The organism is Nonomuraea jabiensis (assembly GCF_014204795.1).
Classification (GTDB): Bacteria; Actinomycetota; Actinomycetes; order Streptosporangiales; family Streptosporangiaceae; genus Nonomuraea; species Nonomuraea jabiensis.
Window position 1 is genome coordinate 11,033,629 of the sequence record NZ_JACHMB010000001.1, and the last position, 228,131, is coordinate 11,261,759.

Genomic DNA, 228,131 nt, shown 5'->3' on the forward strand with positions numbered 1-228,131 from the left:
ATGATGCGGGTGCCCGGTGGGGCGGGCTCGTTCCTGGACGCCAAGGCGGCGGGTGCCGACATCCGGATGGTGTACTCGCCGCTGGACGCGCTCAAGATCGCGCGGGCCAACCCGGACCGCAGGGTCGTCTTCATGGCCATCGGCTTCGAGACCACGGCTCCGTCCACGGCCATGACCGTGCTGCGCGCGGAGGCCGAGGGGCTGGACAACTTCTCCGTCTTCTGCAACCACGTCATGATCATTCCGGCGATCAAGGCCATCCTCGACTCGCCGGACCTGCGGCTCGACGGGTTCATCGGGCCGGGCCACGTCTCGGCGGTGATCGGTTGCCAGCCGTACGAGTTCATCGCCCGCGACTACGGCAAGCCGCTGGTGGTCGCCGGGTTCGAGCCGCTGGACATCCTCGACGCGGTGCACCGCCTGCTCACGCAGCTCGCCGAGGGCCGCTGCGAGGTGGAGAACCAGTACGCCCGCGTCGTGCCGTGGCAGGGCAACCGCATCGCGCTGTCGGCCATGGGCCGGGTGATGCGGCTGCGGCCGCACTTCGAGTGGCGCGGGCTGGGGTTCATCGCGCACTCCGCCCTGGCCATCTCGGACGAGTACGCCCGCTTCGACGCCGAACGCGTCTTCGACCTGCCCGGGGTCCGCGTCGCCGACCCGCGCTCGTGCCAGTGCGGCGAGGTGCTCAAGGGCGTGCTCAAGCCGTGGGAGTGCAAGGTGTTCGGCACCGCGTGCACCCCGGAGACGCCGATCGGCACCTGCATGGTCTCCTCCGAGGGCGCGTGTGCCGCGTACTACAACTTCGGGCGCTTCAGCCGGGAGGAGATGCGCACGACCGCCGCTCCCGGGCCGCTGACGGAGGAGGCGAGCCGGGCATGAACCGCGAACAGCAGGTGCTCGCCCGCATCGAGCGGATCCGGCGGCGCAAGCCCGTCGTCAGGGAGGAGCGCATCACGCTCGCCCACGGCGCCGGGGGCAAGGCCACCCACACCCTGATCGAGGCCGTCTTCCTGGAGGCGTTCCGCAACCCGCTGCTCGCGCCGCTGGACGACGGCGCGCTCCTGCGGGTGGGCGGCGAGCGCCTGGCCTTCACCACCGACTCCTTCGTGGTCTCGCCGCTGTTCTTCCCCGGCGGGGACATCGGCGACCTGGCCGTCAACGGCACCGTGAACGACCTGGCCATGTGCGGGGCCCGGCCGGCCCATCTGTCGGCCGGGTTCGTCCTGGAGGAGGGTTTCCCCGTCGCCGACCTGCGGCGCATCACCGACTCGATGGCCGCCGCCGCGGCGGCGGCCGACGTCACGATCGTGACCGGCGACACCAAGGTCGTCCAGCGCGGCAAGGCCGACGGCTGCTTCATCACCACCGCCGGGGTCGGGCTCGTCGAGCAGCCGGTCACGCTGTCGGCCTCGCACGCGCGGCCGGGGGACGCGGTCATCGTCTCGGGCCCGATCGGGGAGCACGGCGCCGCCATCATGCTGGCCAGGGACGACTTCGGCATCGAGGCGCCGATCGCCTCCGACACGGCGCCGCTGCACGCCGTCGTCGCCGAGCTGCTGGCCGTGATGCCGCAGCACGTCCGCACGCTGAGGGACGCCACCCGGGGAGGGGTGGCCACCGTCGTCAACGAGGTGGCCAACGCGTCGGAGGTGGCCGTCGTCCTGCGAGAGGACGACATCCCGGTGCGGCCGGAGGTCACCGGCGTGTGCGAGCTGCTCGGCCTCGACCCTCTCTACGTCGCCTGCGAGGGCCGGTTCGTCACGGTGGTCGACGGCGAGCAAGCCGGGCGCGCCCTCGAGGTGCTGCGCTCCCACCCGCTGGGGGCCGAGGCCGCGATCATCGGGACCGTCGCCGCGGCACCTGCCGGGCTGGTCCTGCTCCGCACCTCCTTCGGCGGCACGCGGGTGGTCGACGTCCTGGTGGGCGACCCGCTGCCGCGCATCTGCTGATCCGGGGTGCGGGGGCGGCCCGCTACCCGGCGGCGGCCGACACCAGCTCGGCCAGCACGTGGTAGAGGGTCGCCTGTGCCTCCTGGATGCGGTGCACCGACGACGACGGCACCACGAACAGGTGCTCGGCCAGCCGCTCCTCCGCCATGCGGCCGCCTCCTGAACCGGCGAACCCGACGGTCACCATCCGCAGGCCCGCGGCCCGCTGCAGGCCGCGCAGCACGTTGGCCGAGCCGCCGCTGGTGGACAGGGCGCAGGCGATGTCGCCCGCGCCGCCGAGCGCGGCGAGCTGGCGGGCGAACACCACCTCGAAGCCGACGTCGTTGCCGAGCGCCGTCACGAGCGCCGTGTCGGCCGCCAGCGACACCGCCGGCAGGCCGCGCCCGGTGAACAGGTCCGCCACCGACTGCGCGTCGGTGCTGCTGCCGCCGTTGCCGAACGTGAACAGCCGCCCGCCGCCGCGGAAGGCGGCGGCCAGCGCCGCCGCGCACGCCGCCAGCCGGCCCTCCATCTCGTGGAGCACCCGCCGCCGCAGCTCCAGGCTCTCGCGGGCCTTCCCGGCGGTGGACGCCATCGCGTCGAGCGGGTCGCGCCGCAGGAACGGGTAGAGCGTCCCGGTCATCGGTCGTCCCTTCCGAGTACGGCGATCGCCTCGCCCGCGTGCACCAGCACGGTGTCCCCGACCCTGGCCGTCACCAGCGCCACGCTGATCTCCTCGGTGCCCGCGCCGGTGTCGGCACGCGCCAGCCCGTCGGGCAGCAGCCCCACGACCCGGACGGCCACCGCCACGTCGCCACAGGTCACGCAGGAGTCGCAGACCTCCTCGTCCGCCGGCTCGCCGCTCACGCGGGGCACTCCTGGAACATGTGGACCAGCTCCCACAGCAGGTGGTACATCGTGATGTGGATCTCCCTCGCGACCAGCGGGTCCGCGCTCCGCGCGGTCAGCACGTGCTCGGCCTGCGCGCAGCCCTCGTCCGCCGTCAGGGCGACGGTCAGCATGCCGAGCCCGCGGGCGGCGGCCAGGTCTCCGTCGAGCGGCCGGATCCCCACGGCGATGTCCTCGGGGCGTCCCAGCACCGGCAGCGAGGAGGGCTCGGTGCCCAGGCTGAGCGCCGGAAGGGCGCGCTTGCCCACGATCACCGGGTGGGTGAACTCCACGGCCACGTGCGCCGCGTCCGAGGCGGCCTCGCCCCGGCCGAAGGCCAGCAGCCTGCCTCCGCGCCGGAACCGCCCGGACATGGCGGCCGCCGCCGCCACGACCGCGCCGACGTCTTCCACCAGCGCCGCTCCGGCGGCCTCACGGACCCGATCGAGCACTTCGGCATCCCGTCTTCCTACGCTGCACGACATCGCCCATTCCACCGTGACCCGCCACGAACGGCGCGGCTTTCCCCGCCACCGATTCGGCAAGGTCCCGGCAAGATTCACCCGCCCGAGGGGGCGTGCCCGGCCTTAGACTCGGCGCTTGTGACTCAACTGGACGAACAGGGCCGCCCCGAGCCCCCTCTCGCGGCCGACGAGACCGAGACCCTCCTGGGCTTCCTCGACTATCAGCGCGCGACCCTGGCGTGGAAGTGCTCGGACCTGGACGCGGCCGGGCTGAAGGCGACCGTCGGCGTGTCGTCGATGACGCTGGGCGGGATGCTCAAGCACCTGGCCTACGTCGAGAGCCACTGGTTCATCCGGTCGCTGCACGGCGCGGAGTGGCCGCCTCCGTGGGACACGGTGGACTGGAAGGCCGACCGCGACTGGGACTGGAGCTCGGCCGCCGACGACTCCCCCGAGCAGCTCTTCGCGCTCTGGCAGGAGGCGGTGTCCCGCTCGCGGTCAGCGGTGGCGGAGGCGCTGGCCGACGGCGGCCTCGGCCGGCCGGCCAAGCGCGGCTGGCCCGACGGCCAGACGCCCAGCCTGCGGTGGATCCTGTGCCACATGATCGAGGAGTACGCCCGGCACAACGGCCACGCCGACCTCATCCGGGAGTCGGTGGACGGCCTGACCGGCGAATAGGGGTCCTGGGGCGATCGAGGAGGTTCAGCGCGCCCGGCGGGGCGGGGGGTCGGCGGGCAGCGGGACGTGGCGGAAGAACCGCCACAGGGCGAGGTCGTAGCCGATCTTCGCGACCCCGGCGAAAAGGAACGGCGCGGCCAGACTGACCGACTGCAGCACGCCTGCCAGCGCCGGTCCCAGGGGCCTGGTGAGGTAGCGGGCGGTGTTGGTGATCGCGGCGGCGGCCGTGCGTTCCTCGGGCGGGACCATCGCCATCACGTACGCCTGCCGGGCGGGCACGTCCATCGACGACAGGCAGGCACGCCCGAGCAGGAGGGCGATCGCCAGGGCGAGGGAGGGGGCGAACGGCACCGCGGCCAGCATGACGTTGGCGGGCAGGTGGGTGAAGACCATCGTGGGCAGCAGCCCGAACCGGTTGGCCACCCGCGGCGCGGCCAGCAGCGAGGCGGTCTGGAGGATCCCGGCCACGGCGAAGGTGATCCCGATCGTGTGCGTGGTGGCCCCGAAGCGGACCGTGAGCCAGTAGCCGATGTAGGCCTGGATGACGAACCCGCCGGCGAGGCTGTCGGTGGCGAACAGGCTCGCCAGGCGGGCCACCGGGCCGCGGGAGCGGGCCAGCACGCGCGACTGCGGCAGGCCCGGTGCCGGAGCTTCGACGGTGGCGGGTAGCCGGAGGGTGAGGAGCAGCCCGGCGACGGCCGTGCCGGCCAGCATGCCGCCGAGCAGTGCCCGGTCGGCGGGCAGGCTCCCCAGGAGCGCGCCGAGCGTCCCGGCGACGGCGGCGATCGCGTTGTAGAGGCCGAATCCCCGCACGACCTGCTTCCGGGGGCGGCCGGTGCCGGCCAGCATGACCTGTTCCAGCGTGGTGAACGGCCCGGACTCGATGACCTCGACCGACATCGCCCCGCTGAGGGCGGCCACGGCCAGCAGCCACCAGGGCAGGCCGGTGGCGATGACCAGGCCGCACAGGAGCAGGGCGGCGTACAGGCCCGCGTAGGCACGGCGGCGGCCGAGACGGTCGCCCCACCGGGCCAGGACCAGACTGGTCAGGAAGCTGCCGACCAGAATCGCCGCCAGCACCAGACCGACCTCGGTGGCCGACAGCCCGTCGCCGCCCATGAGCGCGCCGAGCTGGACGGCGGCCACGCCGTACCCGAGACCGCGGAACGCCTGCGACGTCAGCAGCACGCCCACCGTGGGGTCGTGGGCGGCGCTCATGCCGGTGCGCTAGCCGGCACGCCGGCCGCCGAGAGGATGTACGGGAAGGCCCATGATCCCGATCATGTACCGAAACCCCTCTCTGTGACGACTGGTTTGTGGCAGGAGCTTTCTGTCGGTGACCTGCTCTAACCTCGGGACGATGGACATCATCCTGATTCCCGGGCTCTGGCTCGACGGCTCGTCGTGGGACGAGGTCGTCCCCGCGCTGGAGCAGGCCGGGCACCGCCCGCACGCGCTCACGCTGCCCGGCATGGAGTCGAAAGACGCCGACCGCTCCGAGATCACCCTGCGCGACCACGTCGACGCGGTCGTCAAGGTGATCGACTCCTTCGACCCCGCCGGCGGCAAGGTGGTGCTGGTCGGCCACTCCGGCGGGGGCGCGATCGCGCACGTCGCCGCCGACGCGCGTCCCGACCGGGTGGCGCGGGTCGTCTACGTCGACAGCGTGCCGCCGGGCGAGGGCGGCCTGATCAACGACGAGCTCCCGGTCGACAACGGCGAGATCCCGCTGCCCGACTGGGGGCTCTTCGAGGCGGAGGACCTCATCGACCTCGACGACGAGCTGCGCGCGGCGTTCCGTGCCCGGGCGATCCCCTCGCCGGCGCGGGTCGCGAGCGACCGGGTGCGGCTGTCCGACGAGCGCCGCTACGACGTGCCCGCCACCGTCATCGCCTGCGAGTTCTCGACCGCGACGCTCCGGAAGTGGATGGAGCAGTCGCTCGCGTTCACCCAGGAGCTCGCCAAGATCCGCCACGTCGATTACGTCGACCTGCCCACGGGCCACTGGCCGCAGTTCACCCGGCCGGAGGAGCTGGGCCGCGCGATCGCGACCAGCGTCGGCCCCGCCTGACCGCGCTGCCCGATGGGCGAGCTGCCGGCCACGGGAGTGACGGGTCAGCCGGCGGGGGCGCGGCCGGTGGCGGCGTCCGCGGGGCAGGGCGGGTCGTAGGGGACGTCGGGCAGATACTGGTGCCACTCGGCCGGGGTGATCGGCGGGAAGGCCAGCGCGCAGATGCGCCGGGCGGCGGCGCCGGGGTCGACCGGCCACAGGCGGGCGGTCGAGTCGCCGGACACCGTGGCCAGGGTGGTGCCGTCCGGGCTGAAGGCCGCCTTGTTGACCTGCCCGAGGTGGCCGGTCAGCGTGGCCAGCGGCGTCGCTCGGGCCGGGTCGGCGAGGTCCCAGAGCATCGCGGTCCGGTCGTCGCTGGCGGTGGCCAGCGTGCGGCCGTCGCGGCTGAAGGCCACCGACTGCACGCTGTCGGCGTGGCCGCGCAGGACGGCGATCGGCCGGTCGAGGGAGCGCACGTTCCAGAGCCGGGCGGTGCGGTCGCCGCTGCCGCTGGCCAGCAGCGTGCCCGTACGGTCGAAGGCGAGGAAGTAGACCGTGCCGCCGTGGCCGCCGGCGACACCGAGCGGGGCCAGGTCGGCGGTGCGCCAGAGCCGGATGGTCCGGTCGCCGCCGCCGGTGGCCAGCAGCCGGCCGTCGGGGCTGAAGGCCACGGCGTTGACGGCGTCCTCGTGGCCCTTGGCGACGGCCCGGCGTACCGGGTGCCCGGGGTCGGAGATGTCCCAGACGTACACGTCGAACTGCTCGCCCGCCACCACCAGGCTCCTGCCGTCGGGGCTGATGGCCGCGGCGAAGATGTTGCCGATGCCGGCCGCCGTCTCGGACAGGAGCCGGGGGCGGACCGGATCGGTGAGGTCCCACAGGCGTATGGAGCTGTCCAGGTCGGCGCTGGCCAGGAGCGTGCCGCCGCGGGCGAAGGCGACGGCGGTGACGCCGTTGGCGTGCCCGGTCAGCGTGGCCAGCGGGCGGGGATCGCCCGACACGTCCCAGATCTTGATCACCGGATGGCTGCCCGTGGCGAGCAGGCGGCCGTCGGGGCTGTAGGCGAGCGTGTAGACCGTGCCGCGGTGGCCGCCGAGCACGGGCCGGCCCAGGTCCCAGACGCGTACGGTGTCGTCGCGCCCGCCGGAGGCGAGGACGCGGCCACTGGGGCTGTAGCGCACGGTGTAGACGGTGTTCGAGTGCCCGGTCATCACGATCGGGTCGGCGTGCAGGTCGGTCAGGTCCCACAGCCGGATCGTGCGGTCGTAGCTGCCGGTGGCCAGGGAGCGGCCGTCGGGGCTGAAGTCGATGGCGACCACGCCGTTCTCGTGCCCGGAGAACGTGGCCAGGTGTCTGCCGTGCCGGGGATCGCGCAGGTCCCACAGCCGTACGGTGTTGTCGAAGCCGCCCGTGGCCAGGGTGTCGCCGTGGAATGCGGCCGCCAGCACCGCCTTGGTGTGCCCGCGCAGGTCGGGCAGGCGTTCGGGGTGGCGCGAGTCCGCGATGTCCCAGAGCATGACGTCGTTGGAGAAGGCGGTGACGGCGAGCGTCCGGCCGTCCGGGCTGAAGGCGACGTCCGACAGCCCCTTCGGGGCGCCTTTGAGCGTGCTCAGCAGGTACGGTTTGCGGGGATTCGTAACGTTCCATAACAGGGTGGTGGCGTCGTAGGAGGCGGTCGCCAGCATCGTCCCATCGGGGCTGAAGGCCACCCCGATGATCCCCATGCTGTGCCCGCCCATCGTGGCCAGCACCACGGGGTGGCGGGGATCGCGAACGTCCCACAGGTCGGCCGTGTTGTCGTTGCCGGCCGTGGCCACCAGCTCCCCGCGCGGCGCGAAGGCGGCCGCGGCGAGGCCCTTGGCGTCGCCCGCCACCGACGACAGGGCGGCCGGGCGCAGCGGATCGCTCACGTCCCACATCCGCAGCGTGCCGTCGAGCGCCACCGTGGCCAGCCGGCTGCCGTCGGGACTGTAGTTCACCGCGTAGACCGCGCCGGCGTGGGCGTTCAGCACGTTGGCGTACGGGTTGGCCGGCGTGCTGAGCACCGCGCCGCGCGACTCGGTGCTCGGCCGGAGCCGCTGGGCGGCCAGGGCGAGCTGCGCGGCCAGCGCCGGGTTGCCGGCCCGCAGCGCGACCGACTCGTTGGCGACCTTGCCGGACAGCGCCGATAGCGCCGTGTTGCGCTGATCGATGATGGCGCGCTGCCCGCGTACCGCGACCACCACCGCCGCCGTGGTCAGCAGCAGCAGCGCCGCCAGCACGGCCACGAGCCGGCGCAGCCGCCGGGTGCCGCGGCGCTGCGCCGCGGCCTCCGCCTCCTGGCGTTCGACGGACGCCGCCAGGAACTTCCTGGCCTGCGGGCCGGGCGCGGCGTGCGGTCCGGCGCCCTCGGCCCAGAGGCGGGCCACGGCCAGCCGCGAGCCGCGGTAGAGCGCGCCAGGGTCGTGGCCTTCCTGCGCCCACCGCGCCGCGGCCTCGGCCAGGTCGCGGCCGACGACCAGGCCCGCCCGGTCGCTCTCCAGCCAGCCGGCCAGCCGGGGCCAGGCGGTGAGCAGGGCCTCATGGCTGATCTGCACCTTGTCGAGGTCGACGGTGATCAGGCGCTCGGCCACGAAGCGGTCGAGAACGTCCTCCGCCTCGGCCGCCACGGCGGGGTCGTGGTCGGCGAGGACCTCGGCGAGCGTCATGCTCCTGCGCGTGGCTGCGGTGTCGGACGCCACGTGGACGAGGGTCAGGAACAGCCTCCTGGCCAGCTCCTGGCGGTGCTCGCTCAGGCCCAGGTAGACCTTCTCCGCGCTGTCGGCCACGGCCGTGCCGATGCCGCCGACCTTGCGGTAGTCGGCGATGGTCAGCCGCCTGCCCTGGCTCTCGCGCCACATCGCGTACAGGGCGTGGGAGACCAGCGGCAGCGTGCCGGCCTCGTGCGCCTCCCCGTCGGCGCGGGCCGGGGCGACCTCGCGCAGCAGCAGCTCGACCAGGCCGTTCTCGATCTCTATGCCGGCCTTGCGGGCGGGCTCCACGACGGCGGCGCGCAGCTCTTCCTCGCGCATCGGGCCGACCACGAGCTGGCCGGAGCGCATCGCCGCGAGCAGCTCGGGGTGGCGCATCGCCTGGCCGTAGAAGTCGGCGCGCAGGCCGGCCACGACCACCGCCCGCTCGGCCGCCTCGCTCAGCGCCGCGACGAACCTCGTACGCTCGTCCTGGTCCTCGCAGACCGTGAAGACCTCCTCGAACTGGTCCACGATCAGCACCTCGCCCCGCTGCCGCGCCAGCGCGGCCATCGGGTGCGGCCCCGGCGTGAACACGGCGGCGCTCCGGCCCAGCGCGGGGACCACCCCTGCCCGCAGCAGCGAGGACTTGCCCGAGCCCGAGGCGCCCACCACGAGCCGCAGGCCCGGCTCGGTCAGGCCGGCGACGAGCTGCGCGGTCAGCGCCTCCCGGCCGAAGAACCACTCGGCGTGCTCGGTCTCGAAGGCCGCCAGCCCCCGGTACGGCTCCGGCCCCGCCGGGCGCCGGCCGGGCGCGCGGCGTACCCGGTGCCAGGCGTTGAGCCACTGCTCGACGGCCGCGTCGTCGCTCACCCCGCACACCCGCAGGACCTCGACCAGCAGGTCGCGGGAGGAGAGGGAGGGCAGGCCGCGCCCGGCGAACCAGTCGCCCAGCGTGCTGGGGGCGATGTCGGCCCCCACCTTGGCCGCCACCTGGCGCACCGACACCCCCGCCGATTCGCGCAGCCGGGTCAGCGCCTGGCCGAACTCCTCGCGGGTCGTGATGAGTGACTGCTCCTGCACGAGCGCCTCCTCAGGCCCGGCTCGCCGTCATGGTAACCGGCCGCGTACGGAGTTGTACGGATAATCGCCGGCCACTCCCCCGGCGCTGGTCGCAGGCGTTGAATCTGTCCGAGAAGGAGCTGACGTTGATCGACGTATTCGTTTCCTACGCCGGCGAGGACGCCGCCTGGGCGCGGGCTCTGGCCGGGAAATTCATAGCAGGCGGGCTGACGGTCTTCTTCGACGAGTGGGACGTCCTGCCCGGCGACGTGGTGCTGCACCGGCTGGACAAGGCGATCAGGGACTCCATGGCCTGCGTCGCCGTCGTCAGCCCGGCGCTGTTCCGCTCGCCGAGGGCGATGGAGGAGCACGCGGCGCTGATGGAGAGGGGCATCCGGTTCATCCCGGTGCTCATCGGCGACGCGGGGCCGCCCGCGTTCACCAGGGGGCGGGTCTGGCGTGACTTCAGAGGCGTCGAGGGGGACGACTACGACGCCAAAGTGGACGAACTGGTCGACATCCTCGCCCGGCGGGCAACCGGCCGGGAGTACGAGGGCGCCGCCAGGGAGAACCTCGAGGCGGCGCTGCCGTCGCCGCCGCGCCCGCTGATCCCTCCCGAGCAGGACAGCTTCGTGCTGTGCCACGTGGGCGCGGACCACGACTACGCGCTGAGGCTGGTGCTGCAGCTTCGCGGCGCGGGCCTGCCGGTGTGGTGGCTGGGCAGCCTGGAGCCGGGCGACCTGCAGTTCTGGGAGATCAGGCGGCGGCTGCGGCACGCGGTCGGCGTGATCGTGCTGATGTCGCCGCCGTCGCAGGACTCCGACGACATCACCCGGATGATCATCGAGGGCGAGCTGCACGCCCGCCCGTTCATCCCGATCCTCCTGCACGGCCGGCGCAACTACCACCTGGCCCACACCTGGTACATCGACGCCAGGGACGGCCGGCCGCTCGGGGCGGACGAGCTGGCGATCCTGCGGCGCCTGCACCGGGCGCACGCGGCCGGGCAGCCGCTGGAGGCGGGCGGCCTGCTGCCCGCCCCGCTGGCCAGCCCGCCCGTACGCGCGCTGCGGCTGCCGGCCGCCTCCTCGCTGGCCAGGCTGGACGGCCTGCTCAAGGCCGGCGACCACCGGCACGCCGACCTGCTGACGACGTTGATCCTGCTGGAGGCGGCCGACCGGCTGGAGGAGGGCTGGCTGGCCGAGCGCGACGGCGCGGCCCTGCCGTACGAGCTGCTGGGCGGGATCGACGCGCTCTGGGCCGGGCACACCCACGGCAGGCACGGCTTGCGAGCCCAGGCCGAACTGGCCGAGGTGCGCAGGGGGCTGGACGTCGAGTTCATGCGGCAGCAGCTCGCTTACGGCTGGCGCGAATCGGAACGTGCCAAAATGCCGCGCCACTACCGCGACTTCGCCGCCCAGCCCGCCTACACCGGCTTCTTCCCCACCCTCCGCAACCCGCAGAACGAGAAGTTCTTCGACTGGTACGAGCAGTGGGCCACCACTGTCCTCGCCGTCCATCTCAGGTTACGCGCGTGGAAGGAAAACATATGATCACATTCGCCGTCGCCCTCCTGGCGCTGGTGGCAGCCGCCGGATACGTCGGCCTCGCGGGGCGCGTGTCCGTGCCCGAGCACCACGTCGGCGTCGTCACCCGCCGGCTCGGGCGCAAGGACACGGCCTATCCGCGGGTGGCTCCGGGCAACACGAAGGGCGTGCAGGCCAGGACGCTGGCGCCGGGGCGGGTGACGTGGCTGCCGCCGGGCCTGTACTCGGTGGAGTACGTCAAGAGCGTCCACGTGCCCGCGGGCATGATCGGGCTGGTCGAGGCGCACGAGGGACAGCCCAGGCCGCGCGGCAGGAAGCTCGGACGGTACGTGAAGGAGTGCAACAACTTCCAGGACGGCCAGGCGTTCCTGCTGAACGGCGGCGAGCAGGGCCACCAGGTCGCCACGCTCGACGGCGACACCACCTACCTGATCAACACCAGGCTCTTCACGGTCGAGATGGTGCCGCGCACGTACGTGCCGCGCGGCACCGTCGGGCTGGTGCACGCGCTGGCGGGCCGGATCGCGCCGGCCGACCGGCCGTTCGGCTGCCACGTCGAGTGCGACAACTTCCAGGACGGCGCCGCCTTCCTCGACTCGGGCGGGGAGCAGGGCAGGCAGCTCGCGGTGCTGCCCGGCGGCGCCTCGTACGACATCAACCCGAAGCTGTTCAAGGTCATCACCGTCGACAACGTGGACGAGACCGAGGACGGGCTGACCGCCGCGCACCTGAAGGAGGTCACGATCCCGATCGGCCACACGGGCGTGGTCGTCACGCTGGACGGCGCCGAGAGCGCGGGCATGGGCGAGCCCGTCGAGGGGCACAGCAGCTTCCGCCGGCCGTGGGAGTTCCTGGCCCGCGGCGGCACCAGGGGCGTGCAGAAGGAGACCCTCAAGGAGGGCGCCGTCCTCGCCCTGAACCCGTGGTTCGTCCGGGTCGTGCTCATGCCGACGCGGGTGATGATCCTCGAATGGCGCGACAAGGGCGACTCGGAGCGCGGCAACTACGACGCCGAGCTCGACCGCATCGTCCTGAACGTGCAGGGCTACCGGCTGCAGGTGGACATGAACCAGACGCTGCGCATCCCGGAGACGGCCGCGCCCAAGCTGGTCAGCGAGTTCGGCGGCACGGGCAACTCGCCGCTCGGCGGGGTGTACGACGATCCCCGTCCCGTGCAGCGCTTCGTGGAGCGGGTGCTCGGCTCGACCGTGGCGGGATACTTCAGCGGCATGGCCATGGCGGGGACGATCGACGAGTTCCTCAGGCGTTACGCCGAGACCCGCACCGCCTTCGCCGCCAAGGTCCGCAGCGCGCTGGAGGAGTGGGGCGTCGAGGCGCTGCAGACCAACCTCGGCGCGGTCGAGGCCGAGGACCCCAAGCTCAACGCCCTGCTGCAGGAGGCGGCCGACGAGGAGCTGCGCGGCAGGCGGATGCACATCACCCACAGCCTCCTCGCGATCGAGGAGCAGATCGACGAGGCCAGGGCCCGCACGGCGCGGTTGCACGACAACTCGGACAAGAGGGTCGATGTAGAGCTGCTGGGGCCGGACTGGGCCACCCTGCTGCGGCTGGCGGACGCCATCTCCCGCATGGACGGGCCGGAGATCGTGACCGGGGGCGACGGGGACCACCTGCCGCTGATGGTGCTGCGCGACCTGCTCGGGCGGCTGCGCGACATGAAGCCGGACAAGGAGCTGGAGCAGGGCGAGTGATCCCGGAGTGGATCGGGGCGGTCGCCGGGGTCGTCGCGATCGTGCCGTTGCTCGCGGCGGGGCTGGCCAGGCTCCGCCGCAGTCCCCCCGCAGAGCTCCCCGCCGGGCCTGGCGGGGAGCGGTACGACCTGTTTCTCTCCTACGTCGAGGCGGACGCGGCCGCGGCCAGGCGGCTGGCCCGGCGGCTGCTGACCGCGCACGGCCTGAGCGTCTTCTTCGCCGAGTGGTCCGTCGGGCCGGGGATCGTCGAGCTGGTCGCCAAGGGGGAGGCCATCGAAGGGGCGGCGCACGGAGCGCTGCTGTTCAGCCGGAACTCGGTCGGCGACGCCGAGCTGATGGACGCCTACGCGGCGCTGCTGACCAAGGTCTACAACGGGTCGGCGGGCCGCTTCGTCCCGGTGCGGCTGGACGACGCGGAGCTGCCGCCGTTCGCGGAGATCCGGCGGCCGATCGACCTGCGCCGCGGCTACGACGCGGAGGTGGCCAAGCTGGCCGCCGCCGTCGCTCAGAAACGGTAGCCGGTGGGTCCTGGGGGCGCGCCGCCGCCCGGCACGGGGAGCCGTGCCGGGCGGCTGGCGGGCCGCCGTCTCCGGGAGGCTCTCAGAGGCGGTCGAGGATCTCGCGCAGCTGGGCGACCTCGGCCTGCTGGGCGGTCTCGATGGTCTTCGCCAGCTCCTTGGCCTCGGCGTTGGAGCCCTCGGCCTGCTCGGTACGCGCCATCTGGATCGCGCCGTTGTGATGGGCGATCATCAGGTCGGCGAACTGCCGGTCGAACGCGCCGCCCTTGGCCGCTTCCAGCTTCTTCATGTCGTCCTCGGACATCATGCCGGGCATGTCATGGTCCATCCCGTGGTCCATGCCCTCGGACGGCATCGGCTTGCCCCAGGCCGTGAGCCAGCCCTTCATGGTCTGGATCTCCGGGTCCTGAGCGGCCTTGATCTTCGCGGCCAGCTCCTTGACCTCCTTGTCGGCGGCCCGGGTCGCGGCCAGGTCGGCCATCTCGACCGCCTGCTGGTGGTGCGGGATCATCATCTGCGCGAACATCACGTCCGCGTCGTTGAACGCCGCCGCGGGCGAGGTGCTCGCCGTCGTCGCGGCGGGCGCGCTGCTGGACATGCCGGGCATGTCCGACCCCATCGAGCCGCTGCCGGCTCCACCGCACCCGGCGACCAGCGCGAGCACGGCTCCGGCCGCCGCCGTGGCAGCCGGGATCCTCATCTTCGTGAACATGGTGTCTTCCTTCGGTGATGGAGGTACGCAGGCCGTCATCGCGGACCGGCTTGTCAGCCCGTCCGCCGATATTTCGGCCTATATGCGCATCACCGAGAGCACTGCGAGACCCGGTGCCGGGCGGCGCGGCGGCGCCCTGGCCGCCGTACGCGCCGGGGACCCCCAGCCGCCCATCCCCGCACGCCAGCAGAGCATGGCGGCCCAGACGACCGCGATCAGAAGCGCGACGGCCGAGGTGAGCACGGCCAGGCACACGTCGCTCGGATCGAACCCGACCGCGTCCCGCGAACAGATCGCGGGCTCGCTCCGGTCCATCCCGAAAGACTCCACGGAAGCGGCGTGAACGTGCGAGCCTTGAGTGACGGCGCCACCATGGTGAGAGCCGAGATGCCCGAGCGTGTGCATGCCGGCCACGCCGAACGCGATCAGCAGGGGCAGCAGCCAGGGGAGGCCGGGCAGGAGCAACCGCCGTGCCACGCGCTCCCCCCCTCACACCTGCCGACCTTTGGTATTCGCGCCAGGATAGCCACCGACATCACCGCCCAGAACAACTATGAGTCATAGTAATAGATGTCCCCAGCAGAATGGGTCTGCCGTTGAACGCCGGAGGCGCGGTGCGCGTATCTCCCCTTGGACCGGCGTGATCATTGCCCAACACCAGGTAGTACCCGCCGTTCCGGATCTTCGATGCCGCAAACAGGCCAGACAGCCCTTTCACTTCTGTACTATTTCGCCCCAGGTTCTGGAGATTTACGAGGAGGCGTCGTAGTGGCCCTGCCGACAAGGCTTGGACGAACAGCGGCGGCCGCGGCCCTGTCCATGGTCGCACTGGCCGCCACTCCCGGCGCCGCCGTGGCCGAGCCGTCGCCGGCCAAGGCCCGGGCCAAGCTCGTGAAGCTGAACGAGCAGGCCGACCAGGTGGTCGAGCGGTACAACCAGGCCACGGAGGCGTACAAGAAGGCCAAGAAGAAGTACGGCACCCTCAACACCGAGCTCCGCCTGAAGGACGCCCGAGCCGTCGCCCTGCGCGACGACCTCGTCCGGCTGGCCGTCAACGACTACCAGTTCGGCCGGCTCAGGGGGTGGGAGCGGTTCGCCGGCCAGGCCGATCCCCAGGCGATCCTCAACAGCATGGCCTCCTTCCAGGAGATGACCGAGTCCCGGGCGGCCAAGATCCGCGCCTACGAGGCGGCCACCAAGGAACTGCGCGACCGGCGCAACGACGCCAAGACCACCCTGGCCGAGGCCGACGCCGCGCGTGACAAGGTCAGCGACGAAAAGTCCAAGATCGAGAAGCTGATCGCCGAGCAGACCAAGCTGCTGCGCAGGCTGGGCGCCTTCAAGACCGGCGACCCCAACAGCGCCGGCATCAAATACACGGGCCCGGCCTCCGGCAACGCCCGCGTGGCGCTGCAGTTCGCCTTCGCCCAGGTGGGCAAGCCGTACCGGTTCGGCGGCACCGGACCGGGCTCCTACGACTGCTCCGGCCTGACCCAGGCCGCCTGGCGGCAGGCGGGGGTCGAGCTGCCCCGTACGACCTGGACCCAGTGGAGCTGGGGCTCCGCCCGCCGCGTCCCCCTGAACGCGTTGCAGCCCGGGGACCTGCTCTTCAGCAAGGGGCTGGGGCACATGGGCATGTACGCCGGCAACGGCAAGATGGTGCACGCGCCGCAGACCGGGGACGTCATCAAGGTCGTCAATCTGGACGACTACTGGCGCACCCGCCTGCTCGGCGCGGTCCGCCCCTGACCGGGGTGCTCTACGTGGTCCGGTGAGCCCGCCCGAGGAGGTGCGCGAGGGCGGGGACGGGCGGCTGCGGCGCGAAGGCGAACCGCTCGACCTCGTCCACGGCGAAGCCCGCCCGCCGGATCGCGGCGAGCGTGTCGCGGTTGGGGCTGCACCCTCCGGCCATGCGCCGCCACAGCGGGGTGATCGCGTCCTGGAAAAGGCCGAGCGCCGGGTTGGACGATCGTACGTGCTCGTAGAAGCGCAGCTCCCCGCCCGGCCTGAGCACCCGGACGATCTCGGCCAGCGCCGCCGGGGGCGAGGGCACGCTGCACAGCACGAGCGAGACCACGGCGGCGTCGAACCCGTGGTCCTCGCCCGGCAGGGCCTCGGCGTGCCCGGCCACGACCCGCACGGGCACGGGCGCCGAGGCGGCCTCGGCCTCGGCGAAGCGGCGCAGGGTGTCCTCCGGTTCGACCGCGACCACTTCGCTGACCGTCTTGGGATAGTGGGCGAAGTTGCGGCCGTTGCCGGCGCCGATCTCGATCACCCGGCCCTCCAGCCCGTCGAGAAGCCGTTTTCGGTGCTCCCGGCCGCCGCGCTGGTCTGCGGCGGCGGAGGTCTCGACGTACACGCGGGCCAGGCGGGGGTGCTGAAATCCGGACAGGTCAGTCACGACGGTCACCTCTGTTAGCGGGCTGTCGTCTTCCAGACTGGCTCACGACGGACGACAACGGCCGGGCGAGCGGCGCGGTCCGGGGCGTGCCACCGTCACACGGGCCGGGGACGTGCGACCGTCTTACGGCCGGCGAGGCCCTGCGGGCGCGTCCAGACAGGGCGCGGCTGTGCGGGGGCGGCTCGACGTGATCACGCTCGACCGGCACGAGCACCCCGCGACACGGTCGGCACGAGCACCGAGCGGCGCGATCGGGACGGACACCAGGCGGCGCGGTCGGGACGGGCGCCGGGCGGCGCGGTCGGGGTGCGTGCCGCCGGGTGGACGACGGCACGCACGGGGTGTCATTTCTCGCAGCGGATGGGATAGGTGGTCTGCGCCGTCGGCTTGTTGTGGTTCAGGACCTCGATCTTGACCGTGCCGTCGGTCCTGGCCGGCCGGCTCCAGCTGAACGCCTGGATGCCGAGGACCCCACTCTCGGGAATCTTGAGGGTGAAGGTCTGCCCGGCCTGGCCGTCGATGACCCAGCGGTAGCTGACCTCCGTACCGGCCGCAGCCTTGAACTCGCCGAAGGCCGTCAGGTACGGGTCGGCGACGCAGTCCCCGTAGTAACCGACCGACTCGATCTCGGTGATCTGCACCGTGCCCGGCGACGGGTCGGGCTGCGTGCACGTCCAGGTGTAGGGCTCCTGCTTGGCGGGCTTGTTGTGGTTCAGGATCTCCAGGCGGACCACGCCGGAGCCGCTGGACCTCGTGTTGCTGTACCAGAAGTCGCCGATCCTGCTCCGTACGCCGGGCTTGAGCGTGTCGGTCCTGAGCGTGCCCGGCTTGCCGTCGACGACCAGGCGGTACTTGACGTCGGCCTCCCGGTCCGTCACCACCATGGCGTCCGCCCGCAGGCTGAACGAGCCGTCGCACTGGCCGGTGAAGTGGGAGGTCAGCATGTACTCGACGGTCAGCTTGGCGTCACCGCCCTCGTCGACGCAGGTGAAGGCGAACTTGCGCTCGACCGGCTCGGCGGGGCCGCCCTCGGCCGCGAGGCCGAGCGTGTGGGTGCCGTTCCGGCCGGAGTCGAGGCTCCAGGTGGCGGACACGTCACGGGTGCGGGGCTGGTCGCCGGCGGGGAAGTCGACGGTCTGCGGCGCCCACTTGACGCCGTCGAGGATCCACCAGTACGTGACCTTCCGCGCCGGACCGGCGGGGAGCGCGATGCGGCCGGTGGCCTGGTACGAGACGGGCTCCAGGCAGCTGCCCTCGTAGTCGCCGGGGGTGACGTCGATGATCTGCGGCACCGGCTTCTGCGCGGGCGGGGGCGTCGTAGGAGGCGGCGTCGTGGGCGGAGGCGTGGTGGGCGGAGGCGTGGTGGGAGGCGGCGTGGTAGGAGGCGGCGTGGTGGGCGGGGGCGTCGTGGGAGGCGGCGTGGTGGGGGTGCTGGAGCAGGTCACCTGGTAGGTGGCGCGGCCGGAGTCGCGGCCGCCGGCGTTGAGGATGCGGATGGCCTTCCAGCCGCCGGTGGAGCTGCCCACCGACAGCGGCAGCGTCACCTGCCGGGTACGGGGCCCGCCCGCCGCGAAGTACAGCGACTCGGGCCGGCCCTCCCCCGTGCTGCTGTCGATCCACCGGTAGTCGACCTTGGCGGGCGTACGCGACACCTGGACCGTGCCCGTGAACGTCACCGTCGTGGGGCAGGCGCCGCGATAGGTCGCCGGTCCGGCCGTGACGTCGGCCACGGCGACCAGCGGCCTGCCGGGCCCGGCGGGCAGCGGGTGGGCGGAGTCCCACACCACGACGGGACCCGCGCACGCGACGCTGAAGCGGCCCTTGGCCGACAGCCCCTTCCTGCCGAGGATCTCCACGGCCTGCCAGCCGGAGGTGGTCCGGTCGAACGTCTGGCGGTCGGTCACGACCACCTTGCGCGTGCCGTTGACGCGGAAGCTCTTGATGGCGCCCTTGCTGCCGTCACCGCGTACCCAGCGGTAACGCACGGTTCCCCGGCCCTTGGCCGCGACCACGGCGGAGAAGCCGACCGTGGTGGGGCAGGCGCCGGACTGCTTGGCGGGGCTCGCCTTGACCTTGGCCACGGCCGTCCTGACCGCGGGCGTGCCCGTCCTGGCCGCGGGGGCGGCAGCCTTGCCCGCGGGCGCGGCCGTCTTTACCGCGGGGGCGGCGAGCGCCGGAGGGGCGGCCAGCAGGCTGCTGAGCAGCGCCGCACCCAGCAGCAACGCTGTCCTTCTCATCGGGGGTCCCTTTCTTTTCACAGAAGAGGGACCATGCTCTCCGGCCCGCCTTGTGGATCACTTGGACCTCTCTTGTAACTCCGACCACAAGCGGCGCCAAGGAATCGGGGAGAATGTCCCAGCACGGCGGTTCGGTCGGATGAGGGGGCGTGTGGACGAGAGCGTGACGTTGGCCCGGCTTGCCCATCAGCTGGAGGAGGTGGTGGGCGAGCTGCGCGGCATCCCCGTGGACGTCGAGCGGGTGGAGGACAACGAGCTCGTCCGGGACCAGATCGCGCAGGCCGTCCGCACGGCCGGCGAGCTGCGCGCCATGCACCCGGTGGGCTCGACGGAGCGCGGCCGCGAGGAGCAGAAGAGCCGGCTCCACGTGCTCGACACCCTGCGGCGCGGCATGACGATGCGCACGATCGTCCACGCGAGCGTCCTGGACGACCCCCGCAAGGCGGCCCGGATCAGGGAACTGCACGCCGCCGGCGACCTGCACCGGGTCATCGACGAGCCGATCCAGCAACTGCTCGTCTTCGACCGTACGGTGGCGTTCGTCCGGATCACCCCCGTCCCCAACGCGCCGGGGGCTCTGGTGATCAGGCAGCAGAGCCTGATCACGACCCTCATCGACCTGTTCGAGCGGACCTGGGCGAGGGCCAGAGAGATCACCGAGCCTGCGCACCGGCTGACCCAGCGGGAGCGCGAGGTGCTCGCGCTGATCGCCGAAGGGCGTTCCAACAGCGCCGTCGCCCGGGCCCTGTCGATCACCGAGGCGGCCGTCGGCAAGCACGTGGCCAGCGTGTTCACCAAGCTCGAACTGCCCGCGACCGCCGACGACAACCGGCGGGTGCTGGCCGTGCTCGCCTACCTGCGCGGCGCGGCGGGGTAGGGCCAGGACTACCCCGTCCTCGCCCCAGCCCCCCTGCGGACGGGATCCGGCCCCCACTTCAATGAACGTCATGCAACGTATGACCGGATTGCTGGTCGGCGCGGTCTTCGGCGCGGTCTTCGTCGTCGTCAACGCGCAGAGCCCGCTGAACGCCCTGACCGTGAACCTCCTGCGGGTGGCCGCCTGCCTGGCGGCCGCGAGCGTGGTCGCCATGTGGTTCGTCGCGGCCCGAAGACAGCACACCGGCGGCGGGGAACCGCGGCCGAACATGTTCGGCCGCGGTTACCTGATCGTCGTCGCCGCCGAGGCGCTGCTGCTCTTCGGCGGGCTCCGGGTGCTGGCCGCCTGGGGGCTTCCCGCGCAGGCCAACGTGGCCTGGGTCGCGTTCGTGGTCGGCGTGCACTTCATCGCCCTGGCGCCGATCTGGAAGGATCGGGGCATCGCCGTACCCGGTGCGGTCCTCACCCTGCTCGGCGTCGCCGGCCTCCTCCTGGCCTCGACGGGCGCCGTCGCCTGGGTGCCGCTCGTCAGCGGCGTGCTTTCCGGGATGGCGCTCCTGACCGGCGCGGTCGCCTTCGGCTGGCGCAGCGTGACGGCGCGAACGGCAGATCATCAAGCGACTGCCTAGCGTTCATCGGCCGCGCTTCGGGGAAGCAGCAGCCGCATGTTCGAAGGGTTCGTGAGCGAGAACATCGATGTGGGCGACGCGTCGTTGTTCGTCCGCCATTCCGGAGCAGGGTTTCCCGTCCTGTTACTGCACGGGCATCCCCGCACGTCGGCCACGTGGCACGAGGTCGCGCCCCGCCTCGTGCGGCAAGGGTTCACGGTGGTGTGCCCGGACCTGCGCGGCTACGGCAGGTCGCGCGGCCCGGCGCCGAGTCCGGATCACTCCGCCCACTCCAAACGCGCGATGGCGGGCGACATGGTACGTCTCATGCGGGCGCTGGGCCACGACCGGTTCGCCGTGGCGGGGCACGACCGCGGGAGTTACGTGGCCTTGCGGCTCGCGCTCGACCACCCGGCCGCCGTCGTACGCCTTGCCCTGCTCGACTGCATCCCGATCAGTGAGCACCTCAGGCGAGCGAACGCCAAGTTCGCGGCCGGCTGGTGGCATTGGTTCTTCTTCGCTCAGCCGGAGATCCCGGAGCGGGTCATCAACGCCGATCCGGACGGCTGGTATCACGGCGACCCGGCCAGGATGGGGCGGGAGAACTACGACGAGTGGCGCGCGGCCACCCGCCGTCCCGAGGTGGTGCGGGCCATGCTCGAGGACTATCGAGCCGGTCTCACCGTGGACCGGCGCGACGAGGAGGCCGACCGCGCTGCCGGGAGGCGGGTGACGTGTCCCTTGCTGGTCTCGTGGTCGCTCCGGGACGACCTGGAGGAGCTCCACGGCGACCCCCTCGTGATCTGGCGGGAATGGGCGACGGATATGCGGGGACACGGCATCGATTCGGGGCACCACATGGCGGAGGAGGCTCCGGAGGCACTGGCCACGGCGCTCGCGGACTTCTTCTCGCCGGAGAAGCCCCGACGCTGTGACGAGTCTTGAAGGAGCGCCGGCCCGACCAGAGCCTTGGCGAAGGGCCTGACCCGGTCCCTCGGTCGGTGCCCCGCGGCGGGATCGTCAGTATCCCGGGTGGTGACCGCCAGGGGCGCCGGGCCCCGTACCGACGGGTGGCATGCCGGGGCCGCCGAAAGGCATGCCGGCGGTGGCCGCCGAGCGGTGTTCCTCCTGAGCCTCGGTGATCTTGCGGATGACGCCGATCGCCAGCACGGCCGCGATGAGCATCAGCGCGATGCTCACCACGTCGAACCGCGCGGCGGCGGCCAGCGGCTCCAGTTCGTCGGCGTTGAACAGCAGACGGCCGGCCGCGTTGGTCACCCAGGTGCCGATCAGCCAGGCCGCCCACCAGGCGTGGAACAGCCCCCGAGGAGGAGACGGGACGCGGGAGGAGGCGGACCAGATGTCGTCCACGATCTGCTTCGGGCCTGGCCGCGCTGTGGTCCCACGTGTATGAGACCTGGCTCGACCTTCGTGTGCGCGTGGCGTACACGAACGAGCAGAAGCGGTCGCCGCCTGGTCGAAGCGGCGGCTCGGGACGGTGGTGGGGCTTGCGGCGGCACTGCTGGTCGCGGTGGTCGCGCTTCACTGGGCGTTGATGGCGTTCTCCTATTTCCTGTTGGCCGGCTGCGCGGGATGGGAGGAGGGAAGGCTCGCCTGGATGCTGTGGTATCTGCTCCTGATGGCCGGTTTCAGCAGCGCGGTTCTGTTGTTGATCGCCGGAGTCCGGGTGCGGGGAGCGGAGTTCGCAGCCTCTGCGAGGGTCACGCGCCTCGAGAGCCCTTGATCGCCTCGCGCACGGCCGGGACGATCTCCGCGGCCCAGCGGCCGAGGGTGACGAGGTCGGCGGCGCCCTGCTCGGCCGAGAAGAGGATGAAGCCCGACGCGTCGTGCTCCAGCACGGCCCCCGTCAGCTCCTCGATCCACTGGCTGACGGAGCCGCCGATCCAGCGGCCGTCGCCGTCGCGGGTGGCGGGCAGCGGCCGGTCGGTGATGCGGCCCGGGAAGTTGTAGATCGTACGGATCTCGCGCGGGTCCCGGCCCACGGCCGCCGCGGCCTCGTCGATGATCGGCCGCGAGGTACGGTAGCGCTCGCTGAGCCAGTCCGCCGCGTGGCCGGGGAGCCAGCCGTCGGCCACCCGGCCGGTCGCGGCCAGGGATTTCGCGCCGTTCGATCCCGTCCACACCGCCGGCCCGGCCACGGGAGCCGGCTCGATCTGGTGGACCTGGTAGTGGCGGCCCTCGTAGGTGACCGGTGGGCCGCCGCCCGACAGCTTCTTCACCAGGACGATGGCCTCTTCGAACGCGTCCACTGCGGCGCCCGGTGACAGCCGGGGCACGCCCATGTCGGCGATCCGGTCCCACAGCCCGCCCGCGCCCATGCCCAGCACGACACGGCCCTGCGACAGCGCCGACAGCGACGTGACGGTCCTGGCCAGCATGGGAGCGGGGCGGGTCGGCAGGTTGGTGACGTTGACGAGGCCGGCGATGTGCTGCGTGCGTCCCAGGATGAACCCGAGGGCGGCGTACGCGTCCAGGCGCCTGCCGATGTAGGGGTGGTCCGACAGCGACAGGAGGTCGAGACCGTCGCGGTCGGCCTGCTGGGCCATGCGCAGCAGGTCCGGCGCCTCGTCGACGCCGCTGTGCGCGCCGAAGCCGAAGATGACGTCGTGTCCGGACAAGGTTCTGCCTTTCGGTTCGAATTTCATGATCAGGTTTTAGGCGCCGAACTGCTCGGTGAAGCGGCCGGTGAACAGGTCGGCGCCCTTGTACGCCGACACCGTCTCGGCCGGGACGACGGCCGGGCCGTCGGGGCTGGGCAGCTGGCCGACGCCCCCGCGCGGTCCGAGCGGGAGCAGGATCATGGGGTGGGGCAGAGGCTGGTAGGCGGCGGTGGGCCGCTCGCCGCGCAGCTGGGCGAGGATGTTGGCGGCGGCCACCTCGGCGTGCTGCATCGCGTACCCGGCCATCTTGGCCTCGGGCACGTCGGTGAGGTCGCCGATCGCGTAGACGTGGTCGTACCCGCGGACGTTGAGCGTCTCGGTGACCCGCACCTGCCCTTGCGGGGTGCGGGTGGTGAGCCGGCCGTCGGCGAGGTAGTCGCTGTTGACGCGCACGCCGTAGGCGCGGAACCAGATGTCGGCGGTGATCTCCTCCCCGCCGGCGGTGGTGACGGTGAAGGTCCCGGCCTGGCCCGGCTCGGTCGCCGGCGGCGCGGCCAGCCGGGCGCCCAGCCGCAGGTGGACGCCGAGCTCGTCGAGCTGGCGGTGCAGGTCCTGGCGCAGCTCCGGCTCGAACGCGGGCAGCAGCTGCCCGGCCGGGTCGAGAACGGTCACGTGCTTGTGCGCCCAGACCTCCTTGATCTCCCCGGCCAGCTCCAGGCCGACCGGGCCGGCGCCCAGGATCAGCACGCGTTCGGCGCCGGCCAGCTCCTTGTGGGTCACGCGGAGGTCGTCCAGGACCTGCTCGGTGGAGTCGGCCACGGGTTTGGCCGGGTAGGTGTAGCTGGAACCCGTGGCCAGGACCAGGTAGTCGGCCTCGACCCGCTGCCCAGAGGCCAGGGTGACGCCGCCGGGATCCACGGAGACCGCACGGTCGCGGATCACCGTGCCCCGGGTCAGAAATCCGCTGTAGGGGAAGAACATGTTGCTCCCCCACTCCGGCCGGGTCACCGACCGCAGCGACCCGGCCGTGTTGAAGAACGCGTCCCGGGGATCGACGAGGACGACCTCGAGATCGGCCTCGGCGTCCAGCGCCTTGGCGAGCGCCGAACCCCCGTAACCGCCGCCGACGACCACCACTTTACGACTCATGATTGCACGCCCCGATCAACAAAATAGGTTGAGTTCGTGCTACGAACCATATTAGTTCGCTACACGAACTGCAACCCGAGGGCGGCTCTAAGCGTGGGCCCCCTCGCCGGGCTCCAGGAAGACCATGGGGACCTTGTTGTCCTGCACGACCCGGCCGAGCAGGTCGGCGAGCGTGTCACGGTCGGCGCCGGCCAGGCCCGCCGTCAGGCTCTCGATCCGCCTGCAGGTCTCGGTGTAGAACACCGCTGCAAGCTCGGAACCCTTCCTGGTCAGCGTGATCCGCAGCGCGCGCGAGTCGTGCGGGTCCGGGCTGCGCCGGACCAGGCCGTTGCGCTCGGTGCGGTCCACCAGGCCGGTGAGGCTGGACTTGGCCAGCCCCAGCGTCGCGCCCAGCTCGCTCATGCCGTACGGCTGCGCCATCAGCACGCACAACAACTGGCCCTGCTGCGAGGTGAGCCCGTATTCCCTGGCGGACTCGGCGTACACGGCGTTCACCAGGAACGTGGACCGCACCAGCGCGGCGACCACTCCGATCCGGCCCTCATCATCATGCTTCTCCACGCGTTCAGGGTAACATTCAAATGCCTTATAATTCGCAGGGCGAACTACCTTTTCCGGTCAGAGGCGGGTGGTCACGTAGGTCTTGCGCACGGTCTCGTGCACGTGCCACTCCCCCTGCCAGCCCGCGGGCATGACCAGGGTGCTCCCGGGGCCGACCTCCTGGGTCGTGCCGTCCTGGCCGACGATGGTGGCCCGCCCGGACAGGATCTGGCACACCTCGTGGTAGCCGTCGCGTACGGCGGTGAACGTGCCGGGCGTGCACTCCCAGACCCCCGCGGTGGTCCTGCCGTCAGCCGACGTCCACGCCTCCAGTGCCGCCTCCCGCTGCCCGCCGCCGACCGAGGTCGGCTTGGCGGCGAACGGCCCCAGATCGGCGGTGGTCGCGTCCGGTACGACGATGCTGTTCATCTCTGCCCCTAGTCCTCTGAGCTGCGGCGGGCGATCCTATCGGCGTCCCCGGCGGCGGGTGACGTCGCGGTATGCCCTTCGACCAGCTCGGGGACGGCGCCGAGGCGGACCGTGATCGGATCTCCGGCGGGCGGCCGCAGGGTGACCTCGTCCCCGTTCACCCGCACCTCCGGCGCCTCCGGCATCGCCGGCGTCGTCGGCTCCCGCTCGGCCGCCGTGAGCAGGACCAGGCTGACGTACACGGCGGTCCCGCCCGGGTGGGCGTCACGGATCAGGTACGGCGTGGCGGAGTGCGGTCCGAAGGCGTTCACGCCGTGCCCGCTCGCCAGGCCGGCTCCCGTGTAGCCGTGCAGCCCGCGCACCACGCTGGTCAGGCCGTCCGCGCGCCGGGCCAGCGCCCAGGTGTCCCCGGAGCGAGCCTCGGGCGGCCGCCGACCGGCCACCGCGTGGCCGCCGTCGCGTACCTGATGTCCCGCGGGTGCCGTGACCTGGTGGATCCGGATCTCGGCCGCGCCGTCGACCACGGAGGCGGTCACCACGCGGACGGGCCCGTCCTGGTACGCCGAGGCGGCGAAGCGCTCCCCCACGGCGAGGGGTTCGATGCGGCGTCGCCGGGAGGTCTCCCCCTGGGGCGAGACGACGGCGAACTGCCCGTCGACCGCCTGCTCGCCGAGGTCGGGGCCGGTGTGGCTGGTGTAGGCGAGCCTCAGGTAGTGCGGGTCCGGCGGCCCCTCGGGGTCCTGGACCCGGTCGCGGTCGCTGCCGTGGTTGACGAGCCGGACGATGCCGTCCTCGCGGGTGGCGTGCAGCAGCCAGCCCGGCGGGCGCATCGCCACGACCTGGTCGGCGCCGTCGATCGGCGCGGCCGCCTCGGCGTCCGTCCAGGCCGGGTGCCCGGGCGGCAGGAGCAGGCCGAGGAAGGCCTTGCTGGCCCAGTACGGCGAGGCGGGGCCGGAGTAGTCCTGGGTGCCGGGCGGGAAGGCGTCGTACCAGCCGCAGGTGAGCAGCCCGCGCTCGTCGGGCGCGCCGCGCTCGACGAAGTGGCGCAGCACGCCGCTCGCGATCCGCCTGGTCCGCCCGGGAGGCAGGGGCGAGGCGCCGGTCAGCGCGCCCAGCCAGAGCGGCGCGACCGTCGCGAACCGGTAGATCAGGGACCGCCCCTGGTGCACCGGCCCGCCGTCGGCGGCGAACAGGTGCTGGTAGTGCTCCAGGAACCGGCGCAGGCGCTCCGCGTAGAGCCGGCCGCGGACGGCGTCGCCGGCCATCCGCGCCCACAGCGACGGATACAGGTGCATCGCCCAGCCGGAGTAGTAGTCGAAGTTCTTGCCCTTGCCGTCGGAGTACCAGCCGTCGCCGACGTACCACTCCTCGATCCGCTCCAGCCCGCCGGCGATCTCGCCGGGGTCGTGCGGCCCGCCCACCTCGGCGAGGAACTGCTCCACGACGACCTGGAACAGCACCCAGTTGTTGTCCGGCGTGCGCCGCCCGACGAACCCGGCCAGCCAGGCCACCACCCGGTCCCGCTGCGCCGGCGAGAGCCGGTCGAACAGCCAGGGCCGGGTCTCGTGCAGCGCGAGCGCGATGGAGGCGGCCTCCACGAGCGGCTGCGACATGTCCGCCAGGGGCGGCCAGGCGTACGGGTGCGCGGGGTCGGTGCCGGCCACCAGCCCCGCGGCGTAGCGCTCCAGCAGGGCGGGCGGCACGTCGCCGCCCGCGCCGGCGATGCGGAAGGCCGCGAGCAGGAACGTGCGGGCGAACCCTTCCAGCCCGTCGCTGACGGTGCCCGACCTGCTCGGCCGCCCCGGCAGGCGGTATTGGGCGAAGCCGTCCGTGGCGTACGGCACCACGGAGTCGAGCAGGTGGTCCGCCACGCTCTCCCAGTGGGCACGGGTCCAGCCGGTGAAACCGGACAGGCGCGGGTCGGCAGGCGGGAGGCGCAGGGGGGAGGACATGAACCGGATACTACGGCATCCACCTGCGCCGACCCTCGGTGGTTCGGCGAGGTGGGTGTAAACGGTTTAACTCCCGCCTCAGACGGGCGGGAGAGGGCGGACGGAGTCGCGGACGATGATGTGCGTGCCCAGCATCACGTGCCGGCTCGTCCCAGCCGTGTCGCTGTCCAGCGCCAGCCGCACAGCGGTACGGCCGAGCTCCTCGTGCGGCACGTGCACGGTGGTCAGGTCGATGTCGTCGGACGGCGGCAGATCGTCGAAGCCGACCAGCGACACGTCGTCCGGCACCCGCAGGCCGCGCTCCCGCAACGCCGCCCTGGCCCCGGCCGCCATCAGGTCGTTCCCGGCGAACACCGCGGTGAAGTCACGCGGCCCCGCCTCCAACCGCTCCCGCATCATGCGGTAGCCGTCGCGCCGGTCCATCACCACGCTGTCGACCTCCAGCCCGGGGTCATGCGGCACCCGGTGCGCGGCCAGCGCCGCCCGGTAGCCCGCGATCCGGCTCTCCGGCGTCGTGTAACCGGCCCGCCGCCCCAGGAACAGGATCCGCCGGTGACCGGCCGAGAGCAGATGGCTGGTGATCGCATGGGCGCCGCCGGTGTTGTCGTACTCCACCACGATGGCCGGCACCTCCTCGCCCAGCGCCGGGCGCCCGCACAGCACCAGCCGCGACCCCGCCACCGCCAGCGCCCGCGCGTAATCCGCCATCCGCTCCCGGTAGGCGTCGTCGATCGGCATGTTGCCGACCAGGATCACCGCCTCGGCGTGCTCCTCCCGCAGCAGCCGCACCATGGCCAGCTCCCGCTCGGCGTCCCCGCCCGTGGTGCCCACGATGCACAGCCGGCCCTCGCGCGCCGCCTGGTCCTGCACGCCCTGCGCCACGTGCGCGTAATGCGGGGACACCACCGAGTTCACCACGATCGCCACGCTCTTCGGCCGCGCCCCCGCCAGCCCCCGCGCGTGCGCGTTGGCCACGTAGTCGAGCTCCCGGACCGCGCGCATCACCTTGCTGCGCGTGGCGGGAGCGCTCGGGTACGAGCCCGACAGGATCCGCGACACGGTCGCCACCGACACCCCGGCGTGCTTGGCCACGTCCCGGATCGTCGAGGGACGAGGCCGACCATCCTCAGGAGCGGCCCGGCGCGGCATCCATCCCCCTATCCCCGCTGTTAAAGCGGTTTAACGATATCGCATGACTGCGCGGTCAGACGCGCGTGCCGGAAGCCCGAACCGCCGCCGGTCATCCCCGCCTGACCGGCCCGCTGCGCCAGGCGGCGGCTCCCACCGGCGGGCGTTCGGGATGCCGCTCGGCCTCCGCCACGGCGAGCCACACCACCTCGGCGACCTCCTGGGGCGCGGCGGAAGTCCACCCCCACCTCTTCGGCGACCTCGCGGTGCGCTCGCGGTGCGCTCGCGGTGCGCTCGCGGTGCGCTCGCGGTGCGCTCGCGGTGCGCTCGCGGTGCGCTCGCGGTGCGCTCGCGGTGCGCTCGAAGACGTCCGCCTTCCGGCGTCGTCGATCCCGACTTGCCGCCCGACTCCGGCGCGCGTGCCCGGGGGCGTGGGCCCCGTCCTCGCTGCGTCCCGCTCGGCCGCGGAAGCGGGAGCCGCAGAAGCGGAAGTGGCGGAAGCGGGAGAGGAGCGGAGCGGCCGGAGCGGAAGCGGCGGCGGCGGAAGCGGCGGCGGCGGGGGCGGCGGCGGCGGCGGGGGCGATCGCCGTGCCTGCGTCATCTGCGTCCCGTGACCGGCCGCTGGGGACGGCGTCCTCCCTTCGGCCTCGTAGGCTGGCCCGCGTGGAGATCCGCGACAGAACCCCCGACGACCTGGACGCCTGCACGAAGGCCCTCGCCGAGGTCCAGGCCGGCGACCGCTACCCCGTGGACTGGCCACGCGACCCGGCCCGCTGGCTGACGCCGGACGGCCTGATCGGGGCCTGGATAGCCGTCGAAGCGGGAGCGGTGCTCGGCCACGTGGCGCTCACCCGGGACATGGAGGTCACCCGGCTGTTCGTCACCCCCGCCGCCCGCGGGCGCGGCCTGGCCGCCCGGCTCCTCGACACCGTGCGCGCCGCCGCCGAAGCCCCCCTCAAACTGGAGGTCTCCTCCGAGGGCACGGCCGCCATCGCGTTCTACGAACGGTCCGGCTGGCGCCGGGTCGGCAGCAGCCGCGCCCGCTGGCTCAACGCGGCCGGTGAGCCGGCGCTGGTGTACCACTACGTGAGCCCGCCCGCCGGATCCGGCCCGACCTACCACCCGCCACGGTCAGGGAAAGAGGACGTCGGCTAGCTCCGCCTCATCGTCCGACCTCGACGGCGCGCTCTGATACATCACAAAATTAAATAAATTCCTGATATATTTTCCCGTCGATGGCGCCTACGCAGGAGACGACGATGAGCGACGAACCCAGGATCCCGCTGGAGCCGACGCCGATCCACGTGCCCGACGACGTACTGGACGACCTGCGGCGGCGCCTGGAGCTGACCCGCTGGCCGGACGACGTGGGCAACGACGACTGGCGCTACGGCGTCAACCGGGCCTACCTGCGGGAGCTCGTCGACTACTGGCACACCGGCTACGACTGGCGCAAGGCCGAGGCCGCGATCAACGCCTACGAGCACTACCGCGTCGAGGTCGACGGCGTCCCCGTGCACTTCATGCGCAAGCCGGGCGTGGGCCCGAGCCCGACGCCGCTGATCCTCACCCACGGCTGGCCGTGGACGTTCTGGCACTGGTCCAAGGTCATCGACCCGCTGGCCGACCCGGGCGCGCACGGCGGTGACCCGGCCGAGGCCTTCGACGTCATCGTCCCGTCGTTCCCCGGCTTCGGCTTCTCCACGCCGCTGCCGGACCACCCGGACATGAACTTCTGGAAGGTCGCCGACCTCTGGCACACCCTCATGACCCGGGTCCTCGGCCACGAGAGGTACGCCGCGGCGGGCTGCGACGTCGGAGCGCTGGTCACGGGGCAGCTCGGGCACAAGTACGCCGCCGAGCTGCACGGCATCCACATCGGCTCCGGGCAGAAGCTCACGCTGTTCAACGGCGACCGGGCCTGGGACCTGAGCGGCGGGCAGCCCATCCCCGACGGCCTGCCCGCCGACGTCCACGCCCGGATCGTCGAGCTGGACAGGCGCTTCGCCGTCCACCTCGCCGCCCACGTCCTGGCCCCGAGCACGCTCGCGTACGGCCTGACCGACTCGCCCGCCGGAATGCTCGCCTGGATCCTGGAGCGCTGGGTCAGCTGGAGCGACCACGGCGGCGACATCGAGTCGGTCTTCACCAAGGACGACCTGCTCACCCACGCCATGATCTTCTGGGTGACCAACTCGATCGGCACCTCGATCCGTACGTACGCCAACAACAACCGCTACCCCTGGACCCCCTCCCACGACCGGCAGCCGCCCGTCGAGGCCCCCACCGGCATCACCTTCGTCGGCTACGAGAACCCGCCCGGCGTCACCACCGACCAGCGTGTGCGGCACTTCGCCGGCAGCGACCGAGGAGCCTGGTACAACCACGTCAACCTGACCGTCCACGACCGGGGCGGCCACTTCATCCCCTGGGAGATCCCCGGGGAGTGGGTCGACGACCTGCGGCGCACGTTCCGCGGCCGCCGGTAGGTCACCGGCTCTCGCGCAGCCGGAGCTCCACGTGGGCGTGGCGGAACGGGACGGGCATGCCGTACGCCGCCGCCAGCTCGGCGTCCTCGGCGCGGACGAAGTCCAGCACCAGGCTGTCCTTGACGCCGAACACCGCATCCGAGTCGAGGTAAGGGGACTCGGAGACGAAGACATGCGTGGTGAGCGGGGCGTGGCCGTCGGCGCCGGCGATGAAGTGGATGTGCGCGGGCCGGTAGGGGTGGCGGCCCGCCGCCGCCAGCAGCTCCCCGACCGGCCCGTCGTCGGGGATCGGGTACGGGGCCGGAAGGATCGTACGGAACGCGAAACGTCCCTCGTCGTCGCAGGTGAACAGGCCACGCAGGTGCCCGGTGGGGACGTCGTCCCGCTGGACGTCGTACAAGCCCTTCTCGTCGGCCTGCCAGACGTCCACGACCGCGCCGGGGAGGGGGCGGCCGCCGGCCGCGAGCACCTGCCCGGTGACGAGCGTCGGCTCGCCGCCGGGCACCAGGGAGATCGGGTCGCCGAGCCGCCGCGGCGGGGAGTCCACCATGTGGAACGGCCCCAGGACGGTGAAGTCGGTGGCGCCGGCGGGCGCCCGGTTGGCCATGGTGTCGACGAGCATCGACAGGCCCAGCACGTCGGACAGCAGGACGAACTCCTGGCGGGTGTCGTCGCAGGTCTGCCCGGTCCTGGTGAGGAAGCCGACCGCCGCGTCCAGCTCGGCCTGGGTGAGCTCGACGTCCTTGGCGAAGGCGTGCAGGTGGCGGACGAGGCTGGTGAGGACCTGGCGCAGCCGGGCGTCATGGGCGCCGGCGAACGACGCCGCGACGACGTCCTCGGAACGCTCTTCGGAGAACCGAACGGGATTCTGCGACATCGTGATCACGTCCTGGCGGCGTTGGGGCGTTGTCCCCCAGCATGACCATGGCCGGCCGGACGCCGCTACCCGGACGCGGCGGCGCGCAGGTCCGCGGGAGTCCACCCGGCGGTGCCCGCCACGATGCGGACGGCCGCGCGGGCCAGCGGCTCCAGGCCCGCCACGTCGATCTTGTCGATCGTGTCGGCCGAGTCGAACAGGTACATCGGCGCCGACAGGAAGTGCACCAGCGGCACCCCCTCGGGGTGGAAGAACGCGCCGTCCGTCGGCGGCATCGGCGAGAACACGTCCGGGGACAGGACGAACGACCGCCGCAGGTCCTCCGCCTCCAGCGTCGCGGCGACCAGCTTCTCCAGCTGCGGGGCTCGCGTCGTGAACCACCATCTGACCTCGGGCTCGGCGGTCGGCACGAGCGTGCCGTCCACCGCCTCGCAGCGCAGCGCGGCGTGCTCCAGGTGCAGTTCGAGCACCACGCCGGCCAGTTCCGGCCGGTGCCGGTCGATGAAGGCGCGGGTGCCCGCCGCGTGGGCCATGTGCCCGGAGGTGAGCAGGAACGTCAGGTTGTGCGGGCGCTCCTCGATCGGGACGCGGGCCCAGTGGCGGGCGGTGGCCAGGACGAGGGCCAGGCCGGAGGCGTCCTCCACGGCCGAGGCCCACGGGGCGTCGTGGTGCGAGGCGACGATGACCGTGTGGGCCGAGTTCCCCGGTAGGGTGGCGACCACGTTGTGGGTGATCACGGTGTCGGTGGCGGACTCGGCGATCAGCTCTCCCTCGCACGGCAGGCGGGCCAGGAGCCGGCGGGCGTCCGTCCCCGACAGCCACAGCGCGGGGATGGGGCGCTCGACGGCGTCGTACGGCACGTAGTAGTCGCGGGTCTCCCACGGCAGGCCGGTCAGCGCGCCGACGAAGCCCACGGCCCCGGCGGCCAGGGCGGGCTCGACGACCTCCATCATCCGCGGGCCGAACGGGATCGTCTGGACGAGGGTGTCGAAGACGCCCTCGGGGTCGTAGGCCGAGGTGGCGAGCGTCTGGACGTACGACTGCGGCAGCTCGCTGAAGGTCACCTCGTCCACGACGATGTCGCCCGGCCGGGCGTCGGCCAGCCGCGCGATCCGGCCCCGCAGGCCGCCGGTCGGCGCGGTGTGCGGCAGCGGCATGCCGGTCCACGAGGTGCCGTCGTCGAGGCGCAACAGCCCGGCGCCCGGCTGCCAGCGCCGCACCTCGACCGGTTCGAGCGTGACCTCCAGGCCGAACTCCTGCAGGCGCTCGGCCAGCCACCGCTCGGTCCACGCGTCGGCCGGGTAGCCGGGGCGGCGGACGCCCTGGCCGACGACGGTTTCGATCCAGCCCAGCATCTCCGCCGCGGAAGGCACGTGCTCCATGGCCCCGATCCAACCATTGACACGGCCCGGTTGTGAAGCGAGAGTTTCGGTCATCCGTACAAATTGTGGAGGCTGTATGAAGGTCGTCGTGGCCGCCGTCGCGCTCTTACTCGGGCTCCTGTCCAGGCCCGCCCAGGCCGCCGACACCATCGAGGCGCACTACAAGGTCGCGGGCCCGTGGACGGTCGCGACCGCCGACGCGCCCGGCTACAAGCTCTACTACCCGGCCGACCTCGGGGCGGGCGGCTTCAAGCACCCGATCATCACCTGGGGCAACGGGACGAACGCGGTGCCCACGCAGTATCCGGGGCTGCTCAACCAGCTGGCCTCCTGGGGGTTCGCCGTGGTCGCCTCCACCGACACCACGACGGGCACCGGGTCCGAGATGATCGCCGCGGCCCAGTACCTCATCGGCCGGAACACCGACAGCTCCAGCGTCTTCTACGGCAAGCTCGACGTGACCAGGGTCGGCGCGGTCGGCCACTCCCAGGGCGCGGGCGGCTCGGTGAACACCGCCACCAAGTCCGGCGGGCTCATCGACACCGTCGTCCCCATCGCGCTGCCCGCCCCGATCTGGGTGAGCGCGGGTGACGCGTTCCACGTGGACCAGCTGGCCTGCCCCGTGCTGTTCGTCAGCGGGTCCAGCGACACGCTCATCTCCCCCAACTCGGCGCTGCAGGCGTACTACGACCAGGTCCCGGGCGCGGCGGCCAAGGCGCTGCTCAAGGGCGCCGGCCACAACACGATCCAGGGCACGGGCGGCGGCTTCCTCGGATACGTGACGGCGTGGCTGATGTACCAGCTCCAGGGCGACACGTACGCGCGCGGCGCCTTCGCGGGCACCTCGCCCGAGATCAACGCCAACGCCGGCTGGCAGAACCAGGTCGAGAAGAACCTGCCCTGAGGAAAACGGATGGCCGCGCGGCGCGCGGCCGGGCGGGTTTCGCGCTGGTGCGCTCGCCCGATCCGGCCGAGCGCAAGATCGGCTGCGACCTGCTGGGCAAGGTGGCGCAGGCCGAGGAGTCCCTGCGGGAGCCGGTCCTGCTCGCGGTCCTGGAGCCGGCCGCGGCCGAGACCGATCGCGCGGTCCACACCTCGATCGCGCGGGCGCTGGGCTGCACGGACGACGATCGGGCCGTGCCCGAGCTGCTGCGCCTGGCCGGGCACCCCGACGAGGACGTGCGCTTCTACGTGGCGTGGTCGCTGCCGCTGGATCGCGCGGACGACGACGCGGTGATCGAGGCGCTGTGGGCCCGGGTCGGCGATCAGGACGCCGAGGCCCGCGAGGAGGCGATCGCCGGGCTGGCCCGCCGTCGCGATCGCCGCGTCGCCGCCTAACGGCCTGGTCGCAGCGCGAAGGCGGCGCGCGGGCCGGCGGTCAGCGCGGCCGTAGCGCGACGGCGGGAGGCGGATCCGCGATCAACGCGGCCGTAGCGCGAAGGCGGCGCGCGGGTTGGTGATCAGCGCGGCCTTGGCCGTCTCGCCGAGCCCTTCCGCCTCCAGCCGCGGCACGAACCGCTCCAGCAGGTACGTCAGCCCCGGCCCGCCGCCCAGCCCCGGCCAGTACGACCGCCGCGCCAGGTCCATCCCGAACAGCAGCCGATCCCCTAGCCCGCGCCCGGCCAGCTCGGCGACGAGCGCGACGATCTCGCTGTCCGGCCCGTACTTGATCCGCCCGGGCCGGTCGAAGGCCAGGTACGCCCCCCTCTCCGCCAATGACGTGAGATATCCGGCGTCGGGATTGTGGTCGATGTGCCCGAGCACCACCCGATCGGCCTCCACCCCGTGGGAGGACAGCGCGTCCAGCAGCTCGTGCCCCATCGTGCCCTTGTCGCAGTGGGTGACGACCGGCACGCCGGTGCGCAGGGCGGCCGCGGCCACCGCGCCGACCAGCCGCTCCACCCCGCGCCCGAACGCGTGGTACGCGGTCGCGATCTTGATGGCCCCCGCCCGCGCCGGCGACCGCCGCACCAGCGGCCCGACCAGCCCGTACTCGTCCATGCCCAGCTCGATCTCGGCCACCAGCAGCTCGGCGATCTCGTCGGGCGCGTAGTGGTGCAGCCAGTGGGCGTCGCTGTAGTAGGTGCTCTTGTGGAAGCCGGTGACGGCGATCACGTGCAGCCCGGTCCGCTCGGCCAGCGCCGTCATCAGGGACGGGCTGCGGCCGAACCCGAGCGGCGTCATCTCGACCACCGCGGACAGCCCGAACCGCCGGGCCGCCGTCACCTCGGCGACGGCCGCGTCCAGGGAGTCGAGCCGGTAGTCGGGCTCGTTGCGGACGGGCCAGTCACCGGTCATGAAAAAGTGCTCATGCGCATAGGTGACGCCGATCTCCTCGACATCCCCCAGCACCGTACGAACCGTCACAGGAGCGCTCCTTCCTCGCGCAGCCGGGCGCGCAGCAGGTCCACGTCCACCGCCGCGGGCTCCACCCCGGCCTGTACGGCCAGCGCCGCCGCCGTCCCGGCCGCCTGCCCCATCGCCATGCACTGCCCCATCGACCGGGCCGAGGCGTGCGCGTCGTGCGTGGCCGACAGGCACCGCCCCGCGACGATCAGCCCGTCGACCTCGACCGGCAGCAGGCACCGGTACGGGATCCCGTAGGTCCCGTAGTCGTGCACGTACTCCCACCGGGTGGCCGCCCCGGCGGCGTGGTCCTCGATGGGGGCGCCGCACCGGGCGATCGTGTCGGGAAAATCCCTCCCGGCCAACACATCATCAGAAGTCAGGACATATCGCCCGACGAGGCGCCGCGACTCCCGCACCCCGATCCGTACGGACGTGCTCAGCAGCACCGCCGACTCGTACCCGGGCACCTTGGCCCGCAGGAAGCGGACGTACTCCCGCACCTGCGCACGTCCCTCGCGTTCGGCGCGCGACAGCTCGAAGGGGTCGGTCGGGTCGAGCCCGCTCACTCTGGTCAGGTTGGTGTGCACGATCCCGTCGTTGACGGTCCTGTGCACGGAGCCCTCGCGCCTGGGCAGGTCGGCGTCGGCCATCAGCGCGTGCAGCTCGGCCGTGCTGGTGGCCGACAGGTCCACCCCGCCCAGCCGGAACGTGGCCGTCATCGGCTGCGAGCTCATGCTCGGCCGCTCCAGCGCGGCCCCGGCCCGCCAGGCCACCTCGCCGTCGCCCGTCGCGTCCACGACCACCGGGGCCTTGACCAGGAACCGGCCGGCCACGGTCTCCACCTCGACCCCGGTCCCCGGCATGTACGCGCACACCCGCGCGTGCAGCAGCACGCCCGCGCCGGAGGTGAGCTCGTCCCAGACGAGCTTGAGCTCCTCCGGCTCGTACGTGACGCCGGTGCCGGCCCCGTACGTGTTGGGCCGCTCGAAGGCGGCCCCGGCGGAGAAGAGCCGTTCGCACACCTCCCAGCCGATCCCGCCGACGACCCGCCGGGAGACCGGGCCGGGGGCGTAGAAGCCGTAGAAGGTGTCGAGCACGGCGACGCCGGTGCCGCCGAGGAAGCCCGCCGGCTCCACCAGCAGGCACGACGCGCCGGCGCGGGCCGCCGCCACGGCCGCCGCGCACCCGGCGCTGCCGCCACCGGCGACGACCACGTCGCCTTCCCACAGGACGTTCACCGCAGATGCCACCCTCCGTCGACGGGAATGACCGCGCCCGTGGTCCGCCCGGACGAGGGCGAGAGCAGCCACAGCACGGCCTGCGCGACCTCCTCCGGCCGGCAGGGGCTCGCGCCGAGGGGCATCAGCGCGGGCATCCTGGCCTGGACGGCGGCGGACGTGCGAGCGCGGACGCTCATCGGCGTGGCCACCAGGCCGGCCGAGACCAGGTTGACCCGCACCCCGCGCGGCGCGGCCTCGCGGGCGGCGGTCCTGATCAGCGGGATCAGCGCGCCCTTGGCCGAGGCGTAGGCCACGGTGCGGAAGTCGTCGTCGATCGACGTGCCGAGCGCCGAGCCGATCACCACGATCGACCCGCCCTCGGGCAGGGCGGGGATCGCCGCGCGCAGCAGCCGGAACACCGACTCGTGGTTGACCCGGTGCACCTCGTGCCAGGCCTCGTCGGTGCACTCGGCCACGCCGCCGTCGCCGAGCCGGCGGCCGGACATGCCGACCGCGTGCACGACGCCGGCCAGCCGCCCGTGCCGGGCTGTGGCCTGGGCCAGCGCCTTCTCGACCCCGCCCGGCTCGGTGATGTCGATGCCGTCGGCGAGGTCCACGCCGTACGCGCTCGCGCCGGACGCCTCGACCGCCTCCACGCAGGCGCGGCCGATGCCGCCGTCCGAGCCCGCCACCAGGACGGCGCTCATGGCTTCCTGAGCACGGCGGCGGCGCGGCGGGCGTGTTCGAGGTAGGCGGCCTCGAACAGCTCGTCGGACCGGGGGCCGCCGACGAGCTTGGCGCTGGAGATGACCGGCGGCGTCCAGCCGCCCGCGACCAGCAGCTCGGCCGTGCGGACCTTGATCTCGTTGACCACGGAGACGGCCGCCAGCGTGCTGCCGGGGCCGACCGGCTCGGCCAGCCCCTCGACGTGGCACAGGGCGTCGCCGACCGGGGTGCGCAGGTCGATCACCACGTCGGCGTGGTCGGCCAGCCGGGTGCCGCTGGGGTGGCCGGGCTCCACGGCCATGGTCTCGTTCATCGAAGTCACGGCCACGACCGGCAGGCCCGCCTTGCGCAGGCCCATGGCCATCTCGATGGGCACGGCGTTCAGCCCGCTGACGCTGAAGACGATGGCCGCGTCGCTCGGCCGCAGCTCGAAGTTGGCCAGGATGGCCTCGGCCAGCCCTTCGACGCGTTCGATGAACATGGCCTGGCGCATCCCGTTCGAGCCGGCCACCTGGGTGTAGAAGGTCGTGGACAGGTCGACGATGGGGTGGAAGCCGGGGTAGGAGCCGTAGCGGGGGAACATCTCCTCCACGCCCATCCGCGAATGTCCGGTTCCGAACGTGTGCACCACTCCTCCGCCGAGGATCGCCTCAGAGGCGATGCGAGCGGCTTCGGCAAGGGCGTCCTCCTGTGTCCGTTCGATCTCGCCGAGCAGCTCCATGGCGCGGCTTATCCACTTCATCCAGATCTCCTCCCGTAGAGTGCGGCGCCGATGGCCCCCGCCATCGGGCCGAGTACGGCGGGCAGCACCGTGACGTCTCCGATCAGCGGTCGTCTGCGCGCGAGTTCGTTGTTCAGGGTGGATCGCATGAGGTCGAGCGCGCCGGAGACGCCGCCGCCGACGACCACCGAGCCGACGCCGAAGAAGGCGGCCGCGTCGCCCAGCGCCACGCCGAGCGCCCAGCCGGCCTGCTCGAACGCCTGGGCCGCGCGCTCGTCCCCGGCCCTGGCGGCTTCGGCGACCTCCGCCGCGGTGGCCTTCGCCGTCCCCGGGCCGAAGGCCCGCACGATGCCCGGCCCGGCGGCGAACGTCTCCACGCAGCCCCGGTTGCCGCAGCAGCAGACCGGCCCCCACGGGGAGACGGTGACGTGGCCGATCTCGCCGAGGTTGTCGCGCGGCCCGACGAGGACGGCCCCGCGCAGCGCCACGGCCCCGCCCACGCCGGTGCCGAGCACGGCGAACAGCACGTCGGCCAGCCCGCGGGCGGCGCCCAGCGCCAGCTCGGCGCGCGCGAACGCGCGGGCGTCGTTGACGACGGAGACGGGGACGCCGGTGAGCGCGCCCAGCCGCTCCCCCACGGGGTAGCCGTCCCAGTCACCCGGCGGGTTCGGGACGAACAGGGCGGTCCCGGTGTCGCGGTCCACGTGGCCGGGGAGCCCGATCCCGATGGACCCGGCGTGCGCGGCCAGCGAGGCCGCGAGCTCCACCGTCTCGTCGGGGCCGGGCGGCGTGGGGACGGCGCCCGAGCCGGAGACCGCCTCCCCCTCCAGCGTCACCCATTTGGTGTACGTGCCGCCGACGTCGATCCCGAGCGCGGTCACGGCCCGACCTCCAGCGCCCGGGAGGTGAAGCGGGCCCCGCCGCGCGGCCGCCGGAAGGGCTCGACGCCGAGCAGGCGCAGGTAGGCCAGCAGCGGCTGGGAGTGGCTGTGCAGGTTGGCGACCGGGTACGCCTGCATGGCGACGCCGACCTCGGCCAGGTCCCAGGTGCGCCCGGGGCGGCCGGTCTCGGGGGCCAGGTAGGCGTCGGGGCCCGACAGCGTGCCCTCCCAGACGTCCGGGTAGGCGGCCGTGTGCGCGGCCAGCGTCATCCGCCGCCACCAGTCCCAGGCCAGGTCGGGGAGGTGTTCGGCGGCGGCCCAGACGAGCGTCATGTTGATCGCGTACCAGATCGTGCCGACCCCGCCGGGGCCGTACGCGTCGCGGGCGGGCCAGCGCAGCCGGGCGCCCAAAGGGGAATCGGCGGCCGAAGTGCGCTCGATCGTGCGCAGCAGCTCCACGGCCCGCTCAGGCGGGGCGGCGCCGCACAGAACGGCCCAGGGCTGCACCTCCAGCCACAGATCGTCGTCGCCGACGACCGCCCCGGGGCCGTACGCGCGGCGGTACCAGCGCCCGTTCCACTCCCCCGCGACCAGGTCGCGCAGCTCCTCGCCGAGCTTGCGGGCCTCGGCGGCGGTCGCGGAATCGCCGAGCCGCTCGGCCAGCGTCGCGTAGCGCGGCAGGACCCAGGCGGCCATGGCGGAGTTGAGGACGGACTCGCCCCGGTCGATCATCACCTCGCGCGGCACGCCGCTCTCGGTGATGGCCATGTCGTTCCAGTCGGCGTTGAGGATGCGGACGTGCCCGTGCTCGCCCCGCCCGACCACCTCGGCGAAGAACCTGAACTGCCTGCGCAGGTTCTCCAGCAGCGGCACCCCCGGGGCCTCGTGGACCGGGTGGTACGGCACGTCCGCGCGGAAGGCGGCCTCGTCGCCCGTCGCGCTCAGGTATTCGGCGGCCAGCCACAGGGCCCACAGGTTCTGGTCCGACGGGCGGAACAGGTCGGTCCAGGGCCGCTTGTCCGGTCCGAGCGCATACGGCAGGTCTCCGTCGGGCCCGCCCCAGGCGCACGTGTTGCGCAGCACGGACAGGGCCAGGTCGGGCTCGATGTAGACGAGCGGCAGCGCGTGCTGGAGCGGGTCGCGGGCGGCGCCGTTGAAGCCGTGCCGGAAGGAGTAGCAGGATCCCTGGTCGAGGGTGTGGCCGCCGAGCACGCCGTCGGCGCAGGCCGCGCCGGCGAGCAGGGCGGCGTGCCAGGGGATCTCCCGCTCGGCCTCGGGCGCCCGCGCGGCGGACGCGCGTGGCAGCCGGTCGCGCAGGGCCGCCAGGCTCTCCTCGAACGTCGCCGTCCCGGACGGGAGGCCGAGCAGGCCGTAGCGGAGGTCCAGCACCCGTTCCTCGCCCGCCGCCAGCTCCAGCGTGAGCGCGAGCCGCCCGGACCGCGTCCTGGCTCCGCCGATCAGCTCCAGTTCGAGCCCGGGCCCGGGGTCGTCGGCGGCGGCGTCGGCGGCGCCGGTGATGAGCTCCATCCGGGCCGGCCTGGCCGCCCACTCCTCGGTCAGCTCCAGCCGTACCGGCGCGTCGAGCAGGTTGCGCACCCGCAGCCGGACCAGCACCCACGGCTGCTCGCCCTCCGGGCAGAGCACCGTGCGCTCCAGCGCCACCCGCTCGTCGGCCACCCGGACGACGGCGAAGGTCGGCCCGAAGATCCGCTCAGATTCCGAAATATCGGTGGAAAGGTCGCCGAGGTGGGTCACGCCGGTCCCCCGGGTGAGCCAGAGCAGGCCGGTGTGCTCGTCGAACAGGTCGCTCAGCCCGTAGTTGTCCGACACCAGCGTGATCCGCCGGTTGCCCACGTGCGAAAAGTGCCGCCGCGTGGGCGGGTCCAGCACGGGGTCCCACTCGGCGCGCGGGTCCCGCTCCTGGTCCAGCGTGTACGCGAACGCGGGCAGCCCGTACGCCGTCGTCCACTCCCCGTACGAGCTCATTTGCGCACCCCTCCCAGGGTCAGCCCGGCGACGTAGTAGCGCTGCAGCAGGAACATCAGCGCCAGCGGCGGCACCGCCGTGATCAGCGCGGCGGTGCTCACCAGGCCGATGCTGAAGTCGTACTCGGTCTGGAGCTGCGACAGCCCCACCGGCAGCGGCCACAGCCCGGGGTTGTTGGCCACGATGAGCGGCCAGAGCAGGTTGTCCCACTGCGCGAGGAACTGCAGCAGGAAGAGCGTCAGCAGCGCGGGCCGCAGCAGGGGCACGCCGATGCGGGCGAAGATGCGCAGCTCGCCCGCCCCGTCCACCCGGGCGGACAGCAGCAGCTCGCGCGGCAGCGCCAGGGCGAACTGGCGGACCAGGAACACCCCGAAGGCGCTCATCATGAACGGCACGATCATGCCCTGGAAGGTGTCGATCCAGCCCAGCGCCTTGACGATGAGGTACATCGGCACGAGCACCACGATCGGCGACAGCGACAGCGTCCCCACGATCACCGCGAACAGCGCGCGGCTGCCGGGGAAGCAGAGCTGCGCGAGCGCGTACCCGGCGGCGGCGGACAGGATCACCTCGAGCACCGCGATGCCGAGCGCGAGGATCAGGCTGTTGCGCAGGTAGAGCGGGAAGCCGCCCTGGCCGAACAGCTGCGCCACGTGCGCGCCCAGCTGGGAGACGTCGAACGACAGCCCGCCCAGGTCGCTCGCGTCCGAGGCCGACGAGACCGCGAACATCGCGTAGACCGGCAGCAACATCACGACCACGACCAGCGTCAGGACGGTCCCGCGTAAGACCTTCACCCGTCCTCGCCTCCCCGCAGCACGCGGAACTGCGCGACCGACAGCGCCAGCATGGCCACGAGCAGCACCATCGCGATGGCCGACGCGTACCCCATGCGCTCGAACGTGAAGCCGGTCGCCCACATGTAGAGCGGCAGCACCTCGGTCGCGCCCGCCGGGCCGCCCTTGGTCAGCAGGAAAGCCGGCACGAACGACTGCATCGCCCCGACCACCGCGATGACCAGCACGAACAGCAGCGTGCGGCGCAGCAGCGGCAGCGTGATGCGGAAGAAGATCCGCACCGGCCCGGCCCCGTCGAGCCCGGCGGCCTCGAAGACGCTCAGCGGCAGCCCCTGCAGGCCCGCGGTCAGGATGATCACGAACAGGCCCAGGTGCTTCCACGTCGTCATGATCACCAGGGCCCAGAGCGCCAGGCCCTCGTCGGTCAGCCACGGCTTCGGCTCCGCGCCGGCCAGCCCGATCAGCGCGTCGGCCAGGCCGTCCGCGGCGAAGATCACCGACCAGGTCAGCGAGGTGGCCACCAGCGGCATCGCGGCCGGGATCATGACCAGCGCGCGGAGGACGGCGTTGTAGCGGCCCGGCTTGCTCAGCGGCACGGCGATCGCCAGGGCGAGCACGATCGAGGGCACCACGGAGCCGGCGGTGTAGACGGCGGTGACCCTGGCCGAGTTCCAGAAGCCGGGGTCGTCGAGCATCCTGCGGTAGTTGTCCAGGCCCGTCCACTCGGGGGCGCCGGCGAGGTCGTAGCTGGTGAAGCTCAGGTAGACCGCCGAGGCGAACGGCACCACCCAGAAGACCAGGAAGTACAGGGCGGCGGGCAGGGACAGCAGGGCGCCGGTGCGTGCCTCCGCCCAGCGCTGCCCCTGGCCCGAGACCCGCGCGACGCGGGGCGCCAGCCCTGGCGACAACGTCATAGGGCGATCCGCATCGCCTGGTCGAAGTCGGCCGCGGCCTGCTCGGGCGTCTTCTTGCCGAACGCCACCGCGTCACCGGCGTCGGTGAGCGCCTTGGCCATCTCGTTCCAGACGGGCGTCTGCGGCCCGAAGTCGGCGTGCGGGGCGGAGGCGGCCATGATGTCGATGGCCTTCTGGTCGGCCCCGGGCAGCTTCTCCCAGCCCTTGACCGGGGTGAGCAGGCTGGCGTCCTTGAGCTGCCTGGCGGCGACGTCCTCGCGCTGGAGGTAGTCGATGAAGTGCCAGGCGGTGTACTGGAGCTTGGACTTCTGGGCGACCGCCCAGCCCCAGGTGTAGGCGGGGGCGACCGGCTGCCCCGACTCCCAGCGGGGCATCGGCGCGATGTCGAAGCCCTTGCCGAAGGTCAGCTTGGGGTTCAGCGTCGGGAACAGGTCCATCGCGAACAGCCCGGACACCAGCATGGCCGCCTCACCGGTGGCGAACAGCCCGAACCCGGACAGCGGGTTCGACAGCTTGGGGTTGCCCAGGCCGCCGTAGTAGCGCAGGGCCTCGATCCCGGCGTCCGAGGCGAGCGTGGCCTTGGTGGCGTCGGGGCTGAGTATCGTGCCGCCCTTGCCCTTGACCAGGGCGAGCAGCTGCATCAGCGTCCACTGCGGGTTGCCCAGGATCCACTGCAGGCCCACCTTCTTGCCGTCGGCCGAGGTCAGCCGCTTGCTGTACTCGGCGACCTCCTCCCAGGTGGTGGGCGGCTTGTCCGGGTCGAGCCCGGCTTCGGCGAACCTGTCCTTGCGGTAGTAGAGGTAGCAGATCGTGTAGTCGATGGGGACGCCGTACAGCTTGCCCTCGTACGACAGCGAGCCGATCGCGTGCTCGTCGTACGCCTGGACCAGCGCCTTCTCGTCGGCCACGCCCATGGCCTTGGGGATGATCGGGGCCAGGCGGCCCTTGCGCGCGTGGCCCGGGATCGTCCAGCCGCCGATCTTGACCAGGTCGGGCGGGACGTCACCGGCGAACGCGGTCAGCAGCTTGGCGTCGAGCTTGTCGACCGGCACGTACAGGGGGGTGATGTCGACGCCGCCGAACTCCTGCATGTAGCTGCGCAGCAGCGGGTTGAAGACCTTGTCGTACGCCTTGGTCTGGTGCAGCCAGACGGAGAGTTTTCCGCGCGGCACCCCGTCGGCGGGGACCGTGGCGGCCGGTTCGGAGCCGCAGGCGGCGAGCAGGCCGGACGCCGTCGCGAGGGTGGCGGTTCTGAGCAGGGCACGGCGGGTCAACCTGGTCATGCTCGACCTCCCGGTATGGGGGTTTTACTGGCCCATGAGTGCGTTGTTGGGGTCGTTGAGCTCCACGGAGAACACGGTGAGATCGCCGCGGGCGTGGCGGATGGTGTATTCGAGGGCGATCCCGCTCTCGGTGCACGTGCTGCGTGCGGTGGCCAGCAGGGCCGCGGCCATGGGCACGCGCAGCAGCTCGGCGAGCCGGTAGTCGGCGTTGACCGCGCCGATCGTCTCCCGGCCGCCGGCGGGGGTGAGGCCGTACTTGGTGCGCAGCAGGTCGTAGAGGGAGCCGGTGAGGTCCTCGTCGAGGATGCCGGGGACCAGCTCGACGGGCAGGTGGGCGCTCTCCAGCATGCAGGGCACGCCGTCGAGCAGGCGCAGCCGCTCGACGAAGACGATCTCCTGGTCCTCCCGCACGCCGAGCGCGGCGGCGACGTCGGGCCCGGCCTGCTGCAGGTGTGCCTTGAGCAGCCGCGTCGTCGGCTTGCGGCCCAGCCGCGCCATCGTCTCGGTGAACCCGACCGGCCGCGAGCCCAGCTCGGGCGCCACGGCCTGCGGGGCGGTGTAGGTGCCGCTCCCCTGCCTGGCCACCAGCAGCCCCTCCTGCACCAGGTCGCCGATCGCCCGCCGGGCCGTCGCCCTGCTCACGCCCGCGTAGACCATCAGGTCCTTCTCCGCGGGGATCATCGTGTCGGGCTCGCAGTCGCGGATCACCGCCCGCAGGCGCTCGCGCAGCTGGTAGTAGAGCGGCACCGCGGCTGACGGGTCGAGCGCCAGCCTGCGTTCCCAGTCGGTCATGACGTCCCCGCCTCAGTTGTACGGACGACCGTATCTTTTCTGCTCACCGGCCGAGTGTCAACCAGGTGATCCCGCAGGGCGTGGGCGCGCATGAAATGCGCCGGACGCACACCTCGGGGCCACTACGCTCCTTTGGAAGGGCGTTTCGTGGGGGCGGAGGGATGAGTGACGGTCAACGGGGCGGTAAACCATCAGGCGGCCACAGCGGCTGACACGGCGGCGCCCACGGCGGGTGAGGCGGTCGGGCGGGTGCTCGGCACCCAGGCGGCCTCGCCGCTGTCGTTCTGGGTCGGCCTGGAGCCGGGCAAGGTCGTCCAGCTCGACGACGTGGTGGTGACCAGGCGTGAGGTGCCCGGCCACGGTCCCGTGCTCATGGCGGGCGTGGTGACGACCGTGGAGGCCAGGCACGAGGGCGCCGCGTACGACTCCGACGTCTTCCTGATCGCCGACGGCGCGCTGCCGGCCGCCGTGGTCGAGGTGGCGGAGGTGCGGGTGACGCGGGTCGAGCCGGAGGTGTTCGTGCCGCCGCTGCCCGGCTCCAAGGTCTTCCTGGCCGGCTCGGGCGACCGCGACCAGGCCCTCTACTTCGACGTGATGGACCGCCGGATCCCCATGGGCATGGGCCGCGACGGCCAGCCGCTCTACGTCAACTTCGACTTCCTCGATGGCACCCGCGGCGCCCACGTGTCGATCTCCGGCGTCTCCGGCGTGGCCACCAAGACCTCCTTCGCGACCTTCCTGCTCTACTCGATCTTCAACTCGGGCGTGCTGGAGGGGGAGGCCGCCAACACCAAGGCGCTGATCTTCTCCGTCAAGGGCGAGGACCTGCTCTTCCTCGACCACGACAACCTGCGGCTCGACGAGCGCGCCAGAGGCGTCTACGCCCGGCTGGGGCTGCCCGCCAGGGCGTTCGGCAGCGTCCACGTCTTCGCCCCGCCCCGGCCGAACGACCCCAACGGCGTGCCGCACGTCTCCACGCGCACGCAGGGGGTGAGCTCCTTCTACTGGACGCTGGTCGAGTTCTGCCAGGAGGAGCTGCTGCGCTTCGTGTTCGCCGACTCCGACGACGAGCGGGCCGGCTACTCCCTGCTGGTCGGCCAGGTCGCCGCCCGGCTGAAGGCGTGGGCCGAGCCGGTGGGCGACGGCGGCGCGGTCATGGTGCGGGGCACGTCCTGCCGCACGTTCACCGACCTCGTCGAGCTGCTGTCCGACCAGCTCCAGGACGAGGGCTCGCGCGGCGAGTGGACCGGCGCGCAGACGCCGCTCGGCACCGTCAACGCCTTCCTGCGCCGGCTCCGCAGCGCCGTGCGGCCGCTGTCCCCGATCGTCCGGGGCGACCTGCCGTTCTACCGCAACCACTCGGTCCGCACCTCCGACGCCCAGGTGTCGATCGTGGACCTGCACAACCTGCCGGAGCGGGCGCAGCGGTTCGTGGTGGGCGTGGTGCTGCGCGGCGAGTTCCACCGCAAGGAGTCCTCGGGCACGGCCCGGCCGCTGCTGTTCGTGGTGCTGGACGAGCTCAACAAGTACGCCCCGCGCGAGGGCGACTCCCCGATCAAGGAGATCCTGCTGGACGTGGCCGAGCGGGGCCGCTCGCTGGGCGTCATCCTCATCGGCGCCCAGCAGACCGCCTCGGAGGTGGAGCGGCGCATCGTCTCCAACAGCGCCGTACGCGTCGCCGGCCGCCTCGACCCGGCCGAGGCCGCCCGGTCCGAGTACGGCTGGCTGCCCCCGGCCGTCAGGGAGCGCGCCACGATCGCCAAGCCCGGCACCATGTTCGTCGCCCAGCCGGAGATCCCGGTCCCGCTGGCCGTCGCCTTCCCCTTCCCGGCCTGGGCCACCCGGCCGGCGGAGGCGGCGACCCAGCCGGAGAGGGTCTCGGCCGATCCGTTCCAGGGCCTGCCCGGCGTCGAAGAAGACATCCCGCCCTTCTGACCACAGGTGGTTTCGTGAAGATCCTGCACACCGCGGACTGGCACGTGGGCAAGGTGCTCAAGGGCCGCCCCCGCTTCGACGAGCACCGGGAGGTGCTGCGCGAGCTGGTCGCCGCCGCCCGCACCCACGACGTCGACGCCGTCATCGTGGCCGGCGACCTGTTCGACACCTCGGCGCCCACGCCCGAGGCCCAGTCGCTGGTGCTCAACGCGCTCCTGGCGCTGCGCGGCGACGGCAGGGACGTGGTGGTGCTGGCCGGCAACCACGACAACCCGCAGCTGCTGGAGGTCTACCGGCCGGTGCTGGGCAAGCTGGGCCTGCACGTCATCGGCTCGTTCCGGCGCCCGGACGCGGGCGGCACGCTGGCCTTCACGGCGCGTTCGGGCGAGCCGGTGCGGCTGGCGGTGCTGCCGTTCCTGTCGCACCGCTACGTCGTACGCGCCGCCGAGGTCCTCACCGGCACCGCCGCCGACCACAACCGCGACTACGCCGCCCGCATCGGCGAGCTGATCGGCGCGCTCACCGCCGGATTCCACGCCGACACCGTCAACCTGGTCACCACCCACGGCACCCTGCCCGGCGGGGCGTTCGGCGGCGGCGAGCGGGAGGCACAGTCGATCTTCTCCTACTACTTCGAGCCGACCGCGTTCCCGGCCGCCACCCAGTACGCCGCCCTCGGCCACCTGCACCGCCGCCAGCAGATCCCCGGCCCGTGCCCGATCTGGTACAGCGGCTCGCCGCTGGCCGTCGACTTCGGCGAGGAGGGCAACACCCCGGGCGCGCTGCTGGTCGAGGTCACGCCGGGCAAGCCGGCCGTGGTGCGGGAGCTGGCCTTCGCCTCGGCGCGGCGGCTGCGGACCGTGCGCGGCACGCTGGAGCAGCTGGAGGCCATCGAGCCGGGCGACGACTGGCTCAAGGTGATCGTGGAGGAGAAACCCCGGGTGGGCCTGGCCGACGACGTGCGCGGCCTGCTGAACGGCGCCGTGGACGTGGTCCTGGACGAGCGGTTCCGGCCGGTGCCCGCCACGCGCCGCACCGGCTCGGCCGAGCGCAGCCCGCGCGAGCTGTTCCGCGAATACCTGACCGCCACCGGCCGCCACGACGAGCAGGTGGCCACGCTGTTCGACCGGCTCTACGACGAGGTGACCGGCTGATGCGCCCTCTCCTGCTGCACCTCGATCACTTCGGCAGCTTCCGCGAGCCGGTGACCGTCGACTTCTCCGACACCGAGTACTTCGCGCTCGTGGGCCCGACCGGCGCCGGCAAGAGCACGATCATCGACGCGATCTGCTTCGCCCTGTACGGCACGGTGCCGCGCTGGGGCAGGGAGAACTCCATCGCCCACGCCCTGGCCCCGTCCGTCGCGGCCGGCAAGGTGGCGATGGTGTTCGACAGCAACGGGCGGCGCTTCGGCGTGGCCCGGTCGATGGTGCGCGACGCCAAGGGCGCGGTGCGCACCAAGGAGGCCAGGCTCGACGAGCTCGACCCGGCCGCGCCGCTCGAGCAGGCGTTCGACGCGGTGGTCAAGCCGCTCGCCGAGGGCGAGAACGTCACCCCGGAGGCGCAGCGGGTGACCGGGCTGGAGTACCGGTTCTTCACCCAGTGCGTGGTGCTGCCGCAGGGGCGCTTCGCGGAGTTCCTGCACGCGGCGCCGCGCGAGCGGCAGGACCTGCTGGTGCAGCTGCTCGACGCCGACGTCTACGAGCGGATCAGGCAGAGCGCCGCCCGCGAGGAGGAGGCCGCCAAGCAGGCCGCCTCCTTCGCCCGCGACCAGCTCACCAAGCTGTCCGGCGCGACCGCGGAGGCCGAGCGGGAGCTGGCGGAGCGGCTGGAGGCGCTGCGGCGGCTGGCCGAGACCATCGGCGCCGACCTCGACCTGCTGCGGGCCCGCGAGGGCGACATCCGCCGGGCCGAGCAGGAGCTGGCCGCCATGGCCGAGCGCCGGTCGCTGCTGTCGTCGCTGCGCATGCCCGCCGCCGTACCCACGCTGGCCTCGGCCCGCCGGGCCGCCGCCGAGGCGGTCGAGGCGCTGACCGGCGAGGTGGCCACGCTGGAGGCCGACGACCACGAGGCGTACGAGGCGCTGGCCGCGCTGGGCGACCGGGGCGCGCCTCGGGCGGCGCTGGCCGCGCTGGACGCCCGCGAGCGCCTGGCCGCCGACGCCGCCCGCGCCCGCGCCGAGGCCACGACGGCCGCCGCGTCGCTGCGGGACCTGGCCGGCGCGCGGGAGGCGGCCGACGAGGCGATGGCCGCCGCCGAGGCCCAGCGGGAACGGCTGCGCGACGCCCACGCCGCCGCCCACCTGGTCCCGCGGCTGGCCGTGGGCGAGCCGTGCCCGGTCTGCCGGCACCCCGTCTCCGAGCTGCCCCGGCACGAGCCGCCCGCCGACATCCGCGCCGCCGACCGCGTCCTCGCGGGCACCCGCGAGCGGGCCGAGCGCGCCAGGGCCGCCCACGCCCGGGCCGAGACCTCGGCGTCGATGCTCACCGCGCAGGCCGCGCGGGCGGAGGCCGAGCTGGCCGCGCTGCCCGCCCCCGGGGACCGGGCCGAGCTCGAAGGCCGGCTGGCCGCGATCGCCAAGGCCGAGGAGCTGGCCACCCAGGCGCGCAGGGCGCTGCGCGCCGCCCGCGGGAAGCTGGACGAGGCCCGGGCCGGCGCCGAGCGGACCGAGCGGCAGGCCGAGAGCGCCTGGCGGGAGCTGGAGGCGGCCCGCGACCGGCTGCTCGTCTCCGGGCAGCAGGACGACCCGCCGCCGCTCCTCGACCGGCGCGACCTGCACCAGGCGTGGACCGAGCTGCTCGGCTGGCGGGACCGGGCCGCGCAGGCCGCCCGCGCCGAGCTGGCCGCGCGCGAGGAGCAGCTCGCCCAGGCCGGCGCCCGGCTCACCGCCGACCGCCGCCGGCTGACCGAGCGGCTGGCCCAGCACGGCGTGGTCGCCCCTGGCGACGCCTCGCCCGACCAGCTCGGCGCCGCCGTCGCCGGGACCGTCGCCCGCGCCGACAGCGCCCTCGAACGCCTCAAGGAGGAGCGCAAGCGCGCCGCCGACCTCGAGCTCCAGATCTCCGAGAAGGAGCACGAGGCCAAGGTCGCCCACGAGCTCGCGCTGCGCCTGCGCGCCAACGCCTTCGAGCGCTGGCTGTGCGCCGAGGCCCTGGCCGTGCTGGTCGCCTCGGCCTCCGACACGCTGCGCGAGCTGTCCGACGGCCAGTACGAGCTGGCCCTCGGCGACAAGACCGGCGACATCGAGGTCATCGACTACGGCGAGGCCGGCCTGCGGCGCAGCGCCCGCACCCTGTCCGGCGGCGAGACCTTCCAGGCCGCCCTCGCCCTGGCCCTGGCGCTGTCCGGCGCCGTCGCCCGGGGCCTGGACTCGATCTTCCTGGACGAGGGGTTCGGCACGCTCGACCCGGCCACGCTCGACACCGTGGCCACCACCCTCGAACGCCTCGCCGCCGGCCAGGACCGCCTGATCGGCGTCGTCACGCACGTGCCCGCGCTGGCCGAGCGCGTGCCGGTGCGCTTCGAGGTCAGGCGCGACGGCAAGGGCTCGCACGTGCGGAAGGCGGCCATCGCGCCATGACGGGATTCACCGTCGACCCGTGGGACCCCGGCTACGCCGCCGCCCTCGCCGTCGAGAACCTCTCCGAGATGGGCGCCACCAGCGCCGAACTGGTCATCGACATCGAGCGGCCGGCCGCCGACTGGAAGCCCGTCACGCCCGGGCCCGACGTCTCCCCGCCCGCGACGCTGCTGGTGGCCGACGGGGTCCGCAGGATCGACGCCCGCGTGTGGGTCCACGACCCCGACGCGCCCATGCCCGTGCCGGGGATCGCGGCGTCGTACGCGGCCGGCATCGTGCGCTGCGGCACGGACGGCGCCGACCTGGCGGAGATCCAGGTCAACCGGTCGCTGATCTCCGCCTCGCCGCACGCGCCCGAGGTCAAGACCACGCACGCCACGTACCAGCCCAGCAAGGCCGCCGACGCGAGCTTCGAGGAGCTGTCCCTGGCGTTGCAGCGGCTGGTCACCCAGCTGGAGGTGGACCTGGCGGTGCGGCACCGCAGCCGCGGCGACGACCTGCTGCTGGTGGACGGGCCGCTGCGGGGGCGTTCGCACCTGCCGCGCACGATCGGCTACATCAAGACCCACCACACCGCCTACCTGCCGCCGCCGCAGTCCGCGGTGGTCGCCGCGCTCGCGCCCGGCCAGCGTACGCCCGTGTTCCTGATGGGCACGAGCTGGCGGCGGCACGCCTGGTACCTGCGGCTCCCCGTCCAGTCGTCCGCGCCGTGGGCGGGCGTGGCGCGCTGCGAGGCCAGCGCCGACCTGGACCCGGCCCAGGTCGTACGGCTGGCCGACGCGGTCACCGTCGCCCTGCCGCCGCTGGCCGGGGTGGACTACAAGGACCCGCGCGCGCCGCAGAACCTGGTGCCGATCGGCGGCCTGGAGAAGCTCCTGCGCCACCATCTGGGCGACAGCCGCCTGCTCTACCGCGCGCTCCGCACGGCGGCGGCCGGTTAGCCTCCCGCTCTTCCCCGGCCGCCGGGCTCGGGGAACGGGGCCGTCACGAAAGGCTTCGCTAGCCGTCAGGGAGGGAATGTCAGCGGCCCTGACCGGCGGGTTCCTGCCTAGCGTGGGCGCATGGGTGACTGGTGGGCGCGCTTCAGGCGATCGCCGTACTTTCCCGCGTCCGTCCTGGCGCTGATCCTCTCGGCGGGGGCGGGGCTGTTCGCCGGGTCGTACACGTACGCCATGGCCTCGCCGACCCCGCACCACATGCCCGTGGCGGTCGTCGGCGTCAGCGCCCAGACCGTGCGCGGGAGGGCCTTCGTCACCGGCCTGGAGAAGTCGCTGGAGTCCTCGCTCGTCCTGCGCTTCCAGCGGACGTACGCCGACGCGGTGCGGGCCATCGAGGAGCAGCGCGTCTTCGCCATCTTCGTGGTGCGCGGGGACGACGTCGAGATGAACGTCTCGAGCGCCTCGGGCGCGTCGGTGGCGCTGCTGCTCGTCGAGCAGGCTCCGCGCGTCGCCGCCCGGGTGGGGGTGCGCCTGACGATGAGGGACATCAAGCCGCTCCAGCGAGCCGACCCGCGCGGCCTGGCGATCTTCTACGTCACGCTCGCCGCCGTGATCATCGGGTTCACCGGGGCGGCCCAGCTCAGCGCCAACGCCGCCCAGCTCAATCCCGGCGAGCGGATCGCCTTCACCGCCGCCTACGCCGGGCTCGGGGCGTTCGCCATCGTGGCGGCCGTGGACTGGCTGCTGGGCGCGCTGAAGCTGCCGGTCCTGGAGTCATGGTCGATCCTGGCGCTGACCACGTTCACGACGGGGATGGTGTTCACCATGTTCAACACCTTCCTCGGACGCTGGGCGATGCTTCCCACCTGGGGCCTGATGGTGCTGCTGGGCAACCCGTCCTCCGGCGGGGCGGTGTCGTGGCCGCTGCTGCCGTCACCGCTCGGCGCCATCGGCCGCTGGCTGCCGCCGGGGGCGTCGGTCAACGCCCAGCACACCGCCGTCTACTTCCGCGGCCACCAGAGCGTGATGCCGTTCCTGGTGCTGGGGGCGTGGTCGCTGGTGTCCTGCGTCATCTTCCTGATCTGGCGCAGACGCCACCCCGGAGGCCGAACCGACGCCCCCTCATGAGCGGGGGGCGCGGCGGTCGCGGCGGCGTTCGAGCTCTTCCTCGTCGACCAGGGTGAGCATCGGCTCGCCCGGCGCGCACAGCATCACGACGACGAAACGGCTCCACCTGTCGTGGAGGTTGTTGGCCGCCTGGTAGTGGATGACGTCGCCGCCCGGCTCCCAGAAGGCCTCGCCCGCGCGGATGACCCGTTCGGGTTCGCCCTCGAGCTCGAAGATCATTTCTCCTTCGACCATGTAGCCGAAGACCGGGCCGGCGTGGCGGTGCGGCGGGGTGCCCGGGTCCCCCGGCGGCAGCTCGATCAGGGCGGTCATCGAGCAGGCTCCCTCGGGGACCGTGGGGTGCTGTTCCTGAAGGAGCGTCAGGACGGTGTTCGATTGCTGCGGACTCTGCATGCCCAGCACGTTATGGCGCTTTCGGCCCTATGAGATGGGCCATTCACGGGCTGACTGATTGGACCAATCCCGGTTCCTTCCGCGAAGTGTTCATCTTTCCTTTAGCGATCTTTGTCGTTATTTGCCCCATTCTGCGGGGATCATTGCGGTGTCCGTCGCACCCCCCACGAGGAGGCTTCGTGCACACCCCGCAACGCTCCGGACGTTCCTGGCCGGTCAGGCTCACCGTCGTCCTCACCGCCTTCGTGTCCCTCATCGGCCTGGTCGGCATCACCCCCGCCAGCGCCTCGGTCTACAACTCCTGCACCATCTCGCGGTGCTCCGACGCGCGCTCGGCCAGCTCGATCTGGGCCTCCAAGGGCTACCCCACCTCCAGCGGCTGGTACTCCTGGCCGGACGGCTACTTCCTCTAAGCACACTGTTGCGCGGGCTAGCTGTCGTCTATGAGCTGCATTGGAAAAGCTCACGGAATCGGAAATCGAACCGCAGGCATCAGCTGGATCCGCGCAGGCTAGCCGGGCCTACGCCGTCCCCAAGCTCCACTGAGAGGGGTCATAAGATGATCTAACGTTGGCGATACGCAGAAGTTCGTCGGGCCGTAGGACCGTGATCGTGCGGTAACCCGTTTCGACGATCTCACGCCGACGCCAGATGTGTAGGATGCGTTCCACGGTTTCTTTCGAGACCCCGATCCATGACGCCAGCTCCCGCTGTGTCAAGGATAGCTTGATCTTGCGCTTACCCTCATGGAGCGCCATCTCGTAGTCGATCATTGAAGCAAGCGCTTTGGCGAGTCTTCGATCGGCGATCTTCTCCCCGATACGGGTTTCCGCTTCGTCGAGACGACTACGAAGATCAGTGGCCAGGGCAGCCCAGGCTCCTGGATGCATCATCAGAAACATTTCCAAGCCACTTGAGGGAATCGCGAGGCCCAAGGCCCACTCCAACGGCTGCACTGTGACCGTGCGCACGGTGGTCTCGTTACGCCGCACATAGCCATCCGGGTCGCTCTTCCCCGCGCGGAACAGATCGCGACGCAGTGCCTTGTCCTCGCCCAGGATCTGACCCGGGTAGCGAATAACCAGCAGGCTGTCCTCGCCCGCGGGCTTGTCAACTGTGACCTTGACGTGGCCAGCGAGCAGGATCACTGCGTGAGTGTCGGTGTGTCCCTCCTGGTACATCATGTCGTGCTCGCCCGAGTACCAGCGGAGGCTGCCTCGTCCCCCCGCCACATACCCAAGAAGCTTGCGTCGCCCATCGGAGTCCAACTCGGCCCAGAAACTGCCCTGCCGGGCGCCCCAGGCTCCCACCAATGCGTGCTGAAGCGCCTCGGCGTGTCTCTCGGCGAGAGTCATCGTCGCCCCCGAATGGCTCTAATGATGGGGGGAACGCCAGCCAGCAGCGCCGCCAGCCCGGCGAACATCCCGGCGATCACTGAGGGTTCTGCGGTGTCCAGCCGGGTCACGACGTACCCGGCCAGCGCGATGACAGCCAGAGCAATGAGCGCACCTGCCCAGATCATCGGCCAATCGTTTCGTCTCACGTGTAAGGTCGCCTCTCCTCTTCTAGAACCCTCCCAGTGTTTCGTCCCGTGAAGCGGATCTTCTTGGTAAGGGAGGGTCGGATCTCGTGGTGGGCAGAGAAGCTCGCCAATGAGCATGCGTGCGATACCCAGCTACAAAGGTAGTAGCCCATTTGCGAAGTATTTGCGGACAGTCGGCCTGCGGACGGCCTGCTTTGCATTTATGGGGAGGATCGAGAACGACAGAGCCACCGAGCCAACCGCCCAGAGGACTCCTACCTGCGGCGGCAGTTGGGATTTGAGTAAGAGGACCGATCCTGCGACCTGAGCCAATTCCGGCATATTCAGGCTTCCGAGAATTGCCCAACCCGTTCGGCCGCGCCCGTCGCCGGCGGGGCGTTCCTGCCCGGTCTTGTCTGGTGCGACTGGTCTTCCAAGCTCGTGTGCGAACTCAGGCCATAGCCCCCGACGTCGTCTGCCATCGCGCCCCCCGGACAACCACTCCGGGGGGCGCCCGCATGCGCCGAGCAGTGCACGGCAGCCTTGGAATGTCGGCCCTGCTCCAGGACACCTTGCGCGGTTGGGGCGCCAGGACGTCGAGCGACAGGCGGCTGAAACCTCAACACGCAGACTTGACGGAGAAGACCACCACCCACGACGCCGACTCGTCGGCGGCCACCGCCCGCTCGGGCGGGCAGTGCACCTGACATGGCCAACTACAAAGAGTCATCACAGATAAGCGGTGTGACTGCTACCTCGACATAGTCGCCACCGTTGCGTCTACCATGCACCCTCTGAACTGCGAGAACGTAGCATCAATGGGTCGGAAGCGCAGCGCAGGGCACCACGCGCCACACGACATAGAGACAGTCCCCTGTGTTGGCACGCACGGAGAAGGTTCTCGTTGATCCACGAGCAAGCCGCCCGCTTTTGCTTGACAATGGGGCACTATGACACTTTCTCCAAGCGCCGCGACAATCGTTGGTGCCCTCATCGCGCTAGTGAGCGCGGTTCTCGTTACAGGCGCCACCCAGTGGATCCAACACAGACAAAAACGGCAAGAAGCACAGGCGGCACACTCGGAGCGACTGTGGCAGCATCGAGCCGAGGTTTACGAAGACGTACTCGTCATGGTCGCTGACCTCACCAAACGGCGGTCCGCATGGGTGCAAGCAGGCGTAGAAGCCGAGGTGCCATCATTAACGCTAGAGCCCGCAGCCGAACAGCGCCTCTTGGCCAAATTGATTTTGTTCGGATCACCTCAATCTTATAACTTGGCAACAGAGCTCTTGGCAATGAATCGCACCTTCACACACGAGTTCCACAGACTCCAATTGGCCAATAGTGCCGTCGCCAAAGCAACTTCCCAACGACCAAACCTAGTCCAAGCTTCACAATTATTTCAAGATTTCCACACGCTTATTGAAAGCTCCACAAATCTCTTGACCACATATATTAGACAGGAGATCCTCGACCCGAGCGATGACCTCCCCGACCTCGCTAAGCAAGTCAAAGCAGCTACAACAACTCTAGGTGAGGCAGCAGCTCGCCTTACAGCGAACGCGCACGCCGCAGAGCAGGCAGCTTTCAATCCGAGCCACGAGGAATCCGGCCCGAATATTCCGCTGGAGGAGAAGGCGTAATGGAATATATGCAGGTCCTCACCACGGGTAGAAACTCCCGGTGATGGGGAGGCGCTGGCACGAAGCATCATCGCTCCTCTACCGTAGAGGCTGAACTGATCACCGCCTTTCGACTCAAGGGGAACTGGGTTGTGAAGGGTTACATGCAGGTCATGACCACTGTGCCAAGCGCAGAAGAGGGCGCGGCTCTGGCGCGCAGCATCACGTCGCAACGGCTAGCCGCTGGGGTACAGATCATCGGGCCGATCCGGTCTCTGTACTGAGTGCTTTTCATCCGGCTTCGCGCAGCTGTAGCACGAGGATGGCTTTCACAAGTTGACCTGCCAGAAGAGGGCAGCAGCGGAGTTTGCGCAGGATGCGCCAGGTCTTCAGCTGAGCGTGGGCGCGTTCGCCCGGTGCGCGGAGCTTGGCGTGGGCGGCATTGGCGGCCTTTTGAGAGACGGGCTTGTTGCGGCCCTTGTACGGCACGCGCACGTGCTCGCCCGCGCCGACGTAGCCCTTGTCGGCCAGGACAATCAGGTCGCTGGCGTTCAGGCGGCGCAGGATGCCCCAGATCCGGGCGGCTTTGAGGTCGTGTACCGAGCCGGGCAGCGAGCCGGAGGCCCACAGCGGTGTGCCATCAGGAGCAGCCAGGACCTGGATGTTCATGCCGTGTTTCTTGTGCTTGCCCGAGTAGTAGGGGCGGTCGGCTGCCACCCGGTCGATGGGGATGAGCGTGCCGTCCAGCACCAGGTAGGGATAGCCGGCACGGCGGGCCGCGCGTAAGACCGTGTCCAAGCGGGGCGCGCGAGCGGCGAGCAGGGCGATGGCCTCGCGGATGTAGCGCCAGGCGGTGGCCACTCCGACGCCGAAGCCAGCCGCAACTTCGGTGAGCGTTTCGTCCTTGCGCAGGTGCACGAGCACGAGGAGGGCCTGCTGGCCTGCGTTGAGGCGCCGCCATGGCGAGCGGATCTTCTTGCGGTGTCGGCGGATCAGGTCGGACAGATAGGACAGCGTCCGAGATGACAATGACAGCGCAGCACGGTAGAACAGCAACTCGGAGCCTCTGGTGGACAGGTTGATCTTGGTCGACAACCCTTCTACCAGGGGCTTCTTTACTTGTCGATCAACCTGTCGCCTCCAGCAAGTCCCCGACCTGCAGTTTCAGGTTGGAAAACCTTCACTGGCGGCAAGGCGCGTTGCGCGACGAGCAGGAATGGCAACTGGTCATCAAGACCACGCACGCCCTACTCGTCGCGCTTGAGCGCCACATCAAAACCAACCACAGTTACGAGACGCCGGAAATCATCGCAACTGAAATCGCTGCGGGAAGCGCCGATTACCTAGACTGGATTAGCGCGGAGACGCAGAGAATTGACGCTTCGTAACGGCCAACTCTTCTAGGAATGCGCGGACCTGCGGTTGAGTCTGCCAACGCCTGAGCGCTTCTCCGAGAACGATAAACCGTGGCAGCCAGATGCCCGATTCCGTCTCACGAATGACGGCGAGACCTTCCCTGGCCGCTCTGGCTGCTTCCGTTACAGAGCCATGTACGATATGAGCTGTGGCAATGTCTCCGAGGATGATGCCTGCCCGCTTTCTCTCCACTTCCGGCAGACGCGCTATCACGGCATGCGCTACCGCTTCGGCTTCATCCAGGCGACCGATTTGGGCATAGGTAGAGATCTGGAAGGAATCAAAACGATCCTGGTCTAGAAATCTCGTCCATACGCGATCCTCTTCCGGATCAGCGACATTGAAGGCTTCGCGCGCCTCATCCCACGAATGAAGGGCAGCTTCGGTTTCTCCTAGTGCCGCGCTCTCTTCAGCATGTCTCGCAGCCAGCCATGATGTGGTTCCGGGCGATGTGTCCCTAGGCAAGTGTTGTAGCGCGGTCGGCAGCAGGGCGCGCGCCCGTCTATGGTTTCCCTTGCCGCTTGGTATGTAACTTCTATACCCGAACGCGCACGCGATGATGGCTGGATCATTGGCTTCCGTTGAAGCCTTCTCGGCGGTGTCATAGAAGTTTCGCGCGGCGGATATGTTGCCCAGGGCCGTTGCGATCCAACCGGCAAGGACGCTGCTTTCTCCCGCAACCACGATCAGGCGTCTGCGAAGCTCGTCTTTGGGGTCGGTGGCTGTGCCGTTCAGGATGGTTCCGACCTCGTTCAGATGGGCCGCCAGGCCCTTGAAGATCGTATGTGCGGGCAGCATTTCTTCGAGACGATGGAAGCCGGCGACTCTAGCCTCCATCTCTCGCACCACTGCTTCATCAATGGCGCTCGGCTTTGAGAGAGCAAAGGCGACTTTCTCCCATGCCTCACTCTGAGCTAGAGCGGACTGGGCACCAAGTTGGCCAATCATGGCCAGTAGTTCGCGGCGCTTCAACGGCTCGCCCCTTTTCCCGATCGCTTCAGCGAAGAGCTGCAAGTCAAAGGTGTCCGTGGGGATCTGGACACCGTCACTGACGACCTGCGCACCGCCCTTGCCACCGGAGGACGACAAGCCCAAATGGCGACGCAAGTGGCTAGGCATGCCTAAACCGTCAGCAAACTCCTCAAATGTATGCTTAGCAGTCGGGACGCGCTTGCCGCTCTTGTACTCGCTGATCGTCCCTGCGATCTACCGGTGAGGTTCGCGATCTGGCCTTGAGTGACGCCGTACTTGTTGAGGATGCGGATCACTCCGCCGATGTCACGGCGCTTGCACGCATCTTCCATGTCTTGACGTGCGAAAACGGAGTCAAGCACCGATCGTAGGTGCTCTTGATCCATCGTCATGGCGGCGTTCCGTTCCCCTGGTAGCGCAGCCTTGCGGGAGTAGTGGAGCCCTTCTAGTCCATCACACCGTGAGATATCACGGTGAGATTCTTCAGAACCGGTTTGCTTGGAAGCCTCACATCAGTTCGCGGCGCAGGTCAGAGCTGATCTGAGGCCACGCCCGGAACCCTGCGGTGCCGCAAGTGCCGCGCTCGCTGGCGCTGGTGTCGCCGCAAGTCCCGGCACGACGGCATCTAGCCCCGTCCCCAGACCCCCGCGAAACCCCGTGAGAGGAGGTGAATCCTCGTGACTGTCACTGTCCCGCTGGTGCTCGTGGTCGGTGCGCTGGTGTTCATCGCCTGGCGCTACCTGGGCCTGAAGCTCTGGCACGCGATCATCACGCTGCTGTTCGGCTTCCTGCTGGCCGCAACCACGCTCGCCCCCGACATCCGCGCCGTGATCGGTGCCGCCCTGACCTGGATCACTGGCCGCTGAACCGTCCGCCAACCGAAGAAGGTGATGCTTAATGACCCAACGCCACCCCTACCCACACGCTGATCTGCAAGGAGCCGCCACCCGCAACACCACCGCCGCCGAACTGCTGACGGCGTTCGCGAAGTCCGCCCCCGCCCTCGACCACCTGTGGCGCCACATCTTCGACGCCCTGGCCGACGCCCCCGCCCTGATCATCGAAATCGACCGTCTCCGCGCTGAACTGTCCGCCCTCCGCTACCAGCGCGCGAACCTGATCGCCGCCATCCGCGCCACCCTGGCGGCCGACGACGAGGGAGAGCACGACCCCCTCTTCTACGTGCGTGACGAGCTGCACGCCCAGCACCACGCCGACGCCCGACGCGCGTCGGGTGGCGGCCGATGAACCCGCGCCACCGCGCCTCACACGCCCAGATGCGGCGCAACGCCCGCCGCATGCGCCGCTACGGCGTCGAACCCATGGCCCTGATCACCGAGGATCTTGAATTCGCGCCCTTGGTCATCGCCAGCATCGCCCGCGCCGTCTGGCGGTACCGGTCCGAACTCGCCCCGCTCACCATCGCCACGTCCGATCTAGTAGCGGGCGTGATCCTGCGACGCTGGTTCCCCGAATGGTGGCCCACCGTGATCATCGCCACTGTCATCGTGGCCGGCGCGGTGGCCATCTGGGGCCGATGGGTCAACCTGCCACGCCCGGTCGAACGCGGCTACGCCACCGTCACCACGGCGTTCGCCGGAGCGTGGCTCACCCTGGCCGCCTACCTGGGGCCGTTCACAGCGCCCCTGCCCGCCGTGCTCGGCATCGGCACACTCGTGCTGGCCGTGCCCTGGTGGGCGCACCGTCGCAGGCGTGCCCGCGTGCGTGTTGAGCGCACGCTGGCCGCCTGGCCGGACATCGCCCAAGCTGTCGGCCTGGCCGGATCCCGCGTTCAGTCCGCGATCGTGGATCTGTGGGGCTACCGCTTCCGGCTCGGGCTGGGGCTCGGCCAGACCGTCGAAGATGCTCTCAGCGCCGTCCCCCGCCTGGAATCGGCGCTCGGCACCACACGCGGCGGCGTACGTGTCCAGCCGGTGGCCAGCAAAAAGGCCAACCGCGCCGATGTGCGGGTGATCGAAACCGACCCGCACGCCGACGCCATCACCTGGCCAGGCCCGTCCATCACCTCGATCACGCAACCGGCCAAGCTGGGGCTGTTCGAGGACGGCACACCCGTCCGTGTCCCCCTGCTGCGGCGGCATGGGCTGTTCGCGGGCATGTCGGGGGCGGGCAAGTCGGGCGGCGTGAACGTCCTGCTCGGGGACCTGACCGCCTGCGAGGATGTGATCCTGTGGGCGGTCGACCTCAAGCGCGGCATGGAGCTGATGCCCTGGGCATCGTGCATCGACCGGCTGGCCACCACCCCGCAGGAGGCGGAGAGCCTACTCGCCGATGCCGTGGTCATCCTCGACGGACGGGCCGACGACCTCACTAGGCGCGGCGAACGCGTGTGGGAACCATCGCCGGACAGACCGGCGCTGATCATCATCGTCGATGAGTACGCCGAGCTGGCCAGCGAGGCACCACGGGCGATCGACTACGCCGACTCGATCGCCCGACGTGGCCGAGCACCAGCGGTCAACCTGATCGCCGCCACGCAACGCCCCTCCAAGGACGCGATGGGCAAGAGCGCAGTCCGCTCCCAGATGGATGTACGGCTGTGCTTCCGTGTCCGGGAACCCCGCGACGGTGACCTCATCCTGGGACAGGGCATGGTCAAGGCCGGATGGCACCCCCACAAGCTCGACGCCCCCGGCAAGTTCCTGATCAGCTCCCCGGAACACGACATCCCCCGCCGCGCCCGCACCTGCCTTCTCGACGACGAGGGAGTACAGGCCACCGCCGAACGGCACGCCGAACACCGCCCGTCCCTCGACGCGGTGTCTCTGGCCGCTCTGGACGACGCCGCATCGAGGGCTGAGAGGCACGCAGACGCCTCGATAGACGAGGAGCTGACATCGCCACGGCACGCCCGCCAAATCGCGCCCAAACGCGGCGACAGCGTGTTGTGGACCGTCCTGCGCGACGCCCCCGAGAACGGAATAACCGTAGACGAGCTGATAACCGCAACGGGAATGAGCCGTCCGACCATTTACCGGCGGTTGGCTCAACTCGAAAACGACGGGAGAGTGCGTCAGGTCAGCCGGGGACGGTGGCGTGCGCGCCTCGACCCCAACCCCGACCCCGCGTAGTCACCGACTCTCGGTAGTCGTCTCATCGTCTCAATGTCTCAGTCTCCCGCACGTCTGCGCATACATAGGCGGCACACGCGCACTGAGACGAGACGGTGAGACGAACACGGAGCGTAGCCAAGACCGTAAGTAGTGCCGCAACGACACCAGAAGATCGGGAAGCGGTCCGGAACGCTCGACCGGAAGGAGGTGATACCCGACGAGCAGATCAAAAGCAGCGAATCAAGAAAATGGAAAGAAGGTGAGAGTACCCCCGGCCAGTCACTCCGAGACGCCCGCGCGCAATCTATGCGATGGACATCTACTCCCTTGGGTCCACGCGGCGACTGGCGCGGCAGGATGGCAGATCACTAGCCCATCTGGCCGACTGTCCCATGTCGTAGCCACCATTTCCGACGGAATCGCCCACTCCCACGCAAAAGACGAATGGCAGATCTGTATTCCCCAAGCGGCCCTGACAGTCGTGGTCGTGGAGGCGGATACCGAAACGCTCTGGTGCCGTCTCGACACCGAGCATTCCGGTTCGTGTCTCCTCGCCCTGGCATATGCGCCGTGGTCAGTCGCCACCGTACTGAGATGCCCCAGGGCCGCATTACCGAGGAGGGGGCGGCTATCAATGCACGACGTACGGGTGACCACGCGCATGGGGCGCACAGTGCGCTACCTGGTTCCCGTGTTCACCCCCGCCTGACGCCCGTCCTAAGAAAGGAGGGTCCGCCTTCGGCGCATCAGAGAAACATGTGGAGCGCCCGGTGCGTGGAAACACGCACGCCGGGTGCGGCGGGCGGGCCGGAGAAACCTATCGTGGGTAATCACGACAGGGCGCCCCGGTCCGACCCAACACGACAGCCCCCACAGCCGCGTGTCGCGAGTTAACCAGCAGAATCCCTGGCTGACGCAAACCGGCTCAGCTGACGGAGCCCTCTGCATGTCGCGCCAGTTCAGACGCCGGGGTTAGTCCCTCAAAGCCCTGTTTCTCAGCGTAGGCAATGTACTTTAGGACCTTGTCGCGGTGATTATGACGAAAGGTCCCACAGCGATTCTCGTACTGAAGAGCATCGAAGGCGTGGCTAGCGCAACCTCCCATACAAACAGGCAAAGCGACACAGCCTCGACACTCTACATTTCCGAAGGGATCGTATTTTAGCCATTTTGCCAAGCGGGCATTCGTATCGCGCCAATCCTGAATATGACCTATAACCTCATTGCTGTCGCCGACATTGTCCCAACATTTATACAATTCCCCTCGACTGCCGACAACCAATTCATTAGCGCGCACGGCAGTGCAAGGCGCAGCAGTTGGTGTAGGCAGATAGGGGGCAGCAAGACCATAGCGAGTTGCCAACTCCGTGAATCGGAGTTCAGCTACAGAGAACTCCTTCTTGCTGAGACACGGGGGCTTGTACGTCGAAGATGGAGCAAGCGGATTTCCACCTCCAGAGACAATTTGTCCGGGATAGACCGTCAACTTTTCAGACAAACCCTCATTTGCCAAGATTTGAAATAGCTCTTCCGCACTGCTCAAGTTGTCCGCATCTACGTTAACGCGAACGGACACGGGAAAATAGTCCACAGCATGTCGGAGATTTCGGATGATCTTCCAAAATGTGCCGACACCGCCAGCCAATGGCCGCATGCAATTATGGACATCAGGCGGACCATCTAGACCAACTTGAACTGACTCTACGCGCCGATCCTTGAGCGTAGCGCACGTCGCATTGTCCAGAAGGTAGCCATTCGTGATAACGGTAGCCCCATACTGAATACTATGCCGATCACATCGATCGATGAATTCATCAGATAGACTGGTAATTGTATCCATTCCCAGCAGCGGCTCTCCTCCGAACCACGTTACATTGAAACTGCTAATCTTTGTAAGCTGATAATCCAGCACCTTAAGAATGTGGCCTCGAACTTCCTCTGACATCTTTGATGGATGCTTCGCCTCGAAGCAGTAAGGGCAACTAAAATTGCAGCCCAGACTGGTAACCACGGTAAGAGCGAATGACGTAGAATCCCAACGGCTAGCCCGATAACGGGTTTCGAGGATACTGAGTTCGTCGGCGTCGTCCGGAACCAACATGAATCCGCGCATGAGATGTGCGAGCAACCGGGGAGAACAGGAATTCTCAGGATCTCCAGCTAGATACTTGCGAAGAGCAATTTTCTCGCCCTTGGACATGCGTAGTAGCGCACCGCTAACACCGTTATAGACATAAGCTGCGTCTTTTTTGGCGACCCAAATATTGTAGCGAGACTCTTGCATTCTATAAACCTTTATCCATCGGCTTTCGGTCTGGTAACTAGACCAACATGGAACAGGAAGGCACCTGCCCTCGTTCGCCGCAGGTATCGAGCTTCGGACAGTCCCCGCAGTTCTTTCCACATTTCGTAAGTGCCGGACAAGGTTCGCATTTCTTTTCCATTTGTTGCATTTCTTCCATGGCACTTGCCAGCGCCCGAAGAACCGACGGTGATGTTGCTGCGCCGACGAGATGGTCAATGTCGAATGCTTTTACGGGAATTCGAGGAGGCCGAATCCACCCCAATTGACCCTCTGATTCTTCTGCCATGTCTGCTTACTCACATTCAGGTATACTTCAGAGGCATGGTGGCGCCGCGCTCATATTCTTTTATGGCCAATTCAAGTTCAAGCTAACTGCCTCAGCGCGAAAAATTGTCCCCAACTCTTGCCACGTGACTGTGCATCAGCCTCAATCTTTCACGATCTTGAGTGGCGGGTCTGATCCTGTGCTTGATCTTGGGTTTGGGTGGTTGATGCGGGTGCGGGCATCCCTGTAGCCCGGCAGTGCCAGTGTGGCCCTTGGTTTCCCGGCTCTTCGAGCTTGATCGCGGTTTGAGGTGTCGTCGAGCCCAGGAGGCTTGAGAGAGCTCGTGGCTCTCGATGATCCTTCTTGTTGTCGAAGCAAGAAGATCACAGCAGAGAAGTCACGAGCATGGTCAACGATACGACGCCGCTGCTCGGCCTGGACGGCTTGGCCGTCACAAGGGTCGCCGCCGCAGGTGACGGGCCACATGACGGGCCGGTGGCGCATCTCGCCACCACCGATGAACGAGCCAGAGCGTGCCCGCAGTGCGGGGTCAGCGCGGAAGGAGTGGGTGACCACCCGTCCGCGTGACCTGCCGGTGGCGGGACGGCAGTGTGCGTTGCGCTGGCGCAAGCGTCGGTGGTGCTGTGACCAGGCGTCCCGCCCGCGCGGACACCTCAACCCCGCTTAACTTCGAAGAGCCAGGAACGTGAGAAGACGAAACCGCGCGAACCTACTCCACGTAGGTACCGGGCGGTTTCTTTGCGTGTGTGCCACCTTAGCCGGTCAGTTCGATCCCATCCGTGCTGATCTCCATGCCGGTAATCGCTACGCGCGGGTCGTGGCCGGTGGGGTGTAACACCACACGGACCTCAAACTCTGCGAGCATTTCTCGCCGCTTAACGGAATCTCCTGCACCCCACTCCTGTGCGATCGTCCGGCCGGTGGGCACCATTCGCATTCCCGGCTTGCGTTCCGGTAGCGCCTTCAGCGTCGCGATCTCCTCTCCGATACGCCGATATTCGGTACGGAACCATTCCGCTTCCTCCGGATCGTCGTATAGCCCGGCCTGGCGGTCCTCACGCAACCGCGTGCGTGTAGCCGTCAACTCCGCGATCTGCGCAGCGTGGCCACTACCAGGGTCGTACACTTTTCGCATGACCTCTCCGGCGCCGTAGCGAGAGAGGAACCATTCGCTTACGAGGGCATCCAATGCCGTGAGTCCCATGATGGGGGCGGGCTTGCAATGCGCCGACGCGGGTATCCCACGTACCCGCGCGATACATCCGTACCGACCGGTGACGCGGAGGCGCGCCCCACAGTTGCCGCAAAGAGCTATACCCGACAGCAACTGCGTGCTCTTCGGCGCGCGGCTTCCGTTGCGTTTCGGCGCAGTTTTCTTGACGAGGGCGTCATGCGTCGCGCGATCCCACAACGGATCGGCAATGTGGATTGGCCGCCCGCCAGAACCAATCACCGGCCTTCCGTTGTGCATCAGATACCCGAGCGCAGCTTCGCTGCACAAGATGTGCTTGACGGCTTTCGCGGTCCACGGTCCGCCCTTCAGCGGACGGCTATACAGTTGGCGGAGCCGATCGGACGGGCAGGGAACCCCTTCGCGTGTCAGGCGTGCCGCCTCTGTCGCACATGTAATTTTCCCCGTCTCATCCGACAGAATCCGCTGCGCCACTTCCCGGATAACCTGTGCGGCTACTGGATCGATCGCTACGTGATCGATCTTTGCCTTGGGGGCGAGACGGACATACATGTATCCATACGACGGGCGCTGTTTGGGCTCTCCTGCCGCGCGTGCGCGTACCGCCTCGTCGCGGTTGCGTTTCTGGATCGCACGCAGTTCCATTGCGATCCCCACGCCTTTATCAGCCATTCGTTTTCCTGGTTCGGGTCGCTGAAATCCCACACTCCCACGTGATCGGCAGTCACGATGACGCGATCCTGACCGGTCAATAGAGCCTGCGTGTTCAACGTGTCCCGCACGCTGCGCCCGACGCGATCGACGGTGGCCGCCGCGATGCCGTCGTACGGCCCCATCTCTCCCCGCAGCCACGGCCCGAACCCCCGCCGCGTCAGCGGGTCCGTGGCACCGGAGACCTCCCAGTCATCCGCCCATGCCACGATGTGCCCTCCGACGTCCTCTGTGGCCCGTAGGATCTGGTCTGCCTGGCGCTCTGGACTGTTGGTGGTGTCTGTCTTCCTGCTCAGCCGCCGCACCCCCACCAAGCAGCGCCCGCACCCGTCATAGTCGGTCGTGAGCATGTCTTCCATGGTGCCCCGCTTCCTCTGTGTGGATAGCGGAAGCAGCCGGACGGCCGCTACAACTACACCGGCGGGCGCTTCTACAACCGCGAGGGCCAGCTGCCCAGCGGCGCCACCTACTATGAGTACGACGTCTACTCCCGGGCGCGCGGGGCCGCGCGTGACGCGTACCGGATCGTCGTGAACCGCAGCACCGGCGTGGTGTGGTTCTCGCCCAACCACTACACCGACTTCTACCGCCTGTAGGGACGCACGCCCATGACCTCCGCCGAACGTCCGCTGCCGTCCTGGCTCACGGTGTCCACCGGCCCGGCGCCGGCGGTGGTCGACGGGCGGGCCTGCCGGACCCGCGCCGCCTTCTTCGAGGAGGTGGCGCGGGTGCTGCGCCTGCCCGCCTACTTCGGCCGCAACTGGGACGCGCTCACCGACTCGCTACGCGACACCGGGGCCGTCGCCCTGTTCGTGGCGCACGCCGAGGAACTGCTCGGCGACGAGCCTCCCGAGCAGTTCGCCACCCTGCTGGCGGTCCTCTCCGACGCCGCCGAAGCCGGCCTGACCGTCACCCTGACCACCGAACCCGCCCATGAGCCCCTGCTCCGGGAACGCACCGCCGCCGCGCTGAGCTGAGCCAGGGGCGCCCGTACCTATGCGGAGCACAGGTACGGGCGGGAGAGCGTCAGGGCGGTCGCCGTGAGGGCCATCCCGAACAGGACCGGCGCGAGGTGCCAGAGGTCGACGTACCCGATGGCCAGGTGGGTGAGGACGGCGGGCACGAACCCGGCGACGGCCGCGAGCGCCAGCGTCCACCACACCCACGCCTCACCGCGCCGCCATCCCCAGGCGCTCAGCAGGGTGATCGCCGCCGCGGCGGCCAGCAGCGCCCCGCCGAACCCGGCCCTGTCGTGCGCGATGAACGGCAGCAGCCGCGTCCCGGCCGCCCGCAACGTGTCCGGCCCGGTTCCCAGGTACGCCAGGTCGCTCGGGACGAAGACGCCGCCGAGGCCGACGGCCGACACGGCCACGCCGCCGACGAACAGCCCGATCCCGGTGATCACCATGAGGAGCTGGCCGGTGAGCGCCCGTCGGCGTTCGGGTTCGGGTCCGTCCGGGCGGGAGGTCCATCGCGGGCGCTCCCCGGGTCGCCGGGCCGCGGCCAGGAACATGGGGAGGAGCACGACGGCCAGCGCCGTGTGCAGCGGCTCCACGTACCCGTGGGTGAAGAGGTAGGGCACGGCGGCGAACCCGACCGCCCCCGAGACCAGGTACGCCTCGCGCGCCCACGGCCATCCGCGGCGCATGCCCCCGGCGGCGAGTCCGATGTAGAGCACGCCGATCGCCACCATGGTGCCCGCCAGCGTGATCCGGTCGTGGCGCAGGAAGTGGACGAGGTGGTGGTTGATCGCGTGCAACGCCTCCTGGTCCATGTCGAGGAAGGCGCGGTCGTACCAGAGCAGCACCGGCCCGAACGCGACCGCCGCGGCGACGAGCCCGGCGACCGCCATGACCACGCCACTCACCAGCCCCCACCACCAGGCGGGCCACCGGCGGGGGTCACGCCCGGCGGCCCACAGCGAGGGGGCCGGGGCTGTGGGGGTCGCCGCCTCCATCACCCGCCCGAACCACCCGGGGCCCGCCTCGATCAGCAGCGCCGGCGTGGCGAGCACGACCTTGCCGGGATCAGCCAGAACCCGGGCCACCGCTCCCACGGCCGGAACAGCGGGCAACACGACGCCCCCGCAGGCCGCCGACCGCTTCGTGTCGTGCTCGGGGAGGGTCTGCGTCACGTCGGGCTCCGGGCGGTGCTGCGCCACGGCGCACCCTGGAAGGGGCTGCGCCACATCGGGCTCCAAGCGGTGCTGCCCCTCGTCGTCCGTCGGCAGGATGGCGTCCACGTGTGCTGCCAGGGCGGCGGTCACGGCCGGGTCCCCCGTGCGGACCAGCAGCGGCACCTGCCTGCCCGCCGCCGCCTGCCGTACCAGCGGCACGTCCGCGAGCCCGACCGGCTCCACCAGGATGAGCCCAGCCCCGAGCGGCGGCAGGGCGCGTACGGCGTCCCGGGCCACCTCCGGCGGCACCGCCGCGCCCAGTCGCGTGCGCACCGCCACCCCGCCTAAGGTGCCCGACAGGTGCGCGGGCGGGTGCCGGTGCCCGAGCAACCGCGCGATCGCCCGCCCGCCGCCGGGCAGCGACCCCGCCCAGGCCAGCGTCCGCAGTGCCACCCGCCGCGACCGTCGCACGCCCAGCAGCGCCCCCGCGATCCCCCGCAGCGGCTGGTACGTCCAATCAGGCATCGCTCCCCGGCCCTCCGTCCCGCCTTCCGTGCGGCATTCCATTGAGCTCGGGCGCCGGGTCGGCGCCCCGTTCCGCGGGCTCGGGCGGCGTCCAGCCGAGGACGGGGTCCATCGAGCGCAGCAGCAGCCCGGGCGGTACCAGGCGGGCGGCGAGGTTCCGTGACCATGCTCCCGGCTCCCACGACATCAGGGACGCCGCCCCAAGCCGGGCCGACCGGCGCACGATCGCCTGGGTACGGGGCCGCCGCACCCGGTCATAGCGGGCGAGCGCCACGTCCACGTCGCGGTCCGAACGCAGGCAGGCGGCCAGCGTGACCGCGTCCTCCAGCGCCGTGCCCGCCCCCTGCCCCAGCGCCGGGTCCATCGCGTGCGCCGCGTCCCCCAGCAGCGCCACCCTCCCCCGTACGTACGTGGCCAGCGGCGGCATCGCGTACACGTCGTGCCGTAGCACGGCGTCCTCGGGCACGACCGCCAGCATCTCGGGCACCGGATCGGGCCAGCCGCCGAACCTGCGCACGAGCCCCGCGTACGCGTCCTCCTCGCCGCCTTCGGGCACACGGGCCGCCGCGAAGCAGTAGAACCGCCCGCCCGGCAGCGCGGCGAACCCGAAGCGCTCCCCTCGCCCCCAGAACAGCGCCCCTTCGGTGCCTCGCCCGCCCAGCGGCTCGGTCACCGCCCGCCACGCCGTGCACCCGGCATACCGGGGCGCCCGAGCCTCCGGCCACCCCTGCCCCCGCACCTGGCTGCGGATCCCATCAGCCCCCACCACCAGGTCCGCCCGCACCCACCCGTCCCGGTGCTCGACCGCCGCCCCGTCACCGTCCGCCCGCATCCGCCCGGCCCCGTGCTCGGCCAGTGCCCCCTCGCTGTCCTCCCTCGCCCGCGCGTCCCGATACTCGATCACCACCCCGTCACCGTCCGCCCGTACGGCTCGCACCTCGCTGCCGGGCCGCAGCAGGTCCGCCGGCAGTGCCGACACGAGCACCCGCACCAGCTCGGCCCGGTGCACCATGAGCAGCGGCCACCCGTGCCGCCGGGCGACGTCGGCGTTGTCGGTCCTGGACAGCCATCGCCCGGCCAGGTCCCGCACCCCGCCCACGGTCTCCACCCCGGCGATCGCCCGTACCTGCTCGGCCAGGCCCAGCGCGGCGAGGGCACGGGTGGCGTTCGGCCAGAGCGCCAGCCCCGCCCCGATCTCGCCGAACTCGGCGGCCCGTTCCAGCACGGTCACCCGCCACCCGATCCGGTGCAGCGCGATCGCCGCCGCCAGCCCCCCGATCCCCCCACCGACCACGACCGCAGCAGGCACGACCCGCACCCCCGACATCCACTTTTGAGCGACTGCTTAATCAGACCATAGACCGATTTAAGCGATCGCTCAACTGCCCCAGGCAGCGCCCCGACAGCGCGGCGGGGAGCGCGGTCGATGGTGACCGCGCTCCCCGAGAGGTCAGATCCCGTCAGTGGGGCAGCAGGATCTTGTCGACGATGTAGAGCGTGGCGTTCTTCGTCGTCACGCCACCACAGACGATCTTGGCGTCGTTGATGGTGAGGTTGTCACCGGAGCCCTTCACGGTCAGGGACCCGCCCTGCATGGTCTTGAGCGTGGCGCCCTCGACCAGGTCGGACGGCGCCTTCTTGCCCGTCACCACGTGGTAGGACAGCAGCTTGGTCAGCGCTTCCTTGTTGGCCATGAGCTTGTCCTGGGCTTCCTTCGGGATCGCGTCGAACGCCTTGTCGTCCGGCGCGAAGACCGTGATGTCGGTGGCGGAGTCCAGTTTCTCCTCGAGCCCGGCCTTCTTCACGGCCTCCGACAACTTGGACAGCTGGGAGAGCGAGGAGATGGCGGTGCCGACCGGCTGGTCCGCGACCTCGGCCAGGTTGCCCTCGATCGCGGAGCAGCCGGGTCCGGACGGGCTGGCGGCGGCGGTGGCGGTCGGCGAGGGCGACATTTCCGGAGAAGTGGGCGACATCTCTGGCGAAGTCGGTGACATCTCCGGAGAAGTGGGCGACATCTCCGGCGTGGAGGTCGTTTCCTCCGGCGACGGCACCGGCGTACGTGTGTGGACAGCTGCGCCGGCGGTACCAGTGGCACCGGCGGCCAGCGCCAGCGCCGCCGCGAGAAGCACTCGTTTCACTGTGATCCCCCCGAGTTCGGAATGCCGCGGCGGGCGAACCTGCCACGGCTCGAACGCAGCCCCGGGCTCGCACCCCGGCTGCCTCTCCAGTGTGGGCAGCCATCGAGAACACGGGAGTTACATTTCACCCAAAAAGCCACAAAAGCCGTACACCATAACTTTGACCGCCACATCTCGGCGCAGGTTTGGAACGCGCCGGGCCCGGCCCGCCGGGGCCCGGCGACCCGGGAACCCTTTAAGGTGCGTTCAGATCACCGGGCTGTCCAGCCGGAGGTCGTGCGGGCTGAGGGCGCGGTGGCGTTCGGTGGCGTAGAAGGTTCCGGCGAGCCCGATGAGGAGCCATACGACGAGGTGCGCCAGCCCGCCGGCCAGGTCGCCGCCCGCGCCGGTGGCGATGGCGCGCAGGGCGATGATCGCGCCGTGCGTGGGCAGCAGCGGTTCGGCCGCCGCGAGCGGGGCGGGGATCGACGACAGCGCGCCGGTGGCGACGGTCAGCACGAGGACCGCGACGGACAGCAGGCGGCCCGAACGCCGCAGTACGGCGGCCGCGGCCTGGCAGAGCGCGGTGAAGGCGAGCGCGGCCAGCAGGGTCACGGCGAGGAACGCCAGGCGACCGGTCAGGTCGAGCCCGAGGAAGGGGGCCAGTCCGAGGCCGAGGAGCGCGCCGGTGACGACCGCGACGACCGTCCCGGGGATCAGCGCCCGCCCGGCCAGCCGCCAGGTGGGCAGGCGGCTGGTCAGCGCCGACGCCGGGACCGCGCCAATGACGAGGTAGGTCGCCAGCGCACCGGCCCAGAGCGCGAGCACCAGGAAGAACGTGCCCGCGATCGGGCCGAGGTCGCCGGTCGCGGAGGCGGGCGCCAGCACGGGGGTGGCGGCGACCTTGGACAGGTGCTCGCGTTCGGTGCTGGTGTAGGCGGGCACCTCGCCGAGGCCGTCGGTGAGCCCCTTGGCCAGGGTGGTGGCGCCGTCGTCGGCCTTCGCGGCGCCGCCGCTGAGCCGGTCGGCGCCGGAGGCGAGGTCGCCGGCGCCCTTGTGGGCCTGCGCGGTTCCGGCGGCCACCTGCTGGGCGCCGGTGTTCAGGCGGGTGGCGCCGGCGGCCAGCGAGGTGCCGCCCCGGGAGAGCTGCCCGGCTCCGGCGGACAGCTGCCGGGCGCCCTTGTCCGCGGCCTTGATGCCGGTGTCGAGCTGCCGCGCCCCCGTGGCGGCCGAGGCGATGCCACTGGCGAGGGTCTTGGACCGGGTGGCGAGCTGGGCGGTGCCGTCGGCGACCTGCTCGGCGCCCGAGGCGAGGGTGTTCAGCGACTGCTTGATCTCGCCCGCCGCGCTCCTGGCGCGGGACTTCATGCCGTCGATGTCGCCGGCGACGGCGGAGAGCCGGTCGGAGGCCCGGGCCAGGCTCTCGCAGAACTGCTGGTCAGTGCCGCCAGAACCGGCATCGGCGCGGCATCGGGCGGACAGGCGGGCGAGGTCGTTCGTGGCGTCGGTGGCCGAGGGGACGCCGTCGATGGCGGTGACGATCCGGTCGGCGACCGGGGTGACGGTGTCGGCGAGTCGCCGGTTGCCGTCCGCGACCTGGCGGGCGCCGTCGGCGAGGCGGCGGGTGAGGGCGGGGAGCTGCTTGGTGTCGCGGGCGGCCTTGGACAGGCCCCCGGCCAGGCGGTGCGACCCGTCGGCCAGGCGCCCGGTCCCGTCGGCGAGCTTGGTGGCGCCGGTGGCCAGCTGACCGGCGGCCGTGGCCAGCCGGGTCGAGCCCTGGGCGATCGCGCCGGTGCCCTGGGCCACCTGGGTGGCGCCGGAGCGCAGGTCGTTCAGCCCGGCGACGAGCCCGCGGGCGCCGCCGGCGAGGCGGCGGGTGCCCGTCGCCAGGTCGCCGGTGCCGTCGGCGAGCCGGTCCGCGCCGTCGGCGGCCTTGCCCATCTGCTCGTGGAGGGTGGTGAAGCCGACGTACACGTTGTCGAGGTAGGTCTCGACGACCTGGGTGTTGAGGGTGCGTACGGCGGCGTCGGCCACGTCCTGGCTGACGGACGCGTCGGCCAGGGCCGCCTCCGGAGAGGTCTCGACCTCCAGGGTGGCCTGCGTCGCCTCCAGCGGCCGGCCGGTGGCCGAGGACGTGGCCCGCTCCGAGAACGTACGGGGCACGGTGACGGACGCGGCGTACGTGCCGTCCCGCAGTCCCTTGCCGGCGTCCTCGGTGTCGGTCAGCACCCACTCGTACCGTTTGTCCTCGCCGTGGACGAGCTCGGCGGCGAGCTGGCGGCCGAGCGGGACGAGCCGCCCGTCGACGGTCACCGGCTCGTCGAGGTTGACCACCGCGGCCTTGGCCGCGCCGTGGCTGCTCGACGGCGACCAGAACGCCCAGGTCAGCAGGCCCGCGACGAGGGCGGGGACGAGGAGGAGGGCGAGCCAGGTCCACCGCCTGGACGTTCCCGGGAACGCGTCGTCGAGGACGCGGGACAGCGAGGCGAGCATCAGCGAACTCCGGCAGTAGCGCGGTCGAGGGACAGGTCGGTGACGGCGTCCGGGGGCAGCAGGTCGCGTACGAGCGCCGGGTCCTGGCAGGACACCACGGCGGCGGCCGGGCCGGAGTCCGGCAGCCGGGCGAGCAGCCGGGCCAGTTCGGCGCGCTGATCGGTGCGTACGACGGCGTCGAGGTTCTCCAGCACGACCAGGCGCGCGCCGTTCGCGAGGGCGGCACGCGCGTCACCGGCCGGGTCCCTCGCCTCGCGGCAGGGGATGAGGGCCACCGCCCGCCGGGCCGCGCGGGCGTGCTGGGGGAGGATGTGGCCGCACACCTTGAGGTCGCCCTCCAGGGCGGGCACCCGGCCGGCGAGGGCGTGCAGCAGCGCGGACGCGCCGGGGCCGTGGACGCGCAGGACCTGCCCGGGCAGCAGGTGGATCGACACGCCGGAGAAGACGTCGGCGCCGCGCAGGTCGCGTACGCGCAGGCCCTCGGCGCTGACCAGCTCCGGCGAGCCGGGCGCGGGCCAGCCGGCCAGGCGCAGCTCGCGGGCCAGCCCCTCCCCCTCGGCGTCGAAGACCGGCAGCCGGCGATCCAGCCCGCCGGGCAGCCACCACGCGCGGTGGCCGAGCAGCGCGAGCACCGCCGGCACCAGCGTCATGCGGACGATGAAGGCGTCCACGAACACGCCCACGGCCAGGCTGAAGGCGATCGGCTTGATCGTGGCGCTGCCCTCGGGCACGAACGCGGCGAAGACCGCGAACATGATGACCGCCGCGGCCACCACCACCGTCGAGGCCGACACGAAGCCGGACTCGATGGCCCGGTGCGGGTCGCGGTGGTGGACGTACTCCTCCCGCATCCGCGACAGCAGGAACACCTCGTAGTCCATGGCCAGCCCGAACAGCACGCCCATCAGGATGATCGGCAGGAAGCTGATCACGCTGCCGGTGTGCTGCACGCCGAGCGCCTGCGCCAGGTGGCCCTGCTGGAAGACGAACGACGTGGCCCCGAACGCCGCGCCCACCGACAGCAGGTATCCCAGCGCGGCCTTGACCGGCACCGCGATCGAGCGGAACACCATGGCCAGCAGCACCAGCGACAGCCCCACGACGACGGCCCCGAACGGCAGCAGCGCCCCGGCCAGCCGCGCCGAGACGTCGATGCCCACGGCGGTGAACCCGGTGACGGCGGTGGCGACCCCGTAGGTCCGCCGGAAGTGCTCCGCGCGATCGCGCAGGCGCTGGACGAGGGCCTCGGTCTGCGGCGAGTCGCCGGGCGAGTCCGGGACGACCTGGATGATGGCGGTGTCGCCCTTGCGGTTGGGCGTGGCGACCGGGACCGCCGCGACGCCGTCCAGGCGCTCGATCTCCGCGGCGATCTTGTCGGTGACGCCGACGGGGTCCGTGGTGTCCAGGACGTCGACGGAGACGACCAGCGGCGCGTTGTAGCCGGGCCCGAAATGCCGGGCGATGGCGTCGAAGGTGTCGCGGGCGGGCGTGCCGGGCGCCTCGGTACCGCTGTTGGGCAGTGCGAGGCGCAGGTCCGCGGCGGGCAGCGCGCACAGCCCGAGCGCGGCGACGACCACGACGATCGTCACGATCGGCGATCTGGTGGCCAGGCGCACCCAGCGGCGGCTCAGCGGCACCCGTTCCCTGCCGGGGCGGCGGCGCCGGGGCCGGGGGCGCAGGCGTTCGCCCGCGACGGCCAGCAGGGCGGGCGTGGCCGTGACGGCGACGGCCACCGCGACGCACACCGAGAACGCCGCCGCGACCCCCATCGTGGTCAGGAACGGGATGCCGGCCACCGCCAGCCCCAGCAGCGCGATCACCACGGTGATCCCGGCGAAGACGACGGCCGACCCGGCGGTCGCGGTGGCGCGGGCGATCGACTCCTCGACCTCCAGCCCTTCGCCGAGCTGGTCCCGGTGGCGGGAGAGGATGAACAGCGCGTAGTCGATGCCCACCGCCAGCCCGAGCATGACCGCCAGCATGGGCGCGGTCGAGGAGATGGGCGTGACCACCGTGGCCGCGAAGATCAGGGCGACCGCGACGGCGACCCCGAACACCGCGGTCACCATCGGCATCGCGGCCGCGACCAGGGAGCGGAAGACGAGGAAGAGCACGAGGAAGGCGATGACCAGGCCGATGCCCTCGGTGGGGCTGAGCTTCGGCACCGCGTTGGAGAAGGCGTCCCCGCCGACGTGGACGGTCGCGCCCGCGCCGATGCGCCGCTCCAGCCCCGCGCCGATGTCCTGGAGCCGCTGCTTGGTGGCGGGGGTGGTCTCCGCCTGTGGGACGTCGAGAGGGATCGCGATGATGGCGGCCCTGCCGTCGGCGGAGACGGCGTTCTTGACGTTCTCGGCGTACGGGCTGGTCACCAGCGCGACCTGGTCGAGCCGTTCGATGTCCCGTACGGCCGACTCCACCGCGCTCCTGACGGCGGGCACGTCGGTGCGGGCGCCCTGCGGCAGCACGACCACCATCCGCGCCGACGTGCCGCTGACCTCGGGGAAGACGTGGGAGAGATGGTCGAGGGCGTCCTGCGACTGCGAGCCGGGGATCGTGAAGGCGTCGTCGGTTCCCTGCTGCAGCAGGCCCATCAAGCCACCGGCCAGCGCCAGCGCCAGCAGCCAGGCCCCTAGGACGACGATCCGGGCACGTGCGGCACTTCGGCCGAGTCTGTACAGAAAGGACGACACGGGTGGGCACAGTAGTTACTTGCACATCAATGTGCAAGTTTGGTGGTGATGAGAGGCGATAGGGTGCAGCGATGACGCGAGACGCGACGGCACAACCGCGGCGAAGCCACGCCCGCGCCAACCGGGCCCGCATCCTGGCCGTCGCCCGGCAGGAGCTGAGCGCCAACCCCGAGGCCACGATCGAGGAGATCGCGCGGGCCGCCGGGGTCGTCCGTCGCACGCTGTACGCGCACTTCCCCGGCCGTACGGCACTGCTGGAGGCCATCGCGGACGAGGGCGCCGAAGCCCTGCGCGGAGCCCTGGCCGCGGCGGCGGTGCCCGCCGACTCCCCCGAGCAGGCGCTGGCCCGCCACACCCTGGAGCTCTGGCGGGTCGGCGACCGGTACCGGACGCTGCTCGCCCTGGGCCGCCAGTGCTTCGGCGACGCCTGGTTCGCGGACCTGACGGACCCGGCGCGGCGCGACGCCGTCGCGATCGTCCGGCGCGGGCAGGCCGACGGCGTCTTCCACGACCACCTGCCCGCCGAGGTGCTCGCGTCCGCCCTCGGCGCCCTGATGCTGTCGCTGCTGGAGAGCGTCAACGCCGGCCTGTGGGAGGACTCCGGGCCGGGCGCGGCCACCGCGATCCTGATCGGGGCGGGGGTGGCCCCCGAGCGCGCGGCCGGTGTGGCGGCCGGGCTGGCGCGTTGAGAGACGGCCCGGCGCTACCGGGCTCCCGGGGGTCGAACGGGTAGCGTGGACGGATGAGCAAGTCGTTCCTGGAGCCGGCGGAGTGGTACGCGACGCTTCCGGCGTTCTACGCCTCGGCGTGCGTGCTGCTCACGGACACCGAGGACCGGGTCCTCATGGTCAAGCCCAACTACCGGCCGCACTGGTCGATCCCCGGCGGCATCATGGAGGCCGACGAGCTCCCCCACGAGTGCGCCGCCCGCGAGATCGAGGAGGAGCTCGGGCTGCGCGTGGCGGTGGGCGGGCTCCTGGTGGTGGACTGGGTGCTGCCGATGGGCGACCGGCCGCAGAGCATGGTCAACTTCCTGTTCGACGGCGGCACGGTCACGGACCCGGGCCAGATCGTCCTGCAGGTCTCTGAGCTCGACGACTTCGGCTTCTTCTCCTGGGACGAGGCGGCCCGGCTGCTCCCCGCCACCGGCACCGCCCGCCTCCCGGCGGCCCGGCGGGCACGTGCGGACGCCCGCACCGTCTACCTGCCCTTCACCCCTCAGTAGCCCCCTCGGCACGCCCCTGGTTGCGTTCCGCACGCCCGCTTACCTAGGAGTCCTAGGAAATAGGCTAGTATCCCTAGGAGCGATCGAAAGGGGATCATCATGGCCACGCTGGACGTACCAGGCGCCAGGCTCTACTACGAGGTGAGCGGCGATGGACCCGCGCTCCTGCTGCTGCCGGGCGGCGGCGGTGACGCGGCGATCTTCGACGCGCTGGCCGGCCCGCTCGCCGAGCACTTCACGCTCGTCACCCTCGACCCGCGCGGCTACTCGCGCAGCCGCCTCGACGGGCCGGCCGTGGACCAGCGGGTCGAGGTGCAGAGCGAGGACGCCCGCCGGCTGCTCGACGCCGTCACCCCCGACCGCCCCGCCTACGTCTTCGGCGGCAGCAGCGGCGCCATCGTCGGCCTCGACCTGCTCGCCCGGCACCCCGGGCGGGTGCGCCGCCTGGTCGCCCACGAGCCGCCGTGCTTCGCCGTCCTCCCCGACGCCCCCGCGCAGCTGGCCTTCGTCGAGGAGGTGCACCGCCTCTTCCGCGAGCAGGGGCTCGCGGCGGCGTCCGCCCGGTTCATGGAGGGCATCGGCGGCACCCTCCGGCCGCTGCCGGACCCGGCCTCACTGCCGCCCCGGGCCGCCGAGATGATGACCCGGCTGATGAACAACGCTCCGATCATGATGGAGCATGAGTTGCGGCAGTTCACGTCCTACGTCCCCGACCTGGCCGCGCTCGGCCGCGTCGCCGACCGGCTGGTCCTGGCCGCCGGGCGCGAGACCAGGGGGCACCTGCCGTACCGGCCCGCCGCGCTGCTGGCGGAGCGGCTCGGGCTGGGGCTGGTCGAGTTCCCGGGCGGGCACAGCTTCACCGACGCCCCGGAGGAGTTCGCCAAGCAGCTGGTCGAGGCGCTCACCGCCCCCTGACCGGGACTCTCAGGCGCCGGCCGCCTCGCGCATCAGCTCGGCCGAGGCCATGGGGTTGCCGTAGTCGCGCGAGTGCACGATGAGCCCGTCCCGCACCGTCACGATCATGACGTACGTGACGGCGAACGGCCTGCCGGTGGCCGTGACGGACCCGTGCAGGGTGAACTCGGCCACCACCACGTCCGGGTCCGCCGTCTCCAGCAGGTTGACCGCGTCCGCGCGCTCGAACCGCCACAGCCCCTTCACCGCCTCGACCCTGGCACGCAGGAGGTCGCTGCCGACCGAGCGCGTGGGCACGCCCGGCGGGGCGAACGGGATCTCGATGACCACGTCCGGCGCGTACAGAGCCAGCATCGCCTCGTGGTCGCCGGCCGCCGAGACCTCGATCAGCCGCGCGGCGACCTCCTTGGCGCTCCCGGGCCGTACGGGCGCGAGCGCGGCCGCCAGCTCGGGCAGCATGCCGACGGCTTCGGCGGCGCCCACGGCGTTGGGATAGTCGAGGTAGGAGACCACCGCGCCGTCGCGGACGCGGATCACCCCGAGGGAGGAGGCGAACCGGAACGGCGTGCCGCCGGCGCTGCCCTCCGGCTCGAACTCGACGACGGCCACCTCCGGGTCGGTGGTCTCGTAGACGGTGGTGTGGACGTCGTCGAAGCTCAGCAGCCGCGCGATCCCCTCGGAGGCGCCCTGTTTCATGTGCTGGCGGATGGCTTGTACGCCTTCGAACCGGCGCGGCTGCCCGGGCATCCCGAACCGCAGCTCATAGACGGCGTCGCCGGCGAACACGGCGGTGAAGGCGTCGGCGTCCCTGCTCGCCAGGGCCTGGCGCAGGTGCTCGACGACCGCCTGAAGGTTCGTGGACATGGTGAATCCCCTCGGAGAGAACGGAATAGAATCGGAACGCACGCCCCGTTTCAGGACTGGACGATACGGAACGCGCGCCCCGTTTGTCTAGAAGGGAGCCATCGATGCCGCCGGACAAGCCGCTGCGCGCCGACGCCCGCCGCAACCGCGCCCGCGTGCTGCAAGCCGCCGAGGCCGCGTTCTCGGCCGAGGGCATGGCGGTGCCGCTGGACGAGATCGCCCGGCGGGCGGGCGTCGGCGCCGGCACGGTCTACCGGCACTTCCCCTCCAAGGAGGCGCTGTTCGAGGCCGTGATCCACGACCGGATCAGGCAGTTCGCCGACGAGGCCCGCGCGCTCTCGGCGGCGGAGCGGCCCGGCGAGGAGTTCCTGGCGTTCCTGGGCCGGGTGATCGATCAGGCGATGCTCAACAAGGCGCTGTGCGACGCCCTGGAGGCCGCCGGATCGCCGGTCACGCCTGCCGACGGCGTCCAGCGCGACGTGTGGGAGGCCTTCGGCGCCCTGCTGGGCGCCGCCCAGCGCGCCGGCGCCGTCCGCGCCGACGTGGACGTCTCCGACCTGCGGGCCCTGCTGGCGGGGGCGCTCGCCATGGAACGGCACGCCCGCGACAGCGCCCGCCCCGCCGGCCGGCTGACCGCGCTCCTGCTGGACGCCCTGCTCCCCCGCGCCTGACCCCGCGGAAAGATGGACGCGGCGGGGGCGCGCGGGGCATCCTGCCTGCCCACCGGACGGTGCTGGACGGCGGCTGGAACATCGCCGACTGCGTCGCCCGCTCCTACGACGTCAAGGGCATGCACATCGGCACCGTCGCCGCCGGGCTCACCTTCCACGCGGACGCGGCCGCCATGGTCCCGCACTGCGACGTGGTGACCGTCAACCCGCCGCTCCACCCGCAGACCGAGGGGCTGTTCGGCGACGAGCTGATCGGCTCGATGAAGCGGGCCGGGGATCAGGGCTCCAGGCCCTTGCGGAGCAGCAGCCACGCCCTGTCGGCGGTCTCGCGCCGCAGGTCCGCGGGTATCTTGGCGAGCAGTCCCGCGATCATGCCCAGAGCCGTCACGAGATCCTCGGCCGTGACGTGCTCGCGTACGCGGCCGGCCGCCCGCGCCCTCGCCAGGGGCCTCTCCAGCAGCTCCTCCACCTGGTAACGCAGGCGCATGATGCGCGGGTCCGTGGCGCTGACCATCGCGATGAACGCCGTCGAGGCGATGGCCTGCTCGGTGGTCAGCGCCAGCACGTCGTCGAGCGTGGCCTCGGGGTCGGTGGCCAGCGCCTCCAGCGCCTTGATGCCCTCGTCGAACACGGCCAGCGCGAGGCTGACGCGGTCGGGGAAGTGCCGGTACAGGCTGCCCTGGCCGACCCCGGCCGCCCGCGCGATCGAGGTGAGCGGCGCGTCGAAGCCGTCAGTGGCGAACAGCTCACGGGCCGCCGCGATCAGCGCCGCGCGGTTCTCGGCGGCGGCGCTGGGGCCTCTGTTGGGTCGACGCATGTTGGCCATAGGAGTACGGTAGCAACCGGACGATGCAGTCCGGTTGCCGCCGCATGTCACCCCCACGGCCTGGGCCCGCATCGCCAGATCGCGACGTCGCCGTTTCCGTACGCTTTCGAGGAGATACCGCATGACGCAGAGCGAGCAGGTCCTGAGCTATCCGATCCCGAGCGAGGCGGCGCTGGAGCCGCCCGCCGAATGGGCGGAGCTGCGTGGGAAGTGCCCGGTCGCCCGGGTCACGCTGCCCAGCGGCGACGAGGCCACGCTGCTCACCAGGTACGAGGACGTCAAGCAGGTGCTGGCCGACCCGCGCTTCACCCGCCTGCTGAACGCGCCCGACGCGGCCCGGCTGTCGGCCAACGACGACGGCGGGCTGTTCAGCAGCGAGATGGCGGCGGTCATCCCGGACAGCGGGGAGCCGCACCAGCGGTGGCGGCGCCTGGTCGGCAAGTACTTCACCGCCAAGCGCATGGCCGCCCTGCGGCCCGCCATGGCGCAGATGGCCGAGCAGCTCATCGACGACATGGTCGAGCGCGGCGCCCCCGGCGACCTCAAGGCGGCCCTGGGCTTCCCCCTGCCCGTGTACGTGATCTGCGACCTGCTCGGCGTGCCCGCCTCCGACCGGGACCGCTTCGCCCACTGGTCCGACAGCCTGCTCAACCTGTCCAAGTTCACCCAGGAGGAGACCGACGCCTCGCTGGCCGAGTTCATCCAGTACATGTCCGAGCACGTGGCCGCCAAGCGGGCGACGCCGGGCGACGACCTGCTCAGCGAGCTGATCGAGGCGAGCGCCGCCGAGGGCGAGGGCCTGACGGACGTGGAGCTGCTGGCCACCGGGATGGGGCTGCTCGTGGCCGGCCACGAGACCACCGCCAACATGATCGGCAAGATGGTGGGGATGCTGCTGTCCGACCGCACTCGCTGGGAGCGGCTGCTGGCCGACCCCTCGCTGGTGCGTACGGCGGTGGAGGAGGCGCTGCGCTTCGACGCCAACTCCGGCTTCGGCCTGCCCCGCTACCTGAAGGAGGAGACCGAGGTCAGCGGCACGGTGCTGCCCCGCGGCACCACCGTGATCTGCAGCATGGCCGCCGCCAACCGCGACGAGAGCGTCTTCGACGCGGCCGCCGAGATGGACCTGACCCGCAGCCCGAACCCGCACCTGGCCTTCGGCTCCGGCTCCCACTCCTGCCTCGGCCAGTCCCTGGCCCGCACCGAGCTGCAGGTCGTCCTGGAGGTGCTGCTGCGCAAGCTGCCCACCCTGGAGCTGGCCGTGCCGGTGGAGGAGCTGCACCGGGTGGAGGGCCTCGTGGTCGGCGGCCTGCGCCAGGTCCCGGTCCGCTGGTGAGGAGGAGTCGCAGATGAAGATCGTCGTGGACGAGGCCAAGTGCTGCGGCGCGGGCCAGTGCGTGCTGATCGCGCCCGACGTGTTCGACCAGAACGAGGACGACGGCATCGTCATCCTGCTCGAGGCCGAGCCCGCCGCGCACCTGCACGCCGCCGTACGTGAGGCCGCCGCCGTCTGCCCGGCGGCCGCCATCCAGGTGGACGAAGACGCCTGAGCCCGTGACCGCGCCCGCCCGCGCGGGCGGGCGCGGTCACCGGAGCTGCGTCAGTCCATGAGACCGAGCTGCCGGCCGGCCCGCAGGGCCAGCCAGACCTCCGCGAACGCTGCCGTGGACGTCAGGTCGCGGCCCGTCAGCTCGGCGAACCTGCGCAGGCGGTAGGCCAGGGTGTTGGGATGGATGTGCAGCGCGGTCGCGGCGTCCTCGGTGCGCCGGTCGCGCTCCATCCAGGTACGCACGGACGTCAGGAGCTGGGACCCGTGCGCGGAGTCGTAGGCGAGCGCCTTGCCGAGCACGTTCTCCACCAGCGCGGTGAGCGCCCACGGGTCGTCGGGCAGCCACCGGCCGGTGGTGTCGTCGCCGTAGTGGACCAGCGCGCGCCCCGACTCGGACGCCGTGGAGGCCGCCCACACCGCCTCCCGCTTGGGGATCTGCATGGACTCCCCCGGCGGGAACGGCCTGCTCATGCCCGCCGCGACGCCCGGCAGCGCGGCGATCGCCGGGCCGAGGGCGGGCGAGCCGAGCACGTAGCGGTCGTCGCCCCGGCGCAGCATCAGGTGCGGCTCGTCGTCGAGCACCCGGTGGACGGCCTCGTCGGGCACGTTCCTGATCACGAGGAGGGCCAGCTCCGCCTCCACGGGGATGCCCATCCTGACCAGGCGCCGCCGCGCCGCGGCCGGGTCGAGGACGTCCTGGAGCAGCTCGGACAGGGTCTCGGCGCCCTGGCGGCGCAGCGTCTCGCGCTCGTTGCGGGCCATGGCCACCTGCAGGGCGGCCACCGTGGCGATGTGCTGCACCACGGCCAGGCCGGCGGGCCTGGCCCCCTGGCGCTCGAAGGCGACGAGGAAGCCCGCCGGACCACCCGGCGCGGGCACCGGCAGGACGAAACCGCCCGGGATGGTGGGCGGCGCCTCCGGCTCGGACGGCAGCACCGCGACGTCGGGCACCGGCACGCCCGGCAGCAGCGGCCGCCCCTGCGGCGTGCACAGATAGACCTCGTAGCCGGACAGCCGCTCCAGCCGCTTGAACAGCGTCGCGCTGTCGAGATCCTCGGCCGCCAGCCAGCGCAGCGCCCCGAACACCTGCAACTGGGCGCCGAGGCGCTGCCTGGCGTCCTCCTGCACGGCCGCGGCCACCTCCTGGGCGATCGCGATGAACGGCACCGCCAGCGGCACCTCCAGCACGGGCATCCCCCGCTCCTCGGCGGCCCGGATGAACGCGTCGTGCAGGGGCGGCACGTGGAGCTGCGCCGACAGGGCGAGCGCGGACACGCCCGCGTCGTCGAGCCGTTCGAGGTAGGCGCGCTGCTTGGCGGCCTGGCGCGGGATCGCGATCCCCGTCGTCATGATGACCTCCGCGCCGAGCAGCCAGGGCGTGGGGTCGTCGAGCTCGCTGACGTGCGCCCACGACACCGACCGCCCCAGCCCCGCCTCACCGGCCAGGAGCCGTAGCTGGAGGGCGGGAGAGCGCAGCAGGTCCTCCACGGACACCTTTGTGGTCACCCACAAAGGATAGGGCGCGTCTTGAGTGCTGCCCCGATTGAAGGTTGGGGGTGCGGCCTTCACACTCGGTAGTCATTCGCCCCTGTTCGGGAAGGCACGGCACGACATGAGAAGAGCACTTGCCATCACCCTCTTCACCGGATTGTCCCTCACCGGCTGCGCCGCGCCCGAGGAGACCACCACGGCGGCGGCCTCCAGGACCGAGATCGCGGCGGGCGCGAAGGACGAGGCCGTCGCCCGGCTGCTCCCGGCCGACATCCGGCAGGCCGGCAAGGTACGGGTGGCCTCCGGCGTCTCCTTCCCGCCCATGGAGTTCTTCGACACCGACAACAAGACCGTGCTCGGGTTCGACGCCGACCTGGGCAAGGCGCTCGGCGAGGTGCTGGGCGTGGAGTTCGCCTTCGAGAACGTCAGCTTCGACGGCATCATCGGCGGCCTCAACGCGGGCCGCTACGACCTCGGCCTGACCAGTATGCTCGACAAGAAGGAACGCCAGCAGCAGGTGGACTTCGTCGACTACCTCAAGTCGGGGTCGGCGCTCATGGTGGCCAAGGGCAACCCGCAGGGCGTCAAGGAGACCCTCGACATGTGCGGCAGGAAGGTCGCGGTCGAGAAGGCCGCGACCGGCGACCTGCTCGTGGACGACGTCACGAAGAAGTGCGCCGGGGCCGGGAAGCCGGCCGTGGAGAAGGTCCCCTTCCCCGACCAGGCGAGCGCCGTACAGGCCCTGCAGTCCGGGCGGGCCGACATGGTCGCCGCGCTCGACCTGACCCTGGCCTACAGCGTGAAGCAGGCTCCGCAGCAGTTCGAGGTCGCGGTGAGCGCGATCGACCCGCTCCCCGTCGGCATCCCGGTCCCGAAGAACAAGCCGCAGCTGCGTGACGCCGTTCAGGCCGCGCTGAAGAAGCTCATCGCGACCGGGACCTACGACCGGCTCCTGGCCAAGTGGAACCTGCAGGCGCAGGCGTTCAAGGACGCCGCGATCAACGCGGGCGCATGACCAGCGCCCGGGAGCACATGACCGAACTCGTTGAGGTCATCGATAAGCACAGCAGCTTGGTCATGAGACCGACGAAGGAGGGCTCATGACCGAGCCGATCGTGCCGCTGCGGCGGCCCGGCCGGTGGGTGGCCGCCGCGGTGCTCGCGGTGCTGGCCGCGATGGCGGTCAGCTTCGTGGTGACCACCCCGGCGCTCCGGCTCGACCTGGTGGCCGGCTACCTCTTCGAGCGGTCGATCATGCGCGGGCTGCTGCTCACGGTCGAGCTGACGGCGCTGGCCATGCTGGCGGGCGCCGTACTTGGCACCGGTCTGGCGATCATGCGGCTGTCGGACAATCCGCTGCTGCGCTGGGTCGCCGCCGCCTACGTCTGGCTCTTCCGCGGCACGCCCATCCTGGTCCAGCTGCTGTTCTGGTTCTTCCTGGGCGCGGTGATGCCGCGGATCAGCCTGGGCGTCCCCTTCGGCCCCGAGTTCTTCTCCACGCCGGTCAACGTGCTGATCACCCCGTTCACCGCGGCCATCCTCGGCCTCGGGCTGAACGAGGCGGCGTACATGGCCGAGATCGTCAGAGCGGGCATCGGCTCGGTCGACCACGGGCAGCGGGAGGCCGCCGAAGCGCTGGGCATGCGGCCCGCACTGGTCTACCGGCGCGTCATCCTGCCCCAGGCGGCCCGGGTGATCGTGCCGCCGACCGCCAACGAGACGATCTCGATGCTCAAGCTCACCTCCCTGGTGCTGGTCATCGGCCTACCGGACCTGCTCACCAGCGCCCAGCTGATCTACGGGCGCAACTTCCAGCAGATCCCGCTGCTGATCGTCGCCAGCCTCTGGTATCTCGTCCTGACCACGCTGCTGACCGTGGCCCAGTCACGGCTCGAACGACGGTTCGGAGGCCGGTCGTGAACGAACTGCTCGTCGCGAGGGGCGTGCGCAAGAGCTTCGGGAAGGTCGAGGTGCTCAAGGGCATCGACCTGACGGTCCACGCCGGCCAGGTGGTGTGCCTGCTCGGCCCGTCGGGCTCGGGCAAGTCGACCTTCCTGCGCTGCGTGAACCACCTCGAACGGCTCGACGCCGGGGAGATCTGGGTCGACGGCCACCTGGTCGGCTACCGCCGCTCGGGCGGCAGGAAGTACGAGATGCGCCCGCGCGAGGTGGCCGACCAGCGGCGGGACATCGGCATGGTGTTCCAGCGCTTCAACCTCTTCCCGCACCGCACCGCGCTGGAGAACGTCATGGAGGCGCCCACGTACGTGCTGGGCCGGCCCCGCGAGGCCGTCCGGCAGGAGGCGCTCGACCTGCTGCGGCGGGTCGGCCTGGAGGAGCGGGCCGGCCACCGCCCCGGCCAGTTGTCCGGCGGCCAGCAGCAGCGCGTGGCGATCGCGCGGGCCCTGGCCATGAAGCCCAAGCTGATGCTGTTCGACGAGCCGACCAGCGCGCTCGACCCCGAGCTCGTCGGCGAGGTCCTCGACGTGATGAAGGACCTGGCCGCAGCGGGGATGACGATGGTGGTGGTGACGCACGAGATCGGGTTCGCCCGCGAGGTGGCCGACCACGTCGTCTTCATGGACGACGGGCTGGTCGTCGAGGCGGGGCCGGCCGCCGAGCTGATCGCCCGGCCCCGGCACGAGCGGACCAGGGCCTTCCTGGCCAAGGTCCTCTGAACAGACGAAGGGATCCGACCATGTCACGGGGACAAACCGCGCGGACGGGCGGCGACCTGGTCGTCGAGTCGCTGGCCGCGCTCGGCGCGACCACGGTCTTCGGCGAGCCGGGGCAGCACGCGCTCGGCCTGTTCGACGCGCTGCGCCGTTCGGACCTGCGCTACGTGGGGTGCCGTACCGAGCTGAGCGTCGCGTTCGCGGCCGACGGCCACGCCCGCGCGACCGGCTCGGTCACGCCCTTCATCGTCTCCACCGGTCCGGGCGCGCTGGGCACCCTCCCCGCGCTCATGGAGTCCCGCGCGGCCGCCGTCCCCGTGCTGGCCGTCAGCAGCCAGATCCCCGCGGACGGGCTGGGCGGGCGGCGCAGGGGCTACCTGCACGAGCTGCCGGACCAGGCCGCGTCCTTCAGGGACGTCGTGAAGTCGGTCCACGTGGTGCGGACGGCCGGGCAGATCGCGCCGGCGCTGGCCGAGGCGTGGGAGCTCGCGCTGACCGCGCCCGCGGGCCCGGTGCTGGTGGAGATCCCGCAGGACGTGCTGCTCGCCGAGACCGGGATCCCGGCGGTGCGCGAGCTCCGGGTGGCGCCCAGACCGCTCGCCCCGCGGGCCGAGCTCGTCGCCGCGGCGGCCGACCTGCTGGTACGGGCGGGCAATCCGGTGATCCTGGCCGGCGGCGGGGTAGTGCGCGCCGGCGCCCAGGCGGCCCTGCTGGAGCTGGCCCAGGAGCTGGACGCGCCGGTCGCCACCACGTTCGGCGCGAAGGGCGCCTTTCCCTGGGAGCACCCGCTGTCGCTGCAGTCGTGGCTGGAGGACCGGCACCTGACGGCGTTCCTGGAGGAGGCCGACGTGCTGCTGGTCGTCGGCTCGGGGCTGGGGGAACTGTCCAGCAACTACCACACGATGCGGCCGCGGGGCCGCGTCGTGCAGATCGAGGCCGAGCTCGGCAAGCTGGAGTCCAACCATCCGGGGCTGGCCGTCCACGCGGACGCCCGGCTGGCGCTGGAGGAGCTGGCGCGGGCGGTGAAGGGCGCGCGTACCGGCCGGGACATGGCATCGGGCCGGCCGGGGGCCCAACCGGCGGCCCGGTCGGCGGTGCGTGATGTGCTCACGCGGGTCGCCGCGCGGCTGGACGCGCAGGACCTCGCGCTCGAACGGTCGCTGCTCGCGGCCGTCGACCGCGCGCTGCCGGAACGGGCGCCGAGCTTCTGGGACATGACGATCCTGGCGTACTGGGCCTGGTCCGCCTGGCCGCGCCCGATGGAGTCGGCGCAGGGCGCGGGCGGGCTCGGCTACGCGCTACCGGCCGCGCTCGGCGCGGCCGCCGCCACCGGCGGCCCGGTGCTCGCGGTCAGCGGCGACGGAGGGGCGATGTACGGCCTGGCCGAGCTGGCCACGCTCCACCAGCACCGCCTGGACGTGACCTGGCTGATCGTGGACGACGGCGGCTACGGCATCCTGCGCGAGTACATGACGGACGCGTTCGGCACCGCCACGGGGACCGAACTGGCCAGGCCGGACTTCGCCGCCCTCGCGGCGGCCTTCGGCGTGCCGGCCTGGCGCACCACACCGGAGGACCTGGAGAGCGACCTCGCGCGGGCGCTGCGGACCCCGGGGCCGAGCGTCGTCGTGCTGCCCGCGACGCTGCGCATGTTCGCCCCCACCCACCTGGCGGGCTAGCCCTTGCGGAAGGCGTCCGCGTGGTCCCGCGCCCACTGCTCGAACGTGCGCGGCGGCCGTCCGAGCACGTCCGCCACAGTCGGGTGGACGGTCGTCTCGTCGAGCGTGCCGTCCACGAAGAACTGGAAGAACGCGTCGACGTACTCGACCGGCATGCCCGCTTCCATCTCGGCGCGCGCCTGGCTGTTCGTCAGCCCTTCGCACCGCAGGTCCCGGCCCAGCACGCGGCCGAGGACGGCGACCTGGTCGGCGGGCAGCAGCGCGCGGGGGCCGGTCAGCTCGTGGATCCGGCCCTCGTGCTCGCCGCTCAGCAGCGCGCGGGCCGCGACGGCGGCGATGTCGTACGGGTCGACGGCCGCGACCGGCACGTCGGCGAACGGCACCCGCACCACGTCTCCGGCCTCGAGCTGCGGGAGCCAGCGCAGCGCGTTGGACATGAACGACCTGGGCCGCAGGAAGGTCCAGGCCAGGCCCGACTCGCGCACGGCCCGTTCGGAGAGCGTCATGTAGCGGGAGACGGCGTTCCCGAGGTCCTCCAGCGCGGCCGAGCCACCGGACAGGAGCACGACGTGCCGCACGCCCGCGTCGCGGGCCCGGGCCAGCAGCCCGGGCATGTCCGCGTAGCCCGGCATGAGGTACAGCCCCTGCACGCCGTCGAGCGCTTCGGCCAGGCTCTCGGGCTGGTTGAGGTCGCCCGTCACGGGCTCGGCGCCGGCCAGGAGGGCGGCGCGGCGCGGGTCGCGGACGAGCGCCCGGACCGGCCGGCCGGCCGAGGCCAGCGCGGCGACGAGTTCGGAGCCGACGTTGCCGGTGGCGCCGGTCACTAAGATCATGGCGCCAGACTATCGGGAGTCCCATCGCAGCCGAGCCGCTGCTCCGTACGGCGGCTCGTACGGCCCGTCGCGACGGTCGTCGGGCAGCGCCCGCACCCCGACAAGGCGCGCGAACCCGATATTTCGCGAGATCCACTCATTTGTCGGTCAGGGCCGCTAGGTTCGGCGCAACAACAGCGGCAGGGGCACGGAAACCCCTGCTCATTCGTGGTTTCATGCCCGGATTTCGGGTTTCTGGAAGGCGGGGACCGTTGGGTTGGCTGGCAGCGGGCGACGGGTACGAGGTCGCCCTGATAGAGGGCCGGGTGGCGGCGCGAGCCACCTCCGGCCGATCGGCGGGACGGCAGCTGAAATCGCTGCCGAAGGCGTTGCGTGATCACCCCGAGGTGGACCGGCTGCGCCGCTTCGCCGAGTGGCTCGACCGCCACGCCGCCGCGTGCGTGGCGCAGGCGGACCTGTGGATGGTGTCGTCACTGCCCGTGCCGACCGGGCTGCTGGCCCGGGTGTGGCCGGACGAGGCATGGCAGTCGGCGCTGCGCGACCTGGCCGTGGTCGGCGACGACCCCGACGAGGTCGGCTTCCTGCGCGACGCCACCGAGACGGGCGAGCTGCGGGTGGTCAACCTCGACGGCGAGACCGTACGGCTGTCGCCGCGCACGGTGACGCTGCCCCACCCGGTGCTGCTGCCCGACCTCGACGACCTGCGGGAGTTCGCCGCCGAGCTGGGCGTGGTCCAGAAGGTCGAGCAGATCCACCGCGCCACCTGGCGCAAGCCCGCCGACCTGGACGGCAAGGCGACGACCGTGACGGAGTTCTCCGGCGGCACGTACGACTCCCGCTTCGGCCTGGCCGCGCGGGCCACCACGCTCGGCTACCGGGTCACCGGCGGCTACGCCACCTGCCGCGTCCGCGACGCCGGGACCATCACCGAGGCGAGCGTCTGGATCGGCGAGCCGTACTGGGAGGACGAGGTGGGCACGGGCGGCCTGACCTGGCAGGACCTCGACGGCAGGACCCTGCCGCTGCGCGAGGTCGGCCCGGTGGCCTGGTCGGAGGGGATGCGGATGGCCGCGGCGCTGTACGCGGGGCGCAAGGTCGAGGAGGGCAAGGACGCATGAGCGAGCGAAGCGAGCGACCAATCGAACACAGCCGAGGCTCGCTCATGCGACCGACGAAGGAGGACGCATGAGCGAACAGTTGCTGAAGGCCGGTGCGATCCTGCCGCCGGACACCGAGAGCGCCGTCGAGGGCGCCGTGCCCATGACCGCCCGCCGCTACCGTCACCCCGCGCTCGACGACCGCGTGGTCGTGCGCCTGGTCGCGGGCGAGCTGGGCGCGGCCGAGGACCTGGCCGCCGGGTTCCTGGGCCTGGAGCCCGACGGTGAGCCCGCGGTGGTCGGGCTCGGGTCGAGGCGTTCGCTCGGGTTTCCCGAGTGGGTGCTGGTGCACCACCCCGGCGACGGGCAGCACGCGCTCGCCGTCGTCCCGGAGCTGGAGCGGATCGCCCGCCAGGCCAAGTCCAAGCCCAAGAACGCGCTCGACGGCTACCACGAGCTGGCCCGCCGGCTCGGCGCGTCCGTGCCGCACTTCCTGCCCACGTTCTACGAGCAGGCCGGGCGGGTGTTCATCGGCGTGGAGAACGCCACCTACGCCGCCCAGATGTTCTCCAGCGCCCGCAGGGCGGAGGCCGAGCACGGGCTGGAGGTCGACGAGGACCGGCTCGACGCGGTGTTCCTGGAGTTCGCGCTGGCGGGGGCGCTGCCGGTCAAGGTGCTGTCCGGTTACGCCAAGGAGCTGGCCGGCCGGGTGTCCGCCGACGAGGCGCTGCGCCGCTTCTCCCAGCTGTGCGTGCGGCGCACGGCGGGCGGCATGCCTCCCTCCGCCCAGATGGCCGGCGACCTGCGCCGCCTGGCCAGGGCGGCCGGCGTGGACGCCGACGCGACCGAGCAGTCGTACCTGCGCGAGCTGCTCGCCCTGCCCGCCACCCTGCGGGCCGCCACCGGCTGGTGGAAGGCCCACCGCGCGGCGATCGGGGCGCTGGGCGCGCGCGAGCCCGAGGTGCGCGCGACGCTGCTCGCCCTCATGCCGCAGAGCCACGACAACGACATGCCCGGTATGTGGCTGGACGTCCTCGAGGCGGCGGGCGCCCTCGACGAGCTCGTCTCGGGCCAGGCGCCCGAGGACGGCGTGTCCGGATGGCTCCGGCGCTTCCTCACCACCCGCAACGGCACCTGGGGCCTGCCGCCGCGGCTGCCGGTCCTCTACTCGCTGGTCGAGCGGGCCGCCGACCGGCTGCGGGCCGAGCTCGCCGGCACCGCGACCCGGGTGACGGACCCGTACGACGTCGATCTGCTCGACCTGTTCCTCGCGCTCGGCCTGCCCGTGGCCGACCCCGAAGAGGGCGACTACCTGCGGCTGGAGCACTGGGCGAAGGGCGAGGGCCAGCGCGACCTGGTCGCGCTGGCCGCCGACGGCCGGTTCACGCAGGCCTTCCAGCGCGAGGCCGACACGTTCACCGGCGACTCCGACGGGCTGCGCGCCGTCCGCCTGCTGGCCGCCTCCGACGGCGGCCGGCCGATGCTGGCCGAGTGGGTGCGCAAGGTCGCCGCGCGGTCGACATCCGCCGGGCTGCCCGAGCTGCCCGGCGCGCTGCGGCGGCTGTCCTGGCTGCCGGGCGAGGCCCTGGCCCTGGCCGAGGACGAGGTACGCCAGGCCGCCGCGGCCGACGTCTCCCCCGTGCTCGCCCGTACGCTCCGGGCCGGGATCTTCGACGAGCTGGGCTGGCCGGCCTGGGAGGAGGCCGCCGCGACCCTCGTGCCGAGGAAGGACGTCGATGACATCGTGGTCGCCGACGCCTGGCCGTACCTGATCGCGGCGGGCTCCCGGCAGGTCCGCGTGCTGGAGCGGGAGGGCGCCGTGCTCACCCACGACCTGCGCGTCCCGCCCGACGACTCGTGGAACGACATCGGCTACCACTACGTGGACGGCGAGCTGCTCGTCTACTGGCAGTCCCGCACCGCCGGCTACGCCTACCGCGGCTACTGGCACACCTCGGCCGACCGCGTCCACCCCGTCGAGAGCCAGAGCGGCAGCACCCGGGGCACGCGCATGGACTGGTACCGCGGCGACGACCCGGTGACCCTGGCGCTGCCCGGCGGCGGGCGCACCACCGGGCTCGGCGTGCTGCACCCCGGCGACACCACCGTCCCCCTCGAACGGTCCGTGATCACCGACGGCACCTCCTACTGGGTGTGGACCTGGGACGGGTCCGACCGTGACACCCTCGGCTGGCACGAGTACGACCCGGTCAGCGGGCAGCACGGCAGGAAGAGCAGGCCCGCCTTCCTCACCGACATCCCCGCGGGCACGACGTTCGAGAGCGGCTGGCTGCTGCCCGCCCCGTCCGAGGAGGCCACCCCCGGGGGCGTGCCCGTGGGCGGGCTGCTCGGCTGGCGGGTGACCCGGCTGCCCGACGGTTCGCTGCGCGGCGAGGACCTGTCCGGCCGCGCGATCACCCTCCCGCCCGGCGGCGGCAAGCCGGTGCGCATCCTCACCTTCCCCGGCACGGACCGGCCCGTGGCCGTCGTCAAGGGGAGTTACCGGGTCGAACTGGTCGATGCCGACGGCGTGTGCGTCGCCACCGCCAAGACCGACGCCTCCCCCGGGGCGTTCGGCGAGGGCACGATCATCGTGCCGCCCCTGCGCTACTGGCACCACCTGCGGCCGAGGGACCCCGAGGGGTCGGCCGCCCTGCGCGAGCTCGACCCGGAGACCGCCGCGCGGCTGCTGGCCGCGGCCCGCGAGGAGGACCTGCCGGCACGGATCCGGGAGCTGCTGCCCCAGGTCACCCACGACGGGCTGGTGGCGGGCATCGCCGGGATCGTACGGTTCGCCGGCGCCCAGCAGGCCGCCCTGGACGCCGCGGCCGCCAGGCTCACCGAGGCCCTGGCCGGCGGGCACCGCGAGCAGGCCCCCGCGGGCCCCGCGGACCACGAGCTCCAGGAGGCGCTCAGCGGGCTGGGGGTCTCCTCCTCCTACTACTGGCGCCACGAAGCCGACGGGGCCTTCCAGCAGATCCGGCGGATCCAGGCGCTGGCGGACGAGGCTCCAGCCGGGGTGGGCCACATCCACCTCGACCGGCCGGAGCTGCCGTACTCCAGCCTGGACTGGGAGCCGATGCTCGACCACCTGGCCGCGGTGGCCTACCGCGCCGGGTCGGCGACCATCGCCGAGGAGCACCGCGTCACGCAGGAGCGGCTGCTCCAGACCCTGGCCGAGGCCGGGCTGCCCACGGCGGCCGACCCGTCCCGGTGGCGCCGCGCCCGCGTCGAGCTGCCCAACCGGTACCTGAAGAAGCCCGACGGCGAGTGGCGCGAGGGCAACTGGTTCGGCGTCCTGCCGCTGGCGGACGGCGCGTTCCTGGTGCTCTTCGGCCACGACTCGCCCGACGACTCCGTGACCCGGTGGCGGGCGCTGTTCCACGACCCGTCCGGGCGGTTCGGCGTGTCCCAGCCGTACACGCTGAGCTCCTCCGACCCGGTCGGCGTGGACCGGCCGCAGGGGTGGCTGGAGGCGTTCCGCGCCGAGCTGGCCGAACGCGGGCCCGCGCCCTGGCGGCCGGAGGCGGCCGAGGAGTTCTCCCGGCTCACCGGCGTCTCCCTGACGCTGGCCCGGCTGGTCGTGGCGGGCCTGCCGTCCGTCGACTCGCGCGAGCACTCCTTCCTCGCCAAGGAGACCCGCACCACGATCGGCGTGAAGGTGGCCGACGCCGCCATCGCCCGCGACGAGCTCCGCAAGATCGGCGCGGAGATCCGGCGGGCGGTCGTCGCCGCGCTGCTGCCCCGGGAGCCCGCCCGGCTCTGGAGCGACGGCCCCGACGTGGCCGCCGCGGCGGCCGTCTGGAACGACAGGATCGGCCCCCAGGCGGCCGTGCCCGAATGGCTGCTCGGCGAGGCGTCCCGCGCGGTCAGGACCGGCTGGGACACCGGCCGCGCGCTGCGCGCCCTCATCGACCCGGCCGGCGAGCCGGAGCTCGGCCGCGACCTGGCCTGGGCCATCCGGGGCGACCGCGCCCAGCCCGCCGACGACAACGCCACCGGCTTCACGGCCGCCACCCTGTCCACGGTCATCGCCATGTCGCGCTGGCTCGCGCACCGGCTGCCCGCGGGCGACCCGATCAGGGCCGCGCTGCCGGGCGCGCTGACCGCCGTACGCGACCGGCTGGCCGCCCCCGGCCTGCTGCTCGACCTCGGCCGGTACGTCGACCTGCCCGCCTTCCGCAAGGCGGCCGGCACGCCCACCGAGACCGGCGAGGGGTACGAAAGGTACGGCGCCGTCGTCATGGCCACCCACGACGACCGGCCCGCGCCCGCCGTCCGCGTGTCGCTCCTGGACGAGGCCGGCGACGACCCCTACCTGCGGGCCCTCATCGGGTCGGAGGGGCAGTTCCCGGCCATGGAGGCGCTGCGGACCGTCCGCGGCCCGCGCTTCGACGCCCTGCTGGCCGACCCCGGCGACCCGCTCGCCGGGGAACGCGGGGCCGACGGCACGTGGTGGCCGCAGGACCCCAGCCGTTCCGTCCCCCATCTGGTCGTCGAGGTGGCCAAGGAGTACGGGCTGGGCGAGGACGCCGCGACCGCGTACCTCATGCTGCTGGCCATGCCCGACCCGACCGACCGCAACGCGGCCCGGTGGACCGGCTGGAAGCCCGCCCGGCTCAAGTCCGCCCACGCCGAGCTGGCCGACACCGACCTGGTCGTGCGGGCCACCCGCGAGCGGGCGGGGCGGTCGCTGTTCCTGCCCGGCGGGTGGACGGCGCAGAGCGCGCCGCGGCTGCCGCTGGAGCAGTGGAAGCTGGCGCTGTTCGACGTGGCGGAGTCGCCCGGGATGCCGCTCGTGCCCGCCGAGCCCGCCGCCGACCTGTACGCCAGGGCCTGGGGACGGGTGCGGGGCGGGGACGCGCCGCGCTTCGAGGAGCTGAAGGTGAAGCGCGGACGCCGCCGCTGACCCTGCTCGGGGCGCGCCCCTTCGCGGGGGCGCGCCCATCCATCCACCCATGACTCAGAGGACTTCTCTTCTCATGACCTTGACCGAAGATCGCGCCCCCTCGGCCCGGCAGGTGCTGCCCGCCGAGGAGCGCTACGCCGCCGAACTCGCCTTCCTCGCCGCCCACGACTCCGGCCCTCGCCCGCCCGGCTGGGCACTGACCCCGCGCGCGGTCGTCACCTTCATCTGCGGCAGCGGCGACGAGACGCTGGACGGCCGGATGAAGATCGCGCCCAAGTTCGTCGGCGAACGCGCCCTCGTCGAACGCTGCGTCGTCACCCTCGCCGGCGAGCGCGGCCTGCTCCTGGTCGGCGAGCCCGGCACCGCCAAGTCGATGCTGTCGGAGCTACTGGCCGCCGCCGTGTGCGGCACCAGCGCGCTCACCGTCCAGGGCACCGCCGGCACGACCGAGGACGCCTTCCGCTACGGCTGGAACTACGCGCTGCTCCTCGCCCAGGGCCCCAGCCGGACGGCGCTCGTCGACTCCCCCGTGCTGACCGCCATGCGCTCCGGCCGCGTCGCCCGGGTGGAGGAGATCACCCGCTGCCTGCCCGAGGTCCAGGACGCGCTCGTGTCGATCCTGTCCGACCGGCGCGTCAGCGTGCCCGAGCTGGCCGGGACCGAGGACGCGCAGGTCGCGGCGGCGTCCGGGTTCACCGTCATCGCCACGGCCAACCTGCGCGACCGCGGCGTCTCGGAGATGTCGGCGGCCCTCAAGCGGCGCTTCAACTTCGAGACCGTCGGCCCCATCTCCGACGCCGACGCCGAGGTCTCCCTGGTGCGCCGCCAGGCCACGGCCGTCGTCGAGCGCGCGGGCGCGACCTTCGGGGTGGACGACGCCGTGCTCGACGCGCTGGTCACCGTCTTCCGCGACCTGCGCTCCGGCCGCTCCGCCGAGGGCTGGGACGTCGAACGCCCCGGCACCGTCATGTCCACGGCCGAGGCCGTGCAGGTGGCGGCCTCTTTGGGGGTGGCGGCGGCGTACCTGCCCACCGGCGACGTGCTGGACCTGGTGCCCGGTCACCTGCTGGGCGTCGTGCGCAAGGACGACCCCGCCGATCACGGGCGGCTGCTGGGTTACTGGGACGGGCCGGTGCGCAGGCGCGCGGAGGACGGCTCGGCGATGTGGCGCCGCCTGTGGGACCTGCGGGAGAACCTCCGTTGACCGCTCAGAGCCCCAATCCGCCCGCCCCGGACGTGGATCCCCGGGAGGCGGTCGCCGCGCTGGCGGCCTCGTCGCGGCCGTACCTGCTGGGGGTGCGGCACCACAGCCCCGCCCTGGCCGTGGTGCTGCCCGCGCTGCTGGACGCCGCCGATCCCGAGGTGGTCTGCGTCGAGCTGCCGGCGGACTTCCAGCCCTGGCTCGCGCACCTGGCCGACCCGGGGACGCACGCCCCGGTGGCGCTCGCGGGGGCCCGGGTCGACGGCGGGCTCGGGTTCTACCCGTTCGCCGACTTCTCGCCCGAGCTGGTGGCCATCCGGTGGGCCTGGAAGCGCGGGGCGGAGGTGGTCTGCTGCGACCTCCCGCTGTCCGACCGGGGCTGGCAGGCCACCGAGCAGGCTCCCCTCGCGCTCGCCGAGGAGGCGGGCCCGCGTGGTGTCTCCTTCGCCGAAGGGCTGGCCAGGGCCGGCAGCGGCCGCGACGGCGACGACATGTGGGACCGCGCCGTCGAGGTCCTCGCCCCCGGCTGCGAACCCGAGGCCGTCCGCCGCGCCGCCCTCGGCGTCGGCTGGGCCCTGCGCCGCGACGCGGAGGCCGCGGGCGGCGTGCCCGCGATGGACCTGGCCCGCGAGGCCCACATGCGCCGCGTCGTGGCGACCGCGGCGGCCGGTGGCCGTCGGGTCGCGGCGGTGATCGGCGCCTTCCACGCCCCCGCGCTCTGCCTGCCCTCCGATGACCTTGACGAGCCCGCCGCGGGGCCGGCTGACGGGGGCGGGCCGGTGCCCGTGACCTCGCTCGTGCCGTACGCGTTCGACCTGCTCGACTCCCGGTCCGGCTACCCGGCCGGGATCCGGGACCCGCGCTGGCAGCAGGCCGTGTTCGCGGCCGGGGGTGACCCCGGGAAGGTCCGGGACGGCGCCGCGCGCGCCATCACGGACCTGTGCAGGGAGCTGCGCGCCGCCGGGCACACCGCGGGCACCGGCGAGGCCGTCGAGACGCTGCGGCTGGCCTGCGACCTGGCCGGCCTGCGCGGGCTGCCCGCACCCGGGCGCGGCGAGCTGCTGGAGGCGGTGACGACCGTGCTCGGCCAGGGCGAGCCGCTCGGCCGGGGACGGGCCCTGGCGCGGGCGCTGGACACCGTGTTCGTCGGCACCCAGCGGGGCAGGACCGCGCCCGGCACGCCGCGTTCCGGGCTCGGGCCCGCCGTGGAGGCCGATCTCGCCGCCCTGCGCCTGCCGTGTCCCGACAACCCCGAACCCCGGGAGGTACGTCTCGACCCGCTCCGCTCCGACCTCGACGCCCGCCGCGAGGTCGCACTCCAGCGCCTCCTCGTCTGCGGCGTCAACTACGGCGAGCCGATCGAGGTGATGGGCACGGGCGACGGAGCCGCGCTCACCACCAGGTGGCGGCTGGCCTGGACCCCCGCGGTCCCGGCCCTGCTGGACCTGGCGGGCGTACGCGGTGTGACCCTCGCCCAGGCCGCGGCCGGGACGCTGCGGGAGGCGTACCGCCGCCAGTCGGCGGACGGCGGCCCGACCTGCGCCCTCATCCTCGACGGGCTGCGCGCCGCGGCCGGCTGCGACCTGCCCGACCTGGTGGCCGACCGCCTCGCCGACGCCGCCGTCACGCTGCCCGCCACCGCGACCCTCGCCGAGCTGCTCCAGGCCCTCGACCTGCTGGAGGCCCTGCGCCGCCGGCACCTGCCCGGCACCACGCCGGAGGGCCGCGAGCACGCCGCCGAGCTGTCCGGCACCCTCCTGGAGGCGGCGGTACGCGCCCTGCCGGGGCTGGCGGGCAGCGATCAACCGGAGGACGCGGTCGCCCTGGTCGCCCTCGCCTCCCGGGCCGGCGAGGAGCGCCTGGGCCTGCGGATGGACGACGCCCTGGCGGTGCTCGCGCGTACCGCCTCGCCCCTCATGCAGGGCGCGGCGCTGGCCGCCCGCGTGCTGCTGGACCTGGACGGCGCGGCCTCGCTCGGGGACCGGGCGGCCGGCTGGATCGACACCGCCACCGGCCCCGACGGCCGCCTGCGGCTCAGCCGGCTGCTGACCGGCGTGCTCACGGCCGCCGGACCGCTGCTGCAATCGGCCCCCGCGGCGCTCGACCCGCTCATGAACCGGGTGGACGGTCTCACGGACAAGGAGTTCCTGGACCGGCTGCCGGCGTTGCGAGGCGGGTTCGACACGCTCAGCCCGGCCGGGCGCGCCCGGCTGCTGGGGGTCGTGTCCGAACGGCTCGGCGACCGGCTCGACGTGGCCCTGCACGCCCCGCCGGCGCTGCTGGCCCTCTGGACCGCCGCCGACGCGGCCGGCCTGGAGGCCCTGCGCGCGCTCCGGCTCCCCATCCCCATCGAGAGCGGCCCGGCGCCCGCGGATGAACCGCGGGCCGGGGCCTCGGAGGAGCCGGAGGTGGCCACCGTCCCCGTGACCGACCTCCGGCGCAGGCTGCGTCCCGCGGACCGGTGGCGGTTGCTGCTCGGCCGGGAGTCCGAACAGCTGCCCCCGGGCGCCCGCTCGTACGCCCGCGCCCTGGACGAGCTGTACGGGTCGGGCCGCGGCGAAGGCGCCAACGACTTCGGGCCCGCCCCGGGGGACGCGGGCGGCCGGGAGGCGCCGTTCCCCACGGCCCGCGAGTGGTCGGAGGAGCTGGAGGCGCTGTTCGGCACCGAGGTACGCGAGGAGGTCCTGGCCCGCGCCGCCGACGCCGGACGCCACGACGTGCTGACCGAACTCGACCCCGCCTCCGTCCGGCCGTCCGTGGAGCTGCTGACCTCCGTGCTGTCGCTGGCGGGAGGTCTGCCGGAACAGCAGGTGGCCAAGCTGCGCCCGCTCGTACGCCGCCTGGTGGACGAGCTGACCCGCGAGCTGGCCACCCGGCTGCGGCCCGCCATGACCGGGGTCGCCACGCCGCGCCCCACCCGCCGCCCCGGCGGCCGGCTGGACCTGCCGCGCACCCTGCGCGCCAATCTGGCGCACACGCGCCGCCTGGACGACGGCAGGCTCGTGGTGGTGCCGGAGCGGCCGGTGTTCAGCACGCGTTCGCGCCGGGAGGCCGACTGGCGGCTGATCCTGGTGGTGGACGTGTCCGGCTCCATGGAGGCGTCGGTGGTCTGGTCGGCGCTGACGGCCGCCGTGCTGGCGGGGGTGCCGACGCTGTCCACGCACTTCCTGTCGTTCTCCACGCAGGTCATCGACCTGACCGACCGGGTCAGCGACCCGCTGTCCCTCCTGCTGGAGGTACGGGTCGGCGGCGGTACGCACATCGCCGCCGGGCTCGCCCAGGCCCGTACCCTGGTCACGGTCCCGAGCCGCACGCTCGTCGTGGTGGTCAGCGACTTCGAGGAGGGCTACCCGATCGGCGGGCTGCTCGCCGAGGTGCGCGCGCTGGCCGGCTCCGGCGTGCACCTGCTGGGATGCGCCGCCCTGGACGACGCCGGCGTACCCCGCTACTCGATCCCCGTCGCCCAGCAACTCGTCGCGGCCGGGATGCCCGTGGCCGCGCTCAGCCCGCTCACCCTCGCCCGATGGGTGGGCGACCGCCTCCGCGGAGAACACCGGTGAACCGTTCGGAGAATCTCAGTGATCATCGTTCCTGATTCATCGGCGTCTGCCTCGACTGCTCGAGGTCTTACATTGCCTCCACAGGCGTTTACCGTCTCCGGGGAACTGCCCGGCGACGTGAAGCTACGCGGCTTGTCGTTCGAGGTTCATCGCCTCGAGCAGGTTGCGGGCCGCGTTGACGTCTCTGTCGTGGACCAGACCGCACCCGCACGTCCACTCCCGGTCGGCAAGTGTCAACTCTCGGTTGATGGTTCCGCAGCCGCCGCACAGTCTCGAGGACGGGAACCAGCGGTCAGCCGCCCACACGGCCGACCCGTACCACGCGGTTTTGTACTCGAGCTGGCGGAAGAACTCGCCGAAGCCCAGATCGGAGATTGCCCTGGCAAGCCGCCGGTTGGCCACCATCCCGGCGACGTTCAACGTTTCCACGGCGATGGCCCGCTTGGATCTCGCGAGCTCCGTCGTGGTCTTGTGCAGGAAGTCGGCACGCCGGTTGCCCACCTCGAGATGGACCTTGCCCAGGTGGCGGATCGCCTTGACCCGGTTGGACGAACCGGGCTTCTTCCGCGCCACCGCCCTGCCCGCCTTACGGAGCTTTCGCAGCGCGGCCTTGAGCGGCTTGGGTGCGTGGATCTCGGAGACGGTGCCGTCGTCGTCCACGACCGTGGCGAACGTCTTCACCCCGACATCAACACCGCACGCGGGCGCGTCGCTGGAGACGGCGCGGCGGGTGTTGATGTCGGCGCGGTCGATCTCCAGCTGGAACGACGCCCACCAACGCCCCGCCTGCTCGCGGACCGTGGCGCCGATGACGCGGGCGCGGCCGTCCGAGATGCGGTCGGTGAGCCACGTCATGTCCTCGAGGGTGCGTACCTTCCCAACGCCAGGCAGGCGCATCACTCGAGCCGACTCGGGGCGGGCGCGGTCGGCGTCGTAGCGGAACCTCGACCCATGCTTACGTTTGCGCCAGCCGGGGAAGCCGACCTTCCGGCCCTTCCGCTTGCCCGACCTGGAGTCGAAGAAGTTCTTGAAGGCGGCGGCGCGGACCCGGCACGCCTCCTTCGGCACCCTCGAGGACATACCCTCTGCGTCGAACCACGGGAAGCGTTCGCCATGCTCGCGCCGCCACAGCCGCTCGAGCGCCGGAGCCGACCACGGGACAGGAGTCAACTCCTTGTCGAGCACGCCGTAGGTCTTCTCTGCCTCCCGCTGGGCGAGCGCGGCCTTGACCTTCTCGAGGCAGAAGTTCTCCACCACCCGCGACAGTCCGGCGTGCCGGCCGAGCCGGGCACGCTGCTCGAGCGTCGGAGCGAGCTCCACGCGGAAACCCTGGCGGGTGGTCACGCAGCCTCACCAGCCGCGCGCAGCGCGGCCTTGGCCCGCCGTGCAGCTGAGCGGCGGCCGTACAGCCGGGCGCAGAACGAGGTGAGTACCTCGGTCATGTCCCTGACGAGGTCGTCGTCCACCCCCTCTTCGTCGATGATGACGATGCGGCGGCCGGCCGCCTCGAGCGCGGCCGTCAGATGTTCCAGCCCGAACCTGGTCAGCCGGTCGCGGTGCTCGACCACAATCGTCGTCACAGTCGCATCGCGCAGCAGCCGGGCCAGCTTCGGCCGCTTATCGTTCAGGCCCGAACCGACCTCGGTCACCACCTCCGCCACCACCAGGCCCATACCGGTCGCCGCAGTGACTACGCGCCCCGCTTGCCGCTCGAGGTCGTTGCTCTGGTCAGCGGAGGACACCCGGCAGTACGCCACAGCCCGACCCGGCGGTACAGCCTGCTGCTCGAGCACCAAGTACCGGCCGGTGGCGGTCTTGATCACAGGGACCGGCATTTTGCCGTCCCGCGCCCATTGCCAGGCGGTCTGGTAGTGCACGCCGTTCCGCCGCGCCCACTCGGAAAGCTTCACGTATAGATGATCTCAGATGAGAGCTGAGAAACACCGATGATTTCACCAACAGCTGACACCCCCTCCACATCAACCACTCCCGAAGGCGCTCCGGAGACGGTCCCGGCCGGCTCTCCCGGGCTGCCGCCGGTAACCCCCGACGTGGTCGCCGCCGCCGTCGAGAGCCTGACCTCGCGGCTGCGCAAGAAGCTGGACGCGGCGATCGAACAGTACGCCGCCCTGCCCGTCACGGCCGGCGGCGGGGGCGTCCGGATCGCCTGCGGCGAGGACGCGGTCGTCACGCTGTCGCCGGGGCCGTCCGGTGTGATCGCCGACGGTGAGCAGGCGTCGTGCAGTTGCCTGCTGGCGCCGCGCTGCCTGCATCGTGCGGCCGTACTGAGCGCCTGCCCGATCGGGGACGCGGTTCCCGGCGGAGAAGTCGACTCCCGCGACTCCTCCGACGCCGAACCCGCACCCGACGGAGCCCCGGGGCTGAAAAGCAGCGCCACCGGGGCGGCACCGGCACCTGACGATGGGGCTGAGGCGTCCGTCGGAGCTGGGTCGGTCGGGGCTGGGTCGGTCGAGGCTGGGTCGGTCGGGGCTGGGTCGGTCGGGGCTGGGCCGGTCGGAGCGTCCGAGGTGGCGGGGCCCACGGCGGCGCAGGTCGCGGCCGCGGCCGGGCTGTGGGCTGCTGCCGCGGCCGTGCTGTCCGCCGGGGTGCCCGCCGCCGGCGCGGTGCCCCAGGCCGAGTTGCTGAGGGCCGCGCACACCTCCCGCCTCGCGGGGCTGGCGGCAGCGGAGGCCGCCGCGCTGCGGGTGGTGCGGGGGCTGCGCGCCGCCCGCGCCCGCCACGACGGCCACCGCCTCGCCGACCTGGTCTCCGCCCTGCGCGAGCTGCTGCTCATCGCGGGCCGGCTGGCCGGGGCGGACCCCGACCCGGCGCTGGTCGGCACCGTACGGCGCAACTACCAGCCGGGCGGGAGCCTGAAGGTGTACGGGGTGTTCAGGGAGCCGGTGATCAGCGCCACCGGGTACGGCGGCGTGGTGACGCACGTGGTCGCGGAGGACGGCCGCTGGTTTTCGGTGGCCGACGTCAAACCGGGCGGATCGGCCCGTGCCCGTGGGGCCGCCACCGCGCCCGTCGCCATCGGCCCGGCCATGCTGAACCACTCCCAGCTCTCCCGTGCCGGACTGCTGATCGCCGGCGCCACGGTCTCGCCGGACGGGCGCCTCGGGGCGGGCAAGGGCGTACGCGCCACCCCCGTCGCCGGCATGCCGTGGACGGAGGGGCCGATGGCGGCCCTGTTCGCCCGGCCGCTGGCGGAGGCGGCGGGCGCCCGGCTCTCCGGTCACGCCTGGAGCGAGTCGGACACGGCGGAACAGGCCCGCGAACCCGTCGGCTGCGACCTGGTCATCGTCGGCGCGGCAGGTGACCACGTCCTGGCCCGCGCGCTGCTTCCCGGGGAATCTGATTCCGTGGGGGGCTTCGGTCCGTTGATCCGGCTCGTCCCCGCGAGCCACCATCCCGAGCTGGCCCACGTCGACAACCTGCGGCGCCTCGCCTCCCGTCCGGGCCTGCTCGTACGGGTGGTGGGCCGGGTGGAGCCGGACCGGGTGGCGACGCTGCTCCCGCTGGCGGTCGGTCCGGTCCCCGGCACCGAGGCGACGCTGCGCCTGCCCGCCGAATGGCAGGGGCACGCCGACCTCGGGTACGACCGGCTCCAGGGAGTCCACCTCCCGCCCCAGGACGCCTGCCCGCAGCCCCCGGACGGCGACGAGGTGGACCCGGTGGCCGGCGCGCCGCTCTGGCGGGTACGCAGGCTGGTCGAGCTGGCCGTATCCGGCGGAAGGCGGGCGGTGGCCGAGTCGGCCCGCACCGGCGAGTCGTTCGCCCAGCTGCGCGCCGCCGGGTTCCAGGCCGCCGCCGACCTGGTCACGGGCCTGACGGCCGAGGCGGACCGCCGGAGCCGTGACGCGTTCGGGCGGTTGACGGACACGGGGCCGGACCGGTACGCGTGGGCGTGGGTGGCCGCCGCCACCCACCTCGCCGCCACGGAACGGGCCATGATCCACGCCTCCTGGCAGCCCGACGCCCCCTTCTGACCGTGCCGGGGGCGGCCGCCCCGGAGGCGAACGCCGCAGGGCTGCCCCCGGAGGCCGCCCTCGCGGGGAGCGTCGTGGCGGGGCGGGGCGGGGCGGGGCGGCCGTCCCCGGCGCGCCCCGCAGCCCCCTACGACGGCACCACGGGAGGGCTGTCCTCCGAGGGGACCCGGAGGGCGTGGGCGAGCTCGTCCGGGTGGGTCAGCTGGGGATGGTGGCCGGCCCCGGGGACAACCGTCACCGTGGCCCGGGGCAGCGTGTCCAGCAGCATGCGTCCCTCGGCGGTGAGCGGATCGTCGGCTCCCACGATGACGTGCACGCTCCCCGGGTACCGCCGCAGCCCGGCCCGGAGGTCCGCACGCCGGTCCTCCCGCCCGACGTCGGCCAGGAGCCGGGCGACCTCGGCGGCGACGCGCCCACGGCGCAGGTCCGCGACGCTGGACTCCAGCGCCCCCGCGTACGCCACGTCGCCGGTGAGCCGCTCCGCCAGCGACTCAGGGCGTACCCGCCCCAGATACCAGCGGCTGAGCAGGGCCGACCGCGCGGCGAGACGGGCACGCGCCTGGAGGAAGAACGGCGACACGAACGTGAGCCGTTCCACCAGATCGGGCCGGGCGAGCGCGGCCTCCAGGGCGGCCGCCGCCCCCACGGAGTGGCCCACCAGGTGACGGGCGCCGGTCTCGTCCACGAGCGCGGCCAGCCAGCGCGGCCAGTCCCCGCGCCCGCCCGCGCTCAGCCCCAGCCCCGGCAGGTCCACGACGCGGGCGTGGCCCAGCGCCGCGGCGGCCGGGGCCCAGGTGTCGGCGTTCACCGGCAGGCCCGGCAGCACCACGGTGGGCGCGTCCGGTTCGCCGAGCTCGAAGGTGCGGACCCCGCCGACCACGGTGAACCGCCGCCGGCCGGCGGGGAGGGCTCCGAACCGGTGGGCCGCCAGGTGGTCGGCCCAGCGCAGGACGGACGTCACCACGTCCGGCCTGGCCAGGCCGTGCCGGGCGGCGAAGGCGTCCGCCGGACCCGTGGGGTAGCGGTCGTCCGAGAGGAACGTCAGCGTCTCCGGGTCGGCCTTGGTGAGCCATCGCGGCAGGCGTTTCAGGAGCGGCACCGGAATCCGCGTACGCGGCGCCCTGACCTGGTAGTGCTCCGCGACGCGGGCGAGCAGATCGGGCAGCGGGGGCGTGTCGTCGTCGAGCACCCAGTACGCGCTCCGCTCGGCGCCCTCGTCCAGCGGGAGCAGGGTCATGAACCGGGCGAGATGGTCGACCGTGACCACCGGCACGAACGTCGTGGCGCCTCCCGGCAGCGCCGCCATGGTGCCCTGCCAGATCTCCTTCACGCTCGCCGCGAGGCCCAGCTGCTGGTCCGACTCGCCGGTGACGCTGTCACCGATCACGCTGGACGGGTTGACGATCGACCAGGGGACGCCGAGCCGGTCCGCGGTGGCCTGGAGCACGGCGTCCGACTCGACCTTGGACGCCTCGTACGCCCCCAGCGCCTCGTACGTCTCCCGCCGCCGCTCGTCGCTCCAGGGCTCGGGGTCCTGCCCGCCCACCCGGTACCCGGAGACGTGCACGAGGCGCCGCAGCCGGGGCAGCCCCGCCGCGAAGGCGACGATGGCGCGGACGCTGTCGACGTTGGCGCGGCGGGCCTCCTCCGCCGGCATCCCGAACCGGTAGGCGCCGGCGCAGTTGTAGATCTCGGTGACGTCCGCCGCGTCGCCGTGGACCAGCGACGGCGTCTCGAAGTCGACGCGGAGATCGGCCGGAGCCTCGCCGTGCCCGTGCTCCTCCAGCCAGCGGACCAGCCGCCGGTACGACTCGGGGCTCCGGTTGGCCGCGCTCACGCGTACGCCCGCCTGGCCCAGCGCGAGGATCAGGTGGCGTCCGATGAGGCCCGTCGCCCCGAACACCAGAGCGTGCCGGCTCATGCGAGCCTCTCCCCCGTCAGAGGGCGGTCCAGGAGCGCGGCGATGACGTCGGCGGCGCAGCGCAGCGGCTCCGTCGACCGCTGCGCGCGCGACAGGATCATCGCCCCCTCGACCGTGCTGACCACGGCCGTCGCCAGCGTACGGGCGGCGGCGGCCGGATGGCCCTGGGCGGCGAGGTATTCGGCCAAGGGGTCGATCCAGGAGCCGAAGGCATTGGCGCAGGCGTCCCGGAGCCGCTCGCTCTGCGCGCCCATCTCCAGCGTGACCACCGAGACCGGGCATCCCAGCTCGAAGTCGCTGTCGGCGAGCATCCCGTCCAGCACGCCGATCACGCGCCGGACCACGTCGCCCGGGCTCCCCGGCTCCAGCGCCGACTCGACCACGAGGGCGCGGAACCGCTCGGCCGCGAGCTCGACGGCCTTCTCCCCCAGCGCCTCCTTGCCCTCGGGGAAGTGGAAGTACAGCGACCCCTTGGGGGCGCGGGCGTGCTCCACCACGGTGTTGAGGCCCGTGCCGCTGTAGCCGCGGGCCTGGATCAGTTCGAGCATCGACTCGACCAGCCGTGCGCTGGTCTGGGCGCCCTTGGTGCCAATCATGCGGGCCAGAATAGACCGGTCTACCTATTTTTCCAACTATATGGTGATGACGACCTTCCCCCGGGCGTGGCCCTTCTCGAGGTAGCGGACGGCTTCGGGCAGCTCCTTGAGCGGATACGTCCGGTCGATGACCGGCGTGATCTTCCCGGCTTCGGCGAAGTCCCGCAGGAGTTCGAGATCCTCGCTGCTCGTCCGCGCCAGCATGGGCGCCAGCCGCTGGCTCACGACCGCGGAGAGCGCCATCAGCTTGAGCGGACCGGTGAAGGGCCCCAGCCACAGCCCTTTGACCGGCCCTCCGACGGCCACCAGTACCCCCTTCGGGGCCAGCACGCGCCTGATCGCGGACAGCGAGTGGTTTCCGACCATGTCGATCATCGCGTCGTAGCGCCGCCCGGCCCGGGTGACGTCGTCCCGGGTGTAGTCCACGACGTGGTCGGCGCCGATCGAGCGGACCATCTCCACGTTCCCAGTGCCGCATACGCCGGTGACCTCGGCCCCGTACGCCTTGGCGAGCTGGACCGCGAACGTGCCCACGCCTCCCCCGGCGCCGTTGACGAGGACCCGCTGCCCGGCCCGGACGCGCGCCTTGTCCCGCAGCGCCTGCAGGGCGCTGAGCGCGGCCACCGGTATGGCGGCGGCCTCCTCGAAGGTCAGGTTGATCGGCTTCTTCAGGAGCATCGCGTCCTGGTGGAAGCAGGCGTACTCGGCGAACGCCGCGCTGCGCACCTCCGGCATCGCCCGGCCGCCGAACACCTCGTCCCCCGGCCGGAGCCTGGTGACATTCCTGCCCACCGCTTCGACGCGCCCCGCCAGGTCGGCGCCCAGGCCGATGGGCTTGGGCCGTGACAGGCCGCTCATCGAGCGGACCACGTACGGCGTACCCCTCATGAAGTGGAAGTCGAGCGGGTTGACGGCGGCCGCCTTCACGCTGACCAGGACGTCGTCGTCGCCCACGGCGGGTGGGTCGACGTCGCGGAGCTCGAGGACGTCGGGCGAGCCGTAGCGGTCGTAGCGGATTGCCTTCATGGTGCCCCCTTGGACGAGTTGCCGGCAGGACGCGCCGCGCGGCCGCATCGCTGGTCAGCGTAGGCAGCCGCCTCCGAGCGCCGCTATCACGGAAATTCGTGATTGAGGGCCGATCGATCCGCCGCCGGGAGTAGTGTCCAGGGCAACGATGGCCAGACCGCCGCGCCGCTCGGGCAACCTGCCGGCCGAAGCGACCAGCTTCGTCGGCCGCCGCCACGAGCTGGCAGAAGTCAGGAAGAAGCTCACCGAGGCCCGGCTGGTCACCCTCGTCGGGCCAGGCGGCGTGGGCAAGACCCGCCTCGCGGTGCGGATGGCGTCCGACCTCGGACGCGGGTTCCCGGGCGGCGCGTGGCTGGTCGAGCTGGCCGAGGTCCGGGATCCGGCGCGGGTCGGCGACACCGTGCTGGCGACCCTGGACCTGCGGGACCAGGCGGCGGCCGATCCCCTGGCCCGGCTGCCGGCCCACCTGCGCGACAAGCGGCTGCTGATCGTGCTGGACAACTGCGAGCACCTGCTCGAAGCCGCCGCCCGGCTCGTGACCGAGATCATGAAGGCCGCACCTGGCGTACGCGTGCTGGCCACCAGCAGGGAGCCGCTGTCTGCGCCGGGCGAGCACGTGGTCCTCGTACCGCCTCTCCGGCTGCCCGCGGCCGGGCCCCTCGAGCTCGTCCGGCAGAACGAGGCGGTCGCGCTCTTCGCGGAACGGGCCGCGGCCGGTTCGGGCGCCTTCGAGCTGACCGCCGCCAACCAGGCCGCCGTGGCCGAGCTGTGCCGCCGGCTCGACGGCCTGCCGCTGGCGATCGAGCTGGCGGCCGTCAGGACGCGGGTCCTGTCCGCCGAGCAGATCCTCGACCGGCTGTCCGACCGGTTCGGCCTGCTCACCGGCGGGGTACGGGCCGCGCTGCCCCGCCATCAGACCCTGCGCCTCACCATCGACTGGAGCCACGACCTGCTGGCGGCGGGCGAGCAGGCGCTGCTGAGGCGGCTGTCCGTGTTCTCCGGCAGGTTCACCCTCGAGGACGTCGAGTCGGTCTGCGCGTGGGACGACGTGCCGGCGGAGCGGGCGCTGGACCTGCTGTCCTCGCTCGTCGACAAGTCCCTGGTGGCGAAGGAGGACGCCGGCGCCCTGGCCTGCTACCGGCTGCACGAGACGATGCGCGAGTACGCCGGCCTCAAGCTGCGCGCGGCCGGCGAGGAGGAGGCCGTCGAGCGGCGCTGCACCGGCTACTACCGGTCGAGGTGCGGGCGGTCCGCTGCCGAGGCCCGGTTCCGGCTCGTCGAGTGGCTGGCGTGGATGGACCTGGAGATCGACAACATCCGGTCGGTCCTCAGTCGCTGCCCGCCCCGGGAAGGTGTCGCCCTCGTCTACTGCCTCGGCTGGTACTGGATGACGCGGGCCACGAGCGAGGGCGTCCGATGGCTCGACGAGCTGCTCGCGTCCGGCCTCGACGACCCCCGGGTGCGGGCTCAGGGGTACTACATGCGCGGGTTCCTGGCCGTGCTGCAGTCCGATCCGGCCGCCGCCCGCCCTGCGCTCGAACGGGCGGTGACGGCGGCGCGGGAGGCGGACCAGTACAGCCTGCTGTCGCAGTCGCTCTCCCTCGCCGCGATCGCCGCGAACATGGCCGGCGACCACCTGTCCACCAGGCGCCTGTCCGAGGAGGCCCACTCTGTCGCGGCGGCCCTCGACGACCTCCCGGCCACGCTCATGGCGCTGCAGTCGCGAGCGCTGAACGGCCTTGCCGACGGCGACCTCGACGACGTCAGGGCCGCGGCGTCGCAGGGCGTGCGGATCAGCCGGGAGATCGGCGACCTCTACAGCCTCGGCATGATGCTGCTGAACCTGGGCTCGGCCATGCTGATGGCCGGCGCGCTCGACGAGTCGAAGCCGCTGCTCGTGGAGGCGCTGCCGATCGCCTACCGGATCGACGACCGGGTGGCGCAGTACTGCCTGCTCGACGCCCTGGGCTGCCACGCCGCGGCCTCCGGACAGGCGCAGGTCGCGGCGCGGCTGCTCGGAGCGGCGGAGACGGTGCGCACGGGCGCCGGCGCGAGCCTCCAGCCGTACCTGACCCGGCTGGTCGCCCGGGCCGAGGAGTCGGTGACGGCCGTGCTCGGCGAGCCCGGGTTCAAGGCCGAGTACGAGGCCGGCGCACGCCTGAGCCGCGACGCCGCGATCAGGCTGGCGCTCGGCGAGCCGGCTCCCGCCGCCCGGACACCCCCCGCCGCCGACGCGGGGCCGCTCGGGAAGCGGGAGGCGGAGGTCGCCCGGCTGGTCGCCGACGGGCTGAGCAACAAGCGGATCGCGGCCCGCCTGTTCATCTCCGAGCACACCGTCGACAGCCACGTCCGCAACATCCTGAACAAGCTCGGCGTCAACTCGCGGTCGCAGATCGCGGCCTGGACGGTGGCGTCCGGTCAGGCGGACGGGCGCAGCAGCACGGCCAGCGGGTCGGCCGCCTTCGACGAAGGGTCGTCGGACACCGTGTAGACGCGTCCCGCGCCGTTTCCGACGATGATCCGGTAGGTCATCAGGTCGGCGCCCACCTCCCCGGACGCGCCCTCGGCCGTGGCGGCGTCGATGGCCGACAGCGCCTCGTACACCTTGGCGGCCTCCTGCTCGGGGAGGTCGTCGGTGTCGTACTCACCGACGGCCTCCTCGATGCCGGCGAAGCCGCCGCTTCTCTCGATCCTCACGCGCATGTCTGACTCCCCCTGCCGTACCGCACGATACGGCGAGGTGCTCCGGGCTCGTGGTTACTTGAACGCCTTCTTCAGCGCGTTCAGTTCGGAGGCGAGGATGTCGTCGTCGTGCAGCTCGCCCTTGGTCGTCAGCCTGTCGGTGCCGATCACCTGGAACTCCGGCAGCTGCATGGTGCCGCAGCAGCCCGAACGGTCCTGCACGGCGCGCAGGCTGGCCGACGACGCGTCGGCGGGCTTGACGTTGGTGATGTCCTTCGCGGTCTTGCCGTCGCCGGTGTAGTCGGCGTTCCTGAAGTCCATCTCGCCGGAGAGCATCTCGGAGAACGGCGTGGGCGACGTCACCACCTCGCGGAAGGCGAACCGGTTGCGGATGAAGGTGCGGTAGATGTTGGGATCGCCCTGCGCGGCGGAGATCTGCAGCATCTGGTTGACGACGTCCGTGTAGGTGGCCTTGGTCGCGGGCGCCTTCACGATCGCCTTGAACAGCAGCTCGCAAAGCCGGTTCGCGACCTCCATGAGGATCACGGTGGGGCTCTTGAGCGCGCCCTGGCGGGTGCGTTCGAACGCGTAGATGTCGGCGAGCACGTCGTAGATGCCGCCGGTGAACACCTGCGAGATCGCGTGCACCTCGTTGCTGACCTCGCTCAGCTTGAGGTCGTTGTCGGCGTTGCGCAGGCCGAACGGCCGGCCGAGCGCCTGTCCGAACTGCTCGGCCAGGGCCGACAGGAACGACTTGGCGTGCAGGTTGGCCTTGGTGAGCGCGACGAGCGCCTCGGCCTGGTCCGGCTGGGCCAGCGTCAGGAAGACGGCGGTCAGGTCGCCGAACGACTCGTGCAGGCCGCCGGTCTGCGGCGGGTTGTCGGCGGCGAGCCAGCCCGGCTTGAGCCCGTCGAGGACCGCGTGGCCGGTCTCGTGCGCGACGATGTCCAGCGAGCGGCAGGTGAAGACCTGCTGCGTGGTGCCGGTCGGGGTGAAGAAGAGGAACTTCAGCGCCTTGGCCGTCCTGGTGTAGAAGGCGTTGGCCCCGACCGCGGCGTGCGGGAAGACGGTGAGCCGGTCGATGTTGCCGCCGGTGTTCCACGCGAACGGGATGGGCGTGCCGCCGTTGTGGCGCTCGTACATCGTCAGGGTTTCCCGGACGACCGCGTACGTGTGCGAGCAGTCGAACTCCGGCGAGTTGGGGACGAAGATGAAGTCGCCGTTGACGCTGCGCGCGACGGGCGTGGTGCCGGGCAGCTGGGTGATGATCCGGGCGTCGGTGGGCCCGTTGAGGACCGGGGTCGGGATGAAGATCGGCCGGACGCCCAGTTCGGCGACGGTGGGGTCCTGCTTGTAGATGAGGATCCGGGGCCCGACGATCGGCGGGACCGGGATGGGGACCGGGCCGGGGGCCGCGCGCTGGACGGGCGCCGGTTCGATCGTGAACGGCGGCTGCAGCAGCAGCTTCGTCGTGTCGGCCACGGCCGTCCCGGTGACCGCGCGGCTCTCGGGGACGCTCTTCTCCCGCACTTCCTGAATGATCATCTGATCTCCACTCCCACATCTCGGGCGCGGCGACAATTCGGACGCGCCTATCGAGTCGTGCCCGAACTTGGATAATCAGGTGCACATGGGAAATCAAAGGTTCGATCGGACACCCGCCTAGGGCGTCCGCAGCGCGGGTGGCACGATCTTCTCGTACGTGGGGAGGTGCTTGACCAGGCCGGTCGCGCGGTGGAAGGCGATGGCCGTGTCGAAGGAGGCCCGCGTGAAGCCGATGCCCCGCGGGATCTCCGTACGCATGAGACCCGGCAGCTCGGTCAGCGCCTTCGGGTCGATGCCCTTGAGATAGACGGTCAGCAGCCGCGTGATCTCGGCGGGGTCGGCGTCGTGGATGAAGCGCTGGGCGCGTTCGAGCGCGGCCTGGAAGGCGGCCACCTCCTTGGGCTTCTTGTCGATGATCCGCTGGGTGGTGAACACGACGCCGTGCGCGGTCCGTTCCAGGCCGGGCACGTCGCCGGCGGCGGGCGAGATGAAGCGGGTGCCGATGCCGGCGGCGGCCGCCTGCTGGGCGATCGGCTGGAAGAAGGCGAGCGCGTCCACCCGTCCGGCCTTGAGCGCGCCGAGCGCCGAGGCGGCGGTGCTGCCGAGGTTGACCAGCTCGCAGTCGGTGGCGGAGTCCATGCCGACCTTGGCGAACAGGTAGGTGACCAGCGCCTCCGTCCCGCTGCCCGGCCCGGTGATGCCGATCTTCTTGCCGCGCAGGGCGCGGATGCGCCGGTCGAGCGGGTCGCCGGCGGCGGCGCCGGTGAAGGAGGAGCCGACCACCACGTCCACGTAGTAGCGGTCGACCAGGTTGGCCACCAGCGAGCGCGCCGAACGGCTCGTCCATGAGCAGCGTCTCGGGGTCGCCGGCCAGCATCCTGGCCAGGCTGACCCGGCGGCGCATCCCGCCGGACAGCTCGCGCGGGTAGTGCCGCTCGAACCCCTCCAGGCCGACCTTCTTGATGAGCTCGGCCGCGCGTTCCCTGCGCGGCCGCGCGGGCACGCCGCCGATCTCCAGGGGGAGCTCGACGTTGCGGTGGACGTCCCGCCACGGCATGAGCGTGTCGGACTGGGTGAGGTATCCCAGCTGCGTACGGGGGCCGGAGACCGGCTCGCCGCGGTAGGCGACCTCGCCCGCGGTCGGCGCGGTGAGACCGGCCATCAGGTTGAGCAGCGTCGACTTGCCGCAGCCGCTGCGGCCGAGCACCCTGACGAAGCTGCCCTCCGCGATCTCCAGGTCGAAGTCACGCAGCGCCACGATGCCGACCTCGCCCTTGACGAACTGCTTGGCCAGCCCGCTCACCTTGATCACCGGACCGCTCATTCGGCACCCGCCGGCCTGTCCGCTCGTTCCGCGCCCGCCAGCCGGCGGGAGTTGACGACGGCCATGGTGCGGACGTCCTCCTCGGTGAAGCCCTCGGCGAGCAGCCGGTCGGCCAGCAGGGCGAGACCGTCCTCCACGGGCGGGTTGAACGGCTGGCCGAGGTCGCTGGAGAGCACCGAGTGCTCGGGGCCCACGGCGGCGATGTGCTCGAACCACGTCTCCCAGGAGACCTTGCCGGAGTGGGGCGTGGTGAAGCAGCGTTCGAGCAGGGCGCCCTTGGCCGCGAGCGCCCGCTGGCGGTCGATCGCGACCCGCTGGGAGGTGAACTCCGGATGGGTGATCACGATGCGCCGGACGCCCTCCGCCACGGCCGCGTCCACCACGACGTCGATCTCGTCCGCGCTGAGGTGGCCGGTGGCGAGCGTCATGTCGTGCCCGGCGATCAGCCGCAGCACCTGCCGGGTCCGCTCCAGCACGGCGCCGTCGGGCCCCACGACGTCGACCGGATCGGCCGCCATCCCCGCCTCCCGGAGCTCGGCCTGCAGGCGGGCCCACATGGGCGGCGTGGCCCCCTCGGGGTCGGCGGCCGTGCAGGCCCGCTGGTTGGCGCTGTCGACGGTGGGCAGCCACACGACCTGCGCGCCGCCCCGGGCGGCGATCTCGACGGCGACGGGGTTCATGCCGCCCACGGACGCGTTCAGGGTGATCGCGCCGACCGCGCCGAACCCGGGCACCGCCGCCCGCACCACCGCGGCCCGCTCCGTCGTGGGGACGTAGTGCGACTTGAGCACGAACCCGGCCAGCCCCACCTCCGCGAAGCGCCCCGCCAGGGTGAGGTCGTCCGTCCGCCTGCGCATCACATCGGGTGCCACGTGGATGTGGATGTCGTAGGCGCCCGCGACGAGCTCACGGGCTCGGGCGGAGGGCTTGGGATGGTCCGCCATGCGTGGTCCCCCAAATGTCGTTGGTCATCTCGGGAACCAGATTGTTTACAATATCGACGACAACCGTCAAGGGTACGCCCCGGAACGCCTTGATCACGGCGCTCTGCCCAAACACTAGGCCCTATTGTTAACAATTTCGGTGCGATGACACCCACCCACACGTCCCGCTATGACGCGGCCGCCACTTCTTCCCGACCGCGGGTCCGGATCTTGTATCCGCCAGGTAGACGCGCTTCGTGTCGGATCTGTTACAGGCTGTGATCGAGCTGTCCTGGAAGCCCTCCAGGCTGCACCGACACGAGGAGAAACCGTAATGAAGTCGACCACACGCGGCATGCGCATCGCATCGGTCACCGGCAGCGTCGCCCTCGCCATCCTGGCTTGTGCCGCCCCCGCCACGGCGGCAGCCCCACCCGTCTCCGGGTCGGCCCGGGCGGGCGACATCTGCCTGTGGAGCGGGCGGGACTACACCGGCTCGTCGTGGTGCTGGAACCCGGGGAACGGCTACGTGGACGTCCCACCGGCCCTGCACGACAACGTGGGCTCCTTCATGGCGCATGCCGACGGATGTTTCATCAACTGGATCCACGTCCCTGACCGCAAGGAGACCCGCGTCGTGCGGGACGGCGACTACCGCAGGGTCTACAAGAACGACTTCGGCGGCAAGATCGACGCGGTGGCGCCCCGCTGCTGAGCCCCTGAGCCGAGCCGGACACGCGGGCCCCCGGGCGCACGCGGCGCGCGAAGCGAAGGGGCCCGCGATCCGGCACCCTCGGGCACGGCTCGTTGACTGGAGCGCGGAATCCGCTGCTGTCCTCGGACGGCGATTAGGGTTGCCGGTACGCGCGCCGAAAAGGCGTCATGACATCACCGGCTGGAGGATGGGGCGTCAGTGGGAACGAATTCGCGCGTCCTGCTGGCGGGCGCCGTGGAAAGCGTCATCACCGAGCGGGACTATTCGCTCGTCCTGGACCCGGAGATGGCGGAGCACGCCCGCCGCCTGGCCGCCTCCTTACGGGACGATCGGCCGGACGTCGAGTCCCTTTTCACCTTGGCGCAGTTCATGTGGCACCGCTTCCGCGCCCTCGGCCCGAAAGGCCGTGGCGAACGAGATATCGCGTTCCAGTTGTACGCCCGCTGCCTGATCCACGGCGACAAACCATTGCCGCGGGGAATCATGCGCGACATCGTCCCCATATCGATCGACCTGGCCATCGATTTGCTGCGGCAATCCGCCGAGGCTCGCAAACCCCCTCCCGCGGACAAAGTCGTCGACGCGTGGCGGCGCCTCGAGAGCGTCACCTCCCACGAATATCCGGAACGGGCCCTGGTGCTGGCCAATCTGCGTATCGCGCTCCTGCTGCGGTACGGGACGACCCTGGACACGGCGGATCTCGACGAGGCGATCAGCGCCATCCGGCAGGCCGTGGAGGCGGCCGCCGACGACGATCCCGACCGGCCCCGCTATCTCGTCTACCTCGGTGAGACCCTGCTGATGCGGATCAAGCAGAGGGAGGCGCCCCCGGACGTCTCGGAGATCATCGACGTGTGGCGGGAGGCGCTGCGAGTCCTGCCCGAGGATTCTCCCGACCGGTTGACGGTGCTCGGCCGGCTCGGTGTCGCGTTGCTGATGCGGTTCACGGACGACGAAACCGAAACGCTGGCGGACCTCGACGAGGCCATCGCCATCTTCCGGCAAGCGGTGCAGGCCGCTCCGGTCGGCCATCCGGACCGGGACAAGTACATGTCCAATCTCGGCACCGCCTTGGAGATCCGGGCCGAGGTGACCGAGGATCCCGCCGATCGCGAAGAAGCCCGGAAATCTAAATGAGCAGAACGAAACCTTTATGGTCTCCGTACGCGTCTCTCAGATAACCAGCCTCATCGGCTGCACGGAGGGGAGGCCGTAATGGACCTGGTCCTGCTGATTCTCTCGGTGGCCCTGGCGGCGATCGCCGTCACCATCGCCTTCGCGATCAAACGCGAGCACGCCGCCACCCGGGCGGCCGCGGCCGGATCCCACGCTCGCGAGCTCGACCATTACGAGCTCGCCTATCTGGCGGGCGGATCCGAGAAAGTGGTCGACACGGCCATCACGCTCCTGGCCGAAAACGGAGAGCTGCGCGTGTCACGGGGGCCGCGCTTCTACACCGTCTCCAAGCAATCCGCCACGAACGATCCTGTCGAGCGGGAGACTCTGACCGCCGTCGCGGCGAACGACGGCCCGTCAAGGTTCCTGGTGAGCCGGGCCGTGGGCGTCGGCCCGGCCATGAAGGAGCTGGAGCGCCGTGTCGCCGAGCTGGGCCTGATCGTGACCGAGGCCCGTCTCACGCGGCTTACGCGGCTGGCCCGCGGGCTGCGGGTGATCGCCGTCCTGGCGGTCGCGGGAGTCGTCGCAGGGGTGGTCGCACTCGCCACAACCCCGACGCTGTTCCCGCTGCTCACCCTGCTCGTCCTGGCGGCCACCGGGATCAGCGCGGTGGCCGTGCTCGCCGGCGACAGGAGGTTCAGGCGGGGCAGGCTCACGGCCGACGGCGCGGCGGAGCTGGACCGGGTACGCAAGGCGCACCCCGCCGGCTCGGGAAACGGGCCGGTTCACATCGCGCTGTACGGTCACTGGGCACTGCGCGACACGGACCTGAGCAGGGCGCTGGACACCTACGTCCCGCGGACCGCGCCTCGGCGCAGGCCACGGTCGACGTCCGCCAGCAGCAGCAGCGGCACCTCTTACAGTGGCTGCGGCGGATCGGCCAGCAGCGGGTCGGGCTGCGGCAGCGGCTCCTCGGGCTGCGGCGGCGGTTCCGGCTGCGGAGGCGGCGGTTGCGGGGGCGGCGGAAGCTGACCCACCCGAGCCGAACGGCGGGGCCGGGTCCCGAGACCCGGCCCCGCCACGGAATCGATCTCCGGAGCCCGGCCCTCGTTGTGGCTACCGGCCGATCGCTCGTCGGCGCACCAGGGCGGCGCGCGGCGAAGGGGTCAGCTCCAGATCGGGAACACGAACCTGCTGATCGCCACGCTCACCGCTTTCCACACCGCGGTGAGCATGTGCTCGCCGGTCCTCATCGTCACCTGGCCGTTCCACGCCGAACCGCTACGCCCACCGCCCAGTTCGATCACGAGGGTGACCTGCGCAAGGGCCGGCCGTACGCAGCGTGACACCGCCACATTGACAGGCAAGTGACGACTTGCCTATCATCGCCGCATGGGCGACATCTTCAAGGCCCTGGCCGACCCCACCCGGCGCACCATCCTCGACGAGTTAACCGAACACGACGGCCAGACCCTGTTCGAGATCTGTGTCCGCCTGACGGGCCGGCATCAGCTCAGCCTGACCCGGCAGGCCGTGTCCCAGCATCTGGCCGTGCTGGAGGAGGCCGGGTTGATCACCACCCGCAAGCAGGGGCGGTACAAGTTCCACCACCTCGACACCACTCCCCTGGCCGCCATCTTCGAGCGGTGGCCGATCACCAGAAAAGGACAGACCCCGTGAAGATCTACATCACCAGCGTGTTCGTGGACGACCAGGACAAGGCCCTCGCCTTCTACACCGACGTGCTCGGCTTCACCAAGAAGCACGCCATCCCGCTGGGCGAAGCCCAGTGGCTGACGGTCGTCTCGCCGGAGGACCCCGAGGGCACGGAGCTGCTGCTGGAGCCGGACGGGCACCCCGCAGTCGGGCCCTACAAGAAGGCGCTGGTCGCCGATGGCATTCCGGCCGCCTCGTTCCAGGTCCCGGACGTCCAGGCCGAGTACGAGCGGCTGCGCGGGCTGGGAGTGACGTTCACGCAGGAGCCGCTGGCGGCAGGGCCGGTGACCACGGCGGTCTTCGACGACACCTGCGGGAACCTGATCCAGATCGTGACCCCGGCCTAGAGGTGCTCAGTCAGGATCGGGCGAGGTGACAGGCTGCCGGCACGACGGGCAGCGGCCGAGAATGAACGCGGGCAGGGGGCGGGCGCACGAGTGTCGCCGCCGTCCGTATGGCAGCGCTCCAGCCGCGTCGGACATCGATGCCACCTCCGACCTCCGCGAGCGGTGACGGAGGCAGACGCGGATCAGGCGGCCAGGAAGGCGCCGGCGTTACGTGCGCACCAGGCGGCGAAGGTGCGGGGCTTGCGCTGGAGCAGGCGCTCCACGGTGTCGGTACGGAAGCCGGCGGTGTCGGCGCGCATGAGATGGAATCCCTCGATCACAGCCTCGGCCAGCGCCGGCGGTGCCCCGTTCGGGAATCGGAAGGCGACGGCCTCCTCCGCCGTGGTCACCTCGCGGACCGCGATCTCCCGGCCGGCCGCAGCGGCGAGGATCTTGACCTGCTCGCTGACGGTGAACAGCTCCTCGCCGGTGAGGACGTACTCCTGACCTTGGTGGCCGTCACCGGTGAGGGCCAGGGCCGCGACGGCGGCGATGTCGGCGGGGTCGATCGGGGCATATCGTCCGGGACCGGCCGGATCGAGGACGTAGCCCGCCTCGCGGATGGTGGGCAGCCAGTCGAAGGCGTTCGTCATGAAGCCGCCGGGCCGCAGGAAGGTGGCCGGGATGCCGGAGGCGCGGATGGTCTGCTCGCGTTCGTGGTGCCAGCGGCCCATGGCGGGCATGGGGTCGCCGAGCACGTTGAACGAGGACAGGTGCACGATGTGGCGCATCCCGGCGGACCGGGCGGCGGCGACGGCGTGCCGGGTGTGGTCGAGGCCGATGCCGGGGGTGAGCAGGAACAGCCGGTCGGCTCCGGCGAAGGCGGGCGTCAGCGTCGCCGGGTCGTTCAGGTCCCCTACGACCCGTTCGGCGCTCTCGGGCAATGCGGCGGCGCGGGCCGGGTCGCGGACCAGGACGCGGAACGGCACGCCGGCCTCGTCCAGCTCGCGGACGAGCTCGCGGCCGACGTTTCCGGTGGCGCCGGTGACCAGTATCATGAGAACCCCTAAATCGTGTACCGGTTAATGATCGAGGGGAACGTTAACCGGTACACGATCTGCTGTCAATCACCGGAGGTCCTCGAGGTGCCCGAATTCCTGGACGTGCACAGCAAGACGTCGAAGGCGCTGCGGGCGGCGGCAGAGGCGGCCGTGCGGCGCCACGGGCTGCACCTGGGGCAAGATCACCTTCTCGCGGTGCTGTGGCAACAGGACGGCCGCACCCCGGGCGAGGTCGCCGCCGCGCTGAACGTCACCACCCCCAACGTGGTCAAGGCGGCCACCCGGATGGCGGCGGCGGGCCTGCTCACCCGGCGTCGCGACGACCGGGACAACCGTCTGGTCCGGCTGTGGCTCACCGACGCCGGACGCGCCCTGCAGGCGCCCATCGAGAAGGAACGGCGTCTGCTCGAAGAGCAGATCACCGCCGACCTCACCGAGGCGGAACGCGTACATCTCCTCAGCGCGCTCAGGAAGATCCACCGATCGGCGAACGCCCTGCTGCAGGCTCCCGCCGACCACCGCGGCCCGGACACCACCTGACGCCCGGCGCGGTGTGACCGGAGCGGACGGCCAGTGGGCGGCCGCGAGCGTCAACGCGGCGGCGGCGATCCCACCACCAGATCATGGGCCGCCCGGATGCTTCGCCTGGCCGGCGCCGAGCGGCGGCAGCCCGTCCATCGCACCCGCGCCGAAGACGCTCACCGCAGCTCCGCGCCGGCTTCGTCGACGGCCCCGGCGGGCATGCTGGACTTCCCCTGGGGAGCCCTTGCCAACCTCCGTTCAGCCCAGGAGCAGCGGGGCTGAGTTACTTTCGCGATATGCGCTTCGCGATCAAGACTTCGCCACAGAACACCACGTGGCCGGCCATGCTCGCCATGTGGCAGGCCGTCGACGAGATGGACGTCTTCGAGTCGGCCTGGACCTCAGACCACTTCTACCCCGTCCACGGCGCCGGGCCCGCCACGCCCCGCCTCGAAGGCTGGATCACTCTGGCCGCCCTGGCCCAGGCGACGCGGCGCATCCGCCTGGGCACCCTGGTCACCAGCGTCCACTACCGGCATCCGGCCGTGCTGGCCAACATGGCCGCCACCCTCGACATCGTCTCCGGTGGCCGGCTGGAGCTGGCCGTCGGCGCAGGCTGGAGCGAGGAGGAGTCCGCCGCCTACGGCATCGAGCTCGGCACACCCCGGCAGCGCAGCGATCGCCTGGAGGAGGCCTGCCAGGTGCTGATCGGACTGCTGTCGCAGGAGACCACCACACTTCACGGCGAACATTTCCAGCTCACCGCCGCCCGCACCGGAAGCATGCCGGTCCAGCGGCCCCATCCGCCGCTCGGCATCGGCGGCAGCGGCGAAAAGCGGACGCTTCGTACCGCAGCACGCTATGCCCAGCACTGGAACTTCGACATCGGCCCGATCGAGCAGTTCCGCCGCGCACGCGAGGTGCTTCACTCACACTGCGCCGACGTGGGCCGGGACCCGTCCGGCATTCGGATTTCCTGCCAGGTGCGCCATGACGGCGACCCGGCCGCGACGGCCGCTGCCGCGCACGCGTTCGCCGAGGCCGGAGCAGACCTCGCGATCGTCTACCTACGACCGCCCTACCACCCATCAGTGCTGGAACCGCTGGCGGCAGCCCTGCAAACGAGCTGGCCGACGGTCTGAAAGGACGGCGCCGCTCGGCCCGCCCGCTGCTGGAAAGAACGACGACAGAACCGCGACAGGGGCACTGCGACGCGCCACCGCGGACCGGCAACCTGTGCGATGCCGGGTGAACGGATGAGGCGGGCGACTCCCCGCCGCCCGCAGGTCACGGCGGCGTCCTCAGGACGGGTGAGGAGACGTTCCCGACGTCGGACCGCCCCACGAGCCGCGGTGCACGACCTCCTCCAGCGGCCTCCTGCCGCGCTTCAGCGAGGGCGAGCGCTTGTCCTGCGCCCGGTATCCCATGCTGATCACCCCGATCGGCGTGTACGCCTCCGGCACCCCGAACGCCTCCTTGAACGCCTTCGTCCGCTCCCCCGGCGGGATCCCGAAGAAGCAGGCGCCCAGCCCCTCGTCGACGGCGGTCAGCAGCATCAGCAGCGAGGCGAACCCGGTGTCGATGTCCCAGTACGGCACCGGCCAGCGGGCCTCGTCCCTGTCCTCCCAGCCCTTGTCGCGCTCGGCGTACCGGTCGAGGTAGGCCTGCTTGTGCGACAGGGCGACGATCAGCAGCGGCGCCCGCCGCAGCCCCACTCCCCACTCGGAGTCGTCGGTGGACGCCTCCCAGAACCGCTCCCGGTCGGCCGGATCCTCCAGCACCAGGAACGCCCAGCCCTGGCTGAACCCGGCGGAGGGCGCGTGCAGCGCGTTGCCGAGGATCCGGTCGACCACGGCGGCGGGCACCGCACGGTCCGGGTCGTAGTTCCGGACCATGCGGCGCCGCCGTACCACCTCTTGAAACTCCATAAGGGTCAGTATCGCTCGGCGACCCCCGTGTTGATCTCGACGAGGGCCACCATCGCGTCCGTGACGCCGATGAGGTTCGGGTCGGCGAGGGTCCGCTGCGCGTGCTTGGCGGCCTCGCCGACCGTGTGCAGGTGCAGCCGCTCGATCGTGATCGTGCGGACGGCCGTCGCCGCGTTGATCCGCCTGCTGCCCAGGTTGAAGTACGTGGTCAGCAGCTCGGCGCGGAGGTTGCGCGGCGGCAGCAGCGGCAGCGTGAACGCGGCCGCCACCTCGTGCTGGGACAGCTGGCCGTCGGGCGCCGAGCCGTCGATCCCGTCGAAGCGGGTGTCGGTGGCCTGGACCCTGGCCAGCAGTTCCGAGGTCCGCATCGAGGGGAAGGCCAGCCAGATGCCCTGCGGGCGCGGGTCCCGGCTCGGCGCGGTCTCGGTCACGGTGCTGGTGGAGGTCGCCGTGGCCGGGGTGTAGGAGCAGCCCTTGGCGTTGCCGTAGGAGACCTGGGACTGCCCCGTCAGCACGGTCCCGCCCACCACGAGCAGGCTCGAACGGCTGCTGAAGGCCACGGTCGTGGTCGAACCGGCCGCCAGCGTGCCCAGGCTCCAGGTCAGCGTGCCACCGTTGACCGCGCCCGGCTTGGGGCCCGCGCCCTTGTCGAGGGCCGTGCTGTAGTACACCTCGGGCGGCAGCTTGTAGGTGAGTTCGGCTCCGGTGGCGCTCGCGCCTCCGGTGTTCTTCACCGTCAGCGTGGTCGTCACCGCCTCGGCCGCGCCGGCGGTGGGCGTCGCGCTCGCCGCCAGGGTGAGCTTGGGCGCCTTGACCGCGGTCGAGGCCTTGCCGGTGTTGTCGGAAGTGTCGTCCTCCGCGCCGCCTGCCACGTTCTTGCCCTCGACGGTGGCGGAGTTGGTGACCGTGGCGGCGTCGTCGGTCGCGCACGGGATCGCGTAGGTGAAGGTCTCGCTGCGGCTCGCCCCGGCGGCCAGGTCGGGCAGGTCGCGGGTGACGGCGGTGCCGTCGGGCAGCGTGTCGGTGAGCTTGACGGACTTCGCCCCGCCCTTGCCGACGTTGTCCACCTTGACCGTGTAGGTGAGGGTGTCGCCGGGCTCGGCCGACTCCTTGTCGACGGTCTTGGTGGTGGCCAGGTCCGGCGTGTAGAAGTCCTGGAAGCCGGCCTCGATCTTGGCCGCGGTCACGAAGTCGATCTCACGGCCGGACTCCGCGCCCGCGCCGGGCTTGGAGATGTCGAGCTTCAGGTGTCCCCAGTCGTCGTAGTCGGTGAGGATCGGGTCGCGGCCCGTGTCGTCGCTGCCCGCCAGCGGCGTCGACTGGCAGGTGTTGTCGGGCCCCTGGATGATCGCGTCGTTGAACCGGAGGTCGTCGCCCATCCTGGCGGAGTCGACCGTCTTGTTGGCGCCCGCCAGGACGCACACGTCGTCCTCGGAGTTGATGTCGGCCGCGATCGTGGGCGGGTCCTCCGTCCCGTTCACGTTCCAGTCCAGCCAGTCGACGGCCGGGTCGACCGGGCCGTACTGCTCCGGCCGGCTGGGGATCTTCCAGCGGGCGTAGTCGTCGCCGGGGCCGATGGCCTTGCTCTCGTCGAGGTGGTCGCGGTCGAGCCGGGGCATGCCGCCCCGGCTGTAGTCCAGGCGGCGGGGCGCCGGGTCCAGGCCCGTCGGGATGCCGGCCGGCTCGTAGGCGTAGTTCATGATGCTGAGGTAGTTGGGCTTGTAGTTGGTCCGGGTGTCGCCGCCGTGGGCGAGCCCGAGCGCGTGTCCCAGCTCGTGCATCAGCGTGCCGGCCTGGTCGCGGGCCGTACCGGAGAGGACGACGTCCGGACCGCTGCCCACCTTCATCAGCTGGATGTCGTCGGAACCCTTCTTGACCTTGCTGTTGCAGACGTGGTCGGCGCCGACGCCGATCCGGCTGTCCTTGCGGAAGTCGTCTCCCACCACGGCGGAGTCCAGCTTGCCGTCCGGGCCCCCGTCGACGCACCACGTGCGCCACTCGCCGAGCGTGACGATGAAGTCGCGGTTGCCGCGGCTGGGGTCGCAGCACTGGCCGGAGGTCGCGCTGCCGGCGGTGAGGTCGTGGGCGAAGATCGTGTAGTGCGCGTACGGCGCCAGCTCCCTGGGCAGGTCGGCCGCCCTGGCGTTGGCGAAGGCGGTGTCCTTCTCGGTCATCACGGCCTGTTCCGGAATGCCCGTGCCGACGATCGGGATGAAGTCCACCCCGTCGTCCAGCGGGACGCCGTAGGGGCAGGGCTGGGTGGCCCTGACCGGGCCGTCCTCGAAGGCGCGCCTGAGCTCCTGGAGCGCGGCGTCCTTGGGCCGGTGGGTGTGCTGGGCGTCGCCGGTCATCCAGTCGATCCACACGATGACCGTCTTGCGGCAGGGGTTGGCGCCCAGCTGCTTCAGGTCGAATCTCATCGAGTCGTCGGGGTTGCGGATGCCGAAGCGCTCGATGACGTCGGGGATGCCGTCGCCGTCGATGTCGGGCAGCGGGCCGCTGGTCCGCTCGATCTTGAAGCCGATCCCCGCCCGCTTGCCGTCGTGCGCGTTGGGGAAGTTGGGGTCGCCGTCGCCCTCCACGTAGGTCTGGCCCGGCGTGAGCAAGTCGCCGGGGTCGGTCCAGGTGCCGGTGCCGATGTCGTACTGGAGCTCGAGGTCGTCGTCCTGGTTCTGCGGGCTGATGTCCAGCTTGTCGTCGCCGCCGTTGAGGCCGCCGTCCTCGTCCCAGAGGCGGATGAGGATCGGCACCTTGGTGGTGTCGTCCGGGACCTGCACGTCCTGGGTGAAGATCCACGGAGGGTCGAACACGCTGGGATCGAAGTCGTCGTCCTCCACCGCGTCCCTGCGCTGCAGGTCGCCGTTGCCGATGCGGATCTCGGGGAAGTAGTTGCCCGTGCCGTTGTCGGGGCTCTCGATCTGGTGGATCTTGTTGATCGTGAGCCGGAGCGTGACGCCCGTACTGGCCTGGGCGGCGGGCGCGCCGACCACCACCAGGCTGAGCGCGATCAGGGATAACACTGTGAGTAAGCGCATGCTGCCACGATGAAGCGACCTCGCGTGGGCGCACATGAGTAAGGTCTACTCAGAACCAGGAGCGCCTCACGCTCGTCATACCCATCATGATGAAGCTCATGATCGCCGTGGCCGCCACCCTGACGCTCGCCGCCACCCCCGCCCTCGCCCAGACCAAGCCCGTTCTCGGTCCGAACGGTTTCGGCGGGTTGAAGCTCGGCATGTCGCTCAAGCAGGCCAGGGCGACCGGCACGATCACCAAGAAGATCGACGGCGGCGCCGACGGCTGCTCGGGCTGGGACCTGAAGAAGTACCCGACCGGCAAGGACGCCGTCGGCCTGTACATCTCGCCGAAGCTGGGCGTGGCCGCCTTCTTCGCGCCCAAGTCCGCCAAGACCTCCGAAGGGGTGGCGATCGGGACGTCCACGTCGCAGCTGAAGAAGGTCTATCCGCGGCTCAAGCAGGACACGCACGGCTTCTGGGTGACCGCCGTGCCGGGCAACAAGAAGGCCTACTACTCCTTCACCGTCCAGCACGGCAAGGTCAAGGAGTACGGCATGGCCCTGAAGAAGCAGGACTGCTTCAACTGAGCGGCGAGCCCCGGGGTCACCACGCTTCCACCGTGAACGCGCCCTTGCGGACGCTCAGCTCGACCAGGTCCGTCTCCACGGCGGAGAGCGGGTCGTCGAGCGGGATCCGGAACGTGCGGAGCTGGCCCGGCCCGAAGTCCGCCGTGAGCCTGATCCGGGCCGCCGGGATGTCGAGGACCGCCACGGCGGGCCTGCTCGTGGTCTCGACGGCCCTGACGACCAGGTCGCGCGGCGTGTCCTCGTGCAGCTTGACCGCGGTCACCATGACCTGGCCGCCGCCGTCGTCCAGGTAGCCGCGCGCCGCGGGGAGCGGCCCGTCGTGGAAGCTCTCCAGCATCGCGCGCACCGGGGAGCCGAGCAGCGCGGCGCGGCGGGTGAGCCCGGCGGCGCGCCAGTCGCCCGCGTGCGGCACCAGCAGGTACGTGAACCGCTGCACCCCCTGGTCCTGGTACGCGTAGAAGCCGTCCGGGTCGAGCAGCCGCGGGTCGTGCCAGGCGTAGACCGGGCTGCGCACGGCGGTGATGCCGATGCTGTGGCCACGTCCGGGGGCGGGGCCGGGGGAGGGCGGGGAGACGTCGTAGCCGTGCTTGGCGTTGTTCACGACGGCCAGCCCCGCACCGGCTCCGGACAGGTCGACCCACGACTGCGCGGGCTCTTCCGCGCCGTCGATCGGCCTGGTCAGGTGGCCGAAGGGGATCTCGTACGTGGCCACCGGGCTCTCCAGCGCGACCGGGAAGCGCAGCTTCATCAGGTGGGCCTTCTCGCGCCAGTCGAGCGTGACCCGTACCTCCACCGCGTCGTCCCCGACGCCCAGGATGAACTCCTCGGCCATCGTGGAGCGGCCCCACTCGCGCTCGACGCGGATGCGGGCCCGCAGCGGGCCGCTCTCGCGCAGCACCACGCGGGTCGTCCGCATCGCCTCGCCCGGCCAGTCGTAGGACACGACGCGGTGTCCCCACGTGTCGGTCGGGTCCGCGCAGATCTGGGTGTGCTCGCCCTGCGCCCCGGCCACCAGGTCCACGCCGGTGCGCTTGTCGAGCAGCGCGGCCAGCCAGCCGGTCTCCGGGTCGATCTCCAGGCGGAGCACGTCGTTCTCGATGTGGTGCGCGGAGGCGGTCAGGCCGCTCGTGTACGGCGCCTCGCCCTGGCGGAGCCGGTAGAGGCGGTAGCCCAGGGCGGGCAGCTCCGCCTGGAAGACGGTGGCGCCGCGCCCCTTGTCGTCCGTGGTGGCGACCGACTGGGTGCGCTGGCAGGGGACGTCCCGGCCGTCGGCGTCCACGACGCGCACACCGGTGGGCGCGAGGCCGTACTGCATCTCGACCCGGGTGGTGACCGGCCACGGGTGCGGGTTGAAGACGACCACCGGCTGGGTGCCGTCCTCCTGGGGGATGGCGATGTCGCGGGCGATCACGTTGTGCGCCCTGGTGATGATCCGCTTGGAGATCGCGACGGCCTCGCCGAGCTGGTCGCGGGCGTCGTCGTAGGCGGGCTCGATGGCCGAGCCGGGCAGCACGTCGTGGAACTGGTTGAACAGCACCTGCTTCCAGGCCCGCCCGAGCTCCTCGCGGGCGTCGTGGCCCGCCACGGCGGCCCAGCGCTCGGCCGACAGCAGGGCCGCCTGCGCCCGGCGCTGCCACTGCTTGATGCCCGAGTGCGAGGAGTAGCAGCCGGCCGCGTGGTGCTGCAGGTCGTCGCGCCAGACGGGCAGCTCGGCCAGGCCCTGTTCGCCCAGGCGCTTGGCGATCTCGTCGAAGTAGCGGCGCGGCGAGGACATGGTGAGCTCGCCGAACGTGCCCATCGCGTCGTAGCGGTGGATGGAATCGATGTTCGCCTTGGTGGGGCCGCCGCCGTGGTTGCCCACGCCGTAGAAGATCATCAGGTCGCCGAGCGAGCGGTCGAGCTGGCCGAGCGCCTTCTCGGTCTGGCCCGCGACCTCGCCGGGCGGGCTGCAGTACTCGAACGGGATCCGGTACGCCAGCACGCGGCTGCCGTCGCGGCTCTCCCACCAGAACAGCGTGCCGGGCAGCTCGCTCTCGTGCGGTCCCGGGCGCAGGAAACAGTAGGAGTCCATGCCCTGGCCGCGCAGGATCGCGGGCAGCATGGCGTTGTGGCCGAACGGGTCGACGTTCATGCCGACCGTGGCGGTGACCCCGAACTTCTCCTTCAGGTAGCGCTGCCCGTACAGGCCCTGGCGGGCGAACGACTCCCCCGACGGCAGGTTGCAGTCGGGCTCCACCCACCAGCCGCCGACGTTGACCCAACGGCCCTCGGCGACCCTGTCGCGAATGCGGGCGAACAGCTCGGGATCCGACTCCTCCACCCACGACAGCAGGACGACCTGGTCGCAGGTGAAGACGAAGTCGGGGTACTCGTCCATGCGGTGGATCGCCGACCAGAACGTCGCCCGCGCCTCCTGGTAGCCCTCCTGCCACGGCCACAGCCAGACCGGGTCGAGGTGGGCGTTCCCGATCATGTGCAGGGTGCGGTCGGGGGTGGCCGCCGGCCTCGGCGCCCTCGGGAGACCGCGCGACCGGCTGCCGGAGGGGGCGTTCGACATGGGGGCCAGCCGGCTGTTCATGCGGCCGCCCATGCGTCGACCTTCTCGCTGATCATGTGCAGCATCAGTGTGTGGATCTCCTGGATGCGCGGGGTCTCGGAGGAGGGCGACAGTAGAAGGCGGTCGGCGAACTTTGCCGCGGCGCCGCCGTCGCCGCCGCCGAACAGTACCGTGACCGCGCCACTGGTCTGAGCGGCTTCCAGCGCGCTGACCACGTTCGGGGAGTTGCCGCTGGTGGTGAACGCGGCCACGACGTCGCCCGCGTGGACCAGGGCTCTGATCTGCCTGGCGAAGACGTCCTCGTAGGAGTAGTCGTTGGCGATGCAGGTCATGACGGTGGCGTCGGTCGTGAGCGTCACGGCGGGGAGCGGGCGGCGGTCGCGCTTGTAGTGGCCGACCAGCTCGCCGGTGAGGTGCTGCGCGTCGGCCGCGCTGCCGCCGTTGCCGAGGGTGTAGAGGGTGCCGCCCCGGGTGAACGCCTCGATGAGCAGGTCCGCGGCGGCCTCCACGGCCGGCAGCAGCGCCGTCAGGTTCCGGGCGGCGCTGATGTGGGCCTCGACCTGCTCGGCCAGCACGGAGGCCAGCCCCGTGTCCGGGGTGGAGGCGCGCCCGTTCGGGACGGCGTCGCGGAGGGACGGATGCCGGGAGATGGGGATCGCCTCCGATGGGGACGCGGGCAGGTAGATCGGGTCAGGCATGGGACTTCCCTGAGGCGACAAGGTCGTGGGCCACGGCGCCGGCGCCCACGACGCCGACGCCGGCGCCGAGCCGGGACAGCTCGATGCGGGCGGTGCGGGCGGCGGGAGGCATGGCGTCCCGGGCGACGGCCGCGCGGACGGGGTCGAGGAGCCGGGCGCCGGAACGGGTCACGCCCCCGCCGAGGACGACGAGCTCCGGCTCGAACGCGTTCACGAGGTCCGTGATCGCGCTGCCGAGCGCCCATGTGGTCTCGTTCCACACCTCGGTCGCGAGCGCGTCACCCGCCTCGGTGGCGTGGAAGACGTCCTCGGCCGTCGGGAGCTCGATCGCGGAAAGGGACGAGGCCCGGCCGGCGGCGATGGCCTCGCGGGCCCGCTGGGCGATGGCGGTGCCGGACGCGTACGCCTCCAGGCAGCCCAGGCGGCCGCACGAGCACCTGCGCCCGCCCGGCCGGACCATGACGTGTCCCAGCTCGCCGCCGTTGCCGGCGGCGCCCCGGTGCAGGCGGCCGCCGATGACGGACCCGCCACCGACGCCCGTCGAGATCGTGAGGTAGAGCATCGTGGCGGTGCCGCGGCCGGCGCCGTACCGGAACTCGCCGAGGGTGGCGGCCGTGGCATCGTTCTCAAGCGCGCAGGGCAGGCCGAACTCCTGCGCCGCCATCTCGCCCACCGGGACGTCGATCCAGCCCGGCAGGTGCGGCGGGCATTCGAGCACGCCGGTCGTGGTGTCCAGCGGCCCGCCGCAGGAGATGCCGACGGCCGCCACGTGGGGCGGCCCGGCCTCCGCGACGGACTTCCTGCCCAGGTCGAACAGCCTGGCCAGGACCGGCAGCGGCCCCTCCTCCCTGCGGGTGGGGGTGACCTGCCAGCCGTGGATCCGCCCGTCGCCCGTGACCACACCTGCGGCGAGCTTGGTGCCGCCGATGTCCAGTGACAGAACGGGGGGAAGATCGTGCTCCATGGGACCTCCGGAGGGAACGAGCGCCACGCAAGGCTTGTGACATCGTTCCCACACGGGATCCTAGGGCGCGCTTTCCGTACGGGTCAACGCGCCGGATGAGAGAAATGTCAGATCATGGGGGGCGGTGCGGTGGATTCGCGGACGACGAGCCGCACCCCCAGCACGGTGGTGACCGAGTCGGCGTCGGGCAGCTCGATCCGCTCGTCCAGCCTGCGCACGGCGGTCGCGCCCAGGTTGAACGTGTCCTGCGCGACGGCGCTGACCTGGGGCGAGACCATGCTCATCCACGGCGCGTCATCGAAGGCCACGAGGCTGATCTCCTCGGGCGCCCGCAGCCCCAGCTCGCCGATCGCCCGCCAGACGCCCTCGGCGAGCACGTTGTTGGCGGCGAAGACGGCCGTGGGCCGGTCGGGCCCGGACAGCATGTCGAGCGCCCGGCGCCGCGAGTCGGCCACGTCCCAGCCCGACGCGACGACCAGGTCGGGATCGACCTTGACGTCGGCCGCGCCGAGCGCCTCCAGGTAGCCGTGGTAGCGCTCGTAGCCGGTGGTCCAGTCGGTCTCGTCGATGAACAGCGCGATCCTGCGATGGCCCAGCTCGACCAGGTGGTTCGTGGCGGTGCGGGCGCCGACGCGGTTGCCGACCACGACGCCGTCGGTGGAGCCCGCCGCGAACTGCCGGTCCACCTCGACGACCGGGATGCCGTGGGAGCTCAGATAGGTGGACACGGCCGGGGAGTTGGGCGTCACGATCGCCCCGGCCACCCTGAGCGCGACGAGCGCCTCGGCGGCCTCGCTCTCCGTCTCGGCCGACAGGCTCGTGTCCGCCAGCACCATCGTGTAGCCGCGCTCGCGGGCCTCCCTGCTGGCCCCCGCGGCCAGCTCCGCGTAGAAGGAGTTGCGCAGGTCGCTGACCAGGACGCCGACCGACCTGCTCACCTGCTGCTTGAGCGTGCGGGCCATCACGTCGGGCACGTAGCCGAGCTCGGCCGCCGCCCGCAGGACCCGCTCGCGTACGTCGCTGGCGGCGTATCCGCGCCCGGTCAGGGCCCGCGAGACGGTGGAGCGCGAGACTCCGGCGGCCTCCGCCACGTCCTTGATCGTGGGCCGCCTGGAACGGCCGAGGGGGCTGCGCCGCTCTGTGGTCATCGAATCCCTTCCCCGACCACGTCGACCAGCGCCTCCGCGTGCTGCCCGAGGCGCAGATCGCCGATGGTCAAGTCGACTGCGAGGCGAACGCGGCGTCGCGGCACGACGTCCGCGCCAAGACGGAGATGTACCTGCTCCATACCCCCTCCTGGAAGCCTTAGCGTCACAGGTCCCGGTTCGCGGCGCCAGCCCGGCGGGACGACCGGCTCGACGGTGGCCAGGGCCTTGTCCGGCCACGGGTTGCGCACGGTGACCGTCAGCGTGAGCTCGCCGCCCGCCGGGACGCTCGCGTAGTACGGGGTCAGGCGGCACAGGACGCCGTCGGCCCCCAGGTCGAGACGGTCGAGCGGGAGCAGGTCGTGGTGGAGGGCGACCAGCTCCTCGCCGCGCTCGGTCATCATGTGCAGGTAGTCGTCGTCCACCCAGCGGGGCCGCCAGTGGCCGCTGACCATCAGGTCCGGGCGCAGGCGCCGGTAGAGAGCGGCGCTCTTCCGGTAGTCCTCGATCTGGAACCGGTTCTTGTACTGAAAATTCAGGATCTCCTGGCGTTCATCCGGGATGCCCATCCCGTCCTGCTGGTCGCCGGTGACGAGCACCCGGTGCCCGTCCACCTGGAACTCGTACGCCGCCGCGAACAACGTGTGCCCCGGCAGGTCGTGCACGGTGATCTCGTACTCGCGCCAGCGCACCGTCTCCCCCAGGCCGAGCACCCGGTCGGCGGGGATGGGCTCGAACCACTGGCACGGCAGGTCGTGGTGGAGCGGCGTGGCCAGGATGGGGGCGATGTGGGACGGCGCCCAGATCTCGGTGCCCTCGACGTCGCGCAGCAGCGGCATGCCCGCCACGTGGTCGTCGTGGTAGTGGGTGGGCAGGGCGACCTCGACGCTCGTGACGCCGTAGTGCTCGCGCAGCGCGGGCAGGGAGGCCAGCCAGGGGCGGCGGGCCGCGCGGGAGGTGTTGTGCACGAGGCCGGTGGACATGTCGTACCCGAAGTCGAACACCATGGCCGCGCCGGACTCCGACAGCAGCACGTAGCTGTAGGACTGGCTGCTCCGGTTCATGAGCAGGTGGGAGGTCACCTGGATGAAGGGGTTGGCCAGGAGCCCTTTGACGTCCCAGGGGTGGGGGCGGCGGAAGTCGACGTAGCGCTGCATGGCGGTGGAGAGCCGCCCGAGGGCGTCCTGAGGGTCGGTCATCGGCTCGCCGTGCGACGGCAGTAACACCTCGACCTCCTCCCGCCGCAGCAGCTCGGAGCTGAGGATGACCATGGCGGGGCCCTCGTTCTCGGTGTACGACCACTGGGTGGCCGCCAGCGACCACACCTTTCCGGGGGCGTAGATCAGATCGCCGGTGAAGGCGACCTGCCCGACGATGTACGTCACGGACCCGGGGGTGTGCCCTGGGGTGGGCAGCACCCGTACGTCGATCCCGCCGTAGCTCGCCGTCCGGTATTCGGGCACGACGCCGTCGACCGGCACGGGGTCGAGCACCGAGAACCGGTCGTCGCGCAGGTCGTAGTCGTTGCTGAGCTGCCGGCCCGCCCACATCTCGTCGACCCGCTCGAACAGGTCGCGCTCGACGGGCGGCACGTGGACCCGGACGCCCGCCTCGACGGCCCTGTGCAGTCCTTGGGCCTGGTCACGGTGGTGGTGCGTCATCAGGACGTCGGTGAGACGGTCGAGGCCGAGCTCGTCGAGCAGGTCCAGCACGCGGCCCGAACCGAAGTCGACGGCGATCCCCGTGCGTTCGTCTCCTCCGGCGGGAGCCACGATGACGTAGACGTTGCAGGTGTCCGCGATGCGGAACACACCGGGGAGAACTTCGGTCACATGGGGGCTCACAAGGCGCGATTCTATCCGGTATCGTTCCCACAATGGATGCCCTGGACTGGCTCGTTCCCCTGCCCAAAAAGGCCGTCCTCGGCCGCTCGCACGTCGATCTGACCAGGTGCCGGATCCAGGGCGCCCCCGCCGCCGCCACCGCCCTGACCGCCTTGCGCACCGCCCTCACCCCGGCCCCCGCCGGGAGCGTGGTCGTCGAGGTCCGCATCGACGCCGGGGCCGAGCTGCCCCCCGAAGGCTACACGCTGACGGCCGGCGAGACCGGCGTGGTGATCGTCGGGGCGGACCCCGGTGGCTCCCTCCTCGCGGCCGAGGGCACGTCAGCCGCCGTCGAGCAGGCGCTCGCCCGTGCGGAGGCGCACGAGGCGAACGTGCTGCGCGGCGTGATCCCGCCGTTCGTACGGGCCGTGCTGGAGCGCACGGCCTGACACACGTCCCCCTGTATTACGACCGCCACCAGTTCGCCACGAGCCGCAGGTCCTCGCTGGTGATCGGCTCGCCGGAGTTGTCGATGGACTCGACGTAGTACAGGGCGGGCACGCCGAGCGCGGGCTGCGCCTCGGCGTACGCGAGCCAGTCCGCCCTGCTGGGCATCGGCCACTGGTCGGTGTCGATCAGGTGCCCCGGCATGGCGCGGGTGGCCACGGCGTGGCGGAAGCGGAGCTGGTCGACGGCGGGGACGGGGTCGCCGTGGGGGTCGAACTCGAGCACGTCGTTGAGCCGGATCATGTCGCTGACGTCGCCGAACGCCGGGTGGGGGGTGTGCGTGACCATGAGCGCGTCGGGTTTGACGCTCTTGGCGGCCTCGTACATGGTCCTGAGCAGCTCGTGCAGGAGGGAGAGCCCCCAGGTGGTCCCGTACGACTTCAGGTGCGACCCGCTGGGGAACCACTGCGTGAAGTCGATCTTCAATCCGTCGGCCCCGAGGTCGCCGAGCAGCCTCTCCATGATCGTACGGATCCTGCGCCGGTAGGCCGGGTTGGAGGGGTCGGCGGCCACGGGACGGCCGCCCGCGTCCGTCACGCACTCCTCGGCGGGCAGCCCGTCGGGCGCCCACGCCCGCCACCACAGCAGCACGCGCTGCCCGCGCGCGTGCCTGGCGGCGATCCACTCCCCTAATCCCGGCCACTTCGCCGGATCGGGCGCCGGGTCGCCGTACGCGAGCTGCCACCGGTCGTCGATCACGATGGTCCCGGGCACGATGCCGTGCTCTTCCAGCCTGGACAGCCAGCCGTCGTAGAGCTCCTGCCGGGCCAGCTCGGTCGGGGATACGCCGTCGGCCCTGGCGCACTGCGCGCCCCAGCCGCAGAAGATCGGCCTGCTCCACCACTCGTGCCGCGCGCCGGCGGAGGCGGCCAGGCCGTGCGCGAGCAGGTCCTCCCGGTGGTGCGAGATCGCCTCCCACGGCGACGCCGCAGCGCGGAACACGACGGCCGGGGAGCGCCAGGTCCCGTTCACCGAGGTGTGGCACTCGTAGTCGAGGCGCAGCAGCGCCCCGCCGTCCAGCGGCTCGTACGCGAGCTCGGTGAAGGTCAGGTCCGCGATGCCCGCGCGTACCGAGGCGCCCAGCCAGGGACCGCCGGGCACGGCGGTGGCCCCGTCCGGCTCCTCCTTGCAGAAGGCCAGCACGAGCGGCGGCGGCGAGAAGACCGCGTGGAGGCGGCCCGGCGAGGCGTCGCCGATCACGGTGAGCGCGAGCGGCACGGAGACCGGCCGCACCACCTGCACGGGGTGGGTGGGCGTGGGGTTGAAGACGCCGCGCGCGTGCAGTCCCGTGCGGAACGTGCCCGCCGCCCGGGTGTTGAGCACGGCCCGCCCGCCGAGCAGCGTCACGTCGCCGATCAGGCCGCGGCCCTCGACACGCACCTCCACCGCGATCGTCTCGGGAGTGCAGGTCAGCCGGACGGTCTTCGCCTCCCACCCGGTCGAGCGCTGGGGGAAGTCGAAGATCGCCTCGCCTTCGCGCTCGGCGAGCACGGGCGGCAGCGTCTCGTACGTCTCGTCGCGCCCGCCCGCGGTGTCGACCGAGGCGATCAGGCTGAGTGTCATCCAGCCTTCCAGCTCGGCGCTGGGGTCGGTACGCGAGACCGTCAACCGGTACGAGCCGGCGTCCAGGTAATACGCCTGGTCGGTGGTGGTGATCCGCATGGTTCAGCCGGAGTTCCGGTGGAGGTGGCTCATCCCTTGCTCCCTGTGGTCGCGATGCCCCTGATGAAGTGCTTCTGGCCGAGGAAGAACAGGACGATCATGGGGATCGTGGTGATCACGCTGGCGGTCATGACGATCTCCCAGTGCCACTCGCCGCCGAACCCGAACTGGTCGAGCAGCGCCTTCAGCCCGCGCGGGACGGTGAACGTGGTGGAGTCGCGCAGGTAGATCAGTGGCCGCATCAGGTCCGTCCAGGCCGCCTGGAACTCGAAGAGCAGCGTCACCGCGACCGCGGGCCGGCACAGCGGCAGCGCGATCCGGGTGAAGATCTTCCAGTTGTTCGCCCCGTCGATCTTGGCCGCCTCGAACGGCTCTCGCGGCAGCCCCATGAAGAACTGCCGCAGCAGGAAGATGTAGAAGGCGCTGCCGAACAGGTTCTGGGCCCACAGCGGGGTGAGGGTGCCGACCATGCCGAGCGAGTTCCAGATGAGGAACACCGGGACCATGGTGACCGCGCCCGGCAGCATCATCGTGGCCAGGAGGATCCCGAACAGCACTCCCCTGCCGGGGAAGCGGAAGTAGGCGAACCCCCACGCCACCATCGCGCTGGTGATCGTGACCGTCACCGCCGCCAGCACCGTGACCAGCAGCGTGTTGGCCATCCAGAGCGCGAGCGGCGCCTCCTGCCACACCTTGATGTAGTTGTCGAGGATGAACGTCTCGGGGATCAGCCGGTGGTCGAACACCTCGCCGCGCGGCTTGAAGGAGGCGCTGAGCAGCCAGACGAAGGGGTAGATGAAGGCGACGGTGAACCCGCCGAGCGCGGCCCACGTCAGGATCCGCCTGGCCCGCCTCACGGCTTGCCTCCTTCGTAGTGGACGTAGCGCCGGGTCACGAGCATCTGGACGCCGGTGATCGCCATGATCACGATGAACAGCAGCCAGGCGAGGGCCGAGGCGTAGCCCATGTGCAGGAACTCGAACGCCTGCTGGAACAGGTAGATCGCGTAGAACAGGGCCGCGTCGTTGCTGTAGGTGGTGTTGCCCGCGCCGAAGAAGGCGGTGTACGCCTCGGTGAACGACTGCAGGGCGTTGATGCTGTTCACGATGAACAGGAAGAACAGCGTCGGGCTGATCATCGGCACGGTGATGCGCAACGTGCGCCGCCACCAGCCGGCCCCGTCCACGAGCGCGGAGTCGTACAGCTCCTGGGGGACGCCGCGCAGCGCGGCCAGGATGATGACGATCGAGGAGCCGACGGTCCACAGGCTCATCAGCACCAGGCCGGGCTTGATCCAGTCGGGGTCGGTGGTCCAGGCGGGCCCGTCGATGCCGAAGAGGCCGAGGAAGCCGTTGATCAGGCCGTTCTGGCCGTTGAACAGCATCAGCAGCAGGATGCCGATCGCGACCGGCGGCGTCATCTTGGGCAGGAAGAAGGCCGTGCGGAAGAAGCCGGTGGCCTTCGTGGCGCTGTTGAGCAGCAGCGCCAGGGCGAGCGAGACGACGAGGTGGGCCGGGACCGACATCGCGGTGAACACGGCCGTGTTCCACAGCGCGAGCCCGACCTTCGGGTCCTCGAAGAGCTGCTTGTAGTTGTCGAAGCCGACGAACGACGGGTCGTTGATGACGTCGTAGTCGGTCAGCGACAGGTAGGCGCTGTTGATGACGGGCCACGCGGTGAAGATCAGGAACCCGATGATCCAGGGGCTGATGAACAGCAGGGCCGCCCGGGTGTCCTTCCACCGCATGGTGCGCCAGAAGGACACTTTGGTGTGGGAACGGGACATCTCAGTTCGTACGCTTCGTCCAGCCGGCCCAGGCCTTGTCGAGCGCGGCCTGGGCGTCCCGCTGCGCCTTGTCGAGCGCCGGCTGCGCCTTGTCCTGGCCGTTGAGCACCCGGTTCACCGCGTCCTGCCAGGCCGTCTTGAACTCCTTGTCGGCCGGGTTGGCGGGGAGGCTGAAGGTGTGCTTGTTGGCCTCGTAGAACGCCTTCACGCCGGCGTCCCAGACGGGGCCGCCCGAGGTGAGCATCTTCTCGATCTCCGCGTCGGCCTGGACGTTGCCGGTCAGGATGCCGGTGAACGGCTTGCCCTCGGCCTTGCGCTTGTCCACCCGCACCTGGGCCGCGGCCTTCCAGGTGTCGACGAGCGTCATGGTCTTGGCGAACCGGCAGGCGGCCGCGGCGTTCTTCGACCCCTTCGGGATCGCCCACGCCGAGCCCGAGGAGTAGGCCAGCGGCTGGCCCTGCGGGGTGCGGAAGGTGTCGAAGACCAGGGGCGCCTTGGGTGAGACGTCGTTGAGCACGTTGACGTACCACTGCTCCATGGGCATGGCGCCCAGCTCGTCCTTGGCGAACTGGTTGCCCTTGCCGAAGAAGTCGGCGGAGTCGCGCAGGGCCTTGACCTTGGCGAAGCCGCCCTGCGCGTCGTAGATGCCGACCGCGAACTCCAGCGCCTTGACCACCTGCGGGCTGTTGAGCTGCGCCTTCTTGCCGTCGGCCGACAGCAGGTCGGCGCCGTTGGCCTTGGCCCACAGCGGCAGGAACTCCGGCAGTTTGCTGTCGTAGCCGATCACCTGAAGCTTGCCGCCCGGCGCCTTGTACAGCTTCCCGGCCGCGGCGGTGATCTTGTCCCAGCTGGAGCCGTTGACGTCGTCGATCGTCAGCCCGGCCTGCTTGAGCAGGTCGCCGTTGGCCATGGTGATCTGGACCTGGTTGAACTCGGGGATGGCCCAGACCTCCTGGCCGAACGTCACCTGGCCGAGCGCGCCCTTGTCGTACATCGAGGTGTCGATCTGCTCGCCCTTGATGCACGAGGTCAGCGGGATGATGGCGCCCCGGGAGGCGAACGTGCCGATCTGGTCGCGGTTGGCGTAGACGATGTCCGGCGGGTCACCGGCGGCCACCGAGGAGAGGAACTGCTGGATGTCGAGGTCGCCCTCGATCAGCTTGATGTCCGCGCCCCCGAGCGCCTTCTTGGCCAGGTCGACGCGGGTCGACCCGATCTCGTCCGTCGCACCGAAGCCCATGACGGAGATGGTGCCCTGGTACGTGGCGCTGGGGTTGAACTGACCCGCCGACGGGGTCGCGGACGTCCCGCCGCCGGTGCCCTTGGCGCATGAGGTGAGGGCCAGTGCCAGTGACACCGACAGAAGGGACCAGCGGACGAGTGGGGTTCGCATGGGGGGAATCGCCTCCGGCAAGCCTGATGACGGCCACCAATGTGGCAACGTTCACACATCTGAGAACGTACCCATACCGCCGAAACCCCGTCAACCACTCGAATCACAGCGTTTCAGTGTCGTTAATTTCGGTCCGGCGGTGTGAGAACGTGCATCCTTTTCCCAGAATCCCGTCCCATACACGCCGACAGCTCGGTGTGGTCGTCGTGAGGATCCACCCCCGGCGATCAACGCACCGGCAGGCAGCTGTGGCGACCGGTCAGACCGGTCGCCACAGGCCGGCCGGTCATTCTGCCGGGCTGATCCGGTGCCGGGGGCGGGTCACCAGCTGCCGGTGGCGCCGCCTCCGCCGCCGCTGCCGCCGCCGAAACCGCCGAAGCCGCCATCGCTGTCGGCCGCGGCGGGTCCCGCGATCGCGAGCACGGCGCAGGCGGCCAGCGCCACCGCGCCCACGACGATGCGCCGCAGTCCCCGGGTGCCGGTCCTGTCGTTGTCCTTCATCGGTCCTCCTCGGTCGGGTCGGTTCCGGCGCCCATTGTGGGCAGGATCGGCCGCCACGGAAATGGCCGGGGAACCCGTAAATCCGGCGCCTCAGTGGTTTCACGTATCCCGCGGGCAACGGGGGCAGGCGGCTCGCGGCGTTCACCGGATGCCGCGTGCGGCGGGTGCCGTCTCATCCTGCTGACAGCCAACGGCCAGGGGCCCGCCGACGCGCGTGGTCCCCGCGAGCAGCGAGGATGCCACCTTTGTCACACATCGCCGCGACGCCGGCACAACGTACAGACACGGACGCGGAACCGGCACCGTACTGGTGGGCCGGGGCGCTCACGCTCGCCGAGCGGCTGGCGCTCGCCACCCGGCCCGCCCCCCGCGAGGACGGCCTGGCCGAGCGGCGGCTCGCGCGCTGGCGGGCCGCCCACCGCATGGACGAGGAGGGCCGGTTCGAGGCCAGGCTCGCCGACCTCGGCATCGACGCCGACACGCTGCTCGCGCTGCTGGCCGAGCCGCCCGAGGAGCTGGCGGCGCGCGCGTCCCGGCCCGCCTGGGCGGACACCGTCGAGGCCGCGCTCGCGACGGCCTCCCTGGACGGCGGCGCCCAGCCCGCGCCGCAGGAGGTCGGCGAGGCGGCGTTCACGTGGGACGCGGGGTTCGGGCGGATCGTCGCCCCGTTCGTCCGGAACGCCGTCACCCGGATGGCGTCCGGCGCGCTGGACGGGCTCGGGGAGGTGGCGGCTCTGCGGCGCGGGTTCGCGGAGCAGCTCGGCGGGCAGCTCGTCTCGCTCGCCGCGCGCGTCCTCGTCCTGGAGCTGAACGTGGCCCGGGTGCGCGGCCAGCTGCACGGCGACAGCGCCGAGGAGCGTTTCCGGTCCTTCGCGGCGCGGCTGGCCACCCGGGAGGGGCTGGCGGGGCTGCTGTCCGAGTACGTCGTGCTGGCCCGGCTGCTGGCCCAATGCGCCGACCACGCCGTGGAGGCCTACCTGGAGCTGCTGCGGCGGCTGGCCGCCGACCGGTCCGCGATCGTGGCGGAGCTGTTCGGCGGGACCGAGCCCGGCCGGCTGGCCGAGGTGGTCATGGGCGTGGGCGACGGGCACCGGGGCGGGCGGTCGGTCGGGCTGCTGCGGTTCGAGAGCGGGGCGCGCGTGGTGTACAAGCCGCGGTCGCTGGCCGTGCACACGCACTTCAACCGGGCGCTCGGCTGGCTCGGCGACCGGCTGCCCGGCCTCGGCCTGCGCGTGCTGAAGGTGCTGGAACGGCCGGGCCACGGCTGGGTGGAGTACGCCGAGCACGGGCCGTGCGCGGACGAGGCCGGCGTACGTGCCTTCTACCGGCGGCAGGGCGCGCTGCTGGCCCTGCTGTACGCGCTCGACGGCGTGGACTTCCACTTCGAGAACCTCATCGCCGCCGGGGACCAGCCAGTGCTGGTCGACCTGGAGGCGCTGTTCCACCCGGCGATCCACAGGGGCGGCGCCCGCGGGCGGACGGACGACGACCCGGCCGAACGGGCGCTGGACAGCTCGGTCGCCCGGGTGGGGCTGCTGCCGGCCGTCGTGTGGAGCAAGGACGGCGGCGCCCTCGACATGGGGGGCATGGGCGGGGACGCGGGCAGCACGCTGCCGTTCGAGTCGGCGGGCTGGGCCGGCGCGGGCACCGACGAGATGCGGCTGATCCGGGAGAGGGCGGCCTTCCCCGGCAGCAGCAACCGCCCGGGCGTCGGTGACGCCGTCGCCGATCCGGCCGACCACGTCGAGGACTTCCTGGCGGGCTTCACCGGCGCGTACGAGGTCATCGCCGCCCATCGCGACGAGTTGCTCTCCCCCGGCGGCGTCCTGGCGGCCTTCCAGGGGGACGAGATCCGCGTGGTGATGCGGCCCACGAAGCTGTACGGCACGTTGCTGCAGGAGTCGACCCACCCGGATGTCATGCGCGACGCCCTGGACCGCGACCACGTGCTCGACGCCCTGTGGGCCACCTGCGCCGACGACCCGGTCCGCCGCCGGCTGGTCCCCGCCGAGATCGCCGACCTCTGGAACGGCGACATCCCCCTCTTCGCCGGCCGCCCCGGCACCCCCGACCTGTGGACCAGCCGGGACGAGCCGCTGGCCGGCGCACTCGTCGGCGTGCCCTCCTCGGACGCCGCCGCCAAGATCCGGGCCATGGGCCCCCGGGACCTGGCCGAGCAGCAGTGGATCATCCGCGCCTGCCTGGCCAGCCGCCACGACCGCGCCCGCGTCTGGACCTCCACCACCCCCGCGGCTCCCGCCGCCCCCGCCGCGCCGGCGGGCGTGCTCGCGGACCGGCTCGTGGCCATGGCCACGGCGATCGGGGACGAACTCGCCGAACGCGCCCACCGCGACGACTCCGCCGCCGGCTGGCTCGGCATGGAGCTCGTGGGCGAGACCCGCTGGACGGTCGGCACGCTGAAGAGCGACCTGTACGGCGGCATCCCCGGCGTCGCCCTCTTCCTCGGCCAGCTCGCCCGGATCACCGGCGAGCACCGCCACGCCGACCTCGCCATGCGGGCCCTGTCCTGGGTTCCCGGCTTCGTCGACGGCATCGCCGGGAAGGCCGCGGCGTTCCCCTGCGGGCCGTTCAACAGCGCCGTCGGGCTGGCGTACGCGCTGACGCACCTGGCCCGCGACCTCGGCGCGCCCGACCTGCTCGGCCACGTCGAACCGCTGATCACCGCGACGACCGGCGCCGCCGCCGCGGACGAGGAGCTGGACGTCGTGAGCGGCGCGGCCGGATGCCTGGCCGCGATGCTCGCCGTCCACGAGGCGACCGGGCTGCCGGACGCGCTGGACGTGGCCCGTGCCTGCGCCGACCGGCTCGTCCAGACGGCGCGGCCGCAGGACGGCGGGGTGGCGTGGCACGGCCACATCCCCGCGTCGGCACCCTTGACCGGGTTCTCCCATGGGACCGCGGGGATCGGCTGGGCGCTGCTCCGCTTCGCCGCCCTGACCGGCGAGGCACGGTACGCGCGGACCGGGCTGGCCGCCTTCGCCTATGAGCGTTCCCGCTTCGACGCCCGCATCGGCAACTGGCCCGACTTCCGGGACCTGCCCGACGCCCCGGCGAACCCCTCCGGCCTGCCCCCGTCCATGCAGGGGTGGTGCCACGGCGCACCCGGCATCGGCCTGGCCAGGGCCGATCTCCTCCGCCGTCCCGGCCTGAGCACCGAAGCGGCCGGCGACCTCGCCGCCGACCTCGCCGCCGACCTGGACGTGGCGCTGGGCTCGTACCTGAGCAGCCCGCCCGGCATGGTCGGTCACAGCCTGTGCCACGGCGAGGCCGGGAACCTGGAACTCCTCACCCACGCCGTCGCCGCGGGCAGGCACGACCTGACGGACACCCTGCGCCTGCGGACCGGCGTCCTGCTCGCCCAGCTCGCCGACGGCCCGCGCTGCGGCACCCCGGGCGGCGTGACAACGCCGGGTCTGATGTCCGGCCTGGCGGGGATCGGACACGGTCTCCTGCGGCTGGCCGCCCCCGCCGAGGTGCCGTCCGTCCTGCTCCTGGCCCCGCCGGCCGCCTGAAGCGCCACGTACCCGCGAAAGAAAGGGGCTGCCGTGATGCGGCGCCGCGTCCCCATCCGCCTGCAACTGACCACCAGCGAGTGCGGAGCCGCCGTCCTGGCCATGCTGCTGAGCCACCACGGCAGGCACACCTCGGTGGCCGAGTGCCGCGACCTGCTGGGCCCGGGCAGGGACGGCGCGTCCGTCACCCGGCTGGTCGCGGCGGCCCGCGAGCACGGGCTGACGGCCGCGGCGGAACGGGTCGCGGATCCGCTCGCCGAGCCGCCGCGGTCGCCGTACATCGCCTACTTCTCCGCCCACCACTTCGTGGTCGTCGAAGGACTGGGCAGGGGCGGCGTGCGGATCGTCGACCCGGGCAACGGCCGCCGGACCATGCCGCGGGAGGAGTTCGCGCGGCGTTACGGCGGCGTGGTGATCCGGTGCGCGCCAGGCGCCGGGTTCGTCAGGAGGCGCGCGTCGCCGTGGCAGTGGACGCCCGTCCGCTACCTGCGCGACTTCGCGGCGGTGCCGGGCGGCCGGCGCCGCCTGGCCGGGGTGCTGGCGCTGGCGGCGGCCATCCAGTTGCTGGCGCTGGCGCTGCCGCTGGCCACCAAGTCCGTGGTGGACGAGCTGGTCCCGGACGGGCGCGGCGACCTGCTGCCGGTGCTCGGCTGGGCCGTGTTCGGCACGGCGGCGCTGCACGGCTCGCTCACCTTCCTGCGCGCCCGCCTCCTGCTCGCCCTGCGGGCCCGCGCCGACGAGCGGCTGACCGGCCGTTTCGTCGGCCACCTGCTGCGGCTGCCGATCGGGTTCTTCCTCCAGCGCAGCCGGGGCGATCTGCTCCTGCGCGTCGGCAGCATCGCCACCACCAGGGAGGCGGTCACGCAGCAGTCCGTCACGCTCGCGCTCGACGTGCTCCTGCTGTCCGCGTACGGGATCGCGCTCGTCCTCCTCGTCCCCTGGTACGCGCTCATGGTCGGCGTGCTGGCGGCCGGGCAGGCGGGGCTGATGGTGGCCTCCTACCGGCGGCTGCGGACCCTGACCCAGGCCGAGCTGAGTGCCCGCGCGGGCGAGCAGGGGTATCTCGTCGAGACGTTGCAGGCGATGCTGCCGCTCAAGGCCAACGGCGTGGAGCCGCGGGCGCAGGTGCGCTGGCGGGAGCTGTTCGGCACGTACCAGACGGCCATGCTGCGGCGGGGACGCGCCAGCTCCTGGTTCGAGGCGGTGCAGGGAGCGGTGGCCGTGTTCGCGCCGCTGGCGCTGCTGTGGTGCGGCGCGTGGCTGGTGCTCGGCGGGCGCATGTCGCTGGGCACCATGCTGGCGGTGAACGCGCTGGCGATGTCGGTGCTGGCGCCGTTGCAGGCGTTCGTGGGGGCGGTGCAGCTGTTCTCCATGCTGCGCGGCCAGTTCGAGCGCATCTACGACGTGCTCGACGCCGCCCCCGAGCCGAGCGGCGCCCGGCTGCTGCCCGATGGACGGCCGGTCGCGATCCGGGCCGAGGGCGTCGCCTTCCGGTACGCGCCCGACTCGCCGCCCGTGCTGCGGGAGGTGTCGTTCGAGGTGCCCGCGGGGGCGAAGCTCGGCGTCGTCGGGCGTACCGGGTCGGGCAAGAGCACGCTCGCCCTGCTGGTGCTCGGGCTGCTGCGGCCGACGACGGGCGAGATCCGGCACGACGGCGTACCCGTCCAGGAGCTGGACGTGGCGGCGCTGCGGCGCGGGTGCGGCGCGGTGCTGCAGGAGCTGTCGCTGTTCAGCGGCTCGATCCGCGACAACATCACGCTCGGCAGCCCCGACGCCACGGACGACGACGTGGTGACCGCCGCGCTCGTCGCGGGACTGCACCACGACGTCGAACGCCTGCCCATGGGCTACGACACCAACGTCGGCGAGGGCGGCGCCGCGCTGTCGGCCGGGCAGCGGCAGCGGGTCGCGCTCGCCAGGGCCATCGTGCACCGGCCGCGCCTGCTCATCCTCGACGAGGCCACCAGCCACCTCGACCCCGAAACCGAACGCCGGGTCGACGCCGCCCTGTCGGAGCTGCGGGTCACCCGGATCGTCATCTCGCACCGGCTGAGCGCGATCCGCGACGCCCACGAAGTCCTCGTCATCGACCAAGGCCGCATCGTCGGCCGCGGAACCCACGAAAGGCTGGTGAGCAGCCCAGGCCCCTACCGCGACCTGTTCGGCGCTCCGCCGGTGCCCGATGCACTGAGCGCCTGAGATCACCCATCTTCATGGAAGGAGACAGAAATGTCGGCCGACGACCAGATCAGATCCTGGAAAACCCCCGAGCTCCGCGGGCCCGGCGAGGCCCACCCCGCGGGTGAGATCAACCTGGGCGCCCTGAGCGGCGGCGAGAAGGAAATACCCGGCTTCGACGACTACACCAACTTCTTCAGCTGCTGGCAGACCTGCGAACGCTCCATGTGGGTCGGGACCTGCCGCTTCTCCAGCATCGGCTGCTGCTGACCACGAGCAAAGGAGCACACACCATGACGAACGACGACCTGATCCGTTCCTGGAAGGATCCCATCAACCGAGCGGCCTACGGGGCCGGCCTGCCGCACCCCGCCGGCGACCTCGATCTGGAGACGGCGCGGCTGGCGGGCGGCGTGGAGCAGGAGCCGCCGAACGGCACCCAGCACCTGTCCACCATCGGCTGCTGCGGCGGCTACACCTCCGAGGTGCGCTGCGCGATCAGCGCACTGTACCCCATCCCCATGTGCCTGGCTTGGACCCTGCTCTGACAGACCGGTGACCGGCCGCGCGGCACCGGATCCGTGCCTGCGGCCGGTCACTCGGCGAGCCGGTGCCCCAGGGCGGCCCGGGTCTTCACCCCGAGCTTCCTGAACACGCTGGCCAGGTGCGTCTCCACCGTCCTGGGGCTGAGGAACAGGCGCTCGCCGATCTCCCGGTTCGTCATGCCGTACGCGACCAGCTCGGCGATCTCCCGCTCCCGCTCCGACAACGAACTCCCGGCCCCCGGCCGGTGGGCCAGGCCGGCGGCCATCCGGCGCTGCTCGACGCCCACCTGGGCCGCCAGCCACGGCGCGCCGCACGACAGGAACAGCTCCTTGGCCTGCCCGAGCTGCTGCTTGGCGGTCCGCGAGTCGGCGTCGCGCCGCAGCACACCGGCCAGCAGCATCCGGCCGAATGCCTCCCCGATGGGCAGCCCGGCGTCAGCGAACCGGTCCACGGCCTCGCGCGCCGCCTCCTCCGCCTCGTCCCGCCGGCCCTGCGCGAGCGCGAGGACGGCACGGGCCCGCGCCAGGAAACCCGACTGCACGGGCGGGGCGCCGAGCTCCACGACGCGGGCGGCGCGCTCGTACCACTCCGTGCCCGCCGTCAGATCGCCCCGGGTGACCTCCACCTCCGAGCGCAGCGCGTAACTGCCGACCACGCCGGGGCCGAGGCCGGCCGGGTCGGCGGGCACCCGCGCCGCCAGCAGCCGCCCGCACTCCTCCGTCTCGCCGACCGAGAACAGCACCTCCGACACCACCTGGTCCGAGATGGTCCGCCACCAGGCCGAGCGCAGCACCTGCCCCCGCCGCGCCGGCTCGATCAGCGGCATCGCCGCGTCCGGGCCGCTCCGCCACAGCAGCGGGCGCGACTTCGTGACGTGGACGAACGCCAGCATCTCCGCGCTGCCCAGATGCCGGGCGATCTCCTCGGCCTCCTCGGCGTCGCCCAGCGCCCGGTCGACGTCCCCCAGCCGGGCGTGGACGGTGGCGCGGGCGGCGTACAGCAGCGGCACGACGTGGCTGCGCCCGTGGTCGCGGGCCACCCGCAGGCCGCGGGCCAGGTGCCGCAGCGCGTCGGCGTTGCGGTCGGCCAGGAACTCGCCCCACGCCAGCGCGGCCACGAGCCCGAGGTCGTCGCACAGCTCGCGGTCGGTCAGCCCGTTCACCAGCGCGTCCGCCCGGTCGAGATGCCGGTACGCCTCCCCGAAGTCGCACCGGTAGAGCGCCGCGACCGCCAGCAACGTCACGGCCGTGGCCGGCAACCCTCGCCGGGTACGCGGTCCTGCCAGCCCGAACGCGAGCGAGGCGTTCTCCCGGCCCTGGTCCCAGCGCCCGTCCAGCAGATCGTTGGCCGCCAGCTCCACCAGCAGCGCGCACCGCCCGCCGGAGTCGCCGCCCGAGGCGGGGTCCAGGTGGCGCAGCTCGGCGGTCAGGATCGCCCGGGCCTCCTCGAAGCGGCCCAGCGAGCGCTCCATCATGGACATCAGCTCCACGGCCTGGTCGCGGTGGTCGCCGCCCGCCTGGATGACCTCGCGCAGCAGCGTACGGCTCTCCGCCAGCTGCCCGGACACGCCCAGGGCAGCCGCCAGCGACATCAGCAGGCCGGCCCGCCGCCCGCCGGGCGCGTCGTCCGGCAGGGCCCCCAGGGCGGCGCGGAACCAGCGCGCCGCCGTCGCCGGGGCGGTCGCGGCCACCGCGTCCGCCCCTTCGGCCAGCAGTGCGGCCCCGTCCACGTCGCCGATCACGATCGCGTGCTCCATGTGCACCGCGCATCGCACCGCCGGCGCGCCATGCGCGCGCAGGTACTCGGCCGCGCGCCGGTGCGCCGCCATCCGCCACGCGGGCCCCGCCATCCGGTACGCCGCCGCCCGCACCAGCGGATGCCGGAAGCCCAGGGTGCGCGGGCCGGAGGACAGGACGTTCCGGCGTACGAGCTCGTCCAGGGCGGCCACCACCGTGGCCGGCTCCAGCTCCGACACCGCCGCCACCAGCGTCGCGTCCAGCTCGTCGCCCGCCACCGCCGCGGCCCGCGCCACCAGCCCCTGCACCTGGTCCAGGCCCGACAGCTCGGCGGCGATCAGCCGGTCCAGAGCGTTCACCGCGACGGGGCTCGCGGCCTCGGCGGGGTCGTCGCCGTCCGGCAGCGCGGCCAGGATCTCCAGGAACAGCGGATTGCCGCCGCTGCGCTCGTACAGGCGGCGCCGGCGGGGCGCGGACATCTCCTCGCCCAGCAGCGCGTCCGCGTCGCCCGCCGACAGCGGGCCGAGGGGCAGCGCCACCACGGAGGCCGCGGCCAGCGAGCGCGTCAGCCCGGCCGGCAGCCCGCCGGTGCGCGCCGCGAGCAGGACGACCACGCGCCGGTCCGGCGGGTGCCGGATGAAGTAGTCGAGGGCCTCGACGGAGGCGTCGTCGGCCCACTGCATGTCGTCCAGCAGCACGACCAGGCCGTCCCGCTCCGAGATGCGCTCCACGAGGCGGTGCGACTCCCGGAACAACCGGTGCCGGTTCAGCGCCGCCAGCCCGCGGGCCGCTCCCCCGGCGTCCGCGCCGGCCTCGGCGGACAGCAGCGCGCGGATCCGGTCCAGGTCGGCGGCCAGTTGGAGGTGGCGATCGCCGTCGGCCAGGGCGTCGAACAGGATCCCGAACGGCGCGCTGCGCTCGAACTCGGTGGCCCGCCCCGCCATCGCCGGCAGCCCCCGCTCCCGCGCCAGCTCGGCGACCGCCGTCAGCAGCCGGCTCTTGCCGATCCCCGGATCGCCGGTCATCAGCACGAACGTCGTCCCGTGCGGCCTGTCCAGCAGCCGCACCAGGTGATCGAGCTCGGCGGAACGGCCTGTCAACGGGCGCCGGGTCACCAGCACGTCATAACCTCCCCGCCAGGAAGATCGTCGATCTCACCCCCATCTCTATCCCACTGAGCCGTCCCGTCAAGGATTACGTGGTTTCCCGGATGTTTCGGCTTCCGGAACATGACGGATGCCGCGGGCGTCCCCGCGGGCGCATCGTGCTCTCATGTCCGACGACGACCTCACCCGATCCTGGAAAGACCCCTACCACCGCGACGCCGGCGTCCCCCATCCCGCGGGCGAGATCGTGATCCCCGTGCACGGCGGCACCCAGGAGATGCCGACGCTGGGGACCACGTTCATCATCTGCACCCTGCCCGGCTGCAACCCCACCGTCTTCTTCGGCTGCAATTACTGATCGCTATAACGGTCACCACCGGAGGATCAAAGGGGCATTCATCCGCAAGAGTGGCTGACGGTGTAGGTTATAACCGTCAGCCACGAGACAGGACAGCGATGGGCGAATCAGCGGCCGAGCTCTACACGACGAAGGCGGACTACGCCTACCTGCAGGTCAAGGAGCTGATCCTGGCCGGCCGGCTGGCCCCCGGCTCCGTCATCCCCCAGGCCCGGCTGGCCCGCGACATCGGCATCAGCACCACTCCCCTGCGCGAGGCGCTGCGCCGGCTCAAGAGCGAGGGGCTGGTGGAGCTGGACGCCCACCGCGACGCCCGCGTGGCCCCCCTGGCCGCCGAGGAGGCCCGCGACCTGCTGGAGCTGCGCCGCTCCCTCGACCCCCTGGCGGTCGCGCTGGCCGCCGAACGCCGTACCAAGGCCGACATCGCCGCCATGCGCGCCGCCCACGAGGGCCTCGAACCCCTGCCCGGCAACCCCGCCTACGAGCAGCTCGTCGCGCACCGCAGGTTCCACGCCGCCCTCTACTCCGCCTCCCACAACGACCTGCTCATCCAGACCCTCGACAGCCTGTGGGACAAGGCCGACCGCTACCGCCGCCTCGCCCTGGAGGTCGAGCGCGGCCAGGCCGCCCGCGACCGCAAGGCCGCCGAGCACGAGGCCCTGCTGGAGTACGTCATCGCGGGCGACGCGGAGTCGGCCGCGGAGGTGATGCGCGAGCACATCGACACCAGTCTCGGCGCCCAGGCCGCCTGGCGCCTGCGCAAGCACCAGCAGGACGAGGTAGATGCCTGACGCCTGGCATCGGCACGCGGTCCTGCTCGCCCACTCCACCGGCACCCAGGTGATCACCTTCGTGCTGCGGCCCACCATGTCGTACCGCGCGATCGAGCTCGACGTGCCCGCGGCCTGGCTCGGCGTGCTCGGCGCCAGCTTCGCCATCGCGCCGCTGCTGCTGGCCCTGCCCGCCGGCCACGCCGCCGACCGGTACGGCGAGCGCCGCATGGCCGTGGCGGGCGCGCTCCTGCTCACCGCCTCCGCGGTCGCGTTCACCGCGTTCGGCCACACCGTGCCCGGCCTGGTCGCGGCCGGGATCCTGCTCGGCACCGGCCACCTGGGCAGCGTCATCGCCCAGCAGGCCCTGGTCGCCAACACCACCGAGCACGGCCGCCACGACACCGCCTTCGGCCACTACACCTTCGCCGCGTCCCTCGGCCAGGCCGCCGGCCCGCTCATGATCAGCCTGCTCGGCGGCGACGGCTCCATCCCCGACACCGGCCGCATCTTCGCCTGGTCCTGCGGCCTCGGCGTGCTCCTCCTCGGGCTGTCCGCGCTGCTGCCGCGCAGCGGCGCGGCCGCGCGGACCCGGGCCGAGAGCGGGGGCCTGCGCTCGCTGCTGCGCCTGCCCGGCCTCGCGCACGCCCTGGTGACGAGCTGCGTGGTGCTGTCCGCGGTCGACATCACGCTGGCGTACCTGCCCGCGCTCGGCACCGAGCAAGGACTGACCGCGAGCGCCGTGGGCCTGCTGCTGACCGTCCGCGGCGTCGCGTCCATGGCCTCGCGCTTCTTCCTCGGCCACCTCGCCCGCCTGGTCGGCCGGCGCAGGCTGCTGGTCGGCAGCACCCTCGCGGCGGCGGTCGCCATGCTGGTCACGCCCGTGCCCATGCCGCTGTGGGCGCTGGCCGCGTTGCTGCTGGTCGCGGGGTTCGGGCTGGGGGTGGGGCAGCCGCTGACCATGTCGTGGCTGGCCGAGTCCGCCCCCGCCGGGATGCGCGGCCGGGCCATGTCCCTGCGCCTGGTCGGCAACCGTACCGGCCAGCTGGTCATCCCCGGCGCGGCCGGGCTCGTGGCCGCCGGGCTCGGGGCCGGCGGCGTGCTCCTCGTCACCGCGCTCAGCCTCGGCTGGGCCGGCGTGGCCGCCCGGCGGCTTCCCGTCGATCCATAGGAAGGTTCCTCCATGACCGTTGTCACCGCAGACCTGTACGACGAGCGCGGCGACCAGCTCGACTCCTGCGACCTGCAGCTCCGCCAGTACGGCGGCCGGCACGCCTTCAGCGGCCCCGTCGTCACCGTCCGGTGCCACGAGGACAACGTCCTGCTCAAGTCCGTCCTGTCCGAGCCCGGCGAGGGCCGGGTCCTGGTGGTGGACGGCGGCGGCTCCCTGCGCGCCGCCCTCATGGGCGACGTCATCGCCGGCATGGCGGTCGCCAACGGCTGGGCCGGCGTGGTCATCAACGGCGCGGTCCGCGACGTCGCCGCCCTGCGCGGGCTCGACCTGGGCGTCAAGGCCCTCGGCTCCAACCCCCGCAAGAGCGCCAAGGCGGGCGGCGGCGAGCGCGACGTCCCCGTCACCTTCGGCGGCGCCACCTTCCGCCCCGGCGCCGAGCTGTTCAGCGACGACGACGGGATCCTCGTCACGCTCCGCTGACCGACCGGTCAGCACCTCTCGGGCACCTCGGCCACGTCGGCGGCGGACCTCCGGCAGGTGGATCGGCCCGCGGTGCGCTGGTCGTACCAGTGGGAGCGGCGCGGGTGGGGTCAGGGGCCCTCGACGGGCAGCAGGGGGCCGGTGAGGGGCTCGTCGCGGTCGCAGGTCAGCTCGCCGTCCCGCACCCGCAGCCGGGCGGCCTGGACCGACGAGCGGCGGCCACCGCCCGGGTGGGTGAAGTAGAAGATCACCGCCTCCTCCCCCGTCACCACGACGTCCGCGTGGTGGCCGAACCCGTCGTCGTCCGGGCGCGTGCCCGGCTCGTCGAGGATGAGGCCCCGCGGCTCCCAGACGTCGAGGTCGTCAGAGACCAGCACGCGCTGGCCGCGCCACTCGTCGACGATCATCCAGTGCCGGCCCCCGAGCGTGAACACGTTCGGCCCCTCGTGGGCGGAGATCGTCACGGCGGGCCCGCGGACCTGCCAATGGTGCAGGTCGGAGCTGTCGGCGGCCCAGGTGTGCGAGCCGTCGCCCTCGTCCTTGTACCAGAGCCGGTGGCCGCCGCCGGGCAGCGCGGCCACGCAGGCGTCGATCACGTACGGGGAGGACAGGCCGAGGGTGGACCGGTACGTCCACCGCACGAGGTCGGGGCTGGTGTAGTGGCGGATGTGGCGTTCGTGGCCCGGCCACGCCCCGGGGACGCCGCGGATGACGCTGACGTACATGTGGTACGTCTCCCCGTCGTCGACGATCTCCGGCGCCCAGTACGTGTGCCGCCCCCATTCGGTGTCGAGACCCTCGATCGTCCCCCGGTAAAGCCAGGTCGCGCCGCCGTCCACGGATGACGCGACGCCGAGGTCGGTGCCGTGCACCCAGCTCACGTCCCCCAGGTCCGGGGCGCTCGCGCGGCGGCTGGTGTAGACGAGCCACCAGGCGCGCTCGGCCCGGTTCCAGATGAGGGTGGGGTCGGTGGCGCCGTCGTGCATGGGGTCGCGGTAAAGCGGCCGGGAGCTCATCTGGTCCCTTCCACGTGCGGTAGATCGTCCGCAAACGATACCGGCACGCGAAAAGGACACCCCTGGTCAGGGGTGCCCTTTGGGGGATGGCGAGCTCAGTTCGCGGGGAGCTTCACCGACACCGTCTGGAGGACCGGGTTGGCGTCCTTCTCGGCCCAGGCGCCCGTGGAGTAGGCGACCGGGTAGTTCTTCTTGCCGACGCCGCCGCCCCACTTGGTCACGACGTAGTCGATCTTGATGTGGCCCGCGCCGCCGACGCCGTCCACGGCGAGGGTGTCGGGGTTGAACCTGCCGCCGGTCAGCTCGGCGAACGTCTTGGCGTCGAGGTCGAGCATCACACCGCTGTTGGAGGGGTTGCCCGGACCGCGGTCACCGACGAAGAACGGGAGCTTCTTGCCCTTGTAGATCACGTAGCCCTCGGTCATGAGCGGCCAGCTCGGGCTGGCGGCCAGACCCTTCTGCATGGGCTTGCCGGCGGCGGGCAGACCGGTGTCACCCGCGCGGCCGGAGGAGTCGTCCCAGAAGTAGGACGCGGTGGTCGAGCCCTGGAGCACGGCCGTCTGGGTGATCGTGCTGCCGGCCTCGGCGTCAGCGTGCGCCGCGGGCGAGCCGACGGCCATGGCGGTCAGCACGGACGCGGTGAGCATGGCGATAGAGTGCAGGCGAGCAGACATGGGTAGGCGCAGTCCTTTGTTAGGCGACAGGGCAATACGCTCTTCACTCACGTAGCCGGGCATGACGCCATAAGGGCGGCACGTGGAGCGTGAATCCAACCAGAGGGAGTCCGGACGAGTGGTGCCTTCCACGTTGGTAAGGCCCAGGTCACTCGCCGGTAACGACTACCAAGCTACCCATCAAAACGGACAAAGGCAAACATAACCCCATGAAACGGATATAGATCTACGTTCGGGGTAAAGGCCAGAGTCAAAAGCCCCGGCGGGCGGCGGGCCCGCCGGGGCATATGCCGGGACTACGAGCGGGCGCGCCGGATCACCGCCGCCCCCAGCGGGGCCAGCTCGACCGCACCCGACACCGCCTGGCCGGTGAGCAGGTCGGTCCCCTCCCCCTCGAACGGCACGGACGCGTCCAGTTCGCCGCTGTGGTTGAGCAGGAACACGTACTCGTGCTCCTCGTCCCCCCGCACGGCGCACTCCACGTGGGCGGGCGCCTGCGGGAACGGCGACCGGACGCCCGCCGCCGACACGGCCGCGAGCAGTTCGGCGTCGAAGGCGGCCTGCTCCAGGAGGGTCGCGAAGTACACCACGCGCCCCGCGCCGAAGCGGTTCTCCACCACGGCGGCCCGGCCGGCCAGCAGGCCGTCGGCGTAGGTGGCCAGGGCCGTGCCGGTCTCCAGGTGCAGGTCGTCGCGCCACCACGTCGAGGTCGTCCGTCGCCCGTCGGCGAACTCCACCGAGAACACCTCGTGCGGCCGCGCGGGCCAGTACTCGTCCACCTTGGCCCCGATGAGCTGCCGGAACGCGCCCGGGTAGCCGCCGGGCCGCACCCGGTTGCACTCGTCGACCACGCCGGAGAAGAACGACATGACGACCGTGCCGCCGTTCTCGGCGAACTCGGTGATGCGCCGCACGCCCTCGTCGCCGATCAGGTACGCGTTCGGCACCACCAGCACCTTGTACCCGTCCAGCGACGACGACGCGGACACGACGTCCACCGGGTGATTGTTCGACCACAGCGGCGTGTAGTGCCGCATGACCGTGTCCGGGTAGCTGAGGTCCTGGCGCGGCAGCCCCGCCGTCTCCTCCAGCCCCCACCAGCCGTCCCAGTCGAACAGGATCGCGATCTCGGCCCGGGAGGTCGTCCCCGCCACGGGAGCGAGCAGCTTCATCTCCCGTCCCAGGTCCACGATCTCCCTGAACGTGCGCGAGTCCGGCCCGGAGTGCGGCAGCATCGCCGAGTGGAAGCGCTCCTGCCCGCCGCGGCTGGCCCGCCACTGGAAGAACATCACCGAGTCCGCCGCCCGCGACACCGCCTGCAGCGAGCCGAGCCGCATCCGGCCGGGCTCCTTGACGATGTTGAGCTGCCACTGGCTGACCGCGCTGGCCGCCTGCTCCATGAGCAGCCACGGCTGCCCGCCCTTGAGCGAGCGGAACAGGTCGTACTGGAAGGCGGCCGACACGTGCGAGTCGGCGTCGGCGGGGTTGGGGTAGATGTCGAGCGCGACCGCGTCCTCCTCGGGCGCCCACTTCCAGTAGTCGGCGTGCTTGAAGAAGCGCATGAAGTTCGTCAGGACCGGGATGTCGTCGCGGAAGGAGCGGACGATGTCGCGTTCGGCGAGATAGCACTCGAGGAGGGCGTCGGAGGTGAAGCGCTTGAAGTCGAGCCGGCGGGCGGGGTTCATCCAGGTGCGCGGGATGTGCGGCACCTCGACCTGGTCCCAGTCGGTGTAGCTCTGGCTCCAGAAGCGGGTGTACCACGCCTCGTTCAGGGTCTCCAGGTCGCCGTAGCGGCGCTGCAGCCAGCGCCGGAAGTTGACCGAGGCGGCCTCGTTGTACGCCGTGGGCCCGTACTCGTTGGAGATGTGCCACATCGCCAGCGCCGGGTGGAAGGAGTAGCGCTCGGCGAGCTTGGTGGTGATGTTCGCCGCGTACTCGCGGTAGATGGGTGACGACGGATCGTAGTGCAGCCGGTTGCCGAACCCGAACCGCTCCCCGTCGGCCATCACCGGGAACACCTCGGGGTGCAGGTGGGTGAGCCAGACGGGCGGGGCCGCCGTCGGGGTGGCCAGGTTGACGCTGATGCCGTTCTCGTGGAGGAGGTCCATGATCTCGTCCAGCCAGCCGAACTCGTACTTGCCCGGCTCCGGCTCCAGGGACGCCCACGCGAAGACGCCGAGGGAGACGATGTTGACGCCGGCCTCACGCATGAGCCGGACGTCCTCCCGCCACACGGCGGGCTCCCATTGCTCCGGGTTGTAGTCGCCGCCGTAGGCGAAGCCCCCGATGCGGTTCCTGAAAGCGTCCAAGCGAGACATTTCACTACTCCTGTAGGGATGGAAGGATCCTCGACCTGATCCTGGCGGTCGCCGCGCTCGTGCCGGACCTGGCCCCAGGGGCGGTGGAGCATCCCGGCGTCCGACCACCCGCCCGACCCGGTTCATACGCCCCTTGTCGTCGGAAAGTTTCTGGCACACTTTCCGAAAGATTACCGTGACATTGCCGAAGGGTTACGGTAGGCTCGGGCGCGCAGCGATGTCAACAGCGCCGATCGGGTAGCAGTCTGCTCCAGGTCAGCAGGCAACCTGCGGCTTTGAGGTTTTCCGAAAGTTGCAACGCGGAGGTCCTGTGGCTCGAGCAACGCTGGCGGACGTCGCCGCCGCCGCCGGAGTGTCCGTGCCGACGGTCTCCAAGGTCCTGAGCGGCAAGAAACACGTCTCCGCCGCCACCAGGGACAAGGTGCTCGAAGCGGTCCGGGCCTTCGGCTACGAGGCCCCGCGCCCGCCGAGCACTCCCCGGGCCGGTCTCGTCGACCTGCTCATAGACGGGCTCGGCTCCCCGTGGGCCCAGGTGCTCATCAGGGGCGCCGAGCAGGCGGCCGCGCGGTGGGGTTTCTCGCTCGTGGTGACCTCGTCCGCGCGGGCCGACTTCGACCTGCGGCGCTGGATCGGGATCGTGCGCAAGCGCAGCACCGACGGCATCGTGCTGGTGCTGTCGCGGGCCAACCAGGAGGAGATCTCGGCCATCGAGGAGCTCCTGCACGTGCCGCTGGTGCTGCTCGACCCGGTGGGCAAGCGCGATCCGCGCGTCTCCACCGTCGGCGCCACCAACTGGTCCGGCGGCGTCATGGCCACGACCCACCTGCTGGAGCTGGGGCACACCAGGATCGGCTTCATCGGCGGGCCGCTCGAGACGCAGTGCACGCTCGACCGGTACGAGGGCTACCTGGCGGCGCACCGTACGTTCGGGATCGACCCCGATCCCGGGCTGACCCGCTACGGCGACTTCCTGATCTCCGGCGGCAGGGAGTTCGGGGCCGAGCTCCTCGACCGACCCGACCGGCCCACCGCCATCTTCGCCGGCTCCGACCTCCAGGCGGCCGGCGTCTACCAGGCGGCCACCGAGCGCGGGATCCGGGTGCCGGCCCAGCTGTCGGTGGTCGGCTTCGACGACTCCACGTGGTGCGAGATGATGTCGCCGCCGCTCACGACGGTCCGCCAGCCGCTCGACGACATGGCCAACGAGGCGGTCCGCCTCATCTCGGAGGAGCTGACCCATCCGAGGGGGCCGGTCGGGACGCGCATAGAGCTGGCCACCAGCCTCGTCGTCCGCAGCAGCACCGCCGGTCCCGCCTCGTGATCATCACCCGGGAGCTGCGCGTGGCCGCGTACGCGATCTGCGTCGACGACGGCCGCATCCTGCTCGCGCGCTGGGTCGGCCCCTCCGGCGAGCGGCACTGGACGCTCCCCGGCGGCGGCATCGAGCACGCCGAGGACCCGGTGGACGCCGCGATCCGCGAGGTGGCGGAGGAGACCGGCTACACGGTGGCGATCGAGGCCCTGCTGGGCATGAGCACCCTGCACTGCCGCTACCCCCGGGGCGAGGGCCGCGAGGCGGACTTCCACGGCCTGCGCATCGTCTACGAGGGCCGCATCACCGGCGGCACCCTGCGCCACGAGGTCGGCGGCAGCACCGACCGGGCCGCGTGGGTGCCTCTCGGCGAGGTGGCCGGCCTCGAACGGGCCGAGGTGGTGGACATCGGCCTGGAGCTCCACCGCGTACGTCCCCGCAACGGCCGGGTGGACTAACCGGACAGGGCGAGGGCGCCGCAGAGCAGGAGGAACAGCGCCACGCTCAGCCCGCGCTGCCGCCGGGAGGCGCCCGGCGCGGTCACCAGGGCGGCGAACGGGTAGGCCAGCACGGTGCTCAGCACGCCGAACAGGCCCACGGGGCCGGCGCTGAGCTCCCAGAGCGGCACGAGGAACAGCGGGGCCACGAGCGCGACGTGCCACGCCGGCCGGACGCGCAGGAGGCCGAGCAGCGGCCAGGCCAGCACCGGCACCAGCCAGCGCCCCATCTCCCACGCCTCGGCGAACGGCCCGAGGCATCCGAAGTGCCCGCATCGGGAGGGGTCCGCCAGCGCCGATCCGAGCAGTGCCCATCCGAAATGCAGGAACGGCAGAAAGGCGCCGACCACCCCCGCGACGACCACTCGCTCGGGCAGCCGCTGAGCCACGGACGGCGTGCCGGGCTTCGACAAGTCCATGCCGACAGCCTCTCACGCGACCGCGCGGCCGCCCATGTGTCACCCGGCGGCGAGCCAGGCGTCCACCTCCGCCCGCAGCCGCGTCTTGACGGGCTGCGGCGCGAACGACGCGTCGATCGAGGCCCGGGCCAGGTCGGCCAGGTCCGCGTCGCCGTACCCGAACACGTCCCGCAGCCTGGCGTACTCGTCGGCCAGGGCCGTCTCCCCGTCGGTGTTGACCGTGACCGCCAGCCCGGCCTCCCTCAGCAGGGGCAGCGGGTGCTCGGGCAGGGAGGGGACGAACCCGAGCAGCACGTTGGAGGTGGGGCAGACCTCCAGCGGGATCCCGCGCTCGCGCACCTCGGCCACCAGCTCGGCGTCGTCCAGCACCCGGATGCCGTGCCCGAGGCGCTCGGCGTGCCCCAGGGAGAGCGCCTCGCGGATGCTGGCGGCCCCGGCGGCCTCGCCCGCGTGGTGGACCAGGCGCAGCCCCGCGTCCCTGGCCGTGTCGAGCACCTCCGCGAACGGCGCCAGCGGGTAGCTCTCGTCGCCGGCCAGCCCCATGCCGATCACCCGGTCGTACCGGCCGGCCAGCTTGAACGTGCGCCACAGCCGCTCCACCGGCCGCCGCCTGGAGTGGTCGAGCAGCACGTTGTACTCGATCCCGTAGCGGGACGAGCCCTCCTCCAGCCCCTCGAGCACCGCCTCCAGCGGCATCTCCGGATCCCCCACCCGCTCCCCGTGGGAGGCGGCGGTGAAGGTCACCTCGACGTAGCGGGTGCCCTGGGCGGCCTCGTCCTCGCAGAACTCCACCGCGATCCGCCGGAAGTGCTCAGGGGTGCGCAAAAGCTCCCGAACCCGCGCCCGCTCGTCGCCGAACTCCCTGAAGCTCGCGAACAGCTCGCTGCGCTCGGGCGTCCCGCCCAGGTCGCGCACGGTCGCGGGCCGTACGGTGCTCTCCAGGTGAACGTGCAGGTGGGCCTTGGGCAACGTCCGTACGTCTCTCACTCCCCACACCCTAAAGGAGGGCCGAGAACGTATGCAGCCCGGTATTCGCGGCGTACGGTCGGGGAATGACCCTTGTGCTGGTTCACGGCGTCCCTGAGACCGCCGCCGTCTGGGACCCCCTCCGCGCGGCCCTGAGCCGCCAGGACGTGCGGGCGCTCCGGATGCCCGGCTTCGGCTGCCCCCGGCCGGACGGGTTCTCCGCCACGAAGGAGGAGTACGTGGCGTGGCTGGCCGGCGAGCTGGAGGCGATGGCGGGCGACGAGATCGACCTGGTCGGCCACGACTGGGGCGGCGGCCTGGTGGTGCGCCTGGTCAGCACCCGCCCCGACCTCGTACGCACGTGGGCCACGGACGCCGCCGGCCTCGGCCACCCCGCCTTCGAGTGGCACGACCTGGCCAGGCTCTGGCAGACGCCCGGGGCCGGCGAGGAGTTCTTCGAGCAGTTGCTGGCCACGCCCCTGGAGGAGCGGGCCAAGGGGTTCGAGGGCTTCGGCGTGCCGTTCGAGCACGCCCTGGAGATCGCGGCCGGCGTCGACCAGGTCATGGCCGCCGGCATCCTGGCCCTCTACCGGTCGGCCGTGCGGGTGGGAGAGGAGTGGTCGCCCGCGTTCGCGGACATCCCCGCGCCCGGCCTGGTGATCGTTCCCGAGGGCGACGCGTTCCTGGTGCGGAGCGTGGCGGAGGAGAGCGCGGCCAGGGCGGGCGCCACCGTGGCCGAGCTGCCGGGGCTCGGCCACTGGTGGCTGCTCCAGGATCCGGCGGCCGGCGCGGCCACGCTGGAGGAGTTCTGGGACTCGGCCCGCTAACCCTTGGTGATGCGGATCTTCGACTGCTTGTGCGGGCCGCGCTCCCAGTCGTCCATGAACGTGGCCCGCAGCCCGTACCCGGCGGCCAGCGCCACCAGCGTCTCGGTGCGGTAGTAGAAGTCCTCCCGCAGCACGTGGTGCTCCTTGCCCTCGGTGCGGTCGAAGGTGAAGTCGAACCAGGCGGCCGGCTTCATGACCCGCCCCACGTGGGCGAAGCACTCCTCGATGACGTGCAGCGGCGAGTGCGAGAACACGCTGTGCGCGTGGACGACGTCGAAGTGCTCGCCGGGCAGGAAGGCCAAGCGCAGGTCGCGGACGGGCGTGAGGTAGGGCACCTTGTGGTTGAGCCCGTGCCCGACGATCGTGTTCTGGGCCGCCATGAGGATGTCGGGCGAGATGTCGATGCCGTAGTAGTTCCCGGTGTGCAGGTAGTCGATGAACAGCCGCCCGGCGCGCAGGTTGCCGCACCCGATCTCCAGCATCCGGTGGTCCGGCTTGAGCCCGTGCTCCACCAGATAGTCGAACTGCATGCGCCCCAGCGCCAGCCACCGTCTGTGCGTGTGCGAGCCGACCGCGCCCTCGGGGTCGCGAGCGGTGTCGGACTTCATGACGGCCCGGTAGTAGGCGACGTGATCACGCGTGCGCAGCCGGAACCAGGTGTCGCGGGCCAGCCGCCGCAGGTGCGGCGCGATCCGGTCCGGGTTCTTGGCGGCGTAGGCGAGTTGGTGGACGAGGCTCGATCGGGCGCGTTTCACGCTGGGAATCTAGGACAGCCCGCCTGCCCCCACGGGTCCGTGGCGACAGTCTTGGGCCTCCGTTTGCGCAGCCTTTCAGTCGCGGGTCAGCTCAGGTAGTCGCGCAGCGCCAGGGACCGGGACGGGTGGCGGAGCTTGGACATCGTCTTGGCCTCGATCTGCCGGATGCGCTCGCGGGTGACGCCGTAGATGCGGCCGATCTCGTCGAGGGTCATCGGCTTGCCGTCGTTGAGGCCGTAGCGCATGCTGATCACGCCCGCTTCGCGCTCGGAGAGCTGGTCGAGCAGGGCGTGCAGCTGCTGCTGGAGCAGCGTGAACGAGACCGCGTCGGCCGGGGAGACGGCCTCGGTGTCCTCGATGAGGTCGCCGAACTCGCTGTCGCCCTCCTCGCCCAGCGGCGTGCTCAGGGAGATCGGCTCGCGGCCGTAGCCCTGGACCTCGATGACGCGGTCGACCTCGAGCTCGCACTCCTTGGCCAGCTCCTCGGGCGTGGGCTCGCGGCCGAGGTCGGTCTGCAGGCGGCGCTCCATGCGCGCGACCTTGTTGATCAGCTCGACCATGTGCACAGGGATGCGGATCGTCCGGGCCTGGTCGGCCATGGCCCGGGTGATGGCCTGCTTGATCCACCACGTCGCGTAGGTGGAGAACTTGTAGCCCAGCCGGTAGTCGAACTTCTCGATCGTCCGGATCAGGCCCAGGTTGCCCTCCTGGATGAGGTCGAGGAAGAGCATGCCACGGCCGGTGTAGCGCTTGGCGATGGAGACCACCAGGCGCAGATTGGCCTCCAGCATGCGCCGCTTGGCGATCTCGCCGTCCTCGGCGATCCACTCCAGATCGGCGCGCAGATCGGCGGACATGCACGGCTCGGTCTCGAGCCGCTCCTGCGCGAACAGCCCGGCCTCGATGCGCTTGGCCAGGTCGATCTCCTGCTCGGCGGTGAGCAGCGGCACGCGGCCGATCTCCTTCAGATAAGCCTTGACCGAGTCGGCGCCGACGGCCGCGCCACCGCCGGCGACGTTGTCGTCGAGTTCGAGAACCTCTGCTGCTTCGGACAAAACACACTCCTCGCTCGCTTTGGACACACGACGCTGAAACGTGGGGACCTATGACATCGGGGCTGAAACCATCGGCACCTCGGGTCTGAGGGAACGGCGAAATCGGGAGACCTGGCAGGCCGCCTCCTTCCAAGCTACCCAACCGCGCCCGCGAGTGGCCCCAGCCGGCCGCCGACCGGCGGGCGTGTCAGCGCGTCAGGGACTCCACGTACGTGGCGGCCTCCGTCAGCAGGCCGCGCCAGACCTCCTCGTCCGGCGTGCGGACCCGCTGCTCCTTGGAGGCTCCCTTCCTCGCCGCTCCCAAGGTCCCACACGGCACCGACAGTTCCGGCCTGCGGGGGCTAGTGCGGCAGGGTCGCTTCCGCCTGGAGCAGCTCGTCGAGGGCGGCGCGCAGGTCGGCGGCCAGTTCCCAGGCGTCCGGCACCATCTTTCTGTCGGTGACGACCCCGATGTCGAGGGAGCCGTCGTAGGAGAAGGCGGTGATGTTCACGCCGCCGCTCACGTCCGTGATCACCGACACCGGGTAGTGGGTCAGCAGCCGCGCGCCGCACACGTACAGGGGGAACTGCGGTCCGGGCACGTTCGAGACGGCCACGTTGATCGGCGGCGCGGTCTGCCCGACGAGCGAGAAGGCCGAGCGGGCGGCCAGGCCCATGAGCGCGGCCGGCATCGACTCGCTGAACTCGCGCAGCCAGCGCGCGGGCGACAGGGAGAAGCGGTCCTTGATCCGCTGCATGGCGTGCCGCACGTGGTAAAGCCGGGCGACGGGATCCTCGACGTGCACGGCCAGCGGCGCCGTCATGATCGCCACCTGGTTGCCGGGGCCCTCCACCCCGGCCGCGCGCAGCGAGAACGGCACCCCCGCCACCAGCGGCTGGTGCGGGACGCCGCCGTGCGCGGCCAGCCACGCGCGCAGCGCGCCCGCGCACACCGCCATGACCACGTCGTTGACGGTGACCCCGAACGCCTTGCGCACCCGCTTGACCTCCTCCAGCGGCAGCGACACGAACGCGAAGCGCCGGTGCGCCGACACGGGGCCGCTGAACGGCGTCCGCGGCGCGGGCAGCGCCGGCAGCTCGGGAGCCTGCCCGGCCCCGGCCAGCCGCCGGGCGAGCGAGGAGACGACGTGGCTGCCCGGAATCCAGGACACGACGGGGATCTCGTCCAGGTGCGGGACGGCCCTGGCGGCGAAGCGCAGAGCGAGCGCCGGGTTGCCGGCCAGCCTCGCCAGCCCGCGCGCCACCATCTCCGCGGCCCCGGGAGGCGGGGCGTCCCGCGAGGGCTCCTCGGCGGGCGGCGGCGCGGGCGTGGGGCTGATGTCCAGGAGAGCGGCCAGGACGTCGGCGCCTCCGATCCCGTCCACGGCCGCGTGGTGGATCTTGGTGTAGAGGCCCATCCGCCCGCCGTACAGCCCGTGGATCAGGTAGATCTCCCACAGCGGCCGGCCGCGGTCCAGCCGCCGGGCGTGCAGCCGCGAGACCTGGTCGGCGAGCTGCCGGTCGTCGCCCGGCGGCGGCAGGCCGATCTCGCGTACGTGGTAGTCGAGGTCGAGGTCGTCCTCCTGCATCCAGTACGGGTGGTCCAGCCCGAACGGCACGGGGGCCAGCTTGCGCCGCAGCGCGGGCACGTACGGCAGCCGCCGCTCGAGCAGGGCCTGGAGGTCGGCGCGGTTGAGGTCGCCGTCGAGGATGGCCAGGCCGGCGATGTTGGCGATGTTCGTCGCGGTCTCGAAATGGAGGAACTGCGCGTCCAGGGCGGTCAGCTGGGCCATAGGTGACACCTCCGCCCTGAACCAATCAGACTCCGTCGGTCACTTCAAGGGACGGGACCGCGTCGGGCTCGGCGAAGGCCAGCAACCGCAGCCCCTCCTCCTCCAGCACGTCGAGAGAGGTCGAGGTGAACGGGCTGATGAGGAGCGTGGCCTTCTTCGCGGTGCGCTTGATCTGCCACGTCCCGGCCGCGAAGCCGTCCACCAGATAGACCGCCTTCACCCGGAGGTTCTTGGTGGCCACCCGGCCCTTGAACTCGTCGGCCAGCACGCGGGTGCGGTCCGCGTGGCCCAGGACCAGCGTGTCGAAGTCGGGCAGGAACCGTACGGGGGCGGGCACGTCACCGCCGGGCCGCGGCGCGCCGGGCAGGTCGTACAGCTCCCTTCCCGCGAAATCCGTGAGCCTTTCCAGCTCCATGCCGGACATGACGCGCTTGAGGCCCCCCAGCCCGGACCAGGCCTGCACGTCGGCAGGGGTCGCCGGGCCGAACGCGGCGAGGTAGCGCTCGATCAGCGCCTCCACGCCGGCGGGCTCCAGGGCGAAGCCGGGCAGCGCGAACGCGGACTCGCGCGGGAAGCTCCACCGGTCCTCCGTCGGCACCATGATCAACGGGGTGAGCATGCGTACGGCGTATCCGAGCGCCCGGTCGTACGCGCCGGGGAACTCCTCCTGCAGCCTGGGCCGCAACTCGTTGAAGGTCATGGGCCCGGCGGCCAGCAGCCGGTCGGCGGCGGCCACGACCGCGTCGAAGTCGACCCCGTCGAAGCGGCGCGCGGCGGCGGCCAGCACGGGCCGCACCACCGGGCGGAACGCGGCGAAGTCGGCGGCGGTCACCAGGTGCAGCGTGGCCCGCCACATCGTGGCCCGCACCAGCGTGCGGGCGTGCAGCGCAGCGTGCAGGTCGTCCCGCGCGAACCCCGCCAGCCGGGACCACACCCCCAGGTACGGCGGCCGCGGCTCCTGCGCCTGCAGGCCGACCAGCCGGTGTACGACGTCGGCCACGTCACCCTCGTACCGGCCGAGAAGGTGCTGGCGGGCCAGAGTGGCCCGGTTGAGGTCTCTGAGGGGGAGCATTTACCTATCATGCCTTTTCCTATTGATTCGGTACGTTCCTCCTATCCCGCGCTGGCAGACGGCTTCGCCTACCTCGACGGCGCGGCCGGCACCCAGACCCCGCAGCCGGTGATAGACGCCATCTCCGCCGCCTACCGGGCCGGGATCGGCAACGTCGGCGGCGCCTTCCCCGCCAGCGACCGCTCCGGCGCCATCGTGGCGGCCTGCCGCGCCGCCGTGGCCGACCTGGTCGGCGGCCATCCGGACGGCGTGGTGCTCGGCCCGAACATGACCACGCTGACCTACCGCCTGGCCAGGGCCATCGCGGGGCCGGGCGACGAGGTCGTGGTCTCCAGGCTGGACCACGACGCGAACGTCCGGCCCTGGACCCAGACCGGCGCCACCGTACGCTGGGCCGAGGTGGACCCCGTCACCGGCGAGCTGCCGGTGGAGCAGTACGCGGACCTGATCGGCGAACGCACCAGGCTGGTCGCGGTGACGGCGGCCAGCAACATCCTCGGCACCCGTCCCAACGTGGCCGCCATCGCCGAGCTGGCGCACCGGGCGGGGGCGCTCGTGTACGTGGACGGCGTGCACGCCACCCCGCACGGCCCGGTGGACATGCGCGCCCTGGGCGCCGACTTCTACGCCACGAGCGCGTACAAGTGGTCGGGCCCGCACATCGGCGCGGTCGTGGCGGACCCGGCGCTGCTGGAGACGCTGCGGCCGGACAAGCTGGCCTCCTCCCCCGACACGGTGCCGGAGCGGTTCGAGACGGGGACGGCGGCCTTCGCCGACCTGGCCGGGGTGGCGGCGGCCGTGGACCACCTGGCCGCCATGGTCCCGGGCACGGGCACCCGCCGCGAGCGCCTGCTGGCCTCGATGAGCGCGGCGGAGGAGCACGAGCTGGCGCTGTTCGCGGTGCTGATCGAGGGGCTGGAGACGATGGCGCACGTCACGGTGTACGGCAAACCGGCCAGGCGCACCGCCACCGCCTACTTCAACGTGGCCGGGCACACCCCGCGCCAGGTGGCCGAGCACCTGGCCGGGCTCGGCGTGAACGTCTGGAACGGCCACAACTACGCCTGGGAGCTGACCGGCGCGCTCGGCATCCGCGACTCCGGCGGGGCGGTGCGGGCGGGCCTGGTCCACTACAACGACCGCTCCGACGTGGACCGCCTGCTGGAGGGGGTGGCCCGCCTGGGCTGAAAAAGGGGTGGACCCCACCCCGCGGGCGCGGGTGGGGTCCAGCTCAGTGGCCGAAGGCGCTAGCAGCTGTGGTAACCCGAGTTGTAACCGTCGGCGAATCCCCTCTGGTAGGCGCCGCCGCCGGAGTACTTCATCGTGTACGGCTGCTTCTTCTTGCAGTCGTCCCGGCCGTCGGCGTAGCCGGCCGAGCGGCCCATGTTGTACTGCTGCTTCTTGGCCTTCCTCTTCTCGGGTGGCTTGCTCGTGACGTGGGTGCTCGTCTGCGCGCTCGTCGCGGAGGTCTCCGCGAGAGCCTGAGCCGTCGGGGTCGTCAGGGGTCCGAGCGTGACAGCGGTGAGAAGCGCTGGACCAGCCAGAATCAGGCTTTTCTTGATGCGCATTTCCGGTCTCCCTTCTGTCACCACCCAGCGTGGAGGGGGCCGTGTCACGGCGCCGTGATGTCGGCGTGACCCAAGCGTGACCGGGATCGCTCAGCGGCCGCGCAGGCTGGCGACCAGCTCCCGCAACCTGGCGGTCGGCTCGATGCCGAGCTCGGCCCGCAGGCTCTCCGCGTAGAGCCGGAAATGGCGGATCGCCTCGGCCTGGTTGCCCTCCGCGAGATGGGCCTCGATGAGCGCGGCGCACGCGCTCTCCCGCAGCGGGTCGGCGTGCGCGGCCACGCTCGCGGCCGCCACCGCCTCGGCGAACCGCCGCTGCCTGACGAAGATCGCCGACAGGGCCTCCAGGGCGTGCAGCCGCAGCTGGTGCCATTCGTCCGCGGCGGCCAGCACCCATTCCTCGTACCAGCCGGGCAGCAGGCCGTTGGCCAGCACCTCGACGGACCCCGCGCAGACCGTGGCCTCCTCGGGCTGGACGGTGGGGTCGATGAGGCGCTGCGCCAGCGCCCGGGCGTCGTCGAAGTCCACCCCGGTGTCCGGGGCCAGCCCGATCTCGGTCGTCCCGACGTGCAGCAGCGCCCGTCCGACCCCGTCGAGGCGTTTCAGCGCGGAGCGCAGGTTGGCGTGCGCGCGCCGCTCCGGCGCGTCGGGCCAGAGGGTGGTCGCCATCACGTTCCTGTGCACCGTCCTGCGGCTGATGGCGATGTACGCGAGCAGCCGCTCGGAGCCGTTGGAGACGGCGACCTGCTCGTCGCCGGCCAGCAGCCGGAAGCCGCCCAGCAGCGCGAGACGGAAAGGTCGCTCCACCATGCCCCCGGTCCTCTCCTGGTGCGAGATCAGTCCGGGGAGCCGCTGGTTAGATACCCGCTGGCGGGTCCTGGACACCGGATTGACCTCCTCCCCCTCGTAAACGAGGGGATCCCAACCGTCGCCGGTCGGCCTTCCTGCTTCACCGCCGGTCGCCCGCCCGAGAGGACTCTCGTTGAGGTCTTACACCAGCTCCACAGGCGTTTCAGCTCTCCGCCAGCCCGGCGGCGAGCACATTCTTCGCAGCGTTGACGTCCCGGTCGTGGACCGCGCCGCAGCCACAGGTCCATTCCCGGATAGTCAGCGGCATCGCTTCCTGCAGGGTCCCGCAGGCCGAGCACAGCTTGGAGGAGGGGAACCAGCGGTCCACCGCCACCAGCGTGCGCCCGTACCAGGCGGCCTTGTACTCCAGCATCATCCGCAACTCGCGCCAGGCCGCATCCGAGATGGCGCGGGCCAGCGAGCGGTTCTTGACCAGGTTGCGGACCGTCAGGTCCTCCACGGCGATCACTTGGTTCTCGCGAACAAGCCGTGTGGTCACCTTGTGCAGATGGTCCCGTCGCCGATCGGCGATCCGGGCATACACCTTGCCCACGCGCAGCCGGGCCCTGGCCCGGTTGCTCGATCCCTTCTCCTTACGGGCGAGCGACCGCTGAGCCCGGGCCAGCTTGCGCCGGTCGGCACGCTCGTGACCCGGGTTGACGATCTTCTCACCGGTCGAGAGCGTGGCCAGCGCCGTGACGCCCGCGTCCACGCCCACCGACGCCTCGATGGGCGGCAACGGCGCAATCTTCTCCTCGAGGAGGATGGACACGAACCACCGCCCGGCCGCATCCCGGGAAACGGTGACCGTGGACGGCTCGCCCCCCTCGGGCAGCGGACGCGACCACACGATGTCCAACGGCGCGTCCATCTTCGCCAGAAAGAGCCGGCCCTGACGCCAGCGAAACGCCGAACGGGTGTACTCCGCCGACGCCCGTGCCTTCTTCCTGCTCTTGAACGTCGGATACTTGGCCCTGCGCGCGAAGAAGTTCGCGAACGCCGCCTGCAGGTGGCGCAGCGCCTGCTGCAACGGCACCGACGACACCTCGCCCAGGAACGCCAGCTCGGGTGTCTTCTTCCACGCCGTCAACGCGGCGGAGGACTCCACATAGGAGACCCGCCTGCCTTCCAGCGTGTAGGCGCGGGTCCGCTCCTCCAATGCCTTGTTGTAGACCAGGCGCACGCAGCCGAACGTCCGGCCAAGCTCATCGGCCTGCTCGGGGGTCGGATAGAAGCGGTACTTGTAGGCCCGCTTCACCAGCTGCGCCACACCTCACATTTTTGCAGGAAGACCAGCCAAGTACTGCTCGATTGTCGTAGACAGCGGTCCGCCTGGCGGCGAATCGCCTGCTCCTGCCCTACTCCGCAGAAGTCCGATTCCTCCCCGCCTGAAGGCGGGGGTCTCCTCGGAGGTAACCGATGAACGGCGACCTTTGGGTGCTTTCACGGACGAAGTCGCTCAGGAAAGAAGGCGTGTCCCATGTCCCCGCAGGCCGACGCGGCCCGGCTCATCGTGCAGGCCCTGGAGGCGGAAGGCGTCGAATACGTCTTCGGCATCCCCTGCGAGGAGAACATCCACTTCGTCGACGCGCTCCAGGACTCCTCCATCCGCTACGTCCTCGTACGGCACGAGCAGGGCGGCGCCCCGGCGCCGTCTACCTCGCCATCCCCGAGGACGTCGAGTCGGCGCCGGTGCCCGCCGACCTGCGGCCGCTCCCCGTCAACGTGGTACGCCCCCAGGACCCCTCCCCCGCGCAGATCGCCCGCGCGGCCGACGTGCTGGCCACCGCGCGCCGGCCGATCGTGCTGGCCGGGCACGGAGCCTCGCGCGCCAGGGCCTCTCAGGCGCTGATCCGCTTCTCGGAGCGGCTCGGGCTGCCGGTGGCGACCACCTTCAACGGCAAGGGCGTCTTCCCCGACGACCACCGGCACGCGCTGGGAGCGGTGGGGTTCATGCGGCACGACTACGTGAACTTCGGGTTCGACGAGGCGGACGTGCTGATCAGCGTGGGGTACGAGCTGCAGGAGTTCGACCCCGTCAAGATCAACCCGCATCGCGACAAGAAGATCATCCACATTCACCAGTTCCCCGCCGAGGTGGACGACCACTATCCGGTTGCGGTCGGCATCCAGGGGGACGTCTCGCGGTCGCTGCACGCGCTCGCGGACGCCGTACACCGGCGCTTCGAGATCAACGGCACCGGCGAGAAGATCCGCCGCATGGTGCGGGAGGAGCTGGAGCAGGGGCGTACGGAGGACGGGTTCCCGCTGTCGCCGCGCCGGATCGTGGCCGACGTCCGCGCGGCGATGGGGCGCGAGGACATCGTGCTGGCGGACACGGGCGCGGTGAAGATGTGGATGGCCCGCATGTATCCGACGTACGAGCCGAACACGATGCTGGTCTCCAACGGGCTGTCGTCCATGGGCTTCTCGGTGCCGGGGGCGCTGGCGGGCAAGCTGGCCTTCCCCCGCCGCCGGGTGCTGGCGGCGACGGGTGACGGGGCGTTCCTGATGAACTCGCAGGAGCTGGAGACCGCCGTGCGGGAGCGGATCCCGTTCGTGGTGCTGGTGTGGGAGGACGGCGCGTACGGGCTGATCGAGTGGAAGATGGACCTGGAGCTGGGGCGCGACTCCAACGTCAGGTTCGGCAACCCCGACTTCGTCAAGTACGCGGAGAGCTTCGGGGCGCGCGGCTACCGGATCACCCACGCGGACGAACTGCTGCCGACGCTGCGCAAGGCGCTGGCGGACGACGTGGTGTCGGTGATCGCGGTGCCGGTCGACTACTCGGCGAACCTGGAGCTGACCGACAAGCTCGGCGACCTCACCGGCCCCTTCTGAACGGGCTTCACCGGCTCCTCCTGAGCGGGGTTCACAGGCTCAGCACGACGATGCCGACGCCGAGCAGGAGGTCGAGGACCATGCAGAACTCCGCCATCGACCGCGCCACGACCTGCTTGGCCCGCCACACGAGCAGGTCCTGCACGCCGTGGGCGATCAGCGCCCCCGCGACCAGAAAGCCGCCGGCCTGGGGTGACAGGGTCAGTGCCAGCAGTGCCGCCCCGCCGCAGACCAGCATGGCCGGGACCTGCGCCGCCGTCAGCGGCGGCCGGCGCAACAGCCCGCCGACCAGGCCGAGCACGATGAGGGAGGCCGCGCCGCCGATCAGGGCGGGCCAGGCATCGATCCCGAGCTCGTCCAGCACCACCCACGCCACGGTGCTGATGACGAACAGGGCCCAGACGGTGCCGGGCTTGCCGAGGACCGCCGCGCCGAGGTAGATGAGCGCTGCCAGGAAGACGACGAACCCCAGGCTGCGGCCGTCCTCGAAGTCCAGGAGGGTGAGGACGGCGAAGCCCAGCCCGAGCAGGGTGGGCCAGCGATGCGCGACTGCCGGGAGCGCGCGGGGAGGTTCGGAAGTCCGTGTCATGAGGCGAGTGTCATCGGTGGGGCGGTGGGGGTACAGGGCTCGCGCGCCGCAGGTCCGAAATCTTGGTGCGCCGGTCCCCATCCATGGCACCGGCCCCTCCCCACCGCACTTCGGCCGAGGTCCCTCGGAGGAGACGCGAGGCAGGGCACCCCTCCAGCGACGGCCACGCGACGCGACCCGGCGGGCCCCGCACCGAGCGGGCGGCGCAACGAACGGGCGCGGCGCGGCACCGGCGGGCGGCGCAACCAGCGGACGGCGCGGCACCGCCAACCGGCGCAACCAGTGGGCTGCGCGCGATCAGCGGCGCGGCACCGCTGACCGGCGTCGCGTAAGTCAACGGACGGCACCACGGTCGGCGGTGGCCCGAATCTCCCGACCGTCTGGAGGGTGAGGTGCCTCCCCCGGTGGGTTGGGGGAGGCAGGTGGGAGGGGTCAGCCGGCCAGGTGGGGGAGGACGCCCGTGTGGTGGAGATGGTCGCGGGCCGCCGCGATGGCCTCGTCGGTGGTGGCGAACACCTGGCCCGCCTCGTCCAGCCGGGCGAGCACCCCGAGCGCCTCCAGCGGCTGGTGGTGGCCGTCCGGGATGCCCGAGACGTATACCATGATGCCCCGCCCTTCGAGCCGTTCGATCGCGTCGCCCAGGACCAGCGCGCCGCTGGCGTCGATGGTGGTGACGCGGGACATGCGCAGCACCACCACGGACACGTCCGTCACCTCCGACAGCTCCATCAGGAAGCGGTGGGCCGCGGCGAAGAACAGCGGCCCGGCCAGGCGGTAGGTGACGATGTGCTCGGCGAGCAGCGCGTGCTCGTCCTCGGTGTGATGGGGCTGCAGGTCGTGGCGGAGCGGCTCGGCGTCGAGGCGGGCGTTGCGCGCCATGGCGCGCAGGGCGAGCGCCCCCGCCACCACCAGGCCGAGGATGACCGCGACCACCGTGTTGAGCGTCAGGGTGGCGACGGCCGTCAGCACCAGGACCACGGCGTCGGCCCGGGTGGACCTGAACATGGCCTTGACGGCGTCGGTGTCGACCATGCGCACCGACGTGGCCAGCAGAACCCCGGCCAGCGCGGCCAGCGGGATCCGGGCGACGAGCCCGGCGGCGGAGTAGACGATCGCGGCCAGGACGCCCGCGTGGGCCAGCGCCGCGAGCCGGGACTGGGCGCCGGAGCGGACGTTGACCGCGGTGCGGACGATGGCGCCCGTGCCGGGCATGCCGCCGAACAGCGGGGTGACGAGGTTGGCCACGCCCTGCCCGAACAGCTCCCTGTCGGGGTCGTGGCGGCGTCCGGTGGTCATGCTGTCGGCGACGTTGGCCGACAGCAGCGACTCCAGCGCGGCCAGGGCGGCCACCGCGACGGCCGGGGCGACCAGGGACGGCAGCGCGCCCGGATCCAGGAACCCCAGCGACGGCGCGGGCAGCCCGGCGGGCAGGTCGCCGATCCTGGCCAGCGGCAGCGCGGCCACCTCGGCGGCGACGGTGGCGATGGCCACGGCGGGCAGCGCGAACGGCAGGCTCGGCCGTACGCGTGCGGCCACCAGCACCACCGCGGCCACGGCCACCGCCACGGAGGTGGCCCACCAGTGCGGGTGGGCGAGGAAGTCGATGACGGCGTGCCAGGCCACGATCATGACCTTGTGGCTGTTTTCCGGCGGGACGCCGAGTGCCTGGGGCACCTGTTGCAGGCCGATCACGCAGGCGATGCCGACGGTGAACCCTGCCACGACCGGAGCGGGGACCACGGCCATGTAGCGCCCGGCGCCGGTCAGCCCCAGGGCGACCAGCAGCAGCCCGGCCAGCACGCCGACCGTGAGCACGCCGGTGGGGCCGTGGGCGTCGACGATCGGCATGAGCATCACCGTCATGGCGCCGCTCGTGCCCGAGACCTGCAGGTCGGAGCCGCCGAGCAGGGCCGCCAGCGCCCCGGCGACGACGGCCGTGGCCAGCCCGGACGCGGCGCCGAGCCCTGAGGAGACGCCGAACCCGAGTGCCAGCGGCAGCGCGACGACCGCCACCGTGAGCCCGGCGAGCAGGTCCTGGCGGGGGCGGCGGCACATGGCCGCCAGCGACTCGCGTTCCGGCAGCACGGCGCGCAGCCGCCCCCAGGCCAGGGTCAGCCCGCCGGTCACGAGCTGTTACCTTCCGGTCCGGAAATGTAACCGTCTTGGTGCGCGAAAGGTCCTCTCACCATCACTCCTTACGAGTAAAGAGCGCCCCGCAATGCACCAAATTGCACATTTTTGCAATTGGTCAAGAGGCTCAACGTAACAAGTACACCCCTTGCCACCTGCCTAAACGGTCTGTTCGCGAGGCGTGAACACGGGCAGAAGCGAGAAAGCTCGCTCAGCCGCCCGGATCGCCTCCCGCTCCACCTCGGCCATCGGCCGGCCTTCGGCCAGCATCGCCCAGTTGCGCCGGGCGAGCACCCGCTGCGCGGCCAGCACCTGCCCGGCGACCAGTCCGGCGGTCAGCTCGTCGGTGATCTCCCCGAGCGCCTCGGCCAGGGCCTCCTCGTCGTGCGCCATGTGCTGGAACAGCCGCGCCACCAGGCTCGGCGTCGAGAACACCATCCGGTGGTACGCCACCACCTCCGGATGGTCGTTGAGCCCGGTGACCGGGTCGCGCCGGGCGAGCCCGTCGAGGAAGTGGCGGCGCAGCGCCTCCAGCGGCCGCTCCCCCGGCTCCCGCCCCCGTACGACGCGGGCGGCCTCGCCCTGATGGTCGGCGATCCGGTGCAGCACGAGGTCTTCCTTGGTCGGGAAGTACTTGAACAGCGTCGGCTTGGACACCCCCGCCGCCGCCGCGATCTCCGTCACGGGCACCTCGTCGAAGCCGCGCTCGAGGAAGAGCGAGATGGCCGCCGTCGAGATGGCCTCGTGGACCCGCTGCCGCTGGAGCTCCCGTAGTCCCGTCATGACGCCCAGCCTACCAAAGTGTTAACCTGGTCAAGTTCTTAACCGAGTTAACGTTTTTGGGGGACGCGATGGGCACGCTCGACGAGGAGAGGCAGTACGTCGAACGCTGCAAGGCCGGGCTGCGCAGGATGCTCGAAGGCGCGCGCGACAACGTGATCATCGGAGAGACCGTGGCCGGCGACCGCTACAGCGCCGAGCGGCTGGGCCGCCACCTCAAGAGCCTGGCCAAGGAGCTGAGCGAGGAGCCCGAGGGCCCGCCGTTCTTCGGCCGGCTGGACTTCGGTACGGGCTCGGCGGAGCATCGCGGACGCGCGTACCACATCGGCCGGCGGCACATCACCGGCGAGCACGGGGGGCCGCCCGTGGTGATCGACTGGCGCGCGCCGGTCTCGCGGGCCTTCTACCGGGCCAGCGCCCGCGACCCCCAGGGCGTCGCGCTACGCCGCCGCTTCGGCTGGTCGGGCACGACGCTGACGAGCTTCGAGGACGAACGGCTCGAACGGGGCGAGGAAGGCGAGTCGCGCATCCTGGCCGCCGAGATCGAGCGCCCCCGCGTCGGCCCCATGCGCGACATCGTGGCCACCATCCAGCCCGAGCAGGACGACCTCGTACGCGCCGAGCTGGACACCTCGATCTGCGTCCAGGGCGCGCCGGGCACCGGCAAGACGGCGGTCGGCCTGCACCGGGCCGCCTACCTGCTGTACGCGCACCGGCAGCGGCTCGAACGCTCCGGCGTCCTCGTCCTCGGCCCGAACCGGGCCTTCCTCGGCTACATCTCGGCCGTGCTGCCCGCGCTCGGCGAGGTGGACGTCGAGCAGACCACCCTGGAGCGTCTGCTGGCCTCCGCCCCCGTGACCGCCGTCGACAGCGAGGCCGCCGCGATGGTCAAGCACGACGTGCGGATGGCGGAGGTGCTGCGCAGGGCGCTGTACCGGCGGATCGCGAAGCCGGTCGAGCCGGTGGCGGTGGCGGACGGCTCGTACCGGTGGCGGGTGCCCGAGGAGGAGCTGCGCCGCATCGTGGACGACACGCGCCGCGAATCCCTGCCGTACGGAGTGGGCCGCGAGCGGGTGCGGGCCCGGATGGTCGCCGCGATCCAGCGCCAGGCCGAGGCGCGCGGGCAGACGGCCGGCGCGGCCTGGACCCGCAAGATCTCCCGCGCCGTCACCCCGTTCCTGGACGCCGTCTGGCCCGCCGTCAAACCCGAGGAGGTCCTGTACGAGGTCCTGCGCGGCCCGGCAAAGGCCCCCGGGGAAGGCGCGGCGGCGGGAGGCTCCCGGGACGGCGCGACGGTGGATGGAAAGCGGGACGGCGCGTTGACCGAGGCGGAGTGGGAGGCGATCAGCTGGGCCAAGCCGCCCCGCAGCGTCAAGAGCGCCAAGTGGACGGCGGCCGACCTCGTCCTGCTCGACGAGATCGCCGCCCTCATCGAGCGCCCGCGCGGCTACGGCCACGTCATCGTGGACGAGGCCCAGGACCTGTCCCCCATGGAGTGCAGGGCCGTGGCCAGGCGCAGCGAGCACGGCTCGCTCACCGTGCTCGGCGACCTGGCCCAGGGCACCACGCCGTGGGCGGCCTCCTCCTGGCCGGAGCGCATGGCGCTGCTGGGCAAGCCGGACGGCCAGGTCATCGCCCTGACCACCGGCTTCAGGGTCCCGGCGGCCGTGGTGGAGCTGGCCAACACGCTGCTGGCGGCGCTCGGCACGCAGGTGCCCGCGACGCGCTCGTACCGCTCCGACGGCCGCCTGCGCGTCACCCGCGTGACCGGGCTGGAGAAGGGCGTGGTGGCGGCGGCGCGCGAGGCGATGGCGTTCGAGGGGTCGATCGGGGTGATCGCGGCGGACGCCGACGTCGAGGCGCTCACGTCCGCGCTCCGGGACGAGGGCATGGACGCCGACGAACGCCTCACCGTGCTGCCCGCCTCGCTGGCCAAGGGCCTGGAGTACGACCACGTGATCCTGGCCGAGCCCGCCGCCATCGCCGAAGCCGAGCGGCGCGGCCTGAACCGCCTGTACGTCGCCCTCACCCGGGCCGTCTCCCGGCTGGACGTCGTACACGCCAGGCCCCTTCCGCCCCAGCTTTCTCATCCCGCAGAAGCCGCCTGAAATCGGTAGATGTCCTGGTTCGTTCGGCTCGACAGGACTGGCCCCGCCGGTGTGTGATGTGGTTCACGTCTCGAGAGGAGCCCGCAAGTGACCTCTTCGCAGGACCCGCCCCAGGGCGACGATCCCAACACCCAGTGGTCGCAGCCGCCGCCGTATCCGCAGCCTCCTTACAAGCAGCCGCCGAGCAACCAGGTCCTGTCGATCATCGGGTTCGTCTGCGCGGTGGTGGCCGTGCTGTTCATCCCGATCCTGTTCGGCCTGGCCGGCATCGTGCTGGGCGTCGTCGGCCACACGCGGGGCGAGCCGCTGGGCAAGTGGGCCGCCATCGCCGCCGGCGTCGGGATGATCATCGGCATGGCCCTCGGCGTCATCCTCGTGAGCAGCATGTCCTGACCCGAGCCGCCCCGGGCGTCACCGACTCCGTCTGACGTGACCCCCTCCCGGGGCGGCGCCGTCTCCCCACCCGTTTTCGCGCGCACCCGCCGTCCACCGGCGAACCGCCCTCCCGAAGCGCCCGGCACCGCCTCCGCACGCAGGACGTGCGCCGCACAGCGGGCCGCCCTCTCGACGCGCCACGCCGCCCAGGCATCGGACTCAGCGACCCGACGCTCCACGCCGCCCAGACACCGGCCCTAGCGCCCCCGACGCGCCACGCCGGCCAGGCACCGGGCCCAGCGCCCCGACGCGTCCCTCCCGGCGCCCATGCGGGACTTCTCCGATCGTGAAATGCGCAGCAACTCCCCATTGCGCAACGAATACTCGCCGACGTATGCTCGCTTACGAGTAACCGTCGACGAGGAGATGATGGGGATGCCCAAGCGGCGCAGGGTCGGGAACCTGCTGGCTCTGGCCGTGCTGACGGTGGCCGGGCAGCGGCCGATGCACCCGTACGAGATGGCCTCGGTGCTACGGGCGCGCGGCAAGGACCAGGACATGCCGATCAAGTGGGGATCCCTCTACACCGTCGTCCGCAACCTGGAGAAGCACGGCCTGATCGAGGCCGTGGAGAGCGGCAGGCAGGGCGCCCGCCCCGAGCGGACCGTCTACCGCGTCACCGAGGCCGGCCGGGAGGAGGCCGACGACTGGACGCGCGAGCTGCTGTCCACGCCCGTGCGGGAGCCGTCGTCGTTCGAGGCGGGGCTGTCGGTGCTGGCCGGGCTCGGCCCGGACGAGGTGGTGCCGCTGCTGCGGCAGCGCCTGGAGCTGCTGGAGCAGCAGCTCCAGGACGCGCGCCAGGCGCTGGAGCGGGACCGGGAGGAGGTGCCCAGGCTGTTTCTCCTCGAGTCCGAGTACGCGCTGGCGATGCGGGAGGCCGAGACGGGCTGGGTGCGCGCGCTGCTGGCCGAGCTGGCCTCCGGCACGTTCCCCGACCTGGACGGATGGCGGGCCTTCCACCGGACCGGCGACCTGCCCCCCGAGGTGGCGGACATCGCGGAGAGGGGCAGCACAGCGGATTGACCCCGGCGACCGGCGAGGAGCCGGGTGGCCGATCGCAAGATCCGGCGGCGGTGCGGGAACACCGCCGCCGGGAGATCTTCGTACCGAAATGCCCGCGAAGCGGGACCCCGGACACGAGATGGCACTCGTCACAATAGCCGGGCTCCCCTTCACGGACCGAACCATGGGGAGCCATCATGACCACGACCACTCTCGACGCCGTGACGTCGAAGGACGGCACCACGATCAGCTACCGCCGGCTCGGCCGCGGCCCCGCGCTGGTGCTCCTGCACGGAGTCATGCAGAGCGGCCACAGCAACATCGAGCTGGCCCAGGCCCTCGCCGACGAGTTCACCTGCTACGTGCCCGACCGCCGCGGCCGGGGCCGCAGCGGCCCGTACGGTGCGGACTACTGCCTGGCTCGCGAGGTCGAGGATCTCGACGCGCTGCTCACCGCGACCGGGGCGGACCGCGTCGTCGGCGTGAGCTCGGGTGCCATCGTCACGCTGCGCACCGCGCTCGTACGGCCCGACCTGCGCAAGGCCGTCATCTTCGAGCCGCCGCTGGACACCGAGGGCTTCTACCCGGCCGGCTGGCTGGAGCGCTTCGACCGGGAGCTCGCGGCCGGCCGGGTCCCGGCGGCGCTGGTCACCGGGATGAGGGCGGCGCGGCTGGGGCCGCAGTTCTTCAACGTCATGCCGCGGGCGGTGCTGGAGCTGCTCACGGGCATGATGCTGAAAAGTCAGGACAAGGCGGCGGTCGACGGGGAGCCGACGTTCCGGGAGCTGGCCCCGACGCTGCACTACGACGGGCAGGTGGTGGCGGAGACGGCCGGCAGCCTGGACGTCTACCGGTCGATCGGGGCCGAGGTGCTCCTGCTCGGCGGCACCCGGAGCCCCGCCCACCTGAAGTCCGTGCTCACCGGGCTGGAGCACGTCCTGCCCCATGCCCGCCGCGTGGACCTGAAGGGCCTCGACCACAGCGCCACCTGCAACGCCGACCAGCGCGGCCGCCCCGAGCAGGTCGCGGCCGCGATCCGCGGCTTCCTCTCCTAGCGGGTCCTCAGGTGGTGGCCAGGGCGACCGTGGGCGACAGACGGGCGGCCCGCATGGCGGGGTAGAGCCCGGCCAGCGTCCCGATCAGGAGGGTGGCCCCGACCGCCCCGCCCAGCGCCCACGGCGGGACCACCGGCGGCCAGTCCCGCGACAGGGCGTAGCCCGTGGTCGCCAGGGCGCCCAGGACCGCGCCCGCCACGCCGCCCAGGGTGGACAGCAGCAGCGACTCGGCCAGGAACTGGACGCGCACCTGACCGCGGGTGGCGCCGAGCGAGCGGCGCAGGCCGATCTCCTTGCGCCGCTCCAGCACGGAGATGACCATGGTGTTGGCCACCCCGACCCCGCCCACGAGCAGGGCCACCGCGCCGAGCCCGAGCAGCAGGTTGGTGAAGGCGCCCGCGGCGGCGGCCTTGGCGGCCAGGGCGTCCGACGGCCTGCTGACGGTGACCTCCTCCGGGTTCTCGGGGTTGACGGTGCGGGGCAGCACCTGGCGCACCGACTCCACCGCCTCGTCCGAGGAGCGCTCGTAGATGGTGGTGGGGTAACCGTCGAAGCCCAGCAGCTCCCCCGCCGCGGGGAAGCCGACCAGGGCCGAGCGTTCGATCTCCGGAGCCAGCGGCATCGGCCCGAGGATCCCGATGACCGTGAACCAGCGGCCGCCCATCCACACCTGTACGCCGGTCCTGGCCAGGCCGAGCCGTTCGGCGGCCTGCGCGCCGAGCACGACGGCCGGCTGGCGGGCGGTGGCGTCGTTGAGCCAGGCGCCCTTGGCCACCGAGCCCTCCAGAGTGGCCAGGAGGGTGGTGCTGGCCGCCTGGACGGCGATGCCGCCGGTGACGGATTCGGGGATGTGGTTGTTGCGGCGTACGGTGGCCTCCACGCCGCCCGTCGCCGCGGCCGTCCGGACCGGGCGGATGCGCTGGACCATGGCCAGCGCCCCGGTCGGCAGCCTGGCCTCCTCCCCGAACATGGTCTGCCCCGGAGCCACCGTGAGGAGGTTGGTGCCGAGCCTGTCGAGCTGGCGCAGGAGCTGCTCGCGGGAGGAGGACGAGATCCCGATCACGGCGATCATCGTCGCGATGCCGATGGCGATGCCGAGGGCCGACAGGATCACCCTCGTCGGGCGGGCACGCAGCCCGGCGGCCCCGACGCGCAGCACGTCCCCCGGGCTGAGCCGGCCGGGCGCGAGCCGCGCCCCGGCCCGGTGGTGGTGGTCGGTCAACGCCCGGCTCCTCTCAGCAGCTCCACGGGGCTCAGGTGGTCGTGCTCGTGGCCGTCGACGACGAGGCCGTCGCGCAGGCGTACCTGGCGGGAGCACCAGCCGGCGATCTCGGCGTCGTGGGTGATGATGGCGACGGTCGTGCCGGCCTCGTGCAGGTCCGCCAGGACGGCCAGCACGTCGGCGCCCGCGCGGGAGTCGAGGTTGCCCGTCGGCTCGTCGGCCAGGACCAGCGGCGGGTCGCCCGCCACGGCCCGGGCGACGGCCACCCGCTGCTGCTCGCCGCCGGACAGCTGCGACGGCCGGTGCCGGAGCCGGTGGCCGAGCCCGACGCGTTCCAGCGCGGCGGCGGCGCGTTCGCGGCGGGCGCGGCGGCCCGTGCCGGTGTAGAGCAGGCCGTCGGCCACGTTGTCGAGCGCGCTGACGCCGGGCGAGAGGTGGAACTGCTGGAAGACGAACCCCAGGGTGCGCGAGCGCAGCCCGGACAGCTCCCGGTCCGACAGGGTCGCGACGTCGTGGCCGGCGACGCGCACGGTGCCGGAGGTGGGGCGGTCGAGGGTGCCGATCATGTGGAGCATGGTGGACTTTCCCGATCCGGACGGGCCGACGATGGCCAGCAGATCGCCCCGGTCGATGGTCAGGTCCACGCCGCGCAGGGCGTGCACGTCTCCGGCGTACGTCTTGGTCACCCCGCGCAGCTCGACGATGCAGTTCACTGGGCTGTTCACTGGACTGGCACCCCGACCTTCATGCCCTCGGCCAGCCCCGAGCCCTTGACCTCGACCAGGCCGCCGCCGAACGCCCCGGTCTCGACCGCCACGATCCGGCTGGCCGCGCCCTCCACCACCTCGACCCCGAAGCCGCCCTCGCGCAGCGCCAGCAGTGCCTCGACGGGCACCGCCAGCACGTTCGCGTGCCGCGCGCTGGCCATCTCCACCTCGACCGGCGCCTGGTCCAGCTTCGTCCGCGGCGGCTTGGCGAGGGTGATGTCCACGTCGATGGTGGTGGTCGCGTCCCTTTCCGAGCCCGAGGACTCCGCGACCGTCCCGACCGACGTGATCCGCCCGGCGGCCCGCTCGCCGCCGGGGAGCGTGACCGTGACCTTGGCGCCCTTGCGGGCCAGCGACTGGTCGCCGGTGTCCAGGTCCACGTGTACGAGGCGGCGGATGCCGCTCACCGTGAGCGCCTGCTGTCCCGGGGCGGTCCTGGCGCCGACCTCGGCCTTGGCGTCGGTCACGCGTACGGCGGCGGGCTGGAACACGACCTGGGCCGCGTCCACCCGCCCGCTCTCCGCCAGCCCCCTGTCGTCCTGCCAGTCCTTGACCGCCTGCTCGGTGGCGTAGCTGAAGTGGTCGTCCACGGTGAGATAGTCGCCGTACCCGAGCGCCTTGAGGTTGCGCTCCAGCTGCTCGACGTCCGGCCCGTCGGACACGCCGCGCTGCAGGGTCCGGTACAGCGGCAGGCTGCCGTACATGAGAACGAGCGGCCTGCGGTCCACCTTGAGCAGCGGGCGGCCGCGGCGGACCACCGCGCCCTGGGCGGCCACCCACGTCACGGTGCCGGAGGCGCCCGAGGCGATCCGGCGCTCGCCGGCGTAGGTGAGGGCGCCGTCCACGGTCTTGGTCTCCACCAGGTCCTGCCGGGTGATGTCCGCGGTGGCGGGGACCGGCGGCCTGGCGGGCGTGGCGGCGCCGGGGACGCCGTCGTTCATGACGGCCACCGCGGTCCACGTCGCGGCGACGGCCAGAACGGTGCCGCCGCTCAGCAGGATCCCCTTCCTCATGACGGTTCCCCTGGCTTCTTGCCGCCGCCGGGCGCGTACTGCTCGCAGGCCTTGTGCGCGGCCTCGATCTTCTGCCGCGAGCCGTTCCTGATCTCGAAGCGCATGCCCTCGCCGGGCTTGGGGTCGGGCATGTCGACGCCGTGCTGGCGCATGCACTGCGCGAACTTGACCATCTGGTCGTAGTCCTGCTGGCTGGGCGTGTGGTCGCGGACGACGGCGTCCATGATGGGCTGGCAGGCCTTCTGCGCCTTGTCCAGCTTTTCGCGGCTCATGCCCCGGGGGGCCTCTACTTTGATCTGGCCGTTCTGCGGGTCGGGCACGTCGATGCCGTGCTCGCGCATGCACTGCGCGAATTTCAGCTGGGCCTCCTGCGGGTCCAGCGACGCCGACGGGGAGGCCGTGGGCCCGGCGGACGAGGTGCCGCCGCCGGCGCTGACCACGCCGTCGTCCTTGGGCGCCGCGCCGCCGCACGCGGCCAGCGCCAGCGTGAGGGGGACGGCGGCCAGCAACAGCCGTACGTTCATGACGTTCGCTCCTTCGCGCCCGGGTCCTTCGCCCGGCGCGCGGCCTCACTCCAGCCCATGGGGTGCTAGAACCGGATAAGCCCGCCCTGCACGTTTATCCGGCCCTAACACGTGATCCGTCACGCTCAGGTGCCAGAGGAAAGGGGCCGGCGATGCGGGTGCTTGTCGTCGAGGACGAGGAACGGCTGGCGGACGCGGTCGCGCACGGGCTCCGGCTGCACGCGATCGCCGTGGACGTGGCCTACGACGGGCAGGACGCCCTGGAGCGGGCCGCGTACGTGGACTACGACGTGGTGGTGCTCGACCGGGACCTGCCCGAGGTGCACGGCGACGACGTGTGCCGGCGGCTGCGCGAGGGCGGCGGGGGCGGCCGGGTGCTCATGCTGACCGCGGCGGGACAGATCCGCGACAAGATCGACGGGCTGTCGATCGGCGCGGACGACTACCTGGTCAAGCCGTTCGCGTTCGCCGAGCTGGTGGCCCGGGTGCGGGCGCTGGCCCGCCGCTCGCCCCGCTCCGCGCCGTCCCCGCTCGAACGCGGCGGCATCGCGCTCGACCCGTCCCGCCGCACGGTCACCCGGGACGGGCGGCCGGTGTCGCTGAACCGCAAGGAGTTCGACGTGCTGCGCGTGCTGCTCGGCGCGGACGGCGAGCTGGTCACCTCCGGCGAGCTGCGCAGGAGCGTCTGGGACGAGCACGCCGACCCGGGCACGGGCGCGCTGCGGGTCACGATCACGTCGTTGCGCAAGAAGCTCGGCGTGCCGTCGGCGATCCTGAACGTGCCCGGCAAGGGGTACCGGCTTTGATCGTCGACCGGGGCCGGTCGTGGTGGAGCAGCAGGCGGCTGCGTCTGCGGCTCACGCTGCTGTACGGCGGCCTGTTCTTCGTGGCCGGGTCGATCCTGCTCTGGCTCACCTACCTCATCACCGGGCAGGCGCTGAACCAGCAGTTCGTCACCGGGTTCCGGAAGATCCAGAACGCGCCCGTGGATCTGGCGGCGCGCCCGATGGTCGAAGACGTCATCTTCCAGGGCGACATCGAGAACCGGGCCGGCAACGTGCTCAGCGAGATGGTCCGCTCGTCCATGCTCGTGATGATCCTGGTCGGCGTGGTCGCGCTCGTGCTCGGCTACGTGGTGGCCGACCGGGCGCTGCGCCCGCTCGACCGGGTGACCGAGGCGGCGCAGCGGCTGTCGGAGAGCACCCTGCACGAGCGCATCGGGCTGCGGGGCCCGCCCGACGAGGTCAGGCGGCTGGCGGACACGTTCGACGCGATGCTGGAGCGGCTGCACCGGGTGTTCGACGCGCAGCGGCGCTTCATCGCCAACGCCTCGCACGAGCTGCGCACGCCGCTGGCGATCAACCGTACGGTGCTGGAGGTGTCGCTGGAGGAGCCGGCCGCGTCGGAGGACCTCAAGGCGCTGGCCAGGGCGCTGCTCGGCACGAACGCCCGCTACGAGCGGCTCATCGAGGGCCTGCTGCTGCTCGCGCAGTCGGAGCAGGAGCTCACCGTGCGCAGACCGGTGGACCTGGAGCAGGTGGTACGCACCGCGCTGGAGCAGATCGACCTACAGTCGCGCAAGCGGCCCGTCACGCTCCACCAGGACCTGCGGCCGGTGCTGGTCGAGGGCGATCCGCTGTTCCTGGAGCGGTGCGTGTTCAACCTGCTGGAGAACGCGATCAAGCACAACGTGCGCGACGGCGAGATCTGGCTCGCGCTGCGGCGGCAGGGCGGCGACGCGGTGGTCACGGTGCGCAACACAGGGCCCGCGGTGCCGCCGTACGAGGTGGACGACCTGTTCGAGCCGTTCAGCCGGCTCGACGGCGACCGGGTGCGCTCGTTCAAGGGCGCGGGGCTGGGGCTGTCGATCGTACGGGCCATCGTGCGCGCGCACGGCGGCCAGGTCACCGCGGTCGCCCGGCCGGAAGGCGGGCTCAGCGTCACCGTACGGCTGCCGCACGGCCTGTCATGAGACCCGGCCCCGGCGTCCCGGTCCGGAGCCCCGTGACATCCTTGAAGTGTGCTGTCGCCAATCGACGTGCTGCAGGAGCAGATCAGGTCCCATTTGGCCGCCTTCGACCGCCGGCAGGTCCCGCCCACCGGAGGGGTGCGCAGGGCCGCCGTCACCGTGTGCGTCCTGGAGGACGCCGAGCGGGTCCCGTACACGATCCTCATCAAGCGGGCCGCCCACGGGCGCAACCCGGGTCAGTGGGCGCTGCCCGGCGGGCGGATGGACGACGGGGAACGCGCCGTGGACGCGGCGCTGCGCGAGCTCGCCGAGGAGACGGGCGTCACCGGGGTCGAGGTGGCCGGGATGCTCGACGACTTCGTCACCGACTCCGGCTTCGTGATCACGCCGGTGGTGGCGTTCGGCGGCGTCCAGCAGCCGGTGGCCGACCCGCGCGAGGTGGCCTCGGTGCACGACGTGCCGCTGGAGTGGTTCCTGGCGCCGGGGGTGCCGCGCTGGCGCGGCAAGCTGCTGCAGATGCCGCTGGGGCCGTCCATCGTGGTCCACGCGCCGACGGGGGCGATCCTGTGGCAGTTCGCCGAGGTGGCGCTGCGCGGCCGCGAGCAGCGGGTCTTCGACGTGAAGCAGCCGCGCTGGACGAGGACCTGACCGGGCACTCCCGGCCAGGTCCCACGCGTCCTACGCGCGGACGAACCCGTTGACGACCATCGGCAGCGACGCGTCCAGGCCCGCCACGTTCAGCACGCCTTCGTCGCCGGGGTCGCCGATCGAGTGGCCGACGGCGGTCATCGCCGCGACGACCACGCGGGCGTCCGCCGCCACCGTGCGGCGGTAGGCGCCGAGCTCCTGCGAAGGGTGGGCGCGCCCCGCCCACGTCTCGTTGTCGGTGAACACCACGATGCCGTCCACCGCCATCCGCTGCTCGCGCGCCCAGCGGAACGGCAGCGACAGGTCGGTGCCGCCGCCGGACGGCTGCCAGGAGCCGATCTCGCGCAGGTTGGTGCGCGGGGTCACCTTCGAGGCGTGGACGCTGGTGTCGACGTCGATGACGTGCACGTTCCCCTTCTCGATGCGGGCCAGCATGACCGCCATGGCGCAGCCCACCTTGTACGGCGCGCCGATCGGCGAGCCGCCGACCATGACGCCGCCCCAGCTCATCGAGGCGGAGGAGTCGACCGCGACCAGCAGCCTGCGGCCCGTGGGCTCGACGGCACCGAACGCCAGCTCGTACGTCTCCTCCAGCGCGTCCCGGATCGCCGGGACCGGCGCCCACGTGTGCGCGTCGGCGCGCGGGTTGGGCTGGGCGCGGCCCGAGCCGTACACGCGCAGCGCCAGGAACGCGTCCATCGGGTGGATGCGCGCCCGCAGCAGCGCGTCGCGGTCGGTGAGCCGGGCGACCGCGCGCCGGGTGGCCTCACTCGCCGGGGTGAGCGTGCCGATCCGCGTCATGCGGGCCAGGTTGCGCAGCAGCGCGGTCATGCCGATCGTGTCGACCAGCGCGTCCCACACCTTCGGCTCCCTCAGCATGGCGTCCGGCAGGAACTCCCACGGCACCTTGCGCTCGGTCACCACCTGGATCGCCTCGCGGGCCGTGGTGACGGCCTTGGCGGTCAGGAACCGGTCCACCGACTCCAGCGTCTCGCGCGCCTGCTCGTCGGAGACGTTGCCGGCGATCCAGCCGAACAGCCGCGCCCGCTGCGGGCCGTCCGCCTTGGGGTGGGCGATCCGCAGCACGTCGCGCAGGTCGAACGTCTCGCCCTGCGGCGTCCTGCGCCGGCGGGCCTTGCACACCTTGAACGCGACGTCGTCGGGGCTGCCGGTGGAGAACCAGGAGGCGAGCGCCGTGCGCAGCGACCGGCCGGTGACCGGCGCGGTGCCGCGGGCGGTCGGCTTGCCGGCGAGGTTCTTGTAGTAGCCGAAGAAGGAGGCGAGGTGGTCGGTCGTGCGGGCCACCTTGGGCAGCGCGAGCTTGGCCGCCTGCCGGGTGGCCGCGTCGCCGCGGGCGTAGGCGGCGGCCAGCGCGAACAGCGCCGGGCGCTGCTTGGGAGCGCGTGGCGGGCGCGCGGTCGAGATGCCGGTGAGCAGCTCGACGACGCGCGGGCCGTCCTCGGCGATCGCCTCGAACAGCGCGGCGGCGTTGCCGGCGGTCAGCTGCTCCTGCGACACGTAGTAGGTGCCGCCCGTGGTGCCGAGGATCAGGAAGTCCTCGACGCGCTGCCACAGGTCCTTCTCGAAGACGAAGCCGCCGGCCGCGTTGCGCACCTGGTCGGTGCGGCCGGGCAGCGGCTGGGTCTGCGGCGTGGCCAACGCGGAAACGCCGGCGAGGGGGTCGCGGTTCCGTGCCATTGTTTTCACCTCGTACGTCTCGACCCGCCCGAACGGCGGATATGCAGAAAAAATGGGGGCGGATGTGGAAATGCCGACCGGTTTTTTACGGCGCGCTGCCACTACGCGACGCGCGGGCGCACCCGCGCGGCGGGGAATCGAACCCCGCGCTTCCGGCACCCGAAGCGATAACCGGCCTGCTTCGACCCGCCCCCGAAGCTCGGGAGGGCACGGATATGGGGTGTCCACCGGCGTTGGCGCTCTGCCGACTGAGCTACCGGAGCGTTGGCCCCGGGCAGGACTCGAACCTGCGACTCCCCATAAAAGTGGTAACCGACGAACTTCGACCCGTGCCCTCATCGAGTCTCACTGACATGGTGAATTCAACAAGGAATGCCAAGGGGAGCTCAAATCATTTTCCCGATTTCCGCGACGGGGCCGCGGTCACCGGGAGTGACCAGACGGGACCAGGAGCCGTCCCGGGGCCGCCGAAGATCGCCAAGCGCAGGTCACGTGTCGCCCATGAGGGGGGCGCGATTACCCCCATGGCCGGACCGTGTGCTTAACTCAAGTTGCCGATGTGGTCTGTGTCCCCCGGGCCGCAAATTACCGCCTTCACGGAATACCGTTCGGCTGGAGCCGTGTTGTGCATCTCGCCGAGGAGGCGACCGCCACATCGGCATCAACGACTTTTCCAGGCGTCCCGCCCAACGGCGGGGCGCCTGCTTTATGGTGGGGTGGCCGACCGGCCCGATGATCAGGAGAGCTCGTTGCTGTACGAAGTGGTCAAGTTCGCCGCCGCGCCGCTCGCGCACGCGATGTGCCGGCCGCACATCTCGGGCGCGGTGCACGTGCCCAGGAGCGGGCCCGCGATCCTGGCCGCCAACCACCTGTCGATCCTCGACTCGTTCCTGCTGCCCGCGCTGCTGCCGCGGCACGTGACCTTCACCGCCAAGAACGAGTACTTCGACGGCAACCCGGTCTCCGGCTTCTTCATGCGGCTCGGCGGCAGCCTGCCGATCGACAGGGAGAGCGCGCACGCCGCCCAGACCATGCTCGACTCCGCCGCGGAGCTGCTGGAGCGCGGCGAGCTGTTCGGCATCCACCCGGAGGGCACCCGCTCCCCCGACGGCCGCCTCTACCGCGGCAAGGTCGGCGTGGCCTGGCTGGCGCTCAAGACGGGCGCCCCGGTGCTGCCCGTGGCGCTCAGCGGCACCGAGAAGGTGCTGCCGGTCGGCTCGAAGGTGCCCAGGCCCGCGCGGATCGGCATCGCCATCGGCGAGCCCATGCGGTTCGAGGGCGACCACACCAAGGCGCGCGACCGGCGGCGGGTGACCGACGAGATCATGGCGGCCATCCAGAAGCTGTCCGGGCAGGAATACGTGCCGACCTACGCCGCCAGCTTCAAGGCGGCCAACGGCGTGTCATGACAATGTCGTCGAGGATCAGGGGGATGTAGCGTGGCGCGTGGTCGTACCATCGCGATCGTGTCCAGCGCCACCGTGCTCGCGGTGGGGGCCGCGGCCGGGGGCGCGTACTACCTGCTGCACACGAGGGGGACGCCCGCCGAGACGGCGCAGCGCTTCACCGCCGCGTGGCAGGCCGGCAACTGGACCGCCATGGGGGCGGAGCTCGCCAAACCGCAGCAGCTCACCGCGTACGACCAGCAACGCAGCGCACTCGCCGTCGAGTCGACGGACATCAAGCTCGGCAAGATCACCGAGACCGGCGACCGGGCCAGCGCCCCCTACACCGCCACCCTGACCCTCAAGAACATCGGCAAGTGGTCCTACCAGGGCCAGATCGACCTCATGGTGGCCGACCGCACCTGGAAGGTCGACTGGAAGCCCGCCGCGCTCCACCCGTCGATGACCTCCGGGGCCGAGTTCAAGCTCAAAACGCGCTGGCCCGAGCGGGCCGAGATCACCGACGCCCGGGGAGACCGGATCGACACGGGCACGGTCGGCGGGTCGGTGCAGCAGCTCGTCGGCTACCTCGCCAAGGCCGAGAAGAAGGACGTGGCCAAGCTGGGCTCCGCCTACAAGGTCGGCCAGGCGGTCGGGCGCGGCGGGCTGCAGGAGACGTTCCAGAAGCGGCTGGCGGGCACGCCCGCCACCGAGATCCAGCTCGGCGGCAAGACGCTGGAGACCATCGAGGGCAGCGACGGCGAGCCCGTCCAGACCACGCTCGACCCGCGCGCGCAGGCCGCGGCGGTGGGCGCGGTCAAGGACATGAAGAAGCCCACGTCGATGGTGGCGATCAAGCCGTCCACGGGGGAGATCCTGGCCGTGGTCAACAACCAGGGCGGCTTCAACCGGGCGCTGGACGGCCGCTACCCGCCCGGCTCGACGTTCAAGGCGGTCACGGCGATCGGCCTGCTGGCGGCCGGGATGTCGCCGTCGGACACGGTGACGTGCCCGATGTACGCGACCATCGGCGGGCTGAAGGTCCGCAACTCCGACAAGGAGGCGTTCGGGTCGCTGTCGTTCCTCGACTCGTTCGCCCACTCGTGCAACACGACGTTCGCGCCGCTGGCCGAGCAGAAGCTGGGCGCCGACAAGCTGCTGAAGACGGCCGAGGACGTCGGCTTCAACCAGCCCCTGAACATCGGGGTCCCGGCCACCAAGGCCAGCTTCCCCCGGGCCCAGTCCGACGCCGAGCTGGCCGCCGAGTCGTTCGGGCAGGCCAGGATCACCGCCAGCCCGCTGACGATGGCCTCGGTGGCCGCCGCCATCGCGGACGGCACGTGGCGGCCGCCGACGCTGGTGCCCTCGCTGAAGCAGAAGGCCACCGAGCGCCCGCTGCCCGACGGGGTCAAGGAGCCGCTGCACTCGATGATGGCGGCCGTGGTGTCCAAGGGCACGGCCAAGGCGGCCGGGCTGCCCGCCGGCACGCACGGCAAGACCGGCACCGCCGAGTTCGGCACCGGCGACGACCTGGACACCCACGCCTGGTTCATGGGCTTCAAGGATGACGTGGCGTTCGCGGTGGTCGTGGAGGGCGGCGGCGCGGGCGGCAAGGTCGCCGCGCCGGTGGCGGCGTCGTTCCTCAAGGGGCTCTGACCGCCGCGACCAGGTGAACCGGCCTCTGACCTGGGCAGAACTCGGTTGTGCTGGGGATCGGTGGCGAGGAGTACGCGGCGCGGCAGGCGGCCATGGGGCGCCTGGCCGCGCGGGCGGGGTTCCGCGGGGTGGTGGCCTGGTCGAGAGGCGGTTCGGCGCAGGACCATTACGCCGACGTCTACTACCTGACGGGCTTCTACCAGCACCAGCCGTCCATCCCCGACTTTCCCGGCCACTGGCGGGCACGGGGCCACGCGGCCGTGGTCCTGCCCGTGGCCGACCCTCCTCCCGGCGGGCACACCGCCGTCCTGCTGACCAACTCCAGGGACCTCCAGGAGCCCCGGCCGGCGGCGCGGGTTCAGGTGACGCCCGATCTCGTGGACGCCCTGGCCGAGCAGATCAGGGAGTCGATCCGGCCGGGGCGCGTCGCGTTGATCGGCTACGAGGCGATGGCGGCGCCGTGGTGGTGCCGGCTGCGTTCGGTGCTGCCGGGGCACGAGCTGGTGTGCGCCGACGACCTGGCCTGGGAGGCGCGCCGGATCAAGAGCCCCGCCGAGCTTGACCTGCTGCGCGCCGCGGGGGCGCTCGGGGTGCGCGCGGTGTCCGCCGCCCGGGACGCCGCCGTACCGGGCGCCACCGAGGCCGACGTGGCGACGGCCGCGATCGCCGAGATCGTCCGGGCGGGCGGCGCCTACTCGGGCATGGGCATCTCCTCCGGCGCCGAGTCCTACACCTTCGCCGCCTCGGGCCCGACGCCCTACTCCGCCGACCGGCGGCTGGCCGAGGGCGACCTGATCAGGATCGACCTGTACGGCTCCGTACGCGGCTACCTGTTCGACCTGGCCCGGACGTGGGTCGTCGGCGGCGAGCCGACCACGGAGCAGCGGCGGCTGCTGGAGGCGGTGCGGGAGAGCGTCCTGGCCGGGATCGAGCTGCTGCGGCCCGGCCGGCGCTTCGGCGAGGTGGCGCGGCGGTGCCAGCAGGTGTTCGAACGGTCGGCGTTCGCCGTCCACCACGGACTGCCCTGGTCGGAGACGGACGGCCTCTGGGGCCACGGGCTCGGCCTGTCGCTGGAGCCGCCGTGGATCACCGAGGGCGGGCCGGACGCGGACGGCCTGATCGAGGCCGGGATGTGCCTGGCGCTGGAGCGCAGGATCGCGATGCACTCCGTGGGGGGCGCCAGCCACGAGGAGGACGTCATCGTCACCGACTCCGGGCCCGAAGTCATCACCCTGGACACTTGTTATCCGGGTGTGTAAATTTACTCGCATGGATAATAAAGTATGGGCTGCCGTCCGGGCCCTCTTCGTGGCCGTGCTCGTCATCTCCGTCGCGACCCTCGGCGTGGCCGCCCTGATCGGCGGCAACTGGGTGGTGTGGCTGCGCGGCGCCGCCGTGGCCGTGGCCGCCGCCTGGCTCGTCGCCCTCGCGGGTCAGGCCGCCCGGGGAAAGAGATCGGCCTACGTACGCATCCGCTTCGTCACCATCGCCGCCCCCATCGGGATCGTGCTCATCCTCGTCGCCCCGGACAGCGGCTATCCCGGCTGGATGAAGGCGGAGCAGGCCGTGGTCGGCGTGCTGGTCGCCGCCGTGGCCCTGCTCGTCAACCGACGTGCCGTACGGCAGGCGTTCCCGAAGCGTGGCAAGCTGGGCTGAGTGACTCCTCCGCTCCCTGAAGGAAGCGGCTTCTCGCTAAGCCGCTTGCGCAGCCTCACGAAGGGCAAGCCCTGCCCTCAAGATGTTGATCGCCGCGTTCACGTCGGCGTGCGCGCAAAACCCGCACCCCGTACATCGGAAAACGGCCTGGGTGACACGGTTGTCCTTCGCGCAGTGCCCGCAACGCGAGCACGTACGGGAGGTGTTGGCCGGATTCACCGCGATCAGCTGCCGACCGGCGCTTTCAGCCTTGTGCGACAGGATCGTCAAGAACGCCGACCAACCCGCATCGAGAATGCTCTTGTTCAGCCCCGATTTAGCCGCTTGCCTGTTAGGCAGGTAGCCGCCTTCGCCGTCCGGTTGCGGCGCGACACGCCGGATCATGCCCGCCACGTTCAGCGCTTCGTGCACGATCACGTCGTAGCCGCGGACCAGCGCCAGCGCGGCCTTGTGCGCCGAGTCGAGGCGTTGCCGCCGCACCTTGGCGTGCAGGGCCGCCACCCGCGCGACGGCCTTACCGCGCCGCTTCGATCCTCGTTTCCTACGGGCGAGGTTCCGCTGGGCCGCTGCCAGACGGCTCGCGGAGGTGGCGAGGTGGCGCTGGTTGTCGAGGTGGTCGCCGTCGCTGGTCGTGGCCAGCCAGGCGACACCCATGTCAACACCCGCGACCGCGCCCGTGGCGGGAAGGGTGGGTGCGGGCACCTCATCGCACGACAGCACGACGAACCAGCGGGCGCCTTCCCTCTTGACGCTGATCGTCTTGACGATGCCGAGCACCCGGCGGTGCTGGTGGACCCGCACATGCCCGACGCCCTGCAACCGCACGTAGGTCGCCGTCGGATGGTGCGGCTGGGAGTCCCACCGGCAGCCGTCGCCGTCCTTGGGCCACTGGACCGTGTCGAACCGGCCCCGGCCCTTGAAACGCGGGAAGCCTGGCGTGCGGCCTGCTTTGACGCGGTCGAAGAACGCCCGGTACGCCTTGTCCAGCCTGCGCAGGGTGGCCTGCTGGGAGGAGAACGACCATCGGCCCTGACCGCCGGGGTCGTCGGCGCGGATGTGCTTCAGATCGGCCGACTGCTGGCCGTAGCGCACCGTCACCCCGGCTTTGCGGTAGGCCGTACGGCGGTGCTCAAGAGCCGCGTTGTACAGCACCCGGTGATCCTCCAGGCACTGCGCGAGCGCGTCGGCCTGCTTGCCGGTGGGGCGCAGCAGGAACTTGAACGACCTGCGCACACCCCACCCCCCACGCTCAGTAACGAGACCACCACGGTATCGACCGGCACCGACAAACCCGGAAGGACATCTGTGACCCGCGGACCTGACAGGTCAAGGCACGCTCGGGCCTTGGCGGCCCTCCCGCTCCCGATTCCCCCGTCGTCTGAAGACGACGGTTCCCTCGGGAGACTCTGATGGAGAGCCCCGCGACCCGCCGGGCGGCCACCGAGGCCCGCAAAGCACAGATCGCCTCCGCCACGATCGCCGTGCTGGCGCGGCGCGGCTACGCGGAGACCACGTTCGAGGCCATCTGCGAGCAGGCGGGGCTCAGCAGCAAGCGGCTGATCTCCTACCACTTCTCCAGCAAGGACCAGCTGTTCGAGGCCGTCGTCCGCCAGGTCGTCGAGGACGCGGCCGCCTTCATGCGCCCCGCGCTCGACGCCGCCTCCGGGGCGCGCGCCCAGCTCGAGGCGTTCATCAGGGCGAACATCGCCTTCATCGCCGCCCATCCCGAGCACGTGCGGGCCGTTCAGCAGATCGCTTTCAACCAGGTGCCCGTGGGTGGGGACGAGCAGGACGCCGCGGTCGCCAGGCTGGCGGCGCTGTTCGCGGAGGGGCAGCGGGCGGGGGCGTTCCGGGAGTTCGATGGCGTGTTGATGGGCACGGCTCTGCGCGCGTCCATCGACGGGGTGGCCGACCGGCTCGTCAAGGGCCTCGATCCGGAGCGGTGCGCGGACGAGCTGGTCGAGATCTTCGACCGCGCGACCCGCGCCTGACCTCGGGGGGCGACGGGGAGCGCGGGGCGCACTCGCGCCGGATCTCGCCGATCGCGCGGGCGCAGGCGCGGGCGCAATCGCGCTCGACCTCACCGATCGCCGGTGGCCCTGGCGCACTCGTACTCGACCTCACGATCGCCCAGGAGCGCCGATGGTACTCGCGCCGGGCTTCGCCGATCACCGGGGAGCAGTGCGCCGGACCTCGCCGATCAGCGGGGAGCGGCGGTGTGGTCGCGCACGGCCGCGATCACGGCCGCTGCGCCGTCCTCCGCCTGGATCCGGGTCGCGAGCGCCGCGGCCCTGCGCCGGTAGGAGTCCTCCGTCACGGCGACGTGGAGCGCGGCGCCCAGCCGTTCGGCGGACAGGCGCCGGAACGGGATGGCGTCGAGCGCCACACCGAGCGCGGTCAGCCGGGACGCCCACAGCGGCTGGTCGTTCACCGCGGGCAGGCCCACCGCCGGGACGCCGGCCCGCAGCCCCGCCCCGGTGGTGCCGCTGCCGCAGTGGTGCGCCACGGCCGCCATCCGCGGGAACAACCAGTCGTGCGGCACATCTCCCACCCCCAACACGTCGTCACCCAGAGGCCCGGACACGCCCGTCTGCAGCACGCCGCGCAAGCCGGCCCGCCGCAGGGCGCGTACGGCGAGGTCGGTGAACTCCTCGGCGCGCGCCGCCGCCTGACTGCCGAACCCGATGAAGACGGGCGGCGGCCCCGACCCGACGAAGTCCGCCAGGACGCCGTCCGGCACCCAGCCCGGCGGGCGTGGCGGCCACCAGTAGCCCCGTACCTCCAGCCCCTCCCGCCAGTCCGCCGGGCGCGGCAGCACCAGCGGGCTGTAGCCGTGGACGACCCGCCACCGGGTGGACTCGCGACGCCGGTAGACGGCGCGCGAGCTCATCGGCGGCAGCCCGAGCCGGGCCCGCAGCCTTCTCGCCGACCCGACGTGTACGGGCGACGGCACGGCGAACGCCAGCCGGGCCGCGGCGCGGTTGCCCCACCGTCCGAACGAGCGGCCGAGAGCGCTCATGACCGGCGGGAAGTCGCCGGTGGGCTCCACCGGCTGCAGGTGCACCCCCATGCTCGGTACGCCCATCGCCTCGGCCACGTGATACCCGGCCGAGGCGGCCACGCCGAGAAGGAGGATGTCGGCACCCCGTTCGGCCGCCTCGACGATGCCGTCGGTCACCTGCGTGGCGTACTGGGCGAACATCCGGGCCTTGGCGGCGAGGGAGACCCGGACGCCACCCTTGGCCGAGGCCAGCAGCGGGAGCGGGTCGCCGGGGATGGCCCGGTGCTCCAGCCCTGCGCCGGTCACGAGCTCCGCGTAGGGCTCGTGCGCGGCGATGGCGACCTGGTGACCGGCTTCGCGTAACCGCGCGCCCAGTCCGGTGTACGGCGCCACGTCGCCCCGCGTGCCCACTCCGATGATCAGAACTCTCATGACCACCCCCGTTTACAATGCAGTCGCATGGTAAACACGGCCTGCCCGCGTTTTCAATACAGCTGCATGGGAAAACCGGATGCCTAAGATCGTCGACCACGAAGCCCGGCGGCGGCACATCGCCGACGCCGTCCACCGCCTCATCGACGCCAAGGGGCTGGACAGCGTCAGCCTCCGGGAGGTCGCGGCGGAGGCCGGGATCTCCATGGGGGCGGTGCAGTACTACTTCAGCACCAAGGACGAGATGCTCCTGCTGGCCCTGGAACACCTGAACACGCGGATCCGGCTCCGGGTGGCCTCCGCGGACCAGAGCGATCCCCTGGCGCTGCTGCGGGTGGCGATCCTGGAACTGCTGCCGCTGGACGAGAACCGCCGCTCCGAGTCCCGCATCGGGCTGGCGTTCCTGGCCAGGTCGGTGGTGGCCGACGAGGTGGCGGAGCCGCTGCGGGCTGGGCTGCCGTACGTGATGGCGTTCTACATCGACCAGATCAGGGCCGCGCAGGCCGCCGGGCAAGTGGCCGCCGACCTGGACGCGGAGAAGGAGGCGAGCATTCTGTTCGCTTTCGCCCAGGGCATGGTGCATCCGACCCTGGTCGGCCATTACTCGCCGGAGGCCGTCGTGGCGGCGGTCGACTATCACCTGGACCGGCTGCGGGCACGGTGATGCGAGTCTTGACGTACTTGGCCCGGTGAAGCGCGTGGCGGCCGCTCCTGGGGGTTCCGCACCTGCTTCTGCTCAACGACAACCGCGCCGCACGGTTCGGCCCAACCGGGCCGGAGCCGACCGAGTTCACCGCAACGACGGCGTCCGACGGCTCGTCGAGTGAACGGCGCCCGCGTTGTGCTTACCGGCTCGTCGGGCCATGATTTCGGAATGGTCGAGAACGTAGATTCATCCTCGGATGGCGTGGCCGAACTCACGTACGACCTGGGTTATCACGGGCTGCTTGAGCGTCTTCGATCTCAGGGGCGCCAGTCAACGGCTTCAAGTGCCCTTGAAATCAAGCCCGACGAGCTGTTGACGATCGGCGAGCTGGCCAGGACCACCGGCGTGGCCACCTCGGCGTTGCGTTACTGGGAGGAGCTCGGACTGCTCCCCGCCCCGACCCGGGTCGCGGGCCAACGGCGCTACCCCGCCTCCGCGATGGCGATCGTCGGCCTGATCCTGTCGTTGCGGGACATCGGTTTCTCGCTGCGCGAGCTGAAAGTGCTCATCACCTCTCGTTACGAGGACGTCGACGCCTGGCGCGAGCTCCATGAGCGCAAGCTCACCGAACTCGACGAACGGATCGCCCAGGCGCAGGCCGCGCGCACCGCCATCGCCCACGGCCTGGCCTGCGGGCACCCGGAGGGCATCTTCCACTGCCCCACCTTCGCCCGCGTCATCGCCGCCCGCCTCGCCGGCTCCCCCCTAAACGAGGCCCACTCCCAGTGATCACCTCCACCACACAGACCCCCTCGATAACGTCCACTCCCACTGATCACCTCGCCCGATCCGCCCTCCAGGACGCCCAGTCCCACTGATTACCTCCACCACCCGCCACCTCACCGACCCCCTCCATAACGCGCACCTCCACTGATCACTTCACCGGATCCCCTTCCATGAGGCCGACTCTCGCTGATCACTTCAGCCGGAGACTCCGGCGGGCGCGCTCCAGGTCTTCCCTGGCGGTCTTGGTCAGTGTCTGCTCGGGCCCCATGACCGCCTCGAACCGGTTCACGACCCACTCGTACTCGGCGAGCGCGTCCGCGGTCCGTCCCACTGCCTCGTACGCCGTGGCCAGGCCGTGCCGGGTGATCAGCGTGTCGGGATGGTCGGCGCCCAGCAGCCGCGCCTGTTCCCCGGCGACGTGCTCGTACAGCTGAACGGCCTCATCGGCCCTGCCCGCCGCCTTGTAGGCGCGCGCGAGCTGTCCCTTGACGACCCAGGTATCGGGATAGTCCTGATCGAAGAGCCGCTCGTGATCGGCTATCAGCCGCTGGAACAGCTCGATGCCGCGCTCGGGCCGGCCGCCCTCGACGTTGGTGTAGGCCTGGAAATAGCGCGCCGCGAGCAGGGTGGGATGGCCGGGTTCGAGCGCCCGCTGCTGGTCGGCCACCACCTGCTCGATCATCGGCACCGCCTCCGGCGCCCTGCCTCCCATCGTGTACGAGAAGGCCACCGACGCGCGTGACCACAACGTATCCGGATGATCGTCACCGAGGACGTGGGCGCGATCGGCCGCGACGCGCTGGTAGAGGGCGGCGGCCTTCATGACCTGGCCGGCGTACTCGAAGGCGTGCGCCAGCGTGTGCGTGGCCGCGAGGGTGTCCGGATGCTCGGCCCCCAGGAGCTTCTCGCGTCCCCTGGCGACGGCTTCGGCGACCGGGGCGGCCCGGAGCCCGTCGTTGAGATAGACCAGATGGGAGGCCACGACGTGGCGTACCCGCAGGACGAGCTCGGCCGCCGCGCGCATGTGCGCGAACTCCCCCTCGGGGACCTGCTCCACGGCCTCCCACAAGGCCGCCCCGTGCTCGGCCACCGCCATGATCATGGGGAACTTCCGCCAGGTGTCCTGGTCGGAGATGTCCTCGACCGCCACGCGCAGCCGTTGCCCGGCTGTCTCGACCAGCTCGGCCAGGGTTCGGTCGCGCCCGGCCTGATCGCGTACCGCACGCCGGACGAGACGGTGGACGAACGCGGTCGTGTCGCTCCCGCCGAAGGTGACCAGCGATCGGGCGCCCAGCTCGGCCAGCGCGGGTTCCGCCTGCGGGCCGAGCAGCTCGAACCCGACGCCGGAGGTCGACAGCACGGACAACTCGCCGAGCAGCCGTGCGGCCTCCGGACTGGTCTGCCCGACCGACAACATGATCGCCTGCGCGACTCCGGTGGGGTACGGCTCGCCGCGAGGCCGCGCGAGGAGCACCTCGATGGGGGTGGCGTGCAGCCGCCCCAGGTAGGACTCGCACGACAGGCGCGGCGGGCCCACCAGGGCGGCCGCGGCGATGCCCAGGGCGAGCGGCAGTCGGTCCAGTTCCTCGGCAAGCGACCGGAAGCCGCCGTCGTCCGCGCCCACCCGCGTACGGAGATACTTCACCGCCTCGGCCTCCGTGAACTGCTCCACCGTCACCATCGTGGCGAGCCGTTCGAACGAATGATCATTGGTGGTGATCAGTACGCGCGCTCGGCCGTGGGACGGGAGCAGCGGCGCCAGCAGATCGGGGTCCGTCGCGTTGTCGAACACGACCAGATACGGCTCCCGCCGCTCCTGAAGCCAGGCTCTGACCTTGCGGGCCACGGACGCCGGGTCGTCCGCGTCGTTACGTAACCCGGCCTCGGTGGCCAGCTGGTCCACGGAACCGTGAAGCTGCTCGACGGTCTCGGCGTGCAGCCACGCCACCGGAATGCCGCGTTCGATGCAGCGCCGGGCGTAGGCGGCCGCCAGGTGGGTCTTGCCCACGCCGCGCCCCCCGACCAGCGCGCACACCGCGGCCGTGCGGCGTGCGGAGAACAGCTTGTCGATGCGCTCGCTCAGATCCGAACGCGGCTGGAAGGCCTTCGGCTCGCGCGGCACGTCACCGACCGTACGCGGGTCCCGCTTCGAACCGGGTGGCGGTCCGGTGCCCGGCTCCGGCTGCCCGGCCCAGATGGCGAGCGGCGTTCCGGGGAGCAGGACGACCAGACCGACGACGATGCTCGTGCTGTCCAGCCCGAGCCCGTTCGCCACACAGATCCACCAGGCCAGAACCCCGGCCGTGGACGGGACCGTCGCCGCGATCACGACCTTGAGCCAGCGCGGCATCTCAGCCCTTTCTGCGCAGGAACGGTTCAGCGATGTATCGGAAGGCCGTACTCGACGAGTGTCACACGCCGCCATCCCCTTGTCGCGGGCCGATCACGAGAGCACTCGCCGCCGGCACCACAAACCATGAGCTTCCAGATCCCTCACGCGCGACCCCGAACCCGCCACCCCAGACCAGCCGTCCCAAACCAGCCGTCCCAAACCAGCCGTCCCAAACCAGCCACCCCAAACCAGCCACCCCAAACCAGCCACCCCAAACCAGCCACCCCAAACCAGCCACCCCAAACCAGCCACCCCAAACCAGCCACCCCAAACCAGCCACCCCAAACCAGCCACCCCAAACCAGCCACCCCAAACCAGCCACCCCAAACCAGCCACCCCAAACCAGCCACCCCAAACCAGCCACCCCAAACCAGCCACCCCAAACCAGCCACCCCAAACCAGCCACCCCAGACCCGCCACCCCAGACCCGCCACCCCAGACCCGCCACCCCAGACCCGCCACCCCAGACCCGCCACCCCAGACCCGCCACCCCAGACCCGCCACCCCAGACCCGCCACCCCAGACCCGCCACCCCAGACCAGCCATCCCAGACCAGCCATCCCAGACCAGCCACGCCAGACCAGCCACGCCAGACCAGCCATCCCAGACCGGCGATCCCGGTCCCCGAAGTCGCAGCGCCCCTCGCCTCGAATGCGACCCATCTGCCCGCGCCCGGGAGCGCTCGTGTTGTCCGCCATGCAAGCGCGCTTGCATACATTGCGTCCATTGCATGCAATGCATGCCGTCCGCTAACCTGATCCGCATGCAGACCGATGTGGCGCGGAGGCGGCTGCGGGAGTTGATCCTCGACGGCACGTACCCGCCCGGGGCGCGGTTGACCGAGATGGAGGTCGCGGCCGCCCTGGACATGAGCCGCACCCCCGTACGCGAGGCGCTCCGCGCGCTGACCGCCGACGGGCTCGTGCAGCCCTCCGGGCGCGGCGTGGTGGTCGTGGCGTTGGCGCAGGGCGACCTGGACGAGGCGTACCAGGTGCGGGCGGCACTCGAGGCGCTCACCGCCGAGCTGGCCGCCACCCGCCAGCGCGAGGGCCGCATCGCCCCCGCCGACCTCGCCGCGCTCCGTGAGATCGCGATCGACACCGCCACGGCGACCACCGAGGGGCGGTTGGCCGAGGCCGTACGGCTCAACCGCCGCTTCCATCGAGTGATCGCCGAGCTGGCGGGCAACTCGATGGCGCTGCACGCGCTGGAGCGCATCTGGGATCAGATCCAGGTGTCCACGTTGCGTTCGCTGGCGCCGCCGTCTCGGCACGCGTACGTGTCGGGCCAGCACGAAGAGCTCGTCGCCGCGATCGTCCTGGGCCGTCCGGAGGAGGCCGCCAGGGTCGCCCGCGCGCACGTACTCGACACCCGTAACATCACCCACAGCGAGGAGGACCAAGCATGACCCGCGAACACACATATCCGGTCGTGGTGACCTGGACCGGCAACAAGGGCACCGGCACCAGTGGCTACCGTGACTACGGCCGCGAGCACGAGCTGACCGCCGAGGGTCCGCCGGCCATCGCGGGCAGTTCGGACCCGGCCTTCCGCGGCGACCCGACACGCTGGAACCCGGAGCAGCTCCTGGTCGGCGCGCTGTCCCAGTGCCACATGCTGTCGTATCTGCACAAGTGCGCCGTGGCGGGCGTCGTCGTCACCGAGTACGTCGACAACGCCGTCGGGACCATGGCCCAGACCACGGTCGGCGGCCACTTCACCGAGGCGGTGCTGCGCCCCTCGATCACCGTGACGTCGCCCGACATGGTCGATGCCGCCACCGAGCTGCACGAAGAAGCGCACAAGGCGTGTTTCATCGCCAGCTCTGTGAACTTCCCGGTACGCGTCGAGCCGACCATCCGCGTCGTGGAGCCGTAAGGTCGCCCGTCCCGGCAGGCAGGGGCCAGAGGCGCGTTGCCCGCTTCGTGGAGCCGTAGGTTCGCCCGTCCCCGGTAGGCAGGGGCCAGTGGGCGCGTTGCCCGCTCCGTACGGCCGATGCTTGGTACGTGGCGGGCCGGAAACCGGTTGGATGTCGCCCTTCGCGCCCGGCAGGCTTGGAGCAATCCCTCTGGGTACCAGCCCGACGCGCCCCTGCTGATCGTGAACAGCGACGACTTCGGAATGCACCGGGCGATCAACGACGCGGTCGCGCGCTCGATCGACGAGAGGATCCCAGGCTCGATTCTCTGGCCCCGAATGCGCTGACCGCCGCCAACGTGCCGGCGGCCGGGTACGTACCACCGGCCCGAGCGCAGCATCTGCCGTCCTGACCAGGCGACGGCCGTCTACACGCACGACGGGCAAGGGAGGGCCGGGAGATGAGGCTGTCGCGCGCCCTCTTCCCCCACCGATTGAGGGACAAGCCTTTCGTCGGTCCGGCTCGTCGCGGGCTGCGCCACCATGACGGGCTCGCGGGATGTTCCGCGGGGGGCGACCGTCAGGCCAGGTCGGCGAGGAGCCGTGCGCTCTGACCGGCCCAGTGGTCCAGCCCGTGACGCAGGTGCGTCTCGTGCGCCTGCCGGGCGTGGGCGCGCGCCTGCTCCACCTCACCCATGGCTCTGGCCAGCTCCGCCAGGACCAGGTGCATGGAGCCCCAACCCGCCGCGCCCATGCCGCTGACGACCAGCCGCCCCGAGTACGGCGCGAGTCTGGCGTACAGGTCCGCCGGCTCGGGGACGCCCAGCCGGGCGGCCACGTACCCCCACACGACGGTCAGGAACTCCGTGGACCAGTCGTCGCGGATCTCGGTGCCCCAGCGGGCGACCAGTTCGCGCGCCAGAGCGCGGTCGTCCGCGTCGAGCGCGGCCAGCATCGCCACGGGCCGCAGCGGCACCATGCCGGGATGCTCGGCCCTCGCCACCAGCTCGCCGAGCAGCTCGCCCGTCCTGCCCCGCGCCCAGCGGCAGGTGAACAGGGTGATCAGGCCCGGGAAGTCGGGCGCCCACATGCTGGAGCCGTCCAGCAGCGCGGTGAACTCCCCGGCGAGCCGTTCGGCCTCCTCCCACCGGCCCTGGAGGGTACGGCCGGCGGCCTCGGCGATGCGCACCATCGCCTCCGGCTCGGGGCGGCGTACCTCACCCAGCAGGCGCTCGCAGCGCGCGAGGTCCCGCTCCCACTCCGCCAGCTCACCGTCCCTCAGCAGATGCGCCATGCGGAACACGCGCGCCACGACTTCCGCCCCCGCCGGCAGGCCGGGCACGGCCAGCATCTCCTCGGTGGCGCTCCTGCGCTCGCGCTCCCGCTCGGGCACCCAGGCGGCGATCACGTAGTTGTTCAGCACGCGCGTCAGCAGGGCGGGATCCCCGACCGTGCGGGCGACGGCGACGGCCTCGGCGGCCAGCCGCTCGCCCTCGGTTCGCCGCGTGCCCGAGTAGTAGAGCTCGACGCCGAGCGTGCCGAGCAGGGCGGCGCGGTCACGGTCGTCGAGCGGCTCGGCGAGGAGATTCTCCAGCAGGGCCGCCATGCGCTCGTCGGACTCTCCGTAGGCGCGCCAGTTCCACACCGCGAGCTCGCCGAAGACGACGATCGCCGAGACCAGCGCAGCCCTGTCGCCGAGGTCGGCGGCGATCCGGATGGCCTCGTCCAGCGCCGTCCGCGCCCCCTCCACGTCGCCCACGGCCCGCAACGCCCGTCCGAGCCCGATGAGCAGCTCATGGCGGCGGCGCACGTCGGCCGCGTCCAGCACGTCGAGCGCCCTGCGCCAGAAGCCGACCGCCTCGTCGTAGGCGTGCTGGTCCGCCGAGCGGCGCGCGGCCCTGACCGCGTAGTCGACCGCCTTGGCCGCCCCTCCCACGCGGGAGGCCGCGCCGAAGTGGTGGGCCAGCACGGACGCCTCCACGCCGGGGAACGACTCCAGCGCCTCACCGGCCCGCAGGTGCAGCCGGGCCCTGCCCAGCCGGCCCAGCTCGGCGTACAGGGCGTCCCTCACCAGAGCGTGGGAGAATCGGTAGTCGAAACCGTCGGGCAGCTCCATCAGCAGCCCGCTCGCCACGGCCGGTTCGAGCAGCGACATGACCTCCTCGGGCGGCCGGGCGCCCACCGCCGCCAGCACGTCGAAGCCCACCTCGCGGCCGAGGACGGCGGCGCAGCGCAGCAGGTCCTGGGTCGGCTCGGGCAGGCGCGCGACCCGGCGTCCGATCACCTCGCGCACCCCGGCCGGGACGCCCAGGGAGGCGGCGTCCAGCCGGTGTTCGCTGTCCAGCAGGCGAAACAGCTCGTTCAGGAAGAACGGGTTGCCGCCGGTCCTGTCGTGCAGCACGGCGGCGAGCGCGGGGTCGGTGAGGTCGCGCCGCGAGAGATAGGCCGAGACCTCCTCCCGGGTGAAGGGCGCCGGCGCCAGGCGTTCGGTGCCGGGCTCCCGCACCAGCCGGCCGAGGGTGTCGCGCAGTTGCTCGGGATCGCCTCCCGGCTCGGGCCGCAGCGTCGCCAGGATCAGGACGGGGGCGCGGTGCAGGTGAGCGGCCAGGAAGGAGAGCAGCCGCAGCGACGAGGCGTCGGCCCAGTGCAGGTCGTCCAGCACGACCAGCCGGGGCTCGCCGGAGGCCGTCAGCTCCTTCAGGACCCGCTCGTGCAGCCCGAACAGCGCCGTGTCGGGGTCGCCGCCGCCCGTCCGCGCCTCGCCGCTCAGCAGGCGCAGCGCGCCGGCCGTGTCCTGGCCGAACGAGCCCAGCACCTGCAGCCACGGCCAGAACGCGGGCGCGCCGGTGTCCTCGGCGCAGCGCCCCCACGCGGTGGCCAGCCCGCGGGCCTCGGCCTCGTCGACGGCGGCCTGGGCGAGGCGGGTCTTTCCGATCCCCGCCTCGCCCGTGACCAGCAGGACACCGCCCCGGCCGCGCCGGGTCCCCGCGAGGCGCTCGGCGATGAGGCGTAGCATCTCCTCCCGGGCGATGAGGCCGTCCGTGGCCTGCGGCGGCGAGACTGCCGGCTCCCGCACCTCCACGCGGGCCGGTCCGGGCACGGCCGCGGCCAGCTCGGGGGACTGGGCGAACACCGCCTGCTCCAGCGTGCGCAGCCCCTCACCGGGTTCGAGGCCGAGCTCGTCGGCGAGCAGGGCCCGGACCCTGCGCAGCGCCGCGAGCGCGTCCGCCTGGCGTCCGGCGCGGTAGAGCGCGAGCACCAGAAGCCTCCACAGCCGTTCCCGGAACGGCTGCGCCTCCACCAGGCGCTCCAGGTCGGGGACGCACGCCGCGCCCTCGCCGAGCGCCAGCCGCGCCTCGAACCGGTCCTCCATCGCCGTGGCGCGCAGCTCCTCCAGGCGCGCCGCGACCGGCTGGGCGAACCCGTACCCGGCGAACTCGGCGAGCGGCTCGCCGCGCCAGGTGGCCAGGGCCCGGTCGAGATGGCGCAGCGCCATGGCGTGCTCACCGAGGCCAAGCGCCCGGCTGCCGTCCTCGGCCCACGTGCTGAACCGGATGAGGTCCACCTGTCCCGGCGGGACGGACAGCAGGTAGCCGGGCTCGCGGGTCACGAGGACCGCCGCCGGCGTGCGGGGCGGCCGGTCCGGCTCCAGCGCCTTGCGCAGCTTGGCGATGTAGACCTGGAGCGACCCCATGGCGCTGGACGGGGGCTCGCCCGACCACAGCTCGTCGATCAGCCGGTCGAGCGACACGATCCGGCCGGGTTCGAGCGCCAGCATCGCGAGCACCGCACGCTGTTTGCGGGTGCCGAGCTCGACAGGCCGCCCGTGCGCGTCGAGGACTTCCAGCGGGCCGAGCAAGCGAAAGTCCATGGCTCCTCATCGCTCATGTTCATCCGGCGAACCAGCGTAAGGGCACGTCCGGCGGAGAGGAAACGAACCTTCTGTCCGGAATGAGGCAGGCGACCTGTGCGGATGGGGCAGGCCGGCGACAAGTCGCGGACAGGTCCTTCCCAAGTGCCGCGCCGCATCGTGGAGCGACGACGGCAACAGGAGGAGAAACAGTGACATCTCACGAGACGGGTCTTCGGCGGGCGGTACGCGGGCAGGTGCTGGTGCCGGGAGACGACGGTTTCGACGCTGCCCGGCTGGCCTGGAACCGGGCCGTCGAGCAGAAGGTGAGCGCGGTGGTACGGGTCGAGGACGCGGCCGACGCGGCCGCCGTGGTCAGCTACGCGAAGTTGGCCGGGCTGGGCGTGGCCGTCCAGCCCGGCGGTCACGGCGCCGGTGACGGGCTCGACGGCCAGATCCTCGTACGGACCGGCCGGATGCGCGGCGTGGACATCCGGCCGGGCGAGCGGGTGGCGCGCGTCGAAGCCGGCGTCCAGTGGGGCGAGCTGCTGGCCGCCGCGGCCGAGCACGGCCTCACCGGCCTGGCCGGCAGCTCCCCGGTGGTGAGCGTGACCGGCTACACCCTCGGCGGCGGGATCAGCTGGTTCGGCCGCTCGTACGGCCTGGCGGCCAACGGCGTCCGCGCCTTCGAGGTGGTCGACGCCGACGGCGCCCGCGCGCGGGTCACCGCCGCGTCCGACCCGGAGCTGTTCTGGGCGCTGCGCGGAGGGGGCGGCGACTTCGCGCTGGTGACCGCGATGGAGATCGGGCTGTTCCCCGCTCCGCACCTGTACGGCGGAGCCGTCATCTGGCCCGTCGCCCGCGCGGAGCAGGTCCTCGCGGCCTTCCGTGAGATCACGGCGACGGCTCCCGAGGAGCTCACCCTGTGGTTCACGCTCATGCGCTTCCCGCCGCTGCGCGAGCTGCCCGAACCGTTGCGCGGGCTGTCGGCGGTGGCGGTGCACGCCGCGTACCTCGGGGAGGAGGCGGCGGGGCGGGCCCTGCTCGCCCCGCTCGGCCGGGCCGGTGCTCCGCTCCTCGACACCCGCGGCCCGCTGCCGGCGCACGCGCTGGGCGCCATCGCCGCCGAGCCGACCGAGCCCAAGGCCGGCCTGCTGCGCGCGGAGCTCGTCACCGACCTCGACGACGCCTGCGCCGCCGCGCTGCTCGGCACGGCGGCGGACGGGTCCGTCGCCCCGCTGACCGCCGTGCAGGTGCGGCACCTCGGCGGGGCGCTGAGCCGTCCCGTCCTGAACGGCGGCGCCTGCGGGCACCTCGCCGAGCCGTACGCGCTGAGCATGCTGGGGGCCGCCGACACGCCGCAGGTCGCCGCCGCCGTCAAGGAGCGGCAGGCCGCGCTCTCCAGGGCCATGATCCCCCACACCAGCGGACGCAAGCCGTACACGCTGCTCGGCCACGGGGAGAAGGCCGCGGCGGCGTTCCCGGGCGACGTGCTGGCGCGGCTGCGCGACGTCAAGCGCCGCCGCGACCCGTACGGCGTCTTCCGCAGCAACTTCCCCGTCCAGGCCTGATGCCGACCCCGCTCGCCTTCCGTGTTTCGCCCACCGACCCCAGAGGGAGGGACGCCGGCGACGCGGCAGCGTGCCGCGCGTGGAACGGATCGACGACGGCCCCGGAAGGCAGTATGAACAGTCCGAGAACGGCCCGTGACGGAGCGTGTGGGAGGGGGTTCGTGCGGCGCTCGGAAGGCGCCGATCCGTGCAGGGACGGCTAGAAGGTGCCGGCGGCCAAGGCGAGCGCGGCGGCGGCCTCGTGGCGGAGCACCATGATCAAAAGTGTGGCGACCAGCGTGGCTATGAGCAGCCAGCTGATCAGGATGATGACCGTCGAGCGGCGCGGCCGCCGCCTGCGGCCCGGTTGTCCCTTGGCCTTCGCCTCGCTGCGACGCACCCGCTCGTTGAACGACTCCAGTCGTGCGACGAGTCGCGGATCGTCGGCGACGAGGTGCTGCTCAATCTGGGCCAGCATCCGCTCCTCGTCCTGCGACCAGGCCATAGGCGCACCTCCCGAACGCAAGCTCTGCGACGTCTTTCTGCCCAACCCTGAAGATCATTAGCCCCCGCCTGACCAGGTAATTGCAACCTCTTTTCGGTTTGCGATCATGCTCGAACTGCTGTTCTAATCATGGCATGCGCTGGGACAACCTGCGCCTGGCCGGGTCCGGTCAGGACGATCCGGCCATGCCGCTGTTCGCTCGCGGCGCGGTCACCCGCACGTTCGACACGCCCGAATTCAGGGGGATGACCTTCTACGAGATCCGGGCCAGATCCATCATCAACCGGGTGCCGGGGGCCAGCCGGGTGCCCTTCGAATACACGATCAACCCGTATCGCGGGTGCACGCATCGCTGTATTTACTGTTTTGCCCGAAAAACGCATGAATATCTAGATTTTGATGCCGGGGCGGACTTCGACTCGAAGATCGTCGTCAAGGTCAACGCCGCCGAGCTGGCCCGCAAGGAGCTGGCCTCGCCGCGCTGGGGCGGCCACCACGTGGCCATGGGCACCAACGTCGACTGCTACCAGCGCGCGGAGGGCCGCTACAAGCTGATGCGCGGCATCCTGGCCGCGTTGCGCGACGCGCGCAACCCGTTCTCGATCCTCACCAAGGGCACGCTGATCCTGCGGGACCTCGACCTGCTGACGGAGGCCGCGGACGTCGCGGACGTGAGCACCAGCGTGTCGGTCGGCTTCGTCGACCCGGAGGCCTGGCGCGCGGTGGAGCCGGGCACCCCCAACCCGCGCAGGCGCCTGGAGGTGTGCGCGACGCTCAACGACAACGGCATCGCGTGCGGTGTCCTGATGGCCCCGATCCTCCCGTTCCTCACCGACTCCCCCGCCCAGCTGGAGACCACCGTCAAGGAGATCGCCGCCTCCGGCGCCACCCACATCGCGCCCATCGTGCTCCATCTGCGGCCCGGGGCGCGGGAGTGGTGGCTGGGGTGGCTCTCGCGCGAGCATCCGCGCCTGGTGCCCCGTTATCTGGAGCTGTACGGGCGCGGCGCGTACGCGCCCAAGGCGTACCAGGAGCGGGTGACGGGCCTGGTCAAGGAGCTGGCCGAACGCCACGGCGTGGGCCGCGCCACCCCGGCCATGGCCCGCCGTCTTCCGCCCCGGGCCGCGCCGGTCGCGGAGGAGCCGGAGCAGCTACGCCTGCTCTGAGCTCCTCGCACGCCATTACGGCCCGAGGACCATCGCCCCCGGCCAGATCGACCGTCATCGGCCTCGTGCTCGCACCCTTCATCGAGGGTTCGAGCCTCGGCATCCTGACCAGCCAAGGGCGGCTCACCCTGCGTCGCCCCGGCCGGCGTCCCCGGCGCACCTGTCCTCGATCAGCGCGAAAAGGCAGGCCCAGGGGTTCCTCCGGCCGCCAGCGGTCTGCCACGGCCCGTTTACATGATCGTCATCGGCCCCGCCGACGCTGCTCGGTGCAGATCAAGGAGGCGCGCATGCGTTGGCTCAAGTCGCTCGTCGTGGCGACGCTCGTCCTGTCCACGGGCGCGGTCCCGGCGTCGGCGTCGGTGTCCGCCGCCCCGGACGGTACGCTGACACTCGCCTCGTCGAGCGTGCGCCGCGGCGAGCCGATCAAGGCGTCTTTCACCACGCCCCGCCCCGATCCGACCAACTGGCTCGGCCTCTACACCGACCCGGGCGACGGTCCGGTGGACGAGAAGTTCGTCGGCCCCTCGGTGCGCTGGACCTACATCGCCGGGGAGAGCGGTGCGGCCACCCTGCCGACCGACGGGCTGGAGCCGGGCAACTACATCGTCTTCGCCCTGGCGAAGGACGGTTACCAGTGGCTCGCCGCGCCGGTGAAGGTCCGGATCACGAGCGACGCGCCGCTGCACTTCATCGCCGACGCCTTCAGGCTGCGCAACGCCCGCGCCCTCACCCCGTACCAGGCGAAGGTGGGAGGCGTGGTCCGCGGGGACACCGACGGGCTCACCTTCCGCAAGGTCAGCGGGCCGCGGTGGATCGGCGTGTCGGCCGACGGCGAGGTCAGCGGGACGCCGCGGGTGCGCGACTCGCTGCGTCCGGCGCCCCTGCGGGTCGAGGCCCGCAACGCGCGCGCCGAGACCAGCACGGCGACGGTCCGCATCGACGTCCGCCGGCCGGGCCAGGACCTGGTGCCCGAGCTCAGGGCGATGAGCTTCAACCTGTGGCACAGCGGCAGCCAGGTCGACGACGGCCGGGAGAAGGAGCTGCGGTTTCTGCTCCAGTCCGATGTGGACGTCGTGGGCCTCCAGGAGACCTCGGCCGTCTCCACTCGCGAGCTGGCCGAAGCGCTGGGCTGGGACTATCACCAGTCGGGCACCGACACCGGCGTGATCAGCCGGTACCCCATCACCGAACGCAAGCCGCCGGTGGCCAGTGGCCCGCTGTCGGTGGCGACGAAGGTCCGGGTACGGATCGGCGAACGCCAGGACGTCGTGGTGTGGAACGTCCACCTCGGCTACAACCCGTACGGCCCGTACGACACGTGCTTCGGCAAGCTGACGCAGGAACAGCTGCTGGCCAACGAGGAGCGCTCCGGCCGCACGCCCCAGATCCAGGCCGTCTTGCGCGAGATGGGACCGGACCTGGCCGCGGCGCGGCGCACGCCGGTGCTGCTGACGGGCGACTTCAACGCCCCGTCCCATCTGGACTGGACCGAGGCCACGGACCGGTGCGGTTACACCACGGTCCCGTGGCCGACCTCGGTGCTGCCCGCGCAGGCCGGGCTGCGGGACTCCTACCGGGTGGCGCACCCGAACCCGGTGACCGCGCCGGGCATCACCTGGTCGCCGATCTATCCGGTGTTCACGGGCGGTTACGGGTACGACCCGCACAAGGGCGAACCCGAGCCGCAGGACCGGATCGACTTCGTCTACTACGCGGGTCCGCTCCGCGTGACCGACTCCAGCGCCCTGGTCGAGGGCACGCCGACGGCCGTCCCCAACCACCGCGGCAACACCTGGTCCTCGGACCATGCCGCCGTACTCACCACGTTCCGCACGTCCCGGCTCTGAACGCCCGCCACGATTGACCGCCGCACCCTGCGGGGTGCGGCGGGACGCGTTCCTCCGCCTCCCAGCGTTCCCCCAGGTTGGAGACGTCGTAACGCCTGCAGTCGGCCAAGCTCCCCGCGCACCGCGTACGCGGCCTCGAAGATGGAGATCGCGGTGGAGGACGGGCACCAGGACTTGGCGGCGATCTCGAAGTCGACAAGCCGACCGGGATAGATTCGGCAGTGTGCTGAAGCGCATCAACTACGACGACCGCCAGCACCTGGTGTACGCGCGCGGTCGAGCGCTGCCCCCCGACGTCGTCGCCGCCTGGATGGCGGAGTTCGCCCGGCACTCGCCGTCCCGGCGGCCGCTGACGGTCCTGGACCTGGGCAGCGGCACCGGCCGGTTCTCCCCCGCCCTGGCCGACGCCTTCGGCGGTCCGGTGTACGGCGTCGAGCCCTCCGCCCGGATGCGTCAGGTAGCCGCGAACACCGCCGCTCACCCGTCGGTCAGCTATCTCCAGGGCTCCGCCGAGAAGATCCCGCTGCCGGACCACCACTGCGACCTGGCCCTGCTCTACCTGGTGATCCATCACATCCAGGACCTGCCGGCGGCGGCCCCGGAGATCGCCCGCGTGCTGGCGCCAGGCGGCCGGCTGTTCATCCGCAACGCCTTCGCCGACCGGATGCCCGACCCGCTGTGGCACCGCTGGTTCCCCCGCGCCCGGAACATCGAGGAAGAGCTCTTCCCCACGGTCGCCGAGGTGGTGGACGCCTTCGCCACGGTCGATCTGCGCCCTGTCGCCCTCACCTCGATGCGGCACCGGCTGGCAGACAGTCACGCCGACTACGCCGCACGACTGCGGCTGCGGGCCAGCTCGGTCTTCGATCACATGACTGAGCAGGAAATCGCCGACGGATTCGCAGCCATGGACGCGGACCTCGCCGCGCATCCCGGCACCGGCCCGGTCGAGGAGGACTGTGATCTGCTCACCCTGGCGGTCCACCCGAAGACGTGAGGCTCACAGTGTCCGGCGTCGGACGCTTTTTGGTGCATGACCGCTCAAGCCCCCCGTGAAACGCTACGGCGTGGCGGGCGAGTTGGGTCTGAGCAAAATGATCTCTTCTTTCACGTCAACGGTCGCACATGGCGGCGACGAAGGCGTCGATCAGGTGCTGCCGCTTCTCGGGGACACCCGTGACGTAGACGGTGGCCGCGCGCCCAGCCCGGTCCCGGCCGCTGAACACCGCGGCCCCCGGCATGTCACCGGCTCCGAAGTAGACATAACCGCAGCCCGGCTCCATCCGGGCCACCCCGTAGCCGTAGCGGGCGCCCGCAGGCCAGCCTTCCTGCTCGACCGCCACCGTGCCGGCCATCATCCTGCCCAGCGGGGCCTTACGCCAGAACCGGTTGAGGTCCTCCGGGGTGGAGACCAGACCGCCGCTGGGCCCGAACTCGTACGTGGGCAGCCGGTCGGTCAGATCCACCTCGCCGTCCTGCGGGCGGCCCGGGTTCACACCGTACGTGTGGGCGTGCGGGCCACGGATGCCGTAGTCGCCCTTGGCCGGCCAGTACGTGTCCCGCATCCCGTACGGCTTCAAGATCAGATCCCGGCTCGCCTGCCGGAAGTCCTTACCGGTCACCTCGGTCACGATCATGCCGAGGACCAGGTAGTTGGTGTTGGCATAGGAGAATGAGCCGCGGGGTGTGGGCTTCAGCGCGAGCGCCACCCGCAGGTAGTCGGGGAACGGCTCCTTCCACTCGATCGCGTTGAGGAACTCGGGCAGGCCGCTGGTCTGCTGCAGCAGCATCCGAACGGTGATCTTCCGCCCGTCGATCGCCGCACCGTCGCCCCGGCCGCGCAGCACGCCGGGCAGATAGCGCTCCACCGGGGCGGCCAGGTCGATCTTCTTCTGGTCGGCCAGTCGCAGCACGGTGGCGGCGATGATCGGCTTGCTCACGCTGGCGATCCGGAACCGGCCCTCGGGGCCGATCATCGGCTGGCCGGTGCCCCGCTCCGCGGTGCCGGAACGCAGCGTCACGGTCGTGCCGTCCGGGGTCCGCACCTGGCTCAACACGCCGGCCATGCCATCCTCGGTGGTGAGCCGGTCAAGGCGGGACTGCGGCGAGGGCGTTGCGGCGGCAGCGAAGGCGGGAGCTACGGGGGCGATGACCAGGCAGCCGGCGACAGCGGCGGCGAGCAATTTCTTCATGCCTCCAATGTGGCGAGAAGATCACTCATGTTCAGTCATGCCTACCTGCCTGTTGGGGTGGAGGCCTTCCCCACCCTGTCCAAAGTCCCCCCTTTCGGCGAGGAAACGCGGGAAGTCATGGGCAGGAAGCGCCAGGGAATGACGCTGATCGGAGCCTCACCGGATCTCTTCCACATCCATCGCGAGGCCGAAATGGTCACTGGCCCAGACGCCGTTGACCGGCTGGTTGAAGATCTGCCAGCAGCCCGCCAGGCGTAGGGTCGGGCCGTTTCCGTGACAACGGACGAAGAGGTAGTCAATGCGCCTGCCTACTTCCAGCGGCCAGTTTCCGTTTGTCACGAGTGGATTGGCCGGGGTGAAGGTGTGCCCCGGATCGTGTGAATGCGCCCATTGCCACACGTCACGGTAAGCGACGCTGGTCCCCTGAAGAGATTGCAAACCACTCCAGAAGCGGATGCTGGCCGACTCTGGCGGCGCATCGAAGTCTCCGGCCACCACCACGTGCCAGCTCCGATCACCGAGCACCTCCTCGATCAGTTTCGCTGCCTGGACGGCTTGGAGTTCACGCTCATGTTCGTGCCCCAGGCGAAAGGAGGGCTTGTGGTTGACGAACAGCAATGGCTCTGGCGCCAGAACCTCCGCGAGGCCGATCCAGCCGGCGAATTCCGACAGGTTCACGCGATCGGTCACGTCCAGCCTCATCTGCCGGATCTCACCCAGGGGCCAGCGACTGGCGATCGAGGCCCGAGTGCCATCGGCTTCCCCTCGTCCTGGTGAACGACGTGATAGTCAGGTCCCAGCAGGTCGACAATCTGGTCGTAGTCGTCTGTCACGACCGATTCCTGGAATGCGACGAGATCCGGACGCAGGTCACGCAACCCAGCGATCAGCACCTCGCGGCGCTTGCTCCAGCAGCCGTTCCTGGCCCAGACGTTCAGCGTGGCAACTCGCATATTCCGGCGCTACCCCAGTCAGCGGAACAAAAGCGCGGTCTGAGTAGACGGCCGCTGCAGATGTAGCGGGAGGGTCGCCGGCCATGGCGACGATGGCGGCCCAGCGGATGGTCGCCTCGGATACGGCGGGGTCGCGTTCGTGGTCGCGAGCCAACCGCTGAAAGTGGTCGAGTACCTTCACCAGTCGAATACGGTAAATTGATTTCCTTGACTACCGCGGAAGAAGGCCAGCAGATCAGGCGGCGCATGGCCTGGCTCGATGCTCTCCGTGGTATCGCCGCCACGGCAGTGGTGTTTGAACACTCCTTCAAGTTCGTATTGCCCGAGGCACGTTATCCGGTCAAGGCGGTTCTTGAACCTGGCTGGTACGGGGTGACGTTATTCTTCTTGGTCAGCGGTTACATCGTGCCTGCGTCTCTCGAACGGCGAGGCAGCGTACGGGCCTTTTGGATTTCTCGCGTCCTTCGGCTGTATCCCCTGTTCGGGGTGTGCGTGGCCGGTGTGGCGGTGCTGATCGCGGTCGGCTGGGACGGCCTGCACATCTGGTGGGGTTCGCGGCCGCTCTCCATGGCACTGGGTCACGCGATGATGCTTCAGAACCTGCTGTGCGTGCCGAACCTGGTGAACGTGCTGTGGACGTTGTCGTACGAGATGGCCTTCTATCTCTTGCTTACGGCGATGTTCAGTCTGGACGTGCATCGTAGAAGCACCGCCTGCGCGCTGGGTTTCGCCACGGCTGCCGTGCTGGGCGCGGGAACCTTGCCGGTCACGCTTCTCTCGGCCGGCGGGTCGGGACGGATGCTGGTGGTGGTGCTGGCCGTGGCCGTGCTCGTAGCGGTGGGGCTCATAACGGTGCTCAGAGGTTCAGGCGTGGTGCGACAAGCCGGCGCGGTCGTTATCGGGGTCACCGTACTGGGGCTGCTGGCCGTTAACCAGAGTTACCCCGGACCTGGACAGGGGCTGCTCATTCTGGCCACCATGTTCGCCGGCACGGCGCTGTATCGGGCCATTCAGGGTGAGATCTCCTGGAGGCAGGCGGCCTGGGCGGCGCTGGTACCGCTGGCCGGAATTTGGCTGGCAAGCGGTGAGTTCGGCTCTCAGGTGGCGATAGCCGCGGCCTGGACCACCTTCATCGCCGGCATGGCGCTTCAGCGCCGAAGAGTGCCGCTGGTCCTGGCCTGGCTGGGTTTGATCAGTTATTCGGTCTATCTGCTGCACCCCTTGCTGTTGGAGGGTGTCGAACGGTTCTGGCCCGATCCGCTGGCTGTGCCGCTGGGTCTGCGGCTGGTGGCGTTGGCGGGTGTCTTGGGACTCTTGTTGGGGCTCAGCACGTTGACCTGGCATTTCGTGGAGGCTCCGGCGCAACGGCTGGCCAAGCGCCTCATTGCTGCAAAATCTGCGGGATGAGATCACGAGGCCATTCGGGCTGAGCGGTGTCCAGGCCGGTAAGTGGAGTGGATCTCTTGGGACACGTCCGTGCGGAGAGATCGTGCCGAGAGTGACGTGGGTTACTGTTTCCGCATGGTTCTGGGGCGGATCGCCGAGCGGGGCCGGATCGACGACCTGCTCGCGAGCGCCCGTGCGGGTCGTCGTGGAGCGCTGTTGATCACGGGCGAGGCCGGGATCGGCAAGACCGTGCTGCTCGACTATGCCGCCGCCGCGGCGGCCGACCTGCGGGTGCTGCGTGGCGTCGGCCTGGAGTGGGAAGCCGAACTGCCCTTCTCGGGGCTGCGCCTGCTGCTGTGCCCGTACCTCGACCGGCTCGGCGCGCTGCCCGGCCCGGAGGCGGCGGCGTTGCGGACGGCGTTCGGGCTGGACGAGGGGACGGTCGGCGACCGGTTCCTGATCGGCGCGGCGACCCTGTCGCTGCTGTCGGAGCTGAGCGGCGACGGGCCCCTGGTGTGCCTGATCGACGACACCCAGTGGTTCGACCGGGCGTCCTTGGACGCGCTGCTGTTCGCCACCCGGCGGCTGCACGCCGATCCCATCGCGATGATCTTCGCGGCCAGGAGTGGGGACGGCGACGCTCCGCCACCCCAGGCGGGCCCTTGCATCGGCCCCGCTCCCGACTCGGTGGCGGCGTCTTTCGCCGCGCCTGTGCCGGGCCTGGACGTGCTCCGGCTCGCCGCCCTGGACGAGGAGAGCGCCACGTCGCTGCTCGACGCGCACGCACGCGGCCTGGCGGGGCCGCTTCGTGAGCGCGTGCTCGCCGAGTCGCGCGGCAATCCACTCGCCGTGATCGAACTGGCCACCACGCTCCACGCCCTGCAGGACAACGCCCGTCCCGCCCCGCCGCAACCCGCCACCGACCACACCCGCCCCGCCCCGCCGCTGCCCGCCGCAGACCCCGCCCGCCCCGCCACCGACCACACCCGCCCCGCCGCGCCATTGCCCACCGCAGACCACGGCCGTCCAGCCCCGCCGCTGCCCGCCGCGGGCCGCGTCCAGGACGCCTTCGAGGCGCAGATCGCTGGCCTGCCTGCGGCGACGCGGCTGCTGTTGCTGATCGCCGCGGCCGACGACACGGGCAGCCTGCAGGTGATCCTGCGGGTCGGCACGTTGCTCGGCGTCTCCGCGGCCGACCTGGAGCCTGCCGTACGGGCCCGGCTGGTCGTGCTGTCCGGCGGGCTGTCGCCGGGCGGGGGGCTGTCGCCGGGCGGTGGGCTGGCTTTCCGGCATCCGCTGATCAGGGCCGCCGCCTACCAGGGCGCCTCGCACGTCAGGCGGGTCCAGGTCCACGAGGCGTTCGCCCGGGCGCTCGACGGCGAGTACGACGCCGACCGCCGCGCCTGGCACCTGGCCGCCGCCGCCCCCGGGCCGGACGAGGAGGTCGCCGCCGAGCTGGAACGGGCCGCTCACCGGGCCCGCCGACGGGGCGGAGTGACCGCGATGATGAGCGCATTCGAACGCGCGGCCCAGCTCAGCACCAACGAGACGCGCCGGGCATGGCGGCTGATCGCCGCCGCCCGCGCCGCCCACGACGCGGGCCTGCCCGACCGCGCCACCGAACTGGCCGACCAGGCCGCAGAGCTGCCCGACCGAAGCCCCGCCCCGGTCGATCGCGCCCTGGGGCTGCCCGCCCACAGCGCCGAGCCAGCCGATCAAGTCCCAGGGCTGATCGCCGCCGCCCGCATCGCCCACGACGCAGCCCTCCCCGACCGCGCCACCGAACTGGCCGACCAGCCCGCAGGGCTGCCCAACCGCAGCGTGGAGCCGACCGACCGAGGCCAGGGACCGACCGACCACAACGCAGAGCCAGCCGACCGGGACCAGGAACCGACCCACCACAACGCTGAGTCGGCCGACCGGTCTTCGCAGTCCGCCGACCGGCCTGCGCCCCGGTTTCGGGATCCGTTGCTCGCGGCTGAGGCGGCGTGGATTCGTGCCCAGGCCGAGTACGAGCGCGCCTCGCCCGCCGTCGCCGCCGCCCTGGCGCTGGACGGTGCCACCGCCATCGCCGCCACCGCCCCCGAGCGGGCCGTGTCGATCCTCACCGAAGCCGTCCGGTACGCCCGCGACGCCGGCGACCACGACCTGGTACGCCAGTGCGCCGCCCTCCTGGAGACCGTCGAACCCGGCACGCCGGTCGTGGCGGGACTCATCGGGTTCCGGGACCTGTACGACGGCCGGCCCGACGTGGGCGTGCCGCCCATGCGCGAGCTGGCCGGGTCCGCGAGGCAGGGCAAGGCGGGCGGATTCCGGGAGCGGATCGTCGCCGGGTTCGCCGGGATGCTGGTGGCCGAGGACGAGATCGCCACGGAGGTGCTGGAGTCGCTGGTCGCCGACGTGCGGGAGCAGGGCGCGGTGGGCCGGCTGGCGTACGCGCTCGAACCCCTGGCGATCGTCCAGCTGCTGCGCGGCCGGTTCATGGACGCCGACGCCGGCGTGACCGAGGCCGTCTCCCTGGCCACCGACCTCGGCCAGGACCTGCAGGTCGTCGCGCTGAACGCGATCGCCGCGTGGCTGGCCGCGGTGGGCGGGGACGAGATCGCGTGCCGGTCGCTGGCCGCCGGCGTGCTGGAGCACCGGACCAAGCACCCCACCGACGCCGCGCTGGCCTCGTGGGCGCTCGGCCTGCTCCACCTGGCCGGCGGCCGGTTCGAGGATGCCACGGCTCGGCTGGACGAGGTGTGCGGCGGCCCGGCCCGGCACGACTTCCTCATCAGGGCCGTACCCGATCACGTCGAGGCAGCCGTACGTGCCGGCCTCCCCGAGCAGGCCGCCCGCCATCTGCCCGCTCTGTCCGAGTGGGCCGAGCAGACCGGCCGGCCGCATGCGATCGCGCTGGCCCGCCGCTGCGCGGCGCTGCTGGCCGACGAGGACACCGCCGCCGGGCACTTCACGTCCACGGTGGAGCTGCACGAGCGCGACCCCCGCCCGTACGACGAGGCCAGGACCCGGCTGGCGTACGGGGAATGGCTGCACCGGCATCACCACCACACCGAGGCGAAGGACCAGCTGGCCGACGCGCTGGCCGGGTTCGAGCGGCTCGGCGCCAGGACGTGGGCGAGCCGGGCCCGTGCGGAGTTGTCCGCCCTGGGTGACCGGCCCTCGGCCCACCCCCGGGCGCTCGACCCGCTCGCCCGGCTCACGCCCCAGGAGCTTCAGGTGGTCCGGCTGGCGGCGGGCATGAGCGACCGGGAGATCGCCACCCGGCTGTTCCTCAGCCCCCGTACAGTCGGCCACCACCTGTGCAAGGCGTACCCGAAGCTGGGGGTCACCCGCCGCGTGGAGCTGGCCCAGCTCGTGTCGCATGGCTAGGTGAGTCGGCCGGCTGATGCGGCGTTCGCTGCCCGCGGCTGTCCGGCGACGGCAGCCGCACCCGGCTCGACCTGCTCAACCCCGGCCGGTCAGCGACGCTCGACCGGTGAGCGGCGCCCGGCCAGTCAGCGGCGCCTGGCCCGTCAGCGGCGGGCCCGTCAGCGGCGCCCGGTCCGTCGGGGGCGGCGGGCCCGTCAGCGGCGGCGGGACGGTGTGTGGCGAGGGGTTCTGGTGTCCACGTTGCCGGTCAAGGTGTTGAGGATGCCGGGCAGCGCGGCCACCGTCTCGGCGGGCAGGCCGGTCACGGTCTCCTCCGCCAGCGCGCACCACAGCTGCTTGACCTGTTCGGCCAGAGCTCGGCCGCTGTCGGTGAGCTCGACGATGCTGGCACGCCTGTCGGAGGGGGCGGGCCTGCGGCGGATGTGGCCGGAGGCTTCGAGCTTGCGGGTCATGAGTGTGACGCTGGGCGGTTCGCAGCCGAGCGCCTCGCTGAGCTCGGCCTGGATCCGCGGGCCGGTCCGGTCGAGCTCGAGCAGGAGCGCCTCCTGACCCGGGTGCAGGCCGAGCGGGGCGAGCAGCGCCGCGGCCCTGGCCCGGTGGCGCAGGCTCAGCAGGCGGATGGCCTGGTTGAGGGCGTCGGCTTGCTCGAAGTCCATGGGCACTCCTTGACAGATTAGTTATGCGGATAATAGTTATCTGCATAACTAATCCTACATGACAGCGAGGAGCCGGGCATGACCGTGAAGGTCGCCGTCATCTACTACAGCGCGACAGGCAGTGTGCACGCACTCGCCCAGGCCGTCGCCGAAGGGGCCGCCTCGGCCGGGGCCGAGGTACGGCTGCGGCGGGTGGCCGAGCTGGCGCCCGACAGCGCGATCGACCAGGACCCGCGGTGGCGGCAGCACGCCGACGCCGCCACGTCGATCGCCCAGGCTTCGGTCGAGGACCTGGCGTGGGCGGATGCGTTCGCGTTCGGGACGCCGACCCGGTTCGGGGCGCCGGCCGCGCAGCTCAAGCAGTTCATCGACCAGGCCGGCGGGCTGTGGCGCGAAGGCGTGCTGGCCGACAAGCCGGTGACGGCCTTCACCTCGGCGTTCAACCGGCACGGCGGCAGCGAGGCCACGATCTTGTCCCTGAGCAACGTCTTCTACCACTGGGGGGCGCTGATCGTGCCGCCCGGGTTCACCGATCCGGTCGTGTACGGCGCCGGCGGCAACCCGTACGGCACGTCGCTGGTGAGCGGCCCGACCGGCGGCGGCCCGGACGCCGCGGTGCTGGAAGCGGCCAGGTACCAGGGGCGGCGGTTGGCCCGGATCACCATCCGGCTGCTCGCCGGCGACGCCGCCGGGAGCGTTCCCGGCGCCCGCGAAAGCCTGGCGGCGACGGCCTCCCCGAACCATGCGAGCAGCCGGTCATGACAGGTACCAGTAGCGCGTCCCAGCGGGTCAGGCCGTACGCCGGCCTCTCCTGGCTGGTCCTGGCGCTGGCGTGCGCCTGCCAGTTCATGGTCATCCTGGATGCGTCCATCGTGAACGTCGCCCTGCCCTCGGTCCGCGACGAGCTCGGTTTCACGGCGACCGGACTGGCGTGGGTGGTGAACGGATATCTGCTCAGCTTCGCCGGTTTCATGCTGCTGGGGGGCCGTGCCGCTGACCTGTTCGGACCGCGCCGGATGCTGGTCGCCGGGCTGCTGTCGTTCTCGGTCGCGAGTCTGGCCGCCGGCCTGGCGGGCGCGCCGGAGGTCCTGGTGGCGGCCCGCGTCGCGCAGGGTGTCGGGGCCGCCATGATGGCCCCGGCGACGCTGGCCGTGATCAACACCTTCTTCACCGAGCCGAAGGCGCGCGCCAGGGCGTTCGGCGCGTGGTCCGCCTCGGGGGGTGTGGGCGGCATGGTGGGCGCGCTCGCGGGCGGCGCCATCACCACCGGCCTGTCGTGGCGGTGGGTCTTTCTCATCAACGTGCCGATCGGCGCGGTGCTGATCGTCGTCGCCATGATGTCGCTGGCCGGAACGCGAATCAGCCGGCGGGGATCGCTCGACCTCGTCGGCGCGGTCACCGGGACGGCGGGGCTGGCGGCGCTGATCTACGGGGTCATGCAGAGCGCCGACCATGGCTGGACGTCCGGGCCGGTGGTGGCGGGCCTGCTCCTGATCGCCGCCTTCATCGTGGTGGAGGCGCGGTTCGCCCGGCAGCCGATGGTGCCGCTGCGGCTGTTCAAGGTCCGGGGGGTGGCGGTCGGGAACGGCATGCTGCTGCTGTTCGGTGGAATCGCCATCGCGATGTGGTACTTCTCGTCGCTGTTCCTGCAGAACGTCCTCGGCTTCAGCGCGCTGCAAGCCGGGCTCGGGCAGACACCCGCGGCGGTGACGTTCATGGTGGTCGCGCGAGGGGCCGCCGCCCTGCTGCCGCGTACGGGTGTACGCCCCCTGGTTCTGGCCGGCAGCGCCTGCTTCCTGGCCGGTTTCGGCTGGCTCTCCCTGGGCCATGCCGGCAGCGCCTATCTCACGGGCGTGCTCGGCCCCACGCTGCTCATCGCGGTCGGCATCGGGCTGACCTTCCCTACCCTCATGGCCGTGGCGACCGCCGACGTTCCCGAGGGCGACGCCGGGATCGTCGGCGGCCTGGCCAACACCGCCGGCCAGGCAGGGGGATCGATCGGGCTGGCGGTGCTCGCGACGGCCGCCGGCACCAGGGCCGCAGCGTCGGAGGCGGCCGGGAGTTCCCCGGTCGACGCCCTCGCCGCCGGCTACGACCTGGTCTTCCTCATGGCCGCCGGGCTCGGCCTGGCCATCGCGGCGGTCAGCCTGCTGCTGCCGCGGCGCCGGCACGACTGACCGCCGGTGCCGTCGCGGCTGAGCGCCGGTGCCGTCGCGGCTGAGCGCCGGTGCCGTCGCGGACGCTCTCGGCCCGGGGTCATCGCGGCCAGACCACGCCGTATCCAGCGGAAAGCCGGGGAATTGATGGCATCCCGGTTACGGGGTTAACGTGTAATCCTGTAAGCAAAGGAGTGCACGATGGCGGATCCACTCGACGCTTACTCGCGCGTCGTCTCGTCCGTGGCGGCCGAGTTGCTGCCGAAAGTGGCCAGCGTGCGGGCCGGCCAGGGCAGCGGGTCCGCGGTGGTGTTCACCGCGGACGGGTTCCTGCTGACCAACGCGCACGTGATCGGCGACTCCCGGGCCGGCGCCGTGGCCTTCGCCGACGGCAGCTCGGGCGACTTCACCGTGGTGGGCCGGGATCCGCTGTCGGATCTGGCGGTGATCAGGGCGCAGACGGCCACGCCCCCGCCGGCCACGCTCGGCGACAGCGACGAACTGGTCGTGGGGCAGCTCGTCGTGGCCGTGGGCAATCCGCTCGGGCTGGCCGGATCGGTGACGGCCGGGGTGGTGTCGGGGCTCGGACGGTCGTTGCCCGCGCGCAGCGGCTCGGCCGTACGGCTCATCGAGGACGTCATCCAGACCGACGCCGCGCTCAATCCGGGAAACTCCGGCGGCGCGCTGGCCGACTCACAGGCGCGGGTGGTCGGGATCAACACGGCGGTGGCCGGGGTGGGGGTGGGGCTCGCCGTGCCCATGAACGCCACGACCCGATCCATCATCGCCGCCCTGATCAGGGATGGGCGGGTACGGCGGGCGTTCCTGGGGCTGGTGACCTCGCCCGCGCCGCTGCCCGACCCGCTGCGGCAGCGGACCGGGCAGACGGGGGCGCTGCGCGTGGTGGAGGTGGTGCCCGGCTCGCCCGCCCACCGGGCCGGGTTGCGCTCCGGCGACCTCGTGTTGAGCGCGGGGCGCAACCCGGTGGGGGATGCGCAGAGCCTGCAGCGGCTGATGTTCGCCGATGCCATCGGGCAGCCGTTACCGATCACCGTCTATCGGAATGGCGCGCTGGTCGACGTCATCGCGGAGCCGGTGGAACTCACCGGCTCCGGCGTCTGACCCCGCCGTCCTCGGGCGGAGGCGCCTCAGGCAGGAGCCGGGCCGTCCGAGGTCGCCGACGATCCATCCGGCCCCGGAGCGTCGGTGGCGGGAGGCTGGGGCCGGACGTAGGTGCCGTTGCGGCGGGCCAGGAGCTCGGCGAGGAGCGCGTCCCACTTCTCCCCCACCGCGTCCACGTCGTACGTGCGCGCCGTCTCCAGCGCCCTCGCCGCCAGGTCCCGCCTCAGCTGCTCGTCCTCGATCACCCGGATGATCGAGGCGGCCAGGTTGGCGTTGGTCCGCGGCTTCACCAGCAGCCCGTCGACCTCGTTGGTGATCATCTCCTTGGGCCCGTGCGGGCTGTTGAAGCTGACGATCGCCAGCCCCTTCCCCATCGCCTCCAGGATCGTCATCGGGAAGCCCTCGTGACGCGAGCTGAGCACGAAGATGGATGCCTTCTCCAGCTCGGCCCCCACGTCGGAGGTGGGCCCGGGCAGCTCGACCTTACCCTGCAGCCCCGCCTCCACGATCTGCTGGGCGAGGTTCTCCTCCTGCGGCCCCGCGCCGAAAATGCGCAGCGTCCAGTCGGGATGGGCGGCGGCGACCGTCTCCCAGGCGGTGATGAGCCGGTGGAAGCCCTTGATGCGGGTCAGCCGGCCGACCGCGATGGCGACCTTGGCGTCCAGCTTGGAGGTGCCGCCCGTCATCGGTGGCACGGCGTTGGGGATGCGGGCCAGCTTCTTCGGCTTCTTCGGCAGCGTCTCACGGTAGTCGCGCAGGTCGGCCTTGGTGAGCGTGACCAGAGCGTCGAGGCGGCGGTAGCGCCACTTGATGAGCTCCTGCATCGGCTCGGCCTGGGTGCGGAGCGCCACGTGTTCCTGCCCGATCGTGATGACGCTGGGCAGCGCTAACTGGGCCATCGCCAGGTTGAGCCCGGGGCGGGTGGCCATCAGCACGCCGGTGTCGAGCGAGCGGATGTAGCGGGCGAGCTTGAGGTCGGTCCACAGGTTGAAGCGGTGGTAGGCCGTCTCCTCCTTGGGGATGATCCGGCTCGGCATCTTCGACAGCATCGCGCGCAGCGGGTCGTTGCTGGGGTTGATCCGGTCGTCGAGGAAACGGAACTTCACCCGCGGGTCGATGGGGAAGAACGGCTCCTCGGCCTCCTTCAGGATGCTCACGATCTCGACGTCGTGCTCCTTGGCCAGGTAGCTGGCCAGGTTGAACACGGTCCGGATCGTGCCGCCCATCCCGTACGCGTGCAGCAGAAGAATGCGGACCTGCCGCGTCGAAGGCGGCGGCGCGTTGAGCATCTTGCGCCGGTTGTACCCCCGATACAGTCGGCGCACCGCCGACTTGCCCTTGCGTGCCAATGCGCGCACCTGACAGATCCCCCTTTGTCGCCCGGAAGAAGTCTCAACACACATGGCCGGTGACGAGGAATCTCGCCACCGGCCTATTGTCTCGCTTCGGCGGAGTGCACGTGTTCATCCCCTATGCGCTTTCCCCACCTATGATCCTTAGACGCCTGTAACCTCACTAAGGTTGCATGCGCGGCCGATGCCGGGGGTCGGGAGTGTGCGGCGGACGCTCGGCCAGCAGCTCCAGCGCGACGTCGATGGCCCGTTCGAGCTGCGTGTCCACGCCCTTGGCGTAGTCCTGCGGGGTGATGTCGACCTCGATGTCGGGATCGGTGCCGTAGTTCTCGACCTGCCAGCCGACGTCGTCGAAGGCGAAGGAGAACTCCGGCTGCGTCGTCACCGTGCCGTCGGCGAGCTGGTGGCGCGGCCAGATGCCGATGACGCCGCCCCAGGTGCGCCTGCCGACCAGCGGCCCCAGCTTCAGCACCTTGAAGGTGTGGCTGAAGATGTCGCCGTCGGAGCCCGCCCACTCGTTGGTGATCGCCACCAGCGGCCCGCGCGGCGACTCCGGCGGGTACGGCTCCGGATCGCCCCACCGCGGATAGTCGTAGCCGAGCCGCCGCCTGGCCAGCTTCTCCAGCAGCAGCGCCGACACGCTGCCGCCGCCGTTGAAGCGCACGTCCACGATGAGCGACTGCCGGTCGTACTCGGCCAGAAGCCCGCGGTGGAACTCCCCGAACCCCTCGGGCCCCATGTCGGGCACGTGCAGGTAGCCCACCCGGCCGCCGGAACGCTGGTGGCACTCGGCGCGGTTGAGGTTGACCCAGTCGCGGTAGCGGGCCGGCCGCTCGTCGGAGATGGCGCGCACGGTGACGGTGAACACCTGCTCCTCCCGCCGCAGCGTCAGCTCGACCTCCTCGCCGGCCTGGTTGACCAGGCGCTCGTTGGGCGTCGCGGTCGTGCCGATGGGCGCGCCGTTGATGGCCAGGACCGCGTCGCCCGGGCGTACGTCGACACCGAGCCGGTTCAGCGGCGAGGTCGCCTCCGGATCCCACGGGTCACCGGTCACGATGGAGCGGATGTGGTAGACGCCGTCGCGGTAGTCCCAGTCGACGCCCAGCTTGCCCTGGGCGTAGTCGGGCCCCGGACGGTATTCGCCGCCGCTCTCGAAGGCGTGGCTGGTGGCGAGCTCGCCGTGCAGCTCCCAGAGCAGGTCGGAGAACTCGCCACGGGTCGTGACCCGCTCCACCAGCGGCCGGTAGCGGTCGTAGACGGCCGGCCAGTCGACGCCCGCCATGTCCTCGCTCCAGAAGTTCTCCAGCTGCAGCCGCCACGCCTCCCGGAACATCTGCCGCCACTCCGACTCCGGGCAGACCGACACCTTGATCCGCGACAGGTCGATCCACCCGCTCTCGCGCCCCGGCGCCTCCTCGTCCTCCGGCGGCTCGTTCGCCTTGACCACCCGCAGCCTGGAGTCGGCGCGGTAGAGCAGCGTCTTGTGGTCGCGGCCCAGCTCGAAGTCGGTGACGCCGTCGGCGAAGTGCACCTTCTTGCCCTTGGCGAAGTCGAACAGGTGCAGCGAGCTCTCGCCTTCGAGCGGGCTGGTCAGGATCAGCGCCTTGCCCTTGAGCCCGGCCACCTTCTCGTAGCGGCCCTCGGGCAGCGGGAACTGGGTGACGCGCCGGGTCAGCCCCTCGACGTCGACGTGCAGCGGCTCCGGCTCGTCGCCGTCCTCCTCGTCCTCCCCCAGGGGCCGTTGCAGGGGCATGAACGGGTCGGGCGCGTCCGCCTGCAGCGCCACCGCGTACGGGCGCGTCCCCAGCGGGAAGCCCAGGTCGAACTGGAGCTGGTCGTAGACCGGCGAGAAGGTGCGCTGGCCGATGAAGTAGAGGTAGCGGCCCTGCGGGTCGAACGCCGGCATCGAGTCCTCCAGCACCGGCTCCGTGGCCTGCACCGTCCGCCCGCTCTCGGGGTGGTGCAGCTTGATCGCGCTGGACTGCGCGTTGAGCGGGCTGGAGTACGCCAGCCACCGCCCGTCGTGCGACCAGGCCGGATCCTCGGGCGAGCCGTGCGGGTTGGCCTCCACCAGCGCCGGCCGCCCGGTGGCCAGGTCGAGCAGGTGCAGCTCGTGGCGGTGGTTGACGACGGCCACCCGGTCGTGGACCGGGTCGGGGACGAGCGCGGTGATCCGCCCCAGCCTGGCCACCTCCGTGCCGCCCCCGCCCTCGTGGCCTTCGAGGACGACCAGCCGCTCCTCGTCGCGGTCGTCGCTGGCCGCCGCGATCAGCCGGGTGCCGTCGTTGAGCCAGGTCAGGAACCGGTAGCGGACCCCGTCGGGCGAGCCGTGCTGGGTCACCGGCCCCTCCCAGTCGGCCATCGCGTACGCCTTGCCGCGCGCGGTGACGGCCAGCGCGCTGCCGTCGGGGCTGAGCGTGGCGCCGTCGAGGTAGTCGGCGGGATCGACGAACCTGCGGTTGCGCTGCGTTCTGGAGCTGGCCAGCACCACGTCCAGCCGGCGCGCCGGCTCGCCGGGGTCGAGCAGATAGAGGTCGGCGCCGGCGTGGTAGACCAGCCGCTGCCCGTCGCCCGACAGGTTGCGGGCGTAGTAGTCGTCATGGTGGGTGTGCTTGCGCAGGTCCTGGCCGTCGGGGGTGCACGAGTAGACGTTGCCGACGCCCTCGTGGTCGGAGATGAAGCACACCCGGCCGCCGCTCCAGCAGGGTGAGGCCAGGTTTCCCGGCAGCCTGATCAGCCGCTGGAACTCGCCGTCGCCGCGCGGGTCGATCCACAGGTCGCCGACGGTGCCGCCGCGGTAGCGCTTCCACCGCGCCGGGTCGGCGGTGTTGCGACCGAGCACGATCATGCCTTCCGGCCCGTACGCGATCGAGTTGGCCGGTCCGTACGGGAGCCGCTCCGGGACCCCGCCGGGCGCGACGCGATGCAGCCATTTGCGGTGCTCGAACGGCTGGGCCGCGTCGCTGGCGTACAGGATGCGCCCTTCGGGGTCCCAGCCGGTGACCGTGCAGCGCGCGCCGTGGAAGGTGACCCGGCGGGCGGCGCCGCCGTCGGACGGCATGACGTACACCTCTTCCGGGCCCTCCTCGCGGCCGACGAACGCGAGCTGGTCGCCGCGCGGCGAGATGCGCGGATAGCCCGCCTCGGCGAGCCCCGCGGTCAGCCGGAAGGCCCGCCCGCCCTGGGCGGACACCATCCACAGGTCGTCCTCGGCGGCGAAGACGACCACGTCCTGGAAGACGGCGGGAAAGCGCAGGTAGCCGGACATGAGAGCCACTCCTGGTCGAGCCGACAGCCGAGGGCGCGCGCCCCCGGCTGTCAGATCACATCACCCGGGTCAGACATTTCGCCACACCTACCCGGCCTTCCCGCCCGGCGGCCAGAAACTCCTCCCGCGACCGCCTGGTGGTCCGGCCGGGCAGCGGGCCATCGCTGCCCCGTCCGGGTCACTCCTCGCCGGAGGTCGACTTGCGGGTCTCCCGCTTCGTCTCCTTGGCCTGCCTGTTGGTCTTGATGGCCTGCTTCTTCGACTTGCCGGACTTGGCGGCGGGTTTCTTCTTCGTGTCTGCCATGGGATTCCCCCCTGTACGGACATGCGCACCGGAATGGTGCACTGTGCCACTTAATACCCATCTAGCCCGGAAACCCGACATACCACCTATCTGGCCGGCCGATCACCGGCCGGCGCGGACCACCAGACGCCCTCTCCGTGCGACAGCCCCGGCAGCCGCTGCTCGAACTCGTGCACCGCGGCCGCCGGGATCTCGCCCTCCAGCACCCAGGTGTCGTCGCGCCGGCCGGTGTCGCGGAGCTCACCGCCCAGCATGGCGAGCTTGGCGGTGACCGCGCCGAACGTCTCCAGCGGCACCTCCAGCTCGAACCGGTGGCACGGCTCGTACACGGTGGTGCCCGCCAGGCGCAGCGCCCGCATGAGCACGGCCGGGGCCCGGCCGCGGAAGTCGGCCGCGACCGTGACGGGCGGGGCGTAGCCGGTCCTGGTCACCGTGACGAGCACGTCGGTGACCGGCCAGCCGTGCGGGCCCTCACCCAGGGCCAGGCGCACGCTCTCCTCGATCGCCCGGTGGTAGGCCAGCGGCAGCGAGCCGAGATCCACCTCCAGCCGGTAGCCGACGCCGGAGCCCTTCGGCCCCGGCTCGACGCGCAGGCCCACGGTGGCCATGAACTCGTTGCGGCCCTGGCGCTGGATCTCCTCGACGACCTCCGCGGTGCCGGACGGGCGCTCGAAGTAGACGGGCCGGCTCGGCTCGAAGACCGCCTCGACGCCGAAGTCCCTGGCCAGGGTCTCGCCGATGACCTCCTTCTGCACCTCCCCGTACAGCAGGACCGAGGTCTCGCCGCCGGCCAGGGTGCGGGTGCCGATCAGCGGGTCCTGCTCGGCCAGCGCGAGCAGCGCGGCGTGCAGGCGCGGCTCCTGGCCGGGGACGCGGGGCCGGACCACGGTCTCCAGGCTGGGCGGGGTGAAATGGGCCTGATGAGCGGGCCCGGGCTCCCCCAGGTGGTCGCCGACGCGGATCTCGGGCACGCCCCAGACCTTGACGATGTCCCCGGCCACCGCCTGCCGCCGCCCTGGGGAGCCCGCGACGGCCAGCGCGGTCAGCCTGCCGTCGTAGGCGTGCCGTCCCCGGTGGAAGGTGAGGTGCTCGCGCGCTCGCAGAGCGCCCGCGCGTACCCGCAGGTAGGCCACCTTCTCCCCGGACGGGGCGCGCTCGATCGCGAACACCGTCGCCCGCGCCGCCTCCTCCGGGTCCCCGGCCGGCTGGGTCACGGCGGGCAGCAGGTGGACCGCGTCGAGCAGCTCGCCGACGCCCTGCCCGGTCAGCGCCGAGCCGAACAGCACCGGATGCGCCTGCCCGGCGGCGCACTGCCGCGCCAGCGCCGCGCGTACCTGGCCGAAGTCGGGCGTCTTGCCCTCGACGAGCAGCTCCAGCAGCCCGTCGTCGCGCTCGGCCAGCACCTCGGCCGCCGCCTCGGGCGAGGCGACGCCGGCGGTGACGGCCGCCTTGGTGCCCAGGTGCCGCACGGTGTTCAGGGCGACACTGTACGGCGAGAGCCGCCGCCGGATGTCGGCCAGCAGCTCCCGCTCCCTGGCGCCGCCCCGGTCGATCTTGTTGACGAAGATCAGCGTGGGCAGCCGCAGCCTGCGCAGGGTCTTCATCAGGACCCGCGTGTGCGGCTGCACGCCCTCGACGGCGGACAGCACCAGCACGGCGCCGTCGAGCACGCCGAGCGCGCGCTCCACCTCGGCCACGAAGTCGGCGTGGCCGGGCGTGTCGACCAGGTTGACCCGCAGGTCGCCCAGGGCGAAGGAGGCGACGGCCGTGCGGATGGTGATGCCGCGACGGCGCTCGATCTCGCCGGAGTCGGTCTGTGTGCTGCCCTCGTCCACGCTGCCGAGCCGGTCGATGACCCCGGTCTCGAACAGCAGCCGCTCAGTGAGGCTGGTCTTGCCCGCGTCTACGTGCGCGAGGATGCCGATGTTCAGGATGTGCACGGTGCTGGAAGTCCTCGGGAACTCTCGTGCCAATGGGGCGCTGGGAGATTCCGAGGCACCGCATCTCATGCTCCTGATCGTCGGCGGACGGCTGCCGGGCCATCCTGCCATCGCGGCAGGGGCACCGGCGACCCATTTACCGGGCCCATTTACAGGGCCCCTTTACGGGGCCCATTTACAGGGCCTGCGCCAGGGCCGCCCCGCAGTAGGCCGCGCCCAGCCCGGCCACCACGGCGGCGGCCGCGTTGGCCACCGCGTGGAAGCGGGCGCCCTCCTCCACCAGCCGCACCGTCTCGTAGCCGAACGTCGAGTACGTGGTCAGCGCCCCGCAGAACCCGGTGCCCGCCAGCGCCATCGCCCCGCCGCCGGCGGGCAGCGCGGCCAGGAAGCCCAGCAGCGCCGAGCCGGCCACGTTCACCGTCAGGGTCCCCCACGGGAACACCGTGTCGTGCCGCGCCTGCACGGCCCGGTCCGCGAGATAGCGCAGCGGCGCGCCGAGCGCCGCCCCGAGGACGATGAGCAGCACCGTCATCGCACGCCCGCCAGCATCCCGGCGATCCGCCTGGTCAGCCACATGCCCGCCACGACTGCCGCCAGCGCCGCCACCAGCGTGGCCGCCAGGTAGACCAGCCCCGTCAGCGGCGCCCCCGCCGCGACCGCCCGCTGGATGTCCACCGCGTACGTGGAGAACGTCGTGTACCCGCCCAGCACCCCCACCCCCAGGAACGGCCGCACGAGGCGGTGCGCCGGCCGCACCTCCGTGATCACCACCATGAGCACGCCGATCAGCAGGCACCCCGACACGTTGACGAGGAACGTCGCCCACGGGAAGTCCGCCGGCCCGGACGGCAGCGCCGACTGCAGGCCGAAGCGCGCCAGCGCGCCCAGCGCGCCCCCGGCCGAGATCGCGGCGAGCACCGGCCAGTGCAGCTCGGCGCGCTGCGCCGGGATGTGGAGATCGACGTCCGGGTCGATCGGGCGTTCGGTCACACCAGGCACGTTACCTCGGCATACAGGACCGTCCGTGCCAGGGGCTTCCAGCAGCATGCGGTCCGGGGGGCAGGCGAACTTCGATCTTCCGCTCAGACGAACTGGGTCTTGACGAAGACGCTGGCCTGCCGTACACCGCCGGTGTTGGAGTGGAACCCGAAGGCCAGCCGTGGTCCGGTGGGGTGCATCCAGACGGCCATGCCCTGCGGCTCGCGGCCCGGCAGCGACTGCCCGGCCGTGGTCTCCCACCGGTCCACCACCGTGGACTGCCCGGTGCCGTTGAGGTCGACGACGGAGATGTACGACGGGCCGCCCGCCCGGCCTTCCAGGAGGTAGGCGTAGCGACCGTAGGCGGTGAAGCCCTGGAACGGGTTGGCCGCGCCCCAGGCGCCGCGGGACGGCAGGGCTCGTTCGGCGAGGCGGTGCTGGGTGGCCAGGCGGCCCGCGCGGGCGTCGGCGAGGTCGAAGGCGACGATGCGCGGCTGGTCCTCGCCGGTCTTGTAGCGTACGAGCAGTCTGCCGGTGGAGGGGTCGATCGCGGGCTGCGGGTTGATCATGGTGTCGCCGATGGAGGGCGTGCGGTCCTGGACCGCGCTGCTGGTCTTCTCCAGGACGGTGCCGTCGGCGAAGGCGAACCGTCCGATCCTGGTGCCGAACCCGCTCGAGCTCGACATCCACTCCGTCCACAGGTACACCGACCCGTCGTACGGCTCGACCGCGATCGACACCCCGTGCCCGAAGTTGTGCAACGCCATCGAACCCAGCTCGTTCCCCTCCGTGTCGGTCTTGGTGATCCACAGGTCGCCGGCGTTGGCACGGTCGGAGTTCTCCGTGTTGACCTGCGCGAAGTAGAGGTGCTGGTGCACGTTGTCGTACGCGAAGGACTGCATCACCCAGTTGGCGTGCAACGACTTCTTCGCAACCGGGTTGTCTCCCGCTCCGCTCAGGTCGAACCGCGGCGAGTCCGGCACCGCCGCGTTGGCGGGGGACGCCCCGAGCAGCGCGCCCGTGGAGCCCAGAGCGGCGACGCCCGCGACCGTGAACAACCCTCGCCTGCTGAGCTGATGCATGAATGAGACTCCTAGCTGCCGGATGACTGCCGCGATATCGGCGAGCGTACGTGGCGAGCACCAGGACGTCGAGAGAGATCATCGCCGCGACTCCGGCCGTAGGGGCGTGTTGGATATCCGCTCGTTTCCGTCCCGAGGTTCAGGGCAGTGGCCCGTCCATGGCTACCCTCCTTTGGATTCTCGCCGTCATCCTCGTCGTCGCCGGCGTCTACGTACTCGTGGCCCGCCGCGACATCCTGTGGGGCATCGTCCTGATCGTCGTCGGACTACTGGTCGGCCCCGGCGGGGTGAGCATCTTCAACGTCTGACCGCTCACCCGCCCGAACCGTCCCTTCTCAACCGTCCAGCCCGAGGAGATCGTCCATGGACGCCATCGTCCTGCTCAAAGACGACCACAAAACCGTGGAGAAGCTGTTCAAGCAGTTCGAGAAGACCGACTCCGAAGCCCATCAGGACAAGCAGAAGATCGTGGCCGAGGTCATCGAGGAACTGACCGTCCACACCTACATCGAAGAGACGATCTTCTACCCGGCCGTCCGCTCAGGCGCCCCCGACACCACCGATCACGTCCTGGAGAGCGTCGAGGAGCATCACGTCGTCGTCTGGATGCTGTCGGAGCTCAAGAACCTCGACCCCGCCGACGAGCGCTACGACGCCAAGATGACCGTCCTGATGGAGAACGTGCGCCACCACATCAAGGAAGAAGAGCAGGACTGGTTCCCCGAAGTCCGCCAGGCCATGGGCCGCAAGCGGCTGCAGGAGCTGGGCGAGCAGATGGCCGAGGCCAAGAGCGACGCTCCCCGCGATCCCCTCGCCATCCCCAGCGCCTCACAGTAGCGGCGCGTCCGATCGTCGCCCAGGCCGGCCCTGACCGGGCCGTCCTGGGCGTCGCTCTTCCAGGTGCCGCGCCGGCCGGATATTGCGTGGCGAACGTTGCGGGGAGCGATCAGACTGGGCCGATGGGCAGGACGGTCAGCGCGTGGGTCACATCGGGTGAGGAGCGGCTCGGTGTCGTCGGCCCGTTCGCGGTGGAGGTGCCGTGGTGGGCCGAGGTGGAGCCGGTCATCGCGCACCTGCGCCAGGTGCTCGGCGTAGAGGTGCTGGTGCTGCGCCTGTTGAGCGTGGACGGCGGCGAAGGCGCCCGCGATGGTCATGTGACCTATCACGTCGAAGCGCTGGAGCGGCCCGAGCCCGGGCGGCTGACGGCCGCGCTGCCCACCGATCTCGGAGTGCTGGACAACCCCGAGCGGCTGCGGGCGCCGTGGGCGCGGATCGACGGCCTGCGGGAGCTGCTCGACTGGGCGGCGGACGCGCTGAAGACGGCCGGACGGCCGCTGACCGGGCCGATCCGGCAACGCAAAACCTGGAATCTGGCCGGACTGTTCCTCCTGCCCACCGCCCAAGGACCGGTGTGGCTGAAGGCCACGCCACACTTCGCCACCGACGAGGCCGCCGCCATCGGCCTGCTCGCGGCGCCGGACCCCGGCCTGGTCCCCACGGTCGTGGCGTCCGGACCGGGGCGGCTCCTGCTGGAGCATCTGCCCGGCGAGGACTGCTGGGACGCCCCCGTCGAGATCGTCGACAGCGCCGTGACGCGGCTGGTCGCCGCGCAGGCCCAGCTGGCGGGCGCGATCCCGCCCGCCCTGCCGGACCGGCGCGCAGGCGTCGTCGCCGACCGGGTCCGTGACCTGCTCGCCGGTGACGTGGGCCGCG

Annotated in this window: 199 protein-coding genes and 5 pseudogenes (2 of these 204 only partly in view); 98 read left to right on the forward strand and 106 right to left on the reverse strand. The window is 71.8% G+C overall.

Features of this window, described 5'->3' with window-relative positions; genetic code table 11:
* Both hypD and hypE read left to right on the forward strand, forming a co-directional pair.
* Positions 1-879, forward strand: the 3' portion of a protein-coding gene (gene hypD / locus HD596_RS50475; RefSeq protein ID WP_185076421.1) for a hydrogenase formation protein HypD. Its footprint begins 279 nt before the window's first position; 879 of the gene's 1,158 nt are visible here — the last part of the coding sequence; its start codon lies beyond the left edge, outside the window; the stop codon is at positions 877-879.
* Positions 876-1,949 (forward strand): hydrogenase expression/formation protein HypE, encoded by a 1,074-nt coding sequence (gene hypE / locus HD596_RS50480; protein WP_185076423.1) that lies wholly within the window; start codon positions 876-878, stop codon positions 1,947-1,949. Before hypD ends, hypE begins: the two co-directional genes overlap by 4 nt.
* 22 nt (positions 1,950-1,971) lie before the next feature.
* Here hypE and HD596_RS50485 read toward each other — a convergent pair whose 3' ends face one another.
* Genes HD596_RS50485 through HD596_RS50495 form a run of 3 tightly spaced genes read right to left on the reverse strand, consistent with a single transcriptional unit; the run spans position 1,972 to position 3,268 of the window.
* Positions 1,972-2,571, reverse strand: a complete 600-nt coding sequence (locus tag HD596_RS50485) for a D-sedoheptulose-7-phosphate isomerase (RefSeq protein WP_185076424.1) — start codon at positions 2,569-2,571, stop codon at positions 1,972-1,974.
* Complete coding sequence (locus HD596_RS61040) at positions 2,568-2,795, reverse strand: HypC/HybG/HupF family hydrogenase formation chaperone (RefSeq protein WP_185076426.1); 228 nt, start codon at positions 2,793-2,795, stop codon at positions 2,568-2,570. Before HD596_RS61040 ends, HD596_RS50485 begins: the two co-directional genes overlap by 4 nt.
* Positions 2,792-3,268, reverse strand: a complete 477-nt coding sequence (locus HD596_RS50495; RefSeq protein WP_313046667.1) for a phosphoheptose isomerase family protein — start codon at positions 3,266-3,268, stop codon at positions 2,792-2,794. Before HD596_RS50495 ends, HD596_RS61040 begins: the two co-directional genes overlap by 4 nt.
* 150 nt (positions 3,269-3,418) lie before the next feature.
* Between HD596_RS50495 and HD596_RS50500 the strand changes: the two genes are divergently transcribed.
* Positions 3,419-3,958 (forward strand): DinB family protein, encoded by a 540-nt coding sequence (locus HD596_RS50500; protein WP_185076430.1) that lies wholly within the window; start codon positions 3,419-3,421, stop codon positions 3,956-3,958.
* A gap of 24 nt (positions 3,959-3,982) precedes the next feature.
* On the opposite strand, the gene HD596_RS50505 is transcribed toward HD596_RS50500, so the two are convergent.
* Positions 3,983-5,176: an MFS transporter gene (locus tag HD596_RS50505; protein WP_185076431.1), complete on the reverse strand. Its 1,194-nt coding sequence runs from the start codon at positions 5,174-5,176 to the stop codon at positions 3,983-3,985.
* A 142-nt stretch (positions 5,177-5,318) separates the two neighbouring features.
* Between HD596_RS50505 and HD596_RS50510 the strand changes: the two genes are divergently transcribed.
* A complete protein-coding gene (locus tag HD596_RS50510) occupies positions 5,319-6,029 on the forward strand; it encodes an alpha/beta fold hydrolase (protein WP_185076433.1) in 711 nt (236 codons plus the stop codon).
* Between the two features lie 44 nt (positions 6,030-6,073).
* On the opposite strand, the gene HD596_RS50515 is transcribed toward HD596_RS50510, so the two are convergent.
* Entirely contained in the window at positions 6,074-9,799 is a 3,726-nt protein-coding gene (locus HD596_RS50515) for an nSTAND1 domain-containing NTPase (protein WP_185076435.1), read from the reverse strand.
* A gap of 125 nt (positions 9,800-9,924) precedes the next feature.
* On the opposite strand from HD596_RS50515, the gene HD596_RS50520 reads away from it, so the two are divergent.
* Genes HD596_RS50520 through HD596_RS50530 form a run of 3 tightly spaced genes read left to right on the forward strand, consistent with a single transcriptional unit; the run spans position 9,925 to position 13,555 of the window.
* Positions 9,925-11,331, forward strand: a complete 1,407-nt coding sequence (locus HD596_RS50520; RefSeq protein ID WP_185076437.1) for a TIR domain-containing protein — start codon at positions 9,925-9,927, stop codon at positions 11,329-11,331.
* Positions 11,328-13,037 carry an SPFH domain-containing protein gene (locus tag HD596_RS50525; protein ID WP_185076438.1) on the forward strand — a complete coding sequence of 570 codons (1,710 nt, stop codon included), beginning with the start codon at positions 11,328-11,330 and terminating at the stop codon, positions 13,035-13,037. The genes HD596_RS50520 and HD596_RS50525 overlap by 4 nt, the downstream gene beginning before the upstream one ends.
* Positions 13,034-13,555 carry a toll/interleukin-1 receptor domain-containing protein gene (locus HD596_RS50530; RefSeq protein WP_185076439.1) on the forward strand — a complete coding sequence of 174 codons (522 nt, stop codon included), beginning with the start codon at positions 13,034-13,036 and terminating at the stop codon, positions 13,553-13,555. Before HD596_RS50525 ends, HD596_RS50530 begins: the two co-directional genes overlap by 4 nt.
* Before the next feature lie 82 nt (positions 13,556-13,637).
* On the opposite strand, the gene HD596_RS50535 is transcribed toward HD596_RS50530, so the two are convergent.
* Together HD596_RS50535 and HD596_RS50540 are read right to left on the reverse strand one after the other, a co-directional pair.
* Positions 13,638-14,267: a DUF305 domain-containing protein gene (locus HD596_RS50535; RefSeq protein WP_185076441.1), complete on the reverse strand. Its 630-nt coding sequence runs from the start codon at positions 14,265-14,267 to the stop codon at positions 13,638-13,640.
* A gap of 78 nt (positions 14,268-14,345) precedes the next feature.
* On the reverse strand, positions 14,346-14,744 hold the full coding sequence (locus HD596_RS50540) for a DUF6153 family protein (RefSeq protein WP_185076443.1): 399 nt from the start codon (positions 14,742-14,744) through the stop codon (positions 14,346-14,348).
* A gap of 291 nt (positions 14,745-15,035) precedes the next feature.
* Here HD596_RS50540 and HD596_RS50545 point away from each other — a divergent pair, with 291 nt between their 5' ends.
* Positions 15,036-16,016, forward strand: a complete 981-nt coding sequence (locus tag HD596_RS50545) for a C40 family peptidase (protein WP_313046672.1) — start codon at positions 15,036-15,038, stop codon at positions 16,014-16,016.
* A 10-nt stretch (positions 16,017-16,026) separates the two neighbouring features.
* Here the strand turns inward: HD596_RS50545 and HD596_RS50550 are convergent, their stop codons facing one another.
* Both HD596_RS50550 and HD596_RS50555 read right to left on the reverse strand, forming a co-directional pair.
* Positions 16,027-16,668 (reverse strand): class I SAM-dependent methyltransferase, encoded by a 642-nt coding sequence (locus HD596_RS50550; protein WP_185076445.1) that lies wholly within the window; start codon positions 16,666-16,668, stop codon positions 16,027-16,029.
* A 344-nt stretch (positions 16,669-17,012) separates the two neighbouring features.
* Entirely contained in the window at positions 17,013-18,905 is a 1,893-nt protein-coding gene (locus HD596_RS50555; protein ID WP_185076447.1) for a hypothetical protein, read from the reverse strand.
* Between the two features lie 139 nt (positions 18,906-19,044).
* On the opposite strand from HD596_RS50555, the gene HD596_RS50560 reads away from it, so the two are divergent.
* The 3 genes from HD596_RS50560 (at position 19,045) to HD596_RS50570 (ending at position 21,334) form a co-directional block, all read left to right on the forward strand.
* A complete protein-coding gene (locus HD596_RS50560; protein WP_246555438.1) occupies positions 19,045-19,782 on the forward strand; it encodes a helix-turn-helix transcriptional regulator in 738 nt (245 codons plus the stop codon).
* Between the two features lie 79 nt (positions 19,783-19,861).
* On the forward strand, positions 19,862-20,410 hold the full coding sequence (locus HD596_RS50565; RefSeq protein WP_221519979.1) for a hypothetical protein: 549 nt from the start codon (positions 19,862-19,864) through the stop codon (positions 20,408-20,410).
* Between the two features lie 36 nt (positions 20,411-20,446).
* A complete protein-coding gene (locus HD596_RS50570) occupies positions 20,447-21,334 on the forward strand; it encodes an alpha/beta fold hydrolase (protein ID WP_185076451.1) in 888 nt (295 codons plus the stop codon).
* Between the two features lie 75 nt (positions 21,335-21,409).
* Here the strand turns inward: HD596_RS50570 and HD596_RS50575 are convergent, their stop codons facing one another.
* Positions 21,410-21,760, reverse strand: coding sequence for a DUF4328 domain-containing protein (locus tag HD596_RS50575; protein WP_185076453.1), 351 nt, complete (start codon positions 21,758-21,760; stop codon positions 21,410-21,412).
* 127 nt (positions 21,761-21,887) lie between these two features.
* On the opposite strand from HD596_RS50575, the gene HD596_RS50580 reads away from it, so the two are divergent.
* A complete protein-coding gene (locus HD596_RS50580) occupies positions 21,888-22,133 on the forward strand; it encodes a hypothetical protein (protein WP_185076455.1) in 246 nt (81 codons plus the stop codon).
* On the opposite strand, the gene HD596_RS50585 is transcribed toward HD596_RS50580, so the two are convergent.
* The 6 genes from HD596_RS50585 to HD596_RS50610 all read right to left on the reverse strand — a co-directional run bounded on the left by HD596_RS50585 (position 22,111) and on the right by HD596_RS50610 (position 28,172).
* Entirely contained in the window at positions 22,111-23,055 is a 945-nt protein-coding gene (locus HD596_RS50585; RefSeq protein ID WP_246555439.1) for an LLM class flavin-dependent oxidoreductase, read from the reverse strand. The genes HD596_RS50580 and HD596_RS50585 overlap by 23 nt on opposite strands.
* A 9-nt stretch (positions 23,056-23,064) precedes the next feature.
* On the reverse strand, positions 23,065-24,159 hold the full coding sequence (locus HD596_RS50590) for an NAD(P)/FAD-dependent oxidoreductase (RefSeq protein ID WP_185076457.1): 1,095 nt from the start codon (positions 24,157-24,159) through the stop codon (positions 23,065-23,067).
* Between the two features lie 87 nt (positions 24,160-24,246).
* Entirely contained in the window at positions 24,247-24,720 is a 474-nt protein-coding gene (locus tag HD596_RS50595; protein ID WP_313046675.1) for a MarR family winged helix-turn-helix transcriptional regulator, read from the reverse strand.
* 57 nt (positions 24,721-24,777) lie between these two features.
* On the reverse strand, positions 24,778-25,128 hold the full coding sequence (locus tag HD596_RS50600; RefSeq protein WP_185076459.1) for a cupin domain-containing protein: 351 nt from the start codon (positions 25,126-25,128) through the stop codon (positions 24,778-24,780).
* An 8-nt stretch (positions 25,129-25,136) separates the two neighbouring features.
* Positions 25,137-27,080, reverse strand: coding sequence for a DUF2264 domain-containing protein (locus HD596_RS50605; RefSeq protein WP_185076461.1), 1,944 nt, complete (start codon positions 27,078-27,080; stop codon positions 25,137-25,139).
* A gap of 78 nt (positions 27,081-27,158) precedes the next feature.
* Complete coding sequence (locus HD596_RS50610; protein WP_221519980.1) at positions 27,159-28,172, reverse strand: LacI family DNA-binding transcriptional regulator; 1,014 nt, start codon at positions 28,170-28,172, stop codon at positions 27,159-27,161.
* Positions 28,173-28,871: 699 nt separating this feature from the next.
* Between HD596_RS50610 and HD596_RS50615 the strand changes: the two genes are divergently transcribed.
* Both HD596_RS50615 and HD596_RS50620 read left to right on the forward strand, forming a co-directional pair.
* Positions 28,872-29,363, forward strand: coding sequence for a GNAT family N-acetyltransferase (locus HD596_RS50615; protein ID WP_221519981.1), 492 nt, complete (start codon positions 28,872-28,874; stop codon positions 29,361-29,363).
* Between the two features lie 104 nt (positions 29,364-29,467).
* Complete coding sequence (locus tag HD596_RS50620; RefSeq protein ID WP_185076465.1) at positions 29,468-30,697, forward strand: epoxide hydrolase family protein; 1,230 nt, start codon at positions 29,468-29,470, stop codon at positions 30,695-30,697.
* 1 nt (position 30,698) lies between these two features.
* Here the strand turns inward: HD596_RS50620 and HD596_RS50625 are convergent, their stop codons facing one another.
* Together HD596_RS50625 and HD596_RS50630 are read right to left on the reverse strand one after the other, a co-directional pair.
* The gene (locus HD596_RS50625) at positions 30,699-31,574 is read right to left on the reverse strand and encodes a dioxygenase family protein (protein WP_185076466.1); all 876 of its coding nucleotides are present in this window, start codon (positions 31,572-31,574) and stop codon (positions 30,699-30,701) included.
* A gap of 65 nt (positions 31,575-31,639) precedes the next feature.
* Positions 31,640-32,956 (reverse strand): M28 family peptidase, encoded by a 1,317-nt coding sequence (locus HD596_RS50630; protein WP_185076468.1) that lies wholly within the window; start codon positions 32,954-32,956, stop codon positions 31,640-31,642.
* A gap of 76 nt (positions 32,957-33,032) precedes the next feature.
* Between HD596_RS50630 and HD596_RS50635 the strand changes: the two genes are divergently transcribed.
* Both HD596_RS50635 and HD596_RS63100 read left to right on the forward strand, forming a co-directional pair.
* Positions 33,033-33,860 (forward strand): alpha/beta hydrolase family protein, encoded by an 828-nt coding sequence (locus HD596_RS50635; RefSeq protein WP_185076470.1) that lies wholly within the window; start codon positions 33,033-33,035, stop codon positions 33,858-33,860.
* Between the two features lie 47 nt (positions 33,861-33,907).
* Positions 33,908-34,294, forward strand: a complete 387-nt coding sequence (locus HD596_RS63100) for a HEAT repeat domain-containing protein (protein WP_185076472.1) — start codon at positions 33,908-33,910, stop codon at positions 34,292-34,294.
* A gap of 81 nt (positions 34,295-34,375) precedes the next feature.
* Here the strand turns inward: HD596_RS63100 and HD596_RS50645 are convergent, their stop codons facing one another.
* From HD596_RS50645 to HD596_RS50690, 10 genes are read right to left on the reverse strand one after another with little or no spacing between them, the layout of a single operon-like run.
* Positions 34,376-35,323, reverse strand: a complete 948-nt coding sequence (locus HD596_RS50645) for a phosphotriesterase family protein (protein WP_185076475.1) — start codon at positions 35,321-35,323, stop codon at positions 34,376-34,378.
* Positions 35,320-36,543, reverse strand: a complete 1,224-nt coding sequence (locus HD596_RS50650; RefSeq protein WP_185076477.1) for an FAD-dependent oxidoreductase — start codon at positions 36,541-36,543, stop codon at positions 35,320-35,322. The genes HD596_RS50645 and HD596_RS50650 overlap by 4 nt, the downstream gene beginning before the upstream one ends.
* Positions 36,540-37,232 (reverse strand): SDR family oxidoreductase, encoded by a 693-nt coding sequence (locus tag HD596_RS50655; RefSeq protein ID WP_185076479.1) that lies wholly within the window; start codon positions 37,230-37,232, stop codon positions 36,540-36,542. Before HD596_RS50655 ends, HD596_RS50650 begins: the two co-directional genes overlap by 4 nt.
* Complete coding sequence (locus HD596_RS50660; protein ID WP_185076481.1) at positions 37,229-37,993, reverse strand: sugar isomerase domain-containing protein; 765 nt, start codon at positions 37,991-37,993, stop codon at positions 37,229-37,231. The genes HD596_RS50655 and HD596_RS50660 overlap by 4 nt, the downstream gene beginning before the upstream one ends.
* Positions 37,990-38,853, reverse strand: coding sequence for an ROK family protein (locus HD596_RS50665; protein ID WP_185076483.1), 864 nt, complete (start codon positions 38,851-38,853; stop codon positions 37,990-37,992). The genes HD596_RS50660 and HD596_RS50665 overlap by 4 nt, the downstream gene beginning before the upstream one ends.
* Entirely contained in the window at positions 38,850-40,838 is a 1,989-nt protein-coding gene (locus HD596_RS50670; protein ID WP_185076485.1) for a GH36-type glycosyl hydrolase domain-containing protein, read from the reverse strand. The genes HD596_RS50665 and HD596_RS50670 overlap by 4 nt, the downstream gene beginning before the upstream one ends.
* On the reverse strand, positions 40,835-41,635 hold the full coding sequence (locus HD596_RS64380) for a carbohydrate ABC transporter permease (protein WP_185076487.1): 801 nt from the start codon (positions 41,633-41,635) through the stop codon (positions 40,835-40,837). The genes HD596_RS50670 and HD596_RS64380 overlap by 4 nt, the downstream gene beginning before the upstream one ends.
* Positions 41,632-42,549 carry a carbohydrate ABC transporter permease gene (locus HD596_RS50680; protein ID WP_185076489.1) on the reverse strand — a complete coding sequence of 306 codons (918 nt, stop codon included), beginning with the start codon at positions 42,547-42,549 and terminating at the stop codon, positions 41,632-41,634. The genes HD596_RS64380 and HD596_RS50680 overlap by 4 nt, the downstream gene beginning before the upstream one ends.
* Positions 42,546-43,832, reverse strand: a complete 1,287-nt coding sequence (locus HD596_RS50685) for an ABC transporter substrate-binding protein (protein ID WP_185076491.1) — start codon at positions 43,830-43,832, stop codon at positions 42,546-42,548. Before HD596_RS50685 ends, HD596_RS50680 begins: the two co-directional genes overlap by 4 nt.
* Positions 43,833-43,856: 24 nt before the next feature.
* The gene (locus HD596_RS50690) at positions 43,857-44,624 is read right to left on the reverse strand and encodes a GntR family transcriptional regulator (protein WP_185076493.1); all 768 of its coding nucleotides are present in this window, start codon (positions 44,622-44,624) and stop codon (positions 43,857-43,859) included.
* Positions 44,625-44,789: 165 nt separating this feature from the next.
* Here HD596_RS50690 and HD596_RS50695 point away from each other — a divergent pair, with 165 nt between their 5' ends.
* The 5 genes from HD596_RS50695 to HD596_RS50715 all read left to right on the forward strand — a co-directional run bounded on the left by HD596_RS50695 (position 44,790) and on the right by HD596_RS50715 (position 52,205).
* Entirely contained in the window at positions 44,790-46,559 is a 1,770-nt protein-coding gene (locus HD596_RS50695; RefSeq protein ID WP_246555440.1) for an ATP-binding protein, read from the forward strand.
* Positions 46,560-46,573: 14 nt separating this feature from the next.
* On the forward strand, positions 46,574-47,713 hold the full coding sequence (locus tag HD596_RS50700; RefSeq protein ID WP_185076495.1) for an exonuclease SbcCD subunit D: 1,140 nt from the start codon (positions 46,574-46,576) through the stop codon (positions 47,711-47,713).
* Positions 47,713-50,139, forward strand: coding sequence for an AAA family ATPase (locus HD596_RS50705; protein ID WP_185076497.1), 2,427 nt, complete (start codon positions 47,713-47,715; stop codon positions 50,137-50,139). Before HD596_RS50700 ends, HD596_RS50705 begins: the two co-directional genes overlap by 1 nt.
* Complete coding sequence (locus HD596_RS50710; RefSeq protein ID WP_185076499.1) at positions 50,136-51,080, forward strand: hypothetical protein; 945 nt, start codon at positions 50,136-50,138, stop codon at positions 51,078-51,080. The genes HD596_RS50705 and HD596_RS50710 overlap by 4 nt, the downstream gene beginning before the upstream one ends.
* 120 nt (positions 51,081-51,200) lie before the next feature.
* Positions 51,201-52,205 (forward strand): ABC transporter permease, encoded by a 1,005-nt coding sequence (locus HD596_RS50715; RefSeq protein ID WP_185076501.1) that lies wholly within the window; start codon positions 51,201-51,203, stop codon positions 52,203-52,205.
* On the opposite strand, the gene HD596_RS50720 is transcribed toward HD596_RS50715, so the two are convergent.
* Entirely contained in the window at positions 52,200-52,598 is a 399-nt protein-coding gene (locus HD596_RS50720; protein ID WP_185076503.1) for a cupin domain-containing protein, read from the reverse strand. The two genes, HD596_RS50715 and HD596_RS50720, sit on opposite strands and share 6 nt — an antisense overlap.
* A 179-nt stretch (positions 52,599-52,777) precedes the next feature.
* Between HD596_RS50720 and HD596_RS50725 the strand changes: the two genes are divergently transcribed.
* On the forward strand, positions 52,778-53,011 hold the full coding sequence (locus HD596_RS50725; protein ID WP_185076505.1) for a hypothetical protein: 234 nt from the start codon (positions 52,778-52,780) through the stop codon (positions 53,009-53,011).
* Between the two features lie 108 nt (positions 53,012-53,119).
* On the opposite strand, the gene HD596_RS50730 is transcribed toward HD596_RS50725, so the two are convergent.
* Both HD596_RS50730 and HD596_RS50735 read right to left on the reverse strand, forming a co-directional pair.
* Positions 53,120-53,953, reverse strand: a complete 834-nt coding sequence (locus HD596_RS50730; RefSeq protein WP_185076507.1) for a Crp/Fnr family transcriptional regulator — start codon at positions 53,951-53,953, stop codon at positions 53,120-53,122.
* Entirely contained in the window at positions 53,950-54,141 is a 192-nt protein-coding gene (locus HD596_RS50735) for a hypothetical protein (RefSeq protein ID WP_185076509.1), read from the reverse strand. Before HD596_RS50735 ends, HD596_RS50730 begins: the two co-directional genes overlap by 4 nt.
* 929 nt (positions 54,142-55,070) lie before the next feature.
* Between HD596_RS50735 and HD596_RS50740 the strand changes: the two genes are divergently transcribed.
* Both HD596_RS50740 and cutA (HD596_RS66045) read left to right on the forward strand, forming a co-directional pair.
* A complete protein-coding gene (locus HD596_RS50740; RefSeq protein ID WP_185076511.1) occupies positions 55,071-55,763 on the forward strand; it encodes a hypothetical protein in 693 nt (230 codons plus the stop codon).
* A 152-nt stretch (positions 55,764-55,915) separates the two neighbouring features.
* Complete coding sequence (gene cutA, locus HD596_RS66045; RefSeq protein ID WP_185076513.1) at positions 55,916-56,026, forward strand: divalent cation tolerance protein CutA; 111 nt, start codon at positions 55,916-55,918, stop codon at positions 56,024-56,026.
* Between the two features lie 7 nt (positions 56,027-56,033).
* Here the strand turns inward: cutA (HD596_RS66045) and HD596_RS50750 are convergent, their stop codons facing one another.
* Positions 56,034-56,798, reverse strand: a complete 765-nt coding sequence (locus HD596_RS50750; RefSeq protein WP_185078239.1) for a transposase family protein — start codon at positions 56,796-56,798, stop codon at positions 56,034-56,036.
* A gap of 113 nt (positions 56,799-56,911) precedes the next feature.
* On the opposite strand from HD596_RS50750, the gene cutA (HD596_RS50755) reads away from it, so the two are divergent.
* A complete protein-coding gene (cutA, locus tag HD596_RS50755; protein ID WP_185076514.1) occupies positions 56,912-57,130 on the forward strand; it encodes a divalent-cation tolerance protein CutA in 219 nt (72 codons plus the stop codon).
* Here cutA (HD596_RS50755) and HD596_RS50760 read toward each other — a convergent pair.
* Positions 57,096-58,364 (reverse strand): NsdA family TPR-like regulatory protein, encoded by a 1,269-nt coding sequence (locus tag HD596_RS50760; protein ID WP_512699287.1) that lies wholly within the window; start codon positions 58,362-58,364, stop codon positions 57,096-57,098. The genes cutA (HD596_RS50755) and HD596_RS50760 overlap by 35 nt on opposite strands.
* Before the next feature lie 443 nt (positions 58,365-58,807).
* On the opposite strand from HD596_RS50760, the gene HD596_RS50765 reads away from it, so the two are divergent.
* From HD596_RS50765 to HD596_RS50775, 3 genes are read left to right on the forward strand one after another with little or no spacing between them, the layout of a single operon-like run.
* Positions 58,808-58,996, forward strand: a complete 189-nt coding sequence (locus tag HD596_RS50765; RefSeq protein ID WP_185076518.1) for a hypothetical protein — start codon at positions 58,808-58,810, stop codon at positions 58,994-58,996.
* Positions 58,997-59,027: 31 nt separating this feature from the next.
* Complete coding sequence (locus tag HD596_RS50770; protein ID WP_185076520.1) at positions 59,028-59,378, forward strand: hypothetical protein; 351 nt, start codon at positions 59,028-59,030, stop codon at positions 59,376-59,378.
* Positions 59,375-61,222: a winged helix-turn-helix domain-containing protein gene (locus HD596_RS50775; RefSeq protein ID WP_185076522.1), complete on the forward strand. Its 1,848-nt coding sequence runs from the start codon at positions 59,375-59,377 to the stop codon at positions 61,220-61,222. Before HD596_RS50770 ends, HD596_RS50775 begins: the two co-directional genes overlap by 4 nt.
* A gap of 907 nt (positions 61,223-62,129) precedes the next feature.
* On the opposite strand, the gene HD596_RS50780 is transcribed toward HD596_RS50775, so the two are convergent.
* Complete coding sequence (locus HD596_RS50780; RefSeq protein WP_185076524.1) at positions 62,130-63,488, reverse strand: radical SAM/SPASM domain-containing protein; 1,359 nt, start codon at positions 63,486-63,488, stop codon at positions 62,130-62,132.
* Between the two features lie 803 nt (positions 63,489-64,291).
* On the opposite strand from HD596_RS50780, the gene HD596_RS66050 reads away from it, so the two are divergent.
* Positions 64,292-64,462, forward strand: a complete 171-nt coding sequence (locus HD596_RS66050) for a transposase family protein (protein WP_376776110.1) — start codon at positions 64,292-64,294, stop codon at positions 64,460-64,462.
* A gap of 87 nt (positions 64,463-64,549) precedes the next feature.
* Here the strand turns inward: HD596_RS66050 and HD596_RS50790 are convergent, their stop codons facing one another.
* A complete protein-coding gene (locus HD596_RS50790) occupies positions 64,550-65,539 on the reverse strand; it encodes a hypothetical protein (protein WP_185076527.1) in 990 nt (329 codons plus the stop codon).
* Positions 65,497-66,057: a recombinase family protein gene (locus HD596_RS66055; protein WP_376776111.1), complete on the reverse strand. Its 561-nt coding sequence runs from the start codon at positions 66,055-66,057 to the stop codon at positions 65,497-65,499. The genes HD596_RS50790 and HD596_RS66055 overlap by 43 nt, the downstream gene beginning before the upstream one ends.
* Before the next feature lie 54 nt (positions 66,058-66,111).
* Here HD596_RS66055 and HD596_RS66060 point away from each other — a divergent pair.
* Positions 66,112-66,294 (forward strand): annotated as a pseudogene (locus HD596_RS66060) (ribonuclease domain-containing protein); the annotation flags it as partial.
* A gap of 12 nt (positions 66,295-66,306) precedes the next feature.
* Positions 66,307-66,675, forward strand: a complete 369-nt coding sequence (locus HD596_RS50805; RefSeq protein WP_185076531.1) for a barstar family protein — start codon at positions 66,307-66,309, stop codon at positions 66,673-66,675.
* 17 nt (positions 66,676-66,692) lie between these two features.
* On the opposite strand, the gene HD596_RS50810 is transcribed toward HD596_RS50805, so the two are convergent.
* The 5 genes from HD596_RS50810 to HD596_RS50830 form a co-directional block, all read right to left on the reverse strand.
* The gene (locus HD596_RS50810; RefSeq protein ID WP_185076533.1) at positions 66,693-68,339 is read right to left on the reverse strand and encodes a hypothetical protein; all 1,647 of its coding nucleotides are present in this window, start codon (positions 68,337-68,339) and stop codon (positions 66,693-66,695) included.
* The gene (locus HD596_RS50815; RefSeq protein WP_185076535.1) at positions 68,332-69,648 is read right to left on the reverse strand and encodes an FAD-dependent monooxygenase; all 1,317 of its coding nucleotides are present in this window, start codon (positions 69,646-69,648) and stop codon (positions 68,332-68,334) included. Before HD596_RS50815 ends, HD596_RS50810 begins: the two co-directional genes overlap by 8 nt.
* Positions 69,649-69,799: 151 nt before the next feature.
* Positions 69,800-70,291, reverse strand: coding sequence for a fasciclin domain-containing protein (locus HD596_RS50820; protein ID WP_185076537.1), 492 nt, complete (start codon positions 70,289-70,291; stop codon positions 69,800-69,802).
* 432 nt (positions 70,292-70,723) lie between these two features.
* Complete coding sequence (locus tag HD596_RS64385) at positions 70,724-72,949, reverse strand: YhgE/Pip family protein (RefSeq protein ID WP_185076539.1); 2,226 nt, start codon at positions 72,947-72,949, stop codon at positions 70,724-70,726.
* Entirely contained in the window at positions 72,949-75,639 is a 2,691-nt protein-coding gene (locus HD596_RS50830) for an MMPL family transporter (protein ID WP_185076540.1), read from the reverse strand. The genes HD596_RS64385 and HD596_RS50830 overlap by 1 nt, the downstream gene beginning before the upstream one ends.
* Before the next feature lie 71 nt (positions 75,640-75,710).
* Between HD596_RS50830 and HD596_RS50835 the strand changes: the two genes are divergently transcribed.
* The 3 genes from HD596_RS50835 to HD596_RS50845 all read left to right on the forward strand — a co-directional run bounded on the left by HD596_RS50835 (position 75,711) and on the right by HD596_RS50845 (position 77,779).
* On the forward strand, positions 75,711-76,328 hold the full coding sequence (locus tag HD596_RS50835; protein ID WP_185076542.1) for a TetR/AcrR family transcriptional regulator: 618 nt from the start codon (positions 75,711-75,713) through the stop codon (positions 76,326-76,328).
* A 53-nt stretch (positions 76,329-76,381) separates the two neighbouring features.
* Positions 76,382-76,864 carry an NUDIX domain-containing protein gene (locus tag HD596_RS50840; protein WP_185076544.1) on the forward strand — a complete coding sequence of 161 codons (483 nt, stop codon included), beginning with the start codon at positions 76,382-76,384 and terminating at the stop codon, positions 76,862-76,864.
* Between the two features lie 99 nt (positions 76,865-76,963).
* Positions 76,964-77,779 carry an alpha/beta fold hydrolase gene (locus HD596_RS50845; protein WP_185076545.1) on the forward strand — a complete coding sequence of 272 codons (816 nt, stop codon included), beginning with the start codon at positions 76,964-76,966 and terminating at the stop codon, positions 77,777-77,779.
* A 9-nt stretch (positions 77,780-77,788) separates the two neighbouring features.
* On the opposite strand, the gene HD596_RS50850 is transcribed toward HD596_RS50845, so the two are convergent.
* Positions 77,789-78,643: a nuclear transport factor 2 family protein gene (locus tag HD596_RS50850; RefSeq protein ID WP_185076548.1), complete on the reverse strand. Its 855-nt coding sequence runs from the start codon at positions 78,641-78,643 to the stop codon at positions 77,789-77,791.
* Between the two features lie 104 nt (positions 78,644-78,747).
* On the opposite strand from HD596_RS50850, the gene HD596_RS50855 reads away from it, so the two are divergent.
* Positions 78,748-79,314, forward strand: coding sequence for a TetR/AcrR family transcriptional regulator (locus HD596_RS50855; RefSeq protein WP_185076550.1), 567 nt, complete (start codon positions 78,748-78,750; stop codon positions 79,312-79,314).
* A 277-nt stretch (positions 79,315-79,591) separates the two neighbouring features.
* Here HD596_RS50855 and HD596_RS50860 read toward each other — a convergent pair whose 3' ends face one another.
* Positions 79,592-80,140 (reverse strand): TetR/AcrR family transcriptional regulator, encoded by a 549-nt coding sequence (locus tag HD596_RS50860; RefSeq protein ID WP_185076553.1) that lies wholly within the window; start codon positions 80,138-80,140, stop codon positions 79,592-79,594.
* 121 nt (positions 80,141-80,261) lie between these two features.
* On the opposite strand from HD596_RS50860, the gene HD596_RS50865 reads away from it, so the two are divergent.
* Positions 80,262-81,476, forward strand: a complete 1,215-nt coding sequence (locus tag HD596_RS50865; RefSeq protein ID WP_185076555.1) for a cytochrome P450 — start codon at positions 80,262-80,264, stop codon at positions 81,474-81,476.
* 13 nt (positions 81,477-81,489) lie between these two features.
* A complete protein-coding gene (locus HD596_RS50870; protein ID WP_185076556.1) occupies positions 81,490-81,690 on the forward strand; it encodes a ferredoxin in 201 nt (66 codons plus the stop codon).
* A gap of 50 nt (positions 81,691-81,740) precedes the next feature.
* On the opposite strand, the gene HD596_RS50875 is transcribed toward HD596_RS50870, so the two are convergent.
* Entirely contained in the window at positions 81,741-83,195 is a 1,455-nt protein-coding gene (locus HD596_RS50875; protein ID WP_313046704.1) for a PucR family transcriptional regulator, read from the reverse strand.
* A gap of 106 nt (positions 83,196-83,301) precedes the next feature.
* Here HD596_RS50875 and HD596_RS50880 point away from each other — a divergent pair, with 106 nt between their 5' ends.
* The 4 genes from HD596_RS50880 to HD596_RS50895 all read left to right on the forward strand — a co-directional run bounded on the left by HD596_RS50880 (position 83,302) and on the right by HD596_RS50895 (position 87,533).
* Positions 83,302-84,195 (forward strand): ABC transporter substrate-binding protein, encoded by an 894-nt coding sequence (locus tag HD596_RS50880; protein WP_185076559.1) that lies wholly within the window; start codon positions 83,302-83,304, stop codon positions 84,193-84,195.
* Between the two features lie 85 nt (positions 84,196-84,280).
* The gene (locus HD596_RS50885; protein ID WP_185076561.1) at positions 84,281-85,099 is read left to right on the forward strand and encodes an amino acid ABC transporter permease; all 819 of its coding nucleotides are present in this window, start codon (positions 84,281-84,283) and stop codon (positions 85,097-85,099) included.
* Positions 85,096-85,857 carry an amino acid ABC transporter ATP-binding protein gene (locus HD596_RS50890; protein WP_313046705.1) on the forward strand — a complete coding sequence of 254 codons (762 nt, stop codon included), beginning with the start codon at positions 85,096-85,098 and terminating at the stop codon, positions 85,855-85,857. Before HD596_RS50885 ends, HD596_RS50890 begins: the two co-directional genes overlap by 4 nt.
* A 20-nt stretch (positions 85,858-85,877) precedes the next feature.
* On the forward strand, positions 85,878-87,533 hold the full coding sequence (locus HD596_RS50895; RefSeq protein WP_185076563.1) for a thiamine pyrophosphate-binding protein: 1,656 nt from the start codon (positions 85,878-85,880) through the stop codon (positions 87,531-87,533).
* Here HD596_RS50895 and HD596_RS50900 read toward each other — a convergent pair.
* Positions 87,530-88,366: an NmrA family NAD(P)-binding protein gene (locus tag HD596_RS50900; protein ID WP_185076565.1), complete on the reverse strand. Its 837-nt coding sequence runs from the start codon at positions 88,364-88,366 to the stop codon at positions 87,530-87,532. The genes HD596_RS50895 and HD596_RS50900 overlap by 4 nt on opposite strands.
* Before the next feature lie 251 nt (positions 88,367-88,617).
* Between HD596_RS50900 and HD596_RS50905 the strand changes: the two genes are divergently transcribed.
* The 4 genes from HD596_RS50905 to HD596_RS50920 all read left to right on the forward strand — a co-directional run bounded on the left by HD596_RS50905 (position 88,618) and on the right by HD596_RS50920 (position 99,133).
* On the forward strand, positions 88,618-89,484 hold the full coding sequence (locus HD596_RS50905; protein WP_185076567.1) for a DUF4132 domain-containing protein: 867 nt from the start codon (positions 88,618-88,620) through the stop codon (positions 89,482-89,484).
* Between the two features lie 67 nt (positions 89,485-89,551).
* Positions 89,552-94,372, forward strand: a complete 4,821-nt coding sequence (locus HD596_RS50910; RefSeq protein ID WP_185076569.1) for a DNA-binding protein — start codon at positions 89,552-89,554, stop codon at positions 94,370-94,372.
* A 73-nt stretch (positions 94,373-94,445) separates the two neighbouring features.
* The gene (locus tag HD596_RS50915) at positions 94,446-95,576 is read left to right on the forward strand and encodes an ATP-binding protein (protein ID WP_185076571.1); all 1,131 of its coding nucleotides are present in this window, start codon (positions 94,446-94,448) and stop codon (positions 95,574-95,576) included.
* Positions 95,573-99,133, forward strand: coding sequence for a vWA domain-containing protein (locus tag HD596_RS50920; RefSeq protein ID WP_185076573.1), 3,561 nt, complete (start codon positions 95,573-95,575; stop codon positions 99,131-99,133). The genes HD596_RS50915 and HD596_RS50920 overlap by 4 nt, the downstream gene beginning before the upstream one ends.
* A 123-nt stretch (positions 99,134-99,256) precedes the next feature.
* Here HD596_RS50920 and HD596_RS50925 read toward each other — a convergent pair whose 3' ends face one another.
* Both HD596_RS50925 and HD596_RS50930 read right to left on the reverse strand, forming a co-directional pair.
* Positions 99,257-100,477 (reverse strand): RNA-guided endonuclease InsQ/TnpB family protein, encoded by a 1,221-nt coding sequence (locus HD596_RS50925; RefSeq protein WP_185076575.1) that lies wholly within the window; start codon positions 100,475-100,477, stop codon positions 99,257-99,259.
* A complete protein-coding gene (locus HD596_RS50930) occupies positions 100,474-101,043 on the reverse strand; it encodes an IS607 family transposase (RefSeq protein WP_185076577.1) in 570 nt (189 codons plus the stop codon). Before HD596_RS50930 ends, HD596_RS50925 begins: the two co-directional genes overlap by 4 nt.
* 36 nt (positions 101,044-101,079) lie before the next feature.
* On the opposite strand from HD596_RS50930, the gene HD596_RS50935 reads away from it, so the two are divergent.
* The gene (locus tag HD596_RS50935; protein WP_185076579.1) at positions 101,080-103,125 is read left to right on the forward strand and encodes an SWIM zinc finger family protein; all 2,046 of its coding nucleotides are present in this window, start codon (positions 101,080-101,082) and stop codon (positions 103,123-103,125) included.
* A 127-nt stretch (positions 103,126-103,252) separates the two neighbouring features.
* Here HD596_RS50935 and HD596_RS50940 read toward each other — a convergent pair whose 3' ends face one another.
* Genes HD596_RS50940 through HD596_RS50950 form a run of 3 tightly spaced genes read right to left on the reverse strand, consistent with a single transcriptional unit; the run spans position 103,253 to position 106,668 of the window.
* Positions 103,253-105,046, reverse strand: coding sequence for an alpha/beta fold hydrolase (locus tag HD596_RS50940; protein WP_185076581.1), 1,794 nt, complete (start codon positions 105,044-105,046; stop codon positions 103,253-103,255).
* Positions 105,043-105,642, reverse strand: coding sequence for a TetR/AcrR family transcriptional regulator (locus HD596_RS50945; protein WP_246555442.1), 600 nt, complete (start codon positions 105,640-105,642; stop codon positions 105,043-105,045). Before HD596_RS50945 ends, HD596_RS50940 begins: the two co-directional genes overlap by 4 nt.
* A 36-nt stretch (positions 105,643-105,678) precedes the next feature.
* Entirely contained in the window at positions 105,679-106,668 is a 990-nt protein-coding gene (locus tag HD596_RS50950; RefSeq protein WP_185076583.1) for an NAD(P)-dependent alcohol dehydrogenase, read from the reverse strand.
* Positions 106,669-106,801: 133 nt separating this feature from the next.
* Here HD596_RS50950 and HD596_RS64390 point away from each other — a divergent pair, with 133 nt between their 5' ends.
* Complete coding sequence (locus HD596_RS64390; RefSeq protein ID WP_221519985.1) at positions 106,802-109,159, forward strand: ATP-binding protein; 2,358 nt, start codon at positions 106,802-106,804, stop codon at positions 109,157-109,159.
* Here HD596_RS64390 and HD596_RS50960 read toward each other — a convergent pair.
* The 5 genes and pseudogenes from HD596_RS50960 to HD596_RS50980 form a co-directional block, all read right to left on the reverse strand.
* Entirely contained in the window at positions 109,087-109,371 is a 285-nt protein-coding gene (locus tag HD596_RS50960; RefSeq protein WP_185076585.1) for a protealysin inhibitor emfourin, read from the reverse strand. The genes HD596_RS64390 and HD596_RS50960 overlap by 73 nt on opposite strands.
* A gap of 54 nt (positions 109,372-109,425) precedes the next feature.
* Positions 109,426-110,895: a gluzincin family metallopeptidase gene (locus HD596_RS50965; protein WP_185076590.1), complete on the reverse strand. Its 1,470-nt coding sequence runs from the start codon at positions 110,893-110,895 to the stop codon at positions 109,426-109,428.
* A 117-nt stretch (positions 110,896-111,012) separates the two neighbouring features.
* Positions 111,013-111,714 (reverse strand): ABC transporter substrate-binding protein, encoded by a 702-nt coding sequence (locus HD596_RS50970; protein ID WP_185076592.1) that lies wholly within the window; start codon positions 111,712-111,714, stop codon positions 111,013-111,015.
* A 25-nt stretch (positions 111,715-111,739) separates the two neighbouring features.
* Positions 111,740-112,219, reverse strand: a pseudogene (locus tag HD596_RS66065) (ABC transporter ATP-binding protein); the annotation flags it as partial.
* Complete coding sequence (locus tag HD596_RS50980) at positions 112,216-113,163, reverse strand: DUF6282 family protein (RefSeq protein ID WP_185076593.1); 948 nt, start codon at positions 113,161-113,163, stop codon at positions 112,216-112,218. The pseudogene HD596_RS66065 and the gene HD596_RS50980, both read right to left, overlap by 4 nt.
* 313 nt (positions 113,164-113,476) lie before the next feature.
* On the opposite strand from HD596_RS50980, the gene HD596_RS50985 reads away from it, so the two are divergent.
* The 3 genes from HD596_RS50985 to HD596_RS50995 all read left to right on the forward strand — a co-directional run bounded on the left by HD596_RS50985 (position 113,477) and on the right by HD596_RS50995 (position 116,005).
* Positions 113,477-113,857 carry a peptidase inhibitor family I36 protein gene (locus tag HD596_RS50985; protein WP_221519986.1) on the forward strand — a complete coding sequence of 127 codons (381 nt, stop codon included), beginning with the start codon at positions 113,477-113,479 and terminating at the stop codon, positions 113,855-113,857.
* 285 nt (positions 113,858-114,142) lie between these two features.
* Positions 114,143-114,994 carry a hypothetical protein gene (locus HD596_RS50990; RefSeq protein ID WP_185076595.1) on the forward strand — a complete coding sequence of 284 codons (852 nt, stop codon included), beginning with the start codon at positions 114,143-114,145 and terminating at the stop codon, positions 114,992-114,994.
* A gap of 78 nt (positions 114,995-115,072) precedes the next feature.
* Positions 115,073-116,005, forward strand: coding sequence for a TIGR04222 domain-containing membrane protein (locus HD596_RS50995; RefSeq protein ID WP_185076597.1), 933 nt, complete (start codon positions 115,073-115,075; stop codon positions 116,003-116,005).
* A gap of 134 nt (positions 116,006-116,139) precedes the next feature.
* Here the strand turns inward: HD596_RS50995 and HD596_RS51000 are convergent, their stop codons facing one another.
* Positions 116,140-116,328: a hypothetical protein gene (locus HD596_RS51000; RefSeq protein WP_185076598.1), complete on the reverse strand. Its 189-nt coding sequence runs from the start codon at positions 116,326-116,328 to the stop codon at positions 116,140-116,142.
* 37 nt (positions 116,329-116,365) lie between these two features.
* Here HD596_RS51000 and HD596_RS51005 point away from each other — a divergent pair, with 37 nt between their 5' ends.
* Together HD596_RS51005 and HD596_RS51010 are read left to right on the forward strand one after the other, a co-directional pair.
* Positions 116,366-116,653 carry an ArsR/SmtB family transcription factor gene (locus tag HD596_RS51005; protein ID WP_185076600.1) on the forward strand — a complete coding sequence of 96 codons (288 nt, stop codon included), beginning with the start codon at positions 116,366-116,368 and terminating at the stop codon, positions 116,651-116,653.
* The gene (locus HD596_RS51010) at positions 116,650-117,036 is read left to right on the forward strand and encodes a VOC family protein (RefSeq protein ID WP_185076602.1); all 387 of its coding nucleotides are present in this window, start codon (positions 116,650-116,652) and stop codon (positions 117,034-117,036) included. Before HD596_RS51005 ends, HD596_RS51010 begins: the two co-directional genes overlap by 4 nt.
* A 182-nt stretch (positions 117,037-117,218) precedes the next feature.
* Here the strand turns inward: HD596_RS51010 and HD596_RS51015 are convergent, their stop codons facing one another.
* On the reverse strand, positions 117,219-118,073 hold the full coding sequence (locus HD596_RS51015; RefSeq protein WP_185076604.1) for an NAD(P)H-binding protein: 855 nt from the start codon (positions 118,071-118,073) through the stop codon (positions 117,219-117,221).
* Positions 118,074-118,160: 87 nt separating this feature from the next.
* Between HD596_RS51015 and HD596_RS51020 the strand changes: the two genes are divergently transcribed.
* Positions 118,161-118,616: a MarR family winged helix-turn-helix transcriptional regulator gene (locus HD596_RS51020; RefSeq protein ID WP_185076605.1), complete on the forward strand. Its 456-nt coding sequence runs from the start codon at positions 118,161-118,163 to the stop codon at positions 118,614-118,616.
* Positions 118,617-118,894: 278 nt separating this feature from the next.
* A complete protein-coding gene (locus HD596_RS51025) occupies positions 118,895-119,740 on the forward strand; it encodes an LLM class F420-dependent oxidoreductase (protein ID WP_185076607.1) in 846 nt (281 codons plus the stop codon).
* 159 nt (positions 119,741-119,899) lie between these two features.
* On the opposite strand, the gene HD596_RS51030 is transcribed toward HD596_RS51025, so the two are convergent.
* Both HD596_RS51030 and HD596_RS51035 read right to left on the reverse strand, forming a co-directional pair.
* Entirely contained in the window at positions 119,900-120,526 is a 627-nt protein-coding gene (locus HD596_RS51030; protein WP_185076609.1) for a nitroreductase family protein, read from the reverse strand.
* 5 nt (positions 120,527-120,531) lie between these two features.
* Positions 120,532-123,561 carry a CARDB domain-containing protein gene (locus tag HD596_RS51035; RefSeq protein WP_185076611.1) on the reverse strand — a complete coding sequence of 1,010 codons (3,030 nt, stop codon included), beginning with the start codon at positions 123,559-123,561 and terminating at the stop codon, positions 120,532-120,534.
* An 86-nt stretch (positions 123,562-123,647) separates the two neighbouring features.
* On the opposite strand from HD596_RS51035, the gene HD596_RS51040 reads away from it, so the two are divergent.
* Complete coding sequence (locus HD596_RS51040) at positions 123,648-124,130, forward strand: hypothetical protein (RefSeq protein ID WP_246555443.1); 483 nt, start codon at positions 123,648-123,650, stop codon at positions 124,128-124,130.
* A 16-nt stretch (positions 124,131-124,146) separates the two neighbouring features.
* Here the strand turns inward: HD596_RS51040 and HD596_RS51045 are convergent, their stop codons facing one another.
* The 5 genes from HD596_RS51045 to HD596_RS51065 form a co-directional block, all read right to left on the reverse strand.
* Complete coding sequence (locus HD596_RS51045) at positions 124,147-126,720, reverse strand: alpha-mannosidase (protein WP_185076613.1); 2,574 nt, start codon at positions 126,718-126,720, stop codon at positions 124,147-124,149.
* Positions 126,705-127,385, reverse strand: coding sequence for a D-sedoheptulose-7-phosphate isomerase (locus HD596_RS51050; protein WP_221519988.1), 681 nt, complete (start codon positions 127,383-127,385; stop codon positions 126,705-126,707). The genes HD596_RS51045 and HD596_RS51050 overlap by 16 nt, the downstream gene beginning before the upstream one ends.
* Entirely contained in the window at positions 127,378-128,349 is a 972-nt protein-coding gene (locus HD596_RS51055) for an ROK family protein (RefSeq protein ID WP_185076615.1), read from the reverse strand. Before HD596_RS51055 ends, HD596_RS51050 begins: the two co-directional genes overlap by 8 nt.
* Before the next feature lie 107 nt (positions 128,350-128,456).
* Positions 128,457-129,497: a LacI family DNA-binding transcriptional regulator gene (locus HD596_RS51060; protein WP_185076616.1), complete on the reverse strand. Its 1,041-nt coding sequence runs from the start codon at positions 129,495-129,497 to the stop codon at positions 128,457-128,459.
* Positions 129,494-131,326, reverse strand: coding sequence for an MBL fold metallo-hydrolase (locus tag HD596_RS51065; RefSeq protein WP_185076618.1), 1,833 nt, complete (start codon positions 131,324-131,326; stop codon positions 129,494-129,496). The genes HD596_RS51060 and HD596_RS51065 overlap by 4 nt, the downstream gene beginning before the upstream one ends.
* 44 nt (positions 131,327-131,370) lie before the next feature.
* Between HD596_RS51065 and HD596_RS51070 the strand changes: the two genes are divergently transcribed.
* On the forward strand, positions 131,371-131,766 hold the full coding sequence (locus tag HD596_RS51070; RefSeq protein WP_185076620.1) for a beta-N-acetylhexosaminidase family protein: 396 nt from the start codon (positions 131,371-131,373) through the stop codon (positions 131,764-131,766).
* A gap of 16 nt (positions 131,767-131,782) precedes the next feature.
* Here HD596_RS51070 and HD596_RS51075 read toward each other — a convergent pair whose 3' ends face one another.
* From HD596_RS51075 to HD596_RS51095, 5 genes are all read right to left on the reverse strand, one after another.
* A complete protein-coding gene (locus HD596_RS51075; protein ID WP_185076622.1) occupies positions 131,783-133,486 on the reverse strand; it encodes an alpha-amylase family protein in 1,704 nt (567 codons plus the stop codon).
* Between the two features lie 29 nt (positions 133,487-133,515).
* The gene (locus HD596_RS51080; protein WP_221519989.1) at positions 133,516-134,343 is read right to left on the reverse strand and encodes a carbohydrate ABC transporter permease; all 828 of its coding nucleotides are present in this window, start codon (positions 134,341-134,343) and stop codon (positions 133,516-133,518) included.
* Positions 134,340-135,272 (reverse strand): carbohydrate ABC transporter permease, encoded by a 933-nt coding sequence (locus HD596_RS51085; RefSeq protein WP_221519990.1) that lies wholly within the window; start codon positions 135,270-135,272, stop codon positions 134,340-134,342. The genes HD596_RS51080 and HD596_RS51085 overlap by 4 nt, the downstream gene beginning before the upstream one ends.
* Position 135,273: 1 nt before the next feature.
* The gene (locus HD596_RS51090) at positions 135,274-136,665 is read right to left on the reverse strand and encodes an ABC transporter substrate-binding protein (RefSeq protein ID WP_185076624.1); all 1,392 of its coding nucleotides are present in this window, start codon (positions 136,663-136,665) and stop codon (positions 135,274-135,276) included.
* Positions 136,666-136,986: 321 nt separating this feature from the next.
* Complete coding sequence (locus HD596_RS51095) at positions 136,987-137,166, reverse strand: hypothetical protein (RefSeq protein WP_185076626.1); 180 nt, start codon at positions 137,164-137,166, stop codon at positions 136,987-136,989.
* A 245-nt stretch (positions 137,167-137,411) separates the two neighbouring features.
* Here HD596_RS51095 and HD596_RS51100 point away from each other — a divergent pair, with 245 nt between their 5' ends.
* Genes HD596_RS51100 through HD596_RS51115 form a run of 4 tightly spaced genes read left to right on the forward strand, consistent with a single transcriptional unit; the run spans position 137,412 to position 143,425 of the window.
* Positions 137,412-140,699: a type 2 lanthipeptide synthetase LanM family protein gene (locus tag HD596_RS51100; protein WP_185076628.1), complete on the forward strand. Its 3,288-nt coding sequence runs from the start codon at positions 137,412-137,414 to the stop codon at positions 140,697-140,699.
* A gap of 36 nt (positions 140,700-140,735) precedes the next feature.
* Positions 140,736-142,898 carry a peptidase domain-containing ABC transporter gene (locus HD596_RS51105; protein WP_185076629.1) on the forward strand — a complete coding sequence of 721 codons (2,163 nt, stop codon included), beginning with the start codon at positions 140,736-140,738 and terminating at the stop codon, positions 142,896-142,898.
* A 30-nt stretch (positions 142,899-142,928) separates the two neighbouring features.
* Positions 142,929-143,147: a hypothetical protein gene (locus HD596_RS51110; protein WP_185076631.1), complete on the forward strand. Its 219-nt coding sequence runs from the start codon at positions 142,929-142,931 to the stop codon at positions 143,145-143,147.
* Between the two features lie 23 nt (positions 143,148-143,170).
* Complete coding sequence (locus tag HD596_RS51115) at positions 143,171-143,425, forward strand: hypothetical protein (RefSeq protein WP_185076633.1); 255 nt, start codon at positions 143,171-143,173, stop codon at positions 143,423-143,425.
* A gap of 47 nt (positions 143,426-143,472) precedes the next feature.
* Here the strand turns inward: HD596_RS51115 and HD596_RS64395 are convergent, their stop codons facing one another.
* The gene (locus HD596_RS64395) at positions 143,473-146,280 is read right to left on the reverse strand and encodes a helix-turn-helix transcriptional regulator (protein ID WP_185076635.1); all 2,808 of its coding nucleotides are present in this window, start codon (positions 146,278-146,280) and stop codon (positions 143,473-143,475) included.
* Positions 146,281-146,431: 151 nt separating this feature from the next.
* Between HD596_RS64395 and HD596_RS51125 the strand changes: the two genes are divergently transcribed.
* The 4 genes from HD596_RS51125 to rraA all read left to right on the forward strand — a co-directional run bounded on the left by HD596_RS51125 (position 146,432) and on the right by rraA (position 149,047).
* The gene (locus HD596_RS51125; protein WP_185076636.1) at positions 146,432-146,623 is read left to right on the forward strand and encodes a hypothetical protein; all 192 of its coding nucleotides are present in this window, start codon (positions 146,432-146,434) and stop codon (positions 146,621-146,623) included.
* 98 nt (positions 146,624-146,721) lie between these two features.
* Entirely contained in the window at positions 146,722-147,414 is a 693-nt protein-coding gene (locus HD596_RS51130) for a GntR family transcriptional regulator (RefSeq protein WP_185076639.1), read from the forward strand.
* A complete protein-coding gene (locus tag HD596_RS51135; RefSeq protein WP_185076641.1) occupies positions 147,407-148,564 on the forward strand; it encodes an MFS transporter in 1,158 nt (385 codons plus the stop codon). Before HD596_RS51130 ends, HD596_RS51135 begins: the two co-directional genes overlap by 8 nt.
* A gap of 12 nt (positions 148,565-148,576) precedes the next feature.
* On the forward strand, positions 148,577-149,047 hold the full coding sequence (rraA, locus tag HD596_RS51140; RefSeq protein ID WP_185076643.1) for a ribonuclease E activity regulator RraA: 471 nt from the start codon (positions 148,577-148,579) through the stop codon (positions 149,045-149,047).
* 110 nt (positions 149,048-149,157) lie between these two features.
* On the opposite strand, the gene HD596_RS51145 is transcribed toward rraA, so the two are convergent.
* From HD596_RS51145 to HD596_RS51155, 3 genes are all read right to left on the reverse strand, one after another.
* Positions 149,158-150,063 (reverse strand): glycoside hydrolase family protein, encoded by a 906-nt coding sequence (locus HD596_RS51145; protein WP_185076644.1) that lies wholly within the window; start codon positions 150,061-150,063, stop codon positions 149,158-149,160.
* 95 nt (positions 150,064-150,158) lie between these two features.
* Positions 150,159-150,737, reverse strand: coding sequence for a hypothetical protein (locus HD596_RS51150; RefSeq protein WP_185076646.1), 579 nt, complete (start codon positions 150,735-150,737; stop codon positions 150,159-150,161).
* 296 nt (positions 150,738-151,033) lie between these two features.
* Entirely contained in the window at positions 151,034-153,046 is a 2,013-nt protein-coding gene (locus HD596_RS51155; protein WP_185076648.1) for a beta-galactosidase, read from the reverse strand.
* A 319-nt stretch (positions 153,047-153,365) separates the two neighbouring features.
* Here HD596_RS51155 and HD596_RS51160 point away from each other — a divergent pair, with 319 nt between their 5' ends.
* Positions 153,366-154,376, forward strand: coding sequence for a LacI family DNA-binding transcriptional regulator (locus HD596_RS51160; RefSeq protein ID WP_313046728.1), 1,011 nt, complete (start codon positions 153,366-153,368; stop codon positions 154,374-154,376).
* Positions 154,373-154,825, forward strand: a complete 453-nt coding sequence (locus HD596_RS51165) for an NUDIX hydrolase (RefSeq protein ID WP_313046730.1) — start codon at positions 154,373-154,375, stop codon at positions 154,823-154,825. Before HD596_RS51160 ends, HD596_RS51165 begins: the two co-directional genes overlap by 4 nt.
* Here the strand turns inward: HD596_RS51165 and HD596_RS51170 are convergent.
* Positions 154,822-155,283, reverse strand: a complete 462-nt coding sequence (locus tag HD596_RS51170) for a hypothetical protein (protein ID WP_185076650.1) — start codon at positions 155,281-155,283, stop codon at positions 154,822-154,824. The two genes, HD596_RS51165 and HD596_RS51170, sit on opposite strands and share 4 nt — an antisense overlap.
* 39 nt (positions 155,284-155,322) lie before the next feature.
* Positions 155,323-156,270 carry an adenosine deaminase gene (gene add, locus HD596_RS51175; RefSeq protein WP_185076652.1) on the reverse strand — a complete coding sequence of 316 codons (948 nt, stop codon included), beginning with the start codon at positions 156,268-156,270 and terminating at the stop codon, positions 155,323-155,325.
* Positions 156,271-156,335: 65 nt separating this feature from the next.
* Here add and HD596_RS51180 point away from each other — a divergent pair, with 65 nt between their 5' ends.
* Positions 156,336-157,076, forward strand: a complete 741-nt coding sequence (locus HD596_RS51180; RefSeq protein WP_185076654.1) for an alpha/beta fold hydrolase — start codon at positions 156,336-156,338, stop codon at positions 157,074-157,076.
* Here the strand turns inward: HD596_RS51180 and HD596_RS51185 are convergent.
* From HD596_RS51185 to HD596_RS51200, 4 genes and pseudogenes are all read right to left on the reverse strand, one after another.
* Positions 157,073-157,831, reverse strand: coding sequence for a class I SAM-dependent methyltransferase (locus HD596_RS51185; protein WP_313046734.1), 759 nt, complete (start codon positions 157,829-157,831; stop codon positions 157,073-157,075). The genes HD596_RS51180 and HD596_RS51185 overlap by 4 nt on opposite strands.
* Before the next feature lie 86 nt (positions 157,832-157,917).
* Positions 157,918-158,847 (reverse strand): annotated as a pseudogene (locus tag HD596_RS51190) (RNA polymerase sigma factor); the annotation flags it as partial.
* A gap of 380 nt (positions 158,848-159,227) precedes the next feature.
* Positions 159,228-160,658, reverse strand: coding sequence for a WS/DGAT/MGAT family O-acyltransferase (locus HD596_RS51195; protein ID WP_185076657.1), 1,431 nt, complete (start codon positions 160,656-160,658; stop codon positions 159,228-159,230).
* 25 nt (positions 160,659-160,683) lie between these two features.
* Positions 160,684-161,730: a winged helix DNA-binding domain-containing protein gene (locus HD596_RS51200; protein WP_185076659.1), complete on the reverse strand. Its 1,047-nt coding sequence runs from the start codon at positions 161,728-161,730 to the stop codon at positions 160,684-160,686.
* Positions 161,731-161,739: 9 nt separating this feature from the next.
* Between HD596_RS51200 and HD596_RS51205 the strand changes: the two genes are divergently transcribed.
* On the forward strand, positions 161,740-162,918 hold the full coding sequence (locus HD596_RS51205; RefSeq protein WP_185076661.1) for a cysteine desulfurase-like protein: 1,179 nt from the start codon (positions 161,740-161,742) through the stop codon (positions 162,916-162,918).
* A 59-nt stretch (positions 162,919-162,977) separates the two neighbouring features.
* Here HD596_RS51205 and HD596_RS51210 read toward each other — a convergent pair whose 3' ends face one another.
* From HD596_RS51210 to HD596_RS51220, 3 genes and pseudogenes are all read right to left on the reverse strand, one after another.
* The gene (locus tag HD596_RS51210; protein ID WP_185076663.1) at positions 162,978-163,298 is read right to left on the reverse strand and encodes a hypothetical protein; all 321 of its coding nucleotides are present in this window, start codon (positions 163,296-163,298) and stop codon (positions 162,978-162,980) included.
* Positions 163,299-163,388: 90 nt separating this feature from the next.
* Positions 163,389-164,105, reverse strand: coding sequence for an AfsR/SARP family transcriptional regulator (locus HD596_RS51215; RefSeq protein WP_185076665.1), 717 nt, complete (start codon positions 164,103-164,105; stop codon positions 163,389-163,391).
* A 116-nt stretch (positions 164,106-164,221) separates the two neighbouring features.
* A pseudogene (locus HD596_RS51220) lies at positions 164,222-165,414 on the reverse strand (RNA-guided endonuclease InsQ/TnpB family protein); the annotation flags it as partial.
* 210 nt (positions 165,415-165,624) lie between these two features.
* Between HD596_RS51220 and HD596_RS63140 the strand changes: the two are divergent.
* Positions 165,625-165,729, forward strand: a pseudogene (locus HD596_RS63140) (hypothetical protein); the annotation flags it as partial.
* A 107-nt stretch (positions 165,730-165,836) separates the two neighbouring features.
* Entirely contained in the window at positions 165,837-166,985 is a 1,149-nt protein-coding gene (locus HD596_RS51225) for a thiamine pyrophosphate-dependent enzyme (RefSeq protein WP_313046741.1), read from the forward strand.
* 31 nt (positions 166,986-167,016) lie between these two features.
* Here HD596_RS51225 and HD596_RS51230 read toward each other — a convergent pair whose 3' ends face one another.
* From HD596_RS51230 to HD596_RS51240, 3 genes are all read right to left on the reverse strand, one after another.
* A complete protein-coding gene (locus HD596_RS51230) occupies positions 167,017-167,574 on the reverse strand; it encodes a hypothetical protein (RefSeq protein ID WP_185076669.1) in 558 nt (185 codons plus the stop codon).
* 432 nt (positions 167,575-168,006) lie between these two features.
* Complete coding sequence (locus HD596_RS51235; protein ID WP_185079240.1) at positions 168,007-169,629, reverse strand: SulP family inorganic anion transporter; 1,623 nt, start codon at positions 169,627-169,629, stop codon at positions 168,007-168,009.
* Positions 169,630-169,863: 234 nt separating this feature from the next.
* Positions 169,864-170,487: a TetR family transcriptional regulator gene (locus tag HD596_RS51240; RefSeq protein WP_185076671.1), complete on the reverse strand. Its 624-nt coding sequence runs from the start codon at positions 170,485-170,487 to the stop codon at positions 169,864-169,866.
* A 68-nt stretch (positions 170,488-170,555) separates the two neighbouring features.
* Here HD596_RS51240 and HD596_RS51245 point away from each other — a divergent pair, with 68 nt between their 5' ends.
* The 4 genes from HD596_RS51245 to HD596_RS51260 all read left to right on the forward strand — a co-directional run bounded on the left by HD596_RS51245 (position 170,556) and on the right by HD596_RS51260 (position 175,084).
* Positions 170,556-172,592: a HelD family protein gene (locus HD596_RS51245; RefSeq protein ID WP_185076673.1), complete on the forward strand. Its 2,037-nt coding sequence runs from the start codon at positions 170,556-170,558 to the stop codon at positions 172,590-172,592.
* Between the two features lie 87 nt (positions 172,593-172,679).
* Positions 172,680-172,985, forward strand: coding sequence for a hypothetical protein (locus HD596_RS51250; protein ID WP_185076675.1), 306 nt, complete (start codon positions 172,680-172,682; stop codon positions 172,983-172,985).
* A 417-nt stretch (positions 172,986-173,402) separates the two neighbouring features.
* A complete protein-coding gene (locus HD596_RS51255) occupies positions 173,403-174,050 on the forward strand; it encodes a PadR family transcriptional regulator (protein WP_185076677.1) in 648 nt (215 codons plus the stop codon).
* A 176-nt stretch (positions 174,051-174,226) separates the two neighbouring features.
* Positions 174,227-175,084, forward strand: a complete 858-nt coding sequence (locus HD596_RS51260; RefSeq protein ID WP_185076679.1) for an alpha/beta fold hydrolase — start codon at positions 174,227-174,229, stop codon at positions 175,082-175,084.
* A 7-nt stretch (positions 175,085-175,091) separates the two neighbouring features.
* Here the strand turns inward: HD596_RS51260 and HD596_RS51265 are convergent, their stop codons facing one another.
* The 4 genes from HD596_RS51265 to HD596_RS51280 are packed head-to-tail and all read right to left on the reverse strand — an operon-like array spanning position 175,092 to position 178,610.
* Entirely contained in the window at positions 175,092-176,306 is a 1,215-nt protein-coding gene (locus tag HD596_RS51265) for an ABC transporter permease (RefSeq protein WP_185076681.1), read from the reverse strand.
* Entirely contained in the window at positions 176,303-177,031 is a 729-nt protein-coding gene (locus HD596_RS51270) for an ABC transporter ATP-binding protein (RefSeq protein WP_313046746.1), read from the reverse strand. Before HD596_RS51270 ends, HD596_RS51265 begins: the two co-directional genes overlap by 4 nt.
* Positions 177,028-178,086, reverse strand: a complete 1,059-nt coding sequence (locus HD596_RS51275) for an efflux RND transporter periplasmic adaptor subunit (protein WP_185076683.1) — start codon at positions 178,084-178,086, stop codon at positions 177,028-177,030. Before HD596_RS51275 ends, HD596_RS51270 begins: the two co-directional genes overlap by 4 nt.
* Positions 178,083-178,610 carry a hypothetical protein gene (locus HD596_RS51280; protein ID WP_185076685.1) on the reverse strand — a complete coding sequence of 176 codons (528 nt, stop codon included), beginning with the start codon at positions 178,608-178,610 and terminating at the stop codon, positions 178,083-178,085. Before HD596_RS51280 ends, HD596_RS51275 begins: the two co-directional genes overlap by 4 nt.
* A gap of 152 nt (positions 178,611-178,762) precedes the next feature.
* Here HD596_RS51280 and HD596_RS51285 point away from each other — a divergent pair, with 152 nt between their 5' ends.
* From HD596_RS51285 to HD596_RS51295, 3 genes are read left to right on the forward strand one after another with little or no spacing between them, the layout of a single operon-like run.
* Positions 178,763-179,416, forward strand: a complete 654-nt coding sequence (locus HD596_RS51285; RefSeq protein ID WP_185076686.1) for a response regulator transcription factor — start codon at positions 178,763-178,765, stop codon at positions 179,414-179,416.
* The gene (locus tag HD596_RS51290) at positions 179,413-180,582 is read left to right on the forward strand and encodes a sensor histidine kinase (RefSeq protein WP_185076688.1); all 1,170 of its coding nucleotides are present in this window, start codon (positions 179,413-179,415) and stop codon (positions 180,580-180,582) included. The genes HD596_RS51285 and HD596_RS51290 overlap by 4 nt, the downstream gene beginning before the upstream one ends.
* Positions 180,583-180,630: 48 nt before the next feature.
* Entirely contained in the window at positions 180,631-181,227 is a 597-nt protein-coding gene (locus tag HD596_RS51295; RefSeq protein ID WP_185076690.1) for an NUDIX hydrolase, read from the forward strand.
* Positions 181,228-181,257: 30 nt separating this feature from the next.
* Here HD596_RS51295 and HD596_RS51300 read toward each other — a convergent pair whose 3' ends face one another.
* Positions 181,258-182,925 (reverse strand): TROVE domain-containing protein, encoded by a 1,668-nt coding sequence (locus HD596_RS51300; RefSeq protein ID WP_185076692.1) that lies wholly within the window; start codon positions 182,923-182,925, stop codon positions 181,258-181,260.
* 797 nt (positions 182,926-183,722) lie between these two features.
* Here HD596_RS51300 and HD596_RS51305 point away from each other — a divergent pair.
* Genes HD596_RS51305 through HD596_RS51320 form a run of 4 tightly spaced genes read left to right on the forward strand, consistent with a single transcriptional unit; the run spans position 183,723 to position 187,622 of the window.
* Positions 183,723-184,334 (forward strand): lysophospholipid acyltransferase family protein, encoded by a 612-nt coding sequence (locus tag HD596_RS51305; RefSeq protein ID WP_185079242.1) that lies wholly within the window; start codon positions 183,723-183,725, stop codon positions 184,332-184,334.
* Positions 184,335-184,391: 57 nt separating this feature from the next.
* The gene (locus HD596_RS51310) at positions 184,392-185,966 is read left to right on the forward strand and encodes a penicillin-binding transpeptidase domain-containing protein (protein WP_313046752.1); all 1,575 of its coding nucleotides are present in this window, start codon (positions 184,392-184,394) and stop codon (positions 185,964-185,966) included.
* Positions 185,967-186,013: 47 nt separating this feature from the next.
* The gene (locus tag HD596_RS51315; RefSeq protein ID WP_185076695.1) at positions 186,014-187,225 is read left to right on the forward strand and encodes a M24 family metallopeptidase; all 1,212 of its coding nucleotides are present in this window, start codon (positions 186,014-186,016) and stop codon (positions 187,223-187,225) included.
* 10 nt (positions 187,226-187,235) lie between these two features.
* Entirely contained in the window at positions 187,236-187,622 is a 387-nt protein-coding gene (locus tag HD596_RS51320; RefSeq protein ID WP_185076697.1) for a hypothetical protein, read from the forward strand.
* Between the two features lie 36 nt (positions 187,623-187,658).
* Here the strand turns inward: HD596_RS51320 and HD596_RS51325 are convergent, their stop codons facing one another.
* On the reverse strand, positions 187,659-188,855 hold the full coding sequence (locus HD596_RS51325) for an RNA-guided endonuclease InsQ/TnpB family protein (RefSeq protein WP_185076699.1): 1,197 nt from the start codon (positions 188,853-188,855) through the stop codon (positions 187,659-187,661).
* Positions 188,856-189,031: 176 nt separating this feature from the next.
* On the opposite strand from HD596_RS51325, the gene HD596_RS51330 reads away from it, so the two are divergent.
* Positions 189,032-189,613, forward strand: a complete 582-nt coding sequence (locus HD596_RS51330; RefSeq protein ID WP_185076701.1) for a TetR/AcrR family transcriptional regulator — start codon at positions 189,032-189,034, stop codon at positions 189,611-189,613.
* Positions 189,614-189,822: 209 nt separating this feature from the next.
* On the opposite strand, the gene HD596_RS51335 is transcribed toward HD596_RS51330, so the two are convergent.
* Complete coding sequence (locus HD596_RS51335) at positions 189,823-191,055, reverse strand: glycosyltransferase (protein WP_185076703.1); 1,233 nt, start codon at positions 191,053-191,055, stop codon at positions 189,823-189,825.
* A gap of 79 nt (positions 191,056-191,134) precedes the next feature.
* Between HD596_RS51335 and HD596_RS51340 the strand changes: the two genes are divergently transcribed.
* Both HD596_RS51340 and HD596_RS51345 read left to right on the forward strand, forming a co-directional pair.
* Positions 191,135-191,719 (forward strand): TetR/AcrR family transcriptional regulator, encoded by a 585-nt coding sequence (locus HD596_RS51340; RefSeq protein ID WP_185076704.1) that lies wholly within the window; start codon positions 191,135-191,137, stop codon positions 191,717-191,719.
* Positions 191,720-192,073: 354 nt separating this feature from the next.
* Positions 192,074-192,490, forward strand: coding sequence for a MerR family transcriptional regulator (locus tag HD596_RS51345; RefSeq protein ID WP_185076706.1), 417 nt, complete (start codon positions 192,074-192,076; stop codon positions 192,488-192,490).
* A 187-nt stretch (positions 192,491-192,677) separates the two neighbouring features.
* On the opposite strand, the gene HD596_RS51350 is transcribed toward HD596_RS51345, so the two are convergent.
* Positions 192,678-194,837 (reverse strand): tetratricopeptide repeat protein, encoded by a 2,160-nt coding sequence (locus HD596_RS51350; protein ID WP_185076708.1) that lies wholly within the window; start codon positions 194,835-194,837, stop codon positions 192,678-192,680.
* Between the two features lie 805 nt (positions 194,838-195,642).
* Here HD596_RS51350 and HD596_RS51355 point away from each other — a divergent pair.
* Together HD596_RS51355 and HD596_RS51360 are read left to right on the forward strand one after the other, a co-directional pair.
* On the forward strand, positions 195,643-196,287 hold the full coding sequence (locus HD596_RS51355) for a GntR family transcriptional regulator (protein WP_185076711.1): 645 nt from the start codon (positions 195,643-195,645) through the stop codon (positions 196,285-196,287).
* A complete protein-coding gene (locus tag HD596_RS51360; protein WP_185076712.1) occupies positions 196,284-196,757 on the forward strand; it encodes an OsmC family protein in 474 nt (157 codons plus the stop codon). The genes HD596_RS51355 and HD596_RS51360 overlap by 4 nt, the downstream gene beginning before the upstream one ends.
* 559 nt (positions 196,758-197,316) lie before the next feature.
* Here the strand turns inward: HD596_RS51360 and HD596_RS51365 are convergent.
* Positions 197,317-200,607, reverse strand: coding sequence for an ATP-binding protein (locus tag HD596_RS51365; protein ID WP_185076713.1), 3,291 nt, complete (start codon positions 200,605-200,607; stop codon positions 197,317-197,319).
* Between the two features lie 191 nt (positions 200,608-200,798).
* Between HD596_RS51365 and HD596_RS51370 the strand changes: the two genes are divergently transcribed.
* Entirely contained in the window at positions 200,799-202,157 is a 1,359-nt protein-coding gene (locus HD596_RS51370; RefSeq protein ID WP_313046758.1) for an FAD-binding oxidoreductase, read from the forward strand.
* Positions 202,158-202,356: 199 nt separating this feature from the next.
* Here HD596_RS51370 and HD596_RS51375 read toward each other — a convergent pair whose 3' ends face one another.
* Positions 202,357-202,641 (reverse strand): DUF3040 domain-containing protein, encoded by a 285-nt coding sequence (locus tag HD596_RS51375; RefSeq protein WP_185076717.1) that lies wholly within the window; start codon positions 202,639-202,641, stop codon positions 202,357-202,359.
* 134 nt (positions 202,642-202,775) lie between these two features.
* On the opposite strand from HD596_RS51375, the gene HD596_RS51380 reads away from it, so the two are divergent.
* From HD596_RS51380 to HD596_RS51390, 3 genes are all read left to right on the forward strand, one after another.
* Positions 202,776-203,807, forward strand: coding sequence for an Rv2578c family radical SAM protein (locus HD596_RS51380; RefSeq protein ID WP_185076720.1), 1,032 nt, complete (start codon positions 202,776-202,778; stop codon positions 203,805-203,807).
* Between the two features lie 287 nt (positions 203,808-204,094).
* Positions 204,095-205,654, forward strand: a complete 1,560-nt coding sequence (locus HD596_RS51385; RefSeq protein WP_185076722.1) for an endonuclease/exonuclease/phosphatase family protein — start codon at positions 204,095-204,097, stop codon at positions 205,652-205,654.
* A gap of 223 nt (positions 205,655-205,877) precedes the next feature.
* Entirely contained in the window at positions 205,878-206,651 is a 774-nt protein-coding gene (locus HD596_RS51390) for a class I SAM-dependent methyltransferase (protein WP_185076724.1), read from the forward strand.
* Positions 206,652-206,766: 115 nt separating this feature from the next.
* Here the strand turns inward: HD596_RS51390 and HD596_RS51395 are convergent, their stop codons facing one another.
* From HD596_RS51395 to HD596_RS51405, 3 genes are all read right to left on the reverse strand, one after another.
* Positions 206,767-207,846 (reverse strand): serine hydrolase domain-containing protein, encoded by a 1,080-nt coding sequence (locus HD596_RS51395; RefSeq protein ID WP_185076727.1) that lies wholly within the window; start codon positions 207,844-207,846, stop codon positions 206,767-206,769.
* A 156-nt stretch (positions 207,847-208,002) separates the two neighbouring features.
* Positions 208,003-208,548, reverse strand: a complete 546-nt coding sequence (locus HD596_RS51400) for an endonuclease/exonuclease/phosphatase family protein (protein WP_246555446.1) — start codon at positions 208,546-208,548, stop codon at positions 208,003-208,005.
* Positions 208,545-208,799, reverse strand: coding sequence for an endonuclease/exonuclease/phosphatase family protein (locus tag HD596_RS51405; protein WP_185076728.1), 255 nt, complete (start codon positions 208,797-208,799; stop codon positions 208,545-208,547). Before HD596_RS51405 ends, HD596_RS51400 begins: the two co-directional genes overlap by 4 nt.
* A gap of 207 nt (positions 208,800-209,006) precedes the next feature.
* On the opposite strand from HD596_RS51405, the gene HD596_RS51410 reads away from it, so the two are divergent.
* Both HD596_RS51410 and HD596_RS64400 read left to right on the forward strand, forming a co-directional pair.
* Positions 209,007-210,206, forward strand: a complete 1,200-nt coding sequence (locus HD596_RS51410) for an acyltransferase family protein (protein ID WP_185076731.1) — start codon at positions 209,007-209,009, stop codon at positions 210,204-210,206.
* Positions 210,207-210,320: 114 nt separating this feature from the next.
* The gene (locus HD596_RS64400; RefSeq protein WP_185076733.1) at positions 210,321-213,560 is read left to right on the forward strand and encodes a helix-turn-helix transcriptional regulator; all 3,240 of its coding nucleotides are present in this window, start codon (positions 210,321-210,323) and stop codon (positions 213,558-213,560) included.
* Between the two features lie 194 nt (positions 213,561-213,754).
* Here HD596_RS64400 and HD596_RS51420 read toward each other — a convergent pair whose 3' ends face one another.
* Positions 213,755-214,216 (reverse strand): MarR family winged helix-turn-helix transcriptional regulator, encoded by a 462-nt coding sequence (locus HD596_RS51420; protein ID WP_185076735.1) that lies wholly within the window; start codon positions 214,214-214,216, stop codon positions 213,755-213,757.
* 78 nt (positions 214,217-214,294) lie between these two features.
* On the opposite strand from HD596_RS51420, the gene wrbA reads away from it, so the two are divergent.
* From wrbA to HD596_RS51435, 3 genes are all read left to right on the forward strand, one after another.
* Entirely contained in the window at positions 214,295-214,978 is a 684-nt protein-coding gene (wrbA, locus tag HD596_RS51425) for an NAD(P)H:quinone oxidoreductase (protein ID WP_246555447.1), read from the forward strand.
* The gene (locus HD596_RS51430; RefSeq protein WP_185076737.1) at positions 214,975-216,393 is read left to right on the forward strand and encodes an MFS transporter; all 1,419 of its coding nucleotides are present in this window, start codon (positions 214,975-214,977) and stop codon (positions 216,391-216,393) included. The genes wrbA and HD596_RS51430 overlap by 4 nt, the downstream gene beginning before the upstream one ends.
* A gap of 180 nt (positions 216,394-216,573) precedes the next feature.
* On the forward strand, positions 216,574-217,494 hold the full coding sequence (locus HD596_RS51435) for a S1C family serine protease (RefSeq protein WP_185076738.1): 921 nt from the start codon (positions 216,574-216,576) through the stop codon (positions 217,492-217,494).
* Positions 217,495-217,520: 26 nt separating this feature from the next.
* Here the strand turns inward: HD596_RS51435 and HD596_RS51440 are convergent, their stop codons facing one another.
* The 7 genes from HD596_RS51440 to HD596_RS51465 form a co-directional block, all read right to left on the reverse strand.
* Positions 217,521-218,852 carry a glycosyltransferase family 4 protein gene (locus HD596_RS51440; protein WP_185076740.1) on the reverse strand — a complete coding sequence of 444 codons (1,332 nt, stop codon included), beginning with the start codon at positions 218,850-218,852 and terminating at the stop codon, positions 217,521-217,523.
* A 157-nt stretch (positions 218,853-219,009) separates the two neighbouring features.
* Positions 219,010-222,114 (reverse strand): S41 family peptidase, encoded by a 3,105-nt coding sequence (locus tag HD596_RS51445; RefSeq protein WP_185076742.1) that lies wholly within the window; start codon positions 222,112-222,114, stop codon positions 219,010-219,012.
* Between the two features lie 178 nt (positions 222,115-222,292).
* Positions 222,293-222,418: a hypothetical protein gene (locus HD596_RS64405; protein ID WP_281398344.1), complete on the reverse strand. Its 126-nt coding sequence runs from the start codon at positions 222,416-222,418 to the stop codon at positions 222,293-222,295.
* 86 nt (positions 222,419-222,504) lie between these two features.
* Positions 222,505-224,358: a GTP-binding protein gene (locus HD596_RS51450; RefSeq protein WP_313046764.1), complete on the reverse strand. Its 1,854-nt coding sequence runs from the start codon at positions 224,356-224,358 to the stop codon at positions 222,505-222,507.
* Positions 224,359-224,533: 175 nt separating this feature from the next.
* Positions 224,534-224,890, reverse strand: coding sequence for a fluoride efflux transporter CrcB (gene crcB / locus HD596_RS51455; protein WP_185076746.1), 357 nt, complete (start codon positions 224,888-224,890; stop codon positions 224,534-224,536).
* On the reverse strand, positions 224,887-225,348 hold the full coding sequence (crcB, locus tag HD596_RS51460) for a fluoride efflux transporter CrcB (RefSeq protein WP_313046766.1): 462 nt from the start codon (positions 225,346-225,348) through the stop codon (positions 224,887-224,889). The genes crcB (HD596_RS51455) and crcB (HD596_RS51460) overlap by 4 nt, the downstream gene beginning before the upstream one ends.
* Positions 225,349-225,440: 92 nt before the next feature.
* On the reverse strand, positions 225,441-226,418 hold the full coding sequence (locus tag HD596_RS51465) for a phage baseplate protein (protein WP_185076750.1): 978 nt from the start codon (positions 226,416-226,418) through the stop codon (positions 225,441-225,443).
* Between the two features lie 158 nt (positions 226,419-226,576).
* On the opposite strand from HD596_RS51465, the gene HD596_RS51470 reads away from it, so the two are divergent.
* The 3 genes from HD596_RS51470 to HD596_RS51480 form a co-directional block, all read left to right on the forward strand.
* Positions 226,577-226,726: a GPGG-motif small membrane protein gene (locus HD596_RS51470; protein ID WP_185076752.1), complete on the forward strand. Its 150-nt coding sequence runs from the start codon at positions 226,577-226,579 to the stop codon at positions 226,724-226,726.
* A gap of 55 nt (positions 226,727-226,781) precedes the next feature.
* Complete coding sequence (locus tag HD596_RS51475; protein ID WP_185076755.1) at positions 226,782-227,255, forward strand: hemerythrin domain-containing protein; 474 nt, start codon at positions 226,782-226,784, stop codon at positions 227,253-227,255.
* A 122-nt stretch (positions 227,256-227,377) separates the two neighbouring features.
* On the forward strand, positions 227,378-228,131 hold the 5' portion of the coding sequence (locus tag HD596_RS51480) for an aminoglycoside phosphotransferase family protein (protein ID WP_185076757.1). Its footprint extends 446 nt past the window's final position; only the first 754 of its 1,200 coding nucleotides appear in the window; the start codon lies at positions 227,378-227,380; its stop codon lies off the right edge, out of view.

What these genes read in the sequence shown, in the direction of transcription:
- hypE (WP_185076423.1), top strand. Translation starts at nt 876, where the DNA reads ATGAACCGCGAACAGCAGGTGCTCGCCCGCATCGAGCGGATCCGGCGG.
- HD596_RS50485 (WP_185076424.1), bottom strand. Translation starts at nt 2,571, where the DNA reads ATGACCGGGACGCTCTACCCGTTCCTGCGGCGCGACCCGCTCGACGCG.
- HD596_RS50505 (WP_185076431.1), bottom strand. Translation starts at nt 5,176, where the DNA reads ATGAGCGCCGCCCACGACCCCACGGTGGGCGTGCTGCTGACGTCGCAG.
- HD596_RS50510 (WP_185076433.1), top strand. Translation starts at nt 5,319, where the DNA reads ATGGACATCATCCTGATTCCCGGGCTCTGGCTCGACGGCTCGTCGTGG.
- HD596_RS50525 (WP_185076438.1), top strand. Translation starts at nt 11,328, where the DNA reads ATGATCACATTCGCCGTCGCCCTCCTGGCGCTGGTGGCAGCCGCCGGA.
- HD596_RS50535 (WP_185076441.1), bottom strand. Translation starts at nt 14,267, where the DNA reads ATGTTCACGAAGATGAGGATCCCGGCTGCCACGGCGGCGGCCGGAGCC.
- HD596_RS50555 (WP_185076447.1), bottom strand. Translation starts at nt 18,905, where the DNA reads ATGAGAAGGACAGCGTTGCTGCTGGGTGCGGCGCTGCTCAGCAGCCTG.
- HD596_RS50560 (WP_246555438.1), top strand. Translation starts at nt 19,045, where the DNA reads ATGAGGGGGCGTGTGGACGAGAGCGTGACGTTGGCCCGGCTTGCCCAT.
- HD596_RS50565 (WP_221519979.1), top strand. Translation starts at nt 19,862, where the DNA reads ATGACCGGATTGCTGGTCGGCGCGGTCTTCGGCGCGGTCTTCGTCGTC.
- HD596_RS50570 (WP_185076451.1), top strand. Translation starts at nt 20,447, where the DNA reads ATGTTCGAAGGGTTCGTGAGCGAGAACATCGATGTGGGCGACGCGTCG.
- HD596_RS50585 (WP_246555439.1), bottom strand. Translation starts at nt 23,055, where the DNA reads ATGAAATTCGAACCGAAAGGCAGAACCTTGTCCGGACACGACGTCATC.
- HD596_RS50590 (WP_185076457.1), bottom strand. Translation starts at nt 24,159, where the DNA reads ATGAGTCGTAAAGTGGTGGTCGTCGGCGGCGGTTACGGGGGTTCGGCG.
- HD596_RS50600 (WP_185076459.1), bottom strand. Translation starts at nt 25,128, where the DNA reads ATGAACAGCATCGTCGTACCGGACGCGACCACCGCCGATCTGGGGCCG.
- HD596_RS50605 (WP_185076461.1), bottom strand. Translation starts at nt 27,080, where the DNA reads ATGTCCTCCCCCCTGCGCCTCCCGCCTGCCGACCCGCGCCTGTCCGGT.
- HD596_RS50620 (WP_185076465.1), top strand. Translation starts at nt 29,468, where the DNA reads ATGAGCGACGAACCCAGGATCCCGCTGGAGCCGACGCCGATCCACGTG.
- HD596_RS50625 (WP_185076466.1), bottom strand. Translation starts at nt 31,574, where the DNA reads ATGTCGCAGAATCCCGTTCGGTTCTCCGAAGAGCGTTCCGAGGACGTC.
- HD596_RS50630 (WP_185076468.1), bottom strand. Translation starts at nt 32,956, where the DNA reads ATGGAGCACGTGCCTTCCGCGGCGGAGATGCTGGGCTGGATCGAAACC.
- HD596_RS50635 (WP_185076470.1), top strand. Translation starts at nt 33,033, where the DNA reads ATGAAGGTCGTCGTGGCCGCCGTCGCGCTCTTACTCGGGCTCCTGTCC.
- HD596_RS50655 (WP_185076479.1), bottom strand. Translation starts at nt 37,232, where the DNA reads ATGAGCGCCGTCCTGGTGGCGGGCTCGGACGGCGGCATCGGCCGCGCC.
- HD596_RS50660 (WP_185076481.1), bottom strand. Translation starts at nt 37,993, where the DNA reads ATGAAGTGGATAAGCCGCGCCATGGAGCTGCTCGGCGAGATCGAACGG.
- HD596_RS50670 (WP_185076485.1), bottom strand. Translation starts at nt 40,838, where the DNA reads ATGAGCTCGTACGGGGAGTGGACGACGGCGTACGGGCTGCCCGCGTTC.
- HD596_RS50680 (WP_185076489.1), bottom strand. Translation starts at nt 42,549, where the DNA reads ATGACGTTGTCGCCAGGGCTGGCGCCCCGCGTCGCGCGGGTCTCGGGC.
- HD596_RS50685 (WP_185076491.1), bottom strand. Translation starts at nt 43,832, where the DNA reads ATGACCAGGTTGACCCGCCGTGCCCTGCTCAGAACCGCCACCCTCGCG.
- HD596_RS50690 (WP_185076493.1), bottom strand. Translation starts at nt 44,624, where the DNA reads ATGACCGACTGGGAACGCAGGCTGGCGCTCGACCCGTCAGCCGCGGTG.
- HD596_RS50705 (WP_185076497.1), top strand. Translation starts at nt 47,713, where the DNA reads ATGCGCCCTCTCCTGCTGCACCTCGATCACTTCGGCAGCTTCCGCGAG.
- HD596_RS50710 (WP_185076499.1), top strand. Translation starts at nt 50,136, where the DNA reads ATGACGGGATTCACCGTCGACCCGTGGGACCCCGGCTACGCCGCCGCC.
- HD596_RS50715 (WP_185076501.1), top strand. Translation starts at nt 51,201, where the DNA reads ATGGGTGACTGGTGGGCGCGCTTCAGGCGATCGCCGTACTTTCCCGCG.
- HD596_RS50720 (WP_185076503.1), bottom strand. Translation starts at nt 52,598, where the DNA reads ATGCAGAGTCCGCAGCAATCGAACACCGTCCTGACGCTCCTTCAGGAA.
- HD596_RS50730 (WP_185076507.1), bottom strand. Translation starts at nt 53,953, where the DNA reads ATGACTCTCGCCGAGAGACACGCCGAGGCGCTTCAGCACGCATTGGTG.
- HD596_RS50740 (WP_185076511.1), top strand. Translation starts at nt 55,071, where the DNA reads ATGACACTTTCTCCAAGCGCCGCGACAATCGTTGGTGCCCTCATCGCG.
- cutA (WP_185076513.1), top strand. Translation starts at nt 55,916, where the DNA reads ATGACCACTGTGCCAAGCGCAGAAGAGGGCGCGGCTCTGGCGCGCAGC.
- HD596_RS50770 (WP_185076520.1), top strand. Translation starts at nt 59,028, where the DNA reads ATGACCCAACGCCACCCCTACCCACACGCTGATCTGCAAGGAGCCGCC.
- HD596_RS50775 (WP_185076522.1), top strand. Translation starts at nt 59,375, where the DNA reads ATGAACCCGCGCCACCGCGCCTCACACGCCCAGATGCGGCGCAACGCC.
- HD596_RS50780 (WP_185076524.1), bottom strand. Translation starts at nt 63,488, where the DNA reads ATGCAAGAGTCTCGCTACAATATTTGGGTCGCCAAAAAAGACGCAGCT.
- HD596_RS66050 (WP_376776110.1), top strand. Translation starts at nt 64,292, where the DNA reads ATGAACGAGCCAGAGCGTGCCCGCAGTGCGGGGTCAGCGCGGAAGGAG.
- HD596_RS50790 (WP_185076527.1), bottom strand. Translation starts at nt 65,539, where the DNA reads ATGTATGTCCGTCTCGCCCCCAAGGCAAAGATCGATCACGTAGCGATC.
- HD596_RS66055 (WP_376776111.1), bottom strand. Translation starts at nt 66,057, where the DNA reads ATGGAAGACATGCTCACGACCGACTATGACGGGTGCGGGCGCTGCTTG.
- HD596_RS50805 (WP_185076531.1), top strand. Translation starts at nt 66,307, where the DNA reads ATGACCTCCGCCGAACGTCCGCTGCCGTCCTGGCTCACGGTGTCCACC.
- HD596_RS50810 (WP_185076533.1), bottom strand. Translation starts at nt 68,339, where the DNA reads ATGCCTGATTGGACGTACCAGCCGCTGCGGGGGATCGCGGGGGCGCTG.
- HD596_RS50820 (WP_185076537.1), bottom strand. Translation starts at nt 70,291, where the DNA reads ATGTCGCCCTCGCCGACCGCCACCGCCGCCGCCAGCCCGTCCGGACCC.
- HD596_RS64385 (WP_185076539.1), bottom strand. Translation starts at nt 72,949, where the DNA reads ATGCTCGCCTCGCTGTCCCGCGTCCTCGACGACGCGTTCCCGGGAACG.
- HD596_RS50835 (WP_185076542.1), top strand. Translation starts at nt 75,711, where the DNA reads ATGACGCGAGACGCGACGGCACAACCGCGGCGAAGCCACGCCCGCGCC.
- HD596_RS50840 (WP_185076544.1), top strand. Translation starts at nt 76,382, where the DNA reads ATGAGCAAGTCGTTCCTGGAGCCGGCGGAGTGGTACGCGACGCTTCCG.
- HD596_RS50845 (WP_185076545.1), top strand. Translation starts at nt 76,964, where the DNA reads ATGGCCACGCTGGACGTACCAGGCGCCAGGCTCTACTACGAGGTGAGC.
- HD596_RS50850 (WP_185076548.1), bottom strand. Translation starts at nt 78,643, where the DNA reads ATGTCCACGAACCTTCAGGCGGTCGTCGAGCACCTGCGCCAGGCCCTG.
- HD596_RS50855 (WP_185076550.1), top strand. Translation starts at nt 78,748, where the DNA reads ATGCCGCCGGACAAGCCGCTGCGCGCCGACGCCCGCCGCAACCGCGCC.
- HD596_RS50860 (WP_185076553.1), bottom strand. Translation starts at nt 80,140, where the DNA reads ATGGCCAACATGCGTCGACCCAACAGAGGCCCCAGCGCCGCCGCCGAG.
- HD596_RS50865 (WP_185076555.1), top strand. Translation starts at nt 80,262, where the DNA reads ATGACGCAGAGCGAGCAGGTCCTGAGCTATCCGATCCCGAGCGAGGCG.
- HD596_RS50870 (WP_185076556.1), top strand. Translation starts at nt 81,490, where the DNA reads ATGAAGATCGTCGTGGACGAGGCCAAGTGCTGCGGCGCGGGCCAGTGC.
- HD596_RS50880 (WP_185076559.1), top strand. Translation starts at nt 83,302, where the DNA reads ATGAGAAGAGCACTTGCCATCACCCTCTTCACCGGATTGTCCCTCACC.
- HD596_RS50885 (WP_185076561.1), top strand. Translation starts at nt 84,281, where the DNA reads ATGACCGAGCCGATCGTGCCGCTGCGGCGGCCCGGCCGGTGGGTGGCC.
- HD596_RS50895 (WP_185076563.1), top strand. Translation starts at nt 85,878, where the DNA reads ATGTCACGGGGACAAACCGCGCGGACGGGCGGCGACCTGGTCGTCGAG.
- HD596_RS50900 (WP_185076565.1), bottom strand. Translation starts at nt 88,366, where the DNA reads ATGATCTTAGTGACCGGCGCCACCGGCAACGTCGGCTCCGAACTCGTC.
- HD596_RS50910 (WP_185076569.1), top strand. Translation starts at nt 89,552, where the DNA reads ATGAGCGAACAGTTGCTGAAGGCCGGTGCGATCCTGCCGCCGGACACC.
- HD596_RS50915 (WP_185076571.1), top strand. Translation starts at nt 94,446, where the DNA reads ATGACCTTGACCGAAGATCGCGCCCCCTCGGCCCGGCAGGTGCTGCCC.
- HD596_RS50935 (WP_185076579.1), top strand. Translation starts at nt 101,080, where the DNA reads ATGATTTCACCAACAGCTGACACCCCCTCCACATCAACCACTCCCGAA.
- HD596_RS50940 (WP_185076581.1), bottom strand. Translation starts at nt 105,046, where the DNA reads ATGAGCCGGCACGCTCTGGTGTTCGGGGCGACGGGCCTCATCGGACGC.
- HD596_RS50945 (WP_246555442.1), bottom strand. Translation starts at nt 105,642, where the DNA reads ATGATTGGCACCAAGGGCGCCCAGACCAGCGCACGGCTGGTCGAGTCG.
- HD596_RS50950 (WP_185076583.1), bottom strand. Translation starts at nt 106,668, where the DNA reads ATGAAGGCAATCCGCTACGACCGCTACGGCTCGCCCGACGTCCTCGAG.
- HD596_RS50960 (WP_185076585.1), bottom strand. Translation starts at nt 109,371, where the DNA reads ATGCGCGTGAGGATCGAGAGAAGCGGCGGCTTCGCCGGCATCGAGGAG.
- HD596_RS50965 (WP_185076590.1), bottom strand. Translation starts at nt 110,895, where the DNA reads ATGATCATTCAGGAAGTGCGGGAGAAGAGCGTCCCCGAGAGCCGCGCG.
- HD596_RS50980 (WP_185076593.1), bottom strand. Translation starts at nt 113,163, where the DNA reads ATGGCGGACCATCCCAAGCCCTCCGCCCGAGCCCGTGAGCTCGTCGCG.
- HD596_RS50985 (WP_221519986.1), top strand. Translation starts at nt 113,477, where the DNA reads ATGAAGTCGACCACACGCGGCATGCGCATCGCATCGGTCACCGGCAGC.
- HD596_RS50990 (WP_185076595.1), top strand. Translation starts at nt 114,143, where the DNA reads ATGGCGGAGCACGCCCGCCGCCTGGCCGCCTCCTTACGGGACGATCGG.
- HD596_RS50995 (WP_185076597.1), top strand. Translation starts at nt 115,073, where the DNA reads ATGGACCTGGTCCTGCTGATTCTCTCGGTGGCCCTGGCGGCGATCGCC.
- HD596_RS51005 (WP_185076600.1), top strand. Translation starts at nt 116,366, where the DNA reads ATGGGCGACATCTTCAAGGCCCTGGCCGACCCCACCCGGCGCACCATC.
- HD596_RS51015 (WP_185076604.1), bottom strand. Translation starts at nt 118,073, where the DNA reads ATGATACTGGTCACCGGCGCCACCGGAAACGTCGGCCGCGAGCTCGTC.
- HD596_RS51025 (WP_185076607.1), top strand. Translation starts at nt 118,895, where the DNA reads ATGCGCTTCGCGATCAAGACTTCGCCACAGAACACCACGTGGCCGGCC.
- HD596_RS51030 (WP_185076609.1), bottom strand. Translation starts at nt 120,526, where the DNA reads ATGGAGTTTCAAGAGGTGGTACGGCGGCGCCGCATGGTCCGGAACTAC.
- HD596_RS51035 (WP_185076611.1), bottom strand. Translation starts at nt 123,561, where the DNA reads ATGCGCTTACTCACAGTGTTATCCCTGATCGCGCTCAGCCTGGTGGTG.
- HD596_RS51040 (WP_246555443.1), top strand. Translation starts at nt 123,648, where the DNA reads ATGATGAAGCTCATGATCGCCGTGGCCGCCACCCTGACGCTCGCCGCC.
- HD596_RS51045 (WP_185076613.1), bottom strand. Translation starts at nt 126,720, where the DNA reads ATGGGCGGCCGCATGAACAGCCGGCTGGCCCCCATGTCGAACGCCCCC.
- HD596_RS51050 (WP_221519988.1), bottom strand. Translation starts at nt 127,385, where the DNA reads ATGCCTGACCCGATCTACCTGCCCGCGTCCCCATCGGAGGCGATCCCC.
- HD596_RS51055 (WP_185076615.1), bottom strand. Translation starts at nt 128,349, where the DNA reads ATGGAGCACGATCTTCCCCCCGTTCTGTCACTGGACATCGGCGGCACC.
- HD596_RS51060 (WP_185076616.1), bottom strand. Translation starts at nt 129,497, where the DNA reads ATGACCACAGAGCGGCGCAGCCCCCTCGGCCGTTCCAGGCGGCCCACG.
- HD596_RS51070 (WP_185076620.1), top strand. Translation starts at nt 131,371, where the DNA reads ATGGATGCCCTGGACTGGCTCGTTCCCCTGCCCAAAAAGGCCGTCCTC.
- HD596_RS51075 (WP_185076622.1), bottom strand. Translation starts at nt 133,486, where the DNA reads ATGCGGATCACCACCACCGACCAGGCGTATTACCTGGACGCCGGCTCG.
- HD596_RS51085 (WP_221519990.1), bottom strand. Translation starts at nt 135,272, where the DNA reads ATGTCCCGTTCCCACACCAAAGTGTCCTTCTGGCGCACCATGCGGTGG.
- HD596_RS51090 (WP_185076624.1), bottom strand. Translation starts at nt 136,665, where the DNA reads ATGCGAACCCCACTCGTCCGCTGGTCCCTTCTGTCGGTGTCACTGGCA.
- HD596_RS51095 (WP_185076626.1), bottom strand. Translation starts at nt 137,166, where the DNA reads ATGAAGGACAACGACAGGACCGGCACCCGGGGACTGCGGCGCATCGTC.
- HD596_RS51105 (WP_185076629.1), top strand. Translation starts at nt 140,736, where the DNA reads ATGCGGCGCCGCGTCCCCATCCGCCTGCAACTGACCACCAGCGAGTGC.
- HD596_RS51110 (WP_185076631.1), top strand. Translation starts at nt 142,929, where the DNA reads ATGTCGGCCGACGACCAGATCAGATCCTGGAAAACCCCCGAGCTCCGC.
- HD596_RS51115 (WP_185076633.1), top strand. Translation starts at nt 143,171, where the DNA reads ATGACGAACGACGACCTGATCCGTTCCTGGAAGGATCCCATCAACCGA.
- HD596_RS51125 (WP_185076636.1), top strand. Translation starts at nt 146,432, where the DNA reads ATGTCCGACGACGACCTCACCCGATCCTGGAAAGACCCCTACCACCGC.
- HD596_RS51130 (WP_185076639.1), top strand. Translation starts at nt 146,722, where the DNA reads ATGGGCGAATCAGCGGCCGAGCTCTACACGACGAAGGCGGACTACGCC.
- HD596_RS51135 (WP_185076641.1), top strand. Translation starts at nt 147,407, where the DNA reads ATGCCTGACGCCTGGCATCGGCACGCGGTCCTGCTCGCCCACTCCACC.
- rraA (WP_185076643.1), top strand. Translation starts at nt 148,577, where the DNA reads ATGACCGTTGTCACCGCAGACCTGTACGACGAGCGCGGCGACCAGCTC.
- HD596_RS51145 (WP_185076644.1), bottom strand. Translation starts at nt 150,063, where the DNA reads ATGAGCTCCCGGCCGCTTTACCGCGACCCCATGCACGACGGCGCCACC.
- HD596_RS51150 (WP_185076646.1), bottom strand. Translation starts at nt 150,737, where the DNA reads ATGTCTGCTCGCCTGCACTCTATCGCCATGCTCACCGCGTCCGTGCTG.
- HD596_RS51170 (WP_185076650.1), bottom strand. Translation starts at nt 155,283, where the DNA reads ATGGACTTGTCGAAGCCCGGCACGCCGTCCGTGGCTCAGCGGCTGCCC.
- HD596_RS51180 (WP_185076654.1), top strand. Translation starts at nt 156,336, where the DNA reads ATGACCCTTGTGCTGGTTCACGGCGTCCCTGAGACCGCCGCCGTCTGG.
- HD596_RS51195 (WP_185076657.1), bottom strand. Translation starts at nt 160,658, where the DNA reads ATGGCCCAGCTGACCGCCCTGGACGCGCAGTTCCTCCATTTCGAGACC.
- HD596_RS51200 (WP_185076659.1), bottom strand. Translation starts at nt 161,730, where the DNA reads ATGCTCCCCCTCAGAGACCTCAACCGGGCCACTCTGGCCCGCCAGCAC.
- HD596_RS51205 (WP_185076661.1), top strand. Translation starts at nt 161,740, where the DNA reads ATGCCTTTTCCTATTGATTCGGTACGTTCCTCCTATCCCGCGCTGGCA.
- HD596_RS51210 (WP_185076663.1), bottom strand. Translation starts at nt 163,298, where the DNA reads ATGCGCATCAAGAAAAGCCTGATTCTGGCTGGTCCAGCGCTTCTCACC.
- HD596_RS51215 (WP_185076665.1), bottom strand. Translation starts at nt 164,105, where the DNA reads ATGGTGGAGCGACCTTTCCGTCTCGCGCTGCTGGGCGGCTTCCGGCTG.
- HD596_RS51230 (WP_185076669.1), bottom strand. Translation starts at nt 167,574, where the DNA reads ATGACACGGACTTCCGAACCTCCCCGCGCGCTCCCGGCAGTCGCGCAT.
- HD596_RS51235 (WP_185079240.1), bottom strand. Translation starts at nt 169,629, where the DNA reads ATGTGCCGCCGCCCCCGCCAGGACCTGCTCGCCGGGCTCACGGTGGCG.
- HD596_RS51240 (WP_185076671.1), bottom strand. Translation starts at nt 170,487, where the DNA reads ATGACGGGACTACGGGAGCTCCAGCGGCAGCGGGTCCACGAGGCCATC.
- HD596_RS51245 (WP_185076673.1), top strand. Translation starts at nt 170,556, where the DNA reads ATGGGCACGCTCGACGAGGAGAGGCAGTACGTCGAACGCTGCAAGGCC.
- HD596_RS51255 (WP_185076677.1), top strand. Translation starts at nt 173,403, where the DNA reads ATGCCCAAGCGGCGCAGGGTCGGGAACCTGCTGGCTCTGGCCGTGCTG.
- HD596_RS51260 (WP_185076679.1), top strand. Translation starts at nt 174,227, where the DNA reads ATGACCACGACCACTCTCGACGCCGTGACGTCGAAGGACGGCACCACG.
- HD596_RS51275 (WP_185076683.1), bottom strand. Translation starts at nt 178,086, where the DNA reads ATGAGGAAGGGGATCCTGCTGAGCGGCGGCACCGTTCTGGCCGTCGCC.
- HD596_RS51280 (WP_185076685.1), bottom strand. Translation starts at nt 178,610, where the DNA reads ATGAACGTACGGCTGTTGCTGGCCGCCGTCCCCCTCACGCTGGCGCTG.
- HD596_RS51285 (WP_185076686.1), top strand. Translation starts at nt 178,763, where the DNA reads ATGCGGGTGCTTGTCGTCGAGGACGAGGAACGGCTGGCGGACGCGGTC.
- HD596_RS51300 (WP_185076692.1), bottom strand. Translation starts at nt 182,925, where the DNA reads ATGGCACGGAACCGCGACCCCCTCGCCGGCGTTTCCGCGTTGGCCACG.
- HD596_RS51305 (WP_185079242.1), top strand. Translation starts at nt 183,723, where the DNA reads ATGTGCCGGCCGCACATCTCGGGCGCGGTGCACGTGCCCAGGAGCGGG.
- HD596_RS51320 (WP_185076697.1), top strand. Translation starts at nt 187,236, where the DNA reads ATGGATAATAAAGTATGGGCTGCCGTCCGGGCCCTCTTCGTGGCCGTG.
- HD596_RS51330 (WP_185076701.1), top strand. Translation starts at nt 189,032, where the DNA reads ATGGAGAGCCCCGCGACCCGCCGGGCGGCCACCGAGGCCCGCAAAGCA.
- HD596_RS51335 (WP_185076703.1), bottom strand. Translation starts at nt 191,055, where the DNA reads ATGAGAGTTCTGATCATCGGAGTGGGCACGCGGGGCGACGTGGCGCCG.
- HD596_RS51340 (WP_185076704.1), top strand. Translation starts at nt 191,135, where the DNA reads ATGCCTAAGATCGTCGACCACGAAGCCCGGCGGCGGCACATCGCCGAC.
- HD596_RS51350 (WP_185076708.1), bottom strand. Translation starts at nt 194,837, where the DNA reads ATGCCGCGCTGGCTCAAGGTCGTGATCGCGGCGACGGTCCCGTCCACG.
- HD596_RS51355 (WP_185076711.1), top strand. Translation starts at nt 195,643, where the DNA reads ATGCAGACCGATGTGGCGCGGAGGCGGCTGCGGGAGTTGATCCTCGAC.
- HD596_RS51360 (WP_185076712.1), top strand. Translation starts at nt 196,284, where the DNA reads ATGACCCGCGAACACACATATCCGGTCGTGGTGACCTGGACCGGCAAC.
- HD596_RS51365 (WP_185076713.1), bottom strand. Translation starts at nt 200,607, where the DNA reads ATGGACTTTCGCTTGCTCGGCCCGCTGGAAGTCCTCGACGCGCACGGG.
- HD596_RS51375 (WP_185076717.1), bottom strand. Translation starts at nt 202,641, where the DNA reads ATGGCCTGGTCGCAGGACGAGGAGCGGATGCTGGCCCAGATTGAGCAG.
- HD596_RS51380 (WP_185076720.1), top strand. Translation starts at nt 202,776, where the DNA reads ATGCGCTGGGACAACCTGCGCCTGGCCGGGTCCGGTCAGGACGATCCG.
- HD596_RS51385 (WP_185076722.1), top strand. Translation starts at nt 204,095, where the DNA reads ATGCGTTGGCTCAAGTCGCTCGTCGTGGCGACGCTCGTCCTGTCCACG.
- HD596_RS51395 (WP_185076727.1), bottom strand. Translation starts at nt 207,846, where the DNA reads ATGAAGAAATTGCTCGCCGCCGCTGTCGCCGGCTGCCTGGTCATCGCC.
- HD596_RS51400 (WP_246555446.1), bottom strand. Translation starts at nt 208,548, where the DNA reads ATGAGGCTGGACGTGACCGATCGCGTGAACCTGTCGGAATTCGCCGGC.
- HD596_RS51405 (WP_185076728.1), bottom strand. Translation starts at nt 208,799, where the DNA reads ATGCGAGTTGCCACGCTGAACGTCTGGGCCAGGAACGGCTGCTGGAGC.
- HD596_RS64400 (WP_185076733.1), top strand. Translation starts at nt 210,321, where the DNA reads ATGGTTCTGGGGCGGATCGCCGAGCGGGGCCGGATCGACGACCTGCTC.
- HD596_RS51420 (WP_185076735.1), bottom strand. Translation starts at nt 214,216, where the DNA reads ATGGACTTCGAGCAAGCCGACGCCCTCAACCAGGCCATCCGCCTGCTG.
- wrbA (WP_246555447.1), top strand. Translation starts at nt 214,295, where the DNA reads ATGACCGTGAAGGTCGCCGTCATCTACTACAGCGCGACAGGCAGTGTG.
- HD596_RS51430 (WP_185076737.1), top strand. Translation starts at nt 214,975, where the DNA reads ATGACAGGTACCAGTAGCGCGTCCCAGCGGGTCAGGCCGTACGCCGGC.
- HD596_RS51435 (WP_185076738.1), top strand. Translation starts at nt 216,574, where the DNA reads ATGGCGGATCCACTCGACGCTTACTCGCGCGTCGTCTCGTCCGTGGCG.
- HD596_RS51445 (WP_185076742.1), bottom strand. Translation starts at nt 222,114, where the DNA reads ATGTCCGGCTACCTGCGCTTTCCCGCCGTCTTCCAGGACGTGGTCGTC.
- HD596_RS64405 (WP_281398344.1), bottom strand. Translation starts at nt 222,418, where the DNA reads ATGGCAGACACGAAGAAGAAACCCGCCGCCAAGTCCGGCAAGTCGAAG.
- crcB (WP_185076746.1), bottom strand. Translation starts at nt 224,890, where the DNA reads ATGACGGTGCTGCTCATCGTCCTCGGGGCGGCGCTCGGCGCGCCGCTG.
- HD596_RS51465 (WP_185076750.1), bottom strand. Translation starts at nt 226,418, where the DNA reads ATGCATCAGCTCAGCAGGCGAGGGTTGTTCACGGTCGCGGGCGTCGCC.
- HD596_RS51470 (WP_185076752.1), top strand. Translation starts at nt 226,577, where the DNA reads ATGGCTACCCTCCTTTGGATTCTCGCCGTCATCCTCGTCGTCGCCGGC.
- HD596_RS51475 (WP_185076755.1), top strand. Translation starts at nt 226,782, where the DNA reads ATGGACGCCATCGTCCTGCTCAAAGACGACCACAAAACCGTGGAGAAG.